220 protein-coding genes, 7 tRNA genes, 6 rRNA genes, 1 pseudogene and 1 riboswitch (2 of these 235 only partly in view) are annotated in these 230,686 nt (G+C 37.3%); of the genes and pseudogenes, 165 read left to right on the top strand and 69 right to left on the bottom strand.

Annotated elements, in window-relative coordinates; all coding sequences use genetic code 11:
• Positions 1 to 180, top strand: a riboswitch (cobalamin riboswitch) (it extends 8 nt beyond the left edge of the window).
• A gap of 170 nt (positions 181 to 350) precedes the next feature.
• Positions 351 to 890, top strand: coding sequence for a hypothetical protein (locus ACQCPR_RS18240; protein WP_427137736.1), 540 nt, complete (start codon positions 351 to 353; stop codon positions 888 to 890).
• Positions 891 to 894: 4 nt separating this feature from the next.
• Positions 895 to 1,839, top strand: coding sequence for an ABC transporter substrate-binding protein (locus ACQCPR_RS18235; RefSeq protein ID WP_427137735.1), 945 nt, complete (start codon positions 895 to 897; stop codon positions 1,837 to 1,839).
• Between the two features lie 100 nt (positions 1,840 to 1,939).
• Here the strand turns inward: ACQCPR_RS18235 and ACQCPR_RS18230 are convergent, their stop codons facing one another.
• Entirely contained in the window at positions 1,940 to 2,803 is an 864-nt protein-coding gene (locus ACQCPR_RS18230) for an AraC family transcriptional regulator (protein WP_340880629.1), read from the bottom strand.
• A gap of 75 nt (positions 2,804 to 2,878) precedes the next feature.
• Positions 2,879 to 3,277: an NUDIX hydrolase gene (locus ACQCPR_RS18225; protein WP_340880628.1), complete on the bottom strand. Its 399-nt coding sequence runs from the start codon at positions 3,275 to 3,277 to the stop codon at positions 2,879 to 2,881.
• A 74-nt stretch (positions 3,278 to 3,351) separates the two neighbouring features.
• Between ACQCPR_RS18225 and ACQCPR_RS18220 the strand changes: the two genes are divergently transcribed.
• From ACQCPR_RS18220 to ACQCPR_RS18190, 7 genes are all read left to right on the top strand, one after another.
• Positions 3,352 to 3,828, top strand: a complete 477-nt coding sequence (locus ACQCPR_RS18220; protein ID WP_090566031.1) for a GNAT family N-acetyltransferase — start codon at positions 3,352 to 3,354, stop codon at positions 3,826 to 3,828.
• Positions 3,829 to 4,190: 362 nt separating this feature from the next.
• Complete coding sequence (locus tag ACQCPR_RS18215) at positions 4,191 to 5,774, top strand: DUF2339 domain-containing protein (RefSeq protein WP_340880626.1); 1,584 nt, start codon at positions 4,191 to 4,193, stop codon at positions 5,772 to 5,774.
• A gap of 20 nt (positions 5,775 to 5,794) precedes the next feature.
• Positions 5,795 to 6,223, top strand: coding sequence for a DUF1801 domain-containing protein (locus tag ACQCPR_RS18210; protein WP_427137734.1), 429 nt, complete (start codon positions 5,795 to 5,797; stop codon positions 6,221 to 6,223).
• A gap of 100 nt (positions 6,224 to 6,323) precedes the next feature.
• Positions 6,324 to 7,043, top strand: coding sequence for a YebC/PmpR family DNA-binding transcriptional regulator (locus ACQCPR_RS18205; protein ID WP_093495707.1), 720 nt, complete (start codon positions 6,324 to 6,326; stop codon positions 7,041 to 7,043).
• Between the two features lie 120 nt (positions 7,044 to 7,163).
• On the top strand, positions 7,164 to 7,619 hold the full coding sequence (locus tag ACQCPR_RS18200; protein ID WP_427137733.1) for a hypothetical protein: 456 nt from the start codon (positions 7,164 to 7,166) through the stop codon (positions 7,617 to 7,619).
• Positions 7,597 to 7,815, top strand: coding sequence for a hypothetical protein (locus tag ACQCPR_RS18195; protein ID WP_340880624.1), 219 nt, complete (start codon positions 7,597 to 7,599; stop codon positions 7,813 to 7,815). The genes ACQCPR_RS18200 and ACQCPR_RS18195 overlap by 23 nt, the downstream gene beginning before the upstream one ends.
• Positions 7,755 to 8,399, top strand: coding sequence for a hypothetical protein (locus tag ACQCPR_RS18190; protein ID WP_427137732.1), 645 nt, complete (start codon positions 7,755 to 7,757; stop codon positions 8,397 to 8,399). Before ACQCPR_RS18195 ends, ACQCPR_RS18190 begins: the two co-directional genes overlap by 61 nt.
• 181 nt (positions 8,400 to 8,580) lie before the next feature.
• On the opposite strand, the gene ACQCPR_RS18185 is transcribed toward ACQCPR_RS18190, so the two are convergent.
• Positions 8,581 to 9,000 carry a DUF4395 domain-containing protein gene (locus ACQCPR_RS18185; RefSeq protein ID WP_340880622.1) on the bottom strand — a complete coding sequence of 140 codons (420 nt, stop codon included), beginning with the start codon at positions 8,998 to 9,000 and terminating at the stop codon, positions 8,581 to 8,583.
• 248 nt (positions 9,001 to 9,248) lie between these two features.
• Between ACQCPR_RS18185 and ACQCPR_RS18180 the strand changes: the two genes are divergently transcribed.
• A protein-coding gene (locus tag ACQCPR_RS18180; RefSeq protein ID WP_340928296.1) for an IS3 family transposase occupies positions 9,249 to 10,582 on the top strand; the annotation gives its coding sequence in 2 pieces (ribosomal slippage) (positions 9,249 to 9,636 and positions 9,636 to 10,582; 1,335 coding nt in all).
• Between the two features lie 58 nt (positions 10,583 to 10,640).
• On the opposite strand, the gene abc-f is transcribed toward ACQCPR_RS18180, so the two are convergent.
• From abc-f to ACQCPR_RS18165, 3 genes are all read right to left on the bottom strand, one after another.
• Positions 10,641 to 12,296, bottom strand: coding sequence for a ribosomal protection-like ABC-F family protein (gene abc-f, locus ACQCPR_RS18175; RefSeq protein ID WP_427137731.1), 1,656 nt, complete (start codon positions 12,294 to 12,296; stop codon positions 10,641 to 10,643).
• Between the two features lie 283 nt (positions 12,297 to 12,579).
• On the bottom strand, positions 12,580 to 14,553 hold the full coding sequence (locus ACQCPR_RS18170; protein WP_427137730.1) for a TRAP transporter permease: 1,974 nt from the start codon (positions 14,551 to 14,553) through the stop codon (positions 12,580 to 12,582).
• Between the two features lie 43 nt (positions 14,554 to 14,596).
• A complete protein-coding gene (locus ACQCPR_RS18165) occupies positions 14,597 to 15,604 on the bottom strand; it encodes a TAXI family TRAP transporter solute-binding subunit (RefSeq protein WP_427138965.1) in 1,008 nt (335 codons plus the stop codon).
• Positions 15,605 to 15,938: 334 nt separating this feature from the next.
• Here ACQCPR_RS18165 and dapD point away from each other — a divergent pair, with 334 nt between their 5' ends.
• On the top strand, positions 15,939 to 16,652 hold the full coding sequence (dapD, locus tag ACQCPR_RS18160; protein WP_093495702.1) for a 2,3,4,5-tetrahydropyridine-2,6-dicarboxylate N-acetyltransferase: 714 nt from the start codon (positions 15,939 to 15,941) through the stop codon (positions 16,650 to 16,652).
• Positions 16,653 to 16,662: 10 nt separating this feature from the next.
• Positions 16,663 to 17,787, top strand: a complete 1,125-nt coding sequence (locus ACQCPR_RS18155; protein WP_090566060.1) for an N-acetyldiaminopimelate deacetylase — start codon at positions 16,663 to 16,665, stop codon at positions 17,785 to 17,787.
• A 280-nt stretch (positions 17,788 to 18,067) separates the two neighbouring features.
• Here ACQCPR_RS18155 and asnB read toward each other — a convergent pair whose 3' ends face one another.
• From asnB to ACQCPR_RS18140, 3 genes are all read right to left on the bottom strand, one after another.
• On the bottom strand, positions 18,068 to 19,912 hold the full coding sequence (gene asnB, locus ACQCPR_RS18150) for an asparagine synthase (glutamine-hydrolyzing) (RefSeq protein ID WP_427137729.1): 1,845 nt from the start codon (positions 19,910 to 19,912) through the stop codon (positions 18,068 to 18,070).
• Between the two features lie 106 nt (positions 19,913 to 20,018).
• The gene (locus tag ACQCPR_RS18145; RefSeq protein ID WP_090566068.1) at positions 20,019 to 21,257 is read right to left on the bottom strand and encodes an ABC transporter permease; all 1,239 of its coding nucleotides are present in this window, start codon (positions 21,255 to 21,257) and stop codon (positions 20,019 to 20,021) included.
• Entirely contained in the window at positions 21,250 to 22,149 is a 900-nt protein-coding gene (locus tag ACQCPR_RS18140) for an ABC transporter ATP-binding protein (protein WP_090566071.1), read from the bottom strand. Before ACQCPR_RS18140 ends, ACQCPR_RS18145 begins: the two co-directional genes overlap by 8 nt.
• 128 nt (positions 22,150 to 22,277) lie before the next feature.
• Here ACQCPR_RS18140 and ACQCPR_RS18135 point away from each other — a divergent pair, with 128 nt between their 5' ends.
• Positions 22,278 to 23,696, top strand: a complete 1,419-nt coding sequence (locus ACQCPR_RS18135) for a stalk domain-containing protein (protein ID WP_427137728.1) — start codon at positions 22,278 to 22,280, stop codon at positions 23,694 to 23,696.
• A gap of 209 nt (positions 23,697 to 23,905) precedes the next feature.
• Here the strand turns inward: ACQCPR_RS18135 and ACQCPR_RS18130 are convergent, their stop codons facing one another.
• Positions 23,906 to 24,820 (bottom strand): DNA-3-methyladenine glycosylase 2, encoded by a 915-nt coding sequence (locus ACQCPR_RS18130; RefSeq protein ID WP_090566077.1) that lies wholly within the window; start codon positions 24,818 to 24,820, stop codon positions 23,906 to 23,908.
• Positions 24,821 to 24,949: 129 nt separating this feature from the next.
• Between ACQCPR_RS18130 and ACQCPR_RS18125 the strand changes: the two genes are divergently transcribed.
• Positions 24,950 to 25,396, top strand: coding sequence for a GNAT family N-acetyltransferase (locus ACQCPR_RS18125; protein WP_090566079.1), 447 nt, complete (start codon positions 24,950 to 24,952; stop codon positions 25,394 to 25,396).
• 70 nt (positions 25,397 to 25,466) lie between these two features.
• On the opposite strand, the gene aroD is transcribed toward ACQCPR_RS18125, so the two are convergent.
• Complete coding sequence (gene aroD, locus ACQCPR_RS18120; protein ID WP_427137727.1) at positions 25,467 to 26,219, bottom strand: type I 3-dehydroquinate dehydratase; 753 nt, start codon at positions 26,217 to 26,219, stop codon at positions 25,467 to 25,469.
• 66 nt (positions 26,220 to 26,285) lie between these two features.
• On the opposite strand from aroD, the gene ACQCPR_RS18115 reads away from it, so the two are divergent.
• Positions 26,286 to 27,137, top strand: coding sequence for a GNAT family N-acetyltransferase (locus tag ACQCPR_RS18115; protein WP_427137726.1), 852 nt, complete (start codon positions 26,286 to 26,288; stop codon positions 27,135 to 27,137).
• A gap of 101 nt (positions 27,138 to 27,238) precedes the next feature.
• On the opposite strand, the gene ACQCPR_RS18110 is transcribed toward ACQCPR_RS18115, so the two are convergent.
• Together ACQCPR_RS18110 and ACQCPR_RS18105 are read right to left on the bottom strand one after the other, a co-directional pair.
• The gene (locus tag ACQCPR_RS18110) at positions 27,239 to 27,814 is read right to left on the bottom strand and encodes a hypothetical protein (protein WP_340880616.1); all 576 of its coding nucleotides are present in this window, start codon (positions 27,812 to 27,814) and stop codon (positions 27,239 to 27,241) included.
• Between the two features lie 194 nt (positions 27,815 to 28,008).
• The gene (locus ACQCPR_RS18105) at positions 28,009 to 28,857 is read right to left on the bottom strand and encodes a TetR/AcrR family transcriptional regulator (RefSeq protein ID WP_090566091.1); all 849 of its coding nucleotides are present in this window, start codon (positions 28,855 to 28,857) and stop codon (positions 28,009 to 28,011) included.
• 99 nt (positions 28,858 to 28,956) lie between these two features.
• Between ACQCPR_RS18105 and ACQCPR_RS18100 the strand changes: the two genes are divergently transcribed.
• Entirely contained in the window at positions 28,957 to 32,046 is a 3,090-nt protein-coding gene (locus tag ACQCPR_RS18100; protein WP_427137725.1) for an efflux RND transporter permease subunit, read from the top strand.
• Positions 32,047 to 32,098: 52 nt separating this feature from the next.
• On the opposite strand, the gene ACQCPR_RS18095 is transcribed toward ACQCPR_RS18100, so the two are convergent.
• Genes ACQCPR_RS18095 through ACQCPR_RS18085 form a run of 3 tightly spaced genes read right to left on the bottom strand, consistent with a single transcriptional unit; the run spans position 32,099 to position 33,462 of the window.
• Positions 32,099 to 32,791 carry a DUF4097 family beta strand repeat-containing protein gene (locus ACQCPR_RS18095; protein WP_427137724.1) on the bottom strand — a complete coding sequence of 231 codons (693 nt, stop codon included), beginning with the start codon at positions 32,789 to 32,791 and terminating at the stop codon, positions 32,099 to 32,101.
• A 7-nt stretch (positions 32,792 to 32,798) separates the two neighbouring features.
• The gene (locus ACQCPR_RS18090) at positions 32,799 to 33,146 is read right to left on the bottom strand and encodes a DUF1700 domain-containing protein (RefSeq protein WP_427137723.1); all 348 of its coding nucleotides are present in this window, start codon (positions 33,144 to 33,146) and stop codon (positions 32,799 to 32,801) included.
• Positions 33,139 to 33,462 carry a PadR family transcriptional regulator gene (locus ACQCPR_RS18085; RefSeq protein ID WP_090566098.1) on the bottom strand — a complete coding sequence of 108 codons (324 nt, stop codon included), beginning with the start codon at positions 33,460 to 33,462 and terminating at the stop codon, positions 33,139 to 33,141. Before ACQCPR_RS18085 ends, ACQCPR_RS18090 begins: the two co-directional genes overlap by 8 nt.
• 152 nt (positions 33,463 to 33,614) lie before the next feature.
• Here ACQCPR_RS18085 and ACQCPR_RS18080 point away from each other — a divergent pair, with 152 nt between their 5' ends.
• Both ACQCPR_RS18080 and ACQCPR_RS18075 read left to right on the top strand, forming a co-directional pair.
• A complete protein-coding gene (locus ACQCPR_RS18080; RefSeq protein ID WP_427137722.1) occupies positions 33,615 to 33,944 on the top strand; it encodes an MGMT family protein in 330 nt (109 codons plus the stop codon).
• 19 nt (positions 33,945 to 33,963) lie between these two features.
• Complete coding sequence (locus tag ACQCPR_RS18075) at positions 33,964 to 34,392, top strand: NUDIX hydrolase (protein ID WP_427137721.1); 429 nt, start codon at positions 33,964 to 33,966, stop codon at positions 34,390 to 34,392.
• A 195-nt stretch (positions 34,393 to 34,587) separates the two neighbouring features.
• Here ACQCPR_RS18075 and ACQCPR_RS18070 read toward each other — a convergent pair whose 3' ends face one another.
• Positions 34,588 to 35,346 carry a MerR family transcriptional regulator gene (locus ACQCPR_RS18070; protein ID WP_427137720.1) on the bottom strand — a complete coding sequence of 253 codons (759 nt, stop codon included), beginning with the start codon at positions 35,344 to 35,346 and terminating at the stop codon, positions 34,588 to 34,590.
• Positions 35,347 to 35,461: 115 nt separating this feature from the next.
• Here ACQCPR_RS18070 and ACQCPR_RS18065 point away from each other — a divergent pair, with 115 nt between their 5' ends.
• Positions 35,462 to 36,049, top strand: a complete 588-nt coding sequence (locus tag ACQCPR_RS18065; protein ID WP_427137719.1) for a histidine phosphatase family protein — start codon at positions 35,462 to 35,464, stop codon at positions 36,047 to 36,049.
• 52 nt (positions 36,050 to 36,101) lie between these two features.
• Here the strand turns inward: ACQCPR_RS18065 and ACQCPR_RS18060 are convergent, their stop codons facing one another.
• The gene (locus tag ACQCPR_RS18060) at positions 36,102 to 36,257 is read right to left on the bottom strand and encodes a hypothetical protein (RefSeq protein WP_427137718.1); all 156 of its coding nucleotides are present in this window, start codon (positions 36,255 to 36,257) and stop codon (positions 36,102 to 36,104) included.
• Between the two features lie 168 nt (positions 36,258 to 36,425).
• Here ACQCPR_RS18060 and nagZ point away from each other — a divergent pair, with 168 nt between their 5' ends.
• A complete protein-coding gene (gene nagZ / locus ACQCPR_RS18055; protein WP_427137717.1) occupies positions 36,426 to 38,060 on the top strand; it encodes a beta-N-acetylhexosaminidase in 1,635 nt (544 codons plus the stop codon).
• 4 nt (positions 38,061 to 38,064) lie between these two features.
• Positions 38,065 to 38,841 carry an alpha/beta fold hydrolase gene (locus ACQCPR_RS18050; RefSeq protein WP_427137716.1) on the top strand — a complete coding sequence of 259 codons (777 nt, stop codon included), beginning with the start codon at positions 38,065 to 38,067 and terminating at the stop codon, positions 38,839 to 38,841.
• Between the two features lie 76 nt (positions 38,842 to 38,917).
• Here ACQCPR_RS18050 and ACQCPR_RS18045 read toward each other — a convergent pair whose 3' ends face one another.
• Positions 38,918 to 39,625 carry a YetF domain-containing protein gene (locus ACQCPR_RS18045; RefSeq protein ID WP_427138964.1) on the bottom strand — a complete coding sequence of 236 codons (708 nt, stop codon included), beginning with the start codon at positions 39,623 to 39,625 and terminating at the stop codon, positions 38,918 to 38,920.
• A gap of 144 nt (positions 39,626 to 39,769) precedes the next feature.
• Here ACQCPR_RS18045 and ACQCPR_RS18040 point away from each other — a divergent pair, with 144 nt between their 5' ends.
• Positions 39,770 to 40,984 (top strand): MFS transporter, encoded by a 1,215-nt coding sequence (locus tag ACQCPR_RS18040; protein WP_427137715.1) that lies wholly within the window; start codon positions 39,770 to 39,772, stop codon positions 40,982 to 40,984.
• Between the two features lie 85 nt (positions 40,985 to 41,069).
• Here ACQCPR_RS18040 and ACQCPR_RS18035 read toward each other — a convergent pair whose 3' ends face one another.
• Positions 41,070 to 41,756: a universal stress protein gene (locus ACQCPR_RS18035; RefSeq protein ID WP_090566122.1), complete on the bottom strand. Its 687-nt coding sequence runs from the start codon at positions 41,754 to 41,756 to the stop codon at positions 41,070 to 41,072.
• A gap of 339 nt (positions 41,757 to 42,095) precedes the next feature.
• On the opposite strand from ACQCPR_RS18035, the gene ACQCPR_RS18030 reads away from it, so the two are divergent.
• The 8 genes from ACQCPR_RS18030 (at position 42,096) to brnQ (ending at position 49,823) form a co-directional block, all read left to right on the top strand.
• Positions 42,096 to 44,504, top strand: a complete 2,409-nt coding sequence (locus tag ACQCPR_RS18030) for a Na+/H+ antiporter subunit A (RefSeq protein ID WP_427137714.1) — start codon at positions 42,096 to 42,098, stop codon at positions 44,502 to 44,504.
• Positions 44,494 to 44,919, top strand: a complete 426-nt coding sequence (locus tag ACQCPR_RS18025) for a Na(+)/H(+) antiporter subunit B (protein ID WP_090566129.1) — start codon at positions 44,494 to 44,496, stop codon at positions 44,917 to 44,919. Before ACQCPR_RS18030 ends, ACQCPR_RS18025 begins: the two co-directional genes overlap by 11 nt.
• Positions 44,920 to 44,922: 3 nt before the next feature.
• Positions 44,923 to 45,261, top strand: coding sequence for a Na(+)/H(+) antiporter subunit C (locus tag ACQCPR_RS18020; RefSeq protein WP_090566132.1), 339 nt, complete (start codon positions 44,923 to 44,925; stop codon positions 45,259 to 45,261).
• Positions 45,254 to 46,738, top strand: a complete 1,485-nt coding sequence (locus ACQCPR_RS18015; protein ID WP_090566135.1) for a Na+/H+ antiporter subunit D — start codon at positions 45,254 to 45,256, stop codon at positions 46,736 to 46,738. Before ACQCPR_RS18020 ends, ACQCPR_RS18015 begins: the two co-directional genes overlap by 8 nt.
• A gap of 17 nt (positions 46,739 to 46,755) precedes the next feature.
• On the top strand, positions 46,756 to 47,238 hold the full coding sequence (locus tag ACQCPR_RS18010) for a Na+/H+ antiporter subunit E (protein WP_090566137.1): 483 nt from the start codon (positions 46,756 to 46,758) through the stop codon (positions 47,236 to 47,238).
• Entirely contained in the window at positions 47,238 to 47,522 is a 285-nt protein-coding gene (locus ACQCPR_RS18005) for a Na(+)/H(+) antiporter subunit F1 (protein WP_090566139.1), read from the top strand. The genes ACQCPR_RS18010 and ACQCPR_RS18005 overlap by 1 nt, the downstream gene beginning before the upstream one ends.
• Entirely contained in the window at positions 47,500 to 47,859 is a 360-nt protein-coding gene (locus ACQCPR_RS18000) for a Na+/H+ antiporter subunit G (RefSeq protein WP_090566141.1), read from the top strand. Before ACQCPR_RS18005 ends, ACQCPR_RS18000 begins: the two co-directional genes overlap by 23 nt.
• 608 nt (positions 47,860 to 48,467) lie before the next feature.
• Complete coding sequence (gene brnQ / locus ACQCPR_RS17995; protein WP_427137713.1) at positions 48,468 to 49,823, top strand: branched-chain amino acid transport system II carrier protein; 1,356 nt, start codon at positions 48,468 to 48,470, stop codon at positions 49,821 to 49,823.
• Between the two features lie 284 nt (positions 49,824 to 50,107).
• Here brnQ and ACQCPR_RS17990 read toward each other — a convergent pair whose 3' ends face one another.
• From ACQCPR_RS17990 to ACQCPR_RS17975, 4 genes are all read right to left on the bottom strand, one after another.
• Positions 50,108 to 50,857, bottom strand: a complete 750-nt coding sequence (locus tag ACQCPR_RS17990) for a class I SAM-dependent methyltransferase (protein WP_427137712.1) — start codon at positions 50,855 to 50,857, stop codon at positions 50,108 to 50,110.
• A 222-nt stretch (positions 50,858 to 51,079) separates the two neighbouring features.
• On the bottom strand, positions 51,080 to 51,316 hold the full coding sequence (locus ACQCPR_RS17985; RefSeq protein ID WP_090566151.1) for a DUF3977 family protein: 237 nt from the start codon (positions 51,314 to 51,316) through the stop codon (positions 51,080 to 51,082).
• Between the two features lie 243 nt (positions 51,317 to 51,559).
• A complete protein-coding gene (locus ACQCPR_RS17980) occupies positions 51,560 to 52,204 on the bottom strand; it encodes a GntR family transcriptional regulator (protein WP_090566153.1) in 645 nt (214 codons plus the stop codon).
• 89 nt (positions 52,205 to 52,293) lie between these two features.
• Positions 52,294 to 52,920 carry a YfbR-like 5'-deoxynucleotidase gene (locus ACQCPR_RS17975; RefSeq protein WP_090566156.1) on the bottom strand — a complete coding sequence of 209 codons (627 nt, stop codon included), beginning with the start codon at positions 52,918 to 52,920 and terminating at the stop codon, positions 52,294 to 52,296.
• A gap of 84 nt (positions 52,921 to 53,004) precedes the next feature.
• Between ACQCPR_RS17975 and ACQCPR_RS17970 the strand changes: the two genes are divergently transcribed.
• From ACQCPR_RS17970 to ACQCPR_RS17955, 4 genes are all read left to right on the top strand, one after another.
• Positions 53,005 to 53,463, top strand: a complete 459-nt coding sequence (locus ACQCPR_RS17970; protein ID WP_090566159.1) for a DinB family protein — start codon at positions 53,005 to 53,007, stop codon at positions 53,461 to 53,463.
• A 39-nt stretch (positions 53,464 to 53,502) separates the two neighbouring features.
• Positions 53,503 to 53,988: a TraR/DksA C4-type zinc finger protein gene (locus ACQCPR_RS17965; RefSeq protein WP_090566162.1), complete on the top strand. Its 486-nt coding sequence runs from the start codon at positions 53,503 to 53,505 to the stop codon at positions 53,986 to 53,988.
• Between the two features lie 794 nt (positions 53,989 to 54,782).
• Positions 54,783 to 55,172: a thiol-disulfide oxidoreductase DCC family protein gene (locus ACQCPR_RS17960; RefSeq protein ID WP_427137711.1), complete on the top strand. Its 390-nt coding sequence runs from the start codon at positions 54,783 to 54,785 to the stop codon at positions 55,170 to 55,172.
• A 263-nt stretch (positions 55,173 to 55,435) separates the two neighbouring features.
• Entirely contained in the window at positions 55,436 to 56,428 is a 993-nt protein-coding gene (locus tag ACQCPR_RS17955; RefSeq protein WP_427137710.1) for an NAD(P)/FAD-dependent oxidoreductase, read from the top strand.
• A gap of 193 nt (positions 56,429 to 56,621) precedes the next feature.
• Here ACQCPR_RS17955 and ACQCPR_RS17950 read toward each other — a convergent pair whose 3' ends face one another.
• Positions 56,622 to 56,996, bottom strand: coding sequence for a nucleotide excision repair endonuclease (locus ACQCPR_RS17950; RefSeq protein ID WP_090566171.1), 375 nt, complete (start codon positions 56,994 to 56,996; stop codon positions 56,622 to 56,624).
• A gap of 398 nt (positions 56,997 to 57,394) precedes the next feature.
• Here ACQCPR_RS17950 and ACQCPR_RS17945 point away from each other — a divergent pair, with 398 nt between their 5' ends.
• From ACQCPR_RS17945 to ACQCPR_RS17910, 8 genes are all read left to right on the top strand, one after another.
• The gene (locus ACQCPR_RS17945; protein WP_090566174.1) at positions 57,395 to 57,895 is read left to right on the top strand and encodes a DinB family protein; all 501 of its coding nucleotides are present in this window, start codon (positions 57,395 to 57,397) and stop codon (positions 57,893 to 57,895) included.
• A 19-nt stretch (positions 57,896 to 57,914) separates the two neighbouring features.
• The gene (locus ACQCPR_RS17940) at positions 57,915 to 58,859 is read left to right on the top strand and encodes a dipeptidase (RefSeq protein WP_427137709.1); all 945 of its coding nucleotides are present in this window, start codon (positions 57,915 to 57,917) and stop codon (positions 58,857 to 58,859) included.
• A gap of 145 nt (positions 58,860 to 59,004) precedes the next feature.
• Positions 59,005 to 59,478, top strand: a complete 474-nt coding sequence (locus ACQCPR_RS17935) for a hypothetical protein (protein ID WP_090566180.1) — start codon at positions 59,005 to 59,007, stop codon at positions 59,476 to 59,478.
• Positions 59,479 to 59,491: 13 nt separating this feature from the next.
• Positions 59,492 to 59,869: a DUF3221 domain-containing protein gene (locus ACQCPR_RS17930; RefSeq protein WP_427137708.1), complete on the top strand. Its 378-nt coding sequence runs from the start codon at positions 59,492 to 59,494 to the stop codon at positions 59,867 to 59,869.
• 297 nt (positions 59,870 to 60,166) lie between these two features.
• Entirely contained in the window at positions 60,167 to 61,339 is a 1,173-nt protein-coding gene (locus ACQCPR_RS17925) for an MFS transporter (RefSeq protein WP_090566186.1), read from the top strand.
• A gap of 131 nt (positions 61,340 to 61,470) precedes the next feature.
• Positions 61,471 to 62,106, top strand: a complete 636-nt coding sequence (locus tag ACQCPR_RS17920; protein ID WP_427137707.1) for a hypothetical protein — start codon at positions 61,471 to 61,473, stop codon at positions 62,104 to 62,106.
• A gap of 66 nt (positions 62,107 to 62,172) precedes the next feature.
• Positions 62,173 to 62,511: a hypothetical protein gene (locus ACQCPR_RS17915; protein WP_427137706.1), complete on the top strand. Its 339-nt coding sequence runs from the start codon at positions 62,173 to 62,175 to the stop codon at positions 62,509 to 62,511.
• Positions 62,512 to 62,568: 57 nt separating this feature from the next.
• Positions 62,569 to 63,174, top strand: a complete 606-nt coding sequence (locus ACQCPR_RS17910; protein ID WP_090566193.1) for an alpha/beta hydrolase — start codon at positions 62,569 to 62,571, stop codon at positions 63,172 to 63,174.
• A 79-nt stretch (positions 63,175 to 63,253) separates the two neighbouring features.
• On the opposite strand, the gene ACQCPR_RS17905 is transcribed toward ACQCPR_RS17910, so the two are convergent.
• Entirely contained in the window at positions 63,254 to 65,383 is a 2,130-nt protein-coding gene (locus ACQCPR_RS17905) for an MMPL family transporter (RefSeq protein ID WP_427137705.1), read from the bottom strand.
• Positions 65,384 to 65,488: 105 nt separating this feature from the next.
• On the opposite strand from ACQCPR_RS17905, the gene ACQCPR_RS17900 reads away from it, so the two are divergent.
• A complete protein-coding gene (locus ACQCPR_RS17900) occupies positions 65,489 to 66,121 on the top strand; it encodes a pentapeptide repeat-containing protein (protein ID WP_427137704.1) in 633 nt (210 codons plus the stop codon).
• 189 nt (positions 66,122 to 66,310) lie between these two features.
• On the opposite strand, the gene ACQCPR_RS17895 is transcribed toward ACQCPR_RS17900, so the two are convergent.
• The 4 genes from ACQCPR_RS17895 to ACQCPR_RS17880 all read right to left on the bottom strand — a co-directional run bounded on the left by ACQCPR_RS17895 (position 66,311) and on the right by ACQCPR_RS17880 (position 69,419).
• Positions 66,311 to 67,174, bottom strand: coding sequence for an IS3 family transposase (locus tag ACQCPR_RS17895; RefSeq protein ID WP_427137165.1), 864 nt, complete (start codon positions 67,172 to 67,174; stop codon positions 66,311 to 66,313).
• Positions 67,138 to 67,701 carry a transposase gene (locus ACQCPR_RS17890; RefSeq protein WP_427137164.1) on the bottom strand — a complete coding sequence of 188 codons (564 nt, stop codon included), beginning with the start codon at positions 67,699 to 67,701 and terminating at the stop codon, positions 67,138 to 67,140. The genes ACQCPR_RS17895 and ACQCPR_RS17890 overlap by 37 nt, the downstream gene beginning before the upstream one ends.
• A gap of 87 nt (positions 67,702 to 67,788) precedes the next feature.
• Positions 67,789 to 68,787, bottom strand: coding sequence for an inorganic phosphate transporter (locus tag ACQCPR_RS17885; RefSeq protein ID WP_427137703.1), 999 nt, complete (start codon positions 68,785 to 68,787; stop codon positions 67,789 to 67,791).
• Positions 68,788 to 68,798: 11 nt separating this feature from the next.
• Positions 68,799 to 69,419, bottom strand: a complete 621-nt coding sequence (locus ACQCPR_RS17880) for a DUF47 domain-containing protein (RefSeq protein ID WP_090566204.1) — start codon at positions 69,417 to 69,419, stop codon at positions 68,799 to 68,801.
• Positions 69,420 to 69,724: 305 nt separating this feature from the next.
• Here ACQCPR_RS17880 and ACQCPR_RS17875 point away from each other — a divergent pair, with 305 nt between their 5' ends.
• The 5 genes from ACQCPR_RS17875 to ACQCPR_RS17855 all read left to right on the top strand — a co-directional run bounded on the left by ACQCPR_RS17875 (position 69,725) and on the right by ACQCPR_RS17855 (position 74,901).
• On the top strand, positions 69,725 to 70,234 hold the full coding sequence (locus ACQCPR_RS17875; protein ID WP_427137702.1) for a hypothetical protein: 510 nt from the start codon (positions 69,725 to 69,727) through the stop codon (positions 70,232 to 70,234).
• A gap of 18 nt (positions 70,235 to 70,252) precedes the next feature.
• Entirely contained in the window at positions 70,253 to 71,770 is a 1,518-nt protein-coding gene (locus ACQCPR_RS17870) for a flotillin family protein (RefSeq protein ID WP_090566210.1), read from the top strand.
• Between the two features lie 127 nt (positions 71,771 to 71,897).
• Positions 71,898 to 72,833 (top strand): HD-GYP domain-containing protein, encoded by a 936-nt coding sequence (locus ACQCPR_RS17865; protein ID WP_090566213.1) that lies wholly within the window; start codon positions 71,898 to 71,900, stop codon positions 72,831 to 72,833.
• A gap of 14 nt (positions 72,834 to 72,847) precedes the next feature.
• The gene (gene fumC / locus ACQCPR_RS17860) at positions 72,848 to 74,224 is read left to right on the top strand and encodes a class II fumarate hydratase (protein ID WP_090566216.1); all 1,377 of its coding nucleotides are present in this window, start codon (positions 72,848 to 72,850) and stop codon (positions 74,222 to 74,224) included.
• Between the two features lie 185 nt (positions 74,225 to 74,409).
• A complete protein-coding gene (locus tag ACQCPR_RS17855; RefSeq protein WP_427137701.1) occupies positions 74,410 to 74,901 on the top strand; it encodes a PCYCGC motif-containing (lipo)protein in 492 nt (163 codons plus the stop codon).
• Positions 74,902 to 75,011: 110 nt separating this feature from the next.
• On the opposite strand, the gene ACQCPR_RS17850 is transcribed toward ACQCPR_RS17855, so the two are convergent.
• Positions 75,012 to 75,890, bottom strand: coding sequence for a DUF3298 domain-containing protein (locus ACQCPR_RS17850; RefSeq protein WP_427137700.1), 879 nt, complete (start codon positions 75,888 to 75,890; stop codon positions 75,012 to 75,014).
• Positions 75,887 to 76,384, bottom strand: coding sequence for an RNA polymerase sigma factor (locus ACQCPR_RS17845; RefSeq protein ID WP_090566223.1), 498 nt, complete (start codon positions 76,382 to 76,384; stop codon positions 75,887 to 75,889). The genes ACQCPR_RS17850 and ACQCPR_RS17845 overlap by 4 nt, the downstream gene beginning before the upstream one ends.
• A gap of 187 nt (positions 76,385 to 76,571) precedes the next feature.
• On the opposite strand from ACQCPR_RS17845, the gene ACQCPR_RS17840 reads away from it, so the two are divergent.
• From ACQCPR_RS17840 to ACQCPR_RS17820, 5 genes are all read left to right on the top strand, one after another.
• On the top strand, positions 76,572 to 76,949 hold the full coding sequence (locus ACQCPR_RS17840) for a GntR family transcriptional regulator (RefSeq protein WP_090566227.1): 378 nt from the start codon (positions 76,572 to 76,574) through the stop codon (positions 76,947 to 76,949).
• The gene (locus ACQCPR_RS17835; protein WP_090566230.1) at positions 76,946 to 77,818 is read left to right on the top strand and encodes an ATP-binding cassette domain-containing protein; all 873 of its coding nucleotides are present in this window, start codon (positions 76,946 to 76,948) and stop codon (positions 77,816 to 77,818) included. Before ACQCPR_RS17840 ends, ACQCPR_RS17835 begins: the two co-directional genes overlap by 4 nt.
• Position 77,819: 1 nt before the next feature.
• Positions 77,820 to 78,602, top strand: coding sequence for a hypothetical protein (locus tag ACQCPR_RS17830; RefSeq protein WP_090566234.1), 783 nt, complete (start codon positions 77,820 to 77,822; stop codon positions 78,600 to 78,602).
• Positions 78,603 to 79,518: 916 nt separating this feature from the next.
• Entirely contained in the window at positions 79,519 to 80,208 is a 690-nt protein-coding gene (locus tag ACQCPR_RS17825; RefSeq protein ID WP_427137699.1) for an ABC transporter ATP-binding protein, read from the top strand.
• Positions 80,208 to 81,500: an ABC transporter permease gene (locus tag ACQCPR_RS17820; protein WP_427137698.1), complete on the top strand. Its 1,293-nt coding sequence runs from the start codon at positions 80,208 to 80,210 to the stop codon at positions 81,498 to 81,500. Before ACQCPR_RS17825 ends, ACQCPR_RS17820 begins: the two co-directional genes overlap by 1 nt.
• Before the next feature lie 579 nt (positions 81,501 to 82,079).
• On the opposite strand, the gene ACQCPR_RS17815 is transcribed toward ACQCPR_RS17820, so the two are convergent.
• The 3 genes from ACQCPR_RS17815 to nhaC are packed head-to-tail and all read right to left on the bottom strand — an operon-like array spanning position 82,080 to position 84,977.
• Positions 82,080 to 82,343, bottom strand: coding sequence for a hypothetical protein (locus tag ACQCPR_RS17815; RefSeq protein WP_090566246.1), 264 nt, complete (start codon positions 82,341 to 82,343; stop codon positions 82,080 to 82,082).
• A gap of 37 nt (positions 82,344 to 82,380) precedes the next feature.
• Positions 82,381 to 83,544, bottom strand: coding sequence for a class I SAM-dependent methyltransferase (locus ACQCPR_RS17810; RefSeq protein WP_427137697.1), 1,164 nt, complete (start codon positions 83,542 to 83,544; stop codon positions 82,381 to 82,383).
• A 53-nt stretch (positions 83,545 to 83,597) separates the two neighbouring features.
• Positions 83,598 to 84,977 (bottom strand): Na+/H+ antiporter NhaC, encoded by a 1,380-nt coding sequence (nhaC, locus tag ACQCPR_RS17805; RefSeq protein ID WP_427137696.1) that lies wholly within the window; start codon positions 84,975 to 84,977, stop codon positions 83,598 to 83,600.
• A gap of 173 nt (positions 84,978 to 85,150) precedes the next feature.
• Between nhaC and ACQCPR_RS17800 the strand changes: the two genes are divergently transcribed.
• From ACQCPR_RS17800 to hflX, 4 genes are all read left to right on the top strand, one after another.
• Positions 85,151 to 86,782 (top strand): AMP-binding protein, encoded by a 1,632-nt coding sequence (locus ACQCPR_RS17800; RefSeq protein WP_427137695.1) that lies wholly within the window; start codon positions 85,151 to 85,153, stop codon positions 86,780 to 86,782.
• Positions 86,783 to 86,850: 68 nt separating this feature from the next.
• Positions 86,851 to 87,363 (top strand): RDD family protein, encoded by a 513-nt coding sequence (locus tag ACQCPR_RS17795; RefSeq protein WP_090566255.1) that lies wholly within the window; start codon positions 86,851 to 86,853, stop codon positions 87,361 to 87,363.
• 87 nt (positions 87,364 to 87,450) lie between these two features.
• Positions 87,451 to 88,197 carry a VOC family protein gene (locus ACQCPR_RS17790; protein WP_427137694.1) on the top strand — a complete coding sequence of 249 codons (747 nt, stop codon included), beginning with the start codon at positions 87,451 to 87,453 and terminating at the stop codon, positions 88,195 to 88,197.
• Positions 88,198 to 88,209: 12 nt separating this feature from the next.
• Complete coding sequence (hflX, locus tag ACQCPR_RS17785; protein WP_090566261.1) at positions 88,210 to 89,481, top strand: GTPase HflX; 1,272 nt, start codon at positions 88,210 to 88,212, stop codon at positions 89,479 to 89,481.
• A 185-nt stretch (positions 89,482 to 89,666) separates the two neighbouring features.
• On the opposite strand, the gene ACQCPR_RS17780 is transcribed toward hflX, so the two are convergent.
• Entirely contained in the window at positions 89,667 to 91,385 is a 1,719-nt protein-coding gene (locus ACQCPR_RS17780; RefSeq protein WP_427137693.1) for an ABC transporter ATP-binding protein, read from the bottom strand.
• Between the two features lie 322 nt (positions 91,386 to 91,707).
• Between ACQCPR_RS17780 and ACQCPR_RS17775 the strand changes: the two genes are divergently transcribed.
• From ACQCPR_RS17775 to zupT, 11 genes are all read left to right on the top strand, one after another.
• On the top strand, positions 91,708 to 93,195 hold the full coding sequence (locus ACQCPR_RS17775; protein WP_090566267.1) for a peptide MFS transporter: 1,488 nt from the start codon (positions 91,708 to 91,710) through the stop codon (positions 93,193 to 93,195).
• A 297-nt stretch (positions 93,196 to 93,492) separates the two neighbouring features.
• Entirely contained in the window at positions 93,493 to 94,338 is an 846-nt protein-coding gene (locus ACQCPR_RS17770; protein WP_427137692.1) for a DUF6612 family protein, read from the top strand.
• A 270-nt stretch (positions 94,339 to 94,608) separates the two neighbouring features.
• A complete protein-coding gene (locus tag ACQCPR_RS17765) occupies positions 94,609 to 95,559 on the top strand; it encodes an ABC transporter permease (RefSeq protein WP_090566273.1) in 951 nt (316 codons plus the stop codon).
• Positions 95,552 to 96,502 (top strand): iron chelate uptake ABC transporter family permease subunit, encoded by a 951-nt coding sequence (locus tag ACQCPR_RS17760; RefSeq protein ID WP_090566276.1) that lies wholly within the window; start codon positions 95,552 to 95,554, stop codon positions 96,500 to 96,502. The genes ACQCPR_RS17765 and ACQCPR_RS17760 overlap by 8 nt, the downstream gene beginning before the upstream one ends.
• Entirely contained in the window at positions 96,499 to 97,260 is a 762-nt protein-coding gene (locus ACQCPR_RS17755; RefSeq protein WP_090566279.1) for an ABC transporter ATP-binding protein, read from the top strand. Before ACQCPR_RS17760 ends, ACQCPR_RS17755 begins: the two co-directional genes overlap by 4 nt.
• Before the next feature lie 19 nt (positions 97,261 to 97,279).
• Entirely contained in the window at positions 97,280 to 98,278 is a 999-nt protein-coding gene (locus tag ACQCPR_RS17750) for a siderophore ABC transporter substrate-binding protein (protein ID WP_090566282.1), read from the top strand.
• A gap of 382 nt (positions 98,279 to 98,660) precedes the next feature.
• Positions 98,661 to 99,272 carry a phosphatase PAP2 family protein gene (locus ACQCPR_RS17745; protein WP_093495637.1) on the top strand — a complete coding sequence of 204 codons (612 nt, stop codon included), beginning with the start codon at positions 98,661 to 98,663 and terminating at the stop codon, positions 99,270 to 99,272.
• 45 nt (positions 99,273 to 99,317) lie between these two features.
• Positions 99,318 to 99,968 carry a uracil-DNA glycosylase gene (locus tag ACQCPR_RS17740; protein WP_427137691.1) on the top strand — a complete coding sequence of 217 codons (651 nt, stop codon included), beginning with the start codon at positions 99,318 to 99,320 and terminating at the stop codon, positions 99,966 to 99,968.
• A gap of 115 nt (positions 99,969 to 100,083) precedes the next feature.
• Positions 100,084 to 100,440: a hypothetical protein gene (locus ACQCPR_RS17735; protein ID WP_093495635.1), complete on the top strand. Its 357-nt coding sequence runs from the start codon at positions 100,084 to 100,086 to the stop codon at positions 100,438 to 100,440.
• Positions 100,441 to 100,482: 42 nt separating this feature from the next.
• A complete protein-coding gene (locus ACQCPR_RS17730; protein WP_090566294.1) occupies positions 100,483 to 100,815 on the top strand; it encodes an antibiotic biosynthesis monooxygenase family protein in 333 nt (110 codons plus the stop codon).
• Between the two features lie 331 nt (positions 100,816 to 101,146).
• On the top strand, positions 101,147 to 101,956 hold the full coding sequence (zupT, locus tag ACQCPR_RS17725) for a zinc transporter ZupT (RefSeq protein WP_090566297.1): 810 nt from the start codon (positions 101,147 to 101,149) through the stop codon (positions 101,954 to 101,956).
• 85 nt (positions 101,957 to 102,041) lie between these two features.
• On the opposite strand, the gene thrB is transcribed toward zupT, so the two are convergent.
• On the bottom strand, positions 102,042 to 102,953 hold the full coding sequence (gene thrB / locus ACQCPR_RS17720) for a homoserine kinase (protein ID WP_427137690.1): 912 nt from the start codon (positions 102,951 to 102,953) through the stop codon (positions 102,042 to 102,044).
• Positions 102,953 to 104,011, bottom strand: coding sequence for a threonine synthase (gene thrC, locus ACQCPR_RS17715; protein WP_093495634.1), 1,059 nt, complete (start codon positions 104,009 to 104,011; stop codon positions 102,953 to 102,955). Before thrC ends, thrB begins: the two co-directional genes overlap by 1 nt.
• Before the next feature lie 182 nt (positions 104,012 to 104,193).
• On the opposite strand from thrC, the gene ACQCPR_RS17710 reads away from it, so the two are divergent.
• The 4 genes from ACQCPR_RS17710 to ACQCPR_RS17695 all read left to right on the top strand — a co-directional run bounded on the left by ACQCPR_RS17710 (position 104,194) and on the right by ACQCPR_RS17695 (position 107,900).
• The gene (locus ACQCPR_RS17710; RefSeq protein ID WP_090566305.1) at positions 104,194 to 105,396 is read left to right on the top strand and encodes an MFS transporter; all 1,203 of its coding nucleotides are present in this window, start codon (positions 104,194 to 104,196) and stop codon (positions 105,394 to 105,396) included.
• A 92-nt stretch (positions 105,397 to 105,488) separates the two neighbouring features.
• Positions 105,489 to 106,016 (top strand): DNA topology modulation protein, encoded by a 528-nt coding sequence (locus tag ACQCPR_RS17705; RefSeq protein WP_093495633.1) that lies wholly within the window; start codon positions 105,489 to 105,491, stop codon positions 106,014 to 106,016.
• A gap of 26 nt (positions 106,017 to 106,042) precedes the next feature.
• Positions 106,043 to 107,314, top strand: a complete 1,272-nt coding sequence (locus ACQCPR_RS17700) for an acetyl-CoA hydrolase/transferase family protein (protein WP_093495632.1) — start codon at positions 106,043 to 106,045, stop codon at positions 107,312 to 107,314.
• A 1-nt stretch (position 107,315) separates the two neighbouring features.
• The gene (locus ACQCPR_RS17695; protein WP_093495731.1) at positions 107,316 to 107,900 is read left to right on the top strand and encodes a DNA-3-methyladenine glycosylase; all 585 of its coding nucleotides are present in this window, start codon (positions 107,316 to 107,318) and stop codon (positions 107,898 to 107,900) included.
• A 51-nt stretch (positions 107,901 to 107,951) separates the two neighbouring features.
• Here the strand turns inward: ACQCPR_RS17695 and dnaN are convergent, their stop codons facing one another.
• The 3 genes from dnaN to hmpA all read right to left on the bottom strand — a co-directional run bounded on the left by dnaN (position 107,952) and on the right by hmpA (position 111,404).
• The gene (dnaN, locus tag ACQCPR_RS17690; protein ID WP_427137689.1) at positions 107,952 to 109,082 is read right to left on the bottom strand and encodes a DNA polymerase III subunit beta; all 1,131 of its coding nucleotides are present in this window, start codon (positions 109,080 to 109,082) and stop codon (positions 107,952 to 107,954) included.
• A gap of 174 nt (positions 109,083 to 109,256) precedes the next feature.
• Complete coding sequence (locus ACQCPR_RS17685) at positions 109,257 to 110,057, bottom strand: GNAT family N-acetyltransferase (RefSeq protein ID WP_093495630.1); 801 nt, start codon at positions 110,055 to 110,057, stop codon at positions 109,257 to 109,259.
• Positions 110,058 to 110,216: 159 nt separating this feature from the next.
• Entirely contained in the window at positions 110,217 to 111,404 is a 1,188-nt protein-coding gene (hmpA, locus tag ACQCPR_RS17680) for an NO-inducible flavohemoprotein (protein ID WP_093495629.1), read from the bottom strand.
• A gap of 153 nt (positions 111,405 to 111,557) precedes the next feature.
• On the opposite strand from hmpA, the gene ACQCPR_RS17675 reads away from it, so the two are divergent.
• From ACQCPR_RS17675 to ACQCPR_RS17660, 4 genes are all read left to right on the top strand, one after another.
• Positions 111,558 to 112,007, top strand: a complete 450-nt coding sequence (locus ACQCPR_RS17675) for an RrF2 family transcriptional regulator (RefSeq protein ID WP_090566562.1) — start codon at positions 111,558 to 111,560, stop codon at positions 112,005 to 112,007.
• A gap of 38 nt (positions 112,008 to 112,045) precedes the next feature.
• The gene (locus tag ACQCPR_RS17670; protein WP_090566324.1) at positions 112,046 to 112,975 is read left to right on the top strand and encodes a manganese-dependent inorganic pyrophosphatase; all 930 of its coding nucleotides are present in this window, start codon (positions 112,046 to 112,048) and stop codon (positions 112,973 to 112,975) included.
• A gap of 322 nt (positions 112,976 to 113,297) precedes the next feature.
• The gene (locus ACQCPR_RS17665) at positions 113,298 to 113,939 is read left to right on the top strand and encodes a DsbA family oxidoreductase (protein ID WP_090566565.1); all 642 of its coding nucleotides are present in this window, start codon (positions 113,298 to 113,300) and stop codon (positions 113,937 to 113,939) included.
• 109 nt (positions 113,940 to 114,048) lie between these two features.
• Positions 114,049 to 115,446 (top strand): alanine/glycine:cation symporter family protein, encoded by a 1,398-nt coding sequence (locus tag ACQCPR_RS17660; protein ID WP_093495628.1) that lies wholly within the window; start codon positions 114,049 to 114,051, stop codon positions 115,444 to 115,446.
• Positions 115,447 to 115,514: 68 nt separating this feature from the next.
• Here ACQCPR_RS17660 and ACQCPR_RS17655 read toward each other — a convergent pair whose 3' ends face one another.
• The gene (locus tag ACQCPR_RS17655; RefSeq protein ID WP_269915790.1) at positions 115,515 to 115,871 is read right to left on the bottom strand and encodes a DUF2500 domain-containing protein; all 357 of its coding nucleotides are present in this window, start codon (positions 115,869 to 115,871) and stop codon (positions 115,515 to 115,517) included.
• Positions 115,872 to 115,970: 99 nt separating this feature from the next.
• Here ACQCPR_RS17655 and ACQCPR_RS17650 point away from each other — a divergent pair, with 99 nt between their 5' ends.
• The 5 genes from ACQCPR_RS17650 (at position 115,971) to ACQCPR_RS17630 (ending at position 122,124) form a co-directional block, all read left to right on the top strand.
• Positions 115,971 to 117,503, top strand: coding sequence for an FAD-dependent oxidoreductase (locus ACQCPR_RS17650; RefSeq protein ID WP_427137688.1), 1,533 nt, complete (start codon positions 115,971 to 115,973; stop codon positions 117,501 to 117,503).
• A gap of 134 nt (positions 117,504 to 117,637) precedes the next feature.
• Entirely contained in the window at positions 117,638 to 118,099 is a 462-nt protein-coding gene (locus ACQCPR_RS17645; protein WP_093495625.1) for a PadR family transcriptional regulator, read from the top strand.
• A 13-nt stretch (positions 118,100 to 118,112) separates the two neighbouring features.
• Positions 118,113 to 119,855, top strand: coding sequence for an ABC transporter ATP-binding protein (locus tag ACQCPR_RS17640; RefSeq protein WP_090566338.1), 1,743 nt, complete (start codon positions 118,113 to 118,115; stop codon positions 119,853 to 119,855).
• Complete coding sequence (locus tag ACQCPR_RS17635) at positions 119,848 to 121,665, top strand: ABC transporter ATP-binding protein (RefSeq protein WP_093495624.1); 1,818 nt, start codon at positions 119,848 to 119,850, stop codon at positions 121,663 to 121,665. The genes ACQCPR_RS17640 and ACQCPR_RS17635 overlap by 8 nt, the downstream gene beginning before the upstream one ends.
• A gap of 153 nt (positions 121,666 to 121,818) precedes the next feature.
• Positions 121,819 to 122,124 (top strand): DUF4288 domain-containing protein, encoded by a 306-nt coding sequence (locus ACQCPR_RS17630; protein WP_090566344.1) that lies wholly within the window; start codon positions 121,819 to 121,821, stop codon positions 122,122 to 122,124.
• Positions 122,125 to 122,225: 101 nt separating this feature from the next.
• On the opposite strand, the gene ACQCPR_RS17625 is transcribed toward ACQCPR_RS17630, so the two are convergent.
• From ACQCPR_RS17625 to ACQCPR_RS17595, 7 genes are all read right to left on the bottom strand, one after another.
• Complete coding sequence (locus ACQCPR_RS17625; RefSeq protein ID WP_269915789.1) at positions 122,226 to 122,348, bottom strand: hypothetical protein; 123 nt, start codon at positions 122,346 to 122,348, stop codon at positions 122,226 to 122,228.
• Positions 122,345 to 123,631, bottom strand: coding sequence for a helix-turn-helix domain-containing protein (locus ACQCPR_RS17620; protein ID WP_093495623.1), 1,287 nt, complete (start codon positions 123,629 to 123,631; stop codon positions 122,345 to 122,347). Before ACQCPR_RS17620 ends, ACQCPR_RS17625 begins: the two co-directional genes overlap by 4 nt.
• A gap of 651 nt (positions 123,632 to 124,282) precedes the next feature.
• Positions 124,283 to 126,868 (bottom strand): polynucleotide kinase-phosphatase, encoded by a 2,586-nt coding sequence (locus tag ACQCPR_RS17615; protein ID WP_427137687.1) that lies wholly within the window; start codon positions 126,866 to 126,868, stop codon positions 124,283 to 124,285.
• The gene (locus ACQCPR_RS17610; protein WP_427137686.1) at positions 126,865 to 128,211 is read right to left on the bottom strand and encodes a 3' terminal RNA ribose 2'-O-methyltransferase Hen1; all 1,347 of its coding nucleotides are present in this window, start codon (positions 128,209 to 128,211) and stop codon (positions 126,865 to 126,867) included. Before ACQCPR_RS17610 ends, ACQCPR_RS17615 begins: the two co-directional genes overlap by 4 nt.
• A gap of 161 nt (positions 128,212 to 128,372) precedes the next feature.
• Entirely contained in the window at positions 128,373 to 130,094 is a 1,722-nt protein-coding gene (locus ACQCPR_RS17605; RefSeq protein WP_427137685.1) for an ABC transporter ATP-binding protein, read from the bottom strand.
• Positions 130,095 to 130,226: 132 nt separating this feature from the next.
• Positions 130,227 to 130,508 carry a hypothetical protein gene (locus ACQCPR_RS17600; protein WP_090566352.1) on the bottom strand — a complete coding sequence of 94 codons (282 nt, stop codon included), beginning with the start codon at positions 130,506 to 130,508 and terminating at the stop codon, positions 130,227 to 130,229.
• A 161-nt stretch (positions 130,509 to 130,669) separates the two neighbouring features.
• Positions 130,670 to 131,194: a YceI family protein gene (locus tag ACQCPR_RS17595; RefSeq protein WP_090566355.1), complete on the bottom strand. Its 525-nt coding sequence runs from the start codon at positions 131,192 to 131,194 to the stop codon at positions 130,670 to 130,672.
• A gap of 250 nt (positions 131,195 to 131,444) precedes the next feature.
• Here ACQCPR_RS17595 and ACQCPR_RS17590 point away from each other — a divergent pair, with 250 nt between their 5' ends.
• The 6 genes from ACQCPR_RS17590 (at position 131,445) to ACQCPR_RS17565 (ending at position 139,266) form a co-directional block, all read left to right on the top strand.
• The gene (locus ACQCPR_RS17590) at positions 131,445 to 131,750 is read left to right on the top strand and encodes a winged helix-turn-helix transcriptional regulator (protein WP_090566358.1); all 306 of its coding nucleotides are present in this window, start codon (positions 131,445 to 131,447) and stop codon (positions 131,748 to 131,750) included.
• Positions 131,751 to 131,828: 78 nt separating this feature from the next.
• Complete coding sequence (gene murB / locus ACQCPR_RS17585) at positions 131,829 to 132,746, top strand: UDP-N-acetylmuramate dehydrogenase (protein WP_090566361.1); 918 nt, start codon at positions 131,829 to 131,831, stop codon at positions 132,744 to 132,746.
• Between the two features lie 281 nt (positions 132,747 to 133,027).
• A complete protein-coding gene (locus ACQCPR_RS17580) occupies positions 133,028 to 135,385 on the top strand; it encodes a penicillin acylase family protein (RefSeq protein ID WP_427137684.1) in 2,358 nt (785 codons plus the stop codon).
• Between the two features lie 288 nt (positions 135,386 to 135,673).
• Positions 135,674 to 136,051, top strand: a complete 378-nt coding sequence (locus ACQCPR_RS17575) for an ArsR/SmtB family transcription factor (RefSeq protein WP_090566369.1) — start codon at positions 135,674 to 135,676, stop codon at positions 136,049 to 136,051.
• On the top strand, positions 136,035 to 138,131 hold the full coding sequence (locus ACQCPR_RS17570; protein WP_427137683.1) for a heavy metal translocating P-type ATPase: 2,097 nt from the start codon (positions 136,035 to 136,037) through the stop codon (positions 138,129 to 138,131). Before ACQCPR_RS17575 ends, ACQCPR_RS17570 begins: the two co-directional genes overlap by 17 nt.
• 19 nt (positions 138,132 to 138,150) lie before the next feature.
• Positions 138,151 to 139,266: a GNAT family N-acetyltransferase gene (locus ACQCPR_RS17565; RefSeq protein ID WP_090566375.1), complete on the top strand. Its 1,116-nt coding sequence runs from the start codon at positions 138,151 to 138,153 to the stop codon at positions 139,264 to 139,266.
• A gap of 41 nt (positions 139,267 to 139,307) precedes the next feature.
• On the opposite strand, the gene ACQCPR_RS17560 is transcribed toward ACQCPR_RS17565, so the two are convergent.
• Positions 139,308 to 139,463: a lmo0937 family membrane protein gene (locus tag ACQCPR_RS17560; protein WP_139175992.1), complete on the bottom strand. Its 156-nt coding sequence runs from the start codon at positions 139,461 to 139,463 to the stop codon at positions 139,308 to 139,310.
• Positions 139,464 to 139,571: 108 nt separating this feature from the next.
• On the opposite strand from ACQCPR_RS17560, the gene ACQCPR_RS17555 reads away from it, so the two are divergent.
• The 7 genes from ACQCPR_RS17555 (at position 139,572) to ACQCPR_RS17525 (ending at position 145,232) form a co-directional block, all read left to right on the top strand.
• Positions 139,572 to 139,850 (top strand): late competence development ComFB family protein, encoded by a 279-nt coding sequence (locus tag ACQCPR_RS17555; RefSeq protein ID WP_333474083.1) that lies wholly within the window; start codon positions 139,572 to 139,574, stop codon positions 139,848 to 139,850.
• Between the two features lie 308 nt (positions 139,851 to 140,158).
• Positions 140,159 to 140,578 carry a transcriptional regulator MntR gene (gene mntR, locus ACQCPR_RS17550; RefSeq protein ID WP_090566377.1) on the top strand — a complete coding sequence of 140 codons (420 nt, stop codon included), beginning with the start codon at positions 140,159 to 140,161 and terminating at the stop codon, positions 140,576 to 140,578.
• Between the two features lie 480 nt (positions 140,579 to 141,058).
• Positions 141,059 to 141,919 (top strand): CvfB family protein, encoded by an 861-nt coding sequence (locus ACQCPR_RS17545; RefSeq protein ID WP_090566380.1) that lies wholly within the window; start codon positions 141,059 to 141,061, stop codon positions 141,917 to 141,919.
• A 90-nt stretch (positions 141,920 to 142,009) separates the two neighbouring features.
• On the top strand, positions 142,010 to 142,924 hold the full coding sequence (locus ACQCPR_RS17540) for a DUF1002 domain-containing protein (RefSeq protein ID WP_090566383.1): 915 nt from the start codon (positions 142,010 to 142,012) through the stop codon (positions 142,922 to 142,924).
• 219 nt (positions 142,925 to 143,143) lie between these two features.
• Complete coding sequence (locus tag ACQCPR_RS17535) at positions 143,144 to 144,112, top strand: ring-cleaving dioxygenase (RefSeq protein ID WP_427137682.1); 969 nt, start codon at positions 143,144 to 143,146, stop codon at positions 144,110 to 144,112.
• A 33-nt stretch (positions 144,113 to 144,145) separates the two neighbouring features.
• Positions 144,146 to 144,427: a GNAT family N-acetyltransferase gene (locus ACQCPR_RS17530; RefSeq protein WP_090566389.1), complete on the top strand. Its 282-nt coding sequence runs from the start codon at positions 144,146 to 144,148 to the stop codon at positions 144,425 to 144,427.
• A gap of 331 nt (positions 144,428 to 144,758) precedes the next feature.
• On the top strand, positions 144,759 to 145,232 hold the full coding sequence (locus ACQCPR_RS17525; protein WP_241597932.1) for a DUF4064 domain-containing protein: 474 nt from the start codon (positions 144,759 to 144,761) through the stop codon (positions 145,230 to 145,232).
• Positions 145,233 to 145,249: 17 nt separating this feature from the next.
• On the opposite strand, the gene ACQCPR_RS17520 is transcribed toward ACQCPR_RS17525, so the two are convergent.
• Positions 145,250 to 145,741, bottom strand: a complete 492-nt coding sequence (locus ACQCPR_RS17520; protein ID WP_090566395.1) for a GNAT family N-acetyltransferase — start codon at positions 145,739 to 145,741, stop codon at positions 145,250 to 145,252.
• Between the two features lie 260 nt (positions 145,742 to 146,001).
• Here ACQCPR_RS17520 and ACQCPR_RS17515 point away from each other — a divergent pair, with 260 nt between their 5' ends.
• Positions 146,002 to 146,340 carry a hypothetical protein gene (locus tag ACQCPR_RS17515; RefSeq protein ID WP_090566398.1) on the top strand — a complete coding sequence of 113 codons (339 nt, stop codon included), beginning with the start codon at positions 146,002 to 146,004 and terminating at the stop codon, positions 146,338 to 146,340.
• 39 nt (positions 146,341 to 146,379) lie between these two features.
• Here ACQCPR_RS17515 and ACQCPR_RS17510 read toward each other — a convergent pair whose 3' ends face one another.
• Positions 146,380 to 147,510, bottom strand: coding sequence for an MFS transporter (locus tag ACQCPR_RS17510; RefSeq protein ID WP_427137681.1), 1,131 nt, complete (start codon positions 147,508 to 147,510; stop codon positions 146,380 to 146,382).
• A gap of 123 nt (positions 147,511 to 147,633) precedes the next feature.
• Between ACQCPR_RS17510 and ACQCPR_RS17505 the strand changes: the two genes are divergently transcribed.
• From ACQCPR_RS17505 to ACQCPR_RS17485, 5 genes are all read left to right on the top strand, one after another.
• Positions 147,634 to 148,521, top strand: coding sequence for a diacylglycerol/lipid kinase family protein (locus ACQCPR_RS17505; RefSeq protein ID WP_427137680.1), 888 nt, complete (start codon positions 147,634 to 147,636; stop codon positions 148,519 to 148,521).
• Positions 148,522 to 148,634: 113 nt separating this feature from the next.
• Complete coding sequence (locus ACQCPR_RS17500) at positions 148,635 to 149,426, top strand: AraC family transcriptional regulator (RefSeq protein WP_090566407.1); 792 nt, start codon at positions 148,635 to 148,637, stop codon at positions 149,424 to 149,426.
• A gap of 79 nt (positions 149,427 to 149,505) precedes the next feature.
• Positions 149,506 to 150,273: a membrane protein insertase YidC gene (gene yidC, locus ACQCPR_RS17495; protein ID WP_090566410.1), complete on the top strand. Its 768-nt coding sequence runs from the start codon at positions 149,506 to 149,508 to the stop codon at positions 150,271 to 150,273.
• Between the two features lie 80 nt (positions 150,274 to 150,353).
• A complete protein-coding gene (locus tag ACQCPR_RS17490; protein WP_427137679.1) occupies positions 150,354 to 150,599 on the top strand; it encodes a hypothetical protein in 246 nt (81 codons plus the stop codon).
• A 181-nt stretch (positions 150,600 to 150,780) separates the two neighbouring features.
• Complete coding sequence (locus ACQCPR_RS17485; protein WP_427137678.1) at positions 150,781 to 151,626, top strand: M15 family metallopeptidase; 846 nt, start codon at positions 150,781 to 150,783, stop codon at positions 151,624 to 151,626.
• Positions 151,627 to 151,812: 186 nt separating this feature from the next.
• Here ACQCPR_RS17485 and cls read toward each other — a convergent pair whose 3' ends face one another.
• A complete protein-coding gene (gene cls, locus ACQCPR_RS17480) occupies positions 151,813 to 153,267 on the bottom strand; it encodes a cardiolipin synthase (RefSeq protein ID WP_090566420.1) in 1,455 nt (484 codons plus the stop codon).
• A 157-nt stretch (positions 153,268 to 153,424) separates the two neighbouring features.
• Here cls and ACQCPR_RS17475 point away from each other — a divergent pair, with 157 nt between their 5' ends.
• The 6 genes from ACQCPR_RS17475 to ACQCPR_RS17450 all read left to right on the top strand — a co-directional run bounded on the left by ACQCPR_RS17475 (position 153,425) and on the right by ACQCPR_RS17450 (position 161,892).
• Positions 153,425 to 154,819, top strand: coding sequence for an L-cystine transporter (locus ACQCPR_RS17475; protein ID WP_090566423.1), 1,395 nt, complete (start codon positions 153,425 to 153,427; stop codon positions 154,817 to 154,819).
• 687 nt (positions 154,820 to 155,506) lie between these two features.
• The gene (gene ltrA, locus ACQCPR_RS17470) at positions 155,507 to 156,781 is read left to right on the top strand and encodes a group II intron reverse transcriptase/maturase (protein WP_427137677.1); all 1,275 of its coding nucleotides are present in this window, start codon (positions 155,507 to 155,509) and stop codon (positions 156,779 to 156,781) included.
• Positions 156,782 to 156,989: 208 nt separating this feature from the next.
• The gene (locus ACQCPR_RS17465) at positions 156,990 to 157,919 is read left to right on the top strand and encodes an ABC transporter ATP-binding protein (RefSeq protein WP_090566425.1); all 930 of its coding nucleotides are present in this window, start codon (positions 156,990 to 156,992) and stop codon (positions 157,917 to 157,919) included.
• A gap of 17 nt (positions 157,920 to 157,936) precedes the next feature.
• Positions 157,937 to 159,211 (top strand): ABC transporter permease, encoded by a 1,275-nt coding sequence (locus ACQCPR_RS17460; protein ID WP_427137676.1) that lies wholly within the window; start codon positions 157,937 to 157,939, stop codon positions 159,209 to 159,211.
• Positions 159,208 to 160,317: an ABC transporter permease gene (locus ACQCPR_RS17455; RefSeq protein ID WP_241597922.1), complete on the top strand. Its 1,110-nt coding sequence runs from the start codon at positions 159,208 to 159,210 to the stop codon at positions 160,315 to 160,317. The genes ACQCPR_RS17460 and ACQCPR_RS17455 overlap by 4 nt, the downstream gene beginning before the upstream one ends.
• Positions 160,318 to 160,332: 15 nt before the next feature.
• Positions 160,333 to 161,892, top strand: coding sequence for a GNAT family N-acetyltransferase (locus tag ACQCPR_RS17450; protein WP_427137675.1), 1,560 nt, complete (start codon positions 160,333 to 160,335; stop codon positions 161,890 to 161,892).
• A gap of 829 nt (positions 161,893 to 162,721) precedes the next feature.
• Here ACQCPR_RS17450 and ACQCPR_RS17445 read toward each other — a convergent pair.
• Positions 162,722 to 163,951: a helix-turn-helix domain-containing protein gene (locus tag ACQCPR_RS17445; RefSeq protein WP_427137674.1), complete on the bottom strand. Its 1,230-nt coding sequence runs from the start codon at positions 163,949 to 163,951 to the stop codon at positions 162,722 to 162,724.
• 124 nt (positions 163,952 to 164,075) lie between these two features.
• On the opposite strand from ACQCPR_RS17445, the gene ACQCPR_RS17440 reads away from it, so the two are divergent.
• Positions 164,076 to 165,371 carry an MFS transporter gene (locus ACQCPR_RS17440; protein WP_427137673.1) on the top strand — a complete coding sequence of 432 codons (1,296 nt, stop codon included), beginning with the start codon at positions 164,076 to 164,078 and terminating at the stop codon, positions 165,369 to 165,371.
• 134 nt (positions 165,372 to 165,505) lie between these two features.
• Here the strand turns inward: ACQCPR_RS17440 and ACQCPR_RS17435 are convergent, their stop codons facing one another.
• Together ACQCPR_RS17435 and ACQCPR_RS17430 are read right to left on the bottom strand one after the other, a co-directional pair.
• Positions 165,506 to 166,669 (bottom strand): MFS transporter, encoded by a 1,164-nt coding sequence (locus tag ACQCPR_RS17435; RefSeq protein WP_090566446.1) that lies wholly within the window; start codon positions 166,667 to 166,669, stop codon positions 165,506 to 165,508.
• A gap of 187 nt (positions 166,670 to 166,856) precedes the next feature.
• Positions 166,857 to 167,264 (bottom strand): CBS domain-containing protein, encoded by a 408-nt coding sequence (locus tag ACQCPR_RS17430; protein ID WP_090566449.1) that lies wholly within the window; start codon positions 167,262 to 167,264, stop codon positions 166,857 to 166,859.
• A 174-nt stretch (positions 167,265 to 167,438) separates the two neighbouring features.
• Between ACQCPR_RS17430 and ACQCPR_RS17425 the strand changes: the two genes are divergently transcribed.
• Positions 167,439 to 167,576: an Lmo0850 family protein gene (locus ACQCPR_RS17425; protein ID WP_211895692.1), complete on the top strand. Its 138-nt coding sequence runs from the start codon at positions 167,439 to 167,441 to the stop codon at positions 167,574 to 167,576.
• A 96-nt stretch (positions 167,577 to 167,672) separates the two neighbouring features.
• On the opposite strand, the gene ACQCPR_RS17420 is transcribed toward ACQCPR_RS17425, so the two are convergent.
• Together ACQCPR_RS17420 and ACQCPR_RS17415 are read right to left on the bottom strand one after the other, a co-directional pair.
• A complete protein-coding gene (locus ACQCPR_RS17420; RefSeq protein WP_427138963.1) occupies positions 167,673 to 168,695 on the bottom strand; it encodes a DUF418 domain-containing protein in 1,023 nt (340 codons plus the stop codon).
• Positions 168,696 to 168,809: 114 nt separating this feature from the next.
• Positions 168,810 to 169,991, bottom strand: a complete 1,182-nt coding sequence (locus ACQCPR_RS17415) for an FtsW/RodA/SpoVE family cell cycle protein (protein WP_427137672.1) — start codon at positions 169,989 to 169,991, stop codon at positions 168,810 to 168,812.
• Positions 169,992 to 170,144: 153 nt separating this feature from the next.
• Between ACQCPR_RS17415 and ACQCPR_RS17410 the strand changes: the two genes are divergently transcribed.
• The 9 genes from ACQCPR_RS17410 (at position 170,145) to ACQCPR_RS17370 (ending at position 179,027) form a co-directional block, all read left to right on the top strand.
• Complete coding sequence (locus ACQCPR_RS17410; protein WP_269922531.1) at positions 170,145 to 170,888, top strand: hypothetical protein; 744 nt, start codon at positions 170,145 to 170,147, stop codon at positions 170,886 to 170,888.
• Positions 170,889 to 170,949: 61 nt separating this feature from the next.
• The gene (locus ACQCPR_RS17405) at positions 170,950 to 171,282 is read left to right on the top strand and encodes a DMT family transporter (protein ID WP_093495596.1); all 333 of its coding nucleotides are present in this window, start codon (positions 170,950 to 170,952) and stop codon (positions 171,280 to 171,282) included.
• Positions 171,282 to 171,596: a DMT family transporter gene (locus ACQCPR_RS17400; protein WP_090566459.1), complete on the top strand. Its 315-nt coding sequence runs from the start codon at positions 171,282 to 171,284 to the stop codon at positions 171,594 to 171,596. The genes ACQCPR_RS17405 and ACQCPR_RS17400 overlap by 1 nt, the downstream gene beginning before the upstream one ends.
• A 67-nt stretch (positions 171,597 to 171,663) precedes the next feature.
• Positions 171,664 to 172,746: a D-alanine--D-alanine ligase gene (locus ACQCPR_RS17395; protein WP_340930867.1), complete on the top strand. Its 1,083-nt coding sequence runs from the start codon at positions 171,664 to 171,666 to the stop codon at positions 172,744 to 172,746.
• Between the two features lie 4 nt (positions 172,747 to 172,750).
• Positions 172,751 to 174,121 carry a UDP-N-acetylmuramoyl-tripeptide--D-alanyl-D-alanine ligase gene (locus ACQCPR_RS17390; protein ID WP_427137671.1) on the top strand — a complete coding sequence of 457 codons (1,371 nt, stop codon included), beginning with the start codon at positions 172,751 to 172,753 and terminating at the stop codon, positions 174,119 to 174,121.
• A gap of 19 nt (positions 174,122 to 174,140) precedes the next feature.
• The gene (locus ACQCPR_RS17385; RefSeq protein WP_090566467.1) at positions 174,141 to 174,857 is read left to right on the top strand and encodes an alpha/beta hydrolase; all 717 of its coding nucleotides are present in this window, start codon (positions 174,141 to 174,143) and stop codon (positions 174,855 to 174,857) included.
• Between the two features lie 337 nt (positions 174,858 to 175,194).
• A complete protein-coding gene (locus tag ACQCPR_RS17380) occupies positions 175,195 to 176,748 on the top strand; it encodes a DEAD/DEAH box helicase (protein ID WP_093495592.1) in 1,554 nt (517 codons plus the stop codon).
• A 301-nt stretch (positions 176,749 to 177,049) separates the two neighbouring features.
• Positions 177,050 to 177,529 (top strand): PH domain-containing protein, encoded by a 480-nt coding sequence (locus ACQCPR_RS17375; protein WP_093495591.1) that lies wholly within the window; start codon positions 177,050 to 177,052, stop codon positions 177,527 to 177,529.
• Positions 177,522 to 179,027 (top strand): PH domain-containing protein, encoded by a 1,506-nt coding sequence (locus ACQCPR_RS17370; protein WP_093495728.1) that lies wholly within the window; start codon positions 177,522 to 177,524, stop codon positions 179,025 to 179,027. Before ACQCPR_RS17375 ends, ACQCPR_RS17370 begins: the two co-directional genes overlap by 8 nt.
• A 332-nt stretch (positions 179,028 to 179,359) precedes the next feature.
• Here ACQCPR_RS17370 and ACQCPR_RS17365 read toward each other — a convergent pair whose 3' ends face one another.
• A complete protein-coding gene (locus ACQCPR_RS17365) occupies positions 179,360 to 179,986 on the bottom strand; it encodes a rhomboid family intramembrane serine protease (RefSeq protein WP_427137670.1) in 627 nt (208 codons plus the stop codon).
• Between the two features lie 68 nt (positions 179,987 to 180,054).
• Between ACQCPR_RS17365 and acpS the strand changes: the two genes are divergently transcribed.
• The 30 genes from acpS to rrf (ACQCPR_RS17215) all read left to right on the top strand — a co-directional run bounded on the left by acpS (position 180,055) and on the right by rrf (ACQCPR_RS17215) (position 205,006).
• Positions 180,055 to 180,408, top strand: a complete 354-nt coding sequence (gene acpS, locus ACQCPR_RS17360) for a holo-ACP synthase (RefSeq protein WP_427137669.1) — start codon at positions 180,055 to 180,057, stop codon at positions 180,406 to 180,408.
• A gap of 58 nt (positions 180,409 to 180,466) precedes the next feature.
• Entirely contained in the window at positions 180,467 to 181,495 is a 1,029-nt protein-coding gene (locus ACQCPR_RS17355; RefSeq protein WP_090566482.1) for a LolA family protein, read from the top strand.
• Positions 181,496 to 181,561: 66 nt separating this feature from the next.
• Complete coding sequence (alr, locus tag ACQCPR_RS17350) at positions 181,562 to 182,668, top strand: alanine racemase (protein ID WP_427137668.1); 1,107 nt, start codon at positions 181,562 to 181,564, stop codon at positions 182,666 to 182,668.
• 133 nt (positions 182,669 to 182,801) lie between these two features.
• Complete coding sequence (locus tag ACQCPR_RS17345) at positions 182,802 to 183,083, top strand: transcriptional regulator (RefSeq protein ID WP_241597902.1); 282 nt, start codon at positions 182,802 to 182,804, stop codon at positions 183,081 to 183,083.
• Positions 183,084 to 183,087: 4 nt separating this feature from the next.
• Positions 183,088 to 183,438 (top strand): type II toxin-antitoxin system PemK/MazF family toxin, encoded by a 351-nt coding sequence (locus ACQCPR_RS17340; protein WP_090566493.1) that lies wholly within the window; start codon positions 183,088 to 183,090, stop codon positions 183,436 to 183,438.
• A 314-nt stretch (positions 183,439 to 183,752) separates the two neighbouring features.
• Entirely contained in the window at positions 183,753 to 184,577 is an 825-nt protein-coding gene (locus ACQCPR_RS17335) for an STAS domain-containing protein (protein WP_090566496.1), read from the top strand.
• Positions 184,577 to 184,939, top strand: coding sequence for an STAS domain-containing protein (locus tag ACQCPR_RS17330; RefSeq protein ID WP_090566499.1), 363 nt, complete (start codon positions 184,577 to 184,579; stop codon positions 184,937 to 184,939). Before ACQCPR_RS17335 ends, ACQCPR_RS17330 begins: the two co-directional genes overlap by 1 nt.
• A gap of 6 nt (positions 184,940 to 184,945) precedes the next feature.
• Positions 184,946 to 185,347, top strand: coding sequence for an anti-sigma regulatory factor (locus ACQCPR_RS17325; RefSeq protein ID WP_090566502.1), 402 nt, complete (start codon positions 184,946 to 184,948; stop codon positions 185,345 to 185,347).
• 15 nt (positions 185,348 to 185,362) lie between these two features.
• Positions 185,363 to 186,361: a PP2C family protein-serine/threonine phosphatase gene (locus ACQCPR_RS17320; RefSeq protein WP_090566505.1), complete on the top strand. Its 999-nt coding sequence runs from the start codon at positions 185,363 to 185,365 to the stop codon at positions 186,359 to 186,361.
• Between the two features lie 67 nt (positions 186,362 to 186,428).
• Positions 186,429 to 186,776 (top strand): anti-sigma factor antagonist, encoded by a 348-nt coding sequence (locus ACQCPR_RS17315; protein ID WP_090566509.1) that lies wholly within the window; start codon positions 186,429 to 186,431, stop codon positions 186,774 to 186,776.
• A complete protein-coding gene (rsbW, locus tag ACQCPR_RS17310; RefSeq protein ID WP_090566512.1) occupies positions 186,763 to 187,233 on the top strand; it encodes an anti-sigma B factor RsbW in 471 nt (156 codons plus the stop codon). Before ACQCPR_RS17315 ends, rsbW begins: the two co-directional genes overlap by 14 nt.
• Positions 187,211 to 187,996, top strand: coding sequence for an RNA polymerase sigma factor SigB (sigB, locus tag ACQCPR_RS17305; protein WP_427137667.1), 786 nt, complete (start codon positions 187,211 to 187,213; stop codon positions 187,994 to 187,996). The genes rsbW and sigB overlap by 23 nt, the downstream gene beginning before the upstream one ends.
• Positions 187,993 to 188,589: a PP2C family serine/threonine-protein phosphatase gene (locus ACQCPR_RS17300; RefSeq protein WP_090566518.1), complete on the top strand. Its 597-nt coding sequence runs from the start codon at positions 187,993 to 187,995 to the stop codon at positions 188,587 to 188,589. The genes sigB and ACQCPR_RS17300 overlap by 4 nt, the downstream gene beginning before the upstream one ends.
• An 85-nt stretch (positions 188,590 to 188,674) precedes the next feature.
• Complete coding sequence (locus ACQCPR_RS17295; RefSeq protein WP_427137666.1) at positions 188,675 to 190,840, top strand: Tex family protein; 2,166 nt, start codon at positions 188,675 to 188,677, stop codon at positions 190,838 to 190,840.
• Between the two features lie 63 nt (positions 190,841 to 190,903).
• Positions 190,904 to 191,374, top strand: a complete 471-nt coding sequence (locus ACQCPR_RS17290; protein ID WP_427137665.1) for a SprT family protein — start codon at positions 190,904 to 190,906, stop codon at positions 191,372 to 191,374.
• An 80-nt stretch (positions 191,375 to 191,454) separates the two neighbouring features.
• A tRNA-Asn gene (locus ACQCPR_RS17285) sits at positions 191,455 to 191,529 on the top strand.
• Between the two features lie 4 nt (positions 191,530 to 191,533).
• A tRNA-Glu gene (locus ACQCPR_RS17280) sits at positions 191,534 to 191,605 on the top strand.
• Between the two features lie 28 nt (positions 191,606 to 191,633).
• Positions 191,634 to 191,709 (top strand) — tRNA-Asp (locus ACQCPR_RS17275).
• 3 nt (positions 191,710 to 191,712) lie between these two features.
• A tRNA-Gln gene (locus tag ACQCPR_RS17270) sits at positions 191,713 to 191,787 on the top strand.
• Between the two features lie 5 nt (positions 191,788 to 191,792).
• Positions 191,793 to 191,865 (top strand) — tRNA-Lys (locus tag ACQCPR_RS17265).
• Positions 191,866 to 191,929: 64 nt separating this feature from the next.
• Positions 191,930 to 192,016 (top strand) — tRNA-Leu (locus ACQCPR_RS17260).
• 28 nt (positions 192,017 to 192,044) lie between these two features.
• Positions 192,045 to 192,118, top strand: a tRNA-Gly gene (locus ACQCPR_RS17255).
• A gap of 156 nt (positions 192,119 to 192,274) precedes the next feature.
• A 16S ribosomal RNA gene (locus ACQCPR_RS17250) occupies positions 192,275 to 193,828 on the top strand.
• A 234-nt stretch (positions 193,829 to 194,062) separates the two neighbouring features.
• Positions 194,063 to 196,991, top strand: a 23S ribosomal RNA gene (locus tag ACQCPR_RS17245).
• A gap of 185 nt (positions 196,992 to 197,176) precedes the next feature.
• Positions 197,177 to 197,292 (top strand): 5S ribosomal RNA (gene rrf / locus ACQCPR_RS17240).
• Together the 16S, 23S and 5S rRNA genes with 7 tRNA genes alongside form the textbook arrangement of a ribosomal RNA operon.
• A gap of 432 nt (positions 197,293 to 197,724) precedes the next feature.
• A complete protein-coding gene (locus ACQCPR_RS17235) occupies positions 197,725 to 198,357 on the top strand; it encodes a flavodoxin family protein (protein WP_427137664.1) in 633 nt (210 codons plus the stop codon).
• 574 nt (positions 198,358 to 198,931) lie between these two features.
• A complete protein-coding gene (locus ACQCPR_RS17230; protein WP_402847537.1) occupies positions 198,932 to 199,327 on the top strand; it encodes a VOC family protein in 396 nt (131 codons plus the stop codon).
• 658 nt (positions 199,328 to 199,985) lie between these two features.
• A 16S ribosomal RNA gene (locus tag ACQCPR_RS17225) occupies positions 199,986 to 201,540 on the top strand.
• 234 nt (positions 201,541 to 201,774) lie between these two features.
• Positions 201,775 to 204,703 (top strand): 23S ribosomal RNA (locus tag ACQCPR_RS17220).
• 187 nt (positions 204,704 to 204,890) lie between these two features.
• Positions 204,891 to 205,006 (top strand): 5S ribosomal RNA (gene rrf, locus ACQCPR_RS17215).
• Positions 205,007 to 205,239: 233 nt separating this feature from the next.
• Here the strand turns inward: rrf (ACQCPR_RS17215) and ACQCPR_RS17210 are convergent.
• Entirely contained in the window at positions 205,240 to 206,382 is a 1,143-nt protein-coding gene (locus tag ACQCPR_RS17210) for an FAD-dependent monooxygenase (RefSeq protein WP_427137663.1), read from the bottom strand.
• A gap of 52 nt (positions 206,383 to 206,434) precedes the next feature.
• On the opposite strand from ACQCPR_RS17210, the gene ACQCPR_RS17205 reads away from it, so the two are divergent.
• Positions 206,435 to 207,415 (top strand): GNAT family N-acetyltransferase, encoded by a 981-nt coding sequence (locus ACQCPR_RS17205; protein ID WP_427137662.1) that lies wholly within the window; start codon positions 206,435 to 206,437, stop codon positions 207,413 to 207,415.
• A 46-nt stretch (positions 207,416 to 207,461) separates the two neighbouring features.
• On the opposite strand, the gene ACQCPR_RS17200 is transcribed toward ACQCPR_RS17205, so the two are convergent.
• Positions 207,462 to 208,463, bottom strand: a complete 1,002-nt coding sequence (locus ACQCPR_RS17200; protein WP_427137661.1) for a PQQ-dependent sugar dehydrogenase — start codon at positions 208,461 to 208,463, stop codon at positions 207,462 to 207,464.
• A 162-nt stretch (positions 208,464 to 208,625) separates the two neighbouring features.
• Here ACQCPR_RS17200 and ACQCPR_RS17195 point away from each other — a divergent pair, with 162 nt between their 5' ends.
• Positions 208,626 to 209,360, top strand: a complete 735-nt coding sequence (locus ACQCPR_RS17195; protein ID WP_269923437.1) for a sulfite exporter TauE/SafE family protein — start codon at positions 208,626 to 208,628, stop codon at positions 209,358 to 209,360.
• A 12-nt stretch (positions 209,361 to 209,372) separates the two neighbouring features.
• Positions 209,373 to 210,332, top strand: a complete 960-nt coding sequence (locus ACQCPR_RS17190; protein WP_340930861.1) for a D-2-hydroxyacid dehydrogenase family protein — start codon at positions 209,373 to 209,375, stop codon at positions 210,330 to 210,332.
• 181 nt (positions 210,333 to 210,513) lie between these two features.
• Here the strand turns inward: ACQCPR_RS17190 and ACQCPR_RS17185 are convergent, their stop codons facing one another.
• Complete coding sequence (locus ACQCPR_RS17185) at positions 210,514 to 212,664, bottom strand: M28 family peptidase (RefSeq protein WP_427137660.1); 2,151 nt, start codon at positions 212,662 to 212,664, stop codon at positions 210,514 to 210,516.
• 194 nt (positions 212,665 to 212,858) lie between these two features.
• Here ACQCPR_RS17185 and ACQCPR_RS17180 point away from each other — a divergent pair, with 194 nt between their 5' ends.
• Together ACQCPR_RS17180 and ACQCPR_RS17175 are read left to right on the top strand one after the other, a co-directional pair.
• A complete protein-coding gene (locus ACQCPR_RS17180) occupies positions 212,859 to 213,314 on the top strand; it encodes a helix-turn-helix transcriptional regulator (protein WP_427137659.1) in 456 nt (151 codons plus the stop codon).
• Between the two features lie 17 nt (positions 213,315 to 213,331).
• Positions 213,332 to 214,495, top strand: a complete 1,164-nt coding sequence (locus ACQCPR_RS17175; RefSeq protein WP_427137658.1) for a PstS family phosphate ABC transporter substrate-binding protein — start codon at positions 213,332 to 213,334, stop codon at positions 214,493 to 214,495.
• A gap of 160 nt (positions 214,496 to 214,655) precedes the next feature.
• Here ACQCPR_RS17175 and ACQCPR_RS17170 read toward each other — a convergent pair whose 3' ends face one another.
• Genes ACQCPR_RS17170 through ACQCPR_RS17150 form a run of 5 tightly spaced genes read right to left on the bottom strand, consistent with a single transcriptional unit; the run spans position 214,656 to position 217,543 of the window.
• Positions 214,656 to 215,096, bottom strand: coding sequence for a small multi-drug export protein (locus ACQCPR_RS17170; RefSeq protein ID WP_416235983.1), 441 nt, complete (start codon positions 215,094 to 215,096; stop codon positions 214,656 to 214,658).
• A gap of 59 nt (positions 215,097 to 215,155) precedes the next feature.
• Positions 215,156 to 215,566 (bottom strand): DUF3021 domain-containing protein, encoded by a 411-nt coding sequence (locus tag ACQCPR_RS17165; RefSeq protein ID WP_090568639.1) that lies wholly within the window; start codon positions 215,564 to 215,566, stop codon positions 215,156 to 215,158.
• Positions 215,563 to 216,021, bottom strand: a complete 459-nt coding sequence (locus tag ACQCPR_RS17160) for a LytTR family DNA-binding domain-containing protein (RefSeq protein ID WP_090568642.1) — start codon at positions 216,019 to 216,021, stop codon at positions 215,563 to 215,565. Before ACQCPR_RS17160 ends, ACQCPR_RS17165 begins: the two co-directional genes overlap by 4 nt.
• 53 nt (positions 216,022 to 216,074) lie before the next feature.
• Complete coding sequence (locus tag ACQCPR_RS17155) at positions 216,075 to 216,821, bottom strand: ABC transporter permease (protein ID WP_090568645.1); 747 nt, start codon at positions 216,819 to 216,821, stop codon at positions 216,075 to 216,077.
• Between the two features lie 11 nt (positions 216,822 to 216,832).
• Complete coding sequence (locus ACQCPR_RS17150) at positions 216,833 to 217,543, bottom strand: ABC transporter ATP-binding protein (protein WP_427137657.1); 711 nt, start codon at positions 217,541 to 217,543, stop codon at positions 216,833 to 216,835.
• 206 nt (positions 217,544 to 217,749) lie between these two features.
• Here ACQCPR_RS17150 and ACQCPR_RS17145 point away from each other — a divergent pair, with 206 nt between their 5' ends.
• The 6 genes from ACQCPR_RS17145 to ACQCPR_RS17120 all read left to right on the top strand — a co-directional run bounded on the left by ACQCPR_RS17145 (position 217,750) and on the right by ACQCPR_RS17120 (position 224,173).
• The gene (locus tag ACQCPR_RS17145) at positions 217,750 to 218,679 is read left to right on the top strand and encodes an AEC family transporter (RefSeq protein ID WP_093495894.1); all 930 of its coding nucleotides are present in this window, start codon (positions 217,750 to 217,752) and stop codon (positions 218,677 to 218,679) included.
• A 12-nt stretch (positions 218,680 to 218,691) separates the two neighbouring features.
• Positions 218,692 to 220,302: an ATP-binding protein gene (locus tag ACQCPR_RS17140; protein ID WP_427137656.1), complete on the top strand. Its 1,611-nt coding sequence runs from the start codon at positions 218,692 to 218,694 to the stop codon at positions 220,300 to 220,302.
• The gene (locus tag ACQCPR_RS17135) at positions 220,286 to 220,978 is read left to right on the top strand and encodes a response regulator (RefSeq protein ID WP_090568658.1); all 693 of its coding nucleotides are present in this window, start codon (positions 220,286 to 220,288) and stop codon (positions 220,976 to 220,978) included. Before ACQCPR_RS17140 ends, ACQCPR_RS17135 begins: the two co-directional genes overlap by 17 nt.
• A gap of 136 nt (positions 220,979 to 221,114) precedes the next feature.
• The gene (locus ACQCPR_RS17130; protein ID WP_090568661.1) at positions 221,115 to 222,131 is read left to right on the top strand and encodes a tripartite tricarboxylate transporter substrate binding protein; all 1,017 of its coding nucleotides are present in this window, start codon (positions 221,115 to 221,117) and stop codon (positions 222,129 to 222,131) included.
• A gap of 50 nt (positions 222,132 to 222,181) precedes the next feature.
• Positions 222,182 to 222,631, top strand: a complete 450-nt coding sequence (locus tag ACQCPR_RS17125; RefSeq protein ID WP_090568663.1) for a tripartite tricarboxylate transporter TctB family protein — start codon at positions 222,182 to 222,184, stop codon at positions 222,629 to 222,631.
• A gap of 15 nt (positions 222,632 to 222,646) precedes the next feature.
• Positions 222,647 to 224,173, top strand: a complete 1,527-nt coding sequence (locus ACQCPR_RS17120) for a tripartite tricarboxylate transporter permease (RefSeq protein ID WP_090568667.1) — start codon at positions 222,647 to 222,649, stop codon at positions 224,171 to 224,173.
• Between the two features lie 46 nt (positions 224,174 to 224,219).
• Here the strand turns inward: ACQCPR_RS17120 and ACQCPR_RS17115 are convergent, their stop codons facing one another.
• A complete protein-coding gene (locus ACQCPR_RS17115) occupies positions 224,220 to 225,002 on the bottom strand; it encodes a PAS domain S-box protein (protein ID WP_427137655.1) in 783 nt (260 codons plus the stop codon).
• Between the two features lie 391 nt (positions 225,003 to 225,393).
• Between ACQCPR_RS17115 and ACQCPR_RS17110 the strand changes: the two genes are divergently transcribed.
• The 3 genes from ACQCPR_RS17110 to pcp all read left to right on the top strand — a co-directional run bounded on the left by ACQCPR_RS17110 (position 225,394) and on the right by pcp (position 227,244).
• Entirely contained in the window at positions 225,394 to 225,594 is a 201-nt protein-coding gene (locus ACQCPR_RS17110) for a cold-shock protein (protein ID WP_090568674.1), read from the top strand.
• 193 nt (positions 225,595 to 225,787) lie between these two features.
• Positions 225,788 to 226,606: a pentapeptide repeat-containing protein gene (locus tag ACQCPR_RS17105; protein WP_427137654.1), complete on the top strand. Its 819-nt coding sequence runs from the start codon at positions 225,788 to 225,790 to the stop codon at positions 226,604 to 226,606.
• Between the two features lie 29 nt (positions 226,607 to 226,635).
• On the top strand, positions 226,636 to 227,244 hold the full coding sequence (gene pcp / locus ACQCPR_RS17100) for a pyroglutamyl-peptidase I (RefSeq protein WP_269922390.1): 609 nt from the start codon (positions 226,636 to 226,638) through the stop codon (positions 227,242 to 227,244).
• Positions 227,245 to 227,313: 69 nt separating this feature from the next.
• Here pcp and ACQCPR_RS17095 read toward each other — a convergent pair.
• A pseudogene (locus ACQCPR_RS17095) lies at positions 227,314 to 227,949 on the bottom strand (methyl-accepting chemotaxis protein); the annotation flags it as partial.
• A 158-nt stretch (positions 227,950 to 228,107) separates the two neighbouring features.
• Between ACQCPR_RS17095 and ACQCPR_RS17090 the strand changes: the two are divergent.
• The 4 genes from ACQCPR_RS17090 to trhA all read left to right on the top strand — a co-directional run.
• On the top strand, positions 228,108 to 229,058 hold the full coding sequence (locus tag ACQCPR_RS17090; protein ID WP_427137653.1) for a hypothetical protein: 951 nt from the start codon (positions 228,108 to 228,110) through the stop codon (positions 229,056 to 229,058).
• A gap of 291 nt (positions 229,059 to 229,349) precedes the next feature.
• The gene (locus ACQCPR_RS17085; RefSeq protein ID WP_427137652.1) at positions 229,350 to 229,865 is read left to right on the top strand and encodes a hypothetical protein; all 516 of its coding nucleotides are present in this window, start codon (positions 229,350 to 229,352) and stop codon (positions 229,863 to 229,865) included.
• Between the two features lie 167 nt (positions 229,866 to 230,032).
• Positions 230,033 to 230,233, top strand: coding sequence for a cold-shock protein (locus tag ACQCPR_RS17080; RefSeq protein ID WP_090568691.1), 201 nt, complete (start codon positions 230,033 to 230,035; stop codon positions 230,231 to 230,233).
• Positions 230,234 to 230,554: 321 nt separating this feature from the next.
• Positions 230,555 to 230,686, top strand: partial view of a PAQR family membrane homeostasis protein TrhA gene (gene trhA, locus ACQCPR_RS17075; RefSeq protein WP_090568695.1) — the beginning only. 507 nt of this gene lie beyond the right edge of the window; the window shows 132 of its 639 coding nt (coding positions 1-132); its start codon is at positions 230,555 to 230,557; its stop codon lies off the right edge, out of view.

The following is a 230,686-nucleotide window of genomic DNA, read 5'->3' as shown; positions in this document are numbered from 1 at the left end:
GCAGGGAAAAGGTGCTAACTTGTTAGCTTAATTTGGGAATTCGGTTAAAATCCGAAGCTGTTTCCGCAACTGTAAATGCTGATGAAATAAGAAAAATACCACTGTTGATTAGTCAATGGGAAGGTTCTTAGAGTAAATGGATGCATGAGCCAGGAGACCAGCCTTTTCTTGAACGTATAGATACTCTTCGGAAGTTAAGGGATTGTACGGCACGTTTCTATTTTTCTTTTTTATTTTCTCGATAAATAGGTATCACGCCGCCCTAATTTGGGTGGCGTTTTTTTGTGCTGTTAACTAACTAAGTATTGTATGTCGGAAAGTTCGCAAACGAGAGGAGAGGAGGTAAAAAGATGAAAAAAGATATCCGCTATATTTGTTATCCATTTATGCGTGAGACTCCTTCTACTGTAGATTTTGAAATTCGAACGGATTCATTGACTACACGAATTGGATTAGCGGCATCTTTGACCAAGGATGTACCAAAGGTTTACGAGGATCTAGTGTATTTGGCGCCAATGGCTTACCATTTAAACGGGTCCGTTCGAGGTAAGGTTGCCATAACAGAAGGTGATTTACAGTTTCTAAGCGATATGTACGACTTCTATGTGGAGGAAGTAAAAGGAAGAGTAGATATATTTGTACTACCACAAGGTACAACTGCTGCTTGTGAATTACACGTTTGTAGAAGTGAAGCAAAGAAGTCAGTTAGAGCTCTACATAAAGTTTCATTAGAAAGGGAAGTACCTGAGATTTTATTTGACTATGCACAGTTATTGGCAAACGTGTTGTTTGCTATGGCTGTTTATGTTAATAAACATCATGCTGTGGAAGAAATTCAATTTGTCAGTAAGTCGTATCCAATGAGAAAAAAGAAGCAAATGGAGGAATAATAATATGAAGAAAAATCATGTATTTAATTGGTTAGCAGTGCTGCTATTTTCGTTCTTACTTGTTGGCTGTTCTGCAGAAGAAACACCAACTGTAGAGAAACAAGAGGAAGTAGTAGATGAAGTAAAAGAATACACAGTAACAGATGATGCTGGTAATGAGGTTGCATTTGAAGAAGTACCCGAAACGATTGTTTCTCTTCAACCAAGCAATACAGAAATTCTTTTTGCGTTAGGAGTAGGGGATAAAATTGTAGGTGCAACAGAATATGATACATATCCAGCGGAAGCGCTTGAAATTGAACGAGTATCTGATTCAGTTGCATTTAATGCGGAACGAATTACAGAACTGAACCCTGACATAGTAATCGCTTATACAATCGGTCAAGAAGAGGCTTTACAACTATTAGAGGAAGCTGGATTAAAAGTTTTTGTTATTGAGTCTGCGACTTCTTTTGAGGATGTATACGGAGATATCAAGCAGCTGGCTACAGTAATGGGAGTTGAGGAAAAAGGGCAGGAAATTATTACTTCAATTCAAACTACTATTCAAGAAGTTCAAGAAAAAGTGGAAACTGCTGCCGTATTAAAAAAAGTATATTATGAGATTAGCCCATCGCCAGATATTTATACAACGGGAAGTAAAACGTTCCAGCAAGAAATTTTAGCTGCAGCATCTGTCGACAATGTGTTTAGCGATCAAGAAGGATGGACTAGTGTATCAGAAGAAGATGTTATTGCCAAAAATCCAGAAATTATTTTAACAACTTCAAATTATATAGAAGATGCAACTGGCGAGATTAAATCTCGTGCTGGTTGGGACAAGATCCCAGCTGTACAAAATGACTCCGTATTTTTAGTAGACGGTGACGTTATATCTAGACCTGGGCCGCGTATTGGTGAAGCAGTAGAACTGGTTGCTAAAACAGTGTACCCAGAATTATTTAATTAACATTCCAAACTCGTCTTAAATTTGTGGCAAGATGACTTTGGGAAATGAGAACTATATTATATGGAAACCCGAGGGATTTGTGCTCCTCGGGTTTTTGATGTTATTTAATCGGTATCCAAATTTCTGAATAACAGTTTGGGCTGGTAGGGTCGTCAGTAGAATATACTTCTAATTCTGGTGTTCCTGCTGGCTCATATGGATTGGATGGAAACCACTCGGAATATATTTGTTTCCATGTATTTTGCATGGCATCTGGCATCGCACCGTGTACCTCGAACACAACCCACTTAGATGCCGGAATTGTAATAGCTGATAAATTTTCTGGTACTTCGCCCACATAATCTGCTGCAATCCAGTAATCGATTAAGCTATTCTCTTGATATGCTTCGTCTGCAACGCAAACACCAAGTACACCTTTAATTGCTCCGTTGTTTAATTGGAATAGCAAATCATCTGTACCGTCCGCATTTACATCATCCCAAAACAAAGGTATACCTTGAGTATTTTCTCCGTTCTTACAATTGTAGCTTCTTTTCACTCCGACAGCTTGAAAGCTATCTTTTTCTAAAATTTTGTACTTCATTGGCTCAGCTCCTTTTAAATTTACCTGAATAACAAGGCGGTTATAGGAATTTATTTTCCCTATATTTTTTCGTGCTTCACTAGGCGTTATACCGTGTTGTTTACGGAATGCTTTAGTGAAAGATTCAGGAGTGTCGTAGCCGAATTTGTAGGAGACATCGATAATTTTATTGTCTGTATTCAGCAGTTCTTGTGCAGCTAAAGTGAGTCTTCTTCTTCGAATATAGTCTGCGAGTGACATATCCGTTAAGATGGAAAACGTCCGTTGGAAATGAAAAGCAGAAGAATTAGCTTCCTTAGCAATTTGTTCTATTGATAAGTCTTCTAGTAAATGATCTTCCATGTAACTTATTGCTTGTTGAATCGACTCTACCCATCCCATTGGCTTCACTCCTAATATGTATTTTAGTGGAAAACAAAGAGGTAAGCCTGTCATTTTGTGCGGTTATTGGACTGCTTAGACCTCTGTAATTAGCTCGATGATTTCTTTAGGACGTACATCCAGTGAGGATAGATCTTTAATATCTAACCAAATCGGTTCATAACCGCCTCTTTGAGGAGATGAATCTGTATATTCTTCACCGATTCCGGGTCCAAATTTTCCTCCTATTATATCTGCTAGAAAAAAATGTTGATTACCACTTTGTTCAAGAATCTTAAAAGGACGCTGGATTCTTACATGTACGCCTATCTCTTCATATGTTTCGCGAATCGCCGCTTGCTCTGGAGTTTCTCCTTCTTCTAATCCTCCCCCTGGAAACACGTAATACGTCATATGAGGTTTTGTTCGTTTAATGAGTGCAACTTGGCCGTTTTCAATAATTATGGTTGCTCCACGATCTCTAATTTTTCTCACCATCCTACGGAAATAAAGGTATCTTATATTATATAGCGAAATAAGATAAAGAAGTTATAAAAAGGGGTGCTAATATGGAAATTTTAAATATCCAAAATGAATCTGATTTGTTTAATGAATCAGTGGAAATATTTTGGGAGCAATGGGGAAATGAAACGAACTATGATTTTTACAAGGATTGTATGAGACATTCAAGTAAAGATAAGGACGCTATACCAAGATTTTATATTGCTATCGAGGGTAAGGAAATCATTGGTACTTATGCGTTGCTTCGAAATGACATTAATAGCAGACAAGATTTGTTCCCTTGGTTAGCCTGCTTATATGTAAAGCCGGAGTATAGAGGAAGGTCAATTGGTAAAAGTCTCTTAGAACATGGATTGAATGTGAGTGCACAGCTAGGATACGAGAAACTTTATTTATCTAGTGATTTAGAAGGGTACTATGAAAACTACGGTTGGGTAAATTCAACGATTACTTACGGACCTTCTGGAGGCTCCATTAAGGTTTATGAAAAAACGACTAGTGAAAAAGCAGGTTTTGAAATTTAACTTATTTGAATCAATTTCATAATTACTTGTTTCATTTAAAAATGCGAATGTTTACTTAATATCGCACGGAACAGCGCGAGCTGAAAGCCCCGCAGGAGCATATGTTTTCGAAGTGACGAGGAGATTGAAGCCGTGCCCGTGGAAAGCGTCCGCCTAGAGCGGAAATCAGCGTTTTTCGGATTTAACTATACAATATTCTTTATGAAATTGACTCATTTATGAAATTAATTCGTTATTGCCGAAATAAAAGAGAACATGAGGAGTTATTTAAAAGATAACTCCTCATGTTTTTTATGCTTAAAGGATATTTTCAATATTTGTCTAATAGTATGAGTATGAACTTATTGAAAAGGAGGGATTGGGTGGAGAAGAGTGAACTTCTTGAAAAGAGAATAGAGCAATTAGAAGAACGAGTTCGATTTTTAGAAGAGCAAATACATACTAAACCAAATATCTCTCAACCTCATCGACCTGTCATACAGCAACAACAAGTGAAAAAGCCTGTTGAATGGGATGTACTAATCTTTCAGAAAATACTGCCTCCCTTATTTATTGTCGTATTTATAATGGGAATAATTTGGGGATTCAAAGCGGTGTCAGATTACGGTTTTTTACAACCGGCCGTAAAAGTAATCATAGGTTATGTCGTTGGTTTTGTATTAATCGCATTAGGTATATGGCAAATTAAAAAAAGTCGTAAGAATTTAGGGCATATGCTCCTTGGTGGCTCTATTCCAATCCTAATGTTGACCACTTTTGCGATGCATCAGCTTTATAATATATCCGGACCTACAGTAGCACTTATTTTCAATCTTATTTGGATTGCATTAGGATTATTTTTTACCTATAAGTATCGCTCACAAGGAATTGGAATTGTAGCTATAGTTGGGGGCGTATTTGTTCCATTTCTGATAAAGAGCACTTTGCCCAATATTCCATTGTTTTCTTTATATGAAACAGTTCTTTTCACAGTATTTCTATGGATCTCCTTAAAATATTCCTACAAGGCACTATATTATATTTCGGTAATTTTCTTACAGGTCGCAATATTAGTTTTCTTTATTTTTACAAATGTACCTGACGCATATAAATGGATCGCAATGCTTCCCGTATTCGCGCAACATGTTGCTTTATTGGTTAGTCTTTTGAAGACAAAGCAGATGTTAAAGGAACAAGCGTATACGCTATTTTCAATTATGCTATTAACTGTCTTATGGATAGGTATAATATTTACGGACAACGAAGCAACAGCTTTAATGGTAATTATTACGCTAATTTATGGAATTTGTTATTATGTATATCAAAAGGATTCTATTCGTACACCTATTTTTATCGCGAATGGATCAGTTGCTTTGTTAAATATAATGCAGCTTCAGCTAGATAATTTGTTGTTTGAAGGGATAATTGGGTTGAGCTATATATACTTCTTTGTATATAAAAGTTTCAAACATATTTTACATCTAATTCTTTTGAGTATTAGTTATATCGTGGCTTTCTACTATGTGCTATCTTTTTCAATTATGAGTTGGATATCATGGGAAATGCTACACTGGATAGTATTTTTAGTAGGTACAGTTTATGGAGTTTATTTACTATCTAGAATTTTTATAGAGAAAACTGTCATAAATATTGGAGTATCATTTATCGCGATTATGATTTTATACTTTTTGCATATGGTTGCTACTTTACTTTCAGGGGATATTGGTAGCAATGCCGAGCGAGTCATTACTAGTTCTTTATGGATTATAGTGGCTATCTTATTTATGGTAGTTAGTCGTTTTTCATTGCCTCAAGGTAAGTATGTCGGTGTCAGTATTCTGTTTGTGACGTTAGCGAAAATCATATTGTTCGATATTTCATTTGTATCTGTAGCTATTAAGGCATTCTTATTTATAGTTCTGGGAGTGGTTGGACTACTCGTGTCACGGGCTTATTATAAAAAGTAGTTATCGAAAGGAGTCAGAAAATGGCTAAATATGAAGCAAAGATGAAAGAGACAGATGCTAGTGTAATTGAATTTATAGAGGCAGTCGATAATACGAAGAAACGTGAGGATGCATACAGGCTTTTAGAAATTTTTGAGAAGACCTCAGGCTATAAAGCTAAGATGTGGGGACCGAGCATTATTGGTTTTGGAACTTATCATTATAAATACGCTTCAGGTCACGAAGGAGATGCTCCTTTAGTGGGATCTTCACCGAGAAAGGCAAAGATTAGTTTATATATTACGACTGGGGACACGGCACGAGAAGAAGCTCTCAAACGCTTCGGGAAATATACAGCAGGAAAATCATGCGTATATATAAACAAAGTCGAGGATGTTAATGAAGATGTTTTAAAGGAAATGATTACAAAATCAATCGCATTCCTGCAAGAATTATACCCAAATCAATAGTATATAAATGGAAGTTAATGTATTTATTTTGCTAGTTTATAAGGGTTTCATGTATAATGTTACAGTATAAAATTTAGCTTAGCGAAAGAGAGTGGGACTTATGGGTCGTAAGTGGAATAATATTAAAGAAAAGAAAGCTTCCAAAGATGCTAATACTAGCCGCATTTATGCGAAATTTGGTCGTGAAATATATGTTGCTGCAAGACAAGGTGAGCCTGATCCTACATCTAACCAAGCGCTTAAAGTAGTATTGGAACGTGCAAAAACATACAGTGTGCCTAAGCATATTATTGATAAAGCGATTGAAAAAGCAAAAGGCGGATCAGAAGAAAGCTTTGATGAGCTTCGTTATGAAGGTTTTGGACCGAATGGTTCTATGGTAATTGTAGATGCACTTACAAATAACGTTAACCGTACTGCATCCGATGTACGTGCTGCATTTGGTAAAAATGGCGGTAATATGGGTGTTAGTGGTTCAGTTGCTTATATGTTTGATGCAACTGCAGTTATTGGCTTAGAAGGTAAAACTGCTGATGACGTACTAGAAATTTTGATGGAAGCAGAAGTAGACGCGCGCGACATTTTAGAAGAGGAAGATGCAGTAATCGTCTATGCAGAGCCAGATCAATTCCATGCCGTACAAGAAGCATTAAGAACGGCGGGTGTAACGGACTTCACAGTCGCGGAACTAACAATGCTTGCGCAAAATGATATTGCTTTAGATGCAGACGCTCAAGCACAATTCGAGAAAATGATCGACGCAATTGAAGATTTAGAAGATGTTCAACAAGTCTACCACAATGTAGATTTAGGAGAATGATAGATATGAAGGTTGTTTTAAAGCAGATTTCTGCTTTGAAGCAGCCTTTTTTTTAAATAAAACGTTAGTGGAACAGGGACGAAGTTAGAATGTCCGATATTCTATAGGGGTGATTATTGTTTGAATAGCAAAAAAATAATGCATGTTGGTATCGTTTTTATTCTTTTTGTCCATATATTATTTCCGATTAAAACATTTGCAGATTGGTCATATGCATTCGTCGTGTGGGAGGGTTCTGTGTATGTTATCACGGACGAACGGGTCAATGAGGTGGATAAAGAAATTGGACATGTTACAAAGTATTCGGATAAGGAAGGAACCTATTCTGGAAATTTCTCGAATACCTATCAGAAAGGAACTAAGTATTTTTCTATCCAAGGAATAACCACAGATAAAGCGATTGCTATACAGGAGGAAGTTGGAACATATATTAAGGCCACAAGAGATGGGGAGTATACTGCTAATAAATTTGGTACAAGAAATATAAGTTCCCCGGTTTTTATTGGCTCAATTTTACTGGTTATCCTACTTGCTATTGTAGGAATTAATTATTATGGAAATAAAAGAATGGAGTGAATTGGAGGGTACTCTAACAAAAGAAAAACAAATATACGACATCGGTGGTGATTGTTTATTGAATACAGCACTTGTAACTGTAATTCATGACCAGAAGGGAAAAGTATTCAGCTTTTTAAGGAACATAAAAAAGAATTGGAACAAATTTATTCGAAACTTTTTATTGCTATTAGTGAAGAAACTTCTAGAGGATTAATTACAGAAATTGAAAAAAGTAAATTTAACGTTAAGATTATTCCTAAAAAAGGAGTAGCAAATGCAAGAAGGGAAGCATTGAAATTTGCATTTTGGGGAATTAGTGATTTCTATCATTACTGTGATTTTGATAGGATTTTAACATGGGTTAAGTGCTGCCCAAAGGAATTAAGAGAAATAGTAGAGGACATACCTACCTATGATTATTTAATACTAGGAAGGACAGAAAAAGCTAAGAACTCCCATCCAATAGAATGGATTGAAACTGAAAAAATAACAAATCATATATTCTCTCTAGAACTAGGAAAAGAAGTAGACATAACTGCTGGTTCCTGTGCTTTTTCGCATGGAAGTGCAAAATTTATAAATAGATATTCAAAAGCTATGATGACAGATGCAGAATGGGCAATGATTACTTGGAGAATGGCCAAAAAACAATTAGATTTCCGTGCTGTTGAAGGGTTAGAGTATCATGAAGACATAAATGGTTTGAATTGGAATGTTAGTGAGTCAGATAAATGGTTTAATCGTTTAAAGCTTAGTCTGATTATAAGTGAAACGGCAAGGGAAATAGGTAAGGGGTGAGAAGGAGTCATGAAATTTTAAATGGAGGAGCTACGATTTCCTACACTTTTGTCAGTTTTTCCTATTTAGATCCTCAATGCATCAATGAATTAGAAAACAAATAAACAGCCTTTCCTACTTTACAGGAAAGGCTATTTTCGTATTATATAAGTCAATTTTTAATATGCCTTTATAAATTGATTTATAAAGCTGACTTTTTTCTCCGATAGTTCCATTGTTGAAATTGGAATCGAACGAAACAGCCTATGCAAAACCCTACTAATGCAATGGATGCAGCTAGACCGACCATAATAGCTGCTGTATTGAAAAGTATTGACCAATTCAATAGAAAGCTGATGCTAGCTACTAACAAAAAGCCAACAGCAAGCCACTGATTGAACCGAAGTTGCGCATAGTCTTCTTGTATATACTGGTTGGCGGGTTTAGATAAAAACCTTTTGGCCACAACTAGTATAGGGTGGAATCCTATCAATAAACTTGATATATTTGCAACTAAGGGGATTAGCAAAATCCATGCAGTTTGAGTTATAAGCGAGATAATTACAGATAATACAATTGTCCATTGATTTATCATTACAAGAGGTTTGGGGATTGTTTTCATATTAAAACCTACTTTTCTAATTGGATTTATTAGATTATAAAATGATTACCATGAAAAGTAAACAGAATAACATACACTGACAAATTTCCCGGGAAATTGCCAAGATAAGATTTAAAACGACAGAATTTGAATAAAATAAAGGCAGTCCCTATGTAAACTGTACCCTATAAGATAGACACTTTAAAAAAGGTCATCTTATAGGGTCTTTTTGTTTATAATGAAAAAAACAGTATTCGGAGCGATAAATTATGACTAAAAATTATTTAACACCTAACCAACAAAAAGAACTAAAAAAGAATCCATATGTAAAAGCTGTAAGCAATAAAGCGATTACGTACACAGATGAATTTAAACGATTATTTATTACTGAAAATGAATTTGGGAAGTTTCCGCGTGAAATTTTTGAAGATGCAGGATTTGATATCGAAATGATGGGGATGACACGCATTCATAAAGCGGCAGCTCGATGGAAAACAGCATACCAAAACCAAGGAATTACTGGGTTAGAAGATTCTCGGAAATATAGTTCTGGTCGCCCACTTGAACGAGAACTAAGTCTCGAGGAAAAGTATGCACGATTAGAAGCGAAGACTCGATTACTTGAGGCAGAGAACGAACTCCTAAAAAAGCTCGATTTACTCGAAAGGCAGATGGTGAAGAAGAAATAAAAATTGCGCCAGAATTAAAATTCGAACTCATTAACCAGATTATTAAAAAGTATGAGTTAAAGCGTATGGTAAGTTATCTTTGCGAGGTAATGGATGTATCTCGATCAGGTTTCTACAATTACTTTGATGAAAAATCCATTCAAAAACGTGCAATTAAAGGCGGTTCGGACGAGGTGGTGAAAAACATCATTTTAAAGGCGTATCATTTCCGAGGACGCAAAAAAGGAGCACGCCAAATTAAAATGACACTCCAAAACCAGTACCAGATTACATATAACTTAAAACGTATTCGCCGCATTATGAAGAAATTTGAGATTGTTTGTCCAATTCGAAAAGCGAATCCCTATCGCCGCATGGCGAAAGCAACAAAAGAACATCGCACATGCCCGAACGAATTGCAGCGCAACTTTAAACAAGGGTTGGCTGGAAAAGTGTTATTAACGGATATCACATATTTAAACTACAGAAGCGGAAAGCGTGCTTATTTATCCACGATTAAAGACGCAGAGACGAATGAAATTTTAGCGTATGAAGTCTCAGATAAAATTACATTAGACATCGCATTAGATACACTTCACCAATTAAGACGTCGTCATTCACATATTCGAAATGATGCCTTTATTCATTCGGATCAGGGATTTCATTACACAAATCCGACCTATCAAAAATTAGTGAAAAAGATGAATCTTGGACAGTCAATGTCACGCCGTGGAAACTGTTGGGACAATGCTCCACAAGAATCATTCTTTGGGCATTTTAAAGATGAAACAAATATAAAAGAATGCGAAACATTAGAAGAAGTAAAACAAGAAGTGAAGTGTTATATGATATATTACAATTATTATAGAGGCCAATGGAATTTAAAAAAGCTGCCGCCTGCAAAATACAGACAGCAGCTTCAACAAGTTGCCTAACCTTTTTCAAAATGTCCTTTACAAAGGGTACAGTTTAATGGAGGGGCTACCTTGTAAACTATCCCTTTTTTAATTCATTTATCTTCTTAGTTAATTCATTAAATTGTACATCTAGCTTGTTATATTTTGGATCCTTACTCTTTAAGAAACTAAGTTCTCCAAGTACGGCCTGTCGTTCTGTTTCTAATGTTAAAAGTTCTTTTTCGAGATGTGATTCATTGTTTTTATGCATCCACTCGTTATAATTCATTTCCAACTTTCGAATTGATTTATTTTCAATTACAAGCAACTTGTTCGTTAGCTTTTCTAAAAAATATCGATCATGTGTTACGAGTAAAATGGTCCCCGGGTAAGTCGAAAGAGTTTTTTCTAGTTGCTCACGGGAAGGAAGGTCTAAATGGTTCGTTGGTTCGTCTAATAGTAATACGTCCTTTTGATCGAGCATAAACTCCATTAGCTTCAGCTTCACTCTTTCCCCCATGCTCATAGTTGATATGGATCGCGACCAGTGTTCTTTTGAAAAGCCTAAATTTGTCATGAGTGTTTGGATACGTCCTCTTGCTTTATAGTCGGTTGGTCCAAAAAATTCAAATGGCGTTTGATCTTCTGGTAAGTCGAAAACAGTTTGGCGTAAATAGCCAATATTCATAGATTCGGTTTTCCAAAGTTCTCCTTGAAAGCTTTCTTCCCCTAAAAGCATGCGAAAAAATGTCGATTTTCCACTGCCGTTTGAACCCAATAATCCTACGCGTTCCCCGGCTAGTATGGTGAATGAAGAATTTTGAAAGAGTGTTCTTTTCTCAAAGTCTTTCCTCAAATCTTTTACTTCTATGACGCGTTTACCTTTTTTCTTGTTTCCCTCAATGGAAAATGACACTTCTTTTTCTATGTCTGGTTTATCTATAGTATTTTTGGTGAGTTCCAGTTCAAGCCTTTTCTTTTTGGAGCGTATTTGAACGTCCATTTTCTTCGCTTTCACACGATAGTATTCTTTGTTGAATTCTTGCTTGGTGGATTCTGCATGTGCTTTGGAAGACCAGTTTTTCAGCTCGGTAATTTGATTCTCGACCTGCTGTATTTTCAATTGTTGAGCATCATATAGCCTTTGTTGAGTCAGTAGCCGCTCTGCTTTTTTATCCCTATAAGTCGAGTAATTCCCTGTGTATACCGTCAAGTTTTTGTTTTCAACTTCCCATATATAATCTGCTACCTCATCTAAGAAGTAACGGTCATGTGATACTAAAATACACGTGCCACTTTGGGAGAGGATTTGTTTTTGTAAGAAGGATAAGCTATCTTGATCCAAATGATTAGTAGGTTCATCTAGCAATAAAACTTGAGAATTCTCTGCAAACACACGAGAAAGCCTTCTTTTCATCTTTTCTCCGCCACTAAGATGAGCATATTCCCTTTCTTCTGGAACAGCCCATTTACTGAAATAGGATCTTTCATCATGTTCATATTCTGTTTGATCAAATTGCTCGTCTTCCTGCTTGAAGTAGCTGATAGAAGGGGATTTTCCAATCCATTCCACTTTACCAATAGTAGGAAGGGCTTCTTTAGAGAGAACGGTAAGCAGTGAAGATTTTCCTTCTCCGTTTCCACCAACAATTCCAATCACGGCATTTGCCGGTATATCTACATTTACGTTTTGTAATATTTCATTATCCCCAAATGTAATGCTAATATTATTTAGTTTTCCTAATAAAGTCATTCAAACAACTCCTCTTTGGAGGAATAAAAAAATCCCTCCGAATGATACGGAAGGATGTTGCTGACCATGTAGAATATACGAAAAAACACTACACATTCACTTCAGTGTAGAGAATATCATTCGTATTATTTTGAATAATGGGCAGACTAATCCTATTTCCGTTTGCGTTCTAAATATTTTGTTCTGCACGAAGCAGCAAATATTATGCAAGAAATAAGATTATAAAATCATTGTCCACCCATCATCCCTTCGAATTTGTTAATTGAATTATAGCATATTCCCATTAATTTGTGGTAGAAATGTTACCTGTTAAACTTTGAAGTCCATAATCGTCATCTGTTCGACGATGCTGTATGAACCAAATGGCTACAATTAATACTATACCTATTATAGTGGTAGTAATCTCGGGTAAGATAAGCATGATACCTGCTATAAAAAGAATAAATCTTTCCCAGATCTTTGAGTTTCGAATAAAATATCCTATCATCGAACTGCTGACAGCAACCATACCAATAACCGCAGCAATCACTGAGAATACTAGCATAACTGGTTCGATTTCTACCATTACTAGAATTGGATTGTAAATGAAAATAAATGGGACGATAAACGCAGCGATTGCCAATTTCACAGCAATCATTCCAGTCTTAAATGGATTTGCACCTGCTATCCCAGCTCCAGCATACGCAGCTAAACATACTGGAGGGGTTATGTCGGCGGCAATTCCAAAATAGAAGACGAACAAATGAGCAGCTATTGGCGCCACTCCGAACTCATTTATAAGCACGGGAGCTGCAATTGTTGCGGTCACAACGTAATTTGCTGTTGTTGGTAGACCCATTCCAAGAACAAGGCATGCTATCATAGTGAAGAATAGAGCAAGAATTAGATAACCATTCGACAGCTCAATTACTCCAGCTGCAAACTTTGAGCCAAGACCTGTCATACTAACAACTCCTGCAATGACGCCAGCTGTTGCTACAGCAGCTATGACGGGAAGTGCTACTCTGGTACCTTGTTCTAGGACGTTTATAGTCTTTCTAAACGACATTCTTGTTTCTTGGCGAACAAGGCTAACTAAAAATGCAGTAACAATTCCAAAAAGAGCAGCTCGTTGCGGTGTGAAGCCATACATAATCGTTCCGATGATAACAATTAGTGGGAGTAGCATAAACCAGTTTTTTTTCATAAGTTTTCGAAAGGACGGTAATTGAGATTTTGGTAAACCGTTTATTTTTAATTTCTTTGCCTCAAAGTGCGTCCCAATGAAAATTCCAGTGAAATAAAGAATAGCTGGAATAAGTGCTGCCAACATTATGGTTCCATAAGAAACTCCTAGATACTCCATCATAATAAATGCTGCTGCCCCCATCATTGGTGGCATGATTTGCCCGCCGGTAGATGCTGCTGCTTCGGTTGCACCTGCAAATTCAGGTTTAAATCCTGCATTCTTCATCATTGGAATCGTAAAGGATCCGGTTGCAACAGTGTTTCCGACAGAACTTCCGGATACAGAACCTTGTAATGCACTTGCTACTACGGCAGTTTTTGCAGTTCCCCCTGTATAGCGGCCGGTTAAAGCGAATGCTAAATCATTAAAGAATTTCCCAATATTCGTTTGCACAAGCATTACGCCAAAAAATAAGAAGAGGAAAATAAATTTTGCTGAAATCTGAATCGGAGTTCCGAAAATACCGCTTTCCTTATACCAGAGAGCAGTTGCAGTTCGATCAATTGAAAAACCAGGGTGTGAAAGAATTTGTGTAGGGACAAATTTACCGTAAATTGCATATAAAATCGCTACTGATGCTACTATTACAATTGGAAGACCAACAGTTCTTCTTGTAGCTTCAAGCACTAGAAGGATGCCTAGTAAGGAAATAATTATATCTAGGGTATTGTATCCTGAAATTCGGCTCTGAAGAATCGATTCATAAAAAAAAATCTTGTGGTAAGTTACATACATTGCCAAGAAAGCTAAGGAAATATCATACCAGGGTATTTTTTTTTGTACTTTTAGCATCCCTTTTTTAACGGGATATAAAAGAAATATAACCCCCAGTGCGGTACCAAGATGTACTGCCCCTTGCTTTTGGGAGGGAAGAGTACCAAAATACGCTGTGTATAGATGGAACACGGTGAGAGACACTCCTAAAAATGTGACAACCCATGCCCATTTACCGATATTTGTACGAAACTGATTTTCTTTATCGTATTTTTCTAAAATATCCTTTGCACTGATAGGCTTCTGTTCCTGCATTTTTCCACCTCACCTTTAAATTCATTGACTTAAACTAGAAGTTTTATTTCAAATCATCAAAGCTTTTTATACCAGAATCTTCTCGTGTAACTATTTGGATAACTTCTGGATAAATATGCCCTATGAAAGCGGTGTTTGGAACTTTGTGACCTTCGAATGCAGCTTCACCATTTATTGCTTGTAATGCTGGTACATGTACTGTCATCCCTAAATCCATGTGACCATCTCTTATACTAGATAAGTTTTCAACAGATGCCCCGGTTTCGGTGTTTGTCACGTTAAAATCATCAATATTCTTATTCCAAATGCTCGCCATTTCACCACCTAAAGGATAGTAGGTGCCACCCTGACTACCGGTACCAAGGATGAATTCGTTCTTGGCATCACTTACATCTGCACTAAGTTCAGCAACTGGATTTTCTACTGTTAATCCTTGTTCTTCGTAATAGCGTTTAGCTCCAGGATGGATGGGAAGACCTTCTGAACCTAAAAGTGCATTTTCTAAGGTCATTTGTTTTGCTTGAGCATGTGTATTTTCACTTGCTTTTTCAATCATAATTTTTGTTAGATTATAACCAAGTTCTTCATTAATTGTATCTGTATTAGCCATGAGGATTGCATATGCAGTAACTGTTTCGACATCAGACTCGAGAAAATCGTATGTGTCCTTAGGAATTGTATAACGTCTATATCCGCTATTAGCTTCAATATGCTTGATGGCGTTATCAGTAAGGCTAATCATCACAACGTCACCAGAGGAGGCTTGGAGGCTTTCAATACTTGCGGCTGGAAGTCCTAGAATTCCAATTGAAATGTCAATGTTTCCGTCCTGCACACCGTCAGCAGCATCTCCAAATCCTTCTTGATGCTCATTATAATCTCCTTCTTCAAGACCGTAGGCATCCAAGATAATTTTTGAAACTGAATTTGTTTCACTGGCAGGAGGACCAATTGCAATATTTTTTTTGCTTTCACTACAAGCTGCGAGTAATAATATCATGCCGAGAAGTAAAGCTAAAAACCTGAATTGATTTTTCTTCAACTTTCTCACCCCAAAATAATTATTTCTCCCACTCAATTGAAAGTACCTACAAAAAAAATGCTTAAAATTGTAGTACTTAAAAATAGAAGATTAATATTATTATATTAGTAATCTGATAATTTACAACGTGTTATCTGTATTTTCTGATAATTTGATAATAATTGGTGAAATCTGCATAATACTATCTAGTAAGTTAAAAGTTATCGTGGAAGTTTATCATCAATAATATTTCACTAGTTTCAAAATAACTTACTGTTGGTTAAATTTTGAAAAATGCATTTTAATTCGTGATTTTTAATAAAAATTACTGTAGAATAGATACATATTTGAGGAGGTATGGAGAATGAAACAACTAGATGCAAACGAAATTATTTCATATATTCAGCATGCAAAGAAATCTACGCAGGTGAAAGTATACATAAAAGGAAACGGCATAAATCAGATTTCTTTCGGAGAACATACGAAAGTTTTTGGTGAAGGAAATTCCCTAGTATTATTTGGAGAATGGTCTGAAATCGAATCCGTTTTAAATGAATATAAAGATCAAATTGAAGATGTAGTAGTTGAGAACGAAAGTCGTAATTCTGCTATTCCACTTTTAGATTTGAAGGGGATAAATGCACGTATTGAGCCAGGTGCAATTATTCGAGATCAAGTTAGTATCGGCGATAATAGTGTAATTATGATGGGTGCACTCATTAATATTGGTGCGGTTATTGGAGAAGGTACGATGATTGATATGGGTGCAGTTCTGGGTGGTCGTGCGACTGTCGGGAAAAACTGTCATATTGGTGCAGGTGCAGTGCTAGCTGGAGTAATTGAGCCACCTTCTGCAACTCCTGTCATTATTGAAGATGATGTACTAATTGGTGCAAATGTTGTAGTTCTTGAAGGTTGTAGAGTTGGTAAAGGAGCAGTTGTAGCTGCTGGTGCAATTGTAACGAAGGATATTCCACCGTACTCGGTTGCCGTTGGAGCACCCGCAAAAGTGATTAAAGAAATTGATGATCAAACAAGATCAAAAACGGAAATCATGCAAGAATTACGTCAGTTGTAGTTGGTAGCTGATGAAAACCTTACAAGATATTCGGAGAGATTTACATCGCATACCTGAATTAGGTTTTGAAGAAGTAAAAACACAAAATTATTTATTGGAGCAAATTCGTACACTTCCACAGGATAGACTGACAATTACTACTTGGAAAACAGGTATAGTTGTGAAAATAGAGGGAACCGAACCTACACAAACGATTGGGTGGAGAACGGATATCGATGGTCTTCCGATAACAGAGGTGACTGGGCTTTCCTTTGAATCCAGTCATCCGGGGAAAATGCATGCTTGTGGTCATGATATGCATATGACTGTGGCACTGGGGCTACTAAGAAAATTAGTAGAAAACCCTATAAAAGATCATGCAGTTATTCTATTTCAACCAGCTGAGGAAAGTCCGGGTGGTGCTCTCCCAATGCGTGAATGGCTGAAAGAAGAGCAACAAGCTTTGGTACCTGATAAAATATTTGCCTTTCATGTAGCACCAGAATTCCCTGTTGGTACTGTAGCTACGCGCCCAGGTTTGTTATTTGCCAATACATCTGAATTGTTTATAGATGTCATTGGTAAGGAGGGGCATGCAGCATTTCCGCATCAAGCCAGAGATATGTCTGTTGCGGCCGCTACGCTACTATTGCAACTTCAGACAATTGTAAGCCGTTCTGTCAATCCGATGGATCCGGCAGTACTTACGATTGGGAAGTTCACCTCTGGAACAGTACAGAATATAATTTCTGGACATGCTAGGTTAGAGGGAACTATTCGTACGATGGATGCAGGAACAATGACAATTATTAAAGAGAAGATCGAGGCATTTTGTCGAGCAGCAGAAATTGCTTTTGAATGCTCTGTTCAAATAAACTATGGTTCGTCCTATTATCAAGTTAAAAATGATGAGGTACTTGCAAACGAGTTTTTGGCATTTGCGGAAGCTGATCCTGCAACTAACGCCATTTTATGTGATGCGGCTATGACTGGCGAAGACTTTGGTTATTTCCTGCAAGAAATACCGGGACTGTTATTTTGGGCTGGAGTTGATTCCCCTTATGGATTGCATCATCCGAAGCTCAATCCAGATGAAGCGGTGATTGACTATCTTGTGCCATTTATAGATTCCTACTTTCGTAAAATTTCAGGTTAATACAAAAGAAGCTACTCTGTCTAAGGATTGAGTAGCTTCTTTTGTTTATTTTCCCATAATTATTAAGCGAAGATCTAACCTTCTTAACCATTTACTTGCTTTGGCATGCCAGTTACTTGCGTTCATCGGGCAGTTACTTGCTTTAATTCATAAGTTACTTGTGTTCGCTGTTTGTTTACTTGCTCTGGATGATGATTTACTTGCGGAACGGGAAATTTATCCATCTCACGCATCTCTGCCTAGTTAGGAATACAAATCTCTTGAAGTGTGGCTGGAGTTTTTAATCCACCAGTTGAACATTATATTCCTTAAACCAAATATGCATTTGCACTAGATATGCAAGAAGTTGTGGACCAGACATTAACTGACCGAACCATGGTACTTTAAATGCTTCCCCATTCGATTCTACTAAATCAGCTAGACGTTGCTTTTGGAAAAGCTCATGCAGAATAGAGTTTTTATCTTGCAATTGCTCTTTTAACATATTACTTACAATCCCTGTGTAGACTGGATTATGGGTTTTGGGATATGGGCTTTTTTTGCGATAAAGTACATCATATGGCAAGCGATCTTGAAATGCCTTTCGTAGAATACCTTTTTCCTGGTTGCCAACCATTTTGTATTCCCAAGGAATGTTCCATGCATACTCTACCAATCGGTGATCCGCAAATGGCACGCGGACCTCTAAACTAGCACCCATACTCATACGATCTTTTCTATCTAAAAGAGTAGTCATAAACCATGTCATATTTGTATAAAATAATGCTCGTCTTTTTGCTTCTATATCTGTTTCCCCCTCTAGCAGAGGAGTTTCAGCTATAGTTGTATCGTATGCATTTTGTACATATTCTTCTATTTTTAATTTACCTTGCCAACTATCATTTAATAGCTGAAAGCGTTCATTGGTAGATCGTATCCAGGGAAAACCTTTTTCTGCGTTTCCAACCTGATGGAACCATGGATAGCCACCAAAAATCTCATCAGCGCACTCTCCAGAAAGTCCTACTGTAAAATCCTGTTTAATTTCTCTGCAAAACCAAAGTAAAGATGAATCGATATCGGCCATTCCAGGAAGATCACGAACGTGAACAGCCTCTCTTAAAAACTCCGCTAATTTTTGTTGGGTAATAATAGAGAAATGATGTTTCGTTTCTAGATGGTTTGTCACCTTTTGAATCCAAGGGAGGTCGTTTGATGGCTGAAAGGTATTGCCTTTAAAATGATGGTCATTGTCTTGATAGTCAATGGAGTATGTGTTCAGAGAGGATTTAGAATTATGTGAATAGGATTTGGCAGCGATTGACGTAATGATACTAGAATCCAAACCACCAGAAAGAAATGTGCAAAGAGGTACGTCAGATACAAGTTGTCTTTCTACAGCATCGGTTACTAGAAAGCGAACTTTTTCGATTGTTTCGTCTAAAGAATCTGTATGCTCCTTGCTTTCTACATTCCAGTAGCGCCAAGTACGGAGTCCTTTACTAGTTAAGCTTAGTGCGTGTGCGGGGCGTAATTCATGTATATCCTTGTACACGCCTGAACCAGGGAGACGAGATGGGCCTAAACCAATAATCTCTGCAAGGCCATTTCTATTTATGATTGGAGAAATAGCAGGATGTGCGAAGATCGATTTTTGCTCAGAGCCAAATAGGAAACCCCCGTTTTTCTCAGTATAAAAAAGTGGTTTAACTCCAAGGCGATCGCGTGCAATAAATACCTTTTGTTCCATCTCATCCCAAATTGCAAAAGCAAATATACCGTTAAAGTAGTCAACGCATTTTTCCTTCCATTCAATATAAGAGGTCAATAAAACCTCGGTATCCGAATGGCCAGAGAAGGAATGCCCACGTTTCAATAATTCTGTTCTGAGATCCTCTGTATTATATAGCTCTCCATTATACGTAAGTGTATATTCACTTGACTGATAGTTTTTAGTCATTGGTTGTTTTCCACCAACAGGATCTACCACTGTTAGACGGCGATGTCCAAACACGGCGTGCGGAGAACTCCAAATATTATCGTCATCTGGACCACGCTTCTTTAAGGTTTCCGTCATTTTCGAAACCGCTGATAATTCGTTTCGCAAATCTCTTTGAAAATGAATCCAACCAGTAATTCCACACATATATGCATCCCTTCTTTCATCCATTATTTTATGCAAGAAATCAAAAATTGTATCAAAAAAATAATCGCAAGGGTGGGTCCCTATGCGATTATTTCTGTGAAATATATTAAGTTGTGACCTTTAAAACGGTTTTGATTTTTTGAATTATTCCCCCACTACTATAAGTTAAAACACTTCGTTTATAGAAGGATAAGCTTAATAGGAATAGAAGAATTACAGTGACGATTAATATAGCCATGGACAGAATTGGTTCAAATGTGGATATATCTGTTGCTCCAATTCGTAGTGGCATTACCATACCTGACGTGAACGGAATATAAGAGAATACTTTAATCAGCAGCGTATCAGGACTTGCCATACCTGAGATTAAAACGTAAAATCCAATAATTCCTACCATCATCGCAGGCATCATCGCCTGACTTGATTCCTCAACCTTGGAAACTAAAGACCCTAATAATGCACCAAGTATTAAGTATAGAATGATTGTTATCAATAAAAATGCTACTGAGTATCCGATAAATGCCAGGGATAATTCGTTGGCAATTTCCTGGACAACATCCCATTTAGATCCTCCATCAATCAGTGCGAATAACAATCCTTGAACAAGTAATAATCCCGCAATTTGTGTCAATGCTAGGAGAAATGTTCCGGTTAACTTCGCCATAAAATGTGTAGCAGGCTTTACACTAGCGAGTAAAACCTCTAGAACACGTGAACCTTTTTCGGAAGCAACATCAGTTGTAATCATCGATAAAAATGTCATAACAAATGAATAAATTAAAAAGCCTATTAAAAAGGAAGCACCAATTCCTGCAGCCTTCTCATCCTCACTTTTACCTGAGGCAGATTGCTCATCAAGATTTTTCATCGTGATAGTAGTTTCGGATTGAAGAATTTTGTCAGCTTGCTCAGCTGTTAAATTTAGCTGCTGTACTTCATATATTTTCCCTGCATACTGTAGAGTTGAAGAAAGGCTTTGCTGATCATTAAATGTTAGTGGTTCAAATGTGGCGATTTCTGCTGTCAATGAATTGTCCTGATCCTCAACGAAAATTACAGCGGCAAAGTCCCCGTTGACGACTTGTTCTTCTACCTTTTCTACCTCATCCGTTGGAAAGGTGAATTCTATGTCGTTAGTCGATTCAAATAAAGCCTCGATTTCTATATCTGTTTCGTTGATTAAAGCAATCTGTAAAGCTTCTTCTTGGAAAAACGCTTCTTTAATATCTGACCAGAACATAACTCCACTGATCACTGCAACATATAGTACGATAGAAAATATAAATGATTTCGCTTTTACTTTTTGAACATATAACTGCTTAACTAATAGCCAAAATTTAGACATGTGTACCACCTACCTTATCCTTGAAGATTTCATCTAATGATAAATAATCCAAACTGAATTTCTCTATATATTTTCCATTAGATACATAGTCGAAGATAGACTGCGCATATGATTCATCCTCAAGTGTTAATGTATAATGATCCTTCCCAACTTGAATATCCCTTACACCATGCAATCCAGCTAAGACTTCTCTTGGAATTTCTGTACGTATCGTTAATTTTGTTTTACCGTATTGTTTCTTTAAGTCCAATAAGCTTCCTGAAAACAAGGACACACCACGTTTCAGTAAGCATAAATGATCACAAAGCTCTTCAACATTATCCATTTGATGACTAGAAAATAATATAGTCGTTCCCTTGCGCTTTAAGTCCAGAATTGCTTGCTTTAGTAAATCCATATTAACAGGATCCAAGCCACTAAAAGGCTCATCTAATATCAGGAACTCTGGTTGATGTATAAAGCTAGCAATTAGTTGGACCTTTTGTTGGTTTCCTTTGGACAAGGTTTCCGCTTTTGCTTTTCGCTTATCCTCTAATTCAAAACGATTAATCCAATAGTCTACTTCTTTTTTAAGATCTTTTTTTGTCTTCCCTCTTAGCTCTCCGAAGAAGTATAATTGGTCTTCCACTGTCATTGCAGGGAAGATGCCGCGCTCTTCAGGTAAATAGCCTAGAATATCTCGGTTAATGGAGTTAATTTGCTTCCCATTCCACGTAATACTTCCTTCAGTAGTCTCCTGTAAGTCTAAAATCATGCGAAATGTTGTTGTTTTACCAGCACCATTCTGTCCGATCAATCCAAAGATTTCTCCTTTTTCAATTGAAAAGGACAAACTGTTAACAGCGACGAAGTCTTGGTATCTCTTAGTTACTTGGTTGATTGATAACGTCATATTCAAACTCCTATCTTTTTCTCTTTACACTTTATACGAATCAAATTTAAGAATGTTTCAAAAAAATTGTAACGTTTTTGTAAATAGGCCCGTCAAATGGAAAGAGAAGCAAAAAAAGGAGAGATTTGATGAAGAAAATTTTGGGAGTTTTCGCAATTATTTTAATGCTAGGGCTAGGATGGAGCCAAGGATCAGTCTATGCGAAAAGTGACGATGCGAAAATTGAAGCAACTAACTTTTTAAAAGGTTCTGGGATTATAACGAATGTAGAAGAAAAAAAGGACACTGTTACATTGACGGTAGAAACAACTGGCAAAGAGCCACAGATCACTTTTTACACCGTAACGAGCGAAACAATGATATACAATAGCGGTTCAACGAAAAAGATGGAAAAAGCGGCATTCCAAAAAGGGCAACAAATAGATGCTTACTATGGTAAAGATAAACCGATGCTCATGATATATCCACCGCAAATTTCTCCTGAATTAGTAGTAGTACATGATGCTAAAACATTCGGTTCCGTTAAGGTAGGGAAGTTTGATGAAGAACTGCGTAGTTTAGATAATAAATTGAATTTGAAAGTAGATAGTAAAACTACTTTCGAAAACACTGAAGGAGAAAAAATAGAACGACAAGACTTAAGTGGAAAAGAGCTTATTGTATTCTATACGGTGGCGACTAAAAGCATTCCAGCTCAGACAGCCCCAACTAAAGTAGTAGCAATTTCACCTGAAAAAGCTGAAGAAGCAGTTGAAGCTTCAAACTTCGTAAAATTTTCAGGTGTCATTACTGATATAACAAACGATAAAAATCAGGTTGCACTAACAGTAGTGACAGAAGAAGATGAGCCAACTACAACTATTTTCACACTAGATAATAATGTCCTACTTTTAAATGGGACAAATGCTGAAGCGGTTAAAAAAGAATCTTTTCAAGTGGGCCAAAAAATAGATGCTTACTATGATAAAAACAAGCCAATGATCTTGATATATCCAGCAAGAATAACACCAGAGATTCTCATTGTTCAAGATAAAGAAAAAGTTAGTTTCTCGAAAGTGTCGAAGTTTGACCAAGATATGATTAGTTTAGATGGAGAGCTTAAATTAAATATTTCCACAGAGACTGAAATACTTAATGAAAATGGGGAAGTAATAACTAAGAAGGATTTAGAAGGAAAAGAGCTAATTGTTTTTTATAATATCACTACAAAAAGCATTCCAGCCCAAACAGTTCCAACGAAAATTGTTGCTGTAAACTATCTTTCAGCCGATCTGAAACAGATTATTAATGATGATCATTTTATACAAAATGGGGTAAAAATGATTCCGCTTCTTCAAGTGGCTGAACAACTTGGATATAAAGTGGAGTCTTATCCTGCCTCTTCACAAAAGACAGTAACACTTACAAAGGGGAATAGTTCTATTAAGGTTATACGTAACATGAATATTTACAGCTACAATAAAAGTCTGCGATTATTTTTAGAACGACCAGTGCTAAAAGATAAGAAAACATATGTATCAGAAGAAATTCTAGATATATTAAAATAATCATAACCCCATCCTTTTCTAGTTGAGAAGGATGGGGTTTATTTAAAGATAAGGAAGTATATAAAAATGTAGCGTAAACAATGGGTTATCGACACTTTTAAGAGTGAATAATAGTGCTGGCTTCCGTTTCGAGTGGAGGAACGAAGGATAAGAGTGTCACCTCAAATGGAGGGCAATCTAAATTCGACGCTTCCTGCAATTTTTGACCTTCAATAAAGTAATCTCCATAAATAAAAGGTTGCATATGCTTCCCAACCGGTCCAGTGCTGAGCCAGTTGCATAATTTCAGTCCTCGTAGGTTTAGTCGGTGAGCCAGTTACCTGTTTAATAGCATTATGTAGTCCTACATCATCAATAGGAAAAGCGGAAGGAAACCTTAAACAGCGCATTAATACATAATTAGCGGTCCACGGACCAATCCCTCGGATTTGAGTAAGAATCTTTTCAGCTCTTTTTACATCATTCTCTGCTAAGAGCATTTCTTTTGTCAGTAGACCTTTGTGGATTAAGTTTGCCACATCTATTAAGTACTCACATTTTTTTACGGTCATTTTTAGTCCACTTAAGTCATGTACGGTCAGATTTGCAATAGTATCAGGTGTAGGGAATAACCAATAGTCATGACCTTCAAAATGAATAGAATGTCCATAAGTTTCCACTAAACGACGCTTCAATGTATAGGCATAGGTAAGGTTAATCTGTTGACCTAGGATGCCCCATGTCATTGCCTCAAATAAATCAGGAATACCCATAATGCGTAGCCCTTCAAATTTTTGAGCCGCTTGTGACAATATTGGATCAGTGGAGGCTAATTTATAAAATTCCTGCAAATCCGCATTTAGGTCAAACCACTCAATTATATAGGCTACTATCTCTTCATTGCGATTTTTACCATCGGGACATGTATCATTAATAAAATTAATTGCTAGAATTTGATCTTTGTATTCGCTGATTTCTATTAATAGGTTGCAAGTTCCTAATGGTATTGCTTTTCGGATTTTATTGTCCTGAATATGAAATAAGCATTCATTGGTTGATCTGGAGAGATATTGAAGATTATTAGAAAAGTTAAATCCAGATGGAGTATGTAATAGTATTTTGTCGTCTATTTCTTCCCAAAACAAATTGCGCCACCTCCTTTATACGTTCTTAGTAATATTAGGAAAATGAGTTATGCTAAAAGTATACAAGAAGGAAGGTTGAGATGATACAGTGTGTATTAGACATTTACAACAGAAAGTAGAGGATATTACATGGAAATAAGACGAATAAATGAAGCATACCCAATAGAATTATTATTACAGGCAGATCCTTCTAAGAAGCTTATCCAGCAATATTTAGAGAGGGGGAAATGCTACATAGGCGAAGAAGGTGGAGAAATAGTAGGCATATTTGTACTACTTTCAACTAGACCAGAAACCGTAGAACTCGTTAATATTGCTATAGAGGAGCATTATCGAGGTAAAGGGTTTGGGAAAGCGCTCGTAATAGGTGCTATAAATATGGCAAAGGAACAAGGATATAAAGTCATTGAATTAGGTACAGGCAATTCAAGTATTGATCAGCTAGCTCTTTATCAAAAATGTGGATTTCGAATTGTCGGTGTGGATATAGACTTTTTCACAGCTCATTATGAAGAGGAAATAATCGAAAATGGTATCTCATGTGTAGATATGATTCGCCTAAGGCAGCTACTATAAAAGGGGGGGAGTGCATCCCTCCCTGTGCTTTAGCTAATTCTGTCCAATATCCAAGAGCATTTCGCTTTTGTTATTGTGTATGTAGTAATTCTAAAATACGTTTAAGATCACTCGCTGGGATTTGACCAGGAGCAGATGGTGCTACACCAGCACCGAATGTTGCTGCAGAACCAAAAATTTCTCCAGCTAATCGACTTATGACACCGGTAGAATCCATAGACATGGAGATAATCGGGCGGTCTGCATACAATGATTGCATGGTATACGTCGCTTCTAGCAATGTCAGAACATCTGCTGGATTGTTCGGCATTACGGCAATTTTAGTGATATGTGCATCCAATTCTTGCATTCTTCTAAGTCTCCACATGATCTCTTCCTTGGCAGGAGTCTTTTCGAAATCATGATTAGACATAATGGTAACGACATCACTTTTTTTGGCAATCTCCATAATTTCTGTCACATTGGGTGAAAACAACTCTACGTCTACTAAATCTATTTCATCTGTTTTCATCACTTCCACAAGAAGGTTCTTGTAGTACGAATCTTCAATAGTTTTGTTGCCACCCTCCCGATGGGTTCTAAAAGTGAATAAGAGCGGTATAGAGTGTAGCTCTTTACGAATGATTGAGAGTGTTTGTTTTACCGTAGCCAAATCTTCAATATCCCTAAACAAATCTGCACGCCATTCGACGATGTCTATGTTTATTTGTTTAATTGTTTTTATTTCCAAAAGGAGCGCTTCTAGAGTATCTCCCATTATTGGTACAATGACTTTTGGTATACCTTTTCCTATATGGATATCTCTGATAGAAACAACTTTCATAAAAGTATCCCCTCCAGCGTTGTTTTAGGTTATATTAACATACAAAGATAAAAGGAGGGCAATTTTATGAATTTTCAGCGTTATGAAAACGTAGATGCATTTGCAAAAATAGTAACACCCTTTTTGGAAGAAAATGAAGATAAATTTAGCCTGTTTCTTGGTGTTTTGAAGGGGATAAAAGCTGGTGCATACGAAAATCCGTACATGGCAACTATAGAAGAAAACGGTAAATTACTAGCAATCTTTCAAATGACTCCACCACATCCTTTAAATATTATATTTGTTGATGAAAATCAAATATCTACGTGCATAGATTTATGTATATCTGAATTAACCAAGCATGCCGTACCGGTAGAATCTATTATTAGTGTGAAGGAATGGGCTGTTCTGTTTGCACAAAAATGGCAGGAGAAAACCGATGGGAACTTTTCTTTAATGATGGATCAAGGGCTATATAGACTGGACCAAGTAGAGGAATCACTAGAAATGAGTCCAGGGAAATGGCGTTACGCAGCGATTAGTGACGCACAGCTTATAGAGAAATGGTACAGTCAGTTTGAACAAGATACTGGGTTATCCGTTACAGCTCCAAAAGAAATAAAAAAACGTGTGAAAAATATGTTGGATGGAAAGGAAGTCTTCTTTTGGGAAGACCAAGGAGAGGTTGTATCCATGATGAAAAAGTCTAGGCCAACAACAAATGGGATAACAGTTTCACTTGTTTTTACACCCGCTGAAAAACGAAAAAAAGGGTACGGACGAACATTGGTTGCAACAGTGAGTAGAGAGTTATTGAAGGAATTCGAGTTTTGTGTACTATATACAGATATGCTCAATCCAACATCGAACAAAATCTATCAAGAAATAGGTTATCAGAAGCTCGTGGATTCTGTTCATTTGAAATTGGGAACAAAATAGTAATACTATTTTACGGTAAGATAAATGAAAGATACTTTATAAAAGGGGGGTAGACGGAGGACGGGAAATAGCTACCCTCTTCATCTACCCTTAGAATTACTTTATCTTCCTTCGTCTTTTTTGTTATCCTCTATTTCTTCTAAAGATTCTTGGTATTCCTCTTCAATATCGGTTGTTTTGTATATAAAAGGTTCATGGTTATAGTCAGTCCGTTTTCCATAGCGAAGCATTTCATAAATAATCAGTCCGTTATTCGGCATGCCATTTACTGTTCTCATCGGAATAATATCAAACAAAACATAGTAAAAAGCATAAAATACAAAGCGATTCCAAAACGTTTTATGTTCTTCTAACAACCCGTTTGCTAATAATGCATTTAATAATAGAGCCACAGAAAGATTCATGAAGATCGGACCTGCGTAAAGACATATATATGCTAGCTTACTTTTCCTTTTTAAAGAATCATATGAAAACCAGCTAAATAGATGATAATATTTTCGAACATCAATTATCCAAAACTTGAAAACCCGTGGTCCAGAACCGATAGTTAGTCTTGGATTCTTCACACCAAAAATCTCACTTGCTATCAAGTAACCTGTTTCTCGCAGAAATACAACTATAGGCAAAATGATAAATGCTGAAATTACCAAAGATAGTAAATCCGAAAATCCAAACATTTTATCGCAACTCTCTATAAATGTGATATTGTCTATAAAATACCCGATTTATGTACGAACGAACCTTGAAATAATCACCAACTAATATTTACGTGAATTAATGCAGATTTTTGCTCCAACGTAATTTCATGTTTCGAATCTAGCGTAACGATGCGGAAACAGATAGACGATTTCTACAAGTAAATGTCCCTATTTTATTTTCCCTCATTATATTCAAGTTTGAAGTAATTCCGAAGTAAGAATGCAACCCATTTGCAACTAGGATAGCTTTGAATATTTTTTAAAAGACCTTCTACTACAGCAGGGCTTAGAGTGGGCTCTAGTATATGTTGCTTTAACAAGGTAAGCGATTCTTTTTCAAGTGGCTCCTCTACTTCTTTTAAATTCTGCTCTAAGATTTCAAGCAGTTGATCAATCGTTACTTCCGTATGGGTCAACCGTTTTAACTGGAAAATTTCTTCGGTGACAAATGGAATTGTAGCGTGTGTCGCAAGCAGGTTTGTTTTTTCCACTAATGATTGCGCGAGCTGATCCAAATCTACTGGGACATTATTGAATAGAATTAATTCCGAATAAATACTGATGAAACCTTTAATACAATATACTAAATCATGTTTTGTATTTTCGATTTTTTCCCCAAATAACCTTTCCATCAAAGTAAGGATAGTTTTCTCTAGTAATCGATCATAATAATGAAATTTTATAACAAGCTCCTTATTAAATGATTGGGACTGTTCTTTCATCAAAATTTTAGCAAAATCGGAATGCTTTTGAGTGGATTGGAACATGGTAAAGTAAAATTCATATAATGTTTTCTCATCATTTTGGGTGGTTGTGACCTGATAGTCAGTATCTGAAATCATTTGACTCATAAATTGGTCGATTAATGCTAATATCAATTCATCTTTTGATTTGAAAGACAAATAGAAAGCACCTTTAGAAATCCCACAGTGTTCAGTGATTTGTTGAACAGAAGTAAGTTCAAATCCTTGTTGTGCAAAAAGCTCTAATGCTTTTTCCATTATTAATTGTTTTTTTCCCATCTGAAACTACCGCTCCTAGTTCATATTATTGACAACTGACTAATAAGTCATTATTATAAGTAATTGAGAAATTAAAGTCAATTAGGGGTAGGTGTAAGAGTGAAAGGTTTAGTTAATTTTGTCCTGCACAATAAATTAGCGGTATGGCTACTTACAATTATTATCACAGTATCCGGTATTTATTCAGGGACACGTATGAACATGGAAACAATTCCAGATATCTCAATCCCATATTTAATGGTAATGGATGTCTATCCTGGTGCAACACCTGAGCAGGTAATGGAAGATGTATCCATGCCTTTGGAAAAAGTAGTAGAAAATCTTGAGGGTGTAAAATCCGTTTATTCTAATTCCAATTCGAATATGGCAAGTATTCAAGTGGAATATGAATATGGTGAGGATATGGACGAAGCAAATCGTGCATTAAAGTCAGCATTAGAGTCGGTAAAATTACCTGAAGGAGCACAGGAACCAATTGTCACAGCTCTTAGCATGAATATGATGCCAGTTGTTGCATTAAGTGTTAGTAGTAAGACAGAAGACATTGTGGAGTTAACTTCTACAGTTTCAGATCTATTAGTTCCTAAGATTGAGAAAATTGATGGTGTAGCTTCTGCAACTATTGCAGGACAGCATATAGAAGAAGTTAACCTTACGTATAACGAAGAAAAAATGACCGAGCTTGGATTGACAGAAGATGATGTAAAACAAATGATACAAGCAAGTGACTTAGCAGTTTCATTAGGTCTATACGAGTTTGAAGAAGGCGAAGAGGCAGTTTCAGTAGATGGTAAGTTCATGACTTCAGATGAACTAAAGGAAATGCTTATTCCGGTAACACCATCCGCAGCGAACCCATCTCCATTTGTGAAACTTAGCGATATTGCTTCTATTGAAGAAGTTGGTAGAGTTCAATCTGTTTCACGTACAAATGGAGAGGATGCAATTTCTGTTCAAATTGTTAAAGGACAGCAAGCAAATACTGTTGATGTTGTTAATAGTGTGAAAGAATTGATCAAAGAAGAACAGAAAAATATTGATGGTCTTGTTATTGATATATCACTAGACCAAGGTGAGCCAATTGAAGAATCGGTCTTCACGATGATTGAAAAAGCATTATTTGGTGGTTTAATTGCAGTATTAATCATATTACTGTTTTTACGTGATTTTAAATCAACAGTCATTTCAATCATATCTATTCCAGTCTCTATTTTTATGGCGTTACTACTATTAAACTGGATGGATATTACGTTGAATATTATGACCCTTGGGGCTATTACAGTTGCGATTGGACGGGTAATAGATGACTCCATTGTAGTAGTGGAAAATATTTATCGTCGTATTCATCTAAAAGATGAGAAATTATCAGGACGTGCGCTAGTACGTGAAGCAACAATTGAAATGTTCAAACCTATTTTGTCATCTACTCTAGTTACGGTTGCAGTATTTGCACCATTATTATTTGTAGGTGGTATGGTAGGAGAATTGTTTATGCCATTTGCTTTAACAATGACGTTTGCACTTGGAGCATCATTGATCGTGGCTATCACAATCGTTCCAGCATTATCTCACTTCTTGTTTAAGAAGAAATTATATAGTAAAAAGAATGAGAGTAATCATAAAGAGGTTGGTAAACTAGCTAATGGTTATAAGAGTATATTGGAATGGACGCTTAACCATAAAATAATTACTTCTATAGTATCTATCGTTTTACTAGTTGGTAGCTTAGCTTTAACGCCATTAATCGGCTTCAGCTTCTTAGGAAGTGAAGAAGAAAAAGTTATGTATTTAACCTATACACCAGAAGCCGGTGAGCTAAAAGATGATACATTAGCAAATGTTGCCAAGGTAGAAGAAGAGTTATTAAAACGTAAAGATATTGATATACTTCAATTATCAGTGACAGATAGTGATAGTGCTGATCCAGCAGCTGCAATGATGGGTGGCGGAGCAGGCGGTGCATTAATGTACCTTATCTTCGATCCAGAAATGGAAGACTTCCCAGGAGCGCGTGAAGAAATTGAAGAGTATGTATTTAATATTGGGCAAACAGGTGAGTGGAAGAGCCAAAACTTCTCCGCTATGTCGATGTCTTCAAATGAAGTTAGTTATACATTCTATAGTGAAGATTTAAACAAACTAAATGAAGCAGTAGCAATGGTAGAAGATGTAATGAAGGAAAATGACGGTTTAGAAGACGTTTCTTCTAGTACTGAGGATGCTTATGTAGAATATACATTCAATGTAGAGCAAGATGAGTTACTTCAGTATGGTTTAACAACAGGCCAAATTGTCATGATGTTAAGTCCTTCAGCTACACAAGAAGTATTGACGACAGTTGAAAAAGATGGCAATACGTTAGATGTAATTGTTCAGCAGGAAAAAGCACAACAACCAAAATCAGTAGATGATATTTTAGCTACAGAAGTACCTACAGCATTGGGTACGACAATGCCTCTTTCTGAGCTGGTAACAGTAGAAGAAGGAACAACACTTAATACTCTTGCTCGTAGTAAAGGGGAGTACTATGCAACTGTTACTGGAACAATCCTTGGGGATGATATTTCAGTTGCAACATCAGAAGTAGATGAAGCAATTGATAAATTAGACTTACCAAAAGGTGTTACAGTTGGTGTTGCAGGTGTTGCAGCAGATATGACTGAAACATTTACACAGCTTGGAATAGCAATGCTTGCGGCTATCGCAATTGTTTACTTTATCTTAGTTGTAACATTCCGTGAGGGTGTAGCACCATTTGCTATACTATTCTCATTACCGTTTGCAGTAATAGGTTCATTCGTTGGTTTATTGATCGCGAAAGAAACTATATCTGTTTCAGTTATGATGGGTATGCTCATGTTAATCGGTATCGTAGTCACAAATGCGATTGTACTAGTAGACCGAATCATTCATATGGAACGTGATGGTATGAGTATGCGTGAAGCAATTCTGGAAGCGGGGGCAACTCGTCTTCGTCCAATCCTAATGACTGCAATTGCAACTATTGGTGCATTGATACCATTAGCTGTTGGTTCAGGTGGCGGCGGTTTAATCTCGAAGGGTCTTGGTATTACAGTAATCGGTGGTTTAACAAGTTCAACGTTGTTAACGTTAATAGTTGTACCGATTGTTTATGAAATCCTATCGAAACTATTCAAGAAAAACCGTAAGGAAATAGAAGAAAACTAACGTAACAAAATAGTAAAGTCCTTCAAGATGTGTCGTCTTGAAGGACTTTTTCTTATTTATAAGCTACTACTCTGCTTTTCTTTTCTACCGCTATTTTCCCATTATCCGATGAAAGTCGGACTTTGTTTGTTCCGTTTCCGAAAACAGTTCGAGTATTTCTCTCACCGAACACGCTTATTTTGCCAAAATCTACATTTGCATGAATAGATACGTCCGTTGGCTCATTTTCCGTTTCTACTAAAATGCCCCCGTTGTCTGTCTCCAATTCAATCATTCGATCCAAGCTAGCAGTTAGTAACTCGATTCTGCCGTTATCAGTTTTTCCTACAATACTTCCGTTTACGTATTGCATCATAATTCTCCCGTTATCTGTTTCCGTGTGAACTTGCTCGGCATCGATATTTCGAAGCTCAATTCTGCCGTTATCAGTTTCAGCAGTCAGTTTATCAGCCTGAATTTTCTCCATTTCGATACGTCCATTATCGGTTTTTACTTCTAGAATGGTTGCAGCAAATTCTTTTAATCCAATACTCCCGTTATCTGATGTAGTTTTTATATTCTTCGCGAGTATTTTTTCGGCACGAATTCGTCCGAAAGTAGTTTTCATAATAACAGTTGTATATAGCTTTTTTGGTAGGGAAACGTTTACTCTTAGTTCTTTTATTAAGAACATGAAACTAAAAAGTTTATACTTTTTGGTTTTAAATTGAATTGATAATGTGTCGTTTATTATATCGACGGTCAATTGTAATTTATCGTTTTCTCCAACTAACTCTATAGTTGTTTCGTGTTTCCGAAGGAGTTACGTATAAAGAGCCGAATTCTATATCCATCATCACATTTGAGAAGTTCGCATGAGGGACTTTAATGATTTTATTGCCAGTTGTAACTTTCTCTGGAATTTGAACTTGGTTTTCGGAAAGCTCCTTAGCAATATCTCTTGGTGACCCTAAAGAAGCCGCAATTTCACTATCCGATTTTCCATCTTCTCGGCCATTTGAGAAGTACTCTTTAATATCAGAAAGAATATCATATCTCTCTTCAGCTGGAATCCTCATTAAAGCAGTTTCTAATTCATTTAAAAATTGTTGTTCAGTCATTTTTTACACCCTCTTCAATTAGATTATTTACACCAGTCGTAAAACTTTTCCATTCTTTCAATTGTTCATGTAAGTAGGAGCGACCTAAATCAGTGAGTTTGTAGTATTTCCGTGGGGGTCCTTCTGTGGACTCCTGCAGATATGTGGTAAAATAGCCTTCCTTTGTCAATCGTCTTAATAATGGATAAACGGATCCTTCTGAAATTGAAATCTGATCGGATATTTTTTGTACAAGCTCATAACCATATCGATCTTGCTTATCCAATAAAACAAGCACACATAAGTTTAATACTCCTTTTTTAAATTGAATATTCATCTTTTCTTTCCTCCTTTCACTACTAGCTAATGAACAGTACCTTAGATAGAATATATCATATGGTATTATCTTATGCAAGGTACTACATTAAATGCAATTATAATTTTATAAATTGTCAGTTATAATTAGAGGAAATGAAAGGGAGTTACGGGATGAATCCTTTTACTGAAAAAGTAATTCATATTATAAAGTCCATTCCATCGGGAAAAGTGATGACGTATGGACAGGTTGCAAAAGTTGCAGGAAGCCCTCGAGGAGCAAGACAGGTAGTTCGTGTTTTGCATTCTATGAGTGCAAAACATAATATTCCTTGGCAACGTGTGATTAATGCGAAGGGCGAAATTGTAATGGCTGATGAAGAATCGGCATACTCTCAAAAAGCAATGCTAGAATCGGAAGGGGTCCACTTTCTTGCCAATGGATGTATAGATTTAAAAAAGTCCCGTTATGATCCAAATATAATAGAAGAAGAGTGGATATAAGGAGAGGAAGTGAAGGCTGATGTTTAGCTGGAAAGGTGCAGCTGGTATTTGTGTAAATGATCAGAAGGAAGTATTAATGGTACTTCAAGCAGCACCAGGAGAAGATAAGAAATGGACAGTTCCTTCTGGGACGCTTGAAGAAGGAGAAACAATAGAAGAATGCTGTATAAGAGAATTTTGTGAGGAAACTGGATTCATAGTGAAAACGATTGACAAGGTACATAATAAAAGTGGAACTCTCAGTGAACACGGAATCTCTTACGATGTGGACTATTTTTTAGTGACAATAATGAGCGGTGAAATAACATTGCAAGACCCAGATGAATTTATTCACGAAATTGCTTGGAAGTCATTCGAGGAAATCCAAATCTTGGATTTAGCTTATCCAGAGGATATCCACATAATCGAGAATGTATTACAAAATGGAAAGGACGAACTTCCAAATTAGTTAGGAGGTTGGAATTATTAAATCCGTATTAATAATAATTTGGGCTATTGTTTTTCTTTATTTGTTAAATATCTTCGAAATAGAAAAGAGTTTGTTCAACTATATTATTGCCTTCTTTTTGTTATTGGTTGGTGCCTATGGAATCGATAAAATATACAAAGTGATAGTTAGAAAAAGCTAGAAGGTATGAGCCTTCTAGCTTTTTGTGTAAATAACAATTGCATCTCGTAAAAATTCAGTTGCACCTGATTGTACTTTATCGTAATATGCAGTGAATCGTTCATCAGAGACATACATTTCTGCAAGACCTTCATGAGCTTCTTTAGAGTATTGATCCCAGTAAAAGCAAAGCCATTGTTTATGCAAATCTGCCGCTTTTTGAGCCTGTTCTCCGGCGGGGTTTCCGGTATCCAATCCTGCTTTTAAATTCATGAACATTTGCTCCTCTAATTTCTGTATTTTCGCATACGTCTCTTCGGTCATGCCCTTTATTTTTACGTTGGATGCATTCACTGTATCTTCACCGTATTTTTTTCGAATTTCTTTTCCGTATTTCTTCTCATTGTCATCGACAAGTTTTTGTTTAAAGCCTTCAAATTTTTCCTTATCTGTCATGCTAATCTTCCTTTCTGTCTGTTTAATTGATTTATCCACATTGTTAATAAGTGCATCAAGTTGCACACGTTTTTCGAGCAGTTTATCACGATGATCTCGAAGCGCTTGTGTACCGTCAAATGCTGGGGATGTCATGATTTCTTTAATACTTTCTAAATTTACTCCAAGTTCGCGGTAAAATAGTATTTGTTGCAGCCGATCTACTTCAGTTGCACCGTATATACGATATCCTGATGAATTGATACGTGTAGGTTTAAGTAGCCCAATCTCATCATAATATCGTAGTGTTCTTGCGCTAATACCAGCAAGCTGCCCAAGTTTTTGTACCGTGTATTCCAATTCATCACCTCCTTATATATTCAGCTTAAACCTTTACGTTGCGTGAAGGTCAAGCGATAATTGTTCAATTATTTTAATTTGATTATAATGAAACAATAAGTAAGGGGGAAATTACATGACGACGATAGGGTTTGTAAGACATGGTGTCACTGCTTGGAATAAGGAAGGTAGAGCGCAGGGGAGTACAGATGTGCCACTAGATGAAGAAGGAATTCAAATGGCTAAGCGTGCAGCGCAAAGAATGCAGTTCGAAGAATGGGACGTTATTTATACAAGTCCATTAATTCGTGCAAAGAAAACAGCTGAAATTATTGCTGAAAATCATTCTGGAGTCGACTTTATTCAAGACAAACGTCTTGGAGAAATTGGTGGTGGCTTAATCGAAGGAACGACTGAGGATGAACGAATTGCTAAATGGGGGCTGGATTGGAGAAACCAGGATATCGGCTTCGAACCAGAGGATGATATTATTTCTCGTGGGATGTCTTTTATAGAAGAAGTAAAACAAAAACATTTGGGAAAACGAGTGCTCGTAGTTAGTCATGGAGGCTTCATAAGTAGATTATTATATGCACTTGTTCCAAATGGAGAGTTTTCTCGTGATATCGGAAACACTTCCGTTTCAATTGTGGAGCTCAATGATCAAGGTAACAGTTGTCATTTATTTAACTGTATGAAGCATTTAGAAGTGAAGGAAGTGTAATGATATGGCAAACGCCCCTCCGTACTAATTACAGAAGGGCGTTTTAACTATTTCATTTATCTTTTTCAGTTTGCACAGTAACTGCATTAGCTTCTTTTTTTGTAGACAGGGCAGTTAGGTCAATTAGCTTTATAACAGAATTACTTTCTTCTGCAGGTCCGCAAATTCCAGTTTCTATATCACATATCATAGCATCTTTAATAGACATAACTATTCCTCTTTTCAGTCGTTTTTATATTATTTTGGTTCAAATAGTACTATATTTGAGAAGTGAAAATATATCAAATATAAAGCTCTTTTTTTAGTTAGATTAAAGGGATATTGGTTAGGCTTATGGAAGTAGGGGTAAGATTATCATTTGTTTGGAGGTTTTATGATGACCAAAAAGGTAGTAATACTTCTTCTAATATTATTAGCAATTGCCGTAGTTGTAATGCTCAAAGAATCTAAGGAAGATAGCGATTCACAAAAGGAAGTGCCGATAGAAGTGTCTTCGGATGCGGAATCCTTTGTATCCCTCTTGTTTGAACTAGCAGAAAAAGGGCAAACGATTAATTCACCTTTTATAGTAGGAGAAACTACCATCCAAAAAGTGCATGAACTATGGGGAGCTCCAGATCGAAAAAGTAAGAATGCTAGTGCTATCTATGAGGAGTTTCTATCGAACGATGCAACAGTGGGGCATCAATCTGAAGTTGTTTTTGATATACGGTCCAGTTCACCTGAAATCCAACAAATCCGTCTCGAGGATATTAAATCCATTAAAGGTGAAGCTGATAAAGTTAGAAGCTATAAGGATGACCAAGTAGACCAAACGATTTTTATATATGATGTCACAACAGACTTTCAATTGAAATGGATAATGCCTAAGCCGACGGAAGAAGAGCCAAACCCAGAAGTTCATCACATATCTGTATTCACAGAATTTGAAAAAGACTTCTCTCTTTCCGATTTAAGCCTAGAAGAAAAAGTAGGCCAGATGATATTTGCGGGTATAAAAGGGACGGATATTACAAATGAGACCAAGAAAATCATATCTACACATCAAGTAGGCGGTATTATTTTGTTCAAGGATAATTTAAAGAATGCCAATCAATCTGTTTCCTTATTGAATGCCATTAAACAAGAAAATACTAATAATAAAGTTCCATTGTTTTTAGGAGTTGACGAAGAGGGTGGTAGAATTTCTAGGCTCCCAGAGTTAACTAAGTTACCGACAAACGAAGAGTTAGGAAAGCGAAATGATATATCTCTTTCTTATAATATAGGGAAGCTATTAGGGAAAGAACTAAGTGCATTTGGTTTCAATTTAGATTTTGCTCCTGTTCTAGATATAAACAGCAATCCCGATAATCCGATTATTGGAGACCGATCCTTTGGAACAGATGCGGAGCTAGTAAGTGAACTGGGGCTACAGATGATGAAAGGCATTCAAAGTGAGCAGGTTATTTCGGTTATAAAGCATTTCCCCGGACATGGCGATACTGCAGTGGATTCGCATAAAGAGCTACCAATAATTCAAAAGAGTATAGAGGAATTACAAGCTCTTGAGTTAATACCTTTTAAGCATGCGGTAGAGCAAGGTGCGGAGGTCGTGATGGTAGGACATATTTTACTTCCGAAAATTGATTCTACATATCCGGCCTCCATATCAGAGAGAATTATTACCGATGTATTGAGGGAACAACTAGGCTATGAAGGTATTATCATAACAGATGATATGACGATGAAAGCAATCCTAAATAACTTGGAAATAGGTGAATCAGCCGTATCTGCAGTAAAATCAGGAAATGACATAGTGTTAGTAGCGCATAACTACGCAAATGTAAAAAAAGCGATAGACTCAATTATTAAAGCAATAGAAGATGGAGAAATTACGGAACAAAGAATCGATGAAAGTGTGAAACGGATTCTCTCTATTAAAAAGAAATATAATTTGAGTAATAAACAAATAGACGGGGTAAACATAGAAGAGTTGAACCAATCAATTAATAAAACATTAGGGAGATGACTTAATGATAACAATTAATACCAACATTGCTTATAAAGAGGAAGGCACAGGAGAGGTGCTATTACTCATCCATGGATTTTGTGGAAGCTCCGGTTATTGGGGAAAAGTAATACCAATGTTATCGGAAAAATATAGAGTTATTGCAATTGACCTTCCTGGACATGGAGAATCTAAAGGGCTCTATAGCGTGAATGATATAGAACAATACGCATTAGTTCTAAAAGACTTCTTAGAGGAACTAGGAATAGAGAAGGTGACCATGTTCGGTCATTCACTAGGTGGCTATATCACACTAGCTTTTGCAGAAAAATATAATCAATATTTAAGCGGTTTCTCTTTAATTCATTCCACAGGATTTCCTGATTCAGAAGAAGCTAAGGAAGGAAGAATTGCCTCAGCCGATAAAATAGAAAAGGCAGGAATCGATATATTCATCGATGGTCTTGTTCCAAAACTATTTGCTCCAGAAAATGTAGAAAGTCATAAACAATCGATGGAGGAAGTTAAAAAGATTGGATATGAAGTACAACCTCAAGGAGCTAAAAATGCACTTCTTGCGATGAAGAGTAGAAAAGATCGTACGGAAATTTTGGAGAAGACAGAGCTACCAGTACTATTAATAGCAGGAGAAAGTGATCAACTTATCCCAGCTGACAAGACATTCACAGCAAGTGGAGATAATATTAAACAAGTAGTCATAGAGGGTGCAGGTCATATGAGTATGTATGAGGCACCGGATGAACTGGTTAATGCCATTCTCACTTATTTAAATCACGGATAAATAGAAGGGAGCTAAGAAAAGTGATTATGTCACATTTCCTCGCTCCTTTTATATTGATGTTTTGTGATGTAATTTGCTAAATCCCATTTTCTTTTAAGCTAATATGTAATGAGCCATTCGTTTGTAGTTGTGCATAAAACACATCACTAACTGAATCTACTCCATGTTTCCTTAGCTTTTTCATTACCCATTCTTCTGTTAAATCTAATTCTTCCAAGTTCTTTTTTACAATTTTACCGTCGGATATTATTTCAGAGGGTATGAACAAAGGAAGAGTAAGGGGCACTTTAACGTCCTGTTTGGTAGCCTCCTGCAAACCAACCTTTTTCATGACGCTAAGTTCGCCATTTGTTTCAAGGACTGCATAATGTACATCCTGGATCGAAAAAATAGATTGCTCTCTCAGCATCATTAATACATCGTCCATATGTAAACGTGAGGATTTTAAAGACTTCACACTGATTTCGCCGTCTTTTATGACAATGGTAGGTTCGTCATCAATCCATGTTCGAGCTGTAGGAAATTTCAAAGATATATAACTCATTAATAAAGTGAGGGCAGTCCACCAAATAAGTGCAATCAATCCATCCAGAAAAGGTGTTTCATGTTGAGAGGCAATCTCTGCGGCAATAGACCCAACTGTTATACCGGTTATATAGTGGAAAAAAGTGAGCTGGCTTAATTGTTTCTTTCCTAATAGCCTTGCTAATACAAGTAATACGATGAAGGAAAGAGTTGATCTCAAAATCATTTCCCAAAAGTTCATTTCGAAAAAGGTTTCCATATAACTCATATAACCCCATTTCATTATTGACGTATTGCTTATTGTTGCCATGAACTCTGTTAGTATTCCATTCATAATGAAATACTTTGTCCAATTTGAGCTATAATAACTTTATTGGTGAAAATCTAGAAAGAATGTGAAAATATGTCCAAGTTGAATTCCAGCCATAAAATGGGTAATCCAGTATATCCCATAATGTTTGCTATAGGTGTATGTCATCTATTTAATGATACGTTGCAGGCGGTAATTCCTGCGATGTTCCCTGTTTTAGAATTGGAACTAGGTCTAACGTTTACCCAATTAGGACTCATCTCATTTGTGTTAAATATTGTTGCATCGGTTCTCCAGCCTGTTGTAGGCTTTATAAGCGATAAAAAACCTATGCCATATGCGTTACCGCTTGGGATGATGAGCTCCTTTGTCGGAATGGCGGGACTAGCCTTTGCACCGCAGTATTGGATGATCCTCGTATCGGTAATATTTTTGGGGTTGGGTTCAGCGGTATTTCATCCAGAAGGCTCGCGAGTGTCCTTTATGGCAGCGGGTTCTAAAAGAGGTCTCTCGCAATCGATTTATCAAGTGGGGGGGAATTCTGGACAAGCACTTGCGCCACTTATAAGCGCATTTATATTAGTACCATTAGGTCAAAAAGGTGCAGCTCTTTTTTTAGTAGTTGCTGCGGTGGGAATATTTCTGTTATCGAAGATTTCTGCGTGGTATAAAAAACAGTTGGAGTTAGAAAAGCTATCCAAAAGAAAGAGGACGCTTCTTTCTTCACTCCCAGCTTTAACTAAAAAACAAGTTGGTGTCGCCTTAACTCTTTTGATGGTGTTAATTTTCGCCCGCTCTTTTTATGTTACTAATATGACCAACTTTTATATTTTTCATTTGATGGAGAATTACGGTATGACTATTAAAGAAGGGCAGTTAATTATCTTTATCTTTCTGGCACTGGGGGCAGTAGGGACATTTTTCGGTGGACCAATGGCGGACCGAATGGGAAGAAGAAATGTTATTATATTGTCGATGGCGGTTCCAATCCCACTAAGTCTACTACTACCTTACGTACCTGTTTGGGCAATTATATTGTTGCTCATTGCGATAGGATTTTTCATCATGTTAAGCTTTTCGGTAACCGTTGTATACGCACAAGAACTCGTACCGAGTAAAATAGGGACGATGGCTGGGTTAACTGTAGGTTTAGCATTTGGAATGGGAGCAATTGGAGCAGTTGTGATCGGAATATTAATGGATTATGTAGGTGTTTATACGACAATGATTGTCGTGTCGACGTTACCGATAATAGGATTAGTAGGTTTGGGATTACCCAAGGACCGAAAAATATCGATGTCAAATTAATGAAAATCGAGTGATTATCCTTTTAGTCGCGCTTTTAATTTAATCAAGTAATAATAAAAAGGAAACTCTAAGAGTTTCCTTTTTTCTATTTATATGCTTTTAAGCTGCAACCATCAGGTACTTGAGATGAATCGGTAACTAGATTATCTTGGATATGAACCTGGTGCATTTTGTTATTATGCATAAACTTGAAAATACCATTATCAAAATCTGTACCAATTTCTTTGAAGAAAATACCTTCTTGGCACATATTCTTCGCACAAGTGAAGGACACTTTATAAGAATCTCCATCTACTACTAAATAAGCACGGACTCCTTTTTCGAAAATGCCATCTTCTTCATCTTTAATGTAGCGGGCAACTGAAACAACATGGAAGTCCACAAAAGGAATTTCTTTTAATAAGACATTCATGAAGGATCCCTTTGTTATTTCTTCCCATCTACTTTGTGCAGTTTGTCCTATAATAATTTGAGTTATATTTAATCCATGGGCAACTTCTTGAATAACTTTTGGCGAAGAACGTTTTTCATTATCACGAATGATAAACTCTTCAACCTCTAATTCTTCTGCTAAAGTCTTCCACTGTTCGATGTACTGGGATTTTTCAGCATCGAATGCATCATATGGAAGGGGATCGACTGTAAGAATATATAGGGGACAATCGAGCATACTTGCCATTTTATGTCCTCTTCTAATTAGTCGCTCTCCATTTGGTCCGTAGTATACGCAGACAAGTATACTTTCATCCATTCGACCTTTTACGCGTTTCACGTTTATACACACCTCTTTTTTGTTTTCCTATATATATTTCTCATGTAATTTTCTATAAATAATGCTTCAAGACACTAAAAGTGTGTTGTACCATACTTTCATGTATAATTATTAAATGCATGTAAAGTAGTACAATCACTTCAATTCTATACATAATATGCATTAGCTATTAATACAAGCAAGTTATATATCCTAAATTCTAGTGTATTTTGAAGGGTCTCATATGGAATCCTATTATGCTACTAGTTGTTAGGATAGTCAAGTCTATAGTTTGAAAAAGTAATTTAACCCTCACAACTGCCCAATCCTAATTCTACTTAACCAATAGGAGGTTAAAATTTGTTTTCCGTTAATTTAGTTATATTAATCCCATTTATTGTAGCTGCACTCTTACCTTTTACATATAGGCGATTTAAAAAGACCCATCTCGGTTGGTTTGTATTAATCGTGCCTATAGCTTTGTTTGTCATACTTGCTAGGCTAATTCCCTCGGTAGCAAGTGGTAAAACTTATGTCCATACATATGAATGGATTCCCACATTAGATTTTAACTTCACGACATATTTAGATGGTCTAAGTATGATCTTTGCTCTATTAATCACAGGTGTTGGAAGTTTAGTTATTTTATATTCTATTTTTTATCTTTCCTCTAAAGAATCCTTACAGCATTTTTATTGTTATTTATTACTATTCATGGGTGCCATGCTTGGAGTTGTTTTTTCTGATAACTTGATGGTGTTATATGTTTTTTGGGAATTAACGAGTGTTTCTTCATTCCTGTTAATCGCCTTTTGGAATCATCGACAAGCTTCCAGATTTGGAGCACAAAAAGCTATGCTAATCACTGTAAGTGGTGGTATTGCTATGTTAGTTGGTTTTATCATGTTACATACGATGACTGGTTCTTTCAGTATTCGAGAAATAATTTCGAGTATGAGTGAGTTCAGTGACCACGCGTTGTTCATGCCTGCGATGATTTTAGTACTGCTAGGAGCATTTACGAAGTCAGCACAATTTCCTTTCCACATTTGGCTACCGGATGCTATGGAAGCGCCAACCCCAGTTAGTGCTTATTTACACTCTGCGACGATGGTAAAGGCTGGTATATATTTGGTGGCGCGTTTCACACCAGTTTTTGGAGCGGATGAAGTATGGTTTTGGGTAGTAAGTGTAGTTGGGATGATTACTCTATTTTGGGGTTCCTTTAATGCTGTTAGACAAACAGATTTGAAGGCATTACTAGCTTTTTCTACTATTAGTCAGCTGGGACTTATCATGAGTTTGCTTGGTTTAGGTTCGATAGCGCTGCAGTTTGGCTATTCAGCTGATTCAGTTCTGTATACGCAAGCTACATTTGCCGCTTTATTTCACTTGATAAATCATTCGACCTTTAAAGGTGCATTGTTTATGGTCGTAGGAATTCTCGATCACGAGCTAGGGACAAGGGATGTTCGACGACTTGGGGGATTAATGACCTTCATGCCGTTTACATTTACAGTTGCTCTAATAGGAAGTTTATCGATGGCTGGTTTGCCTCCATTCAATGGGTTCCTTAGTAAGGAAATGTTCTTTACAGCGACTGTACATATTATGGAAGTAGATATTTTTTCTTTACCATCTTTAGGAATTATTTTTCCGGTTGTAGCCTGGATTGCTAGTGTATTTACATTTGTTTACTGTGCGGTTATCGTTTTTAAAGCATTTCTTGGAAATCCTCAGCCAGAGAAATTGGATAAACCTATTCATGAAGCTCCTATTGGAATGTTAATATCTCCTATGATTCTAGCCGCTTTAGTTGTTGGTATATTCTTCTTCCCGAATCTATTAGGGCAATATATATTACAACCAGCAATGAGTAGTGTTTATCCAATTTTTGGGGAAGCAGCAGATTTGACGCCAAAAGTATCGGCTTGGCATGGAGTAAACCCTGAATTGCTCATGACTATAGGGGTTATTATAGTAGGTGCTATTCTTTTCAAACTTCTTAAATTTTGGAAACCAATTTATGGATTGATTTCTTCACGTTTCACATTTAATGCACTCTATAATAACTTATTGGCTACTTCGGTAAGCAAATCTAACGCAATAACTAATCGTTATATGAATGGATTATTACGACATTATTTAATATATATATTTGTATTCTTTATAGTGACCGTGGGTGGTTACTTGTTTTATTCAAGAGCTTTCTCGTTTGATATTTCTACAAATGCATCGTTCAGAGTCTATGAAGTTTGCTTAGTTGCTATTATGGCAGTTGCGGCAATGTCCATGTTATTTGCGAAGTCTCGAATGACAGCGACACTATTGAATGGAGTATTAGGATACTCTATTGCTATCTTTTTTGTCATTTTCCGGGCTCCAGATTTAGCACTAACCCAGTTAGTTGTAGAATCTGTGACTACTGCATTATTTCTACTAGCTTTTTCTCATTTACCGGATTGGGAGAAGGAAAAGCTTCCAAAAGGAACAAAAGTAGTCAACGGAATAATATCGGTAGCGGTCGGATTAGTAGTTGTTTTAGTCGGACTATCAGTAGTAGATTTCAATCAGTTTGAACCTATTTCTAGTTATTTTGAAGATGCCTATGAACTAGCAGGAGGAGCCAATATCGTAAATGCTATATTGGGAGATTTCCGTGGTTTTGATACGATGCTCGAGGTGGTTGTCCTATTTATAGCTGGTTTAGGTGTGTATTCCATGATTAAGCTAAGAACTAAAAAGGAGGATGAAAACATTGAAGATTAATGATGTCATACTCCGGACAATTAGTAGGATTGTTGTATTTATAATTTTGACATTCGGTGTGTATTTATTTCTTTCGGGTCATAATACACCCGGTGGGGGATTTATAGGTGGATTAGTTCTAGCAAGTGCAATTGTATTGCTATATTTGTCTACGGATATTGAAACGGTAAAAAAGAGTCTTCCTTTAGATTTTAAATATGTTGCAGCGATTGGTGTGTTATTAGCTACATCTACAGGTTTTGGGTCAATAGTATTTGGAGTTCCATTTATGTCTCAAACCTTTGCCTATTTTGATTTGCCGGTTTTTGGTAAAACGGAACTGACAACAGTGACTATTTTTGAAGCAGGTGTAGCCTTAACAGTTGTAGGTGTATTAGTAACAATTATTTTAAGCATTAGTGAGGATGGTGGATAAACAATGGAAACATTAATCATTATGTTAATAGGGATTTTAGTTGCTGTTGCCACGTATCTAATCCTCTCCAGAAATATAATTCGAATAATTTTAGGTACTGCTGTGTTTTCACATGCCGTCCATTTGCTCATATTAACGATGGGGGACTTAAAGCAAGGCAATGTTCCCTTGTTAAAAGAAGCAGATGCGCCTTATGCAGATGCTTTACCACAAGCACTAATATTAACTGCTATCGTGATTAGTTTTGCTGTAACAGCTTTCATACTTGTGTTAGCCTATCGTACTTATCAGGATGTTGGTACGGATGATCTCGATGAATTGAGAGGGGCAAAAGATGAATAATTTAATTGTTTTACCGTTGATCATTCCAATTATAGTTGGGATTATACTGGTATTTTTACGCCCATATGTGAAATGGCAACGTGTAATTAGTTTAATAACGATGATTGGTATTGCGGGTATAAGTTTATTTATCTTAAATAAAGTCCAGACAGATGGAATTATACGATTAGATTTTGCAGGATGGGAACCACCATTTGGAATTCTGTTTGTGGCGGATTCTTTTGCGATGTTACTCGTGCTTACGGCAAGTGTAGTTACCGCAATCTGTCTAATCCATGCTTTTTCTTCAATAGGAGATAAACATGAGAAAATGTACTTCTACCCATTTGTGTTGTTTTTAGTTGCAGGAGTTAATGGGTCGTTTTTAACAGGGGATCTATTTAACCTGTTTGTCTGTTTCGAAGTAATGTTATTAGCCTCATATGTATTAATTACATTAGGGGGGACTAAGCCGCAGTTGAGGGAATCGATTAAATATGTAGTGATAAATGTGCTTGCTTCATGGTTCTTCTTAGTAGCCCTTGCCTATTTATATGGTACTGTAGGTACTTTAAACATGGCTCATATTTCAGAAAGAGTAGCGGAATCAGGACAAGGACCGCTACTTACTACGATAAGTATTTTGTTTTTAGTCGTATTTAGTTTAAAAGCTGGGTTGTTGCTATTCTTTTGGCTACCGGGATCTTATTCAGTGCCACCAACTGCGGTTGCCGCATTGTTTGGAGCGTTACTTACAAAGGTTGGAATATATGCTCTTTTCCGTACATTTACACTCATATTCTATCACGAGCCATTAATATCACACACGGTAATAGGGATAATGGCAGGAATAACACTAATTGTCGGATGTATCGGGGCCATTGCTTTTAAGGATGTCCGGTTAATTGTTTCTTACAATGTGGTAATTGCTGTTGGTTTTATAATGATTGGTCTTGCGGTGGGAACTGAAACTTCAATTGCTGGATCTATATACTACGTAATTCATGACATGATTGCAAAAGCAATGTTATTTTTACTAGCTGGTACGATGATTTACTTAACTGGGAAATCAAAGATAGATGAAATGAGTGGGCTAATACGAAATTATCCTGTATTTGGGTGGATGTTCTTCCTTGTTACTTGTTCATTGGCAGGTATTCCACCATTGAGCGGATTTGTAGGGAAAATACTAGTTGGACAAGGTGCTATTGAATCAGGATCTTACATACTATTAGCGCTGGCCTTTATCTCCAGCATTGTTGTGCTGTATTCGCTTCTTCGAATTTTCTTAAATACTATATTTGGGGAAACTATTATAAGTCTAGAAGATGAAAAACCGATGGAAATGGGAATGATTATTCCCATTGTTTTGTTGGGAATTGCAACGATTTCTTTAGGTCTAGGAGCAGAGGTTATCTCTAGTTATGTCACGGACGCAGCTCATACTCTATCTAATCCTTCCGTGTATATTGATGCAGTAATGGGTGGAAATAAGTGAAGGGAGAGGTGAGAAGTATGCCGGCACAATTTTTACTAAACCTATTCATCGCATTTTTGTGGACAACATTAAAGGACGAAGATGAACTTAAGATGACGACATTTTTTAGTGGTTTCATCGTAGGGATCTTCATAATATTCTTAATGCATCGCTTTTTTGGGACTCAGTTTTATTTGAGAAGATTACTTTCCATTATTAAGTTAATTTTCATATTCATATCAGAGTTGGCTCAGTCGAGTATACTTATAAGTAAACAAATATTAAATCCTCGCTGGGACCTCAAGCCTGGAATTTTCACCTATAGAACAGAACTTAAAGGAGACTGGGAGATTACCACGTTAGCAATGCTGTTAACTTTGACCCCTGGTTCCGTAGTTATGGAAGTAAATCCAGAGGGAGATATGTTTTATATTCATGCAATGGATATTGAGCAGTCTAAAGCGGATGTATTAAGATCAATTACTAAATTTGAAAAAGCAATAATGGAGGTGACTCGATAATGATAGAAAAAATACTGTTGGTTTCTTTAACTTTATTTGCTATTTCAATTGCAATAGCTCTTTTTCGAATCATTAAGGGACCTTCTATGCCCGATAGAGCAGTAGCGCTAGATATGATAGGTGTAAATCTCATATCAATGATAGCCATTATTTCGATTGTATTGAAGACAAAGGCATTTTTAGAGGCGATTCTAATACTAGGTATACTTGCTTTTATAAGTACGATTGCCATCTCCAAGTATATTGAGAGGGGGGCTATCATTGAGCACAAGTCAGATAATTGAGTTCGTAGCGGTTATTATCATTTTTTTAGGGAGTATCATGAGTGTGATTAGTGCCTTCGGTATTATTCGCCTCCCAGATGTCTATACACGTTCACATGCGGCTACAAAAAGCTCAACGGTAGCAGTACTGTTGTCTCTAACTGGTGCCTTTATACATTTTTGGGTAAGTGAGAATTTTATAAGCGTTCGTCTTATACTAGGTATATTATTTGTGTTTTTGACTGCCCCTGTTTCTGGGCACTTGCTAACACGTGCAGCGTATCGTTCGAAAGTGAAACTTACCGAAAATTCCTCAGATGATGCTTTAAAGGAAGTATTATTTCCAGAGAAGAAATAACAAATGAAAAGCTATATGATTGGATTTTTCTCTAATTGTATAGCTTTTTGTTATATTCAAAATGAAATGAGTTTCATAATAGATTGTTATATAATCAATTTTTGTTAATTACATAATTACCATTTTTATTGGGAAAAGCGAATGTTTAAGTTGTTTATCAACTAATTATTCGCTTTTTTAAATTCGTTTTTTTTTATTGGATTGGGAGAAGGTGACTCCAATGGGAACCTCATGAGCTATATGTACTTTGGTGAACTCTAAAGAACAAAGGCTAAACGTCGCCCCGTGAGTTAACTTTGGCCAATTTTCTTTTGGTCCAAGAAGATTGAAGCAGTGTTGAGCGGAAATCATTCTTCTAGAGAAAAAACAAAGTTGTTCGGATTTTACTGTATACTATGCTTTTATAAAATTGATACATTTGTGAAAATAAAATAAATGTTCAATTAATTTCGTCTAATATATTGCATTCTACCAATTTCCATAGTATTATCAACATTGATATATTGCATACGGCCGTGATTAGAGAAAATCATATGTATAGCATTCATAACAAGCATCGAGAAAACATAAGAAATGATTATTTCTAATATCACAGGAGGAACTACAAGATGAAAAATAAATTATCATTTTCTAATCACTTAGTGATTGGAGTTATGCTATTTGCATTATTTTTTGGTGCGGGGAATTTAATATTTCCAGCAAGTTTAGGGCAAAATGCAGGGACACAAGTTTGGATAGCCACCATTGGGTTTTTACTGACAGGAATTGGCTTGCCGTTTTTAGGTACTTTAGCGATGGGATTCTCGGGAAGTAAAAATTTACAGGAGCTTTCTAGCAGAGTACACCCTATTTTTGCAGTTATCTTCACTTCGCTCCTTTACTTAACAATAGGACCATTTTTTGCTTTACCAAGAACTGGGGCAGTTTCATTTGAAATTGGAATTCTGCCATTTATTAATCAAAGTAATGCTCAATTTGGTTTGTTAATATTTACGATTATTTTCTTTGGAATCACGTTATTGCTTTCTTTGAATCCATCTAAAATTGTAGACAATGTCGGAAAATATCTTTCTCCTGGAATTATAATAGGATTATTATTCTTATTACTGTTTGTTATTATTAGTCCGATGGGAGACTTTCAAGAGCCACAAGGAAGCTATGTAGGAAACGCCTTTATGACTGGATTTACGGAAGGGTATAATACGATGGATGCATTGGCTTCCTTGGTATTTGGGATTATCGTGATTCAAGCAATCCGATCTATGGGTGTAACTTCTACTAAGGGGATTTTAGTTGCCACAGCTAAATCTGGCGGGATAGCAATTTTGTTCTTAGGTTTAATTTATGCTGGGATAGCCTACTTAGGCGCTACTAGTGTGAACATATATGGATTATTTGAAAATGGTGGACCAGTATTAAGTGCTGCTTCAGAGCATTACTTCGGGTCATTTGGGGCTATACTTTTATCAGTTATCATTTTCTTAGCTTGTTTGACAACGAGCATTGGCTTAACTACTGCTTGTGGTGAATATTTCCACACATTAATGCCAAAGATTAGTTATAAAGCTTTTGTTATTTTCTTTAGTGTTTTCACTTGTATTATTGCGAACTTTGGATTATCTAATATTATTACGTATTCCATTCCAGTATTAATGTTGCTATATCCTTTAGCGATAGTATTGATATTCTTAACCTTTTTATCACCATTATTCAATCATGCAAGATTAGTATATGTTAGTGTGATGTTTGTAACCTTCTTAATAAGCTTAGTAGATGGCTTTAAAGCTCTTTGTGGGTCATTAAATATCGAATATTATGGGTGGCTACAACCTATCGTAAGTTTTTACGAGAATGTACTACCTTTTTATAGTGTAGGTTTGGGATGGTTAATACCATTTGTTATAGTAACTCTTGTAACAGGAATTATTTCGAGAGTTGAAAAAAAGAAAATCAAATCAGCTTAAGGATAGGAAATCGCAAGTGCAACTTTTAAGTAAAACAGTTTTTAACACTTGAGGATTGCTTTGAACAGGCATGATGCTATATTATAATTGTTTGATATTTTATAGAGGTTGATCGTGGCATACCACAATCAACCTCTATTTTTTTACTATATTATGGAGTTTCTCTGCTTGTCGCAGAATCCTCTCCGTTTACCAACTACACAATTCAGGTTTCTATTTTCATCGGTAACTACCAATTTTTTTAAAAGTTTCTTTATCAAGTAAAGTCCATGTTAGTTATACATTTAGAAATAGGATTTTGTTAACTTAACACAAGAAAAAGCTAGTACAATTGGAATTCGTTGTCTTCTAACAAATTCATCTTCACTACTAAAATGTTCCCGCTTTGGTGTGCCTTCACGTAACTCTAGAACTGTAAATCCAGCTTGTTTTAGTGCTGTAAAATAATGTTCGATTGTTCGATGATACTTCACCACTATTTGGTCTATCCAGGGCTCTTTTCTTTCTCCCTCATGGAAATAGTCATCGACAATCCAATTACCACGTTTATCTCCAGTTTTCTTACTAGCAAATGACGAGGTTGTCAGTGGATGTTGGATACTAAAAGTAAGCTTTCCGTTTTCTTTAAGTGTTTTATGAATATTTTCAAAGAGATTATAAATATCTGAAACATAATGGATGGCAAATCGAGATGTAACAATATCGAATGCCTCTAATGGATAATCATAAGATTCCATTGTTTCAAGGTGTATTGTCCCATTTTGTTCAAGCAAGTTTAAGTGTGCAGCTTCAACCATTTGCTTCGAACCCTCTACTCCTGTGTAGCTTTTTGCTCCTAAATGCAAGGGTTCTTTTCCAAACGATGCATCACCACACCCTAAATCTAAGACGCTACTACCTTGAAAGCTCCCGATTAATTCATAGATGATAGGTCCTTCAATGGCGTTATTTGGACTATCATTTCTGTTTCTTCTAGTCATATAATTTTTAAAAAAGTCAGTTTGATCGTAAACACTAGATCCCTTAAACTCCATGAAACATCTTCTCCTCTATAATTTGAGATTGTCGGGCGACTCATTGCCACTACGCAAATTAATGTACTTTATCACATGTTTCCTAGTATTACCAACAAGTACGGTGTTGGTGTCATTTACATTCTAGCTCATGCTGTTAAATCTCCTCAAACTATACCGGTTAGTACGATCTGAAAAGCAACTTCATAATCTATAATTAACACCCTTTATTGGAGATATAGTTTAATTACTAACTATTCCAAAAATAAATTTAAAATCGGTACGGCTTTTCTTTTGTCTTTTAAAACCTTCTTTTAAATCTGCTATTACAACTGTCTTACCAATCCAAACTCTGAAATACATTGAATAAAAGTTTATTGGTCCTTTTATTCCTTTCTCTTCATATTCCGTGCCATCTTCAGATTCTGTTTCAGTTCTAATTAACCATGTGTTGCCTAATCCAAATTCAATGAATTTCAAAATGGACACACCCTAATAGCCGGACAATTTAATTGTGAATTTATCATTGGCAATAATTCATATTCAACTAAAGTGTAAAGGTTTGATGTAACTTCACGATAAATCTATTAATCCCTTAAAATATGCCTTAAAAAGGTGGTTAGGAAGGTTGTGAACGTCACTCCTTTCCAGACCACCATTTTTGTTTTCGATGAAATGGTGAGTTGGTCACTTCTCACCCTATCTTCTCAAACTACTGTTCTTTTAAAATTCTTCGATTGTATAGATCCAATTTGCACGCATTACTTCTGCTAGTTCCTTGGTGTTGTTTTCGCGGAATGCACGAATTAGATTCCCATGTTGTTCAACAGAATATTCTCGTAAGATAATTTTTTCATAATAAAACAATCTACGTACATGAGCTTGAAGCATTTCTACCATGGAATGTATGTATGGGTTATTGGCGGTGTCTACAATGAGCTGATGAAATTCTTCATCTACTCTTAGAGCAGTAGTAAATTGTTTTTCTTGTAAAGCCTCAGCGAATTCTCTATTCTTTTCTTCTAATAGACTTAGAACTTCTTCATTCATATTAGGACTTGCAAGTTCTGCTGCAAGTGCCTGTAATACTGATAATGGTGGTAGAAGATTATTAATATCTTCTTTTTCTACAGGTGTGACTTGAGTTGCTCTCCCTGGTTGCATCGTTACAAAACCTTGAGATTCCAAAAGTTGTAAGGATTCTCGAATAGGCGTTCTGCTCACCCCTAATGCTTGTGCAAGTTCAATATCGTTTAATTTTTCATCTGGCTGTAAAGTGCCATCAATAATCCATTGTTGTAACTGGTTAAAAGCGTGTAACTTAGCTGTTGTACGGACAGGCTTAGTGTGATTAACTGGAATAGGCATGAAACGATTTCCCCCCTTTGAATTATCTTAATAATTCCAAAATATTATACAATAAATTATACAATATATCGCATAAAAATGGAAAATAATTATTCTACTAGTAATTGTACGGTAATAGATTTCACATCAATGACCGATTGCTCCTTCATAATTTCCTGCATAATAACTTCTTTAAAATAGTTTATACTAGTTTCTAAAGGGATATGAAGAATTTTCCTTAAAGCGGTTTCATACATGTTTACAAATTCAACATCCGTATTTCCACGTTGTAATTCAGCAAAAGCTTCATACACTTGGTCTAGCTTGTCGGCTAACTCAAGTAAACGGCCTTCAATTGTATCATCTTTTCCTTCTTTCATACGGTCAAAAAATACGGGCTGAAATTCTTTGGGAATCTCATCCAATATAAACTTTTCCATCATTTTTTCTTCCACATGTGTTAGCATTTGTTTTAGCTCAGGAGATGCGTGCTTAACTGGTGTTTTAATGTCGCCGATAAAAATTTCTGCAAAGTCATGGTTAATCGTTTTTTCGTAAAGTGATTTCCAATTAATCGTTGCTCCATTATTCTCTTCAAGAGTCGCAAAAAACATAGCGTATTGAGAAACTTTCCATGAATGTGCAGCCACATTATGTTCTTCAAATTTAAAGCGTCCAGGACATCGGATAATTCTTTCTAAATCATTCATACTCATAAAAAATTTATGTATACCCATTAACAAACACTCCCTCATTATTAATCATACTGGAAAAACAAAAAAATACCATACTAAAACACTCTGAATTGAAGGTGAGATAAAATGATTCCCTCTATGATAAGCCAATTAAATTATGTCTCAGATACAATAACCCAGTTATTTGATTATATAGACGAAAAGTTACTTTCTAAACGTCCTATTGAAAATAAAATGACTGTTTGGGAGGTTTGTGTGCATCTTGCGCAAATCCCACAGGCAGATTTACTTATTTGCAAAGGATATAACGTAGATGAAATGCGGCTGTATTATGAAGAAAGTAACCCAGCCAATTTACAAGATGCTAAAGAACAATTTTTGGCAGGTATCCAGGAGGTTATGAAGTACATAGAACAACATACGGTAGAGGCACTCTCAAAGGAATTTACAACCTATTGGGGGAGTGAATATCGTACAGGAGAGTGGTTTCTGCAAATCATAAATCACTTAGTTCATCATCGTATGCAACTGTATTCGTATTTACTTGTATTAAAGGTAGATGTGCAAGTTGTTTTATTTCGCTGATTTTTGGGTAATCCTTAAGTAACCCAAGGAGGAATTTAAATGACAAAATATGATAAATTAAAAAATACATTAGAAAAACGCTTTGAAGAGTTAGAACACCAGAAGCAAAATGAAGAAGAGTTTGAAACGACTGAGTTATCTAATTATGATAATCACCCTGCAGATAATGCGACTGATTTAACTGATCAACATACTCGACTGGCATTAAATAGACATTTTGACGAGGAAATGGTAGATATTGAAAAAGCATTAACTGCTATAAAGGAAGGTACATACGGTAAATGTACGGAGTGTGGAGAAGAAATTTCACTCGCTCGTTTAGAGGCAATTCCTACAGCTCTGACTTGTGTAGAACATGCTCATCAACAGGTCAATGAAGACATTCGTCCGGTAGAAGAATCGCTCTTAAATTCTACTACAGATCAGCCGGTGGAAAACGAAGACGAAAGACTTCGCGATTATTCCAACAGCTTTGAGATACTAGAAGAGGTTGGTTCATCTGATACACCACAAGACAAGCAGTGAAATGGATAGAGGTGTCCTTAAAGTTCTTACTGGACTTAAGGGCATTTTTTGAGGTAAGTAATATCCGGTGAATAATACTGTGAATTCCATTACAGGTGGCGCCGTTCCGCGGGCACGGGTTCAATCTCCTCGTATGGGGCTTTCAGCTCGTGCTGTTCCTGTTGGAGTCGCCACCTTGCACTACAATCAATATAATGTGTAGTATGCAGGCAAAAAGATAGTGCATAGGCTATCGCTAAGATGATAATAGTGATCAAAATTAATATAGTGATAAAACCATCTATTTAATCAAAGGTACTATTCTGTTATGAAGTGTGATGAAAGTAGATTTCCTTTTTTACTAGTAGATATAAAGAGAGATAGTAAGTAGTTACTAAATAAAGAATCGAAATAGCTCACGAAATTGCATCTTTGTGAGCTTGCTCTATGAATAAGAAAGTATCTTTTCTCTAGTTATCCAAAAACGCACTTACCTGTTTCTGAGGGTTGTAAGAGGTCGAAAGATAGACAAACGCCATATGATTACCGAAAAAAAGGATGCTGGTTGGTTGTGACGGATATTACAACCAACCAGCATCCCTAAAAATTCACTCGGTAAAATGTCTGTCCAAAGCCCTTTGAAAACGATAGAAACAGGTTTTGACCTTAAAGGAATGGTCATCTTTTTTGCCCAGTTTTTTGTCTTGGGATTGAAATATTTAGTTTATGTAAAGAAAAGATAAAATATTTAGAAAGCCGATTAAGCGCATTTCAGAAATGATTATAGTACACTAGGGGAAAGGAGTGGAATCCCTATGTCAGCTATTGTTTTGTTTGATGGAGAGTGCAATTTTTGTGATGCAAGTGTGCAGTTTATAATTAAACGAGATCCAAAAGGTTATTTTCAGTTTGCAGCGCAACAAAGTGATATTGGGGCAACGTTCAAACGTGAGTATGCTGTACCTGACACTTTGGATAGTATATTAGTTATTGACCAACATAAGGTGTATAACTCCTCAGATGCTGCACTCCAAATTAGCAAACATTTAAATGGACTTTGGAGTTGTTTATATGTGCTAAAGGTTATTCCAAAACCTATACGCAACGTAGTATATAAATTCATAGCGAAAAATCGTTATGCATGGTTTGGGAAAAAAGATAGCTGTATGATTCCACCACCTGAGATACGAAATAGATTTCTGTGACAATGCATCATTGTGTGTTGTACATCAGATAATATAAGTACAGAGTGAAACTTCAATCAGTTGGGTTTTCTTTATCCTCGCTGATTGTTAGTTGAATCACACGGGCTTTTACGGTCAGTAATCTCCCGTTTTTACTTAGTTACTTAGGAAGCGCGAGTCTTACGACATACAGGACATACTAGTGCCGAGGTTGCCGCAGGACGTGGTGAACTTTAATCGGCCTACCCGTTAATGCGGGATAAATAGTTTTGAGGTGAAATGGTATGAATGGTGAATTATACGATGTAACGATTATTGGTGGTGGTCCAACAGGTTTATTTGCTTCGTTTTATGGTGGGTTACGTGATTTAAAGGTGAAAATTATCGATAGCCTTCCACAACTAGGCGGTCAATTGATGGAGCTCTATCCTGATAAATATATTTATGATATTGGCGGACTTCCAAAGATATTAGCAAAGGATTTAGTGGCAAATTTAGAGGAGCAAGCTGCCTATAGTAATCCAACCATTTGCTTAGAGGAAACAGCAATAGCGCTAGAGAAACTACCAGATTACTTTGCACTAACAACAGATAAGAATGTGCATTATTCTAAAACGATTCTATTAACTTCTGGGATAGGCTCATTTCAGCCGCGTAAGTTAAACGTTCCAGGAGTTGCCGAGTACGAAGGGAAAAACCTTCATTACAATGTAAAGAGTTTAGAGGCTTTTAGAGATTCTGATGTTCTTGTATTAGGTGGAGGAGATTCAGCACTCGACTGGTCATTAATGTTAGAGGGTGTTGCTTCAAAGGTGACTATTTGTCATCGTAGGGAGCAATTTACTGCACATGAAATGACTATTCAACAGCTTCAAAACTCGTCTGTTGAAGTAAAAACACCATATGCCATAAAAGAAGTAACTGGTGATGGTGAAAAAATTCAAGAAGTCGTGATTCTCGGTAAAGATAAAGCTGAAGAAAGAATCGCAGTAGACCATGTTTTAGTGAACTACGGAAACGTTGCTTCACTAGGCCCTCTAAAGGAATGGGGGCTGGAAATGGAGAAAAATTCTGTAGTAGTCAATGAAAAAATGGAAACAAGTGTTGAAGGAATATATGCTGCGGGTGATGTATGTACGCATGATGGGAAAGTAAAACTGATTGCCGTAGGATTTGGAGAGGTTCCAATTGCTATTAGCCATATTAAGGCATTCATAGATCCGAAAGCACGAGTACAACCAAAGCATAGTACGAGTATTTTTGAAGAAGTAAAATAGAAAAGCGTATGCACCTATGTATTGGAAGTCAGTCTAAGTTTGCGACATCGTGTCGAGACGACTTACTGAATCACATCCTGTGGGCCTCCGACAAGCGCTGAAATCCTGAAGCGACTCAGGTGGGCTAGGAGCTGGAGCTAGAGCTAGACAGAGAAAATCCCATGTCCTCTTTTGGAGAACATGGGATTTCATCTTATCTAAAAAATGCTTTGTCGATATTATATTTCGCTTTTTGAGTATTGATTGCATATGTTTCATAAATTTCGCGATCCATTGCCTCTTCTACAATACAAACACTGATTTTGTACACTTCATCCCGATGTTTAATCATCGGAGATACATTGTCTTCAAAGTGTTTTTTTATACGTTGTCTAATTTTACGCGCTTTACCAACGAATAAAAGTTCATCATTCTTATTATAGAAAAAGAATATGCCACCTTTATCACGAGGGATTTGATGGAAGTCGATAAATCCATGAATTGCTGGAATTTCTATTTCGCCTTCTTTTAGTACTTGTTCACGCTGGGTGATGGTTACAGTTGGTTTTGGTAATTCAATTTTAATCATTCGCTCACGTCCTCTTATTGTCTGTCCTTTAGTATATCAGAACTAAACTACAATATCTATTTGAAAGGTATTTTGTTGGTAGCAGGATTATTTATAACAATTGACGAAATTAATTACATGAGTTAATTTCATAAAAGTTATTAATTAGTGACATCCGTACAACGTTGATTTCAGCTCCAGGCGGGACGCTTTCCGCGGGATGGCTTCAATCTCCTCGACACTGTGAAAACATATGCTCCTGAGGGTTTTCAGCTCGTTCTGTTCTCGCTGGAGTCACCGCCTTCCACTTTTCAATCAACAAGATCGACCTTTTTAAAAAAGCGAATAAAAAATTGTATTTTTATTTCAAACAGGTAAATGTGAAATTGATTAACATAATACTATTTGGAGGAATGAACATGATTAGAAACCTAGAAGATTTTTTAACTGTTTGGCAGCATGAAAGTGATTCAACACTGAAAGTTTTAGAAGCTTTGACAGATATGTCATTACAACAAAGAGTGTCTGAAGACAGTCGTACACTTGGAACACTTGCATGGCATCTTGTTATTAGTATAGATGAAATGATAGGAAGAACTGGGTTGGAATTTTCGGCCACTCCGCATGAAACTCCTCAGCCATTGACGGCGAAAGAAATGGTGGAGGCATATAGACAATCTAGCAATTCTATTGTTAAGGCTATAAAAGAACAATGGACGAACGAAAGCCTTCAAGAAGAACAAGATATGTACGGAGAACTATGGACAGTTGCAACTGTATTACAAACCTTAATCTACCATCAAATACATCACCGTGGACAGATGACGATACTAATGCGACAAGCCGGATTATCAGTTCCGGGAATGTACGGCCCATCAAAGGACGAATGGCTTGCATTTGGTGAAGAGGCGCCTGAGTAAATATTTTGAGGAGGGTAAGATGAAAGTTTATGATTTACACTGTGATGTACTATACAAATTAGCGAAAGCAGAGAATACTATTTCATTTGCCGATTCTCCAAAACTTCAAGCAAGTAAAAAAGCGTTGGAGGTAGGGGGAATTGCGCTTCAAGTGTTTGCAGTATTTGTTTCGGAAGGTTTTCCTAAAGAACAGTTATTCTTGGAGGCGATTCGTCAAATTGAAATTTTCCACAGAGAAATTGTGGGGATGGATGACAATATTATCCCCATATATGAATGGGAGCAGCTTGGATCACTAAAAGAAGGACAAATAGGAGCAGTCTTATCGATAGAAGGACTGGATATGATAGATGGAGATATGCATAAGCTGAAACTATTACTATCTCATGGTGTGAAATTAGTTGGACTTACATGGAATGGACCAAACAAAGTAGCCGATGGTTCTTCTGAAGAATCTAGTACTGGATTAACACCATTTGGAGAAGAAGTCGTGTCTTTATTGAACGAGCAAAATATAATTGTTGATGTTTCTCATTTGAGTGAACAATCTTTTTGGGATGTTCTTCCTAAAGCGAAATGGATAATGGCAAGTCATTCCAATGCACAAGCTTTATGTAACTCTCCTAGAAATTTAAACGACAAACAGATTAAAGCATTAATCGCTAAAAATAGTCCTATACATGTTGTATATTATCCCCCATTTATAGGTGATACAAAAAAGTCAGTTGAGATACAGGATCTGTTGAAGCATATCGAGCATATCGTATCACTTGGTGGTAAGCATTTGATAGGGTTAGGATCAGACTTTGATGGGATAAGTGAGTTTGTCGTAGGTTTAGAAGATGCATCGAAAACACAAAATATAGTAAGAGAGTTATTAGAAAGCTATTCAATAGAGGAAGTCGAAGGGTTTACTTCACAGAATTTTGAAAGATTCGTGATGCGCATTAGTAGGGAGGCGTAGTTTTGGGGAGCTTACCAGATTGGTTTTTTGCAGTAGCAATTGCTGTTGTTATTTGTTTCGTTATTTTAGCGGAATGGTGGACGCGAAGAGGATAAAGAGTGTGCTATACTAGGTAAATGAAAAAACGTATAGGAAGAGGAATCACATGCTAACATTTGAAGAAAAAGAAGCAATTATTCAAGAATTTACGGAGCTAACTCGAAAAGAAGTATCGATGAAGCGAGTTAATTATCATTTTGAAAAGAGTTTATATGAAAAAACAACTGTTGTTTATCACCTTCATCCGAATGGAAATGGCTTTGTTTACGTAGGTGATCTTCCGCAATATGAAGCAGCTGACGATAAAGGGTTATTAAATATTCGGGAAACTTCTGCAGATGAGCTTAGAAGTATTATTAAAGACTCGATTACTTATCTTTCAACAGAGGAAGAAGAGCCACAGGACGAAGAAGTAGAGGAAGTTTGGAAAAACAAAGAAAATTCTAAGTTAACGCTATTACAAGAAGATACATTATGGAATATCTATCACGGGTATAATTTAGAGGAAAGCTTTGGTTCTTATAGCGAAGCAAAAACTTATCTTTTAGAAGAGGGCTTCCGCCTAGATAGCAAAAGATAAGGAGGTTCTTATAATGAAGGGAAAGTATACTGTAGGAATACTGATTGCTATTGTATTAGTTGCCATTGGTGCGAGCTTTTATTTTATTATGCAGTTTTTTGAGAATAATCCAACTCAACCACAACAACCAACAGATTACATAGAAGGAGTTATTATTGATATCCAAGATATCTCCATTTTAGTAATTGGTGGCTTATCGGTTGATGAGGCGAAGAATATGTCGGTGGAAGAAGCACTGGAAACTGGTAATGATGCCACCTGGTTTTCTTTGACCATGGATCAGCGTAATTCATTAAAGTCATATGATGAAGTGAAGGTTGGATATACCGAGCTTGATGAATCATATCCTTCTAAAGGAACAGCCAAGACGATTGAAAAGATAAATGAATAATAACAAAAGAACCGAAATAGCGTAGATGACACTCTCGTTACATCGGTTTTTTACTCTGTTGGGGAGCTTTCATTTTCATTGGCTAAGTGTATCTAATATTAAGGTTCCTTTTAAGAAGAGTATAAATTTTAACTAGTAATTCTAGTTTACGTTTGAGGAGTTAATTGAATAAATAAGTAAACCGAAGATATTAGCCGCCGAATTCCATTGGGTATAAGTTAGCTTTGTTTACTTAAGTGGATAAATCATGTTAATCTATTGCTTATGTATTACTATTGTGGAAGAAAGAGGTATGAGATGACGAACGATCAAAGAAAGAAATTATTTGTATTAATGATTAATATGTTTATAGCGATAGGGAGTTTTGGTATTATTATTCCCATTTTACCAGCCTATTTAAAATCTATTGATCAAGGTGGGATAGCAGCTGGCCTAATGATATCAATATTTGCTGGAGCACAGCTTGTGATGTCTCCGATTGCAGGTAAATGGGCAGATAAATACGGGAGAAGAATTATGATTATTGCTGGTCTGAGTGGACTTGCTTTATCTATGTTTGTATTTTACTTCTCAGATTCTATTGGTATTCTGTATGTTTCTCGTGTTATTGGAGGAGTTGGTGCGGCGTTATTAGTTCCGGCTATTTTTGCATACGTGGCGGATATTACTTCAATGGATCAGCGTGCAAAAGGTAATAGTTTAATTTCTGCTGCTATGTCTTTAGGTATAGTAGTAGGACCTGGAATTGGTGGGTTTTTAGCGGAATTCGGACTGAAAATGCCCCTTCTCGTTTCTGCATTAGTAGGTGTTGTAGCTGTTATCTTTTCCACTTTAGTTCTAAAGGAAAGTAAGCCAGCGGATGTAAGTGTTCCTGAGGGTAAATCAGAACCAATGGTAAAAGAAATTGCTCAATCATTTAAAAAGCCTTACTTCATCCCGCTTGTTATTACGCTGGTGATGAGCTTTGGGTTACTTGCCTATGAATCCGTTCTAGGTCTTTTTGTAGATGATCAGTTTGCCGCATCACCACAGGACATTGCCTGGATGATCACGGGAACTGGGATTGTCAGTGTAATTATCCAATTATTTGTGGTGGATAAAGTTGTTCGTCGTTTTGGGGAAGCAAACGTGTTGAGAATCTTTTTAGGTGTTGCAGCGTTTGGTTTCTTGCTTTCTATTTTAGTATCGAGCTATGCATTTTTCTTTGTCATTACAATGATAATTTTCCTTTCTACTTCAATATTGCGTCCAGTGTTAACAACTTTAATTTCTAAATTAGCTGGAAACGAACAAGGATTTGCAATGGGTATGAACAATGCTTATATGAGTATTGGAAATGTATTAGGTCCATTGCTTGCTGGAATATTATATGATGTGAATATTATATATCCTTTCATACTAGGGCTAGTCGTATTAGTAGCGACAACGATTGGTTCTATTATATGGAAGGGTACGAAGAAAATAGCTTAACAGTAGCCACTCCTGGAATAAGGGAGTGGCTTTTTTGGACATGAAATTGTGCTACTATTTAGAAATTTAGTGTAGATTTTAAAATAAAAAGATATATATAATTTAAGAAAGGATACAAAAGGAGGAATTTGATGGTTTATCGTAAAACCAAGTATGCAAACGTAGCGGTTGCTCTACTTTTCCTAGTTTTATCTACCAACTTTCTTATTTATCAATCCACTGTTCAAGACTTTTTTTCTCTACAACTAAATACTGGTGCTGTAGTAGGATCGTTAATCGATTTAGCCATTATCGTGCCGTTATTAATGTATGCCGCCTTTAAATTATCTATCAAGCAAACTATTGGAATTATCGTAGCTGGTTTATTGATAGCAAAAATACTCATACCTGACGAATTGTTCATTCCGTTTAGTGGAATACTTTACGCTGGCGTCACTATAGAGATACTTCTAATAACTGCAGAACTTGCTTTGATTTTTTTAGTCATTTTGAAAATACCCAAAATTAGATTGCAAATGAAAAAAGTGAATGAAGGAGCATTATTCAGCTTACTCCCCTCAGTTGAAAAAGTAGTGACAAAAAATATATTAGTTCGGGTTGTGATGTCTGAATTTCTAATGATGTATTATGCTTTTTTTACATGGAAGAAGAAGGCTCCAACTCATGCAGGGATTGTAACAATGCATAAAAAAACGAGTGCAATAGCTCTCCATCTGATGCTGATTCATGCGATTGTCATTGAAACAATTGGAATCCATTGGTGGTAGCATGATAAATCACTTGTACTATCAATTGTTCTATTAATGTTTAATATCTATTCGGTGTTCTTCTTTATGGCTGAAATTCAAATTATGAAATTACATCCTTTGGAGATTAAAAACGGCAGGCTATACATTTCACAAGGACTTACCAAAAGAATTGTAGTGCCTCTTCATACGATTAAAGAGATAGAATGGGGAGGAAGAATTCCGAGTAAAGATACAATACGATTTATTTACAAAGATTTTGAGCCTGTTGAACCCCAGGCTGTTATACACCTTGGAAGACCAGTTGAGATGACAATGTTTATGGGGATGAAAAAAGACATAACCGAATTTGCTGTTCGTGTGGATGAACCGGAGCAACTAAAATTCATTCTTTCATATGAAGAAGAAACTAAACATTTGACCTAGAAATAAGCATCCGTTATAATTATCTCAAATTCAAGATAATTGAAAGGGAGTTATAGCATGAATCATGTTTTTTACAAAGGTGAGGACTCTTCCAGACCGACACTATTACTTTTACACGGCACAGGTGGAAATGAGCATGATTTAGTGGGGCTCGGAAAGGAAATAGATATATCTGCTAATATTTTGAGTGTACGTGGAAATGTATTAGAAAATGGGATGCCACGATTTTTCAAACGCTTAGCAGAAGGGGTCTTTGATCTAGAAGATTTACAGGTTAGAACGGAGGAATTGAAAAGCTTTATCGATGAAGCAGCAGAAAACTATGAATTTGATCGAGACAATGTAGTGGCAATTGGTTATTCAAACGGTGCTAATATTGCTGCGAATCTTTTATTCGAATATAAAAATGTGCTGAACGGTGCGATTCTACATCACCCAATGGTTCCAAGACGTGGTGTAGAGCTACCAAGGATGTCAAAAACTCCTGTATTTATCGGAGCAGGTAAAAATGATCATATGTGTCCCGCAACAGAATCAGAGGAGCTACAGAACTTATTGCAAGAAGCAGGTGCAATGGTAGAGCTTTACTGGCATGCATATGGTCATCAACTAACCCAAGACGAAGTGCAAGCAGCAAAACAATGGTATCAATTGAAATTCTAAAAACAAAAAACAAAGCCAAGCAGAATTTTCTCTGCTTGGCTTTTTGCGGTGCTTCAAGATAACATTCTGACAGAAAATATTAATGTAGTTTTTTCGCTTTATACGGTCCTTTTCTAAAAGGCAGCCACCAGTTCCATTTGCCGAAAAGCTTCATTAAACTTGGAACAAGTAATAATCTAATGATAGATGCATCAATCGCTACTGCAATTGCTATACCTACCCCAATTTGCTTAACAGGCATTACGTCTGTAAACGCAAAGGCACCCGTAATAACAATCATGATTAAAGCGGCAGAAGTAATAATTTTACTCGTCGAAGTCAAACCATCAACCGTTGCTAATGTATTGTTTTGATGCTTTAAATACTCTTCCTGTATACGAGAGATTAAAAATACCTCATAGTCCATACTTAAGCCAAATACGAGACTAAACACAATAACAGGAATTATTAATGCAATCGTGGTCTCTTCAATTCCAAAATGTCCATATTGGAATATATATACGAGAATTCCAAAAGTGGAAGCTAAACCGATGATATTCATAATAATTGCTTTCAAAGGTATTAGAATAGAACGAAATGCAATCATTAAGATGATAAAAGTAGAGCCTAAAATAATTGCTAATAACCATCCTACTTTATCGAATATCTCATCGAAAATTTCTTGGTTAAATTTAGGTTGACCCCCTAACTTAAAGTCGACTCCTAAATCTTTTTCTGACCATTCTCGTACCCAGTCTTGTGCTTCATTAGAAGAACCGTTTAAGTTTAGGGACACAGGTACTAGTAACTTATTGTCTTGAACAAATGTATCCATCAAAGGAGTTAGTTGTACCTCGACTTCTGGCACAGATAGGCTTTGTTCCCATTGCTCTACAGTTGGGATCTCGCTTGCTGTGAAAATAGTGTCAACCGACAAGACATCATTATCTGCAAGTAGTTTGTCTTCTATATTCTTTATGTCCTCTAATCCAGCAGTACTATCCCAACCATCTGGGCGATCTGCAATCATATAAACCGTGGACTGTTCCCCTAAACCAAACTGTTTGTCCATCAATTCATACGCTTGTCTAGAATCATATGACTCTGGCAGTGAATCCACCTGGGGAATAGTCAATTCCATATTCTTTACGGGAATTATACCAATACCTAACACAATAAGTGCCACAAGTATCAATGTCACGGGACGTTTCATAACGAAAGAAGCGAAATTACGCCATCTAGTTGTAGCACCTGGCTTAACGCGAATAATCGTCCATTTGTTTATACGGTCTTTTAATAGCATTAATAAAGCAGGGAGTAGGGTAACAGACGAAAGTACTGCAATCGTCACGACTAGCATTCCGCCGAGTGCGATGTTTTGGAATATCTCTACTTGCATGACAAGCATTGCTCCTAAACCAATAAATACACATAGCGCTGAAAATATAATGGACCTCCCAGCTGTTTGAACAGCAGTCTGTACAGCTTCGGTTATCGAATGATTTGCTAACTCCTCTTTGTATCGATTAATGAGTAACAGGGCAAAATCAATACTTAATGCCAATCCAAGCATTGGAATAATATTCATAACAAAAATGGATAAATCCATCGCTTCACTAAATAAGGTCATCACTCCAAATGCAGAAACCACCGTCACAATTCCTACTGCAAGTGGGATAAAGGCTGCGACGACGCTACCAAAAGCAAGTAGTAATACGACTATAGCTATCGGTAAGCCTATTGCCTCAGCACTAGCTAAGTCTTTTTGACTGGCACTATTAATGTCTTTGTTAATAGCTGCACCACCAGTTAACGTAACGCCTTGCTCTCCGTCAATAGCTTCTCTGATGTCATCAACCACACTTGTCATATCAGCATCGGAGTCGAAATGAAGCATTGCATAGGCAACATGATCTTTATATAAAGAATCATCCGTTAAAGGAGACTGGATAGATTCTGCAAGTTCCAATTGTTCTATCTCCTTTAACGTTTCTTCAATCGTACTATTGGACGTTTGATCAAAAACTACAAATAGGGACTCTGCTGGAAAATCAAATGTTTTCGTTAATTCGTCCATCACTTCTGCATGTTCTCCGTCTGTACTAAATCCATCACCTTCTAATAGGCCAGGTAAACGAATAGCCAATACAGCTAAGACTGCAAATAAAAGTAACCAAATACCCAAAATCAACTTATAGTGACGTGTCACTATTTTGGACAAGCCTGTCATGAAATTCCTCCTCAAATAAAACCTAGTTACATTGTAAGGCAAAAAGAGTCAAAAATACTAATATAATGATAGAATATGAATAGCAATTCCACAGGAGGGATTCCATTGAAAATAGCTTCACCGAAAATCTCAAAATCATTAGATATATTAGACGTGCAAAGAGCACTACTAGAAGACAATTATGTATCTAATGGACTAGTTACAACATTAGAATTAGACCGGGAGCAAGAAGAAAAGATTATATTTGACCAAATTCATTTTCAGCATATTTCCTTGGAGGGAGTACGTTTTCATCGGGTGGAGTTTATAGATTGCCTGTTCGAGAAATGTGACTTATCTAATGTCGATTTTGGCGATGCGGTGTTCCACCGAGTGGAAATTCGGGGCTCGAAATTATTAGGGGCTAACATCTCACAGAGTAGAATGACCGAAGTGAAAATAGTAGATTCAGTTGCTAACTATGTGAGTATGAGCTTTTCTAAATTGAAAAAAGTCTCCTTCACTAAAATTGCATTTAACCGTGCAGATTTTATAGAAGCCACATTTGATAAGGTCAATTTTGAGGATTGTGAATTAAATGAAGCGAATTTCACAGGCACTGCCTTATCAGGAATCGATCTAAGCTCGAATACATATGAACAACTAACTGTTTCACTAGATCAAATGCAGAATTGTACGGTTTCCACCGAACAAGCGGTTGGCTTTGCCAAATCATTAGGTTTAAAGATCAAAGAATAGAGTGCTTATTAGGGAGATTCTCTGCCAAAAGAGTGAGTGTGACCGCCATGCCGGCTATAGAGAGAACTCAGCTTCTATACAAGAGGAATTCGTTGTTATATGAGAGTGCCACATCAATGTAATACAATTACTAACTCCCAAACAAAAAATGAACCCTTGGGTAGTGACCCCTTAAAGTTAGAGTTTTTATTATGCAGCTAATTGGCTGGCATGAGTTCGATATTTTACAGGACTCATGCCGGCTAATTTTTGTTTAATCCGTTCATTGTTATAGTAATTGATGTACGTTTCAATCCTTTGTTTTAACGCATCATAAGACATCAATTCTTCACCGTAATACATTTCTTGTTTGAGTAAGCCAAAGAAGTTTTCCATCGCCGCATTGTCTGCACACGTTGCTTTACGAGACATACTCTGGAATATCTTGTTTCGCTTTAAAGTCTTCACCCAAGTATTGTGTTGATAATGCCATCCTTGATCCGAATGTATCGTTGTACGGTAATTTGCGTGCGCTTTAATAATCGGTATTACCTGCTCTAAAGATGCCATCACAAAGTCAAGTGTAGGACGTTTAGACATACTAAAGCTAATGATTTCACAGTTGTACAAATCCATAATCGGACTTAAATATAGTTTTTCTTCTCCTGTACACTTGAGTTCTGTTACATCTGTCACAAGTTTTTGTAAGGCGTGTGGCGTTTTGAATCGGCGGTTTAAACGGTTTTTTGAGACTTTACCTACTTTGCCTTTATACGATCTATAACGAGATTTACGAACGAATTTCACACACTTTAAATCCATTTCCTTCATGATTCGTTGTACTTTCTTATGATTAATCACATGTCCCTGCGCTTGTAATTCCGCATGGATTCGACGATAACCATATCGTCCTTCATGCTTTTCAAATAGTGCTGAAATCAGTGTTTTCCATTCCTGATCTGAATCTTCATTGTTCATTTGATTGATGTGATAATGATAGGTCGCTTCAGGAATCTCAACGATTTTTAGTACATCTTTTAATCGGAATCCTTCTTGCTTGAGTTCGAATGCCAACGTAGCTTGTACTTTTCGAGATAGGCATCCGGGTTCTCCTGAAAAGCTTTTAACTTTTTTAGATATGCGACCTCAAGGCGAAGAAGCTCGTTTTCACGTTCTAATTCTTCTTCACGAGACATTGTACTTTCTTGTTTGGTAGGTTTGGTTTTGGGTTTTTTAGACATAGGAGGCCGTCCCTTCGCTTTTTCTTGCAGGCCTTCTATCCCTTCTTTTAAAAAAATGCGGCTCCAACTCACTATTAACGCTGGATTATTCATATTAAATTCAATTGCCGTATCTTGATAAGAAGCACCTGTTTGTCTCATAAAGTTTAATACATCGAGCTTGAATTGAACAGAATAAACCTGCTTTGTCTTTTTTCTGGATAAGCCCTCTACCCCAAATTCCTTATAAGCACGTACCCACTTATTGATTTGTGATTTATTTGGAATTTCATATTTCTTCGCTAGTAAACTAAACCCAAGAAGACCATTTTGATATTCTTGTACCACCTGCAATTTAAATTCTTCACTATATTTTGCCATAGAAAAAACACCCCAAAAGTTAGATTTTTTTACTCTAACTTTTGGGGTGCAGCACCTTGTCCTAAAAGACAAGGGTTCATTTTTTTATTAAAAGAATATACTTAGTATTTGGAAAATAACACCTGCCATTGCAGCAGAAATTGGTAAAGTAATAATCCAAGTTAAGACAATTTTCTTAGCAACTCCCCATTTCACGCCTTTCACACGTTGCGCTGATCCAACTCCCATAATTGCGGAAGAAATAACATGTGTAGTAGAAACAGGTAAATGAATTGTAGTTGCCCCGAAAATAATCATTGCAGAAGATAAGTCAGCCGCTGCCCCGTTAATTGGACGTATTTTCATAATTTTACCGCCGACGGTTTTAATAATTTTATATCCACCAATAGAAGTACCGAGACCCATTGCAGTAGCTGCAGCGATACGAACCCATAATTGAATATCGTCATTCGTTTGCCATTCCGCTGCGATTAAAGCCATTGTAATAATACCCATAGCTTTTTGAGCGTCGTTTGTTCCATGCGTAAAGGATTGAAGAGCAGCCGTACCAATTTGGAATATACGGAACCTTTTGTTTGTCCCATATAAACTCCCATTTTTAAATATGACTTTGAATAATGACATCATTAAAAAGCCGACAGCAAGCGCTAGAAATGGTGAAATGAGTAACGCTTGAATAATTTTAATGAAACCTTCCCAGTTTAAAATCGCAAAGCCAGCAGATGATACTGCTGCTCCGGCTATAGAACCAATCAGCGTGTGAGATGAACTGGAAGGAATCCCGAAATACCATGTAACTAAGTTCCAAATAATCGCGGAAAGTAATGCAGCTAAAATGATTAGAGAACCATTTTGCAAGGCAAAAGGATCTACAATATCTTTAGTAATTGTTTTAGCTACTCCGGTAAATGTTAAAGCGCCAACAAAATTCATAATTGCGGCCATTAGAACAGCCACTCTAGGTTTTAGTGCTCTTGTAGAAACCGATGTAGCAATGGCATTAGCGGTATCATGAAACCCATTGATAAAGTCAAATGCAAGAGCGAATATTACTACTAGAATGGTTAATATAAATACTGTTTCCATATGCGTACACCCTACGCGTTTCGCATGATAATTGTTTCCAACGTATTTGCTACGTTTTGACAATAATCAGCGATTTCTTCTAGTTGTTCATATATGTCTTTAAACTGAATAATGCGAATTGGATCTTTTTCGTTCAAAAATAACTGTTTAATTGATGAACGAAGTACCTCATCACATTTTCTTTCGTAATCTTTAATAAGGATAGAATGTTCGTGCATCTTTAAAAGCTTCTTACTTGCTAGAAGTCCCATTGCTTTAACGATCTCATCTGTGCTTTTGACAATATAACCTAAGAATGTGCGCATTGATTCATCAATCTCAATTAATGAAAACATTTCCAGGTGTGCAGTGAAATTATCAATGCCATCTAAAATGTCATCCATACGAATCGCAAGTTCAAGGATATCTTCACGTTCAATTGGAGTCATAAAGGATTTATTTAACATAACGATCAATTCATGAATTAATGTATCTCCTGCGGTTTCGTAATTTTTTAAATGTACACTAATTTCTTTTAAATCTGCAGCCGTATTAATACGAAAGTCATCTGCATAATGAGCACTATCACGTACGTTTTCAGCAATTTTTAATAGAGATACGAAAAATGGATCTGGTTTTTTTGAACTAATCATAAAAGCCTCCTGGACTTATTTAATATGTTTACTTTTTCCTAAAATAGCATAACAAAAAATTTACAAAATCAACACAACTTTTACTCTGTATTAGCCAAATTTACAATACTGTAACATTAGAGTTCTGTAATTGAACAAATAAGCGCTTTTTTGTTCGAAAAAAACCATTTTTTGTCGGAATTTATAGAATTAAAATGCAATTTAAACAAAGATTAATATTATAATTATAAAAAAAGGTAAATATATGAAACTTTCTGAAAGTATCTCCGTATATACAATTAAGATAACTTTTTTCGCGGAAAGGGGTGAGTGATATAGAACAAGTTTTTTTATATGGATTAATCGGTATAGGTTTAATCACTATTTTGTATGTGTTATTTGCTGATGCAATTGATGGTATGGATAGTGGCATTTTCAACCCAACAACGATTCTGTCTTTCTTACTATTTATATGTGCTTCAGGTTTTATCCTATTAAAACTAACAGATTGGGACGAGAAAATTGTTATTCTTGCGGCTCTTATTATTTCTAGTATATTAACTTTCTTACTATACTTCTTTATATTAGTTCCACTCGCTTCTGCGGAGGTTTCCACAGCATATACAAATGAATCTCTACAAGGCCAAGTTGGAAGAGTCATAATTCCGATACCATCGGATGGGTTTGGAGAAATAGTAATTGAAACGGTAAATGGAGTAATTTCTAAACGAGCAGCAGGCTATGACAATGAAGAGATTGAATACAATAAACAGGTACTTATCATTGATTTTGATAATGGAACTTTTTTAGTAAAAGAATATGTACCATTAGTATAGACAAGAGGGGGAAAAGTAATGCAAATGGAAATGTTGATAGTGATTGGGATAGTAGTGTTTGTTATAGTTGCAATCTTAGCTGTTTTTATTACGAAATATCGTACGGTAGGACCCGATGAGGCACTCATTGTAACAGGAAGTTATCTAGGCTCTAAGAATGTGCATACAGACGAATCTGGTAATCGCATTAAGATTATTCGTGGTGGAGGTACGTTTATATTTCCAGTGTTCCAACAAGCTGAACCGCTTAGTCTACTTTCTAGTAAATTAGAAGTTACTACACCTGAAGTTTATACCGAACAGGGTGTTCCTGTAATGGCGGATGGAACAGCAATTTTTAAAATTGGCGGTTCTATTTCCGAAATTGCTACAGCAGCTGAACAGTTTTTAGGTAAATCAAAGGCAGATCGTGAAAACGAAGCGAAGGAAGTATTAGAAGGTCATCTACGTTCCATCTTAGGTTCGATGACCGTAGAGGAAATATACAAAAATCGAGACAAATTCTCACAGGAAGTTCAACGTGTAGCTTCTCAAGACTTAGCAAAAATGGGATTAATCATTGTTTCTTTTACAATAAAAGACGTACGTGATAAAAACGGATATTTGGACTCGCTAGGGAAGCCAAGAATTGCACAAGTTAAGCGTGATGCGGATATCGCAACAGCAGAGGCAGAAAAAGAAACACGTATTAAGCGTGCAGAAGCTTCTAAGGATGCACAAAGGGCTGAAATCGAAAGAGCTACGGAAATTGCTGAAGCGGAAAAGGATAATCAGTTGAAAGTAGCGGAATATCGCCGTGAGCAGGACATTGCTAAAGCTCGTGCCGACCAAGCGTATGAATTAGAAACAGCACGTTCTAAACAAGAAGTAACTGAGCAAGAAATGCAAATTCAAATTATTGAGCGTCAAAAACAAATAGAGCTAGAAGAAAAAGAGATTCTACGTCGTGAGAAGCAATATGACTCTGAGGTGAAGAAAAAAGCCGATGCAGATCGTTATGCCATTGAACAAAATGCAGAAGCTTCTAAGTCACGTGAGATAGCAGAGGCTGATGCAGAGAAGTATCGAATTGAAGCTAAAGCAAAAGCTGATGCAGAGAAAGTTCGTTTAGATGGTCAAGCAAAAGCAGATTCTCAACGAGCACAAGGGGAATCAGAGGCGGATGTTATTAGACTTAAAGGTCTTGCAGAAGCTGAAGCGAAACGTAAGATTGCAGAAGCTTTTGAAATGTACGGTCAAGCAGCTGTTCTCGATATGATCGTTCATATGCTTCCTGAATACGCTAAACAAATTGCGAGTCCACTTTCAAATATCGACAAAATTACGGTTGTCGACACTGGTAGTGGAGAAGGTGGAGGAGCCAATAAAGTCACTTCATATGCAACGAATTTAATGTCTACACTACAAGAAACGCTGAAAGCATCCTCTGGAATTGATGTGAAGGAAATGCTTGAAAGCTATGCGGGTAAAGGGAATATCCGTCCAAGTATAGAGCGATTAACGGAAGAAATAAAAAATGTGAATGAAACTGCATAACGTTTTACCTCAAAGAACCTATGAAAATATTCATAGGTTCTTTTTATTGTATTTCATTTAAGTTAATTGAATTGTATAATAAAAGCAGATAAAGCTGAATGTTGTCATAGGAATAGGGGGGTAATATATGCTAACAGTTGAACAGATACAAGATATACGAATGAAAGCATATCTACCAAGAGTATTTACAGATCAATCGGTTACTACATACCTTGGAAATGCAGAAAATATTTCTTACTCTTTATACACATTGTTTCCTAATACAACAACTTGGGTTTATTATAACTCAAATAATTCCGCTGATTTTGTGGAGCGTTATACAATTTTAAATGGTGAACTTGAAATAGATTGGGATGGTCAAAAGTCTACTTTGCATCGCGGTGATGTAATTGATGTAAATAAGTATGGGGGAATAGTAACTTGTAATACTGAATCTCATGTGGAGATTTTATTTGAAATGACTTCTTCGACATTTGAGAAAAGTTTTTCAGAGCGTGAGATTATTCAACGTGATGCTAAGCGAATTCAAGAGGTGGACGGGTATACATATCATCATTGCACGCGAATTCGTGATTATTCTATTGAGCTGTGGAAAAGAATGAGACCAAATGGCCATGGGGTGGCTATTCTCTCGATGGGCTCATATTTTCATGATATCGGTAAGTTGGCAATTCCTATAGAAATATTGAATAAAACGGGTAAACTAACAGACGATGAATGGAAAGTCATTAAAATGCATACAACTTTGGGTGCAGAGATGATGCGAAATCATGAAATAGAACGAATACGCAAAGCCGCTTTTATTGTAGAAGAACATCATGAAAGGTATGATGGAAAGGGATATCCACATGGCTTAATAGGAAATGAAATTTCTATAGAAGCTTCTATAGTTTCAGTGGTGGATGCATTCGATGCAATGACCACGAATCGAGTGTACCGTAAGGCGATGACGATTGAAGAGGCCATTCAAGAGATGGAAAGTGGAAAAGGCACTCAATTTCACCCGGAGGTAGTGGATGAATTTTTAGCAATGCTAGAAGAAAAACAAAATAAATGGATTTAAAAGGAGCGAGGTTAATGTCTTATCGTATTGAGCACGACTCTATGGGAGAAATTAATGTTCCAGAAGATAGTCTTTGGGGAGCACAAACGCAAAGATCCAAACATAACTTTAAAATTGGTACGGAAAAGATGCCAATTGGCGTAATTCATGGTTTAGCCCTTTTAAAAAAATCTGCCGCAATCGTTAGTCATTCGCTAGGAAATCTATCAGAAGCAAAAAAAGATGCTATTGCAAAAGCAGCAGATGAAATACTTGCTGGAAAACTAGATGCGCATTTTCCGTTAGTTGTTTGGCAAACGGGTAGTGGTACTCAGTCCAATATGAATGTAAATGAAGTTATTGCTCGTAGAGGAAACCAATTACTTGAAGAAAAAGGAAGCGAAGAACGTCTTCATCCTAACGACGATGTAAATAAATCACAAAGTTCGAATGATACGTTCCCAACAGCCCTGCATATTGCTGGAGTGCTTTCAGTAGAGAACCAGCTACTACCAGCAATTGATGTATTAAAGGAAACGCTTGGAAAAAAATCTGAGCAATTTATGGATATTATCAAAATTGGGCGTACACATTTACAAGATGCAACACCTCTTTCGCTTGGGCAAGAGTTTAGTGGGTGGCATAGAATGCTGGAAAAATCAGCGAAAATGATTTCGCAAAGTGTAGAAGATATGAAGGAACTTGCAATTGGTGGTACAGCTGTTGGAACTGGGTTAAATGCACCAAAAGGCTTTGGAGATCAAGTAGCGGCTGAAATTTCTAAGGCACTTGGTATAGAATTTACATCTGCTAAAAACAAATTTCATTCTTTAACAAGCTATGATGATGTTGTTTACGTACACGGTGCTGTAAAAGCATTAGCTGCTGACTTGATGAAAATTGCGAATGATGTACGCTTACTTGCAAGTGGTCCGCGTTCTGGAATTGGTGAAATCTCTATTCCAGAAAATGAACCTGGAAGCTCCATTATGCCTGGAAAAGTAAATCCGACGCAAAGTGAAGCGATGACAATGGTTGTTGCACAAGTGATGGGAAATGACACAACTATTAGCTTTGCTGCAAGCCAAGGGAATTATCAATTGAACGTTTTTAAACCGGTGATCATTCACAACTTCCTACAATCAGTTGGCTTATTAAGTGATGCAATTTTAAGCTTTAATAATAACTGCGCAGTTGGAATTGAACCTAACCTTGATACGATTAAGCATCACGTAGATAACTCACTAATGCTCGTTACTGCATTAAATCCCTATATCGGATATGAAAATGCAGCTAAGATTGCAAAACATGCCCATAAAAATGGCACAACATTAAAAGAGGCGGCTATTGAGTTAGACTTACTGACTGCGGATAAATTTGATGAAATTGTCATACCTGAAAATATGATTTAAGTGGATGAAAGAAAAGTAACAGACACCGTAATGTAGAGGGATGCAAGCGCCTGAGTAAGCACCGACAAGCGCTGGAAGAATTGCAATAAAGGCGATCTTTGCCTTTATTCGCAAGTCTGAAGCGACTCGAGGTGCTAGGCGTCTGAAGCTAGACAGATAATAAATAAAAAGGATTGTTTTCTTATATGAAAAAAACATTATTTATTCTACTTGCTTGTATATTATTGTTGTCCGCATGTGGACAAGAAAATAAGAAGGAAAACCATGAAGAACATGAGAATCACGTAGGTCATCTAGAAAATGGAGATTTACAGGAAACAACAGAATCAACTGACATATTGCCTGCATTCTTAGATACACAGTCTGAGGATATGAAGCTTGTCTATCAAGCTGCTGCAAAGGCCAATGATGTACTCAAATGGATGCCTTGCTACTGTGGCTGCGGAGATAGTGCAGATCACAAAAATAATTTCAACTGCTTCGTCCATGAAATCAAAGAAAATGGAGAAGTCGTTTGGGATGATCATGGAACTCGTTGTGCTGCCTGCCTAGAAACGGCAATCACTTCCATCCAAATGATCCAAGAAGGAAAGTCACTAGTAGAAATTCGCAATACAATTGATGAAGCGTATAAAGATGGTTATGCTACTCCAACTGATACACCAATGCCTTCTTAAATAAAAAACTGCTCTTTTTCACAATCTCTTGTGAAGGAGCAGTTTTTTTTGTGAGTGTGAGTTTTAAAATCGGTAGAATTAAATAGAAAATCGGTCAAATATCATTAGAATCACTTAATATAATAATCACTGATTAGCTCATCCTTTATGACATCAGTTGGTATCTCAAATGTAATAACCCCCATATAACCAGGAGCGACCTCGTATTTATCAAAAGAAATCGTTAGCTTATGGTCTGCAGTAATAGAAAATGTCTGATCGGGACGAATGGATTCAAAGCCAATTTCTTCTTCACTGGCAATCCAATACATGTTCATTTCGTCTTCAGCCATCTGTTTTGTCATTTCTCCTTTAATATAAGTGGAGATTGTCTCGATGTATCCGTGGTCGTCTTTAAATAGACTAGGTAATGTGATGAGTACTTCATTTTTCTTATCGATTGTATCTGTTCTCATAGTAGTTGATGAAGAACCTACTATATTCGCCTCGTAACGGCTAATCGAGAGAATCTCATCTGTATCTGTCACTAATTCATAAGTAGATACGACACCAAGATGACCGCCACCAACCTCTTTCAGGGCTTCCATCTCTTTTTGAAAGCTTTCATAAAGTGCTTTGTTTTCTGCAATATACTTTTCGTTCAAACTATTTTCTAGCTCTTTATTAGTTAATCCGGTAACATTTGGTACTTTTAAATCTGCGTTGTATGTGTCTTCATCTATAGTGATTTCCTGTATCGATATGACTTGAACGATGGAGCCAAGAATAGGCACCGTCGACAATGTTTGAGCAAGAGCGGGATTCATATTGACACTCGCTATAAAAATTGCAGCAGCAGCAACAAATCCAATTCCAAACTTTTTGAAAGATGGCATTTTTCTCGATTGTTCCTTTTTTGCATTTTGAATGGATTTACTTACTACTTGCTGCAGTTCTGTTGGGATTTCAATATCATCATATTGTTTTTTAGATTCATTTAACTTACTCATACCTTCACCTTCTCTTCCATATTCGTGCGTAATTTCCTTAAAGCTGCATATAATCTTGTTTTGATTGTGTTTTGGTTTACACCAAGTGTTGCAGCGATATCCTCTATTTTCATATCCTCAAAAAAACGAAGTATAATCAGTGTTTTCTGTCTGGGTGTTAAATGATCGATTGCCTCGTAAAGGTCGATATCTGGTACATCCATTTCGTGTGAGGGTAAATGAAAGTCTAAAACTTCATCCTCCACTACAATCATTCGCTTGTTTTTATGAATAAAATCTATGGAAGTATTTATTAAAATACGGTAAAACCACGTTTTTAAATACCCGATTTGCTCAAGGGAATCAATTGATCTTAAAGCTTTCATAATACTGTCTTGAATAATATCAAGAGCAGATTCTTTATTTTTTACATAGCTATAGGCAAGTCGATAATGGGCATTTTGGTTTTCAATTATATAGTTTTCCACTAGTTTAAACTTTTCTGATTTTGTCATGACAGAGGTGTGCTCCTTTTTCTAACTATAACGTTCGAACGTATTAAATATTAGACGGGGGTAGGTGGAAGAAAGTTTGACCTTTATTAATTTTATAATGTGCCTGCTTGACGAAAAATACTTCACCTGTTATGGTTATATACATAGGTGTATAACCATATAAGTGATAAGGAGAGAGGTTATTGTAATGAGCACACTTTTCGACCATGACAAACCGATCTATCTGCAAATACGAGAAAAAATCGAAGATCAAATTGTAAACGATCAACTAAAAGAAGGAGAGCAGGCTCCTTCTACGAATCAATTAGTTAGCTTTTACAAAATTAATCATGCAACTGTATCAAAAGGGATCAATCAATTAGTGGAAGAAGGAATATTATTTAAAAAGCGAGGGATAGGAATGTTCGTAGCAGAAGGAGCTAAAGGAATGTTAGTCCAAAAACGGAAAGACGCATTCGTAGATGATTATATTGTGGGTCTAGTGAGAGAAGCTGAGAAATTAGGTATAACTGAAAAAGAAATCGTACAGCTAATAAACAAAGTGAAGAGGAGTGAATCAGAATGACTTTAAATGTTTTAGTAAACAATTTGAGCTTAACATATGGTTCTTACCCCGCATTAAAGGATGTTTCGTTTATGTTGAATGAACCAAAAATTTACGGGTTATTAGGAAGAAATGGAGCTGGAAAAACCTCTCTACTGTCTATCTTGGCATCGTTCCAAGAGCAAACGAGTGGGGCTATCTCGATAGGTGGCGAAGTTCCATTCGAGAATGCAAAAATTATGCAGGATGTATCTTTCATTTTCAGTAAGGACTATAAGGATGAATCAGATAATGTAAAAGAAGCATTAAAGTATGTAGCACGATATCGTTCACAGTTTGATGCGAAATACGCTGAATATTTAGTGGGGAAGTTTAAACTTCCATTGAAAAAACCGATTAAAGAATTTTCAAAGGGTATGCAATCCGCTTTAAATGTAACGATCGGTTTAGCAAGCAGATCTCCGATTACGATATTTGATGAGGCTTATCTTGGAATGGATGCCCCCACTAGAGATATATTTTACCGTGAACTGCTAGAAGATCAATCAAACCATCCACGCATCATTATACTATCAACACATCTAGTATCCGAAATGGATTATTTGTTTGATGAAGTGATCATTTTGCATAAAGGGAGCATCGTGTTGCAAGAGGATTTTGAATCACTAATAACCAAAGGGTCCTCCATAACAGGAGCGAAAGAGGTTGTAGATGAATTTGTCCTGTCGATGAAACAGCTTAATACACAACAATTGGGTAATACAAAGTCCGTTATGGTATTCGGAGAACTGAATGATCGTGATCGAAAAGTAGCTCAGCAAAAGGGCCTTGAGGTTGGTCCAATTTCACTACAAGATCTGTTTATACATTTGACAGAGGGGGATGATTAGGTTGAAAAAAGCATCGATTTTTTCAAAGGTAGCAACGGACTTATTCTGGGTTCAATTATTTTGGGCATTCGGCTTCTTGGGAATAATGTTAGCTATTCATGTAGTAAAAGCAGTATTAGCTATAAACAGTGATAATGATATAGAAGTGTATTTTGTCTCGACATTTGTAGCTGCTAATATATTTATGCTTATTATAGGTATTATTTCATCCTATGGACTTTTGCCTCACTATGTCAGTAATGGGGTGACGAGAAAAGATTACTTTAAAGGAGCTACGCTTGCTGCTGTAGGCCTTTCTATTGCACTTCCAGTGATTACAAGCATAGTTTCTGTTATTGAATTATTTATCTTGAAAATATTTAATATGTCTACTATATTCACGACCACTTTTGGAGAAAGAGTTAATATGGAAGATGACGGGATAATCGCTGAAATCATTCAATCCATTATTATAGCACCATATGTTGATCCTCAAAGTAACTGGTTATTAGCGATATTCATTGTTATTTTAAACCTCTTAACGTTTTATCTACTAGGTTGGTTAATAGGTAGTGCATTCTATCGTTTTGGTGTGATAGTCGGTATAGTGTTTATCGGTATTTCAATTGTCTTGGTACTTTTAGAAAATGCATTATTAAGTATAGGGTTAGGACTGACAGTGCCAGACAGATTCTCTTCCTATGATTTTTCGTTACCAATAGCAATACTAGGTGTAGTAGTAATAATTTTCATAGTTCTATGGCTCATTCGCCAGCTTACAAAAAGAGTGGCTATTAAAATATAATAAAGTAATGAAAGTGTACGAAGTGAAAACTTTGTGCACTTTTTTATTTTACAGTATAGTAAACCCAATTATTTCTTATGAACACTGGGTTTATGTGACTATGGAGAAGGAGTAATCCTACTGATTTCCGTTTCATGTGGACGCTTTCCACGGGCGAGGCCGAGCCTCCTCGTACCTGTAGGGTCTCGACTTTCTCGCTTATCCCGCTGGAGTCGCCACATTTCACTTCAATTAACAAGTGTGTAGCCTTCCATTATAAGATTGGGCAAAGCCTATCGCTTAGATGGAAAGAGAGGTCCAATTTTATTTATGCTGTCATCTAATGTTAAATGCGGACGGTAAAATTTCTTTGTAATAGCATCCATTTCACATTATTTATTTCCAATTACATGATGAAATAGTAAGTGCTATTGACTTCAATTATCGGTTTACTTTAGGTGCATGGTTAATTGGAGCACAGGACGGCGACTCCAGTGCGAACAGTGCGAGCTGAAGACCCTGAACGGAGCTAGCGAAAATCTTTTTTGCGACGAGCTTGCGCAGGAGCAACGGAAACTGCTGAAGCTGTGCCCACGGAAAGCGTCCGCCCTTCGCTACACTCAACGGCATATCTATGTTTCTGTTTTTAAAGGACAAGAGGAGTCTTTTTACCTGGTTTTTATTAATTTTATTGTTCAGCTGTCAGGCGCTTTCACATTTCACTGTGTCCAGTTCCGGACGCCAGCCTCTCGAGTCGTTTCAGAATGTCGGATAAAGGCAAAGGACGCCTTTACCGTCATTCTTCCAACGCTTGTCGAGGCTATCGGGCATCCTTCACATTTCGGGCTATCTTAAGAATTTCTTCATTTTTATCCTTCTAGAATGTTAAGAAATGGTGGGTACAATGAGTGGAGTAGCGAAATAGGAGGGTCAATAAATGATACAAGTTAAGCAAGTGAATCATACATTTTTAATAGGAAAAAAAGGGAAAGAGAAGAAAGTACCGGTTTTGAAAGGGCTATCTTTCGACGTAAAGCAAGGAGAAATCGTGGCGATTGTAGGGAAAAGTGGTTCTGGTAAGTCTACTTTACTTCATACGATAGCAGGATTTATGAGTCCAGAACAAGGCTCAATTACAGTAAATGGACAAGAAACAGCTAATTTAAATGAAACTGAAAGAGCAGCGTTCCGCTTAAATAATTTTGGCTTCATCTTTCAAAATTTTCAACTGATGCCTGGATTAACAGCTTTTGAAAATGTAGAGCTTCCACTAAAGCTAAAGGGTATATCCCCGAAAAAAAGGAAAGCAAGTGTCGGGCAAATGATGGACAAGGTGGGGTTAACGGAGGTTGGAGACCATTATCCCAATGAATTATCTGGGGGGCAACAGCAACGTGTAAGTATTGCGCGTGCCTTAATAACAAACCCACCCATCCTATTTGCAGATGAGCCAACGGGGAGCCTAGATTCCGAAACTGAGCAAGATATTTTATTACTAATACAAAATTTAAATAAAACACTAGGAGTAACGTTTGTGATGATCACACACGACGAGGAAGTGGCAAGTATTGCACATAGAACCTTTAAAATGCGTGACGGGGAATTAGTGAAGGAGGAAGTTCTATAATGTTATTTAAAGATCAGGTCGACTTTGTTCGCCAACATATTAAAAAAAATAAACTACGTGTATTTATGACAGTACTAGCGGCTACAATGGGTTGTGCATTTTTAATCGTATTAGCTTCCATTGGATTTGGTATACAAGATACGATGCGAGAGGAAATCCTACAAGATCAAGCTATCACAGAAGTGGAAGTTTACCCGAATGAAAATGAAGAGTTAAATCTAGAAGAAATTAAAACTGTTCCGTATGTTGGTGCAATCGTTCAAAGAACAAGCATGGATATTATGACAAGCTTTCATTTGGAGGATCGTACAATACAAGGAAACTTGCAGTTAACTGATATAAAAGAGGAAGAACAATCAAACCTTAAATTATCAGAAGGTCGATTACCGCAAAATGAATCCGAAATAATAGTAGGGTATCACTTTGCGCAGAATTTATGGACAGAAGCAGAACGTGCAAAAGTAGAGGAAGGAGGAGAAGAGGCGGATCTACCAAAGGGGTATGAAAAGTCGATTATAGGTAAAACAGTTTCATTATCATTACAACCATATGATTCTGAAGAAGCATTCCCCGAACAATGGGATTTTAAGGTAGTAGGAGTAACTGATAATCCAGCGAAAGATTGGATTGTAGATCAAAGTATTTTAATGGATAAATCCTGGTTACCGGAATTAACGGGAGCTTATGAAGCAAATGAAGAAGGAATTCCCGAAGACTTCACTTATACGACCACAAAAATCTATACATCTAGTTTAGAGCATGTGAAATCAGTAACAAAAGATTTAAAGGATATGGGCTATAATGTATATTCTGTTTCAGAGCAATTAGAGCAAATCGATGTGTTCTTTATGGCCTTTAAAATTGGACTAATATTCGTTGGAACTATTGCAATTCTTATATCATCTATTGGTATTTTCAACACAATGACAATGGCTGTAACCGAACGAACTCGTGAAATTGGTGTGATGAAAGCAATTGGAGCTAGCCCAAAGCTGATTCAACGATTGTTCTTAATGGAAAGTGCATGGATTGGAATGATTGGTACTGTGCTGGCGGTCGTTATTTCATACGCAGTGAGTTACCTAGCTAACTGGCTTCTTCCGATGGTTGTTGGGGCTGCATTAGGGGAGGATGGACTTGAAGACTTATCTATTACATTTTCATTAATCCCGTGGCAGCTAGTAGTTTTAGCGTCTGCTATTAGTATCGGAGTAGCAATGATTTCTGGTTGGAGACCAGCTCGCAAAGCAACTAAAATTGATGTGATTCAAGCATTACGTCAGGAACTATAAAAGAAAGTATATAAAATGTAGTATGAATACTGAGTTCATGGGACTTAAAAGAATGAATAATACTACTGATTTCCGTTTCAGGTGGACGCTTTCCGCGGGCGAGGTCGAGCCTCCTCGTTCGCTACGCTCCTTGATTGGAAATACACAGTGAAATAATAAGTGTTCACTAAATAAAGAAGCGAAATAGCGAACGAAGTTGTATCTCGAGAGCTTTCTCTGGGAATAGGAGAGTATTTTTTCTCTAGTTATCCAAAAACGTGCTTACCTGTTTCTAAGAGTTGTAGAAGGGCGACGGACAGATAAAGTGAAACTTCAATAAGTGGGGCTTCATCCCCCACTTATTGATAGTTGAACCATTCGGGCTTTTACGGGCAGTTATCTACTGCCCGTTAACGCGGGACAAAAGCCATTAGATTAATGAAAAAAAGGGATGCTGGTTGGTTGTGGCGAACGTCACAACCAACCAGCATCCTTAAAAATTCCCTCGTTAATCATATAGTAAAATGTCTGTCCATAGCCCTTCGGAAACGATAGAAACAGGTTTTAGGCTTAAACTAGACGTCTATTTGCCAGTTTTTCCTATCTGGAAATCGTAAAATAAGCAATAAAAAGTACAAATACAACTCCAGCATTTATTAAATTATATTTAGCCCTTGATATCGTTTGATCAAATTTATTAGACTTATTTATTAACACAATACCAAGATAAGTAACGAAAATTGCCAAAAATAAAGCGAAAATAGGTTGCATTGCATAAACACGAGCATCAATAAAATGCACAACGATTATTGCAATGGCCATAGCTACACCATAAGCAACTTTTTTAATTGTTGGTTCTTTCATCATAAGATCCTCCGGCGGTATAGTATTTCATTCGATATCAATTCAAATAATCCTTCAATTCATTCTCCAAAAACGGCTTTGCATTCAGCATTTGTTTAAATTGCTGATAACTGGCGATTTGTTCAGAAGTAGGTTTTTTGCCCGTCTTATAAGCACGTATCAATATGTTCTTTGGTGTGTTTTCCATATCGATAAACTCAACTAATTGTGCCTCGTATCCAACCATATTCAAAATCTCTGCTCGAATGGAATCCGTTGCTAGAGCAGCAAAACGTTCTTTTATCAAGCCATGTTTTAACATAATATGAAGCCCTGGTGCATCTAGCTGTGTATTTAATTCATGCTGGCAGCAAGGTACACTTAAAATTACGTTTGCATTCCATTTGACAGCTCTTGAAAGTGCCATATCTGTTGCAACATCGCAGGCATGAAGCGTGACAACCATATCGACAGCAGTTTCGTCGTTGTAGTCGTTAATATCTCCTACTAGAAACTCTAACTGATCGTATTCTAAATCAGCGGCAATTTTTGCACACTCTTCAATAACTTCCTTTTTCAAATCAAGTCCAGTAACACGAATATCAAGCTCTTTTTCGATTTTCAAATAATGATACAATGCGAATGTTAAATAAGATTTACCAGATCCAAAATCGAGAATTCGAACGGTTTTATCTTTTGGCAAGTAGGCTAGTGTATCATCTATAAACTCGATGAACCGATTTATTTGCTTAAACTTATCATACTTTTGCTTTTTGACTTTTCCGTCAGGTGTCTGAACACCTAATCGTATAAGAAATGGGTATGGTGTATTTTCATCCAACAGATAATTCTTTTTACGGTTATGGGATAGGTCTACCGTTTTGGTGTCTATTGCTTTCTCAGATTTCCATATGACTTTGTTTTTCTTAGAAAGCTGAGCCTGTACTTTTTCCGCTTTGAAATCTATATGAAGTTGACGGAACTGTTCTAAGAGTTCATCTAATTTCTCTGTAAAAGCATTTAATGTGATATTTTCATGCTTTAACACTCGTTCATATTGGTATTCTAGCTGGATATGATAGGTGTTTTTTATCTCAATCGGTTTTAATTTAACACGTTTCACTTCATTTGACTTTGCGCGTGGTTGACTAATGGTTGCGCTGACTAACTGCTTCGTTCCCATTTGCTCAAGCAAGTATTCTTTCATTTTCTGAAATTCCATAATATCGCCTACTTTTTCCGTGATGTACTTGGAAATAGTGTATCATATTGAACTCATTTATTATAAGTAAGTGTTTTGCCAGTCAGTCCAAACAATATTGTGAGTACTGGGCAAAGCAAACAGAAAAAGGCGAAAGGCAAGTAGTCGATGGTTGATACTGCTAATACATCTGTGATGAAAATTCCACATACACTCCAAGGGACCAGTGGATTTACAACAGTACCTGCATCTTCCATCACACGAGCCAGGTTTTTGTTTGCTAATCCGACTTTTTGGAAATGCGCTTGGAATGTTTCACCTGTCAATAAAATTGATAAGTATTGCTCTCCAATAAGCACATTCACACCAATAGCTGTAAAAGCCGTAGCTGAAATTACTTTTCCGACACTCGTTAGTAAACTCTCCACTTTCCGAAGTAAACTTTGCACGATGCCTAAAGTAAATAAAAGACCACCCATACTCAGGGCCAGTAAAACAAGAGAGATAGTGAACATCATACTAGTCATTCCCCCTCTAGAAAGTAAGGAGTCAATCGCTGCTATACCTGTTTGGGATGTATAACCACTAAATAGGATGTTTAAAACTTCACTTGCAGTAAAAAATTGATGGAAATATGCAACAGCTATTGCACAAGTAGAGGTCAATGCAAGAGCCAAAACAGCTGGTACCTTTTTAAAAGAAAGTACAATAAGTAAAGCTAAAGGCAGTAATGAATACCAATGAATCATACCAGTTTGAAGTAGCCCATCCTTTAGTGTATTTATCTGTTCTAGCTGCTGAATTTCCTTGTTAGGTGAAAGTATTATATAACCGATAATCGCTATAAAAAAAGAGGGAATTGTAGTCCATCCCATATTTCGGATATGCTCAAATAAATCAACGCGAACAATGGCTGATGCTAGATTCGTTGTATCTGATAAGGGAGACATCTTATCACCAAAAAAGGCACCAGATACAACAGCCCCTGCAGTTATAGCCAATGAAATATCCATAGCACCTGCTATTCCGACAAATGCAACACCTATAGTTGCAACGGTTGTTAATGAACTTCCAATAGATAACCCAATGACGCAAGTAACTAAAAAGACAATTGCAAAGAAAAAATGTGGAGAAATGAATTGAAAACCTATATAAATAAGTGTTGGAATAGTTCCAGCAATCATCCAGCTACTTATTAAAATTCCTATAAAGAAAAAGATGAAAACTGCTCCAAGTCCCGTTTTAGCACCTTCTATGAGACCTTCTTCCAATAAATTAAATGACACCTTTTTTATGAACCCATAAATGATTAAAAGTAAAATAGCAAATAGAATGGGCATATGAGGTACAGACTTAAATTCTATAATACAAACTGCCATTAAAGTAATGATTAGTAAAATAAGAAAAAAGGCCTCTTTAAAAGGAGGCGTAATCGTAGATGAAATTCGAAACATTATATAACCTCCTAAGTTAATTTTTACACTTCGTCGATTCAACGCTTTCAATCGTTAAAGTAATTAGGATTTTACCATGTTTCAACAGACTGTCAATTAGAAAAGGAAATGTCTATTTCATCAGAATTTTATGATAAAATAGAATATATATAAACCTCAAAGGGGTGATTGGTTTGTTAAATGAAAAAACAGTTGGGGAAATTGTTAAAGAAGCAGCAAGAAAATTTCCAGACACAGAAGCCTATGTATACCCAGAACTTGGTATCAGAAAAACTTATAAAGAATTTGATGAAGAAACAGATGAGCTTGCAAAAGCCTTTATCGGTATGGGTATTCAAAAAGGCGAGCATGTGGCCATTTGGTCGGATAATAAGAGAGAGTGGTTACTTAGCCAATTCGCAACTGGCAAAATGGGAGCAGTCCTAGTAACGGTAAACACAAATTATCAAGAGAAAGAACTGGAATACTTATTACAGCAATCTGATGCTACAACTCTCATATTATGCGAATCTTTTAAAGGAACCTCCTATTTAGATATAGTGCGAGCAGTGTGTCCGGAAATCACTACAGCAGAAAAAGGAAATATTCGCTCAGTAAAATTACCATATTTTAAACGCGTCATTGTAATGAGTGAGAATCATTATAAAGGTATGTATACTTGGTCGGATCTACTATCACATGCAGATAAGGTAACGGACGAAACACTAGAGAATTCTTTTAGGTCACTTCAAAATGATGATGTGATTAATATTCAATATACTTCTGGAACAACTGGCTTTCCTAAAGGCGTTATGCTTTCGCATAAAAACGTAGTAAATAACGGACAGCTTGTAGGCGACTATATATATTTGACAGAAAAAGATCGTCTTTGTATTCCAGTACCATTTTTCCATTGCTTTGGCTGTGTAATGGGAACAATCGCATCCGTTACACATGGGACCACAATGGTCGTTATCGAGCAGTTCGATCCAGGTAAAGTACTTCAAATGGTACAGGATGAAAAGTGTACAGCACTGCATGGAGTACCGACAATGTTCATCGCAGAATTGAACCATCCAGAATTTAAACAGTTTAAATTGAATACGCTGCGAACAGGTATTATGGCAGGTTCCATTTGTCCAATAGAAGTCATGAAAAAAGTGATGAATGAAATGGGCGCTACCGAAATAACTATAGCTTATGGACAAACCGAATCCTCCCCAGTCATTACACAAACTAAAACGGATGATCCAATTGAGAAACGAGTGTCATCAGTTGGGAAACCACACCCAGGAGTTGAGGTTAAGATTATTGATCCAGTAACTGGGGAAGATACGCCGACAGGAGTTCCTGGTGAACTTTGTACTCGGGGTTATCTAGTGATGAAAGGCTATTATAAAAATGAACAAGCAACTGAGTCCGCAGTAGACAACAGTGGCTGGCTTCACACTGGGGATATAGCAGTCATGGATGAAGATGGATATATCGACATAACAGGACGTATTAAAGATATGGTCATCCGCGGCGGAGAAAACATCTATCCGAAAGAAGTGGAAGAATTTTTATATCAGCACCCTAAGGTCCAGGACGTACAGGTAGTTGGAGTGCCAGATCCAAAATACGGGGAAGAGCTTATGGCATGGGTTATCTTAAAAAATGGTCAGCAATTAACTTCTGATGAATTAAAGGAATACTGCAAAGGGAAAATTTCATTTCATAAAATACCGAAGTATATTGAGTTTATAGATGCATACCCAATGACAGCTTCAGGGAAAATCCAAAAGTTTCTCCTTCGAGAAATGTCGAAAGAGAAAACCGAGGCGTAATTCGAATTATTTCCTGGGAAATCGACAAGATAATCAGAGAACAAATCCAATAGAAGGAGTAAATCTAAGTGAATGCAACTTTTATAATGCGTTTCAAAGCGTTTATGCTTGATTACTTGCTTATATTTGCCTATTTGGTTGTGCTTGCTATCTTCAATATATTAATATTTCCATCTGTACAAAGTTTATTTAATGGCTCACTTGTATTAGCACAATTTACAGGGTTTCTAATGGTGACTTTACCAGTTTCACTCTATTTTATTATTAGTGATTCAGTGATAGGGAGACAGTCGTTTGGAAAGAGAAGAATGGGGATTAAGGTGGTTAATGAAAGAAATGAAACTCTTCCGATATTACGTGCAATCTTTAGAACAATCCTGAAATTTCTACCTTGGGAGCTTTCGCATTATCTTGTTTATCGTCTTGTTTACCTCGGAGATGGAGAAGTACCGTTAAATTACTATATCATTGGTGGAATTATCTATGCGCTTATGTTTGCATATATCCTAACAGCGCTATTTACTAAACGAAAAAGATCCCTTTATGATATTGTTGGCAGGACACAAGTTATTAAGGTTTAATGTTTTAAAATACTGATTTTCAAATCGATGCTCATAACATTTATTGATATACTCATGATATGGGAATTATTGAATGGAGGTTCTACCTTGTATTTGGATCATATCGTTCATAGCGTTAAAAAAGAGCCAGGTCAAGTAGCTGGTGAATGGATCGAAAAAGGAATTCATGCAGTCGTGGGAGGTCAACATACTCAGTGGGGAACATATAATGCACTTCTTTATACAAGAACCAGCTATATTGAGTGGCTTGCTGTTGAGCATGAGGAAATTACAAAAATGGCCAAACACCCTTTAATAGATCTTATGCTCCATGACTTAAATTCGAGTGGAGCAGGGTTTAATACAATTTGCATTCGCACTACGACAATAGATAGTCTTTGTAATCAGCTAGAGGAGCGGGGTATAAAAACATCCGGAGTTCTACATGCTGAAAGGAAGACAACTAGTGGATTAGTACGTAAGTGGAAAATGCTATTTTTACAAGAAGAAATTAGTAACGATTTACCTTTACCGTTCTTTATAGAATGGGAGGAGAGCGATGATACCAGATACCTTTTGCTTCAAGAGGATGGAACAATCGATAAAAGTAATTTGGAGCTATCTATTACTACTTGTGAGTTTCATGTTGGAAATCCGAGGGAAGTAATAGATAAGTGGAAAAGCTATTTTCAACTGATTGAAAAGGATGAACAAACATTACTTTTAGAAAATACACAATTAGTATTTAAACAAAATCTAAGTGAAACAAAAGAGCGACTTGTAAGCATTAATATCGATGGTTCTAATCTACATAGAGAAGTTACTTACGAGCAAGCAACCTATCGCTTTCTTTAAAGGAGAAATTATATGGATGAATTAATAGAAAAAGCAATACTCGTTGCAGTTAAACTACAAAAAGATGAACATTTTGAGTATGGCTTGGAGGAACTACACAATTTATCAGAGGCATTAGATGTGGAAGTAGTTGGAGAAGTAACGCAAAATCTTGAACGCGTTACCTCTTCCCATTACGTTGGTACAGGTAAGGTAGAGGAAATTAGAAACCTTTATGAAGAAACTGGGGCCAATCTGGTAATTTTCAATGATGAGCTCTCACCATCTCAAATTAGAAACTTAGAACGTGATCTTGACTGTAAAGTTATCGACCGTACGATGCTAATTCTCGATATCTTTGCTCGTCGTGCAAAATCGAACGAAGCACAGATGCAAGTAGACTTGGCACAGCTTCAATACATGCTTCCACGTCTTGTGGGTCTTCGAGCGTCACTTGGTCGACAAGGAGGAGGGACTGGCGGCGGATTCAAAAACCGTGGGGCTGGGGAAACGAAACTAGAGCTGGATAGACGTAAAATCGAGGATCAGATTGCTAAGCTTAAAAGAGACCTTGAACATGCAAAAGATCAACGAGAAACACAACGGAAGCAACGTAAGAAAAATGCAATTCCTGTGGTGTCCTTAGTAGGTTATACGAATGCTGGTAAGTCGACAATTATGAACCAATTACTCAACAAAGTTGGGCAAATGGAATCTAAACAAGTATTTGAAAAGGATATGCTTTTCGCTACTCTAGAAACTTCTGTAAGACAAATTAAACTTCCAGACCAAAAGGAATTTTTACTTACTGACACGGTAGGGTTCGTTAGTAAGCTTCCGCATCACCTAGTGAAAGCTTTCCGCTCAACATTAGAAGAAGCTCGTGATGCAGATTTACTTTTACATGTTGTGGACGTCTCAAATGACGAGCACCGTTTTATGATGGATGTTACTAATGAGACATTACATGCTGTTGGTGTGGAGGATGTCCCAACTGTATATGTATACAACAAATCTGATTTAGCAGATATGAAATACCCACATGTGGCTGGAGATAGTATTTGGATTTCTGCGAAAGAGGGAGCAGGACTAGATGAACTATTGGAGATTATTAGAAAGCATATTTTCTCTAATTATGTACGTTGCTCATTGTTGGTCCCGTTTGAACGTGGAGATATTGTATCTTACTTAAATGAAAATGCATCGGTTTCCTCTACCTCATATGAAGAACAGGGAACTGTTGTTCAAGTAGAGTTGAAAAAGTCAGATTATGATCGCTTTCAAGAATTTCTATTTGTCCAATAGATAGAATCACTAGAATGTTGCGGAGAATCGCCAGAATGTAACGGAAAATCGCTAGAATGACGCAGCAAATCGCTAGAATGTAACAAAGAATCACTAGAATGAAAAAAGATTTAATGGGTTATAAATAAAAAAGTTGTCTCGCCAGTAGTTTTCTACCGGGAGACAACTTTTTGGTTTAATTAGTATTAAACCTCTTGAAACTGTATATTATGCAGTCTAGCAAATATTCCATTCTGTGCCACTAAATCACTATAAGATCCATCTTCTGCAATCCCATCCTCAGTTACTACAAGTACGCGGTCCGCATCACGAATAGTTGCCAGTCTGTGCGCAATAATAAGGGTAGTCCTATTTTCAGCAAGCTCCATTAAAGCCTTCTGGATAAATCTTTCTGTTTCAGTATCAAGAGCTGATGTAGCCTCGTCCAAAATTAGAATTGGTGGATTTTTCAAGAACATACGAGCTATCGCTAGACGCTGTTTCTGTCCACCAGATAATTTAAGTCCTCTTTCACCGATTTGTGTATCATAGCCTTCTGGAAGGGAGGCGATCATGTCCTCTAAATGTGCTTTTTTGGCAGCATCTCGAATTTCTTCTTCACTAGCATCTTGTTTACCATAGGCAATATTTTCACGAATAGAGCCTGTAAACAAAAATACATCCTGTTGAACAATCCCGATCTGTGAACGTAAAGACTTCGTTGTAATATCTTGAATGTTCAATCCGTCAACGGAAATGGTACCCTCTTGAACATCATAAAATCTTGGAATGAGCGAACAAATAGTAGTTTTTCCAGCTCCGGATGGACCTACAAAAGCGATAGTTTCTCCTGCTTTAATAGACAAGCTAATATCGTTTAATACGGGTTTATGTTCATCGTAATGGAAACCAACCTTCTCAAAGGTTATATCTCCTTTTAAATGCTGAACTGTAAGTGCATTAGGCGAGTCCTGAATTTCAGGGTCCTGCTCTACAAGCTCTAAAAAGCGTTTGAACCCAGCCATTCCTTTAGGATATAGCTCAAGTAGTGCAGTAATTTTATCAACTGGTTTGATTAACACGTTGACATACAGAACAAAACTTACAAGCTCTCCATTACTAAGAGTTCCTTTGTACGTAAACCAGGCTCCTACAACAAGTACGACCAGTGTTACTAGCCTAGTTAACATATAAATACTAGAATGTGTGCCGGCCATTACTTTATAGGCAACAAGTTTTGCTAAACGGAATTGACCATTATCTTCTTTGAAACGAGCAATTTCGAAAGATTCATTGGTAAATGATTGAACAACGCGAACGCCAGATACACTGTCCTCTACTCGTGCATTGACATCGGCAATTTTACCGTACATGTTTTTCCAAGCTTTATTCATCATAATGTTGCCATACGTTGCTACGATGGATAAGAATGGCACCATGACAATTGCGATAATTGCAAGTTCGGGATTGATATTGTACATAATTGTAAATGCCCCGATTACTGTCATAAATGCGATGAACAAATCCTCAGGGCCGTGATGGGCAAGTTCACCAATATCAAATAGATCATTTGTGATACGACTCATAATATGGCCTGTCTTAGTATTATCGAAGAATCGGAATGATTGGCGTTGCACATGAGTGAATAATTCCTGTCTCATATCGGTTTCGATATTTATCCCTAGCTTATGTCCAAAATAACTTACAACATACTGTAGAAAAGTGCTGATTATATAGACTACTAACAGCAGGATACTTATTTGTGTAATCATGCTCCAATCCTTAGTAGGTAACAAATCATCGATAAACCGTTGAACTGCTACTGGAAATGCGAGCTCTAAAATTGCGACAAATACAGCACTGCTAAAATCAATGATAAACAGTCGCTTATGTGGTTTGTAATATGAAAAAAACTTCTTGAGCATTTAAACCGCTCCTTCCTTCTATCATAACGACTATTATAACTAACAATTTCAAAAGTCGAAATAATTAAATTCGATAGAATAAATAAAAATTCCAATTTTCGTCAATTTAATTGGAATAAATCATTTGAGAATGTTGAAATTACGCTTTTTCTAATAGTAATCTTCCTAATTGAAATATAAAAGGTTTTTTGACAATTGCAAAAGGGGAGTTTATAATAATTGTCTTGTTAGTTTAAGGTATTAGGTAACTTTTCATATGCTCTAACTATATTTAGTAGAGTTTATTCCTAATATTTTCAAAATTAGAAAAGAGGTAAAAAGAATGGCAACAAGAGAAGAGATTGTAAAATCTGTCCCTCAAAAGGGGTTTTTTGGTCATCCGAAAGGATTACTATCGTTGTTTTTCACAGAGTTTTGGGAGCGTTTTTCTTACTATGGAATGCGCGCAATCCTAATCTACTATATGTATTACGAAGTAACGCAGGGGGGACTAGGATTAGAACGTTCTACTGCTAACTCAATTATGGCCGTATATGGTTCACTAGTATACATGTCTGGGATTATTGGAGGTTGGATAGCTGACCGCCTATTTGGTACAACGAAAACCGTTTTCTACGGTGGTGTCCTAATAATGTTTGGTCATATCGTCTTGGCATTCCCAGGCGGATTGACTACTTTATTTGTGTCGATGGCATTAATCATCCTCGGGACAGGCTTACTGAAACCAAACATTTCAAGCATTATCGGAGATCTTTATTCTAAAGAAGATACTCGCCGTGACTCAGGATTTAGTATTTTCTACATGGGGATTAACATGGGGGCATTTATCGCACCTTTAATCGTCGGGACAATTGGTCTTGAATATAACTTCCATTTAGGATTCGGAATTGCTGCAGTTGGAATGGCATTAGGGTTAATTGTATTTTTAATCACGAAAAAGAAATATCTAGGATTAGCGGGTACATATGTGCCAAATCCAATGTCTAAAGAAGAACGTAAAAAGGTATTAACGAGAATTGTTATTGCTTTAGTTATTATTCTGGTTGTTGGATTTATATTAATTCAACAAGGTATATTAACGATTGATGGATTTATCATGACTGTCTCTATTCTGGGTATCGTTATCCCTACTCTGTACTTTATAGTTATGTATAGAAGTAGCAAAACAACAGAAGATGAAAAGTCTAGATTACTCGCTTATATTCCGCTCTTTGTTGCGGCTATGATGTTCTGGGCAATTCAAGAGCAAGGTTCGAATATTTTAGCACAGTATGCTGATGAACGCGTAGATTTAATGATGGGATCTTTTGAGATTTCACCTGCTTGGTTCCAATCTTTAAATCCATTATTTATCATTGCATTTGCACCAGTGTTTGCTTGGATGTGGGTGAAGCTAGGAGATAGACAACCGTCAACTCCGAAAAAATTCGCTTTTGGTTTGTTTTTTGCAGGGATGTCCTTTATCGTAATGATTATTCCAGCTTACTTCAATGGAACAGACTCATTAGTTAGTCCTTTTTGGCTTGTACTGAGCTTCTTCCTTGTAGTATTAGGTGAATTATTATTATCACCGGTAGGATTATCTGCAACTACAAAACTTGCACCTGGAGCATTCGCAGCTCAAACGATGAGCTTATGGTTTATGACGAATGCATCAGCTCAAGCTATCAATGCTCAAGTAGTTAAATTTTACACGCCTGAGAACGAAATTATTTACTTCGGTGTTATTGGAGCAGTAGCTTTAGTTATTGGTTTATTACTCTACTTCATGACTCCATTGATCCAAAAATATATGCGTGGCGTTAAGTGATTTCAAAAAGAGCAAAAACATGCACGTTTTGTTAAGGTCAATACCTATTTCTAACGTGTTTGAAGTGCTATAGACAAATGTTTTGCTCTATTGTTAACGAGTGAATCATAGTGATATTGGTGTGGTGTCATTCACAACCAATATCACTTTTTTTTCGGTAATCTATTAATTGAAGTGAAAATTGACGATTCTAGCTGAGATGGAAATCGCAGTATTATTCACTCTTTCAAAATAATGAAACTTTTTAAGTAATCATCCCGTAAAGTAAGTATCTTACTGAGAAGGGATGATATTTTTATGAAAAAATGGACAATGTTATTATCAGTAGCAACATTATCGTTAGGTTTAGCTGCTTGTAACGAAACTGCAACTCCGGTACAGGAAAAAGAGGTAACAGAAACTAGTAAACTCACTTTACAAGAAGTATATGACAAATCAATGAAAGCCTCAGAAGAGCTGAAGAGCGTAAAAGGCACGATAGATATGAAACAGACAATGAGTATTCCAAGTGAAGAAATGACTTTGGATATTAAATCTGTGATGGATATGGAATATATAATAGAGCCGATGCAAATGCACCAAAAAGGTACAACTACTATGATGGGTGTTAGTGAAGGTGGGGAATCTCAAGTGACTGAGATGGAAACTTATATTACCGAAGATGGAATGTATGTGTATGAAGGAACTACTGCACAGTGGATGAAGTTTCCACAGGAAATGGTAGACCAAATGATGGGTACTACAAACCAAACTGATCCCGCAACTCAACTTCAACCTTTACAAGAGTATTTAGAACAAGTGGAATTTGAGCAAGACGATGAAAACTATATTTTAACACTTGAGGGTAGTGGTGAAGAGTTTACGAGTCTTGTAAAAGATCAGGTAGATGAAGCACTTCAAAGTCTCACTACAGAAGAAAATGTTAACTTAGACTTTACTATTCATTCGGTTGACTACCTAGTTCATATTGATAAAGAATCATTCCAAACGAACAAATTAGATATGGTGATAGATATGGATATGACTATGAACGGAGAGATGATCAATTTGAACATGAATGCTAAAACAGATTTCTCTAAGTTCAATGAAATAGATAAAATAGTCGTTCCACAAGAAGTTATTGATGGTGCTACAGCAATTTAATCAAATAATAGTTGTTAAGTGTTTAACAGGAGGCTGTTGTAATTGTTGCGAAAAATCAACAATTACAACAGTTTTTTTAAATTAGGGTTAAAGTATAGTAAGATAGAGTAGGACTAAAATACGCTGAAGAGGCATATAGGTGTATTATCAATTGAAAATCATTTTCATTTAACCGTTGACATAAATAGTCAAGGTGCTATAATTGGACTGTGAGTAATTGATAATGATTTTCAATATCGCCCATTCACAAAAAGAATGACGAGGATAGTTATGAAAAAAAGATATCTTATAATTGCACTAGTAGCGCTTTCTCTCTTATCTCTCTTTGTTGGTGTATCAAGTATCTCACCAATGGATTTATTAGACTTTAAGTCGGAAGAGACCGAAATTTTTCTTATAAGCAGACTACCAAGACTAATTGCCATAATACTTGCAGGAGCAGGGATGAGTATTGCAGGTCTAATTATGCAAAGTCTTAGTAGAAATAAATTTGTATCTCCAACTACCGCTGGTACGCTTGATGCGACTCGCTTAGGGATTTTAATCTCGATGCTTGTATTTACAAATGCAACATATATGCAAAAAATTTCCTTTGCATTTATATTTGCTTTAGCAGGAACACTGCTATTCATGCAAATTTTAAATCGGATTAAATTTAAAGATGCAATATTTGTTCCGCTAGTAGGGTTAATGTTCGGAAATATTTTATCTTCTATTGCGACGTTTTTTGCTTACAAATCAGATATTATTCAAAATATGTCTGTCTGGTTACAAGGAGACTTCTCTTTAATATTAAAGGGCAGATACGAATTACTTTACATAAGTGTTCCAGTACTGATTCTTGCTTATATTTTTGCGAATCGCTTTACAGTGGCAGGAATGGGCGAGGATTTTGCCAAAAACCTCGGTTTATCTTACAACAAAGTGTTGAATCTTGGTTTAGTACTAGTCGCTTTAATATCAGTTACCGTTGTATTAACGGTCGGAATGATTCCATTCTTAGGATTAATCATCCCAAATATTGTCTCGATCTTTAAAGGGGATCATTTAGAAAAGACATTACCACACACAGCATTACTAGGAGTTATTTTCTTATTAATATGCGATATTATAGGGCGGGTAGTTATATTCCCTTATGAAATTCCGATTAGCATGACAGTTGGTGTAATCGGAAGTGCAATCTTCCTGTTCATGTTGTTTAGGGGGAAAGCATATGCGTAACAGTACGAAAATGATGATATTAATAGGCATAGTTTTAATTTCAACAGCACTTTATTTATTCCATGGATTGAATGGAAGCTATGATTATGCATTACCACGTCGAGCGATCAAAGTATTGGCAATGGCGCTAACAGGAGTAGCGATTGCCTATTCAACTGTTATTTTTCAGACGATTACGCATAATAAGATCTTAACGCCGAGTGTTATGGGCCTAGATTCCTTATATATGTTAATACAAACAATTATTTATTACTTCTTTGGTTCCATGTCCATTTTAGTTATAAATAAAAACTATAATTTTGCTATATCAGTTATTGCAATGATTGTATTTGCATTACTACTATATAAATTTCTATTCAAGGCAGGAAAACGTCCGGTTTACTTCCTGTTACTTGTAGGTATTATTCTAGGGACGTTTATGGGAAGTATTACAACATTCCTTCAAGTACTCATTGATCCAAACGAATTTACAAGCTTACAGAATAAGATGTTCGCAAGCTTTAACAATGTAAATGGTGATTTAGTCTGGCTAGCATTAGTTATTATCATACTGACAGTAGTTTATGGTTGGCGAAACATACGTGAACTAGACGTATTATCACTTGGTCGAGATAACGCCATTAACCTTGGGGTGGATTATGACAAAATCGTTAAAACAATGCTAGTTTTGTCATCGATATTAATAGCAACTTCAACCGCACTTGTTGGACCTATTACATTTTTCGGACTAATCGTAGCGAACCTATCGTACCAATTCTTTAACACGTACAAGCATACAACGTTAATCGTTGGAGCAAGTTTAATGAGTTTAGTAGCTTTAATTGGTGGTCAGTGGGTTGTCGAACGTATATTTACTTTCGATACAACGCTGAGCGTAATTATTAACTTCATTGGAGGAATCTACTTCATCTATTTACTATTAAAGGAGAGTCGAACTTCATGATCCAAGTCAAAGAGGTTTCTAAGTATTTTGCTAAAAAGCCAGTTGTGGATAATGTTAGTGTTAATATTCAGTCGGGTAAAATAACATCGTTTATTGGACCAAACGGTGCTGGAAAATCTACACTATTGTCAATGGTTAGTCGTTTATTGGACGCAGACACGGGAGAAGTTCTTTTAGATAAATCAGACGTGAAGAGATGGAAATCCAATGACTTTTCAAAACGCGTTTCCATTTTAAAGCAATCAAATTTTATGAATGTACGTTTAACTATTCGTGAGCTAATTTCATTTGGACGCTTTCCTTACTCTAAAGGCCGTTTAAATGAGGAAGACGAGAAAATGGTCGACCAAGCAATAGAATATATGAATTTAGGTGATTTACAGGATAGTTATATGGACGAACTTTCCGGTGGTCAACGCCAGCGAGCATTTATCGCAATGGTTATTGCCCAAGATACCGAATATATCCTACTCGATGAGCCTTTAAATAACTTAGATATGAAACATTCTGTTCAAATTATGAAGATTTTACGTAAGCTTGTAGAGGATTTAGGTAAAACAGTTATTATTGTTTTACATGATATTAACTTTGCATCTGTTTATTCAGACTATATTGTAGCCTTAAAAGACGGTCGTGTTGTAAAAGATGGACCAACACATGAAATTATTAACTCTGATGCACTTAAAGAAATTTATGACATGGATATTCCCATCCAAGAAATGAATAGCTGTCGCATCTGTGTATATTTTAATTCATAGGAAAAGAGGAAATAGACAAATGAAGAATTATAAGTTTTTAGCTGTATTGTTTGCTTTACTAGTACTAATTTTAGCAGCGTGTGGTGCAGAGGATGAAACAAAAAAAGACTCATCAACAACAGATGAAAAAGCTACGGAAGAAACAAACGGAGCTGAAGAAGCATCTGTATACCCATTAACAATTGCTCAACCTGAAGGATATGCTGAAGTAACATTAGAAGAAAAACCAGAAAAAGTTGTAGTATTTGACTTTGGTTTCCTTGATACATTAGATGCTCTTGGAGTGGATGTAACAGCAGTACCACAAGCTAACGTTCCATCTTACTTGGATAAATACGCAGATGAAGCGGCATATGAAAATGCTGGTGGATTAAAAGAGCCTGATTTCGAAGCTATCGCTGCAATGGACCCAGATGTTATCTTTATCTCTGGACGTCAAGGGGATGCATATGAAGAACTAAGTAAAATTGCTAATACAGTATTCGTTGGTGTAGATACAACAGATTACATGAATTCTTTTAAAGCTAATACAGAATTAGCAGGTAAAATTTTCGAAAAAGAAGCAGAGGCAACTGCTGCATTAGAAGAAATTGATGCGAAAATTGCAGAAGTAACTGAGAAAACTACTGGTATGGAAGAAAAAGCATTAGTAGTACTTGCCAATGAAGGTGAATTAAGTGCATATGGTGCGGGATCACGTTTTGGTGTCATCCATGATGTTTATGGTTTCCCACAAGCTGATGAAGCAATCGAAGCTTCTACACACGGTCAAAGCGTGGCTTACGAATACGTATTAGAGAAAAACCCGGATATCCTATTCGTTGTAGATCGCGATGCAGTAGTAAGTAAAGGCGAATCAGGTACTAAAAAAGCAGTTGAAAATGAAATTGTTAATAAAACGAATGCAGCTAAAAACGGTAAAATTGTTTACCTTGATCCAGAAATCTGGTACTTAGCTGGTGGTGGTATTGAATCCGAAAAAGCTAAAGTCGATTCAGTATTAGAAGCACTTAAATAATATACTTAAGTCAATCTAGTCAGCGCGGACGGAGAAAAACACTATGTTTTTCTCCGTTTTTTCTTGAAGATTTATAGTATATAGCCCATAACTTTGTCCATAACGCCCATAACCAAGCTACATATCCTAAAAAAACAGGGTGAAAGCCCATAAGTTTTCAAATATAGACCAGAGGGAATAGCAATATAGCCCATAACCAAGCTACGTATCCTAAAAAACAGGGAGAAAGCCCATAAGTTTTCGAATATAGCCCAAAGGGAATGCAAGATAGCCCATAACTCTGTACATACCGCCCGTTACCATGTACAGATGACAGCCTTGTATTTATTGTACATCCACAATTTTCTAGCTTATAATTTTGTTATTGGATAGGAGGGATTTTGTGAAGAAATGGTTTTATCCACTTAGTGTAGTAACATTATTAGGATTTGCTACTCTGTTTTTATATTTCAATACGAAAGAAATAGCTCAGTTCGACTATCAGATGTCACAGTTTTTTGGCGATAATAAAGTGATTGGGTTATTTCATTACTTAGGGGAAACTAAATTTATTATATTTATTACGCTTATATTAATAGTCTATTTATGGTTTCGTTCAAAAAATTATCGTGGAATGCTCTTTGTTGTATTATCTATAGGGTTTGGAAATGTACTTAATCAAATGCTTAAAAAGTGGGTTGAAAGAGAACGTCCTGATGTCCCACAACAGTTAGAGACCTTTAGTTTTCCCTCCGGTCATGCAATGGTAGGACTTTTATGTTTGTTTACGATTGCTTACTTTTTAACTGAGCATCAGTCCAGTAAACTGAATCGGATCCTAATATGGATAGTTACCATATTTATCAGTGTGATGGTCGGGCTATCTAGGATTGCTGAACACCGGCATTTTGCTTCAGATGTATTAGCTGGATGGATGATTGGGTATTCTTGGTTTGTAATCGTGGCTTTGTGGTATGAATATAGAAACAGAGTTTTTAAAAAGCATACACAGTAAAAACCTTTCCAGGCTGGAAAGGTTTTTTTAGGAGGAGAGAGACATATGTTCGAAATACCAGAGAAGCTTGTAAAACTAGGGATCGATCGTATAGAGGGATTTCCTGTAGAGGGATTTGTTAAAGGAAAAGGACCAGAAAAACCAAGTATACTGCTGATAGGTGAAGCTCCTGGAGAGAAAGAGGCGATAGGAGGTATACCGTTTATCGGTAGAGCTGGAGACGAACTAAATAAGTCATTAGCGAGCATTGGATTGACTAGAGAAGACGTATATATGACAAGTGCAGTTCGTAGTCGTCCATATGTATGGAGGGAAAAGAAGGCTCGAAATGGTGAGTTAATACAAAGAAAGTATAATCGTCCCCCTACTCAATTAGAGGTGGTAGCACATGCACCAATATTAGATTATGAACTGGAAAATATTGTACCTCATATTATTGTGACATTAGGAAATGTAGGTTTACAACGATTATTGGGAAAAGATGCAAAGGTTTCTGTATTGCATGGCGAGTTACTTCATCGACCAGTGCGCCATCTGAAATCTCTTAGTTCTACTGAATTTATATGGTCGACTGAAAGCTATATGATTATTCCTACCTACCATCCTGCATCCGTATTTTATCGACCGTCCAATCGAGACTTCCTCGAGCAAGATTGGTTTAATATCAGAAATTATTTAGCGAATAGGAAATATTAACTGAAATCAGATTTATAAAAGATAAGTAAAAGTTTTAAAAAATATTGACTCCTTGTATACGTTTGTATACAATTACATTAAAGTATACAAACGTATACAAAGAGAGGTACTAATAATGAAAAGTGAATCACATCCAAGAGGTAGACGTGCTCACCTTGACGAGCACCATCGCGGAGGACGACGTAAAGGAAGATCAGACGATGTAGAAGGAACAGAAAAAAGAAATGGAGCTAAAACGTTCCGACGAGGTCGAGCACTAGCTTTTTATGATATGATGAATATGAAATCTATATCGTTAAAGAAACAATTAGAAACCCCAGAATTACAATCAATTAATCCAATTATAGTGGGTGAATTGAAGGCAGTGGAAACTCTTATGGAGGAGTTTGCACAGTTATTTGAATTATATGAAGTAGTGGAAACGACTCAAGAAGTTACATATGAAGATAAGTCAATTGATACACAGAGCTAAAAATAAGCACCACAAAGTTATATTTTAATTGGAGGAATGGAAATGTTAGTACAAATTCGTAAATGGACAGTGACAGAAGGAAATGCTGATAAAATTCTTGAACGTTTTAAGAAAAAACCGGATCAAGGTCCATCATTAATTGAGCAACGTGAAGGATTCATAGGGCGTGAGTTATTAGTGAAAAATGTTCGCCGAGGTGAAGAAGAAGTATTAATGATTGTTCGTTGGGCTTCAGAAGAGGCTTGGAAGGCATGGGAAAAGAGTCCAGAGCATATTGCGGGACATAAAAATAAAATTAAAGAGCACGGTGGAAAACCACCACAACCTGAATATGTAATCGCTATGGAGCATGGTAGTTACACTGTGGTGGAATAGAATAATAGCAATCACGTAATTATATAAGAATTTTATATATTAAAATGTAGCATTGGGTTAAGTGTCTTATACACTTTTTCCAGTGCTTTTTCATTTATATGAAGGAGAGATGTGGCGTCGTTCCATTTCAATCGACTTGGCAAAAATATAGGTTAAACCTAGTTAAGTTGGGGAACAAATTGAATGAGGGGGTGTTACTACCCTAAGTTTTAGGAAAGGTAATTGTCGAAAAATAAAAAAATAATGTTTTCGTCGGTCAAAAAGAGTTGCACTAAGGAAACATTTTACGTATAATAAATGAAAATAGATTAAAAAGAAAGAAGTTGGGTCAATGGATGGAAATGTAGTCTTTGCTTTGTTACTTACATTATTTGCTGGTCTTGCAACTGGGATTGGTAGTTTGCTATCTTTATTGACATCTCGCACAAATACAAAATTTTTATCGGTTGCCCTAGGTTTTTCAGCTGGTGTCATGATTTATGTATCCTTGGTAGAAATATTTGTGAAGGCTAAGGATTCACTCGTAGCAGAACTTGGAGAGACTAATGGCTATTGGATGACATTAGTTGGTTTTTTCGGTGGGATGTTTGTAATTGCAGTAATTGACCGATTAATACCCACACTTGGTAACCCACACGAAGTTAAAAGCGTAGAAGATATGGATGTCAAATTAAGCAACCCAGAGCATACAAAATTGATGAAAATGGGTGTATTCACAGCTCTTGCAATAGGAATTCATAATTTCCCAGAGGGAATTGCAACCTTTGCATCTGCTTTACAAGATCCCAATTTAGGAATTGCAATTGCAATTGCGGTAGCTATTCATAATATTCCGGAAGGGATTGCCGTGGCAGTACCTATATACTATGCAACAGGAAGTCGGAAGAAGGCCTTTAAATTATCCTTTTTATCTGGCTTAGCTGAACCAGTCGGAGCGTTCGTTGCTTATTTAGTACTGATGCCATATTTAAATGGAGTAGTATTTGGAGTAGTATTTGCAGCAGTAGCAGGAATTATGGTCTTTATTTCATTGGATGAATTACTACCAGCAGCGAAAAAATATGATGAAACCCATTCATCTATTTACGGAGTAGTTGCAGGGATGCTAGTAATGGCATTAAGTCTAGTATTATTAGCTTAATAAAGGGCAGTGCGACTTCGTTTGAAGGTTGCACTGCCTTTTTATTAGGAACGTATAATAGTTCTCTATTTTGTGGACACTTTCTTTATCGGGCACTTTCTACATCTTTTATCGTCACAACAATACCTGTACGATTCATAGATACCGCGACCAGTTCAAAATTAGGGAACTGCCCTTTTAAGTTGGAGATAAAATCATCTTCTGCTCCTTTTTCTAAAAGTGAGAGCAGAGTAGGTCCAGCACCACTAATACAAGTTCCATAAGCACCCGCGTGTTTAGCGGCAACTTTAATCTCTTTACTCTGTGGGATTAAATCGAGTCGGTAAGGCTCGTGAAATAAATCCTGTTCCATAAAAGTACCAGCCTGTTCAAAAGCTTGTGATAGAAATGCTGCGGTTAACAAGTTTGCAGTCGCACTTGCTTGCGCTGCTTCTTGACGTGTATAGGTGTCCGGTAGTACCTGTCTCGCTTTTGCTGTTTTTAACTCAAAGTTAGGAATAAATAGCACAAATGAAGCTTCGATATGATTAGCATGAAATACATTTATCTCGCCACTGTCTGCATTAGAGGAAATGGTAAATCCCCCGTAAATGGAGGCAGCTGCGTTATCAGGGTGTCCTTCCATAAGTGTTGCTACTTTTAATTTGTCTTGTGTAGTAAGATGTAATTCCATAATTTGATTGGCTAACTCAATCCCCGCTACAATGGCGGAGGCGCTGCTTCCCATCCCGCGTGCTAGTGGAATATCACTCTTCACTCGTACTGTGCATGGAGGAAGTGAAAACCCATGTAACTCAGCAGTTTTTTCGGCAGCTTGGACTATTAAGTGATCCTGTGGATTTGGAACATCTGGAAGATTACCTGTTAAATTAATAATTTCCCAGGCAGAACCTAGCTCGACTTCAAGCTCTAAATATTTATCTAGAGCAATGCCAATTGAATCAAATCCCGGTCCAAGATTTGCAGTACTTGCTGGTATAGATATACACCAAACCATTATGCTAGCACCTCCTCTATAAATGCGCTAAGTGCAGATGCATTACTTTCAAGTTTATGTGGTTTAGAAACTTTTACGTCGATTGCAGTTTGCGGATCTTTTAAGCCATTTCCAGTTAATACTGCAACTACTTTACTTTTTGGTTTTATTTTTCCGCTTTTTACTGAGCGTAATAGTCCTGCGATAGATGCACATGAGCCTGGTTCCGCGAAGATACCTTCTCTGCTTGCGATTAGTTTGTAGGCTTCGATAATTTCATCATCAGTTACAGCTTCAATGACACCATTAGACTCATCCCGTGCTGCTTCTGCGCCTTTCCAGCTTGCAGGATTACCGATACGAATTGCAGTAGCAATTGTCTCAGGGAATTCGATAGGCTTTCCTTGAACAATGGCAGCAGATCCTTCTGCTTCAAAACCGAAGATTTGAGGTAGACCTGTTTGTTTTTTCTCGTTATACTCTTTAAATCCTTTCCAGTAAGCAGTAATATTACCTGCGTTTCCTACTGGTATTGCTAGATAGTCAGGTGCAGTGCCTAACACATCGCAAATTTCAAAGGATGCAGTCTTTTGTCCTTCAATTCGATATGGGTTAACAGAATTCACAAGCGTAATTGGAGAGGTTTCGCTAATAGCACGGACCATATCAAGTGCTACATCAAAGTTCCCTTCTATTTGAATTACTTCTGCTCCATACATATATGCTTGAGCCAACTTTCCGGCAGCTACTTTTCCTTCTGGTATAACAATAACTGCTCGCATACCTGCACGAGCGGCATAGGCAGCTGCCGCAGCTGAAGTGTTTCCTGTAGAAGCACAAATAACTGCCTTGCTTCCTTCTTCTTTTGCTTTAGCAACCGCAAAAACCATACCTCTATCTTTAAAAGATCCAGTGGGATTTGCTCCTTCTATCTTTACGTATAATTCAATACCTAGTTCTTTCGATAAATTTTCCAACTTAATAAGAGGCGTATTACCCTCAAGTAAAGTTAATTTGGGTGTTTTTTCTGTTACTGGTAAAAACGCTTTATATTCTTCGATTAATCCTTGCCAAGCCATGATAAATTCCACCTCTCTGTTCTCCTTGAATAAACATATGTATTTGTATAAAGGACATTTTACTCTAATAAAGTGGAAAAAACAAGATAAAATTTATATTGTAACTTTGATGTTCCAAGCGTATACTAAACAAGTAAACTAAAAACTTTACAGGTGTAAAGACAGGGGAGAAATACACGGCTATGAAAGAACAAAAAAAGATATCGAAAAATAAACTATTAGGAATAGCAGGGCTTGCATGGATGTTCGATGCAATGGATGTTGGAATTCTATCATTTGTAATTGCGGCTTTAGCGGTAGATTGGAATTTATCTCCAGAACAAATGGGGTGGATCGGAAGTGTCAACTCTATAGGGATGGCAGTAGGGGCTCTCGTATTTGGAGTTTTTGCAGATAAAGTAGGTCGAAAAAAAATATTTATGATCACTCTACTGATGTTCTCTATCGCAAGTGGACTGTCCGCTCTAACGACAACATTAGCTGCATTCCTAATTTTAAGATTCTTTGTTGGAATGGGACTTGGAGGAGAACTTCCAGTAGCTTCAACATTAGTATCTGAAAGTGTGGAGGCAAAAGAACGTGGTAGAGTAGTTGTTTTATTAGAAAGCTTTTGGGCGGCTGGATGGATTATTTCTGCAATAATTGCTTATTTTATTATTCCTGATTACGGCTGGAGAATTGCTTTACTAATCACTGCATTGCCTGCATTTTATGCAATTTATTTACGTTTAAAATTACCTGATTCCCCTAAATATACGGAGAAAAAATCGGAATCTAGAAGTATTATGCAAAACATGAGTGAAGTTTGGACAAAGAAATATGCGAAGCGAACGTTAATGTTATGGATTGTATGGTTTACGGTCGTGTTCTCCTATTATGGAATGTTCTTATGGCTTCCAAGTGTGATGGTCATTAAAGGATTCACTCTCATTAAAAGCTTTGAATACGTATTGATCATGACCATTGCTCAATTACCAGGTTATTTCTCTGCAGCTTGGTTAATCGAGAAGGCAGGACGCAAATTTGTACTAGTTACTTATTTATTGGGTACTGCGGCAAGTGCTTTCGTCTTTGGTTCAGCAGAGACAACTACGTTACTAATAGTTTCGGGAATACTTCTATCATTCTTTAACCTTGGTGCTTGGGGAGCACTATACGCATACTCTCCAGAGCAATATCCAACTGTCATTCGTGCAACCGGTTCTGGTATGGCCGCATCTGTTGGACGTATAGGGGGAATTTTAGGACCGTTGCTTGTTGGAACTCTTGTAATGAGGGGCTATGAAATTGGCTATATCTTTACTATCTTCTGTATTGCAATAGTTATCGGTGTATTAGCAGTACTGTTCCTAGGTACAGAAACAAAACAAGTAGAATTAGAATAAATGCAAAAACCTGTTCCTATGAGAGCAGGTTTTTGTTTTGCCAGCAGAGAAAAACATAGTAAAATGAAGAAGGCCAACAAAGGGGGTAGAGGATGTTTCAGTTAAAACATAAACGTATACTCATCATCGGTTCAAGCGGTGCAGGTAAATCTACATTATCCAAACTACTGTCTGAAAAATGGGATTTGCCTTTAATCCATTTAGATGCACTTTTTTGGAATGAAGGATGGGTGCCTACACCAAAGCCGGAATTTCGTGAAAAAATACAAGCAGAACTAAAAAAAGATAAGTGGATCATAGATGGCAATTTTGACTCGACATTAGAGTTGCGAGCATCCTATGCAGATTTAATTGTCTTTTTGGATTTCTCTAGGGTATTATGCACGTATAGAGTTTTCAAAAGAGCATGGATCTACCGCGGCAAAACACGCCCGGATATGGCACCAGGCTGTAAAGAAAAAATGGACATAGAATTTGCAAAATGGGTATGGCGTTTTCCGAAGAATGTACGTCCACATACACTCGACATATTAAAAAAAGTAAAAAATACAGATATATGCGTTTTGCGAAATCCTAAAGAAGTTGAAGGATTTCTAATGACCGCGCCAAATGTTAACTAAAACGAACACCATAGGAGAATAACATCATGAATAACAAACAGCTAACAGCACAACAAGTAATCGATCTAATTCCTCATAATGCAGACATTATTCTTCCGCTAACGAATGGCGAACCTCATAAATTGTTGGATGTTTTAGAGGACCAAGCACATCAACTAACTAATGTAAAAATACATCAATTGCTTGCCTTACAATCTAGACAGTATATGAATGGTGCCTTTGCTGAAAAGCTACACCATGTCTCTTACTTTTTAAGTGGGGCGACGAGAAAACAATTCCACCAAGGCTTAGTAGACTTAGTACCAAATAATTTTCATGAAATGCCTCGTATAATAAGAAGCTCTACAAACCTGTCGATGATTATGGCTGTAGCTTCGCCAATGGACGAATTTGGTTACTTTTCCTTAGGAACACAGGCGGATATCGTAAGTGAGTTTATCGGTACAGTCCCATTTATATTAGAAGTGAACAAACATATGCCTCGCACTTTTGGGCAAAATCAAATTCACATTAGCCAAATAGCTGGATATGTGGAAAATGATCGTCCATTGTTTGAGGATGTTGCAGTTCCTATTGGCGAGAAGGATATGAAAATTGCTGAGTATGTGACGGAGACTATTAAAAATGGAGATACACTACAAATAGGTATTGGATCTATTCCAAACGCAGTAGTAAGTCTTTTAAAAAATCATCGTCATTTAGGTATTCATACAGAGATGTTTGTTGATGGAATTGTCGATTTAGTAAAAGCAGGTGCCATTGACGGAACACAGAAGTTTACGAATAAAGGTAAAATTATTGCTACATTTGCCCATGGATCAAAGAAAATGTATGACTTCTTAGACAACAATCCTGCCGTGGAGTTTTTACCTGTAAGTATTGTGAATGATCCACGAGAAATTGCTAAGGAGGAGCGTATTGTTTCGATTAATGCGACGACGGAGGTCGACTTATTTGGACAATGTGCATCTGAAACGGTAGCAGGAAATTACTATTCCTCTACCGGAGGGCAAGCAGACTTCGCTCGTGGAGTTCGCTTTGCTAAAGAAGGAAAAGGCTTTGTATGTATGACTTCTACAGCCAAGAACGATGAAATCTCTCGTATAAAACTAAGTCTTACTCCAGGCTCAGTTATCACGACTACCAAAAATGATGTAGACATGATTATTACAGAGTACGGGGTAGCTAAAATGTTTGGAAAACCAATTTCAGAACGTGCCAAACAACTTATCTCCATTGCGCATCCTAAGTTTAGAGAAGAGTTAACATTTGAAGCGAAAAAAAAGGGTTTTATTTAATATGAAACCAATTGAAGTAACTTTTTTTCAAAAACCAACTCTAGAACTTGCACGGCAATTATTAGGTAAATATATTGTTCATGAGCATCCAAGAGGGGTGCTCATTGGTAAGATTGTAGAAACTGAAGCATATATGGGACCAGATGACCGAGCGGCACATAGTTTTGGAAATAGGAGAACAAAGCGGACGGAGGTTATGTTTGGTGAGCCAGGTTTGATATATACATATCAAATGCATACGCATACGCTCATCAATGTTGTCTCGGCACCTACGGACATCCCTAATGCGATATTAATTCGAGCAGTAGAACCTGTGGAAGGATTAGATTTGATGAAGGAATTTCGTAACGATCTTCCGATGAAACAGTGGACAAGCGGACCAGGAAAATTAACAAAAGCTATGGGTATATCCATGGAACACTATGGTTCACATTGGACAGACAAGCCTTTGTATATGGCGGAAGGCGAACACGTAGCGTCTGTATCTACTGGTCCAAGAATAGGTATTCAAAATAGCGGAGAGGCTGTCCATTATCCATATAGATTCTGGGAAACAGATAATCCATTCGTATCGAAATCAAGATAACCAGAGATGGCCTAAAAAATAGGTCGCCTCTGGTTTTTATTATGAGAAATATTAGTTTGCGCGGACTTGTGAAATTAGTTGGATATAAGAAGGATTGTTGATTGGTTCGATTAAAATAGGACCCATTGAACCACTAAAACTCAATTTTATTTCTTCTTCTTTGATAGCTGTTAAAGCGTCCATTAAAAAGCTTGCATCAAGTGAAATCTTTAAATTTGTCTCGCCGGTGATTTCTTTAATAGGTTGTGTTTCTTCTATTAAACCTATCTCAGAAAAGTATGATGAAATTTTAATTTTAGTTTTATTTTCTATTTCTAGATGCACGTTGTTATTTCTCCATTCATTTGCAAAAAGACAGGCTCTATCGATACCCTGTAAAAACTGTTTTGTGTTTAAAGTGATAATCGTTTTAGCATCTTTTGGGAACAATCTCGATGTGTTCGGATAACTACCTTCGATAAGGCTTGAAAAAAGTGTTAGATCATCAGATTTAAATACAATATACTTTCCCGAAAAATAAATAGTAATCAGATGAATTTCATTTTTAATTAACTTAGAAAGCTCATGCAAACTTTTTTCAGAGATAGTAAATGATTCTTCAAAGTCGGATACTAATGAATATTTTCTTGAAGCTAGACGTTGTGAGTTAGTAGCGATAAATGAAATTTCGTTTGAGGATAATGTAATATTGATACCTGTCAATACTGGTCTCGAAATATTTTTAGAAACAGCAAACATAGTTTGTTCTATAATTTCTAACAGTTTATTACTCGGTATGCTAATGTGTTTTGATAAATCGATGTCTGGAAGAGTAGGGTATTCTTCAGAACTGAAACCATTTAAATGTATTGTGATTTCTTCCGATTGTATAGTTACCAATTGTTTCTCCAACATTTTAATATGAATATCACCGGGTAACTTTTTTACAATCTCACTTAAATGTTTTGCTGATAACACAACGCTACCTGTTTCAATAACATCTAATACTATATTGTTATTCAATGTTAATGGAATAACTCTTTCTATAGCTATTTCAGAATTACTTCCACTTAGGATTAAATGATCACTATTAACCACTATCTTAATACCTGATAACACTGGTAAAAGCACCTTCGTTGATACCACTTTACTAACATCTGAAATTGCTTTGGTAAAACAAACCTTATTTATTTTAAACTCCAATATATTCACCCCATCTATTTAACAATTCGACATAATGCTACAAATTCCTTTTCACAGGAAAAGATAGGCAAAACATACTGGATATCAAGTGCATACAATTTTAACTTTCTTCAAATTAAGAGACTTCCAAAATTAAATTTTTGGAAGCCTCTTTAGGAATATGTTAAAACGATTTTAAATTTGTTTTCCCATATAGTATTCATCTACAAATTGATCATGTATGATTAATGCGTTTTTTCGTGTACCCTCTAATTCAAAACCAAGCTTTTTATAGAGTTTTTGGGCATTGATATTTTCTTTAATAACAGTAAGTTCTAGCTTTGAAATGCCAGATTCTTTTGCCCATTTTTCACCTTGAAGCATTAGAGAAGAAGCAATTCCTTTCTTAGAAAAGGCTTGTTTGACCCCAATAACCACAGATGCTCGATGTACAGCACGTGGAGCTGGACCTCCTATAAACTGTACGTAGCCTGCGTATTGTCCGTTCATAATAGCTAAAAGTAGAATAGAGTTCGGTGAAGTTTTCCAAGTATTCAAGCTTTTACGGATACTTTGAACCGTTAATTGTCGATCAGATTTTCCGAATAACATAAAATCTGTTTCTGCAAAAATAGTTTCCTGTAAATTAATAAAGGGACGAGCATCTTCTAAATCTGCCTCGCGAATAATAAGAATGTCCTGAGTGTTCTTATCATCAGATGTCCGTTCATCTGTCTCATGCAAAACACTGTGAAAATGAACTGCTTTTCCAAGATCAACGCTTTTTACGGAATATCCGGAATCTGTCCATGCAAAATAATGGAGCGCAGGTGGCTTAGTTTTTTTCCACCAACTACTACTTAAATACGCAGCGTTAGGAAGAACATGTCCAATAATTGCTTCAATTTCAGTGTATGTTAATGTAATTTCTTTGTTAGTGGACTGTTTAAAAAAGTTAGCCAACGGTATGTATTTGCTCTCGGAGTTTTTGGGCATTAGGCATGTTCACTCATTTCTACTTAAGTATGAATTATATCCTAATTATAACATTATTGTTGATAAGTAAACATAACTTTAAATCTATCTATTAGTAAAATTGTTCCTATATTGAAAAAGTGTTACTTCGTATGGAAGTAACACTTTAACATGGAATTATTAAGCTTGTACTAATTCTAATTGCATTGCCGGTCCGAAGAATTCGAAATGAATATTTTCATTTGGAACTCCTAGCTCTAATAAGTGATTGATCATAGCTTCCATAAATCCTGCTGGACCACATACATAAACATCGCCATTTACAATAGCATGTTCTTTTAGAACATCTTTCGTGATAAAGCCATCGCCACTTTCAGAGTAAAGCGCAACATATTTTGCATCATCCATGTTGTCCATCAAAGAGCGAATATCTTTATCAAATGGATGTAAGTTTGCATTACGGGCACTATAGATAAAGGATACAGAACGACTCGGATTGTTTTTCGCAATCGTCTCGAACATACTCATCATCGGTGTGATTCCAACACCACCACTTACGAATGTTACTGGTGTTGTTTTTAATGGATCCAAAATGAAATCTCCTGCTGGAGCAGTAAGTTCTACTTTGTCTCCAATATTTACATTATTATGAAGGTGGACAGATACTTTACCCTCCGGATTATTTTCATCCTCTTTTTTAACAGAAATACGGAAAGATTCACTGTCCGTTGCTTTTGATAAACTATATTGTCTATTCATCAAATACTTTTCTCCTGGAATGCTTACACGGATCGTGATAAATTGACCGGGTTCATAAGATGGTAATATAGAACCATCTGCAGGTTTCAAATAGAAAGAAGTGATATTATCGCTTTCTTTTACTTTGTCAGCAATAACAAAGTCCTTGAAGAATCTCCAACCACCTTGTTTAGATTCAGTAGCAGTATACATTTCTTCCTCAATGCCGATAAATGCATCCGCAATTACCCCATATGCTTCTGCCCAGGCATTAATAATATCATCTGTTGCTGCATCACCGAGTACTTCTTTAATAGCTCCAAGTAAATGTTCTCCAACAATTGGATAATGTTCTGGTTTAATACCTAAACTAACATGTTTTTGACCAATCTGTTTTACTACCGGAATGATTGCTGCAAGATTATCGATGTGAACAGCAGCAGCATAAACTGTGTTCGCTAGAGCAGTTTGTTGACGACCTTTTGCTTGGTTGGCGTGATTAAATATATTTAATAGTTCTGGATGAGCCTCGAACATATTTTTGTAAAAAGCAGTGGTAATAGCTACACCGTGTACTTCTAAAACAGGTGCTGTAGATTTTACGATGTCGATTGTTTTTTGAGATAACATATATACACACGTCCTTTTCATTTGATTACAAACACAATATACTCCTGTAAAACCTTAAAAGCAATATATAAAATACATCTTTAATAAATCAGACACATTTATACCACAATCTTGTCAAAATCGTTATAATAATGGAAGAATGGCGGTGGAAATATGAGAATGACTATGTATACAGATTTCTCACTACGCGTGTTAATATACCTTGGAGCCCAGGAAAAAAATAAACTTTCCACAATTAAAGCTATATCGGAGGCATATGGTATATCAAAAAATCATCTGATGAAAGTGACCCATGAGCTTGGGAAACTTGGCTATATAGATACAGTTAGAGGAAGAGGCGGCGGTATCCGTTTAGCAATGGAACCAGAAGTTATAAATATAGGACAAGTTGTAAGACATACTGAAGACGACTTTCATCTTGTGGAATGCTTTGATTGTCAAACGAATAGTTGTGCTATTACATCAGTTTGTGGATTACGAGCAGCACTTCGTATAGCGCTGAATGCCTATCTACAAGTACTAGATGGATATACATTGGCAGACTTTCTGCATCAAAAGCATAAATTAGCCGAATTACTTTTCGATGACGCTAAGGATGTATGATAAAATATAGTCGGAAATAGATTTTAGGAGGATTATTCATGGAAAAAGTACTCGTTTTTGGACATAAAAACCCTGATACAGACACAATTACATCTGCTATCGTTTATGCGCATTTAAAAAATCAGATTGGTGTAGAAGCGGAGGCAGTCCGTTTAGGCGATTTAAATAATGAAACAATCTTCGCATTAGAAAAATTTGGTTTTGAAGCACCAAGATTAATAGAAAACGTCTCCACAGAAGCAAAAAAAGTTATTTTAGTCGATCACAATGAAAAACAACAAAGTGCAGATGGTATCGAAGAGGTTCAAGTAACAGAAGTAATCGATCATCACCGTATTGCAAACTTTGAAACAGCCGATCCACTATATTACCGTGCAGAGCCAGTAGGTTGTACAGCGACTATTATAAACAAAATCTATAAGGAAAAAAGCATAGAGGTACCTGCAAATATAGCAGGATTAATGCTATCTGCTATTGTTTCAGATACATTACTTTTTAAATCGCCTACTTGCACAGAGGAAGATATAGTAGCTGCAAGAGAGCTAGAGGGAATTGCTGGAGTGGATGTAGAAAAGTATGGACTTGCAATGTTAAAAGCAGGAGCAGATTTAAGCGATAAGAGCTTAGAGGACCTACTTACACTAGATGCAAAAGAGTTTGGTATGGGTGAATCGAAGGTAGTCATCGCTCAAGTGAACGCGGTTGATGTCAACGATGTGATGAGTCGTCAAGCAGAACTAGAGGAACTAATCACTCGTGAAATCCAAGAAAAAGAATTGGATCTATTCTTCTTTGTCGTAACAGATATTCTAAATAATGACTCTGTAGCACTAGCATTAGGGAAATTAGCATTAAAAGCTGAAGCAGCATTCAATGTGAAGTTTGAAAACAATACTGCACTTCTAAAAGGTGTTGTGTCTCGTAAAAAACAAGTAGTACCTGCCTTAACAGAAGCATTAGCTGACTAAGAAATACTAAAACGATGCAAATTGCATCGTTTTTTCTATGCAGAATGCGGACATCTTCTAATTTCTAAAAGTATTTACTTGCTTTGACATGTCGTTTACTTGCGCTCAGGGAGAAATTACTTGCTTTCCTCTTTGGTTACTTGCGCTGGATGGCTAATTACTTGCTCAAGAAGGAGTTTTACTTGCGAAACGGAATATTTATCCAACATGAATGTACCTCTGTCAATCAATAGACTGTGTTTTTTTCACATATAAGCCAACAAGCAGTAATTTTGAATTCAAGATTTAATCCTATTACAATGTAGAAGAGGTGATGATGAAAATGAAAATTGAAGTTTGGTCCGATTTTGTATGTCCTTTTTGTTATATTGGTAAAAGAAGATTAGAGGAAGCTTTAGAACAAGCTGGTTTTACTTCACAAGCACAGGTAGAATTTAAAAGCTTTGAATTAGATCCAAATACACCAAAACAATCAGATAGAACTATGTATGAAGTGCTTGCAGAAAAATATGGTTCTACTGTGGAAGCTGCGAAAACGATGACGGCTGGAGTAGTAGAGCAAGCAAAAACTGTAGGACTAGATTATAATTTTGAAGCAATGAAGCCAGCCAATACTTTAGATGCACATCGATTAGTAAAATGGGCATCTGCACAAGGTAAAGCAAGAGAAGCAAATGAGTTATTGCTACATGCATACTTTATCGAGGGGAAAGAAATTGGAAATAATGATGTACTGCTTGATTTGATAGAATCGCTTGATCTATCAAGAGAAGAAGCAGAAAAAGTCTTAAACTCTAAGGAATACTTAGCAGATGTACGTATAGACATTGCTAAAGCAGGGCAAATCGGTGTCCGGGGAGTACCTTTCTTTGTTATAAACGACAAATATGCCATTTCAGGAGCTCAACCAACAGAAACATTCGTTGGTGCTTTACAAAAAGTTGCGGAAGAAGAAGGATTGTAGGCTAAAATAAAATGATGCCCAATTCAACCAATAGGGGAATCCACTATTGGTTTTTCTTATGGAAAAAAGGGTATAGAAAAAAAGTTAACAAAAAATTGGAGGAGAAACTATGGAATGGATTGGAAGTATGGTGGACTCAGTTAATAATGTTCTATGGAGTAATATACTGATCGCCTTGTTAATCATAGCGGGACTTTACTTTACCATTGGAACGAAATTTGTACAATTTCGTATGTTTGGAGAGATGTTTCGATTGATTGTCGAAAAGAAAGAAGAGAAGGGTGGAGTTTCACCTTTTCAAGCTTTTACAATTAGTACAGCTTCACGTGTTGGAACTGGGAATATTACTGGTGTAGCACTTGCAATTGGTGTTGGTGGCCCAGGGGCTGTTTTTTGGATGTGGGTAATTGCCGTAATCGGTATGGCAACTGCTTTTATCGAAAGTACACTTGCACAAGTTTATAAGGTGAAGGACGGAGATACCTTTAGAGGTGGACCGGCGTATTATATGGAGAAAGCATTAGGTACTCGTAAATTAGCTATTATATTTAGTATTTTATTAACACTGTGCTTTGGTTTTATATTTAATGCGGTTCAGTCTAATACGATATCAGCTTCCGTAGGAGAAGTATTTAGTATTCCTCCGTATGTAATAGGGATTTTGTTAGTGTTGCTAACGGCAACAATTATTTTTGGTGGTGTACATAGAATTGTTAAGGTGACTCAAATCATCGTGCCAGTAATGGCTATATTTTACTTAATAGTTGCCATATACGTTGTGGTGACTAATTTCTCAGAAATACCTACAGTACTTAGTTTGATCTTTACGGAGGCGTTTGGTCTTCGAGAAGCAGTAGGAGGCACTTTGGGTGCGGCAATCATGCAAGGTGTACGTCGTGGGTTATTCTCCAATGAGGCTGGGATGGGTAGTGTGCCAAATGCGGCAGCTACGGCAAGTATATCTCATCCAGCAAAACAGGGCTTAGTACAAAGTCTTGGAGTATTTTTTGATACGATTATCATATGTTCGGCAACTGCATTCATTATTATTCTGGCAGGTCTCTATAAGACAGGAGAAAGTGATGGAATTGTGTTAACGCAAAATTCGTTGGCAGAACATGTTGGAAGCTGGGCACCATATTTCGTAGCGATAGCTATTATCTTCTTTGCTTTCAGTTCTATAATAGGGAATTATTATTACGGTGAGACGAATATTGAATTTATCAATACACATAAGGGGTGGATGACTGGTTACCGCGTGCTAGTGTTAGCAATGGTCATGTTCGGATCTCTTGCACATGTACAACTAGTTTGGAACTTAGCAGATCTATTCATGGGACTAATGGCGATGCTGAATATTGCTGTGATACTGCTCCTTGGCAAAACAGCATTCCATGTGCTCAATGATTACACGAAGCAACGAAAAAAAGGAGAAAATCCGGTGTTTTATGCAAAAACAATTCCTGGTCTAAAGAACACGGAGTGCTGGGGTGAAGAGGATCGGTGATTTGAAGCGCAATTACAAATACAAGTCACTCACAAAAAACGTGCAGCTCAAATTGAGCATGCACGTTTTTATTTTCTTTCAAAAGAATGATATCTAGTACCTTGGAAGGTTAATACACCAAGATCATCCTCTGCAAGCATCCCATAATCTGAGCCACTAAGATGCAATTCTAAACGATCGCCACTATCAAATTGAAAAGTAACATAGTAGAACGTGGAAGCTGAGCTATCTCCTGCACCACCACTCGTTTTTGAGCGTTTAGTTACTACTTGAGCGGGTACAGATAACTTAGGCGAGTTATTGTTTTTATTCCACTGGGAGAGACTTTTAATAATCGTGAAAATAATAATTCCAAATACTAATAAAAATATAGCACCAACAAATATAGGTATACCACCAGCAAAAAATAAACCAAAATTATCCATGTACATACCCCTTACTAAAAACTGTTTTTCTGTTATACGCAAAATATTGAATAAAGTTTCAACAATAGATAGACACTGTAGAAAAAGGAGGAAATACAATTGTCAGATCAAATTTTACCTAAGGAATCTAAATCCTACTGGAGAGCAACTAATGACTTTCCACTATTCCCTAAAATAAATGATAATATCGAAACGGATATTGTTATTGTCGGTGCTGGACTAACTGGAATTACCGCAGCTTATTTGCTGAGTAGTAGCGGTCGAAAGGTGATAGTAGTAGAGGGGAGTCGAATATTGGTAGGAACTACAGGATTCACAACTGCCAAGGTGACTGCGCAGCATGGCCCTATCTATCAGCAACTAATTACTACCTTTGGAGAAGAGAAGGCACGGTTATACTATGATGCAAATACAGAAGCTAAAGAATTTATCAAACAGACAATCGAACAACTAGGCATACACTGCGACTATGAAACAATGTCTGCCTATATTTATGCAGATACCGAGGTTGGTATAGAAAAAGTGGAAAAGGAAATGGAGGCATACAACACTCTTGGCATAGAAGGTGCAACCTTGACGAAGGATACGGGACTACCTTATACGGTGAAGCAAGCGCTTAAGTTAGAAGACCAAGGTCAATTCCATCCAATAAAATATGCAAAGGCTTTAATGGATAAAGCAATAGAGAATGGTGTGCAATTTTTTGAGGAGTCTCGCGCTAAAACTATAAAATCGAATACAGTAGAATTGATGGAAGGCCAACTTATACGTGCAAACAAAGTATTAGTATGTAGTCATTTCCCTTTTAATGATGGAGATGGATTATACTTTGCACGAATGCATTCAGAACGTTCCTATGCTTTGGCTTCTATCGCACCGTCCAATTATCCAAAGGGAATGTATATAAATGTGGAGAAGCCCACTAGATCAGTACGAACTGCACTAGGTAATGATGGAAAAAGGTATTTGATGATTGGTGGAGAAGGTCATGTAACAGGTCGATTCGAAGGCGATACTAATGAAAATTATGAAAACCTCGCAGCTTTTGGACGAGAACAGTTTAAAGTGAAAAATTATGATTATCGCTGGTCTGCTCAGGATTTAGTCACTTTAGATCAACTGCCATATGTTGGTGAGATGACTGCAGGAAAGTCAGATGTATTAGTTGCAACAGGATATGCAAAATGGGGGATGACCAACAGTATAGTTGCCGCAAGCATCATGAGTGATCTTGTGCTGGAAAGGGATAACCGATATATAGAACTTTATAATCCAGCCCGTTCTAAACTGAAAAAAGAAGATATAACAAGCTTTGCAAAGACGAATGCAAGTGTTGCAAAGGAACTAGTTAAAGGGAAAACAGAGTTGGTAGATTTAAAGCTAGAGGATATACAATCCGGTAGTGGAGATATAATAATGATGGATGGTAAAAAGGTAGGGGCTTATAAAGACGATCAGGGAAAAGTATACCTTGTTAAACCTGCTTGTACACATATGGGCTGTAATGTTTCCTTTAATAATGCGGAAAGTTCATGGGATTGCCCATGTCATGGTTCAAGATTTAGTTATAAAGGGGACGTACTAGAAGGACCTGCATTTGAACCATTAGAAAAAGTTGAATACGTCGATTAATAGTAATTGGAAGATATGATTCCATAATAGTCTGATCACAGGGGAGTTACCTAAATTATATTGGGTAACTCTTTTACTATTGTTATTAATCGATATATCGATTAATATTATCGATATATAAGGAGTTGTTTTACATGAAAAAACGTAGAGGATTTATTCAAATGGCCATCTTGCATCTATTGGAGGAAGCACCGATGCATGGATATCAAATAATGAAGGAATTAGAAATTAGGTCGGGAGGACATTATTCTGCCAGTGCGGGAACAGTATACCCGGCACTTCAAGAATTGTTGGAAAAGGAAATGATAGAACTCGAACCTTCCTCCGATAAAAAGACTTATTGCATTCAAGAAAAGGGAAAAATTCGATTGCAGGAGTTTGCAAAAAGTAAAGAAGGTGCATTTTGGAGCAACTGGGAGGATCGATGGAGCTGGCAAAACTCTGATGAAGCTATTCGTTTAAAGGAGATTATCGATTTGTGGGAGGCGGAGCTTAGAAAAGCGATAAAGAAAAGCCGAAACACTCCCGAGAATTCGCCAAAACTTATTGCATTTATGAAAGAAATAACAGAGAGATTACAGACAGAGAACTATTAGGGAGTGAGATAATATGAAATCCTTTAGGGAATTACTTCCTTATGTTAAACCATATATGCTTTTTGCTATTTTAGCACCAATTTTTATGTGTATTGAAGTGGCCATGGATTTATTATCCCCGACAATCATGCAACATATTATTGATGATGGTATTGCTAATGATGACACAGCTTATGTAGTAAAACTTGGTATTTTAATGCTTGTAGCTGCAGTAATTGGGCTGATAGGTGGAGTAGGTTGTACTATATATAGTACTAGAGCAGCAGTAAATTTTGCGGCTGATATTCGAAGAGATGTTTTCAAAATGACTGAGAAGTTTTCAAGTAAAAATATGGACAATATTGGTGTGGGTAAATTAATAACGATTGTGACGAATGACATAACTGCTGTCCAACAAGCACTTATGATGACACTTCGTGTTTTTGTCAGAGGACCGCTATTATTTATAGGAGCAGTTGCGATTGTTTGGTTTACCGCTAGAGAGCTATTCCCTGTACTACTGGTTGTTATTCCCATACTAATTGTGTTAATCTACTTTTTCTCTTATAAAACAGGGAAATTATTTGCAAGAGTACAAAAAGCTATAGACAAAGTGAATACTAAGCTTCAAGAAACGTTTGCGGGTATACGTGTAATTAAGGCATTCAATCGACAAGATTATGAGATAAAAGCATTTAAACGTGTAAATGAAGAGTTAACGAAACGCAATATGTCTGCAGAACAGGTGATTCTTACACTAATGCCCGTTATGCTATTTATCGTCAATATTGGTGTAGTAATTGGGATGTGGATGGGTGCTATAAAAGTAAATGAGGGAACGTTAGAGGTCGGAGTTATTTTAGCGTTCACCAACTATTTAACGATTATTATGAACGGGCTGGTATCTAGTAGTCATGTATTAATGCAAATTACGAGGTCGTTCACATCTGCTGTTCGAATTCAACAAGTTTTGGAAACAAAAATTGATATAACTGATCCTACAACTCCTGTATCGGATAATAATATCAAAGGCGAAGTAGAGTTTAAATCGGTCTATTTTAGCTATAGTAAAAACGGAGAATATGTATTAAAGGATATTTCCTTTCATGTGAATAGTGGCGAAACTATTGGAATTATAGGACAAACAGGGAGCGGGAAGTCAACGCTCATTAAACTTCTTCCTCGATTGTATGACCCAGATTTAGGAGAGGTATTAATCAACGGGATAAATATAAAAGAGTATACTATTGAGAATTTACGAGAGTCAATTGGGTTTGTACCGCAGAATGCAAAGCTATTTGCAGGGTCAATAGCAGAGAATATACGCTTTGGAAAAGAAGAAGCTACCTTAGAAGATATGGAAAAAGCGACAAACTCAGCAGCGGCAAGTGAGTTTATAGAAAAATTAGAAGACCAATTTGCACATGAGCTTATGCAAGGAGCAACCAATTTGTCAGGAGGACAAAAACAACGATTATCCATGAGTCGTGCATTCATACGTCAACCCAAAATATTAGTTTTAGATGATTCAACTTCAGCTATAGATGCAATATCTGAAGTTCAGGTACAGCAAGCTCTTGGACAGTATTTATCGGATACAACTGTATTCATCGTATCATCCAAAGTCTCTTCTATTATAAATGCCGATCGAATTCTTGTAATGGAGGATGGAATGATCGTAGCAAGTGGTACCCATGAAGAGCTGCTTGTAGCGAGTGAGGTTTACCAAAGTATTTATGCAACACAAAGTGGAAAGGGGGTCCTTTCCTATGAGTAAGGCTTCAGCTAAACCTTCTTCTAGTGCAATAGGGCGTGCAAGAGGCCCAAGAGGATTTGGTGGACCAGTAGAGAAAGCAAAAGATAAAAAAGGTACGATAAAACGAATCTGGCGATATATGGAGAAACAAAAAATTGCTATTGTATTTTCGATTATATTAGTAATAATATCTACTCTATTAAACTTGTTAGTTCCTTATATGATTGGTGTAACCATTGATGAGTATATAATTCCTAAGGATATGGAAGGAACAATACGCTTCTTAGTAATACTAGCAATTGTGTATACAGCTGCTGCTGCGTTTACTTGGCTACAGAATTTTTTAATGGTTCGAGTATCCTTGAAAACGATTAGGTCATTACGACAAGATTTATATGAAAAGTTTCAAACTCTGTCTTTGCGGTTTTTCGATAAACGTACTCATGGAGATCTTATGAGTCGAGTTACGAACGATATTGAAAGCTTGAATAACGCATTAAGTCAAAGTGTAATTCAAATTATTTCTACTGTAATGATGGTGACAGGTGTAACGATAGCGATGTTTCTGCTTAACTGGGTGTTAGCAATAGTGTCACTGTTAGTAGTACCATTAGTTATTTTCACGACGAAAAAAATTATTACGTATAGTAGTAGCAACTTCATCAAAAGACAACGTGATTTAGGTGAGCTAAATGGTTTTATAGAAGAAGCCATTTCAGGAAATGAAGTAATTACACTTTTTGGGCAAGAAGAAAAGAATTTCAACAAATTCTCGCTTGTCAATGAAAGACTACGGCACTCGGCAACCGCAGCTGATACTGTATCCGGATTTCTAGGGCCTATCAACAACTTTATCAACAATTTAGGTCTTGCATTAATTATTGGAATTGGAGCTGTGATGACTGTACAAGAATTGGCAACAGTCGGTATAATTGCAGCTTTTGTAAATTATTCAAGACAATTCTTTAGACCAATTAATCAGCTTTCAACTTTATTGAATACCTTTCAGTCTGCTATAGCAGGAGCAGAGCGAGTATTTGAAATAATGGATGAGACTCCCGACCTTCAAGATCAGGAGAGCATAATTACAATAGATACTTTAAAAGGGGACGTTAAATTTTCTAATGTTCACTTTTCATATGAGACTGGAAAACCTATCTTAAAGAATATTAGCTTCGAGACAAAAGTAGGAGAAAAGATTGCCTTAGTAGGTCCAACAGGATCCGGGAAAACAACAATCATTAATTTGCTCATGCGGTTTTATGAGATTGACTCTGGGGAGATTGAAATTGATGGGATATCAATTCGGGAGTATCAAATAAGTAAGCTTCGTGAAAAAATTGGTATTGTTTTACAAGATACCTTTCTATTTTCAGGTTCTATTTTAGAAAATATTCGCTACGGCAGACTCGAGGCAAACGATGAAGAGGTAGTAGAAGCTGCTAAACTTGCATCTGCTCATAGGTTTATCAAGCATTTACCTGATAAGTATGACACGCAGGTTACTGGAAATGGGTCTAATTTAAGCCAGGGACAGCGACAATTATTAGCGATTGCTCGTGCTATTTTAGCTGATTCAGATATATTAATCTTAGATGAAGCAACTTCAAGCATTGATACGAAAACGGAGATAGATATACAGCAAGGACTAAATAGACTTTCGGAAGGCCGTACTAGTTTTGTCATAGCCCATCGCTTAAAAACAATAGAAAATGCGGACAAAATTCTAGTCATTCATCACGGTGAACTAATTGAAGCTGGAACGCATAAAGAACTTCTAAATAAACGAGGATTCTATTATGAACTATATGAAAGTCAGTTTAATATTTGAACTAACATAAATAAAGTTTGAGATTATTTGCATCTATGAAAGTAAGAACAAAAAACGTGTTTTAAGTACGTTATTCAGGTTATACTTTCACACATGAAATATATAGCATTCCATGTGCTCACATAATACAGTTATAAGTAAGAGGTGAGCACAATGTATAAAATTTTTTCTGTTAAACTATTGTTCGAACATATTTCTTCAACTGATACTATGTCAAACAAAATATATGAAGAGACTATTAATATTATTCGGGCTGTAAAATTAGAGGATGTTGATCGACTAGTCAAGGCTCACTATAAAGATGTCACCTATAAAAACATCTTTGGTGAAGACACGACGATAAAGCTCGCAATGATTCTTGATGTATTTGAACTAGTGGATAATATTGAAGAATCCTTGGAGTTTGTAGAGGTATATAGTCAACATATTATACTGGATGAAGAAGTGACGGTTGAATAAGAGATCATGGAGACAGTTCAATTTAATAATTAAAAACGAGTCCATGTACTGAAGAGGACTCGTTTTTATGTTTCCTAAATCTGTTTTTCGATACGTTTTGGTTAGATAAAATCGCCAACAGAAGTGATTTTTGGCTTGTCGTCTTCTGCAAGATGATTTGAACTCAAAACCGGTAGTGTGAATAGAACGAAACAAAGTAGAACTCCAAATACAATTTTCTTCATGACAATTCCTCCCAACTAGATACTTTTGATTGCTTCAAATGAAAATGAAAACCTAAATCATAGTAAATTGAAGCTTGTTTATATTGTTTAGTTTCAGCTAATCGCTTAGCTAAAACGTGGCAATAAATCATACAATTTTTATAGTCCTGCTTGCCACCGAAATAATCCAAAGCTTTCTTAAAAATAGCGATAATCTCTTGTTTCTCCAGTAATATCGCTCCATATACGGAGAAGTGGTTTGTATAAAGATCCTTCTTGCTATTGGATAGGTGCTCGGATATCTCTAGCCCCTTTTGTAGCCATACTAATGCATTCTGTAAATCACCATTTTTGTGATATTCCTTCAAAATAGATAAAATAGTCACAACTTTATCATCAGGGAAATGTTTTGCATCTAAACTATAAAAAAAGTGCTGCAATGCTTGATGAGAATCTTTTTGTAGTGAGTAACAGGAACCTAAATTATGTTCAATCATGCCATTAAACTCAGAGGATTCTATTTTTGAATTGATATCTCTAGCTCTTTCAAAAGTAGCGAGAGCTTCCTTTAAGAGTCCTGTATTCTTTTGTGCAATCCCTAGGATTATTAAACACTCAATCGATCGTTCTATTAAAATCTCTTGATTGAAATATGAAATTGCTTCCTTTACATAATCAATAGCTAGAATGTAGCGGGATTCAGATAAAAGTGATAACCCAGATATGTAATATAGTTCTGCCATCTCCCAGTCGTCCATTCGAAATCCTTTGATCAACTGAAAGACTTCCTTAAAAATTTGAGATGCTTGGCTAAACTGATTATCTTGATAGGCAGTGATACCTTGAATCGTGTAGAGGTAAAATAACTGTTCAATTGTCATTTCTTTTTTGAATTCTTTCAAAATGTGGATATTATTTTTCATATCCAATACCTCAGGCAGCATAACCATTAGGCGAGCTTCTAATAAAAGTAACGTTAGTCGTTCTTCATCTAATGGATGTTCCTCAATATAAAGATGAATTTCGGAAAGAAGCTCTTTAGCAAGCTTTTTGTCTCGTGAATTTAGAATCTGCTTGAACCGTATTTTAAACTGAACAATTTTCTTTTCATTTCGATTACCATTCAACGAGTCTAACGAAATATTCAATCTCATCAGAATATGATGCTTTATGTCTTCACTTGGAATGACTAATCCGTTTTCAATTCTACTCAAATAAGAGGGGACACAAATACCAATAGCCAATGCCTCTTGCTTTATATTCTGTCTCTGCCGCTCTAACTTGATCAATTGTCCTAGGTTCATCTAACCTACACCCCCTTCTAAGCCAAAGAAAAGGAAAACAAATCCAATTATATTACTAATATACCATATTATAGTTATAAAACCATAGAAAGCACACATTATGAAAGTAGTTTTTAAAAACTACTGAAAATCGACAATTTTTACAAGCTACTTTCACAGATGAAGTATTTAATATGGAAAAGAACAGTGCCTTTACATAATTAACTCAGATAATAAAATCCAATTAGGCTAGACAAAATACTCTATAAATTTTTTTTTTTAATAGTAAGATTACTTAAATAGCACTACATATTTCCATTTCCGCGGGTGAGCGGTGAGCAATCGCCGTCACTTTGGTATCTCGTTTGTCGAACTCATCCAACTGGAGTCGCCACCTGTAACGAAAATCAATCAGTATGTAGTACTCTAATATAAGACTCTGCATAGCTTATCGCCTAGATGATAAGATTAGACAAATTTTAGAGTGTGAAGATTACTGGAAGAAAAGAGACTGGTCGTGACGTCAGTCACGGCAAGTCACTATAAAAAAATCCATGTCTCTTCAAAAAAACAAGTTTTTTATTAAAGGACTGGGTACCTTTTTGGTCTCTAATTTTCCTTAAGTACAACAATATTTGCATATGAGTAATTTTAAGGAACTTTGTACATATATTATAATCTTGGATCCACTGGATCTGACTCCATTGCTAAAGTAGCTAAAACGCATTCATGGACTCGTTCAATTGAGTCACCATTGACGAAACGTTGTACGCCTTCTATACCTAATGCAAATTCCTTTAGTGCAAGCTTTTGTTTTTTAACTGTATTTCGTTTTTTCAATCGCTCTAAGTTTAGAGGACTTAAATAATCCATTCCATAGATAATGTGCAAATATTTGCGCCCCCTTACTTTAATAGCTGGCTGTATTAGCTTTCCTCTATATGTTGGTATATAAAACTCAGGCTTAATGACGATTCCCTCATGTCCATTTTTTGTAATTTCTTCCCACCAAGTGGTTACTTCCTGTTCACTCACTGCATCAGAAATAATTTTATATTCAGTTGTCACAAAAAGGGATGAACCTTCAGCAAATTCCTTATTCATTTCCATATGCCATGTATGCGGTTTATGAAAGAATGTTTCATTACTGTGTGCAAGCACATGAAACGGTGCAATTTGAATGGCATCCGTACCTTCAATATCCCAGCAGTACTTTTGGAACACTTCTTTAAAAGTCTCTGCATTCTCGAGTTTTCCCTCGTATTCTATTAGCCATTTCTTTACATCCACATGTTCAGAATTACTTAGTTTTTCTACTATTTTCTTTCGATCTAAAATTGCATTTTCCGAAACATGTGCATATTGACTGCTAATCAGTTCTTTCGCTTTTAAATTCCAAGGCATGATCTCTGCATCTAATAGTACATAGTTCGTTTCATACTTGCTAAAGTAACCTTTTCGAGTCAACTCTTCCTTTAACTCCCTTAGAACTTTTTGTTCTGTTAGCTTATCAAAAAATTTTCTACCCTTCCTCGTGTAGATTACCCCATCGATATCCAAACCGATAGACTTTTTCGCTGATTCTTTATCCTTAAACAAAAGCAGTATTGCACGACTCCCCATATGCTTCTTCTCGGCGATCAACGTTTCAATCCCGTGACTCCGATAATACTCAATCGCCTCTTTTGGGTGCTCTAAGAAATCTTTAAGCTTTGAAGTTTCCGGAGTAGGACTCATTGTTGGGGGAATATAAAGTAATTGTTCAATCGGCACTGTATAATGAGAGATTGTGTCTATAGCAGACTTGACGATATTTTGAGGAACCTTAATATTTCCTAATTGTTCAGTCTGTACAGAATATCCGTCGATAAACTTCTCAATATTTGGTGCATTAAAACGTTTCTTTTCCCATTCCTTCAAAGGATTATCTATCGCACCAGAATAATTATGTAGAGCATCAACAGAAATGAATCTCTTTTCTGGATATTGAAACGCCGTAAGCTTCCCACCAAAAACAACGCCTTGATCAATATTAACCGTGTTATTTACCACAAGAGGTTGGGGTTTTGGGTCGTGTCCCCAAATAATAACGATACTTCCCTTATGATGGACAAACCAATCACTCCGGATAGGCTTTCCGTTTTCATTCAAATCACTTGAATCTCCATATCGACAAAAGTCTTGGACATCAGGTGATTGTTTGCCAATAAACTCGTCTTTGATACCAGCATGAGTACACACAGCAGTAGGTACACCATTTTTCATTAAAACATAGTGAGAAGGGGCACTTAGAAGGAAATTTTTCAAAACTTCCTTTGTTTGAGTAGTCTTTTCGCTCCCGTAAGTCTTCTCATACTCTTTTAATTCCTGTTCTACCTTCTCGTCACCATAATTTAAAGTTACACTACGTCCGTCAAGCCAGCGGGCAATTTTCCAACCGTGGTTGCTGTCCGTCATATACGCTACGCCTTGTTCGACATGTCGTTGGAAAAACAGCATAGTTTTTAACGATTCTGGTCCTCTGCTCATCACATCCCCAACAGACATAAACTTTCTACCATCAGGATGGAGATATAAGGCCTCATCATTTTCCTCGTAACCAAGACTTTTCAAAAGAATAATAAATTCATCATAGCAGCCATGTATATCACCAATTAGATCAATACCATGTTCTACATCGATCAATAGTGGATAATCCATTCGTACAAGCTCAATATCTTCATCAGCATTGATGAAATAGGTTGATTTGAATCCTTCTTTTTTTATAAAACGTTTTTCACGCTTTAAATTTTGGTATTGTTGTTTTACTTTTTTCTTTCCACGAGAATTTTCCCGTTGTTCATCCCGTTCAAGTAATGTTTCTTGCGGAGTGTCTAAAACAACTGCAACAATTGGTACATGGTGTTTTTGTGCTAAGGCAATATATCTTTTTCGGTCATCCGCGAAAAGATGTGTAGCATCTATAAACGTTAACCTATTTAATCGACATCTTGCTTCGATAACATTATCCATCATATGGAAGGCTTCTTCTGATATTGCATGGTATTGGTCGTAAAGACTATCTGCTTCGTCTTTCGGCCTGCCTGTCCATTGTATAAAATTTGTATCACTTACAACTAATCGATACTCATCAGAACTAATTACTTCAGACGGTTGAATAGTTTCTTCACGAATCCAGTTGTTCAATAATGTTGTTTTTCCACTATTAGATGCACCGATTAAGAGGACAATGCCTGAATTGGGTACTGTAATTTTCATGAATGATTCTCCTTCCTGGTAAACGTGCACATTTGAGTAGGGAAACCATACGTTTCATCCTCATTGCCGATCCCTTCGAAAGTTAGTACATAACGTTCAGAGTGATTCATACGCAGACACCATTCCTTAAATTCTTCTCTCGACCATTCAAATCGATGATCATTATGACGCAAGGACTCAGTCATTTCATAAACATGATTGTATTCTTTATTTGGTGTGGTAATGATTATAGAAGATGGATAATATTGTTCTAAAATTAGATCCATTGCTTTCGGTAATCTTTCTTCATCGATATGTTCAATAACTTCGCATAATATGATGACATCTTTGTTTTTCAAGCGTTCATCGAAGTAAAAAAGAGAGCCCCAAATCATTATTGGCTCGACAAAACCTTTTTTATCCTTTAACTTTTCAAATCGTTTTTGTGCTTTAGATCTTGCTGTTTCACTTGGTTCAACTGCAAAAATTTCCTGTACCCCTTCAACAAAACCAAGCTGAGCAGATAGTTTGCCTTCTCCTGATCCAAAATCGACAATCGTATTTTTCATAGGTAGTTTTTTAACTAAATCCACAATTTTTTCGTAACGAAGCTCATTGAGTCGTATAGGATGAATTTGCTTATCAGAATTATCCTGTTCTTCCAGTTGGCTATAAATTTCCTTAAAACGTAAGGCTTTTCGAATGATAAATTCTTTCTGTGGATGATCTTCAAGCCATCCCTCGCCATATCGTTTAAGCATTTCAATTTCTGATTCATCTATAAAATAATGTTTATAGTTATCCAACACCGGAATGAGTAAAAATAGTTGTTGGAGGCCCTTTTGAAGTGAGGTGTGACCAGATAATGTGATATAACATGCAGAACTCTTTTCTTTAAGACGAAAGGAATAATCCGTTTCTGCGTATTCTATATCGACATCATAACCCAACGGCTCAAAAAGGTTACGAGTATCCTGTTCGCTTAACTCAGTTGCAACTGGACCAAAACTAAAAACAAAAGGAAAACGGTGATCCACCCACTTTATATATTCCTCTTTTGGTTGCCCGTTTAATGCAGTGCCAAGGGCGGATCGGATGAGTGATATGAAAATGCTGCTAACTGCAAATTCTCGATCGTTAATATAATGAGTGATATCATATGCATTGGAAGAATTATTTACAAGTACCAATGGATCTGGTGTTAAGAAAATTGTCAGCTCAAGCTCTGTTTCAGTCACTACATTATAAAACATTCTAATGTAATGGCCTTTATGGTTCCTTTCATAAATATTATTGGGATTTTTAGCAAGCAGATATGTAATAACCTCTACATTTTCACCAGTTGCTCTAATTGTTAGTTGCATAATGGCCCTCCATATTAGTTATTAAAAATTTTCGCTCTTGGTTGTTAGTTATAATAACACAGAATAGTTGTGAAACTCGAGTTGTAGAGGCTTATTTGAGCCTTAACGAATAAAACTCCAATGTGCCAAGTCTAATGACTGTGCTCATTGGAGTTTCTAATTCAAGATAGTCCTTGCCCATGTGTAAATTCTTTATATAGGTCGTGTTTGGCAAGAAGCTCTTCGTGTGAGCCACTTCCTGAGATTTTCCCTTGTTCTAGGAAGAATATTTGGTCGGCATGAACAATTGTTGCTAGTCTATGTGCAATGATTAATGTAGTTCGCCCTTTCATGAGACGTTCTAATGCCTCTTGTACGGAAGCTTCTGAGCCACTATCTAAGTTGGAAGTTGCTTCGTCTAATAATAATATTTTGGGATCATGTAAGAGAGCACGAGCAATTGCGATACGTTGGCGTTGTCCACCTGAAAGTTTGATACCACGTTCTCCTACGAGTGTATCGTATTTGTCCGGCAATTCCTCTATGAAATCGACTGCGTTAGCTGCTTTAGCTGCTTGGATAATGTTATCCATTGGAGGGGTTTCTGCCATGCCATAAGTCATATTCGATAAAATTGTGCCGCTCATTAAAGGACTTTCTTGTGAAACGTAGCCCATTTTAGAACGCCAAGAGCGTAAAGAGAGATCAGTAATTGGTTTTTGATTGAACATAATTTTCCCTGAATCAGGCTCGTAAAACCTCTCAAGCAATGAAAAAATCGTCGTTTTACCACCACCACTTGGACCGACAAATGCTGTGACAGTACCAAGTCTTGCTTCAAAAGAAATACCATCAATCACTTTTTTATCAGGGCCATACGAAAAGTGAACGTCTTCGAAAGCCACTATACCATCCTCTAATGGCTGTTTAGCTTCTAGTTCTACTGCTTCACTATCCATATAGAATATTTCCTGGATACGTTCCGTTGCTCCAACTGCTTTTTGGAAAGAGGTGAAAAATGTTGCCATCTGTGCAAAAGGAACAATAATATTCACTAAGTAAAAGATAATCGCAACGAGATCTCCAGCAGATAGGACCCCTTTAGATACTTGTAAACCTCCATAGCCTAAAATGACGACTAGAATTGCCATCATAATGAGCGTCATAAAAGGGGAGATGAACGCTTGTATTTTTGCTTCTTTCAAGCCAAATTTATACAGATTTTGAATGGCTTCGCTCCCACTAATAGTTTCCGTTTTCTCAGCTCGGTAAGATTTGACTAACCGTATTTCAGATAGCACTCGTCCTAAAAGTCCGGAAAACGAAGCCATTTCTTTTTGAGTAGCTTTTGAAACTTTATGCATCATTGTACCGAGTGGCATCATGATTGCCATGCTCAGGGGCACACTAATTAGCATAATCAGCGTCATTTTCCAATCAATAAAAAATAAGATAATAACTGAACCGATAATTGTAATAATTCCAGACACGAAATTTACTAAATGATCTGTAATAAGTGATTTCAACGTTGTCGTATCCTGTGTAATACGACTCATCGTTTCACCGCTTTCATTTTGATCATAGTAGGGAACAGGTAGATGAAGTACTTTGCTCCATAGTTTCGTACGAAGGTCCGCAACGATAAATTCTCCAATATAGGATAATAAATAAAAAGAGAATCCACCGGAAATCGCTTGCAAGAGGAATACGACCAGTAATACGCCAATCATTTTCCAATTAAAAGCAGTAGTTGTTAATGTATCAACTAAATCTTTTGTTACAAGAGGTACGATTAATCCAATAACTGTGCTTAACAGGGATAGAACAACCGCTATAATTGTTATCTTTACTGGCCATTTTAGACTTTTAAGTAATTGGAAAAAACCTTTGGTAGATGTTTGCATAGTAGGCTCCTATTTCGTTTAGTAGATACCTATAGTGTAATCGATGGACAGGTAAAGTTGCGACTGAGAAGAATTGAAGTGAAGTTTTATTGATAAAAAACAATCGTGCAGAATGAAATCAGCACGATTGTTTTACGAAGATATAGTGTTTGTCTCCGTTTTTGAACTTTTTTGTAAATCTAAAATAAGTGGATCTGAGCTTCCTAGTAAGTTTGCTTGTTTCTGCTGGAGATCGATGCGCATTTTTTCAGTTTCTAGTAAAAAGTTATTATATTTGAGTTTCTCTAGTTCAATTTCATCTTTTATAATTGATGATTTCACTTTTTGCGATTTTCGTAGATGTGTTGTCCAAATTGCAGTAAGTGGTATTGAAAACACCATAACAATGGCAACCAATCCTATAAGTTCTTCCATGTATATCCCTCCAAAGCTTTTATATAAGTATATACGAAAATCTAAAATAAAAGTTTCAAAATTTAAAAAACTACTCTGAATAATCTTAGAGTAGTTAAATGCCATCTATCATTCAAAGAGGCTATCCTAAAGCTTAGGATAGCCTCTTGTAATTTAGTCTATTAAGCTGGGTTTAGTTCAAGTTCAACAGTGATTTTGATATCTTCGCCAACTAGAACTCCACCAGTTTCTAATGCTTGGTTCCAAGTTAAACCAAATTCTTTACGGTTAACTTTTGTATCAGCAGAGAAAGCTACTACTTCTTGGCCCCATGGATTAGTACCTTTACCACCATATTCAACATCAAATGTTACTGTTTTTGTAACGTCTTTAATTGTAAGGTCGCCAGTTACGTCATACTCACCATCATCTGTTTTCTTAATATCAGTTGCTATAAATTTGATGCTTGGGTAAGTATCTGCGTCAAAGAAATCTCCAGATAGTAAGTGGTTATCACGATCTCCGTTATTTGAGTTGATAGATTTTACATCAATGTCAAAGCTAATTGTAGCGCCAGTTAAATCTTCCGCATTCCCATCTAAGTCTGCTGTGAAATTAGTGAAAGAACCTTTTACTTTTGAAACCATCATGTGTTTTACTGAAAAGTCGATTGTAGAATGTGCAGCGTCAAGATTGAATTTTGTCATTGTTAATTTCCTCCTAAGATTCGTTTTTTTTTAGTATAAAACAATATTGTTTTGAAATCAAGAGTTTTTATTTCGAAACAATATTACAGAACTATAACTTCCCTTACCTATTTGTTTAAGGTATAAACATTAAGTTACTTTATGTAACTAAATATAAATTAATACATTGGTTACGTCAAGTAATTAAATTACTTTAATTTTACAAATGGAGCTAAAAAGACTATAATAGGAAGCAATAGAGGTGAATCTGATGAAAGAAACGTTATTATGTCCAAGGTTGTCAAAGGCAATGGAATTGCTAGGAAAAAGATGGACTGCCCTCATCGTGCATCAACTAATGGATGGAGCAAAACGATTTAATGAAATTGAGTCGTCACTTCCTATAAGTGGCCGGTTGTTATCGGAACGTTTAAAGGAACTTGAAAAAGAGGGAATAGTTCAAAGAACTGTCTTTTCAGAAGTACCTATACGGGTAGAATATAACTTGACGGAGAAAGGTCTTGCTCTAAAAGAAGTAGTTGGCGGAATTGAGACTTGGTCTAAAGAATGGTTATAGTATTTTCGCTTGATATATTATGAGTGAAAATGCATACTATGTAAGGGTAACAGGCTAATGTAGAAAGGATTGTCTCTTTTGAATAAACAAATATGGTTTCAAAGCTTAAACGAAAAACTAAATCCAGAAAATATAAAAATAGATGAAGCATTGAATTTGCACACAGTAACTAAAATGGGTGGTAAGGCAGATTTATTTGTAACACCTACTACTCAAGACGAGGCGGCCTTTGTTGTTCAATATGCACATGAGCACGATATACCGTTATTACTACTTGGAAACGGGTCAAATATGGTTGTTCGTGATGGTGGAGTTCGAGGAATTGTGCTGCGATTAGAAAATTTAAATAAAATTATAATTGATGGAAACCGTGTGATTGCCGAGAGTGGTGCCGATATTATTGATGTGTCAAGGGCAGCGGCACAGGAATCCCTCACAGGCTTAGAATTTGCTTGTGGTATTCCTGGCTCTATTGGTGGAGCCATGGCTATGAATGCTGGAGCCTATGGCGGAGAAATCCAAGATGTAATTGTTCAGTGTACAGTACTAACTCCGGCTGGAGAAAAGCTTGTTCTTTCAAAAGAGCAATTAGAGCTAGGTTATCGAAAAAGTATAATTACAAAAAAGGGTTATTATGTATTATCGACTGAGTTTTTATTGGAAAAAGGGCATCAGGAAGAGATCGATGCAAAAATAGCAGATCTTACTTTTCAACGGGAATCAAAACAGCCTTTAGAATACCCTTCTGCTGGTAGTGTATTCAAAAGACCCCCAGGATATTTCGCAGGAAAGCTCATTCAAGACAGTGGCTTGCAGGGTAAAGGCTTTGGGGGAGCAGAGGTTTCCACGAAGCATGCAGGCTTTATCGTAAACAAAAATAATGCTACTGCAACAGATTATATTAGTACGATTGAAATGGTGAAAGAAACAGTAAAAGAAAACTTTGGCATCGAGTTAGAGTTAGAAGTGAAAATTGTTGGGGAAAATATAGACTAATACAAGCCTAGACCTATGAATATAATTATTCATAGGTCTTTTTTTGTTTAAATTCAACATGTCTGATACAAGTGTGAGTCCTTAATGTTACATACGAGAGTGATATGGTTTTTATACGAGAATATGGCTTATGTAAACAAGAGCGATCCACTGCTATTTGAAAATGATACTTATGCATTATGGTATAGATACATTCATTATCCTGCGATTTCACTTGTTCTTGGAAGGGAAATTTCTAAAAATGTCGAATACTGTAAAGGATAACTAAGGGGGCTTGGCTTATGAGAAAAGGGTGGAAAATTACTGCCTGGATTTTAGGTATTATTGTTGTATTAGGAGTTATTGTGGTTATTGGGTTGAATATGTATTTGTCTAGCACGAAGGCAATTATTGAAGGGGAACTTGCGATGGAGGTACTGGACTCGGATGTAAAAGTCGTGCGAGACACTAACGGGGTTCCACATATTACTGCACAATCAGATGCTGACCTTTACCGAGCGCAAGGGTTTGTGCAAGCACAAGATAGACTTTTTCAAATGGATTTGGCTAGAAGACAAGCTAGTGGTCGTCTTGCAGAAGTTGTAGGGGAGTCCGCGGTTGATACAGATAAGTTTTTCTTAACCTTCAGCTTACGTGATGCTGCTGAGAAATCTTATGATGGATATAGTGAGGAAGCAAAGGAAGTATTAAAATGGTATGCAGAAGGCGTTAATGATTTCATTGAATTCGCAAAAGAAGAAAATAAATTAAGTTATGAATTCAAATTACTAGGATATGAGCCAGAAGAGTGGACTCCAACTGACTCCCTGGCTATTGGAAAATATATGGCGTATGACCTGGGTGGAAACTGGTCAACACTTGCAATCAGACATTGGGCTTTAAGCGAATTAGATGAAGAAAAGGCGAAAGAGCTTTTTATAACATATCCTGAAAATGCCCAATCTATTATTGAAGCGAATATTAGTAAACCAGTAAATGTAAGTGGTTACTTTGATTCTTCCGTTTTACCGAACGAATTTAATGGTAGTAATAACTGGGTAGTAAGCGGGGAAAAGACAGCGAGTGGGCTTCCATTACTGGCAGACGACCCGCATTTGGGACTGAGTACACCATCCATTTGGTACCAAATGCATCTAAAATCCCCAGAACAAAATGTGAGTGGCGTTATATTTGCTGGTATACCCGGCATTATTCTTGGTCATAACGAAGAGGTTGCATGGGGTGTAACGAATGTAGGACCGGATGTACAGGATCTTTACATTGAAACGCCTAATCCTAATGACCGTACACAATTCTTATATGAAGGGGAATGGGAGCAGGCCGAGGTTCGTAATTCACCTATTAAAGTAAAAGGACAGGATGATTTGCCCTTTGAAGTAGTAGTGACACGACATGGTCCTATTATTTCTGATGTCTTATTTAAAGACGAGAAGGCTTCTGCATTGTTTTCTATGCAGTGGACCGCATTAGAACCTACACTTGAATTACAGGCAATATTGAAAATGAACAAATCGTCTAGCTGGGAAGATTTTGAAATAGCCTTGGAGGACTTCCATGCACCAGCACAAAACTTTGTGTTTGCAGCTAAAGATGGAACGATTGCATATAAAGCGAATGGTAAGATACCTTTAAGAAAGACAGGAGATGGCCAATTGCCTGTACCTGGGGACTCAGCTGATTATGACTGGGAGGGCTTTGTTCCTTACGATGAACTTCCAATTGTCGTGAACCCAGAAGAAGGCTTTATAGCAACTGCAAACAATGAAGTCGTGGATGATTCCTATCCATATCATATTACTGATTTTTGGGCTCAATCGTATCGATATGAACGGATTGCCGAAGTACTAGAAAGTAAATCAGATATAACAAAAGAAGATATGATGAATTTACAGATGGATCAAACGAATTTATATGCTAAAGAGTTCTTGACACAAATGCTGGGGTCGGTTGAAAAACTAGATGCCAAGGGTGAATATAAAGAAATTCTCTCCTTGTTGAAGGAATGGGATCAAGTTGATGATAAAGATCAAGCAGCTCCGCTTGTATTTCATAAATGGATGAAGGAACTACCTCAGACTCTGCTAGAGGAAGAAATGCCTGAAGATGTATATTCGATGCTACCTGGTAAAGGTAATATTTCAGATCAATTATTACGAAAAGGCTACAACAATGAGCAAAGTGCTTGGTTAGAATCATACGGTGGTGTAGACAAATGGGTATATGATTCATTTGTAGAAGCAACCGAAGAAATATCTGAGGAGTTTGGTTCTAACGAAAAAAAATGGAAATGGGGAGATTACCACCAGCTAACGTTTGATCATCCTCTAGGAGGGGCCTCTCCAATTTTAGCTTATCTGTTAAATCCAGACCCAGTACCTATCGGAGGATCCAATATAACTGTTCAAGCAGCTGGATTCGGGGAAGACGGAAAAGTGGATCATGGAGCGTCCTGGCGCTTTGTTGCAGATTTGGCTAATTTAAATGAGGGTTACCATATCGTTGGACCAGGGCAAAGTGGTCACATGAAATCTGAGTGGTATCATAGCCAAGTAGATGATTGGGTAGAAGGAAACTACCATACCACTGTAATAGACGGGAATGTGGAAGAAGGATATGAATTAGTATTAAAAGCAAACTAAAAATAAGGCAGCCGAAGACATATTTGTCTTCGGCTGTTTTATTAATTGGAAATATAACCCTTTTAGCAAGCAAGTGGCAATTTAAAGCAAGTAAAGGAGTCTGGAGCACAAGTAAATTCCTCATGAAAGCAAGTACAAAACAAAGGAGAGCAAGTAAAAGATAGGTGAAAGCAAGTAAACAAGAAATAATATCAAAAACATTCAAATAAACATTTGAATAAGTTGCGTTTTGAATTTATTGAACATATACTAATATCAATCAAACGATCATTTGAATGAGGTGGAAATATGCAAGCGAAAGACATGTGTGAAGTAACAAAGATAAACGAAGATGTAGTACTTTCCGTAAAGAAGCAAATGCCAGAACTAGCAATGGCTGCTCAAATTTTTAAAGCCCTTGCAGACGAAACAAGACTGAAAATAGCATATGCATTAACGATAGAAGAAGAGCTTTGCGTTTGTGATGTTGGAGAAATTATAGGTTCGTCGACAGCGACAGCATCCCACCATTTACGATTTTTAAGAGATATATCTCTAGCTAAATCACAACGTAAGGGAAAACAAGTCTATTATTCGTTAGCAGACCATCATGTGAATGCGTTAGTAAAGCTCGCATATGAACATGCGATAGAAGAAGAGGATGAGAAGGATGGGGAAAGCAGCTAAGCAAGAATATCGATTGGAGAATCTTTCGTGTGCCAGTTGTGCCATGAAATTTGAACATAACATTAAAAACCTCCCTGAGGTTGAAGATGCAACGGTTAATTTTGGTGCATCTAAAGTATCCGTCATTGGAAAAGCAACAGTAGAGGAAATTGAAAAAGCTGGAGCATTCGATGGTATAAAAGTGACAACTGTCAAACAGCGTCAACCAGAAAAAATTCCTTTCTTTAAACGAAAAGAAAATGTATTAACGGTCATTTCCTTTGTTTTTTTAGTATCTGGGATTATCGGATCATTTGTTTATGGGGAATCGCACCCACTTTCAATAGGATTATTCATCGTTTCTATAGTAGTAGGAGGCTTTGACTTATTTAAAGGTGGACTAGTCAATTTATCACGTTTTTATTTTGATATGAAGACACTTATGACGATTGCGATTATTGGAGCGGCGATAATTGGGGAATGGCGCGAGGGAGCTGTAGTAGTATTCCTATTCGCGGTAAGTGAAGCGTTAGAGGCATACTCGATGAACAAGGCGCGTCAGTCAATCAGTCAATTAATGGATATTGCACCGCCAACAGCAACAATATACAAAAATGGCAAGTTAGTAGAGGTTGATACAGACTCTATTCAAATAAATGATGTGCTGATTGTAAAACCAGGACAAAAAATTGCCATGGATGGAATCGTTATAAAAGGTACTTCAGCAGTTAATCAAGCTTCGATTACCGGAGAATCCGTGCCAGTTATGAAGTCGATAGAGGATGAAGTATTTGCTGGCACACTAAACGAAGAAGGGTCTCTTGAAGTAAAAGTGACGAAGCGAGTAGAAGACACGACCATAGCAAAAATCATCCATCTTGTTGAAGAAGCACAAGCCGAAAAAGCTCCATCTCAAAAGTTCGTAGATAAGTTTGCGAAGTATTATACACCTGCGATTATTATGATTGCTATATTAGTCGCTACAGTTCCTCCATTGTTCGGTGCTGATTGGCAAACATGGATATACCAAGGACTTGCAGTCTTAGTAGTAGGCTGTCCGTGTGCATTAGTAGTTTCTACTCCCGTTGCAATTGTAACAGCAATTGGTAATGCGGCGAAACAGGGGGTATTGATCAAAGGTGGTATCCACTTAGAGGAGATTGGTCGACTTCAAGCAATTGCATTTGATAAAACAGGTACGTTAACAAAAGGATATCCAGAGGTAACACATGTAGAAGCAGATGTACCAAAAGAATTCATTCAAAAAGTAATGTCAATCGAAAATTACTCTCAGCATCCGCTTGCTCAGGCTATTGTTAAATACGGTGCAAAAGAGCATATTCATAGTGTAGAAATCGAGCAATTCCAATCTGTCACCGGTAAAGGGGCAGAGGGAGTAGTTGAAGGGACGAAATGGTCAGTCGGAAGTGTTAGTTGGATTTCCTCTATAAGTAATGTTTCATTTGAAGTCACTACTAAAATTGAGCAACTACAAACAGAAGGAAATACAGTCATGCTAGCTTCAGCAGATGGTGTTTATCAAGGGTTTATAGCTGTTGCAGATCCAGTACGCCCAACAAGTAAGGTTGTACTAGAAAAACTGAAAAAAGCAGGTATACGTCATACTGTTATGCTGACAGGAGATGACAAACTTACAGCAAACGCGATCGCGATGAAGCTAGGAATGACTGATGTAGAGGCGGGGCTAATGCCAGAACAAAAACTTTCTGCTATAAAATCCTTAATAGGTAAGTACAAGACGGTTGCAATGGTTGGAGATGGTGTTAATGATTCTCCTGCATTAGCAGCAGCAACTGTTGGTATTGCAATGGGTGGAGCAGGAACAGATGCGGCACTTGAAACAGCGGACGTAGCTTTAATGGGGGATGACCTAGAAAAGTTACCTTATACAATCCGATTAAGTCGAAAAGCATTGCATATTATTAAAGAAAATATTATGTTTGCATTAGGATTAAAAATAATTGCACTGCTCCTCATTATTCCTGGGTGGTTAACTTTATGGATTGCCATCTTTGCAGATATGGGGGCTACATTAATAGTAGTGCTGAATTCTTTGCGTCTTATAAAGGTAAACAAATAGCACATACGGAGGCGGGAATATGAAGCTTACGGAATGGACGATGGAAGAACAAGAGCAGCTGATCCATTTCATGACGACAAATAGTTGGCCGTTTCATGGAAACTCACACCCAGCAAGAGAACTAATAGAAAAAACGATTGAAGAGGGTGGATATCAATCGGATGAAGTGAAAACCTTTTGGATTGAAAACGAATCAAATGAAAAAGTTGGTTTTGTTAAAATTTATGATTTACAAGATGAGATTCCCCTTTTTGACTTGCGCATTGCTGATCATGCTAGGGGTAGCGGCTATGGACCAAAGGCATTAAAACTTGTTGCAGAATATGTGTTTCAATTGCCAGAAGCGAAAATACGTTTAGAAGGACATACAAGACAAGATAATTTTGCGATGCGAAAAACCTTTGAGCGAGCGGGATTTGTCAAGGAAGCTCAGCTACGCCAAGCTTGGTTCTCCCCTAAAGAGGATTCTTATTATGATGCAGTAACATATGGCCTGACACGAGAAGATTTCTTAAAAGGAACTGCGACACCAGTAAAATGGGATGAAGATTTTCACAAACCTGCACCTGTTAAAGAGGAACTGACCTTCCCCGAGGAATTTTACACAGAGCGTTTGTTGATACGTGCACCTAAAGTGGAGGATGCCGAAGAAATTTGGAAAGCGATAATTAATTCAGATGCAGCTCTAAAAGAATGGATGAACTGGGCGCAAAAAAAACAATCATTGGAGCAAATCACTACTAATATTCGCCAAGCAGTGGCGGATTTTATAACTCGAAAGGATTTAAGACTTCAGTTGTATTTAAGAGATACCGGTGAATTTGTAGGTGCCTCTGGATTACATCGAATTGATTGGGACGTTAGGAAATTTGAAATTGGCTATTGGATTGATAGTAAGTTTGAAGGAAAAGGACTAATGACGGAAGCATGTGAACGTATCACCCAATTTGCATTTGAGGAACTACATGCCAATCGAGTAGAAATTCGTTGTGATAGTGAAAATGTCCGAAGTCGCTCTGTTGCAGAAAGAGCTGGATTTACACTGGAAGGCGTCCTGCAAAAAGATTCTTTATCTGCGGATGGGAAGAAGTTAAGGAATACATGTATATATGCATATGTAAGAGAATCCATATAAAGATATAATAAAAGGTGTTGCCCATTTGGCAACACCTTTCCCTACAGTGATCGTTTTCCGCTGATTAGTTGAACTACGAAGATGATACCTGCGATAATTAATAGTGCGTGAATAAGCCCTCCGCCAATCTTCAATACTAAACCAAGTAACCAAAGTACGATTAATACAACGATGATTCCCCATAAAATTTTACCCATCTGAATATCATCCTCTCTTTTTTTTATTTACCAGTAATATTGATATTAACAAGTTACCCTTTTGGGTATAGTATTAAACATGCTTCCATTTTTAAATGCATGAAAGGAGTGTTGTCATTGCTTACGAATGTGATGCAAGAAATAGTTCATAGTCTTGTCAGAGTAATGATGAGAGGATCGGAATACCAAACCTTTTGCAAATGTGAACAATGCGAGCGAGATATTATCGCATTGAGTTTAAATACATTGCCGGCACATTACGTTACAACAGAAAAAGGAAGAACCGCTGTTTTCGAACGTTTAAATACAACTGAAAACTTAGAGTGGATCAACAAAAGAATTATTCATTCTATTTATGTTGTAGGGAAATATCCACATCGTCACTAAAAACCTTGTCTTTATTTGATAAGGTTTTTCATATGTTCCGTTACTAAAAGGTGAATGCTGTTCACTCAGCTTTTGTCCAGTTCGAACGTTTAGCCCATAGAGTCGCTTCAGAATTGCGAATAAAGGTAAAAAGTTCCTTAATAGTAATCAGCAATTGCTCCAGCGTTCAGCTTGTTGCAGAAGAAAGTTGTAGGGGCTGACGTAGATGCTTGGACTTTTCATAAGGCATATAGGAAAAAATATCTATAATTGTGATAGAGTCTTCATTGTAGTAAAATATATAGAGCAGAGATGAAAGGAAGATATATATGCCAACACCAAGCATGGAAGACCATATCGAACAAATTTATTTGTTAATCGAGCAGAAAGGATATGCTCGCGTGTCTGATATTGCAGAAGCATTGTCTGTATTACCATCTTCCGTAACAAAAATGGTTCAAAAACTGGATAAAGATGGCTTCTTAATATATGAAAAATATAGGGGACTAACTCTTACCGCAAAAGGAATGAAACTTGGCAAAAAATTGGTGAAAAGACATGAACTTTTAGAAGATTTCTTACGGATCATTGGTGTTAAGGAAGAGAATATTTACAATGATGTAGAAGGAATTGAACATCATTTAAGCTGGAATTCCATCGACCGTATTGCGGATTTAGTATTATTTTTAGAGGAGGACCCAGCGTTACAGTCAAAGCTTTTGGAATTACAAGACCCAGATAGTGAGTAATCTTTTGACAATAAATAGTAAGCAATATGAAATATTGGCTTGGAATCTAGAAAAAATGAAAGAATTACATGGTTTGGATATATGCATTTTAGAATATAAATAGGGTTATACATACAACCTAAAAGGGTTGAGTTTTTCTGAGTGTTGTAAAACGTTTTCTTCAGAATTACATGAGGTAATTGATAATAAGATTTTTCACACTTTAATGGGGATGAATCCTCATTTGTTGTTTACGATTTAGGGGAATCGGTTATAGGGGAAGTAGCACATAATGTTCTTATGAAAGTTCATGATATAAGGAACGGTAATAAAGACGCTGTAGTTTGGACAAGCATTGTCGGTAAGTTAGGGTGGAGTAGTGTTACAAAAGCTAGATAAAATTAAAGTATCATTGTTTATCTGATCTGACAAAGCGTTCTATAAATCTAATGAAACAGGGTAAGATCAGTACCATATTTGGTCAGAAGGAGAGCGGTAATTTTGATAGGAACAGCATCAGGAGAAATAGTAAAGTTACAAGTGAAAGAGCAAGACGGATCGAAATGGATTTTAGCATATGATGGAATGGACATTCCGCTAAATGCTTCAGAAGCACCGGAGGACTTAGAGGTTGGTGGCACAATTGAAGCATTCTTGTTTGTGGACAGACGAGGCAATTTATCTGCTACAACGCAGCTTCCATCTATCCAAAAGGGCACATACGGATGGGCTCGTGTTATTAAAGTAGCTGATAGAGAAGGTGTTTTCGTCGACATTGGTACGTCCAAGGAAGTTCAGGTGAAAGAAGACGATCTACCGAAAATAAAAGAATTATGGCCAGCTGTTGGTGACCATTTATATATGACTCTCCGCACAGATAAAGATGGTGAGTTATTCGGTCGTTTAGCAACAGAAGACCGTGTAGAGGAATTGTACATTGACGCTCCAACAACATTATTCAATCAGAATCTTCAAGCACGTGCATACCGCTTACTTCCTGTAGGTACCTTTTTGTTAAGTTTTCCAGAAAACTATCGAATTTTTGTTCATGAATCAGAACGCCTTAATGAACCGCGATTAGGTGAAGATTTGACTGTTCGCATTATTGATGTGAAAGAGGATGGATCACTGAATGGATCACTACTACCACGTAGACATGAACGTTTAGGGGACGATGCAGAATCTATATTCCGCTATCTCAATGATGTCGGCGGTAAAATGCCATTTACAGACAAGTCGTCTCCAGACGAAATCCAAGAAATGTTCAGCATGAGTAAAGCAGCGTTCAAACGCGCCTTAGGTAAACTTATGAAAGATAAAAAAATTGTACAAGAAGATGGCTGGACACAATTGAAAATGTAATTCATACGGAGTAAAGAGAATCGATTAGTCGGAACTTTTTACTCCTGTTTTCGTATTATTGAGGGAATGGAAGAGAAAGGGGTTAATAGAATGAAGAAATTATTGTTGCCTTTCATTACAGCGATGTTATTAATTGGTATGATCATTGCACCTACTTATTCATTGGCAGATTCAGATGGCTCCACTGAAGAAGTCGTAAACGAAAAGTTTGGGGCACCTATCGTGGTATATGGTGGAAACCTAACTGCTGAACAAAAAGATAGTGTAAAGAAAAGTTTGAAAATAACAGATAAATCAGATGTTCAAGAAATAGAAGTAACTGGTAAGGACCTAGCAACGTACTTACAGGATGGAGACGCATCTGCAAGAATGTTCTCTTCTGCTAAAATCACTCGTAAAGATGCAGGGAAAGGTCTAGTGATAAGCATCGTTACACCAGATGATATTACCGAGGTAACTTCTGAGATGTATGCTAATGCAATGCTAACAGCAGGAGTTCAGGATGCAGTAGTAGAAATCGCTGCACCTAAGCCTGTAACTGGCCATTCAGCCCTAGTAGGGATATACAAAGCATATGAGGTTACGGGTGAAAAACTAGATCCAGAACGCACAGATGTGGCAAATGATGAACTTTCAATTGCTACTAATCTAGCAAAAGATGCGGGTATTGATGAAGCAAAAGTAAGTGAATTATTAACAGAAATTAAAAAGCAAATTGCTGAACAAAACCCAGTTTCCCGAGAAGAAGTGGAGAAAATCGTTTCCGAGCAATTAGCCAATCTAAAAATTGAGCTTTCGGATAAAGATCGTCAGCTGTTAATCGATTTAATGGACCGTATTCGTCAACTAGATATCGATTTCAGTCAATGGTCAGATGAACTGAATGATTTAAGTAAAACAATTGAAGACAAGATTGGAGAAATAGTCGATAATGAAGGATTTTGGGAAAGTGTCAAAAACTTCTTTAGCGATTTAATAGATTCTATTCGCTCAATCTTCAACTAATATGTGAGCCCTCCGTCTTAAATAATTGATAGGAGGGCTTTGTTTTGTTCGGTGGAATAATTTAGGGATATGCTCACTCTCGTATAGCCCCTATTCTCTCGCAGGTGGCAATCTTCTAAAGCGAAGCCTATGTGCTATTATTTGCACAAAAAAAGATTATTTGATATTATTAAGTTAATATATCTCGACTTCAAGATAAATTCATTAGGAGGTAGACAAATGAGATTAGCGGGAATCCACCACGTATCAGCAATAACTGCTGACGCCGATAAAAATCATGACTTTTATACAAGAATATTAGGAATGCGATTAGTGAAAAAAAGTGTAAATCAGGATAACCCGTCATCCTATCATTTATTTTACGCAGATGCGGTAGGTACACCTGGTACAGATATGACATACTTTGACATACCGCAAGCAGGACGAACATATCCTGGTGTATCTAGTATTAGTAACACAGGTTTCCGTGTCAAAAGCGAGAAAGCTCTACGATTTTGGAAAAGTAGATTTGAGAAGTTTGATGTACCACATGACTCCATAACAGAACGATTTGGTCGTAAGACGCTTTACTTTGAAGATTTTGAGGGTGCCCGACATATGCTAGTTGTCGATAATGGAGCTGGAATACCTTATGGTGAAGCATGGGTAAGGAAGGAAATTTCAGCTGATAATGCAATTATTGGCTTAGGTCCGATAAAGCTTACTGTTCGAAAACCAGCCGCTACAATAAAAGTATTAACAGAAATACTTGGATTTGAGTTAGCAGGTTCCTATCCTTCCGACATCAAAGAAATGCCACATATCCAAGTTTATACAACAGGTAAAGGTGGTCCTGCTGGAGAGGTTCATTTGGAGACACGAACAGATTTGCCGATGGAGCGACCTGGACGTGGTAGTGTACATCATGTAGCGTTTAGAATTCCTTCGTTGGAGGATTATCCGAAATGGGAGGAGCGTTTACGCGAAAACGGCTTTATGACATCTGGATTAGTGGACCGTTACTACTTCAAGGCAATCTATTTCAGAGAACCGAATGGTATTTTATTTGAACTGTCTACGGATGAGCCAGGGTTCGACACGGATGAACCATTGGAGAATTTGGGAGAAACACTAGCTCTACCTCCTTTTTTAGAACCAAGGAGAGCGGAAATTGAAGCAAAGTTGCGTCCGCTATCAATCAATAAATAAATATGCTAAAATTCAGAAAAGGAGTGGTTAAAGATGGAATTTCAACTCAAAGAATTAGGAAATGATGTTTATGCGTATCAGTATATACAAGAGGGAGAAAGACTTGGGGAAATTACCTGGACCTTACTTGGGGATGTAATGGTGATGGATCACACATATGTTTCTGATAAGTTGAGAGGTCAGGGAGTTGCTAAAAAGTTATTAGATAGCGCTGCTTCTTATGCGAGAGAGCAGGAGCTAAAGATGGAGCCGGTTTGCTCGTACGTAGTAGCGGCTTTCTCGAAATCTGATGAATATGATGATGTAAAAGCATAAAATAAAAAGGCAATCCGCTTCTAAATAGAAAAGGATTGCCTTTTTATGATGACCATATTAAATTTGTGTAAAAAATACTAGAATTCCTGTTAATGCCGATGCACCTGCTAACGTATAAAGGAAATCTGACTGGTTAAAAATTAACTTTTTCTCCATGAAATCTCATCCTCTCATTTCTCATTGTTAGTATATTAGTATTAGTACCCATGTTCATATTTTTTTAAACAAGTTTAATCAATTTCACGGAGGGGACATTAAAATTATACGAAACTTTTTTAAGTATTTATCGTAGAATTAAAAGGAACATATAAAAATGAGGGGACTGAACTTTATGTCACGTACAGGAGAAATAGCATTAGGTGTCATTAGTGCAATTATGACATTACTTAGTATTATTTTAGTAACAATTTTAGTGGTAACTGGAAGTAACGCGATGAATGATGAATTGTTCAATAGTGAATTCCAAGATATCATTGCAGAGGATCCAACCATGACAGAAACGGACTTACAAATTATAAACGATAATATGCCCGCAGTTATTGATGCGTTTAGCATATTTGGTTGGGTATTTGTTTTCATTCTTGTAATAAGCTTAATCTTGAATGTTATTGGGATTATTTCTATTTCAAAAAATAAAAATCCCAAATTAGCAGGAATTATGTTTATCATAGCAGGCTTATTTGCAGGTATACTATCGCCGACATCAATTCTATTGTACATTGCAGCAATCTTGTGTTTTGTCCGCAAACCACCTGTGCAACTAGCGGAGCAAGAAGAATACTATACAACAGAGAAAACACTTTAAATAACAAAAACACCGACCTAATAGGCCGGTGTTTTCAATAGATATACATATTTTGCAGTGGTTAAAGGATGTCCTTCAAAGTATTCTTCGAATTCTTCTAAACACTCAAAACCGAAGTTTTCATAAAAATGACGAGCACTATCATTCTCGCTTTCAACGTAAACAAATAGTTGTCGACCAGCTGGCATCTCATTTAGCCCGGCTAACAATAGTTTTTTTCCATAACCAATATGTTTGTACTCTGGCAATACATAAATTGCAGTTAGTTCCGCGTCACCGTCTTCGTCCACATATGTAAAATTGGCAAAACCAATAGGCTTACCTTCATATTCAGCGACTAAGAAAATAGTTTTTTCTATTCTTTTGACTAGCATCATAGGGGAATAAGCTTTTTCTAAAAAAAGCGTCTGTATGTCAATAGGTATTATGTTTTTGTATGTATCGTTCCAACTGACCTTTGCGATCTGTTGAATCATCGAAATATCATCTAACGTAGTCGCCCTAATCATTTGAAATCACCTCTGAATTCTTTTTGTAATCATAACAAAAATAACTCTAATCTTCTACAAATAAATAGAATTAATATCAATTAGAAATCAAAATGTAATATAATTGGGTAAACTATTCCTTTTAAGAACAACAAAGTATAAATTTTCTCTGCCATAAGTAGTTTTCCGATATTTTAAAGATTAAAATCTACTTAAATTTAGGTGTGAACTTATTCATAGTAGGGTATATAGATTATATATAAAACTTGGAGGTTATTATGATGGCAAAAAACAAATCACTTTTATTAGCAGGATTAGCAGCAGGTGCTTATGCTTATTTTAGGAAAAAAGAGAATCGTGATAAAGCAATGGTGGCATTTAATAATACAAAATCTAAAGTGAATGCTTACATAGACTCGCAGAAACACCAAAAATCTGATTTAACGGGAGCGGGACATCCAGATCCTCACGATATACCAGATAACAATATGGTAGATGAAGGGGCTATGACAAGTGTTCAGTACTATAATGAAGAAGTACAGGAAAAGTCGAAGAAGTCTTCCAAGGATATTGAAGATGTAGAAAAGAAACCTAACCTTAATGATCAAATAACATTATAGTGCTAATAAAACAGGAGTGTGTATAACCACACCCTGTTTTTAATATTTCCTCCAGGCAAGTGCCAAAATAGACACGGTAATCAATATGGCTCCTGTCAACGTAAATCCGCCTGTGGCATCTAGTTCCAGAAAACCTGTAATGCTTGATCCTACAACGACTCCAATAGAAAAGAATGCGTAGAAATAGCCATAAGCCTTTCCGCGATATGACTGTTCACTTGAATCGATTAAAAGTGAGTTTATAGAAGGAAATAGAAACGCAAACCCTATCCCATATAAAGCCATCCAGACATAAAGTATGCTCAGTGGATCTGTATGTCCAAGTAATAGCATGCTGATTCCCATGATACACATCCCAAAAGCAAGTGTGTAGACCGGCTTCACTCGGTCGAATATTCGGTTTATCGGAAGTATAAACACTAAAATAGCAACAAAACCAAACGTACTTAAAAGTAACCCACTTGTTTTAGTGTCAAACCCCAGATGTAATACCTTTAGAGGTAGCATATAAGCTAATACCCCTTGAGAGAACATTAAGAAAAACGCACCTGCAAATGACTTTATTATTCCATTCTGTTGAAAAATGGAGCGTACTGAGTATGGTGAGGAAGCTACCTTATCCTCCCTTTCTATAGCTATTTTTCTTAACAAAACTAAAGATAATATACTTAATACAAGCATAATGGAACCTGTCATCCCTAAAACAAATACTTCACCTTGTTTACTAGCGAGTATTCCACTAGTTGCTGGACCTACGATTGCGGCAAGTCCTACAAATGCCCCAGATAGTGCTACCCTTTTGCCACGTTTATCCTTTGAAGTTTTATTGGCCGAATAAGTAAACGCTGCAGGTACAATTAGTCCAGCAACTAAACCATGTAAAAAACGTATAACTAATAACCCGATAGGATCGCTGGCGAATTGGTAAAGGAATAACGAGATGCTCGTCGAAAACAAACCGATGATTAGTATATAAAAGGGCCCTTTTCTATCCGTTAAAAATCCTGAAACAATATTACCAATTGTATTCGAAAGGGAGTACATTCCTACCACTAAACCTGTTACAAAGGGAGTAGCGCCAAGCGATTCGGCAAAGGGACTCATAATTGGTAATTGGGAAAATAAGTCGAAGAACGAGAAAAAAATAATAATATATATAAAAAAGTGCATCGCAGCTCCTCATTTCTATAGTGATCTTTACTTATAGTCTAACAGTTATTAATAGTATAAAGGTTTTAATATTATCGAAAAAGGGAATTTGTAACAAAACAAAATATGCTAGGGGGAAATCATATGAAGGCAATGTTTATCTATAATCCATCTTCTGGAAAAGCAGATGCAGAGCAGTATAAAGAAACCACTATTAATGTATTAGAAGGATTAGGATATAAAGTTATCATTAAGGAGACTGAAAAACAAAATGATGCAATGGTATTTGCCAAAGAGGCCTGCGCAGAAAAAATAGACTTTTTACTGGCGATGGGTGGAGATGGGACGATAAATGAGGTAGTAAACGGTCTTGCAGAACAACTGCATCGTCCTTTATTCTCATTTATTCCACTTGGCACAGTAAATGATTTTGCACGTGCACTAGGAATTCCATTAGACCCTCACCTAGCCATTGAAGCGGTGAAAATGACTCACACACAAATGGTTGACATTGGTCAGATAGGTGATAAATATTTTATGAATATAGTAGCAATCGGTGAAATAGCTAGCCGTGTAGCCGAAGCAACTGTTGAACAAAAAACAAAAATGGGCTCACTTGCTTATCTTTTAGAAGGTATGAAGGCTATTATATCGGATGAAGAAGTAGAAATGACAATTACACACGATTCAGGTATTTGGAAGGGAACGCCTTTGCTTTTACTAGTGGCGTTAACGAATTCAGTAGGTGGGTTTGAAAAGATGGTAAACTCAGCTGAGGTAAATGATGGAAAGTTACATATTTATATTATAAAACAGGCAGGACTTACTTCTATAGCAAGAATGGGCGCTAAAATATTATTGGGTAATCTAGATAAGGATAATGGAGTTGAAGTGATTGAAACAAGCAGTGTGTTAATAGAATCAGAAAACCCATTGTATTGTAATGTGGATGGGGATGAAGGAGACTGCACACCATTAGAAATTAAAGTATTACCCAAGCATATAAAAATGTTAATTCCTCAAAAAAACTAATACGTAATAGTTGAAATAACTTTTATTTTCCAGGATAATGATATAGGTTGATACAACATACCTAATAGGTTATTATGATTAAAAAGACCTAAAACAAGGAAAATGAGGTACATATGAGGACTGTAGAGAAGCAATTTTTAGAGAATTTTTCCAAAATATATAATAGAGAAACTGGTGTGACAACAAAAGTAGAGGGCTTAGATTTCTTCTTAGAATTAGAAGAACAGCTATTTCAAAAAATGTTTTCCTTTGAATTAACGGAAGCAAAACAAATTTTGAGAAGCATAATAGATATAATAATAGCTAGAACACGTAAAAATATGATTCTAAACGTAAAATATTACTACATACAACTATCAGCTGTCATGGCGAGAAAATTACATGAAAGTCAAGTGCCGACTGATAAGGTTATGGCTTTTAATATTGCATGTGTAGAAACAATTGAGACGAAAATGAGTGATGCACAATTTTTACTATGCGCGGATGAGCTGGTAGAGTTTTTTGTGATGGTAATAACGGAAAGGAAGAAACCGTCATTTGGGCATCAAACAGTAAACAAGGTCATTCTTTATATTAATGATGAAATAGAAAAGAATTTAACAGTAGAGGATATTGCTAAATATTTCAATATAAGTACTAGTCATCTTTCTCGAATCTTTAGAGAGCATACGGGTGTTACTCTCGTGGAATATTTAAATGTTCGTAAAGTAGAAGAATGTCAGTACTTTTTAAGGAATACAAATAAGGCTATATCCGATATTTCGAATAGTTTTCATTTTTGTAATCAAAGCTATTTCACTCGCATATTCAAAAAGTATACAGGACTAACTCCGAAGCAATATCGTGATAACCAAGAATATCCAAGTTTTAATTATAATTTTCCTAATGAACAACAATCGGGTTAAATATTTTGGGTTATATTTGATAAATAGCTTCATAGTAAGGTATACTTCTTTATAGTTTGATGAGTGAAGGTGAATAGACATGAAAAAGAAGATTAGTTTATTTTCTATTCTTATATTTGCGGCATTAGTGCTTAGTGGGTGCTCTGGAGTAGAAAACAAAGAAGGTACTTTTTATAATATTTTTGTTCGACCTTTTGAATTTCTTATACATTTCTTTGGAGAAATGTTCAATGGTAGTTACGGTTTAGCGATTATCGCAATTACTGTACTTATTCGTCTTGTTCTTATGCCTTTAATGCTTAAAAATTATAAAAACCAACAAGGCATGAAACAAAAAATGGACAAGCTGAAACCAGAAATGGACGAAATCCAAAAGAAACTAAAAGAAACAAAAGATAAAGAACAGCAAATGGCTCTACAACAAGAAATGATGGGGTTATATCGTAAGCATGGGGTAAACCCACTAAACATGGGTTGTCTGCCAATGATTATTCAGATGCCTATTGTTATGGGATTGTATTTTGCAATTCTTTATTCAGACGATATTAAAACACATCCATTTTTATGGTTTAACTTAGGTTCTCCAGATATTGCGATGACATTAATTGCTGGAGCAGTTTATTTCATCCAAGCGAAAGTTTCATTATGGACAGTACCTGAGCAGCAGCAGAAACAAATGAAGATGATGATTTATATTTCACCTATTATGATTATGTTTATTTCCTTTAGTTCGATGGCTGCATTGCCGGTTTATTGGGCTGTCGGTGGACTATTATTAATATTCCAAACATATTTGGGGCGTAAATTCTACTCGAATCATCCAGAAAAAGCAGAAGAATCTGTATAACATTAAAACGAAGCGCTTGCTGCTTCGTTTTTTTCTTGAGTGTCCAGACTTCCAGCGCTCTTCATAGGAGGTGTATAGGAATGAAAAGAAATTGGATTTTTGGCCTACTTATCGCAGCAGTCAGTATTTCTGCATTGGTATTTATTATTAAAGGAAATATTAATATGGCTGTCTTATTTATGACGGCAATCTTCGCATTAAGTAATGGCTTCCGAGCGATAAGCTTTAAAGAAAAAGGATTCGTTAAAGAGGCAAAATGGATGAAGGGTATGTCCATATTGTTTATTGTCCTATTTTTTGTTGTGTTATTTATGCTATTTTTTTAATAAGAAAATAAGAGCGTATTTACCTATCGTGGGTAGATACGCTTTTACTTATTTAGGAGGATTCAATTATCAAGAAGGATGGTTATAATTATTTTGGTTAGTTTAATTTGAATACGAGAATAGTTATTGGAAAAATGGTAAACTAGAAATAACGTAATAAGAAAGAAGGAAGTCCAAAAATATGCAGTCAAGATATAATTTGTTACAGGAAAAAAAGAAAAAAAAATGGCCATATATTGTTTCTGGAACTATTGCAGGACTACTGATAGGAGTAATGGTAGTTTGGGTAGGGATGAATCAATGGAGTATCGATAAGAGTATAGAGGAACTTCGTAATCTTACAGAGGGTAAACAAACGATAGTTGTAGATAAAACAGAAGAACCTATTATAGAAGAACCTATTGTTGAAGAACCAAAACAGGATGTTCCTGGTAAAGAAGAGCCTGTTATAGAAGAAGTAGATATGTCTGGTGCAAAGGGCTATGTTGGAAATGAAGTATTGCCTCAGGAACCGACAATAGTAAACAGTGTACTAATCGCTAGCAAAAAGTATCCTCTTCCCTCAACCTATGCCCCTGGTGAAAGTAAAGAGGCAAGAGCAGCATTTCAAGAAATGGCTGCTGAGGCAACTTTGTCTGGCTATGACCTTATAGCTTTCAGTACATATCGATCTTTTGACTATCAAACTCAGTTGTATGATCGTTATGTGACGAATGACGGTCAAGATGCTGCGGATCGTTATAGCGCACGTCCTGGCTATTCTGAACATCAAACGGGACTAGCCTTTGATATAGGAGAGCGGCACTTTGAGCAACATTTTGCGAAGGAAAGCTTCGGTGAAACGGAGGCCGGAAAATGGGTGGCTGCCAATGCCCATAACTACGGATTTATCATGCGTTATCCTAATGGATCAGAAAAAATTACAGGCTATATGTATGAACCTTGGCACTTCCGGTATGTTGGTGAAGAACTAGCTGTTCAAGTGTATGAAGCAAACGTAACTTTAGAAGAGTTCTTGGATCTCTAAGTGACCAGAATAAGAATATTGAAAAGAGGTTTCCATTTCTGGAAACCTCTTTTTTGGAAGAATAATATTATTTATAAAAATATCATAAGATAATTATGAAGCGACAAGACTGTCCTAAGCATGCTACTGAAAACGATAGAAACAGGTCTTATTCTTAAAAGGATTTTTCGATAATTTGTGGTTTTATTAAAGTATTGGTGAAATCAGACGGGCTAATGACTCTTTAAATTTAATAATTCTAGATCTACTTTCGTATACTTCCATAGTCATCTCCGTGGATAACTTCATATCCTCTTCAAATAATTCAGCTAACTGATGAGAAGTTTCACGGTCATATATAAATGCATTTATTTCAAAATTTAATTTAAAACTTCGCACATCAATATTTGCGGTTCCCACCGTAGAAGCCTCATCATCAATAACAATCATTTTGGTATGCAAAAACCCATTTTGGTAAATATACACTTTAGCTCCAGCTCTTATTAAATCCCCAACATATGAATAAGTTGCCCAGTAAACAAAAATATGATCAGGTTTGTTTGGAATCATGATTCTTACATCAATACCAGAAAGACATGCGATTCGTAACGTGTCCATGAAGCTAGCATCTGGGATGAAGTATGGAGACTGTATATAAATATATTTTTTAGCCATCATAATTAACTTAAGGTATCCATTTTTTATTTGTTCCCATTCGGAATCAGGTCCACTTGAAACAATTTGTAAACCAACGGAACCTTTCATCGGAATAGCTGGGAAAAATATGTCAGAGTACTCGATATCATGCTCTGCTGAGGCTTGGTTCCAATCGAGAATGAATCGAGTTTGGAGCGGATGGACTGAACTACCTTCAATACGTAAATGCGTATCGCGCCAATATCCAAATTTCTTTTTTAGCCCAAGATATTCATCGCCAACATTAAACCCTCCGATATACCCGATTCGTCCATCAATTACGACAATCTTCCGGTGGTTCCGGTAATTCATACGTGGATTGATTAGTGGGAAGATAGAAGGGAAAAATGCTTCTACACGACCACCAAGCGCAATAAGTTCTTTAAAATGCTTCTTTCTTAAAGAACGCGATCCAGTATCATCGTATAAAATTCTTACTTTTACCCCTTGTTTTGCTTTTGCTAACAATGCCTGATAAATTTGTTGACCAAGTGAATCTAATCGAAATATATAGTACTGAATGTGGATATGATCCTTTGCATGTTCAATATCGCGAAGGAGTGCATCAAACTTCTCTCGTCCATCGATGAAAATTTCTACTTTATTGTCTTGAGTTAAGACAGCTTGGTTATTATGTAAATGCATGACGATTAACTCTTTATAGTGCATAGCATCATCTAAACGAAAATCGAATGAGTCATCTTCAATAGCTTCCATTTGAAATTCAATGAGCTTATCGATACCGATCTTGTTTTTTCCTTCCCAACGGAATAGTGTTTTTTTTCTTAGCTTTCTTCCAAACAATAAGTAAATACCAAAGCCTAAGATCGGAATAAAGAAAAGGACTAGAATCCATGCCCAAGTAGCAGAGGCATCTCGACGTTCTAAAAATATTAGAGCAATCGCCAAAGAAATATTTAAAATTAGAATGCCGGAAACGATAATACCATAAAAACTTGCTATCAAATTTTCACCCCCCGGTGCCTGTTTATTTATTTCTAGTATAGCCGATTTGTCTCAAAGAAAGTAGGGTAGACATATATTAAGTAGAAAGTAATTCCTACTTGACCAATAGGGATAAAAGTATTATTATATGGTGAGCACAAAAGATGGAGGTCTTTATATGAATTTATTATTTATTATTCTTAACATTGTAGCTTTACTGCTTTTAGTTGGGGTATTAATCATAATGCAAAAAAAACATGTTTCCTTTTCGAAGCGTGTATTTACAGCCCTAGGATTGGGTATTTTACTTGGGTTAATATTGAATATTGCCTATGGGGTAGATTCGGAAGTATTAGCAGAAACAGTTCCTTGGTACAATCTGATTGGTACTGGTTACGTAAAATTATTACAAATGATCGTTATGCCATTGGTATTCATCTCTATTTTAGGGGCGTTTACAAAAATTACGATTGGTAAAAACTTTGGTAAAATGGCGGCAATTATTTTAAGTTTCTTAATAGGAACAACTGCCATTGCTGCTGTTATTGGTATTAGCTCTGCGGCATTATTCGATTTGAATGCAGAACAAATCATTCAAGGGGATGCAGAAACAGAACGTGCAGAATACTATGAAGGTCGCTCTGCAGAAGTTGCAGATAAAGCACTTCCAGACCAAATGCTAGATTTATTACCTGCAAACCCATTTTTAGATTTTACAGGAGCACGTCCAACGTCAACAATCGGTGTTGTTATCTTTGCGGCATTTTTAGGCTTTGCTTATTTAGGATTAGCTCGTAAAGAGAAAGAAACTGCAGCAGTTATTAAAACAGGCATTGATGCAGTTTACAAACTAATTATGCGAGTAGTAACACTAGTACTTCGCTTAACTCCGTTTGGAATTTTAGCGATTATTGCAAGAACCGTTGCGACATCAGATTTTGGTGCAATTTATAATTTAGGTAAGTTCGTTCTTGCTTCTTATGTAGCGTTAGCAGTAGTCTTTGCTATCCATTTATTAATCATTACGCTATCTGGATTAAATCCAATTACGTATGTTAAAAAGGCAGCAGAACCATTAATTTTTGCATTCACTTCACGATCAAGCGCAGGAACATTACCGATTAATATTAATGCACAAACGACTAAAATGGGTGTATCAGAAGGAGTTGCTAACTTTTCTGGATCGTTTGGGTTATCTATTGGTCAAAACGGTTGTGCCGGAATTTACCCGGCTATGCTAGCATTTATGATAGCTCCATCAGCTGGTATCAATCCATTAGATCCTATGTTCATCCTAACTGTAGTTGCAGTAGTCGCAATTAGTTCCTTTGGTGTTGCAGGAGTTGGAGGCGGCGCAACATTTGCTGCAATCCTTGTTCTATCCGCATTAAATTTACCGGTTGCATTAGCAGGGCTTCTAGTATCTGTTGAACCGTTAATAGATATGGGACGTACAGCAGTAAATGTAAGTGGTTCAATGACTGCTGGTGTCGCAACTGCGAAAATCACTGGGGAATTAGATAAAGATCTATATAATACACCTTTAAGTAAAATAGTAACGGAAGAAGCATAAAATATTATTAGAAAAGCTATCCTTTCAAAGGATGGCTTTTTTTAGCTTTAAAAGAAAGAGTAATCCTGTGGACGCTTTCTGCGGGCGGGGTCGAGCCTCCTCCACGGAAAGCATCCGCCCTTCGCTACAATCAACATCATATCTATAATTCTGTTCTTAAAGTCGGGCGTCTTTTGCCCGTTTTTTTAGTGTGCCAGGCATGGCAACTATCTAGGTGGTGAAAGTCCACTGTGGGGGTACACATCGACCAACCACTAAGGAAGCGCAAGGTGCTTATCGTGAGGTAAGGGCTGAAGGAAGCGTGGAATAAAATCTTGGCTCGACGAACAGAAATCTGATACAAAGGCTCTACAAAGGGATAAGGCTCCTAAACAAGTTAAAGTCCAAAAGATGTGCGTAACTTTGTAGGGTAAATCAGGCGAGTAAAAGAGGAAAGATAGCTGTCTTACCCTGGGAGGTCTTGCGGATGTACATATGTACAGTCGAAAAAGGTTAGTCGCAAGAAGTCAGCAGAAGCCATAGTAATGACCTAAGGTCATGAAGGGCTGAACAATTTATAGTGTTTCAACGCCACGAATGCGTAAGTGACGAACTCCGAATGTGTTAATGGTAAAAGTATGAGCGTAACTCAGAGGATAACCAAAACGGAGATATCATTTACTACGTGAGAGGAAAGGAGAAACGAGTGTGGAACTTTTAGAAAAGATCCTTAGTAATCAAAACATGAATGATGCCTACTTGCGTGTCTATAGAAATAAGGGGGCAAGTGGTGTCGATGGAATAACTGTTGATGAGCTGAAACAATATCTGAAAGAGAACAAGGATGAGATACGTCAGCGCATCAGAACTAGAAAATACCAACCACAAGCTGCCTTACGAGTGGAAATCCCAAAAGAAAATGGAAAGATGCGCAAACTGGGAATACCAACAGTAGTGGATAGGGTAGTTCAACAAGCGGTTCATCAAGTACTCAGTCCGATATTCGAAAAGCAGTTCAGCGAATTCAGTTACGGCTTTAGACCGAAAAGAAGTTGTGAAATGGCAATTATAAAGAGCTTGGAATTTCTGAATGATGGACATGATTGGGTTGTGGATATTGACCTGGAAAGATTTTTCGATACAGTCCACCACGATAAACTCATGCGAATCATTTCTAATACAATAGACGACGGAGATGTCATTTCTCTTATAAGAAAATATCTTGCCAGTGGGGTTATGGTGAATGGAAAATATGAAGATACACCAGTTGGAACTCCGCAAGGAGGAAACCTAAGCCCGTTGTTGAGTAATATTATGTTAAACGAATTGGATAAGGAACTAGAAAGTAGAGGACTCCACTTCGTGAGATACGCTGATGACGCCTTAATCTTTGTGAAGAGTGAAAAAGCCGCAAATAGAGTGAAGGAATCACTCGTGAGATTTATAGAAAAGAAATTAGGACTGATAGTCAACGTAGAAAAGAGTAAAATCTCCCGTCCAAAAGACTTAAAATTCTTGGGATTTGGGTATTACTACGATTTTCTAAATAACAAATATCAAGTTAAACCTCATTCACTGTCCATACAAAAATTTCAAAGAAAGCTTCGAAAATTAACCAAACGAAGTTGGAGTGTCCGGCTGGACTTCCGAATTTTAAAACTAAAACAAGTCATACTTGGATGGGTTAATTACTTTAGAATTTCAAATATGAAAAAAGCGATGACCTTGATAGATAAGAAGCTTCGTTCCAGAATCAGAGTTATCGTCTGGAAGCAATGGAAGGTACCGAAGAAACAAATCAAATCGCTTGTCCAATTAGGAATTCCAGAGGAAGAAGCGAAAGGATTAACTTACTGTCGAAAAGGTTATCGGTACATCGGACTTTCAAAAGTTGTTCATAGAGCAATCTCAAACAAAAGACTTAAGCAAAGAGGACTTCCATCTGCTTTAGAACATTATCTAAAAGTACACACTGTAATATAAATTGAACCGCCGTATACGGAACCGTATGTACGGTGGTGTGAGAGGGGCGAAAATAATTAAATTATTTTCCCTCTACTCGATTGTTTAAAATAAATTCTCGAACCCAGCCATTACACTATCTAAATGCGAAATATTTAAAAAACTTTTACATAATATGGTGTAGTAGTTTGCTATAATCGATTTAACTAGGTTGTAAGGAGATGGGAGAATGCTACAAGCAATAAGTCTTTCCAAAAAATTTAAAACAAAGGAAGTTGTAAGAGAAATAAACATGGAACTATTGGCGGGGGAATCAGTTGGACTATTAGGGCCTAATGGTGCAGGGAAATCGACGACTATTTCTATGTTGTCCTCTTTAGTCATACCAACAAGTGGAGATGTTCTATGGGATGATAAGTCCATTTCAAAAAATCCTGAGCCATTGCGTAAAACATTAGGGGTAGTTCCTCAAGAAATTGCCCTATATCCTGAGCTTTCTGCTAGAGAAAACCTGGCTTTTTTCGGAAGAATATATGGGTTGAAAGGGGAACTTTTAGAAACACGGATAACAGAAGTCCTAAAGAAAATTGGATTGTCTGATAGACAAAAGGATATAGTTAAAACCTTTTCAGGTGGTATGAAAAGACGTTTAAACATTGGGGCGGCTCTTTTACACAAACCTTCTATGCTAATTATGGATGAACCGACTGTCGGGATTGATCCTCAATCTAGGACGTATATTTTAGAAACAGTTAAACAGTTTGTAGAAGAGGGAATGACACTTTTATATACTAGTCACTACATGGAAGAAGTAGAAATGCTGTGTGACAAAATTTATATTATGGATCAGGGCAGAATAATTGCTTATGGTACAAAAGAGGAGCTTAAAGAGCTGGTCTCAGATAACCAAACCATTGAGTTAAAAGCGGACTTATTTACTGCAAATTTTGAAAAGGCTCTAGGTGAACACTTTCCAAAAGCAACCCTTCGAATAGAAGAAAAGATACTAACGATTTCAATGTCCAAAAGTGAAGAGCCATTAGCTACTATTTTTGCGATTGCTGCTGCAAATAATGTAGTGATAACCTCTGCGATTGTCAAAGTGCCATCTCTGGAAGATGTGTTTTTGCATTTGACTGGAAAAGCACTGAGAGATTAAGAGAGGAGACCTGAGTCATGCTGTTTAGTTTAATTATAAAACAAATGAAAATGCTTATACGAAACAAGCAACCGTTGATTATTTTGTTAGTTATGCCACTCGTTTTAATAACCATTCTTTCAAATGCATTAGGAAGTATGATGGATGGTGGAGAAGAAGTGGCTATTCAAGCAAATTTACTTATAGTAGATGATTCATCCTGGGTTCAAGAGGAAGAAGCAATTAAACTCTTTCTAGAACAAGAGGGAGTTACAGGTCCACCTATGGATGCTTTACTTAGTCAGTTTAAAAATAGTGATCCAGTCGAATTATTGAAAAACACCATTTTGACCTCAGATGAAATGAAAAAATATATTGTAACGGACTATAAACAGACAGTCGATTTAAAGGTCACTCGGCAGGATAAAAACATAGATGGCATTCTAAGTATTCCACCTAATTTCCGACTGAATTATATTAAATCGGTGTACTTTAACAACGCTGACTTTGCAGAACTATCCTTATACTTAAACCAAGATAATGACATTCGTGCTGCCATAATCGAATCAGTACTAGCTGATTGGAAAAGTGGATATATGCAATCTGCGGCCCTTTTAGATGCAGGTTTATCACCCGAGAAAGTAATGAGTAGTGTCAATAGTGTTGAGAAAATAGAACAAGTTTTAGAGTCTAATGAGCGGAAGATTCCTGCATCTATTTACTACACCGTTGGGATGCTAGTGATGTTTGCGTTATATATTCCTGCTTTTCTAGCAGGCTTTGCTCTGCAGGAAGTGCAGTGGAAAGTATATGACCGTATTTTATTGGCTGGAGTCTCTCCTATTTTATACACACTTTCGATTTTCTTCACAGGAACTCTTGTAGCCTTTATCCAACAAGCTATTATGCTCTTATTTGGTATGTTTGTATTAGGAATAGAATGGATCAGTTTAGAAGGAATGGCGGTTATTGTTATTAGTTATAGTGTATTTGTTGGTGCATTATCAGCTTTAATGACAACTCTCCAGTTTCGAACAAAAACAGAAGGTATTGCAAATGTATTCAACGGGATATTCATTACAGTATTTTCTTTCCTAGGTGGATCTTTCTTTAACATTCGAGACATCTCAGAAATACTTGGGAAAATTGGGGATTTAACTCCCAATGGTGCAACGATGTCCGCCATACTATCTATACAAAAAGGTCAAGATTTATCAGTTATTTGGCCATTTATGTATGCAATATATTTACTGGTCGTTGTGTGCGTATTACTTTCCATTGTTTTCTTTCCGAGAAGAGGTGTAACAGAATGACGGGAATATGGATTGCTAGATTTCAAAACTTAATACGTAAGCCTACCGTTTTAATTATGATGACGGTAATGACCTTGGTGATGGCATATTTGGTAGGTGGCACTAGTAATGGGAAGATGAGTGTATCAGTAGCAGTGGATGACTCTGAGCTGAGTATTGCCGTACTAGAAAGACTAAAAGAAGAGGGAGGATATTCCCTTAGAGAAACTACAGAAGAGGAGTTAAAACAAAAAGCAAAAGAAGATATTCGAATGATCGGAATTGTGTTGAAAGAAGCATCCTACACCATTTTTTCTGCCTCAGATTCAGATAGTGTGAGAAATCTAACTCTTATAGTTGAATCGGCTTATAGCGATGCAAGCTTTAAGCAACAAGTAATCTTGGCAGGTGGAGAGAGTGCATGGTCTGATTTAGAAGTGAGTCTGCAAGAAAAACAGGCATTCCTCCTACAAACAGAGGCAATGGATGAGTCAGAGGTTTTTCGTTACGATAATGCTCTTCAAAGCTTGTTTGGTTTTATGTTATTTTTTGTTTTTTATACGGTGTCTATTAATGTTCAATTTATATTGGATGATAAGCGCACAGGTGTATGGAACAGATTGAAACTAGCATCGATTAGTAGATTCCAATTATACTTTGGTCATCTTTCATTTAGCTATTTTATTGGGTTTGTTCAAATGCTGTTAGTCCTGTTCGTTTTCCGCTATGTGTTAGGGACCAATATGTACGATGGTTTTTGGAAAGTAATAATCATTGCTGCTTTCTATGTATTGCTTGTAATGGCGTTTTCTGTTTTTGTTATTTCTTTAGTGAAAACAGTAAGTCAGAGCAGTATTATTATTTCACTTGTAGCAGTAGCCTTTGCAATGATTGGTGGGGCGTACTGGCCTCTAGAAATAGTTCAGTCAGAAGGGTTACTTGCGATGAAATGGATTTCTCCTATTTATTATGCAATGGAGTCTATGAAACGAGTAACGGTATATGAGGGAACTTTAAGTAGTGTTTGGACGTATGTTAGTATGATGGTAGGTATTGCAGTAGTACTATTAGTGGTAGGGATTACTTTATTGGAAAAAAGAACGGAACGCTATCATTCCAGCGAATAGATAGGGGAGATAGGGATGTATTGGTGTAAAATTGCACGTACAGAAAAAGAGTTTGAAGCGATTGCACGACTGAATTATGAAACGTTTGTGGAGGAGATTCCTCAACATGAGCCCGATCCCAGTGGGATGCGGGTCGATGCGTTCCATCATGAAAACGTATATGTTATTGTACTAAAGGATCAGGAGCTAGCAGGGATGGTGGCATTTAAAGCTACCCGTCCCTTTTCTTTAGATTTAAAGCTTGGTTCAGTGGAGGAATTTCTGCCAAAGGATGCATTAAACGGACAGCTATGTGAAGTACGATTGCTGGCGGTGGATAAAGCGCATCGAAATGGGCGAGTCTTTTATTATCTTGCACGTGCTCTATCCGATTATGCTTATGAAAATGGATATGGAGCAGCGGTAATATCTGGTACGGTAAGGGAACAGAAACTATATAATCAGCTTGGCTTTGAACCGTTTGCAGACCCTGTAGGAACGGAGGAAGCAAAGTATATTCCGATGGTATTAACAAGGGATCGGTTTGAGCTTTCTGTTGCTGCTCGATTTAAACAAAAAAGATATTCTTTTTACCCGGGACCTGTACAGCAGTCTGAAGCAATTCAGCAAGCATTTACAGTTAGGCCTATATCACATCGAACACATGAGTTTAAGGTCATGCTAGAAAGAGTGAAGAAAAACCTACTGTCAATGAGTGGAGCCAAGTATGCCCATTTGTTGTTAGGTAGTGGTACGCTTGCAAATGAGGCGATGATTGCACAGATACATGTGTTAGGAGAGAAGGGCTTAATCGTTAAAAATGGTGCCTTTGGTGACCGGTTGGAAAAACAAGCGGAACGTTGGCGTTTATCTTTTGATGTGTCGTCTTTTGAATGGGGAAGCCCACATAATCTAATGTTAATTGAAGAAAAGCTTGCCACAGGTGCTTATAGTTGGCTTTTAATGGTTCATGGCGAAACATCTACTGGTATGTTAAATAGCCTGGAAGAAATGAAGGTCTTATGTAACCGTTATAATGTATTGCTTTGTATGGATTGTGTAAGTTCATTTGGAGCACTTCCATTTAACTTGGAAGGAGTATATCTCGCAACAGGTGTAAGCGGTAAAGCCATTGGAACAATGAGCGGTTTAGCTTTTGTATTTGCAAACACCGAGATAACATCGAGCAGTGATATTCCTTCGTATTTAGATCTGGGACTGAGCGTGAATAATGCGACACCTTTTACGATGCCTTCTCAGTTTGTACATAGTTTAGAAGTTGCGTTAAAGGCCTATGAAAATGGAATGAGGTACAATTTATTGCATAGTCGCATGCAATTTATCGAAGATGAAGTGTACAAGCATGGGATTGAATTACTTTCAGATAATCACTATCCGATGATATTTACATGGAAAGAGGATAATTTTCCACACCTAGCAGAGGACGCAAGAATGTCCGGATTTGATCTTCACTATAAAAGCGATTACTTAATCGCAAAGAATCTACTGCAGGTATCCTGTATTCAACCAGATTTTGAAGTTGCATGGGTGAAGTTTATGGATTGGCTGGACAACTACCGTACTTATCATTATTAATTTTGTATAATTTCTTACGCCTTTTTGAAAACAAATTTTTTAGTATGAGGTCCAAATAATAAAAGTGGCTGGGACAAAATTAGTCTATGAACTTGAAAAACGTGAAATCAGTAACTCAATTTCACGTTTTTCTCTTTATTTTGGAAATATGGAGGCAAGGATTTACCCTCTCACCAGTAAGAATGGAATGATGCCTTTAACGGACTTCTTCCAGACAAACGTGAATTTATTGGTGTTCGCTTCTATTTTTGTACCGTCGATAAAAATCGCCTCTTGATCAATTAGCTTCTCTTCTACTAACTGGCAACGGAAGCGAACGAAGCACTGACGAATAAGTTCTTTCATTTAGAATTTGGTAGTAGGATACTTAAATTTTAACAGAAGCTCTCCTTTTTTAAACTTGAAATTATGCAGGGGTTACTTGATATAGAAGAGATATTAGTTGTTTGGAGTGAAGGCGGCGAATCCTAGGGGATAAGTGCGTGGGAGAGACTACAGGCTCGACCCGTGCCCCCAGGAAAGCGTCCGCCGTAACGGAAAACAACGGCTACGAAGTAAGAGGCTAGGACAGAACCCCAAAACAGCATTTTTCTCTGTGAGAAAAATGCTGTTTTTTTGATGTGCACAAAATTGATTTCCATTCCAGGGACGCTTTCCACGGGCGTGGCCTGAGCCTGTAATCTCAGGCGTCACGCTATTCCCGTAGGAGTCGCCCCTCCATTCCAATCAATTCTATTGAATATCCATTATTTAGTAAATCTTCCTCCTTAACCAATAAAATCACTACTTCTATCCCAGTCTCTTTTCTTTCATTAATAATCTGATCCCCCTATAAACGCATCATTACTTTCTCATGCGTAGTATGGATAAATTTTTTATATGGTGTGTCTGGCATCTTTTCAATGTTGGTCATTGCAACTTTTACAGCAGATACTGCCTTTTCAACTTGGTTTAGTTCTAGATAGCATAATGCAATGTATGCATCCTTTTCATAGAAAATAGATAAATCGATTGGATGGTGGACGACGTCAGGAATTTTCACCTCGATAAATTTCTCCAATGCCTCAATAACTCTTCCTAATCCGTATAAAGTTTTAGCTCTTTCAAGTTGGAAGTAGTGAGTAAATAACTTTATATTTACCTGGTCAAGAGAGTATTTGTGGTATAAAGCATCTGCTTCTATATACATTTTTTTGTATGTATTTAAGTAATGTAGATTTGCATAATGTATAAAAGCTTTAGAATCCTCATCATCCGCAAATTCGCTATAGGCTTCCAGTTTTTTTAAATAATAATCTTTTCTTTCTATGTTTTCTTCCATCATTGCATGTGTTGATGCTAGTCTAAATAGATTATCTATTTGTTTAAATATTTTATGTTCATTGCAATAGAGAATAGCATCATTCATCACTTGAATGGCCTCCTCATTTTTGCCAACTGCAAAGTATAGTACTGCTTCTAAATAGTCATAATCCATGCGCGATAATGGATCAACCCAAAGTGGATTGTCTTCCAGTTTTTTTCGTTCTTCTAATAAAACATCCAGTGCTACTTGATAGTGGTGATTCATAAATGGAATTATTGCAAGATTTCTCCCTATATCAGCGCTTTTAGTTATCAAGTGCAAGTCGTCATACATTCTTGCAACCTTCTTCAGCAACGCAACAGACTCGTCCGGAGAAGAATAAGCCAAGCATCTTCCGTAAATGTCGAGTAATCGCGTTGACTCATATCCCTGAGTTAGTTTTGGTATATATGGTTCTATTAGATTTTTTACCTGTTCAATTTCATCTGCAAACTCATAATTCTTTGTGTTGAGTAATAATTCTGCTTGATCTATTACATTTCGCAACTCTTGTCCGCTTATTTCTTCCAGTAACTCAGTTACTTCAACACCAAGCTGTGAAGCGATATAGTTTAAGCTTTCCATAGATGGATTTGCTTTGTTGTTTTCTATTAAACTGAGCATGCCTTTAGTTAACTCTGTGCCTGCTAAATTTTCAAGCGTCAGTTTCTGTTGTTTACGTAATGTACGAATGCGTTCGCCTAATGTGGACATTTTTTCACCTCTTATTTAGTTTAATTATATTAAACTTTTAGTTGAATTGAAAGGATAATTATGTTACTCTTTGTTTAATCAGATTAAACTTTTGGATAATTCTTAAAACAAAGGGGTAGGGAAGATGGAAGAAGTATTAAAGCTTAAAAAAGCCACATATCACTTGTGGACGTTTACTATCAGTAAGTTAGTTTCGACTTTTGGTGCACAGGTGTATTCGTTTGCAATTAGCTTTTACATTTTGCAATTAACAGGATCTGCATCTAGTTTTGCGTTAAATTTAATTTGTAATTTTTTACCGAGGACGCTAGTTGCGCCGTTTGCAGGATATGCTGCAGACAAATATTCTCGTAAAATGATTGTCATCGTTTCCCAGATTGCTACGACAATTGCAATTGGAGGATTACTTATTGTGAGTATGACGATGGGTTTATCTTTAATTGCGATTTATAGTACTACCGTGATTTTATCGTTGACTTCTCTATTTTCTGGGGTAACTTTCAGTTCGTCTATTACTGGATTAGTAGATGAAGGGCGAATTCAGAAAGCGATGTCGCTTAATCAAATGTCCATTTCGTTTGCGGCAATTGGTAGCCCGGCGGTAGGAGGACTTCTCTACGGAGCTGTTTCTATGCCGGTATTTCTAATAATGTATATGGCGGCCTCGATTATCGCTGTAATCTTGGAATCCACGATGGACTTTAATTTATTTGCGAAGCGAAAAGAAGTAGTGGAAGGTGAACCGAAGGAACCAATGCTAGAGAGTATGAAAGCAGGCTTCCGTTACTTAATGAAAAAACCTATTTTAAAAACAATGGTTGTTATCTCCTTATTCATCAACTTTTTGTTTGGTGCCTATCAGGTAGGATACTCATTTATCCTCATTGAAAAATTGAAGATTAGTGCTCAACACTTTGGTTTTACAGAGGGGGCATTTGCAGTTGGGATGCTTCTATTGTCAATTTATTTTTCTGCACGTAAGGAATTGAAATTTCCGTTTCTAGTATCTAAATGGAGCATTGTTTTCATGGGTGTTATTATTGGAGTGGTTTCTATACCGTTGTTGATCGATATGTCCTATACAGTAATAGTTGTATTTTATGTCGCGTTAATGTTTTTCTTTGGAGCATCAATGATTATAACAAACACTCCAATACAGGTGATGATGCAGAAAGTGATAGAGGATGATTATAAGGGACGCGTATTCTCGATAATAGAAACATGTGCAATGGCACTTATGCCAATTGGTATGGTGTTATTTGGATTTTTATATGACGTCTTCCCAGCGGAAGGTATTTTAATTGTTTCAAGCGTTTTGTTGATATTAGTAATTCTATTCTTGGCAAGACCATCTGTAGTTAGAGCCGCACATCCAGAGCTCGGACAGAAAAAAGTAGAGTACTTGAAAACGGAGAGCTGATCAAGTTTTGTGATGCGAGAGAGTTCCATACTTATACGAGAAGCTTGGCGTGTGCGCGAACCATTTACGAGGGTGCTTAATCCATAAAAAAACAGGTGAAGGAAACGATTCGTTTTCCTTCACCTGTTTTCATTTCACGTAACATCTTTCAATGACTTAGTTGACTTACGGTATGCAAAAATTAAACCTATAGAAAGAATTGCGAGCACTCCGGATAACATGTAAATATTGTCGGGTTGCATTGTAAATAACCAAGCGAATAATAACGGACCGATAATTCGACCTAGATTATCCATTGAGTATGACATTCCGGCAGCTGTACCATAGCGTCCACCTGATTCTTTTGTAGTTAGCGAGACAATTGTAGTTCGTGCTAATGCATTTCCTGCGGTGAATATACATAAAGAAAGTCCAGCCCAGAAAATACTTTGAGTAAAGACAGTCAAAAATAATCCAACCGCTGTTACAACTTGCGCGTATAATAACCATTTTGTTTCCGTACCATTTTTAATGCGACGTACGACTCCACCTTGAATTGCTGCATCGACAAATCCACTGAACATAAACAAATAGCCGATTTGTAGTGGAGTAATTTCAATTCTTTCGATCTGGAATAACTGGAACGTTGCTTCAAGACCTGCTAGTAAAAACGTCACCATGAACGAAAATAAGAATAGATATCTAATACGGTAACTCCATAGACTAGAAGCGCCCTTCGGAAGTAGTGCGCGTTTATTCGCTTCCCCCGTACGTTCTGGTTCCTTTAAAATGATTAAAGCATAAACAAAAATCACGAGCAATAAAATCGCTGAAGCTGTAAATGGAAGCGCCAAATCTATATGCCCTAATACTCCTCCGATTGCTGGACCAAAAATAAAACCTAAACCAATTGACATGCCAAGGAATCCCATATACTTATTACGGTTCTCTTCATTTGACAAATCAGCTGCAAATCCCGTAACTGCGGTATATAAAGCACCGGAAAATAATCCTCCCACTACACGAGATAAGTAAAGCATGAAAAGCGAATTAAAAAATAATGAAAACAACCAAAAACTTAAACTGAATCCTACTAAACCAACTAAAATAAGCGTTTTTCGTCCAATACGATCTGATAGCATTCCCCATAATGGAGCCGTGAAGAAGGAAGCTAACGAGTAAACCGTCAATAGACCACCTACGTGAATTTCATTATAATCTTGCTCTAAAATAACCTCTGGCAGTACGGGAATAATAATTCCAAAGCCGAGATAAACTAAAAATTGGATAGACATTAGTATAAATATAATCTTATTCATGCATCGAACCTGCTTTCTGCAATTCTTCTATACTATATATTACACGTTTTTATTATGTTTGACACGTTGTAATCGGGTAGTAGGAATTATGACAGAAACCGGGGTAAATGGTTTTGCGGTATTACTAATCGACATATGGAGAAATATAAAAAGCCATCCTGATTTAGGATAGCTTGTGTGTTTAGAATTACCGTGGTTCGGATATACTTTCCATAGCATTTGAAATTTCTTGGACATGTGGGAAAGGAAAAGCTAAATCCGCTAAAGAGACAAAGCCTACGAGATTACCATCCTCCATTACAGGAAGTCGCCGAACTTGATTGCGCGCCATAACAATAGAAGCATCGGCTGTAGAATCTTCAGGGGAGACGGAGATAACGGTCTTGGTCATAACATCCTCCACTTTGCTTTTTATATCCTTGGCTACCGACCTTGTCACGATATCTCGATCCGTAATCATTCCAACTAATTTTTTGTTACTGACTACAGGTAAACAGCCTATGTCCAACACACGCATCTGATCTGCTACTTCGCTCACATAGTCCTGAGGATTACAGGTTACTACTTCTTTACTCATTACATCTTTTATATTCAAACCATTCACTCCTTTAGGAATTAGCATGGTTTACAAGTCCATAATATATGTAACAAAATTGAAAGATTCAACTTAGGTAAAAAGTGGTATAATAAAATAAATTAAATTAGTTTTAAAAAGAAACTTTTTTTAGAGAAAATCGTAATTATTAGATAGAAGGACGAGGTGGATTCAATGGCAAAGGAAGTTGATTTAAAGAAAATTGTTAGTAATCTTTCAAAGCTTGGTGTTACTGTTACAATGACGAAATCTAGACTTGACCTACTTAAAGCTTTAGCACCACCAGCGCAAAGTCCTCACGCACAAAACTAAAAAGAAGGTGACTTGAAACTTCATTACGAAATGGAGTTAGAGTCACCTTCTTTTTATCTAGTCCAAGGCCAAGACCTGCTGTAACACAAAATACAATTAACCTCTTCTAATCGGTATCACTTTCCAATAAGTAATTATCCTCCATATCCATTCTAGAGGTCCCATTTTAAAGAACTGTAGCCATACCATACTGAAAGCTAGTTGTATAGCGTAAACGGTAATGCATATTAGTAGCGTATCTATATAGCTGAGTTGAGGTGTGATGAATAACTTTCCTGCTATTAAGATAAAGATCGTTTGTCCTAAATAATTTGTTAATGCCATACGTCCGTAATATTTTAATGGTGTTAATAGTCGTTGGAATACTTTAAATCGCAATAGTAATAACAGTAGCCCAACGTAAAAAGCTGATAATAAAGGACCAATAGTTATGCCTATTCTTAAAAATGTACTTGCTTGATCATAAGTACCATCAGCCTCCATAAATATCATGTTGATGAATGGTTGCGAGGGTATACTTTGATATTGAATATAAAAACCAATAACACTAGCTGCTAAAGTAAGAATCGTAAAAAGCATTATTTGTTTTGTTTTAGATACAAGGTTTTCGAATACACGGTATTGACCACAAACTAACCCTAATAACATTAGTGGAATTATTAGGAGTATTTTAGTTGCCAGAACTGCAAATACTATTAATAATACAAGACTAATTACTAGGTTTATTTTTTTATTTACTTTATAAAACGGTAGTATAATAATACCGATAATTGCGTAAAACAATAATGCTTCTCCTGGATGGAACATTGAATGGACTACTCCCAAAATCAACAATATTACTAATCTTCGTGTAAAAAGAATGTATGCTTTCTCACCTCTGGCAAATGAGCGAGAAATAAATAGATAAAAGCCTAGCCCAAATAGAAATGAAAATATTGTAAAAAATCTACCTTCTACAAATAAATATAAAAACTTCTGGTAGCTTGCGTCCAACGTATTTGGTTCTGGAATACCTATGTTTAGTAGTGCAAGTATATTAACTAGAATAATCCCTAATAATGCAAAACCCCTTTTGTAATCAAGTTCATCAATTCTTTTCTCTCTTATTACTTCCTTCATTTCCATAATCATCCTCCTGGGTATAATATTAAACGTTATGATTAGAGAAAGGTTTCTGTAGCAACAAAAAAGCGAGTAGAAATGGTGTAAACCAATTTTCCACTCGCACTATAATCAATCGTCTTCGTTTTTTGCAAACATATAAGTCCGATGATGAAACTTCATACTAAATACTAAACCAATGGCTAACATATTTCCCATGAGCGAACTACCACCGTAACTAATAAATGGTAGAGGTATACCTGTAATCGGCAATAATTGAATAGTCATGCCAATATTTTCGAATACATGGAATGTAATCATTGCGATGATTCCTGCGCAGACATAAGTACTGTATGCATCTTTTAATTGAAGTGTAATTTTCGTCAAATGAAAAATAAGTAGAAAGTAAAGACTAACAACAATACTTGCCCCTACGAAACCGTATTCCTCTCCAATAACGGCAAATATAAAGTCGGTATGATTTTCTGGAACATACACAATACGTTCTCCATAACCTTTACCGAAAATCTCTCCAGAGCCGATGGCATTTAAAGAAGTGATTAAATGCATTCCTTCATCTGATGCATAAGAATAGGGGTCTAACCAAGAATATATACGAGCGAATTGGTATCCTTTAAAGCCAAAAGTATTAGTCAAAAAGTCTTGTTGATAAAGGGCGAAATAAAGTAGTGTTCCTCCCGTTACAATTGAACCCATAAATATAGGAAGTATAATCTTCCACGTAATTCCGGCTACGATTATTAAAGCTATCGTAATTGCCAAGAACACTAAAGAGGTACCTAGGTCAGGTTGTGTAAGGATAAAAGCTAGGGGAATAATTAATGTTACTCCAATTTTAACTAGCAAAATTAAATCTGTCTTTACTGTCTTGATTAGATTCTTCTCATGATGAATCGTGATTAACCGGGCAAGTCCTAATATATAAAAGGTTTTCATAAATTCAGCAGGCTGAATATCACCAACAGGTAAGTGAAACCAACTCTTCGCACCATTTCTTGGCTCAACTAAAGCTAATGAATCAGGTAATATGAAAAGAACAAGAAGTAAAAATACGCCAATTGCGTATATATACCAGGATAATTTTTTATATTGCTCTGGTTCAAAAAACATGACAAACCCAATGATAATGGAACCGACAACATACCAAAATAGCTGTTTGGGTATAAAGTTTGTTGCATATTGTCCAGAGGTTTGTGCTGACGAAATAGCAAGTAAGCTAATGATAAGAAATAATAATATAATAAAAGCAAGTGTCCAATCAAAACGATCAGCAAAGCCTTTTTTGTTCTCCATGTAAGTCACCTATGTTTCCTTCAAATTTCCTTCACCTATTATAACGTATATTAATACTTTTTGCTTGCTGGTTTAATAGAGACGTGAAAGGGATTAAAGATGTTTCCTTATATAAATCATGCTATTATATGAACAGATAAAGGAGTGATTTTAGTGGCAAAGAAAGAAGTGAGAGATATGGATGAGTATTTCACACATTTATATGTTCACGTAAATGAGGTAGAGCATTTTGCTCTGTTTAGCGGAATAACGGTTCAACAATTTATAAGGAATTTCTCTGACTTGTCTGCTCTTTTGTTGCTAAAACATAGCTATGATGATGCTTCTTTTAATATGCATACGCAGCTTGAATTTATAGTTCCTGAGCAATACAACCATTTTGTAAAGGATTTTACTGAAGGGCCCTTTGAAGTTTGCTTTATGGATTTTGAAGATGAGCGCAAATTAAATATGCTCTCTCCTCAAGAACAAGCAGAGCTACTATACATAGCACATAAAAAAGAAGCTTTTCGATCGCCCTTCTATCATCACCTGCAAAATAGATTTGTCTATCTATCGGATGAAGGTGAGAAAATTACAAAAATCTATTTCCGAGACATGGAAGACTTCAACCAATTAGTTGCAAATGTCGTTACAGGGCTAATTAGTGATAAATCAAAGTCAACAGCTTTTTGGCGTAAAAAGAACAATATCGTTCTACCAAGATTGTCTGCTGAAAAGGTAACCGAACATAACGAGCTATTTGAAGATGGTGTGTTAATGTCGTTGTTCAAAACAGATAAATCTCATTATGGTATAGAAATTCGTATTCTTCCTGAGAATATTTTTCCAGATGAAGTTTTGGAGGATTTGAAGTTACATATAGCTAAACCGGTAGATGTACTAATAGAAGTATAAAGAGAACGCTTTTGCCAAGTGAAAGAGGCAGGGGCGTTTATTATGTGGTGAGGTGAAAAGCATGGCCTGGATATTATTAATAATTGCAGGATTAACAGAAATAATATGGGCAATTGGTTTAAAAGAGGCCCATGGCTTTACGGAGCTCATTCCTTCTATTGTAACGATTATATTTTTAATCGTGAGCTTTTTCCTATTTGCTAAAGCTATGAAGACGATTCCGATAGGTACAGCATATGCTATATTCACAGGTATTGGAGCAGCAGGCACGGCTATTGTAGGAATTATTTGGTTTCAAGAAGAAGTAAGTGCTGGAAAGCTATTCTTTTTATTTGTTCTCCTTTTTGGGATCATCGGTCTAAAATTGGTGGATGATGAAGAGGAGGTGGCCTGATGGAGTGGTTTTTATTAATAATTGCTGGTTTATTTGAAGTGGCTTTTGTTATTAATATGAAGTTATCGGATGGTTTCAAAAATGTTAAATATACGATTCTCACGGTCATTTCTGCTTCTTTAAGTTTCTTTTTATTATCATTAGCCTTAAAGGATATAGCGGTCGGTACTGGTTATGCAGTATGGACAGGAATTGGGGCTGCGGGAAGTGTACTTCTCGGGATGTATTTATTTCAGGAGAAAAAAAGTAGAAAGAAATTGTTTTTTCTAAGCTGTATTATCATGGGAGTAGTGGGTCTTAAATTGTTCGGTTAGATACTCAACTATTAAGGCTGTCCGTGATAAACTAATAATATCCAAAACATGGAGGTAATTTTAACTTATGAAAATAAAAGTAGGCTTATTATATGGTGGGAAATCTGCAGAGCATGAGGTGTCACTACTTACTGCTAGAGCAGTTTCACAAGCGATCAATTTTGAAAAATATGAAGTATATCCAATTTTCATCACTAAAACAGGTGAATGGAGAAAAGAAGGTCAGTTAACTGCGCCGGTAGAGTCAATAGAATCTCTAAAATTTGGCAATGAAATAACAACTCCTAATACCATTTCTAGTTTCCTTCCACAACAAGGAGACGATACCACTCAACTAGATGTTATTTTCCCTCTTTTGCACGGACCTAATGGGGAAGATGGAACGGTACAAGGATTGTTAGAAGTATTGAATTTACCGTATGTAGGTAATGGGGTATTAGCATCTGCTGCAGGAATGGATAAAGTGGTTATGAAGCAATTATTTGCGCAAGCTGGCTTATCACAAGTTCCTTATGTCTATTTCATAAGTAAAGAGTGGAAAAAGAATCAGGATGCATTACTACAAAATATAGAAGAAAACTTAAAGTGGCCTTTATTTGTAAAGCCTGCCAATCTTGGATCAAGTGTTGGAATTAGTAGAGTTACAAACCGACAAGAACTTATTAAAGCGGTTGAATATGCCTTTAAATATGACCGTAAAATTATTGTGGAACAAGGGATATTTGCTCGTGAAATTGAAATGAGTGTTCTGGGAAATGATGAACCAAGATGCTCAGTAGCGGGAGAAGTACTACCAACTAAGGATTTTTATGACTACGAAGCAAAATATGAGGACGGTACGACGAATTACGCAATCCCTGCTAATATTTCTGAAAAGCTTCAAGATAAACTAGAGGATGCTGCAATTCGTGCATTTAAAATTTTGGATTGTTCGGGACTTGTCCGGGCAGACTTTTTTGTAACGGATCAAGAAGAGGTCATTATCAATGAAGTAAATACAATGCCAGGCTTTACACCAATCAGTATGTATCCAAAGCTTTGGATGGAATCGGGACTTTCTTATCCGGGTCTAATAGAAGAACTTATCCATTTGGCAATTGAACGCCATGAAGAAAAACAGCAGCTTGAACACTCGAAAGACGGGAAGTGACCGAGTGAAAAAAACATTAGCAAATATAGCAGAATGGTTACACATTCAAAAGAAAACAGACGATAATCCGGTCGTTACGGGAGTTTCGATAAATACAAGAACAATTAAACCAGGCGATTTGTTTATCCCGTTTCGTGGAGAACAAGTAAATGGGCATCGGTTTGTTCAAGATGCTTTTGCAAAAGGAGCAGCAGCATCGCTTTGGTTGAAGGACGAACCGAATCCACCTGAGGGCGTTCCGCTTTTGTTCGTGGAAAGTGGCGAAGAGGCACTCCAGCAAATGGCAAGAGCTTATCGAGCAGAATTACACTCGGTGTTTATCGGCATTACTGGGTCGAATGGTAAAACATCCACAAAAGATTTAGTAGCAGGTATGCTGTCGCCTTATTTTAGTGTAAAAAAGACAGAGGGTAACTTTAATAATGAACTAGGATTACCATTAACTATTCTTTCTCTAGAGGAAGATACAGAGTTTGCAGTGCTCGAAATGGGTATGAGCTCCTTTGGAGAAATCGAGTTTTTATCAAATTTGGCTAAGCCAAAATATGTAGTCATTACAAATATTGGGGAAGCTCATATGCAAGATCTTGGTTCTCGAGAAGGTATTGCAAAAGCAAAATTTGAAATCATTGCAGGATTAGATGCCGCTGGTCAACTATTCTATGATGGGGATGAGCCATTACTTCGACCATTTGTGGAGAAAAATCCCAATGTACAGGCGAAATCATTTGGTGTTCAGGAACAAAATGATTTACGTATTGCTGAAGTAAACTTTACTGAGCAAGGAAGTGCCTTCCGTGTTGAAGGAGAGCTAAACGAGACAATGTCTATTCCTGTGTTAGGTGAGCATCAAGTAAAAAATACACTTGCTGCACTGCTAATCGGAAAAGAAGTTGGATTAACTGCAGAGCAGATGCGTAAATCTTTAAAACAAATAGTTTTGACTGATATGCGTATGCAGGTGATCGAAGGAGTAAATGATGCAATTTTCATAAACGATGCTTATAATGCGGCTCCGACTTCCATGCTTGCTGCAATTTCATTCCTTGAAAAGTCATCTATTAAAACTGAAAAGTGGCTTGTATTAGGTGATATGCTAGAGCTTGGAGAAAATGAGCGGCAATATCATGAAGACATAAGTAAATCTATTTCAAATAAGAGATTTGTGGGAGTGTGTTTATATGGGCCACGGATGGAATGGCTGTATAACAAACTGGTAGATCAATTTACAGACGAACAACTCATTTGGGTCAATGACGACACAGAAAAACTTGTTTCGTTTTTAAGAAATAAAATTAATGACCGCTCTATTGTTTTAGTGAAAGGTTCAAGGGGAATGCAATTAGAAAGAGTTATTGAGCCGTTCCAAAAATAATAAGACGGGTGTGGGGACAATGAAAACAGGCATATTAGGTATTCACGGTTTTACAGGTGGACCATATGAGATTCAACCATTTGTTGACTATTTGAAAGTTCATACAAACTGGGAAATTGTTGTCCCTACATTACCTGGTCATGGGGAAACGCTGGAACTAAAGAATTTAACCGCAGAATCGTGGATGATGACAGCGGAACAGTCTCTTAGGCAACTGCAAAAGGAAGTAGACCGTGTAATTATTGTAGGTTTTTCGATGGGTGGAATTATTGCGATGTACTTAGCGAATCGTTATCCAATATATAAGCTTGTTTTATTAAGTGCTGCAGCGAAGTACATATATCCGGCACAGCTTTTACAAGATATAAAGGATATAGCCAAAGAAGCAGTGGTAGGTAGGCTCGAAGAAAACTCTTTATATAAACAATACAGTTACAAAGTGAAAGGAACTCCAATTCCTGCGACGTTAGAATTTATGCGATTAGTACGTATAGTTCAGCCCTATTATGGTCAAATTACAGTACCAGTCTATATAGTTCAAGGCAAAAAAGATGGTATTGTACCTTACTCGACTGCCCAGTTTATCTACGATGAAATTGGATCTTTGAAAAAGGAAATAGTCTATTCGGAATCAGGGAAACACCATATTTGTTATAGCGAGGACTGCGAAGATTGGTATAACACTGCTTTAAAATTTTTAAAGGAAGAAGAGGAGGAAGAGACTACAAGTAATTAACTAATAATTATAACAGTTGCTTATTCATTGCAACTGAGTTTGTTGCATGATATACTACGTTTAGAGCAATGGATACATTTTGTGTGAAGACTCTTCAGCGTTTATTGAAGAGTACTTTTTTTTGAACATAACGGTTTGTTGAAGTAGTATTGCACGATCACTCATTAACAGACCGCTCGGCAAAAGACCGGGCTTTCCCTTTATATAAGACCCCTCTGATCTAAAACCACAGAGAATTTTAAGTAACGGAAACGTTCCTCGTATAGGCTCGAATTTGCCGCAATTTCATCTGAAAATGTAACCATTTGTCAAAACAAACAAAAAGGAGATTAAAATTTTGACAAATTTTTCAGAATTAAATATTAGCGCTTCTACATTAAAGTCCGTACAACGTATGGGGTTTGAAGAAGCTACACCAATCCAAGAAGGTACTATTACACATGCTATGGGTGGACGCGATGTTATCGGTCAAGCACAGACAGGAACAGGTAAAACTGCTGCATTTGGTATCCCTATGATTGAAAAAATTGATACTAAAAACCCGAATATCCAAGCGTTAATCATCGCTCCAACACGCGAACTTGCAATCCAAGTTTCGGAAGAGCTTTATAAATTAGGATATGACAAAAAGGTTCGTCTATTATCTGTATACGGTGGACAAGAAATTGGGCGTCAAATCCGTGCACTAAAAAACAAACCTCAAGTTATTGTTGGGACACCTGGTCGTATTCTTGATCATATCAACCGTCGTACTTTGAAGCTTGATCAAGTTCAAACACTTATCTTAGACGAAGCAGATGAAATGCTTAACATGGGATTCATCGAAGACATCAACACAATTTTAGAAAGCGTACCTCCTGAGCGTCAAACATTATTGTTCTCTGCTACAATGCCAGGACCAATTCGTAAAATTGCTGATCGCTTCATGAAAGATCCAGTTGAAGTAAAGATTAAGTCGAAAGAAATGACTGTTGAAAATATTGAACAGTACTACGTAAAAGCTACTGAGCGTGAAAAATTTGATGTTCTTTCAAGAATTTTAAATGTACATCAACCAGAGCTTGCGATTATCTTTGGTCGCACAAAACGTAGAGTAGATGAATTAGCACATGCACTAAGCATTCGTGGTTACCTTGCAGAAGGAATTCATGGTGATTTAAGCCAAGCGAAACGTATGTCTGTATTAAAACAATTCAAATCAAATAAAATTGATATTCTTGTTGCAACGGATGTAGCAGCACGTGGATTAGATATCTCTGGCGTAACACATGTGTATAACTTTGATATCCCACAAGATCCTGAAAGCTATGTTCACCGTATAGGTCGTACAGGACGCGCAGGTAAAAGTGGTATCGCTACAACATTCGTAACACCAAGAGAAATGGGATACTTACGTATCGTTGAGAATACAACGAAAAAACGTATGGAAGCTTTAATCCCTCCAAGCTCAGATGAAGCACTAGTTGGACTTAAACGTGTAGCAGTAGAATCTTTATCTGAAATTGTAAACAAAAATGATTTAGGCGATTATCGTCCATTAGCACAAGAAATGCTTGAAAAATTTGAAGCAGTAGATGTAATTGCTGCAGCTTTAAAATCAATGACGAAAGAACCGGATGATACTCCGATTTCTCTTTCTGAAGAACGCCCACTACCTGCTCGTAGAGAACGTAGCGGTGGAGGCGGTTCTCGTTCTGGCGGTGGTTACAAAGGTAACCGTAGTAGTGGTGGAGGACGTAGTTCATCAGGTGGTCGTGGCGGAAGCGGCGATCGCGGACCACGTTCAGGTGGCGGTTCACGTCCAAGCTCTAGTGGACGTCGTAGCAGTGGTCCACGTGACGGCTCGACTCAACGCAGCACAAGAACTCGCTCATCACGTAGCGAAAACTAAATTGAAAAGCATAAGCACCTATGCAGCTCAGATAAGCGCTGTAAGGATTTCGCATAAAGGCGTCCTTTGCCTTTATCGAAATTCTGAAGCGACTCGGGGAGTTAGGTGTTGAAGCTAGACAAAATTTCAAAGGATGAACTTACATTTCGATGTAAGCTCATCCTTTTTCTTTTTAAGATATATGGTCTGGTCTCGCACTAGTAACCATTAGACTTCATCTAAATGGATGTGTAGAAAATTGTAAGATACTGAAACATTTTAGGGTCTGTTTCGTATACAATGATGAAAGAGGGGGTTTAATATGAGACAAGAACCAATTAATCGATTATCTGAAAAAGGATTACGTGTATGGAGGATTTATGGAATATTTCAAACCTTGGTTGCCTTATTAGTAGGTATAGGGGCTGGAGTTATCAATTATTTCACGGGACAATATATATGGCTATACATAGTAGATGGAGTAGTGATATTACTCATTGGATATTTATTAATTTATTTATTCCCGAAAATTAGGTGGACTCGTTGGCGATACGAAGTGCGTGAGCAAGAAATCGAGTTGCAGCATGGTTTGTTTATCGTCAAAAGAACGCTTGTGCCAATGGTTCGTGTACAGCATGTAGATACTGAACAAGGCCCGATATTGAGGAAACATGATTTGTCATCAATTACTATTTCAACTGCTGCAACTAGTCACACAATTCCTGCCCTCATAACTGCGGAAGCAGATGAACTTCGTGGTAGAATTTCTGTACTTGCAAGGGTGGCGGAAGATGATGTCTAAGGAAAAATTTACATTACATCCTATATCTGCAGTTATTAATTTCGTAAAAGTTTTAAAGGAAATGATATTACCTCTAATAGTAGTTATTGCAGTAAATGGATTTGGAGGAAGAGGAGAATCTGAAGGTTGGAGCTCCTATATAGTCTATATTATTTATGCAGTGTTATTAATCGCTATGTTGGTTAGCGGAATCATAAAATGGAAGAGGTTTCGTTACTGGTTCGAAGAGGAAGAGCTTCGCATTGAATATGGTCTTTTCGTAAAGAAAAAAAGGTATATTCCATTTGAGCGTATTCAAAGCTTAAATTACACTGAAGGAATCTTTCATAGACCTTTCGGATTGGTAAAGGTGAAAGTAGAAACGGCTGGTGGGGGAGCAACGAAAGAAGCGGATGCAGAGTTGACTGCAATTTCTAAAGAAGCAGCCGAACAAATAAAAAAAGAAATGAGTCTCGCCAAGAATAAGGAGTTAAATATACTTAATGAAGCGTTACAATCAGAAAATCAGGTAGTAGAGCAGCGGAAGCCTTTATTCCGGATGTCTCAAAAGGATTTACTAATTTTAGCTAGTACATCTGGTGGAGTTGGAGTCTTTTTCTCTGGTTTAGCTGTGTTTGTCTCGCAGATCTCAGAATTAATCCCATATGAAACTATTTATAATGAAATTATTATGTTTATTAGGTTTGGAGCTCTACTAATAGCTTTAGCTGTATTTTTTGTACTACTTGTTGCCTGGATGGTATCAGTTGCAATAACGTTTATAAATTACTATGAGTTTACTATTCGGGTAGAAGATGAGGAAATTATAATTACTAGAGGATTACTAGAAAAGAAAAAGGTAACGATTCCTTTATCGCGCATTCAAGGAGTGCGTATTGTGGAAAACCCTCTCCGCCAGCTTACAGGGCATGCAGCTGTCATCGTAGACAGTGCAGGGGGCTCATTGGCAGAGAAGGACGAGAAAATCAGATTAATTCCACTTATTAAAAAGAACCGAATCAATCCTATTCTTGTCCAAATTTTCCCGGATTATCATTTTGAACCTAACTTTACGCGAGTTCCTAGGCGCTCCAGAAAGTTCTTTTATCGCTTAGACTTTCTATGGATGATCCCGGTTGCGGCAAGTGTTAGTTATTTCTTTTATCCATTTGGATTGATGTCTCTATTACTATTGCCACTAAGTTTTCTTTTGGGGGCATGGCAGCATAAAACGGCTGGATATTGGAAGGACGAAAAACAACTTGTTGTACAGTACCGTCTATTTAGTAGAGTATCTCTATGGATGGAAAAGAAACGTATTCAGGCTATGACAGAACGTACTACGTATTTTCAAAAAAAAGCTGATGTTTCTTCTATTGTAACTACTATTAAGTCGGGTGTTACTGGATCTGCTACTACTATCCCATCAATAGAAAAAGCTGATGCAGAAAACCTTATGGAATGGTATGAACCAACTAGAAAAGAACCTATAGATAGAGAAAAAGAACAGCCTTTATAGGGGCTGTTCTTTTTTTTAGAAAGTATTAAGTTCAGATACTCCATGTACTTTGAAGAGTATACTACTGATTTCGGGTCAAGGGTGGACGCTTTCCGCGGGTGTAGCTTCAGCCTTCTCGCTTCGCTACGGGGTCTTCACCTAACGCTTCTCCGCTGGAGTCGCATCCTTTCACTTCTATCAATTAAGTTAACACAGCCTATTGTCAGATGGTAGAATCAGTTCAAGTTAATGAACTGATAGAAGCTCCTTATAATTGATATAAAATTAGGGAAGCTAGTGATCATGTGATTTTAATGTCATTTAACTGACATTTACTGAAAGCTTTTCTTCACTTATACAGATTTAAGCTTACGTTGTCGTTTCTTCCAAGTAGCTATACGTTTAGGATGGAAGTATACCATTCCTAGTATAAAACCGGTTATCAACCCTGCTATATGGGCAGTGATACCAATCCCAGGTTGAATGAACGTCATAATGACCCCAATGACAATAATCGGAATAATAATTTGTTTTAGCTGTGGCATAAAATTTCTCGTATAATAAACTAAAGCTCCAAAAGCACCGAAAATGCCGTAAATGGCTCCACTTGCACCAAGACTAGTGTAATTCCAGTCGTGTATCAAGTAGGAGGCAACATTACCGACTAATCCCGCTAACATATAAATAGTTAGGAAACGGGTTTTCCCAGCTATTTGTTCCAATTCTGGTCCAAATATGTATAAGGAGAACATATTAAATAATAAATGAGAAAAAGAAGCATGCAAAAATATGGGAGTAAGTAGACGCCAATATTCTCCTTCACTGATTAATAAGTTAAAATGGACACCAAAATTAATGATTTTTGTACCAAGAATAGGTATTAAAGTTAACAAATGAATAACTATATTTAATGCAAGTAAAGAAGAGACAACTGGATATAGTTTTATGTATTGTTTAAAATTTTCTGTTCTACTAAACATTATTTCACCTCAAGTTTTCTACTATTAGTATATCCTGTAAGGAGGATATTTGGAAAGGAGAAACATTCATGATAATTGGAATTGGATTAGATATAACTGAAATTGAAAGAATTAAATCAATTCAAGCTAAAACTCGTAAATTTGAAGAGCGTATACTTACCGACAAAGAGAGAATTCAATTACACGAATTGTCAGAGATGAGACAAATAGAATATTTAGCAGGAAGATTTGCAGCAAAAGAAGCATTTTCTAAAGCTCGAGGAACTGGAATAGGAAAAGAATGCAGTTTTCAAGATATTGAAATTCTTAAAGAACCTTCCGGTAAGCCAATCCTGTACTTTAAGGGAATAGAAGTTAACGGATTTGTTTCTATAACTCATACAAAAGTTTATGCGGCTGCTCAGGTAATTCTACAATCATAACCGGTCGTCCATCTACATACAATGAATGAACGCAGTGATAATAGAAAGGATGGACTGATTGAAGAGCCGAGTGGCTAAACTATTATTTTTATTTTTAACAATCTTAGTACTATCTGCATGTGGGGCCGATTCGAAAGAAGACGTTGTAAAAAAACTGAGTAACAAGTGGGTGGATTCAAAGGGGTATGAGCTCACAGCGGAGATGAGCATTTTAACAGGTGATGAACCAAGAGTGTACGGTGTGGAAGTTTGGCATACTAAGCCAGATTTTTACCGAGTAGAAGTGTCGGATACAAATGCTGAAAATACACAAATGATAATTCGTAACACAGAAGGTGTATTTGTCGTAACACCAGCACTGAACAAAACGTATAAATTCCAAAGTAAATGGCCAACTGAAAATAGCCAAGCGTATCTAATCGGATCGCTAGCAAACGACATAAAAAATGATAAAACAGCAACCTTCAAAGAAGAAGGAGACAATTATGTCTTTGAAACAAAAACTAGTAATAACCACAAAAACATGCTGCCGTTTCAAAAAATTTATATCAACAAAAAGACATTACTACCAACGGATGTTTCTATCTTAAATGAAAACAAAGAAGAACAAATTCATATTACATTCGATAAAGTATCACTAGGAAAATCACATGCAGCAGCTGAGTATAAGGTTGAACAAAGCCCTACTGGTAAAGCAGAGGACACAGAAGAAACTGTAGAGGCATCAGCAGAGATTGATGATACTGAATTTGAAACGTATTATCCAATGTTAAAAGGGTGGGAACAAGTTCATAACATTGATGAAAAATTAATGGAAGTGGACGGAGAAAAGAGAGTTATTTTAACATATAGTGGAGACAAAGAATTTACAATTATTCAACATAGAAGTGTACAAGGCGATTCTTCTATCATTCCTGTATTTTCACCTGGTGACCCAGTTGACCTAGGGGTTGCAATTGGTGCCATAACAGACCAATCTCTTTCTTGGGAACAGGATGGAATGTCATTCTTTATTGCTTCATCAACTTTAACAAAAGAAGAGATGATTGAAGTTGCAGCATCAATGACTACTGGTGGTTTAAAGTGATTAGGGTTGACTACTTCATTACACTAGTAGGATAATCGGTTTAAACTGATTAAAAGAGGGAACTATATGTCGCTACAGCATTACCGACCAACATTCATAAAAGTAAATTTACAAGCTATACAAAATAATATAAAAAGACTCCAGGAAACACTTCCGGAAAATACTGGGGTAATAGCTGTTGTTAAGGCAAATGGATACGGCCATGGAGATATTGCTGTTGCACAAGCTGCATTAAAAGCAGGAGCTAATCTTCTGGCTGTTGCCACGCCGGAAGAGGCATTGCGCTTAAGGGAAGCTGGTATTCAAGCGGATATACTTTTATTAGGCACATCTCCGCTCTCTTTCTTAGAAGAGGCTTCCAAACATAACATTACACTTACAGCATATTCATATGAGTGGCTAAATGCTACTCGAGATCTCCATAGACCTTTGAAACTTCATATAAAGATTGATAGCGGTATGGGTAGAATTGGTTTTACTGAAGAAAAAGAGTTAAAGCAGGCACTTACTTTTATTCAAGAAAGAAATTGGTTACATGTTACGGGCGTTTTCACGCATTTTGCAACCGCAGATGAGCAAGATCAAACACTATTCCAACAACAAATTTCAACATTTGAAAAGTTATTAAATGTATTTGAGCAAAAACCTGCCTTAGTGCACACCTCTAATAGTGCGGCGGCATTGATATATCCTGACCAACACTGGAATGCTGTGCGTTTTGGTATATCTATGTATGGGATACCACCGTCTCCTTGGGTAAAAGGAGAACTTCCATTTTTGTTAGAAAAAGCACTTACGGTACACACAGAGGTTACCCATATAAAAAAGGTTCCGAAGGGCTCAACCATTGGCTACGGGGCTTCTTATGTAGCTTTATCAGACGAGTGGATTGCAACAATTCCGATTGGTTATGCAGATGGCTTATTAAGAAAACTACATAATCAATCAGTGTTGATAAAAGGAAAGAAAATGCCAATCGTCGGGAAAATTTGTATGGATCAATGCATGATTCGTCTCGATGAAAAATTAAAGATTGGTGAAAAAGTAGTATTAATAGGTAAACAAGGAAATGATGAGATTCTAATAGAAGAATGGGCTGAAGCATTGCAAACTATCCCTTATGAAGTTTGCTGCACTTTTTCTGACAGAGTTCCTAGGATATATAGCAAATAAACTTTCGACAAAATTTAAGAATATATGCATAATTTGTCTAACGATTTCTCGTAATGTCTTTTATTTCAGTTAGAGAAATGGTAAGATGAAGTATATTGTCATATAGGGAAATGTTTTGTCGGAGGTGTTTGCTGTGGTAAGTGATAAAAAGAAAAAGGAAGCTATTATTCAGCTTCCAAATCAATTGGTTAATGAAGGAGTAAAAACCGTAAAACAATCATTAACTGGCGTAGAAAGTTTCGTTCGTGTCCAAGCAAATGAATATGTAAAAAATGGTCAGGCAAATCTTATAAGAGAAGCGATGATGAAAGGCTATGTTGAGATGTCTCATATAAATCTATCCATTTGTACGGAGTGTTTACATGCAGAATACGAAGCTCAACATACGACAGAGCGACTCGTAAGTGGAGGATGAAAATTTGATCGTAAAACGTGGAGACGTTTTTTTTGCGGATTTATCACCAGTAATCGGGTCTGAGCAAGGTGGAACCAGACCCGTTTTGGTGATACAAAATGATATCGGTAATAGATTTAGTCCAACTGTCATTGTGGCAGCTATCACAGCTCAAATTCAAAAAGCTAAGTTACCAACGCATGTAGAGATAAATGCAAAAGAATACGATTTTGAACGTGACTCGGTTATTTTATTGGAACAGTTAAGAACAATTGATAAATCTCGACTCACGGATAAAATCACCCACTTAGACGTAGATGTGATGGAAGATGTTGATCATGCTTTAGGGATTAGCTTAGGTATCGTTAAATTTTAATACATAGTAAGAACACAATGTGTAACCGACAAAGACACATTGTGTTTTTTAATAGGGAGAAATTTTGTGTTAGTTTGTAAATTTATAGAAGGTTTGAATAACTGTGTTTTAAAGTGAGATTATAAGTGGTGGAAGTAATTACCGATTGTAATTGCTTTACGAAGAAGAACGTTGTAATAGCAGTAAGGAATAACTGCTTTTTTTTATGTGGACAAGTATTAATGATTACGTAATTATGTATAAAAGGTGTAAAGTAAGATGAAATTCTGTACAATATAATTACTAATATTCAACAAGGAGATGTATGGGAAACAATGAATAAAAGAATTGCTTCGTATATTCACGAAAATATTGATGAAATTTTAGAAAACTGGAGAGTCAAAATGGAAGAAGAGAAGGATGATCGTTTCTTCCAAATTATGTCCGATAAAGTTGTTGATAATACTGTTCGTGAATTCGGAGAGTTGATGATTTCGAGTATAACGGAAGAAAAAGCGACATATACAGCAAAATTAAATGATTTCTCCGTTCAAATTGTACGTTATGGATGGTCTATTTCTTTTGTTTTAAAGGCACTAACCAACTTTACGGAAGTAATTTATGAAAAAATGGACGAAGCGGAGTACTTAGATGAAGGTTTCCAATCTCATAGAGAAATATTAACTAATTGGATTACGCCTTTAAACCATAGTATTGTGGATGCTTATTCTGTGGTGTGGGAAAAAACAGTGAGCTTACAAAAAATTGCTTTACAAGAACTATCTGCTTCATTAATTCCTGTTTTTGAAAAAATTTCGGTAATGCCTTTAGTTGGTACAATTGATACGGAACGAGCAAAACTAATAATGGAAAACCTGCTACAGGGAGTTGTCAAGCATCGAGCAGAAGTAGTATTACTAGATATTACAGGAGTTCCTGTAGTAGATACGATGGTTGCCCATCATATTATTCAAGCGGCTGATGCTGTGCGTTTAGTAGGAGCCAAATGTATGCTAGTTGGAATCCGTCCAGAAATTGCACAAACTATTGTCACACTAGGTATAAATTTAAATGATTTCACAACAACAAGCACTTTACAAAAAGGGATGGAACAAGCCCTAGCAATGACAAATCGTGCAATAGTAGAGGTGGATATATAATGATGTCAAGAATACCTATTTTAAAATTGAGAGATTGTTTAATTGTTTCTATCCAGTGGGAATTAGATGATCAAACTGCTCTTGCATTTCAGGAAGATTTGCTTGATAAACTTCATACAACAGCTGCAAGAGGAGTAGTACTTGATCTAACGCCGATTGACTTTATCGATTCATTCATCGCAAAGGTACTGGGCGATGTTATAAGCATGTCTGGCCTAATGGGTGCGAAGGTAGTGATTACGGGCATTCAGCCTGCAGTAGCTATTACCCTTATTGAATTAGGCATTAGGCTTGAGAATGTAGTCACGGCACTAGACTTAGAAAATGGATTGGAAAAATTAGAACGAGAATTGGAGGACTAATCCATTATGAATTTAAGGTCTTCTGTTGATATAATAACTGAGTGGGATATCGTTGCTGCAAGGCAACTTGGAAGAAATGAAGCGAAAGACGTTGGCTTCGGTACAGTTGACCAAGCGAGAATTACAACAGCGATTAGTGAACTTGCTCGAAATATATATTTATATGCAGGTAAAGGTAAGATAGAAATTAGACAAATTACAGAAGGTAATCTTAGAGGTCTATTAGTAATTGCATCTGATAAAGGCCCAGGAATTGTAGATGTTCGTAAAGTTATGGAAGATGGCTATACAACATCAGGCGGACTAGGTGCCGGTCTACCAGGTGTAAAGCGACTAATGGATGATTTTAAGATAGAAACTGTAATAGGGGAAGGTACTACAATTAGCGCATCTAAGTTGCTAAGATAGGAGGTAAGTTAAAGTATGCCTCAAGAGTTTAAGAGACAATACAAAGAAATTTTGGAACAATATACGCTGAGACAAACAGAGCATAATTTGTATGAGGGCCAAAATATCAGTAGACAACTTATTCAAAAGAACATTTCTCCAGAAGAAGTTATAAGTATACATAAAGCTTCTTTAGAAGAGATTTTGCCTGAACTACCTAATGATGTTTGGCATTCTTTTGATTTATTAATAGAAGTGATGATTAGATATGGACTAGCATTAAAAGAACATGAAGCGTTAATTCAAAAGCAGGAAAACTTTAGAATGGAAATGGAGCTTGCAGCCAATGTTCAGCAAACCTTGTTGAAAACGAAGGTTCCAGATATGCTTGATTTGGATATCGGGATGATCTCTGTTCCTGCAAAAGAAATGAATGGTGATTATACGCATTTTCTCCATGATGATACAACCGTAGGTATAGCTGTTGCTGATGTGATCGGAAAAGGAATTCCTGCTGCTCTATGCATGTCCATGATTAAGTATGGGATGGATAGTTTGAATGGAGCAGAAACTGAACCTACCATTGTACTAGACGTCATTAATAGAATTGTTGAGAAAAGTGTAAGTGATTCGATGTTTATATCAATGTTTTATGGGACCTATGACACTTCTAAAAGTTTATTTACATATGCATCTGCTGGACATGAACCGCCTTTATTTTATTGCGCTGAATCTAATAGCTTTTCAGAATTACAAGCAAAGGGATTATTATTAGGGGTTATTTCCAATGTTAAATATGAACAACACTCTATTTCCTTAGAAAAAGATGATTTTATCGTTATGATGACCGACGGTGTAACTGAATGTCGTTCAAAAGATGGATTCATTGACCAAAATACCGTGATGGATATTATCGAAAGCGTAAGAGATCAGTCCGCCCAAGATATGGTGGAATATGTGTTTCATAAGCTGGAGGAATTACAGGAGTTTGAACAACGAGATGACTTTACACTCGTTATTTTCAAAAAGAAGTAATTTAAGGTTTATCAAAAGCTAGTTGGTGGTATACAGACTAAATATAGCGAAAACGGGGGAATAGTAAATGAATATTTCAGTTGAACTAAATACATTAGATGAGTTACACATTAAAGGATTTATTGGTGGAGAGATTGATGCTTTTACAGCACCGATCCTTAGAGAGAAACTTTCAGACATAACCTTACTAGAAAAAATACATGTTGAGTTGAATTTAACGGACGTTTCATATATGGATAGTACAGGGCTAGGTGTTTTTGTCGGTTTTTATAAAAGTGTAACTGCTGCAAATGGGCATTTGGAGTTAACGGGACTTTCATCTAGATTGAAACGTTTATTCGATATAACTGGTCTAGTGGAGATTATGGATATCCAGGCTACAGATAAAGAGGTGAAAATAGATGAAACCGTTTGATTATGTGGAAATCCGGGTGCCTGCGAAACCTCAGTACGTTAGCGTTGCCCGACTCACAATTTCTGGTTTGGCAAATCGCATTGGGTTTACGTATGACGATATAGAAGACTTGAAAATTGCTGCAAGTGAAGCCATTACAAATGCTGTACAGCATGCATATGCGGATAATGAGGAAGGCGAAGTGGTCATTGGCTGCGCATTATACGAGGAAAAAATGGAGATAATGGTAGCGGATCATGGGAAAAGCTTTAATTTTGAAGAAACAAAAGCAAAAGTAGGACCATACCATGAATTGGAAGAGGTATCCTTTTTAAGAGAAGGCGGTCTTGGTTTATATTTAATAGAGACGTTAATGGATGAAGTTAAAGTCCATCACCAAGAAGGTGTTACTGTATTTATGACGAAACATGTCGGAGTAGAGCAGGTGGATGAAAATGTCGAACACGTCCCTTCCTAATAAAGAATCGAAAGAGAAAATATTGGAATGGATCAAAGAATATCAAGAGACCGAAAGTGAAGAGGCTCAAACAAATTTAGTACTAAATTATACTAGGTTGGTTGAATCTATTGCTCGAAAATATTCTAATGGTAAATCGCATCATGAGGATATTGCGCAGGTAGGTATGCTTGGTCTGCTTGGAGCAATCCGAAGATATGATCCATCTTTCGGTAAAAACTTCGAAGCTTTTGCAATTCCGACAATTATCGGTGAGATTAAACGCTTTTTGAGAGATAAAACTTGGGCTATTCATGTTCCAAGAAGAATAAAAGAACTAGGACCACGTATTAGAGCAGCAGTTGAAACACTAACAGTGGAATTTCAGCGCTCACCTATTATCCCAGAAATAGCTGATTTCCTTGGGGTAGAAGTGGAAGATGTACTAGAAGCTATGGAAATGGGTAAAAGTTATCAAGCACTATCTATGGATCATTCACTTGAATCGGATTCAGATGGTAGTACGATTACGCTGTTTGATGTAATTGGTAAAACAGATAGTGAGTATGAGAAAACTGATCAACGTTTACTTGTAGCTAATGCACTTAATGTTTTGTCTGGACGAGAGAAAGAAATAATTCAACTTACATATATGGAGCAGCTGAGTCAAAAAGAAACGGGAGATCGTCTCAATATATCCCAAATGCACGTGTCTAGAATTCAACGCAAAGCTATAAAGAAATTACAAGAGGCCATTTTATCGTCAGGTGGAGTAGTGAAATGATAGATTTTTCAGATGACAAAGTAGACCTATTTGTATACCAAGAAGCCAAAAGTGGAAATTTAGAATCTGGAGATACTTATTATATTACAAAGACAGACGATTTTATGCTTTGTGCTATAGCAGATGGATTGGGAAATGGACCGGTAGCTAAAGAGTCTGCTGATATTATCCCAGAAATTTTAGAGCAATATAAAGACGAAACGTTAGATGAATTATTATTACGCTGCAATGATTTAATGATTCAAAAACGAGGTGCAGCAGTTGCGCTAGTAAAAATAGATTATAAAAGCCAAACTATTTCTTACAGCTGTGTAGGGAATGTGAAGTTTTATATGTACAATCGGGCTACAGATAAAATGATTTATCCTTTACCAGTAATGGGTTACTTATCGGGGAGAAAACAAAGGATTAATACGCAAACATACGCTTGTGAAAAAAATGACTTGTTTATGTTGCACTCGGATGGTGTTGTGATGAATAGTCCAAAATCAACTATTAAAGTTGCAGCGAATGCTCGATGTCTCTATGAAACAGTCTTTAAAGAAATCGAACATGGCGACGACTCTACATTTATAGTTGGAAGCTTACTCTAATATTGAGTAAGCTTTTTTGTTTGTCTTTTTCTAGATGGCGCCAGATATGGTAAAATGAGTACCATATAGAAAGGACGTGTTTGTTTTGGAAATAAAAAAAATGCTCCATCTTGTTTCAAAAGATACGGGTGTTAAATTATCGCAAGCGGAACAGGTTATAAAATTACTAGAAGAGGGAAATACGGTTCCCTTCATTGCCCGATATAGAAAAGAACAAACAGGATCTTTAGATGAAGTTCAAATTAAAGCAGTCGAAGATCGTTATAACTACATACAACAGTTAGAACAAAGAAAAGAAGAAATCCTTCGCTTAATTGATGAGCAAGGTAAATTGACCGAAGAGTTAACAACTTCTATTAATAATGCGACAGTACTTCAGCGAGTAGAAGATTTATATCGTCCTTATAAGCAAAAACGCAGAACGAAAGCTACCATTGCAAAAGAAAAAGGTTTGGAACCTCTAGCTACTCTAATAATGACTTTCCCTAAGGAATCCGTTGCTATATTAGCAGAAGACTTTCTTAATGAAGAATTAGAAGTCTTATCTGTGGATGACGCTTTACTAGGAGCTAGGGACATTTTGGCAGAGCAATTCGCAGATGATGCCAAAATACGAGAGCAAATTCGGAATATTACCCGTACAGATGGTAAGATTGTTGCATCTGTAAAAAAAGCAGAGCTAGACGAAAAAAACGTATTTGAGATGTATTATGAGTATGAAGAACCTGTGAAAAAGATTGTTCCTCATCGTATATTAGCGTTAAACCGAGGAGAAAAAGAGGATATCTTAAAAGTAGCTCTTCAGATTCCAATGGAAAAAACAACTAATGTAATGAAAGCACAGTGGATTAAATCTTCATCTAGTGATGCAGTGGAACAGATTGAGTTGGCGGTAGAAGATTCTTATAAGCGACTAATTCAGCCTTCAGTAGAGAGAGAAATTCGAGCAGAGCTTACTGAAAAAGCAGAAACACAGGCTATTCATATTTTCTCTGAAAATCTGCGTAATTTACTATTACAACCACCATTAAAAGGAAAAGTAATTCTGGGTGTCGATCCAGCTTATCGTACAGGATGTAAGCTAGCGGTTGTAGATGATACAGGAAAACTTTTAGAGGTCTCTGCTATTTATCCACATGCACCAAAAATGGATGTGGAAGGCTCGAGGAATAAAGTGCTTGGTTACTTAAAGAGCTACCCTATTTCTTTGATTGCCATTGGAAATGGAACAGCCTCTCGTGAAACAGAGCAATTTATCGTGGATTGTTTGAAAGAAGCTGAGGGGGAAGTAGCTTATGTAATAGTGAATGAAGCAGGTGCCAGTGTGTACTCAGCTTCTGAAACTGCGCGCAACGAGTTTCCAGATCTACAAGTAGAACAACGTAGCGCAGTATCCATTGCAAGAAGACTACAGGACCCTCTGGCAGAACTAGTGAAAATAGATCCAAAAGCAGTAGGAGTAGGACAATACCAGCATGATGTTTCACAAAAGAAATTATCGGATTCCCTATCCTTTATAGTAGAAACTGCAGTTAACCAAGTAGGTGTAAATGTAAATACAGCATCAGCATCGCTATTACAATACGTTTCAGGACTTTCGAAAACAGTGGCAGAAAACGTTGTGAATATGAGAAATGAGCAGGGTAGGTTTACTTCTAGAGCGCAGCTAAAGAAAATTCCACGCCTTGGGGCCAAAACATATGAACAAGCAATTGGATTTTTACGCGTACCAGATGCGAAAAATCCATTTGATGCAACGGGCATTCACCCTGAAAGCTATAAAGGAGCAGAGCAAGTGCTAGAAATTGCCGGTCTTAAGAAGACACAGATAGGGACAATAGAAGCAGAAGAGGCACTAAAGAAAATTTCAATAGAAACAGTTAGTAAAGAATTAGAAATAGGTGAAATCACACTAAAAGATATAGTAGATACATTGATCAAGCCAGCTCGTGATCCTCGTGAAGCATTTCCGCAGCCAATCTTGAAAAAAGATGTACTCAAATTAGAAGACTTAAAAACAGGGATGGAATTACAAGGTACCGTGAGAAATGTAGTTGATTTTGGTGCATTTGTAGATATCGGTGTTAAACAGGATGGTTTAGTCCATATTTCTAAACTTAAAAAAGGGTTTGTCAAACATCCCTTAGATGTTGTTTCGCTAGGAGATATAGTGACTGTATGGGTTGAACAGTTTGATGCCAATAAAGGAAGAATTGCATTAACAATGCTTCCTCCAGAACAGCAAGTGTAACTTATAGAGGTGTCCAATGAGATATGTCATTGGACAACCTCTTTTCAAATAGGGGTGATTAATATGACAGATGAAAATTTGTATGAACTTGTATGCCGTGTATCAAAAGAAGCTTTTGGGAAAGGCTTTAAACATCAAGCGTATTTTAATAAAAGGCTTAGAACTACTGGTGGAAGGTATATGTTGAGGTCGCATAATATAGAAGTAAATCCGTTAGTATTTGAAAAATATGGAATGGATGAATTGATTGGCGTTATCAAACATGAGCTTTGTCATTATCATTTACATATAGAAGGAAAAGGATATCAACATCGGGATGCTGACTTTCGTGAGCTACTCAAAGCAACAAATTCACCTAGATTTTGTTCTACGCTAGTAGAGGGAAAAGGAAGGAAGGCTACAAAAAGGTATACGTATAAATGTGCAAAATGCTCCATTTCCTATAATCGAAAAATTCGTTTAAACACGAAGAAATACCGTTGTGGCAAGTGTTACGGAGATTTAGTGTTAGTTTATTTTGAGAATCTGAAATAAATTTTCGAAAAGTAGTTGACGTTTTGCAAAACCCTCTCTATAATAGAAAAAGTCGAGTAAAACAAAACGACAAAAATTATTCCGAAGTAGCTCAGTGGTAGAGCAATCGACTGTTAATCGATCGGTCGTAGGTTCGAGTCCTACCTTCGGAGCCATTATGGCCCCTTGGTCAAGCGGTTAAGACACCGCCCTTTCACGGCGGTAACACGGGTTCGAATCCCGTAGGGGTCATTACCATTTATTATTTAATATTTTCAACGGTCCCGTGGTGTAGCGGTTAACATGCCTGCCTGTCACGCAGGAGATCGCCGGTTCGATCCCGGTCGGGACCGCCATGTTGGGGTATAGCCAAGCGGTAAGGCAATGGATTTTGATTCCATCATGCCCTGGTTCGAATCCAGGTACCCCAGCCATTTTTGAGCCATTAGCTCAGTTGGTAGAGCATCTGACTTTTAATCAGAGGGTCGTAGGTTCGAATCCTACATGGCTCATCAAATTGTTATTGACATTTAAGGTGTAAGAGAGTATAATCAACCTTGTCCTATTAATTACTAAGCGGTCGTGGCGGAACGGCAGACGCGCTAGGTTGAGGGCCTAGTGGGGGATAACCCCGTGGAGGTTCAAGTCCTCTCGGCCGCACCAGTCAAATAACAGTTTAACATAATTTAATGCGGGTGTAGTTTAGTGGTAAAACCTCAGCCTTCCAAGCTGATGATGAGAGTTCGATTCTCTTCACCCGCTCCATTATTTAATACCATAGAATATTGAACATTGAAAACTGAACATGCAAAACGTTAAGACATACAGCTTATCAACTAACATTGTTAGTCTGATAGCAAAACAATTTTGACATCATTTAATGATGATGCCAGCAAAACAAATGAGCTTTTTAAGTTCTCTATTATGGAGAGTTTGATCCTGGCTCAGGACGAACGCTGGCGGCATGCCTAATACATGCAAGTCGAGCGAATGACGAAGAAGCTTGCTTCTTCTGATTTAGCGGCGGACGGGTGAGTAACACGTGGGCAACCTGCCCTGTAGATTGGGATAACTCCGGGAAACCGGGGCTAATACCGAATAATCCATTTCCTCACATGGGGAGATGTTAAAAGACGGTTTCGGCTGTCACTACAGGATGGGCCCGCGGCGCATTAGCTAGTTGGTGAGGTAACGGCTCACCAAGGCGACGATGCGTAGCCGACCTGAGAGGGTGATCGGCCACACTGGGACTGAGACACGGCCCAGACTCCTACGGGAGGCAGCAGTAGGGAATCTTCCACAATGGACGAAAGTCTGATGGAGCAATGCCGCGTGAGTGAAGAAGGTTTTCGGATCGTAAAACTCTGTTGTGAGGGAAGAACAAGTACGAGAGTAACTGCTCGTACCTTGACGGTACCTCATTAGAAAGCCACGGCTAACTACGTGCCAGCAGCCGCGGTAATACGTAGGTGGCAAGCGTTGTCCGGAATTATTGGGCGTAAAGCGCGCGCAGGCGGTCCTTTAAGTCTGATGTGAAATCCCACGGCTCAACCGTGGAAGGTCATTGGAAACTGGGGGACTTGAGTACAGAAGAGGAAAGCGGAATTCCAAGTGTAGCGGTGAAATGCGTAGAGATTTGGAGGAACACCAGTGGCGAAGGCGGCTTTCTGGTCTGTAACTGACGCTGAGGCGCGAAAGCGTGGGGAGCAAACAGGATTAGATACCCTGGTAGTCCACGCCGTAAACGATGAGTGCTAAGTGTTAGGGGGTTTCCGCCCCTTAGTGCTGCAGCTAACGCATTAAGCACTCCGCCTGGGGAGTACGGTCGCAAGACTGAAACTCAAAGGAATTGACGGGGGCCCGCACAAGCGGTGGAGCATGTGGTTTAATTCGAAGCAACGCGAAGAACCTTACCAGGTCTTGACATCCCGCTGACCGGCCTAGAGATAGGCTTTTCCCTTCGGGGACAGCGGTGACAGGTGGTGCATGGTTGTCGTCAGCTCGTGTCGTGAGATGTTGGGTTAAGTCCCGCAACGAGCGCAACCCTTGATCTTAGTTGCCAGCATTCAGTTGGGCACTCTAAGGTGACTGCCGGTGATAAACCGGAGGAAGGTGGGGATGACGTCAAATCATCATGCCCCTTATGACCTGGGCTACACACGTGCTACAATGGACGGTACAGAGGGTCGCAACCCCGCGAGGGTGAGCAAATCCCATAAAACCGTTCTCAGTTCGGATTGTAGGCTGCAACTCGCCTACATGAAGCCGGAATCGCTAGTAATCGTGGATCAGCATGCCACGGTGAATACGTTCCCGGGCCTTGTACACACCGCCCGTCACACCACGAGAGTTTGTAACACCCGAAGTCGGTGGGGTAACCCTTACGGGAGCCAGCCGCCGAAGGTGGGACAGATGATTGGGGTGAAGTCGTAACAAGGTAGCCGTATCGGAAGGTGCGGCTGGATCACCTCCTTTCTAAGGATAATATCGGAATACGAATATTTATTCGTATCTTAACGTTTTGCAGTTCAGTTTTGAATGTTCATTTTTATATGAAGATTCGATACTTGCTCCTGCGATTATTCGTCGCAAAGTGAGCAAACCTTTGTTCTTTGAAAACTGGATAAAACGACATTGAAACAATAAACAACAAGAAATTCTGTTGTGATTATTTACGTAATCATGACGTGTAAGACTTTTTAACTTTTAGGTTAAGTTAATAAGGGCGCACGGTGAATGCCTTGGCACTAGGAGTCGACGAAGGACGGCACTAACACCGATATGCTTCGGGGAGCTGTAAGTGAGCTTTGATCCGGAGATTTCCGAATGGGGAAACCCACTGTTCGTAATGGAGCAGTACATTTGCGTGAATACATAGCGCATCTGAGACACACCCAGGGAACTGAAACATCTAAGTACCTGGAGGAAGAGAAAGAAAAATCGATTCCCTGAGTAGCGGCGAGCGAAACGGGAATAGCCCAAACCAAGAGGCTTGCCTCTTGGGGTTGTAGGACACTCTACATAGAGTTACAAAGGAATGAGTTAGACGAAGCGATCTGGAAAGGTCCGCAGGATAGGGTAAAAGCCCCGTAGTCCAAAATTCATTCTCTCTTGAGTGTATCCTGAGTACGGCGGAACACGTGAAATTCCGTCGGAATCCGGGAGGACCATCTCCCAAGGCTAAATACTACCTAGTGACCGATAGTGAACCAGTACCGTGAGGGAAAGGTGAAAAGCACCCCGGAAGGGGAGTGAAATAGATCCTGAAACCGTGTGCCTACAAGTAGTTAGAGCCCGTTAATGGGTGATAGCGTGCCTTTTGTAGAATGAACCGGCGAGTTACGATTACATGCAAGGTTAAGTTGAGAAGACGGAGCCGCAGCGAAAGCGAGTCTGAATAGGGCGAATGAGTATGTGGTCGTAGACCCGAAACCAGGTGATCTACCCATGTCCAGGATGAAGGTAAGGTAACACTTACTGGAGGTCCGAACCCACGCACGTTGAAAAGTGCGGGGATGAGGTGTGGGTAGCGGAGAAATTCCAATCGAACCTGGAGATAGCTGGTTCTCTCCGAAATAGCTTTAGGGCTAGCCTCAAACGTTAGAATCTTGGAGGTAGAGCACTGTTTGGACTAGGGGCCCATCCCGGGTTACCGAATTCAGACAAACTCCGAATGCCAATGATTTATGTTTGGGAGTCAGACTGCGAGTGATAAGATCCGTAGTCAAGAGGGAAACAGCCCAGACCACCAGCTAAGGTCCCAAAGTATTTGTTAAGTGGAAAAGGATGTGGCGTTGCTTAGACAACCAGGATGTTGGCTTAGAAGCAGCCATCATTTAAAGAGTGCGTAATAGCTCACTGGTCGAGTGACGCTGCGCCGAAAATGTATCGGGGCTAAACAAATCACCGAAGCTGTGGATTGATACCTTTGGTATCAGTGGTAGGAGAGCGTTCTAAGGGCGTTGAAGTCAGACCGGAAGGACTGGTGGAGCGCTTAGAAGTGAGAATGCCGGTATGAGTAGCGAAAGACGGGTGAGAATCCCGTCCACCGTATGACTAAGGTTTCCTGAGGAAGGCTCGTCCGCTCAGGGTTAGTCGGGACCTAAGCCGAGGCCGATAGGCGTAGGCGATGGATAACAGGTTGATATTCCTGTACCACCAAACCACCGTTTGAGTAATGGGGGGACGCAGAAGGATAGGGTAAGCATGCTGTTGGTTATGCATGTCCAAGCAGTAAGGTGTGAATGTAGGCAAATCCGCATTCTATAACATTGAGCTGTGATGGCGAGGACGTATGTCCGGAGTTCCTGATTTCACACTGCCAAGAAAAGCCTCTAGCGAGGTGATAGGTGCCCGTACCGCAAACCGACACAGGTAGTCGAGGAGAGAATCCTAAGGTGAGCGAGAGAACTCTCGTTAAGGAACTCGGCAAAATGACCCCGTAACTTCGGGAGAAGGGGTGCTCTTTTGGGTGCATAGCCTAGAAGAGCCGCAGTGAATAGGCCCAGGCGACTGTTTAGCAAAAACACAGGTCTCTGCAAAACCGTAAGGTGAAGTATAGGGGCTGACGCCTGCCCGGTGCTGGAAGGTTAAGAGGAGTGCTTAGCGCAAGCGAAGGTGCGAATTGAAGCCCCAGTAAACGGCGGCCGTAACTATAACGGTCCTAAGGTAGCGAAATTCCTTGTCGGGTAAGTTCCGACCCGCACGAAAGGCGTAACGATCTGGGCACTGTCTCAACGAGAGACTCGGTGAAATTATAGTACCTGTGAAGATGCAGGTTACCCGCGACAGGACGGAAAGACCCCGTGGAGCTTTACTATAGCTTGATATTGAATTTTGGTGCAACTTGTACAGGATAGGCAGGAGCCTTAGAGCCCGGAGCGCCAGCTTCGGAGGAGGCGTCGGTGGGATACTGCCCTGGTTGTATTGAAATTCTAACCCATACCCGTAACCCGGGTAGGAGACAGTGTCAGGCGGGTAGTTTGACTGGGGCGGTCGCCTCCTAAAGTGTAACGGAGGCGCCCAAAGGTTCCCTCAGAATGGTTGGAAATCATTCGAAGAGTGTAAAGGCAGAAGGGAGCTTGACTGCGAGACCTACAAGTCGAGCAGGGTCGAAAGACGGGCTTAGTGATCCGGTGGTTCCGCATGGAAGGGCCATCGCTCAACGGATAAAAGCTACCCCGGGGATAACAGGCTTATCTCCCCCAAGAGTCCACATCGACGGGGAGGTTTGGCACCTCGATGTCGGCTCATCGCATCCTGGGGCTGTAGTCGGTCCCAAGGGTTGGGCTGTTCGCCCATTAAAGCGGTACGCGAGCTGGGTTCAGAACGTCGTGAGACAGTTCGGTCCCTATCCGTCGTGGGCGTAGGAAATTTGAGAGGAGCTGTCCTTAGTACGAGAGGACCGGGATGGACACACCGCTGGTGTACCAGTTGTTCTGCCAAGAGCATCGCTGGGTAGCTATGTGTGGACGGGATAAGTGCTGAAAGCATCTAAGCACGAAGCCCCCCTCAAGATGAGATTTCCCATTACGCAAGTAAGTAAGATCCCTCAAAGACGATGAGGTAGATAGGTTCGGGGTGGAAGCGTGGCGACACGTGCAGCTGACGAATACTAATCGATCGAGGACTTAACCAAATTTGTTTAACGTAACAATGTCGTTTATCCAGTTTTGAGTGAACAAACACTCTATATATGAGGGTTTCAAGATACAAGCAGTGCTAGGAAACAAGTGATAGAAAGAAGGAACGTACTAACGTACGTGACTGACAGATCGAATGAAGTTGACAACGCAATGCGCCGTATATTGAAAGCCGAATGAGTCTAGTGATGATGGCGAAGAGGTCACACCCGTTCCCATACCGAACACGGAAGTTAAGCTCTTCAGCGCCGATGGTAGTTGGGGGTCTCCCCCTGTGAGAGTAGGACGTCGCTGGGCACAAAAGAGAAAGTCGTTACCGAGTAATTGGTAACGACTTTTTTGTATTAACAAATAAGCCGTAGGCAGTCTATCTCTATAAGAAAGTATGCAAGAAAGTAGAGGAACAAAGAGTTTGAGGAAGCAAGTGAGAGAGACTCCGAGCGTATAACATACGCAACGAGTGCGGCTGACAAAGAAATCTGCCGACCATTTGCTTTCGTAGCCCGTCCACGGAAGTTAAGCTCTTGCGCTGATAGTAGTTGGGAGTCTCCCCCTGTGAGAGTAGGACGTCGATGGAACCAATGAAAGTCGTTACCGAGTTATCGGTAGTGGCTTTTTTTATAAGTACAGCAGCCTTTTTAATGGAACTAACCAGATTCCTAGTTTTATAAAAAATTCACAGGGTAAAGAAATACTATTACTATCACTATCACCTAAGGAGATGTAGCAATGAGCATCAAAGCGCTAGTTTTAAATTGTAGTTTAAAAGACAGCACACAGAAATCCAATACCCGTGCTCTGATTAACGAGATTGTAAAGATTTTTGATGAAAACAGAGTGGAGACGGAAGTGCTCAGGATGGCTGATTATACTATCGGCTTTGGAGTTACCCATGAGGCAGTGAATGAAAAGGATCAATGGCCAGAGATTTTTGAAAAAGTGAAGGAGGCGGATATCCTTTTGCTTGGCTCCCCGATTTGGCTTGGTGAACAGAGCAGCCTGGCCACTTTGGTTGTTGAAAGATTGTATGGTGGAAGCAGTCTTACGAACGAAAAAGGTCAGTACATTTACTATAACAAAGTGGGCGGAGTGGTTGTTACCGGGAATGAAGATGGTGCAAAAAACGTTTCAAGCTACCTAATTTACGCATTGTCACATATTGGGTTTACGATTCCTCCAAATGTGGATACCTATTGGGTGGGGGAAGCGGGTCCTGGCCCATCCTTTATTGAGGCAAACGGGAATGAGAACGATTTTACGATGCAACACGCAAAAATAACTGCTTACAATTTACTACATTTTGCCCGGTTATTGAAAGAGTACCCGATTCCTGCAGAAGAAAATGTGAATGAAAGTCAATAGTATGGTGGCTTGAAAAGGTTGAATTTAAAACTCAAATAACATGCTAAACTAGCAGTCCCATTCAAATAGAGTTGGATTGCTTCTTTTATTGAAAAAATCTGACCCTATTATTCGTTTCATAAAGTTAATATAAAAGTAAATATATAGATGTCCGACTTGATGCTTCGTATTTGACTGTTATTTTCTCTTTCAATTCAATATATTATTTACTATCACTTCTATTGAAATCATACAAATTCTTAGTCATTAGAAAAATGAAACCACGAGGATCTATTCTCAGTAAAACGGAGGTTAAGGAAGGAGTATTATCAGAAGTACTTTTAAATATAAAAGACGTTGCTTCTTTTGACTAATTGCCTGTAAGTCGATTAAGTTACTTTTCATTTATTACCCATTATGGTCGAAATGTGTATTAGATATTAATCGTATTTTGTACACTTATATGTCTTACTTAAAACTTCATGTATCAAATGGAATTAGCGATAAATTATTTTCCATTTTTAATGAAATTTAAGAGGGTTTTCTTATTTGAGTGTAGAAAAATATATGTGCAAATAAAACACAGGAGGCTACAATGACTAATTTAATTTCACATATCGCTACACTGGAAATACCTGTTACTAATTTAGAAGAATCTATAGAGTTTTATATCGATATCCTTGGAGCTGAAGTCCACTTTCAAGGTGAAAAAAATGCTATGCTTACTATGAAATCAAAAGGAGTTCCAACGATTTTCTTGGTTGAAACTGAAGAAATTAATGGATTATCATTCAGAAATACAAATACTAATATCGTTCATAGCATAATTGACTTTTATACTCCTTCTTTAAAAGAATTATATGAGTGGCTTGAAGGAAAACAAGTAGAAGTTGGTCCTTTAAATTTACAAGGTGAATTTGGTGGTTTTGGATTTAAAGATCCTTCTGGAAATTGGCTAAGTGCCTGTAATATCCTTCACCCAGAACAGTAAAAAATTCTTTTTACTATTTAAGTTACAGGCGTAATTTTTTACGCCTTTTTTTTTCTATTACATATAATGTGTCAAATGCTATATGTAAACTCCCGTACATCTCTTGAAAGAACCTGCATCGTTATTTTAAGTCCATACGTTCTCAATCTTATATTTACTTTAATAGAAGTATCTTGCGTCAATATCATATAACGAAACACATTTTCCACTGATTAATGACTGATCAACCTTTTATTATTACAGAGCAAATAAGGTATTACATTACTTCCTCTATAGTATGTTGGTTTACATAATTAGAATAGAATTAAAACATTAATTATGGGGAATATAAGATTTATATATCAAAAGTAAACTTATAAAAGAATTTCAAAATACGCTTGCAATAATGATTTATAGATGGTATAGTTATCAAGTTGTCATTTTTATTAATGATTTACACGAAAAACAAAATAAAAAAAGTTGTTGACAATAATATCAAGATTTGATATGATAATAAAGTCGTCAAAACGACACTGCAACAACATGAACATTGAAAACTGAACATGCAAAACGTTAAGACATACAGCTTATCAGCTAACTTTGTTAGTCTGATAGCAAAACAATTTTGACATCATTTAATGATGATGCCAGCAAAACAAATGAGCTTTTTAAGTTCTCTATTATGGAGAGTTTGATCCTGGCTCAGGACGAACGCTGGCGGCATGCCTAATACATGCAAGTCGAGCGAATGACGAAGAAGCTTGCTTCTTCTGATTTAGCGGCGGACGGGTGAGTAACACGTGGGCAACCTGCCCTGTAGATTGGGATAACTCCGGGAAACCGGGGCTAATACCGAATAATCCATTTCCTCACATGGGGAGATGTTAAAAGACGGCATCTCGCTGTCACTACAGGATGGGCCCGCGGCGCATTAGCTAGTTGGTGAGGTAACGGCTCACCAAGGCGACGATGCGTAGCCGACCTGAGAGGGTGATCGGCCACACTGGGACTGAGACACGGCCCAGACTCCTACGGGAGGCAGCAGTAGGGAATCTTCCACAATGGACGAAAGTCTGATGGAGCAATGCCGCGTGAGTGAAGAAGGTTTTCGGATCGTAAAACTCTGTTGTGAGGGAAGAACAAGTACGAGAGTAACTGCTCGTACCTTGACGGTACCTCATTAGAAAGCCACGGCTAACTACGTGCCAGCAGCCGCGGTAATACGTAGGTGGCAAGCGTTGTCCGGAATTATTGGGCGTAAAGCGCGCGCAGGCGGTCCTTTAAGTCTGATGTGAAATCCCACGGCTCAACCGTGGAAGGTCATTGGAAACTGGGGGACTTGAGTACAGAAGAGGAAAGCGGAATTCCAAGTGTAGCGGTGAAATGCGTAGAGATTTGGAGGAACACCAGTGGCGAAGGCGGCTTTCTGGTCTGTAACTGACGCTGAGGCGCGAAAGCGTGGGGAGCAAACAGGATTAGATACCCTGGTAGTCCACGCCGTAAACGATGAGTGCTAAGTGTTAGGGGGTTTCCGCCCCTTAGTGCTGCAGCTAACGCATTAAGCACTCCGCCTGGGGAGTACGGTCGCAAGACTGAAACTCAAAGGAATTGACGGGGGCCCGCACAAGCGGTGGAGCATGTGGTTTAATTCGAAGCAACGCGAAGAACCTTACCAGGTCTTGACATCCCGCTGACCGGCCTAGAGATAGGCTTTTCCCTTCGGGGACAGCGGTGACAGGTGGTGCATGGTTGTCGTCAGCTCGTGTCGTGAGATGTTGGGTTAAGTCCCGCAACGAGCGCAACCCTTGATCTTAGTTGCCAGCATTCAGTTGGGCACTCTAAGGTGACTGCCGGTGATAAACCGGAGGAAGGTGGGGATGACGTCAAATCATCATGCCCCTTATGACCTGGGCTACACACGTGCTACAATGGACGGTACAGAGGGTCGCAACCCCGCGAGGGTGAGCAAATCCCATAAAACCGTTCTCAGTTCGGATTGTAGGCTGCAACTCGCCTACATGAAGCCGGAATCGCTAGTAATCGTGGATCAGCATGCCACGGTGAATACGTTCCCGGGCCTTGTACACACCGCCCGTCACACCACGAGAGTTTGTAACACCCGAAGTCGGTGGGGTAACCCTTACGGGAGCCAGCCGCCGAAGGTGGGACAGATGATTGGGGTGAAGTCGTAACAAGGTAGCCGTATCGGAAGGTGCGGCTGGATCACCTCCTTTCTAAGGATAATATCGGAATACGAATATTTATTCGTATCTTAACGTTTTGCAGTTCAGTTTTGAATGTTCATTTTTATATGAAGATTCGATACTTGCTCCTGCGATTATTCGTCGCAAAGTGAGCAAACCTTTGTTCTTTGAAAACTGGATAAAACGACATTGAAACAATAAACAACAAGAAATTCTGTTGTGATTATTTACGTAATCATGACGTGTAAGACTTTTTAACTTTTAGGTTAAGTTAATAAGGGCGCACGGTGAATGCCTTGGCACTAGGAGTCGACGAAGGACGGCACTAACACCGATATGCTTCGGGGAGCTGTAAGTGAGCTTTGATCCGGAGATTTCCGAATGGGGAAACCCACTGTTCGTAATGGAGCAGTACATTTGCGTGAATACATAGCGCATCTGAGACACACCCAGGGAACTGAAACATCTAAGTACCTGGAGGAAGAGAAAGAAAAATCGATTCCCTGAGTAGCGGCGAGCGAAACGGGAATAGCCCAAACCAAGAGGCTTGCCTCTTGGGGTTGTAGGACACTCTACATAGAGTTACAAAGGAATGAGTTAGACGAAGCGATCTGGAAAGGTCCGCAGGATAGGGTAAAAGCCCCGTAGTCCAAAATTCATTCTCTCTTGAGTGTATCCTGAGTACGGCGGAACACGTGAAATTCCGTCGGAATCCGGGAGGACCATCTCCCAAGGCTAAATACTACCTAGTGACCGATAGTGAACCAGTACCGTGAGGGAAAGGTGAAAAGCACCCCGGAAGGGGAGTGAAATAGATCCTGAAACCGTGTGCCTACAAGTAGTTAGAGCCCGTTAATGGGTGATAGCGTGCCTTTTGTAGAATGAACCGGCGAGTTACGATTACATGCAAGGTTAAGTTGAGAAGACGGAGCCGCAGCGAAAGCGAGTCTGAATAGGGCGAATGAGTATGTGGTCGTAGACCCGAAACCAGGTGATCTACCCATGTCCAGGATGAAGGTAAGGTAACACTTACTGGAGGTCCGAACCCACGCACGTTGAAAAGTGCGGGGATGAGGTGTGGGTAGCGGAGAAATTCCAATCGAACCTGGAGATAGCTGGTTCTCTCCGAAATAGCTTTAGGGCTAGCCTCAAACGTTAGAATCTTGGAGGTAGAGCACTGTTTGGACTAGGGGCCCATCCCGGGTTACCGAATTCAGACAAACTCCGAATGCCAATGATTTATGTTTGGGAGTCAGACTGCGAGTGATAAGATCCGTAGTCAAGAGGGAAACAGCCCAGACCACCAGCTAAGGTCCCAAAGTATTTGTTAAGTGGAAAAGGATGTGGCGTTGCTTAGACAACCAGGATGTTGGCTTAGAAGCAGCCATCATTTAAAGAGTGCGTAATAGCTCACTGGTCGAGTGACGCTGCGCCGAAAATGTATCGGGGCTAAACAAATCACCGAAGCTGTGGATTGATACCTTTGGTATCAGTGGTAGGAGAGCGTTCTAAGGGCGTTGAAGTCAGACCGGAAGGACTGGTGGAGCGCTTAGAAGTGAGAATGCCGGTATGAGTAGCGAAAGACGGGTGAGAATCCCGTCCACCGTATGACTAAGGTTTCCTGAGGAAGGCTCGTCCGCTCAGGGTTAGTCGGGACCTAAGCCGAGGCCGATAGGCGTAGGCGATGGATAACAGGTTGATATTCCTGTACCACCAAACCACCGTTTGAGTAATGGGGGGACGCAGAAGGATAGGGTAAGCATGCTGTTGGTTATGCATGTCCAAGCAGTAAGGTGTGAATGTAGGCAAATCCGCATTCTATAACATTGAGCTGTGATGGCGAGGACGTATGTCCGGAGTTCCTGATTTCACACTGCCAAGAAAAGCCTCTAGCGAGGTGATAGGTGCCCGTACCGCAAACCGACACAGGTAGTCGAGGAGAGAATCCTAAGGTGAGCGAGAGAACTCTCGTTAAGGAACTCGGCAAAATGACCCCGTAACTTCGGGAGAAGGGGTGCTCTTTTGGGTGCATAGCCTAGAAGAGCCGCAGTGAATAGGCCCAGGCGACTGTTTAGCAAAAACACAGGTCTCTGCAAAACCGTAAGGTGAAGTATAGGGGCTGACGCCTGCCCGGTGCTGGAAGGTTAAGAGGAGTGCTTAGCGCAAGCGAAGGTGCGAATTGAAGCCCCAGTAAACGGCGGCCGTAACTATAACGGTCCTAAGGTAGCGAAATTCCTTGTCGGGTAAGTTCCGACCCGCACGAAAGGCGTAACGATCTGGGCACTGTCTCAACGAGAGACTCGGTGAAATTATAGTACCTGTGAAGATGCAGGTTACCCGCGACAGGACGGAAAGACCCCGTGGAGCTTTACTATAGCTTGATATTGAATTTTGGTGCAACTTGTACAGGATAGGCAGGAGCCTTAGAGCCCGGAGCGCCAGCTTCGGAGGAGGCGTCGGTGGGATACTGCCCTGGTTGTATTGAAATTCTAACCCATACCCGTAACCCGGGTAGGAGACAGTGTCAGGCGGGTAGTTTGACTGGGGCGGTCGCCTCCTAAAGTGTAACGGAGGCGCCCAAAGGTTCCCTCAGAATGGTTGGAAATCATTCGAAGAGTGTAAAGGCAGAAGGGAGCTTGACTGCGAGACCTACAAGTCGAGCAGGGTCGAAAGACGGGCTTAGTGATCCGGTGGTTCCGCATGGAAGGGCCATCGCTCAACGGATAAAAGCTACCCCGGGGATAACAGGCTTATCTCCCCCAAGAGTCCACATCGACGGGGAGGTTTGGCACCTCGATGTCGGCTCATCGCATCCTGGGGCTGTAGTCGGTCCCAAGGGTTGGGCTGTTCGCCCATTAAAGCGGTACGCGAGCTGGGTTCAGAACGTCGTGAGACAGTTCGGTCCCTATCCGTCGTGGGCGTAGGAAATTTGAGAGGAGCTGTCCTTAGTACGAGAGGACCGGGATGGACACACCGCTGGTGTACCAGTTGTTCTGCCAAGAGCATCGCTGGGTAGCTATGTGTGGACGGGATAAGTGCTGAAAGCATCTAAGCACGAAGCCCCCCTCAAGATGAGATTTCCCATTACGCAAGTAAGTAAGATCCCTCAAAGACGATGAGGTAGATAGGTTCGGGGTGGAAGCGTGGCGACACGTGCAGCTGACGAATACTAATCGATCGAGGACTTAACCAAATTTGTTTAACGTAACAATGTCGTTTATCCAGTTTTGAGTGAACAAACACTCTATTTATATGAGGGTTTCAAGACACGAGTAATTCGAGGAAACAATTGAGAGAGGAAAGGAACATACTAACGTATGTGACTGACCGAACGAATGCAGTTGACGAAGAAGTACGATGTGTATTGAAAGCCGAATGAGTCTAGTGATGATGGCGAAGAGGTCACACCCGTTCCCATACCGAACACGGAAGTTAAGCTCTTCAGCGCCGATGGTAGTTGGGGGTCTCCCCCTGTGAGAGTAGGACGTCGCTGGGCACCAAAGAAAAGTCGTTACCGAGCAATTGGTAGCGACTTTTTTGTTTTAAAAAAGTGTAATTAAACTATTTCTTATTTTTGCTTAGCATGAATATTTCCATCGTTATCTCTGATTTCATACCTTTCAAAAGTCTGGACCATCCATTTCAAATCCTTAAAAGTCCCAAAACAAGACCCATTAGGACTGCAAATGTATTAGTAAAAAGTAAAGTGCCTGCTATATGCAAGGCACTTTATTTTAATTTCACATCGAATAAGAATTTTAGTCTTCCCATTAAAAGCTTTGAGGGGATAAAAGGGAATAAAAAATCACGAACTCTGGCGAGTGGACGAAACTGGATTTGAGCGGTTGCCCCTATTTGACGAGAAAGACGGATTACTTTTGCAGTTCTTGCAACTCGTTTTTGTTCATAAAATGCTAACACGTTATCCACATGTTCAAATTGTTTGAAGCCATTTCCAAGGACAATGGCATCTTCAATTGCTTGCCCAGCTCCTTGTCCCATATTGGGTGTGGTGGCATGAGCCGCATCCCCAAGAAGAACCACTCTGCCAAAAACAAATTGTCGCAGCGGTTTAATATCAGAAATATCATGATGTAGAATATTTTCTGGAGGTGTTGTAGATATTATGTTATTTACAACTTCAGGAAAGTGGTCAAATAAGTTGCCGATATCCTGAGAAGCAAGATGCTGAAATTGTGGATTCCTTGCAGATGTATTAATGCAAGCGAACCAATATACTAATTCATCCTTCATAGGTGCCATACCAAATCGTCCTTTAGTAGACCATAATTCGGTAGAGGTGTATTTATCAATTCTGCCTTTGTTTTCTGTAATGCCTCTCCAGCATGTATAGCCAGAGTATCTAAGAACAGAACCTGGAACTAGCTGTTGACGTATAGAGGAGTTTATACCGTCTGCGGCTATTAGTAGATCTACGCTTACTGTTTCTCCATCTTCGAAATGGATGGTTACTTGAGTATCGTTTTGGTCGACAAATATGCATTTTTTATTGAAATGAAGTGTATTAGGTTGAAGTGCTTTCAGAAATGTCCTGTGTAAATCAGCTCGGTGAATAGTAATATTTTCTTGGCCATAAAGTTCCTTTAGTACAGTAAAATCAATCGTATTCAGTGTCTTCCCTAGTGCATCCTGAAAGACCTGTGTATGAAGGGCATGGCCATTTGCAAATACATCCTTACCGACACCAATTTCCATAAGTGCCTGCAAAGCGTTGGATCCTATTCCAATACCAGCGCCTACCGGATGAAAAGTTGCATTTGATTCGTATACCTGAACAGAAAAACCTTGTTTTTGTAAGGTTACAGCAGCACAGAGCCCCCCGATACCTCCACCAATTATTGCTATTTTCATTTGGCAATACCTCCTCCTCTTGTGATATGCTGATTAAAAAGGGGTGAAACTCATGATTAGGCTTACTATATATAATGACGATTATAGAAAATCGCTAGAGAATTATCCGTTATCTGAAGAGCATCTATCATTTACTGGTCATCCGTTAGAATTATTAGAACGTGCTCAAGTTAATGTAACGTATACTCCCATTATTATAACGGAAGACGATCAGGTTGCTGGTTTTTTTGTGCTAGATACTGGTGCGGATAAATTCCATTATACAGATATCCCGGAGAGTATTTTACTAAGAGGATACTCCATACATCCTGCTTACCAGGGGAGAGGAATTGCTCAAAAGTCTATGAAGCTACTGCAAACCTTTGTAGCTAAGCATTTTTCAGATATAAATAGAATAGTACTTGGGGTGAATGAAGCAAACAAGGCGGCACAAACCGTGTATGCAAAATCGGGTTTTATCGATGAAGGGAGAAGGTTTAATGGAAGATCAGGTATACAAATTGCTATGTCGCTTTCATTAGATATAATTGAGGTTCGCATGGCACAGGCTGGTGATGAACATGGAATAGTTGATGTTTGTATAGCTGCTCAATGGAATACGTACAAAGATTTGTATTCGAATGATTACATAGAAGGAATTATAGCAAAATTTTATTCAGTGGAAAGAATTTCGAAGGAAATTAAAGATACAAATCGAAGCTGGAATGGTTATTTTGTTGCGCAGTTAAATGAGGAAATTGTTGGTGCAATCGGTGGGGGAGTAGATGAAGATGGAGTAGCTGAAGTTTATGTTCTTTACTTGCATCCAGCAAAAAGAGGTCAAGGTATCGGTACAAAATTACTAAGTTACTTAACAGAGATTCAACGTGCTGAATATGGAGCGCATGAACAATGGGTTTCTGTCACCAAAGGAAATCAATTGGGCATTCCGTTTTATGAAGCACGAGAATTCACTTTTCAATATGAGCAACAGGCGTATGAAAGCGAAGCGGAAGATAATGCTGTTTCATTAAAATATAAAAGATTCATTTAATCCTCCTGAAAAGGAGGATTTGTTTTGAATCGATATCTCCCGACTTTTATTTTATCCTATACAGCACGTCATCGTCCTCACCAGGTGTTCCGCGTCCGTCGGTATTATTAGTGATGAAATAAAGGGATTCCCCATCAGAGAATACATCACGTACTCGTCCGAATCCTGTAATCGAATGTTCCACTTTGCCAGTTTCTACATTCATCACTTTAACAGACTCTCCACGAAGTGTTGCTACATATAGTTTGCCTTTATGAAATGTAACGCCAGATGGTGCCCAGGTTTCGTCACTACCAGAAGTAATAATAGGAGTTTCAAGCCCTTCTTCACTTTTCTCCCCCTCGATAATTGGATAGCCATAGTTTTCACCTTGTTCGACTAAATTGATTTCGTCGTTAGCTGACTGGCCATGCTCAGCTTCGTATAGCGTTCCATCTGCGGCCCAAGCAAGTCCCTGTGGATTACGGTGCCCCATAGAGAATATTTCAAAAGAGCCATCGCCTTCCATGCGAAGAATTTTCCCATTTAGTGAAGTTGGGTCTTGTGCATTACTAGGATTACCTGCGTCTCCAACGGTCACATACAACGAACCATCTGGTCCAATCTCCAAACGCCCCCCATGATGAATGTTGCCGGTCGGTATGCCGTCCAAATGAATCGCAGTTTCTTGCCATTCGTCTTCTCCTCGTTTGAGAGTCACGATTTTGTTAAAGGGCTCTCCGTTTATATCATACGTATAGTAAGCAAATGCTTCACCTGTTTCTTCAAAGTCAGGCTTCAGCACAAAGCCGAGTAATCCAGCTTCAGAGATAGCTGCAAGATTATCCGAAAGTCGAACTGATTCATGTACAACAGAACCACCTTGTATACGTGCAATCGTTCCGACTCGTTCTGATATATAAAAGATATTATTGTGTAAATTGATAGACCATGGAATATTTAAATTAGTAGTGATCTTCTCTGCAATTGGACCCTGAGTGGGTAACTTTACAGCCTCCTCTGTACAACCAAATAATACTAGTGAAATAACTAATAACCATTTCTTCATGAAATCCCTCCTTATATTACTACTTCCCTTAAGAGTACTAATAATCCTTTCCAAGACGATAAGTTTTTCATATGCAAAACGATAATAACTATCGAATTTACTTATGATAGGAGTCAAGGTATGCTAAAAGAACAAAAGTGGTTTTTGAAAGAAGGCATTTAAATGGAGTTTTTAATCTTTTTCATCATAGGAATTGTGGGGAATGTAGTAGGCACATTAGTAGGTGGGGGAGGGCTTATAAGCTTGCCGATGATGCTATTAATGGGACTGCCAGTGCATTCTGCCATTGGGGCAAATAAAGTGTCCAACACTGTCAGCTCGCTTTCAAGTTTTCTAGTGATTTTCACTAAAAAGGAAGTAACCGGAAAAGAGGCACTTTCGGTATTGGTATTTTGTTTAGGAGGAGGAATAATAGGAGGGCTCATTGCATCTTTTCTAAGTGGAGAGGTACTAACGATAATTGCTATTATTTTACTTAGCTTCGCCTTTGTTACATCCTTTATGGGAAAAGGGAACTTTGGGGGAAAGGAAACCTTTCAACTGAATAAAAAAACAGTTCCAGCATTATTAGGAATTGGTATGTACGATGGCATGTTCGGCCCTGGGAGCAGCACACTTGCTCTATACTTGTATGCGAGTGAAAAAATAGCCTACATTCGAGCTGTTGGGCTTGCTCGAATTGGTGTATTCTCTAGCTGCTTTGGAGCATCGATTACGTATATTTCTACTGGAAAAATAATGTGGCCAGTTACACTAGCATTAATGCTAGGTGCAATAATAGGTGCCCAGCTTGGACTTCGCCTTGCACGAAAGTTAAAGGCAGAGCATGTTAAGCCGTTATTACGAGTGGTCACTATATTACTTTTAGTGCAAATTGTTGTGGATTATTTGAAATAGGGAGGAATTAGTATGAGGATACGTTGTGCTATTCTAGATGATTATCAGCAAGTTGCCTTAAAAATTGCCGACTGGTCAACTATTACAGAGAAGGTCGAGATTGTATCGTTTTCTAAGCACTTTTATGATGAAAATGAACTAGTAGACTACATTAGTGATGCAGAGATAGTAATTGTTATGCGCGAGCGCACACCTTTTGGAGTCACACTTTTTGAAAAACTACCTAAACTTAAATTGCTGATTACATCTGGAATGAGAAATACATCGATTGACCTTGTGGCTGCAGCTGCTCATGGAGTAACTGTTTGTGGAACTGCGAGTTCTTCAGAGCCACCAACAGAATTAACATGGGCCTTAATACTGAATTTGGCACGTAATATTATGAAGGAAAACACTGATCTACGTAGTAATGGATTATGGCAGAGCACGGTTGGGTCGGATTTATATGGCAAGCGTTTAGGTCTCCTAGGGCTGGGGAAAATAGGTAGTCGAATGGCAACTATAGCGAAAGCCTTTGGAATGGATATAATTGCTTGGAGTCAAAACTTAACGAAGGAGCAGACGGATCAGTTAGGTGTTCAGTTGGCAAGCTCAAAAGAAGAGTTGTTAGAAACAAGTGATTACGTTTCTATTCATCTAGTGTTAAGCGACAGAACTAGAGGTCTTATCAGTGAAAATGACTTACAACTCATGAAAAGCTCAGCCTATTTGGTTAATACATCTCGTGCTGCTATAGTTGACCAGCAAGCTCTCATAAAAGCTATCCATGAAAACTGGATTGCAGGAGCAGGATTAGATGTATTCGATATCGAACCGCTTCCAGTGGACCATCCATTCCGTACAATGCCGAACGTATTAGCAACTCCACATTTAGGGTATGTAACAGAAAGAAATTACACTACATATTACCGAGAAGCAATTGAAGATATTCAAGCGTACTTGGATGGAAGAGTGATTCGTTCCTTAATTTAATAAATAGATAAGAGAAAGGCTATCCGAGTTCACTCTCAGATAGCCTTTTTCAAATGAAAGCACTAACCTGTACCTTGAATTGTAGGAGGGTGACGGACAGTTAAACGCCATAAGATTTCCGAAAAAAGAGATGCTGGTCGTGACCGCAGTCACAATCAGCATCCTCCCGGTTATTCTATTATTATTTTAATGCCTCTAGCTTTTTAGCAAGCTCTTGTACAGCAATGATTTCTTCAGCTGTAGTTTTTTGCAGTAGTGCTTTCTGTCTTTCAAGTGCCTCATTCAGAGAGGCTAGTTCTGCGGATATATCGGCATCTTCTTGTCCACTTTTTTCGATTAATGCGTTGATTGGATTGAATAGATTTTCGTGGCCAACAATTCTACCATCACCCCACATAAGTTTTTCCTTAGGAGCATCTAGCACATAGTCTGTGAAATAATCGAATACCTCTTTCTCAAAATCGTAAGCATACCAGTTATTGTCAATAGCCCATAGGTATTCATCAATCGCAGTAGTTATATCTCCTTTATTTAAGACATCAATAGCTAGTGTAAGGTTTGTAATATTATTTTGAGCATGTTCGTGTGGGAATATTTGATCATCCTCCCATGTTAAGCGGACGAATTGATCTTCAGCGTATTTGAATGCAGAGAGTAGACCACTATTCAATTCACGGCTATCTTCATATAATTTTTGTGCCTTATCTGTATCTTCCTCAGTTAGAGCGGTTAGGTAATTGTCATTAACTTTTAAAACTTTTGCATTAACTTCTTCTGCAAGCGTTATTGCTTTGTCAATCTCCGCAACTAATTGGTCGGAAGAAACTTCAGCTTGACCAAAAATATCAGCATCAATTACTTTTTTCATTTCTGTCAAACGCGTTGTGAAATCCAATGGAACAACCGCTGTTTGATCGTAATGCATCGAAAGTAATCCGTATAGATTCAAATGGAACTTCAGTGCATCAGCATTATAGGTGTCCTCGTTATCAAATTGGGAATGATAATGTGTGCGCATGAAATCACTATCTTGGAAATCATTCCGAAGAGCTGGAACACCAGCAATTCCAAATGAAAAATCATCGGACCAAGTACGAAGTGGAGAAACAACTGAAATGCCGTCTTTATAGACACCATCTACGCTTGGTACAGTTTTAGCAAATTTAGTTAAGTAATTATTCAATTCGTAGACTGAACGAATTTCATCCTGTGTTGTATGCTCATACGCTGGAAGTTCGAAGTTCATATTGGCAAATGCTTTTCCAACCCATTCAGGATGAATATTGAATATTTGGTTGTAAGCTCCGGTTGACCAGTCATAGCGAGAATTAGAAACTCCCCATTCCTCAGCAGCAAGTGCATTGAAAATAATCGTTTTTTCTGGTTGATACCCACTATCTACTAATCCTTTAGCAACACCCATCATTAACCCGATTGCTGCATGGTCGTCCTGGAATCCTGTGAAGTAAGAATCGTAATGAGCAGATAAAATGATATAGGACTCAGGGTCTTTACCGATAATTTTTCCGTAATAGTTATACGACTTTCCATCCATTTTCACAATAGATTTAGCATCGAATTTTACAGTCATCGCCGCGTTTTCACTAGATTCTAAAGCTTTCTTAAGTTGATTGGCATCTGTTTGGGACATAGAAAATGCAGGAGCATCATCTGGTCCACAGATATCCTGTGCATTAAGCGCGTCTTCATCTGTTTCTGCATATCCAGCTTCCTGAACTGCAATAACTGCAGCAGCTCCTTTTAAATGAGCTTGATAGGCAGGGTAGTTAATCCACCATTCCTCGCGTTGATTTATGTCAATTAAAACTAACTTACCTTCGACATCAAGATTTGCTAAATCATTAGCAGTACCTTTGCCTCCATATACAATCTCAAGCTCCTTTACACCATTTGTATCAAAATTTACTTGGTAAGCCCCTAAAACTGCTAAATGTTCCTCACCGTTTTCATCAACGAAAGTTAGGTCAGCTTTTTCAAATTCCCATGTGTCTAAGGTAAACTCGTCCTTTGTCACTTCAGTAAGTCCAATTTTTTTCATTTCTTCAGCAATTTTTTCCCCAGTTTTCAGCTCTGCCACTGATCCAGCAGTTCGGTAACCAAGTTTTTCATTCGTTTTAAATTCCTCTAGGCTCTTTGTGAACTCAAAAGCATAATCGACATCGACGGCTGATAAGTAATCTTTATTCGCATCCATTAAATCTTTTTCAGGCGCAACCTCTTCTTTTACGTCTGTCGACTCTTTAGGTGCACAGGCCCCCAATGTCATACCGATTAACATGGAAAATGCTAATCCTCCTATAAACTTGTTCATTTATCACATTCCTTTACAAATTTTTTTAACAACTAGAATATTAAACGATAAAACATAAATAATTACAAGATTATTTTTCATTATTATTCATTCCCTATTAATAAAAGAAAAAACACTAAATGTATTGTCTACTTTACACTTTTAGTGTAAAATTACACTAAATAGAAAGAGTATTCATTATAAAGGAGCATTTTATGGATAAAGAATATGTAATTCAGCTTATTTCTGTGAGGATTCGAATGGTTCGACTTGAAAAAGGATATTCACAGGATAAAATGGCAAGTATTATGGGAATTTCGAAGAAAACGCTTGTCCAAATAGAGAAAGAAAGAGTGCTAGCTGGTTGGACAAATGTAATCGCTGTATGTGCGTTGTTTCGAGATAGTGAAATATTGCAGTCTGTGTTAGGAGATGAGCCATTGGAAGTGATTGAAACAATCGCTCATGATGGCATTGATCGCCCAAAGGACAAATCGATGGGTGGTCATGTGTGGTGGAAGGAAATAAGTTCAAAGGGGAATTTCCGAATGCAACAAAATGTTATCAGCCAACATTACCGCATTTTAGACGATAAAAATTATCGTTGGTTCAGTTCTTTTGATGAAGAGGAAACAAATATTCGTCTAAGCGAACTATTCAAAACAGAGTAACTACAGGGGGAATTGGGATGAAAGTAGAGTCGAAAATTGGAGGAGTAATACTTTCTATTTTTGCTTTAATTGGGATGGTGTTCTTTGTATTCGTTGGTTTGTTTTTTGTACTTATAATGGGGGGAATCGATTATATTGCATTGCTTATAACTGGTGGAGTTGTATTATATGTGTTGTTTGTGTTTAATATATTTCACTTTTTTCAAACGAAAAAGCGGAAAATTATATTTGGTAGTATAGCCGGAGCAGCAATATTAATCAGTGCGATTGCTCCCATAAAGGATATATATACTCATTTAATACCGACAGTAGATGCTGAAGTAGATATAGCTAAGTACGAACCCTTTTCACAATTTGGCAAAGTAACAACTTTAAATGAGAAAGCGACACTTCAGCTTACTGATGATCTACCAAGATTGGACGGTGCAACTGCGCTTTATCCGTTATACGCGGCAATCGTAGAAGCAACTTACCCAGAAAAATCCTATCCATCTTACAATAGTGAAGTATTGGTGAGTACTACACCATATGCTTATGAGAATCTTTTTAGTGGAAAGGTTGATATGATTTTCGCGGCAGCTCCCTCCGAATCACAAAAGAAAATTGCAGAGCAAAAAGGATTAGAGCTTACAATGACACCTATTGGTCGAGAAGCATTTGTCTTTTTTGTCAATCAAAAAAATCCAGTTGATAACCTTACTGTAGATCAGATAAAAGATATATATACGGGAAAAGTGTCTAGCTGGGAGCAGCTAGGGGGGAAAAATGATCCAATTCGTGCTTTTCAACGACCAGAAGACAGTGGGTCACAATCTGCGCTTCAATCTCTGATGAAGGGAATGCCACTTATGGATCCACCTTCAAAAGATATCGTTACAGGAATGGGAGGAATCATAAATGAGGTATCTCAATATAGAAACTATAAAAATGCAATTGGCTTTACATTCCGCTTTTATTCTACAGAAATGGTCGGTAATGATCAGATCAAGTTGTTAGAAATAAATGGAGTTGCCCCAACGAAAGAAAATATTCGAGCAGATACCTATCCTATAACATCCGAACTGTATATTGTGACAGCTGGAACGGATAATCCCAATGTGGAGCCGTTAATTGAGTGGATTTTATCGGACCAAGGGCAAGCACTTGTGGAAAAAGTAGGTTATGTACCAATAAGTGAATAGAGATCACAGTTGGAGAAGGGGAAATCCAATAAGATTACTGAAAAAAGATGCAGTCCATGACGTTAGTCAAGAACTGCATCTCTTTAAAATTAACCGGTAATAATAGAATCAGATTTTGTTCTTAAAGGATTGTCATCACCAATTCTTAATATTATTAGATCTAATCACGTACAAAAAAGTCAAAGCCAAGGGAGGTTGCAACACCAAATACAATTGCCCAAGCACCTATACTTATTGTTGACCAAACGAGTGTTTTTACTTTAGATGCACCAAGTGTCATCCCAATAAATGCAGCAATATGAGTACCGATTAAAATAGGTCCAAGTAATAGCATCCCCGGTAGTCCATATTTGTTCCAAAGTTCTTTTGCACGTTCACTTCGCTTAGATGCTTTTTTCTCTTTTCCTTCATTTCGTTTGGCAAGCCAAAGTTTAAATTTATCGTAGCCAATAATTAGCGCAATGACCGTGACCATATTCCCTATAAAACCGTAGATAATCACTGCTACAGGATTCATCCCCGAAATAATTCCAAGTGGAATGACTAACGCTAATTCTAGCCAAGGTATGGCAGCTCCCAAAAATACTAAAAAGTAATCCATGATACATACACTTCCTTCCGTTCCTTTAGTTACGATGTAAGTGGAAGATAAGTTTCATTTTATAGCAGTTCAAGTTCATCGTTCAATTTTTTTACTTGCCGCTTAAAATATACATAAAAGCTAGCCCAAATAACTAAATAGACTACTAGGAATAATCCCATCGCTGTTAAAAAACTAGGGACGTTAAAAGGCACCCAGCCTATCCCAAAAGCAAGTAAAAAGTAGAGAACAACAACCGTCACGAAATGGAGAATTGTTTGTTGCCATAATTGGAGCATTTTATTTTCGAAGTATAAAGGACTTACAGTGAAAAACCATCCACAAAATACAGACCCTAGCGAGTTTTTCAGAAATAGTGCACCATCTAGTGTATCTTTCTCACTAAATAAGACAACTGAATTGGTCAGTATAACTGCTATAAAAGCTCCAAAGAAAATACCAATCATACTTCTAAATAGGAAGGTTTTCATCCGTTTTTCCTCCTGTTCATTTTCAACGCATCTTTAATGGCACTAACGTAGGTACGGGAAACATATTCCTTTACACCGGATTTAAAATACACGCATAAAGTTCCGTTAAATGATGCCTCAAACCTACTTAATTCATGTAAATTAGCAATGACTGATTTTGAAAGTCGTATAAACTTATTTGAGGGAAGAATATCTTCGAGTTCGTACAGCTTTTCCTTCAATTTATAGGAACCGTTTGCGTTGACTGCTAAAACAGAGTCATTTTCGGTATGAAAAAAATGGATGTCTTGTGGCTTTAGTATATGTTGCATCTCATCCACTTTTCCGACCAAAAATTCTGTATCTCTCCCCTTTATAAAATCTAGCACCTCTTGCACGGAGGCATCTAATGTAGGCGTCTCTATTATTACCTTTGTTTCTTTATAATCACGATCGATATCTAGTAAAACCTTCAAGTCAAGCTCACACTCCTCTTTCATTTAAGTGTAATAGTTTCACTGAGGGGTGGCTATCCTATTTTTCGTTTATTTTGAATATGAAGGCATATCAACGCTACCATTACAAGTAAAGCTAAGTATCCACTAGAGAGAAGTGTCTGTGAGTCCAATGAAAACTGGCCGTTCCAAATAGCGATGAAAAGATTGTTCATATGATACAGAGGGTTAAAGTCTGCAACTACTTGTATAAAGTTAGGCATTAGTCGTATAGGCATAGCTAAACCACCTGTGAAAATAACTACTTGAAAAATAACTATAGAAAAGACCAATGCACTGTTCATACGTTGAAAGAAAGAGTAAATAGCAGAAGCTAGGATGAGCATAACTGCATTCAATAGGATGAAAAATCCGTATGACAATATGACACTCCAAAATCTAAGTTGTAAATCATACATAAGATAACCAATAACCGAAATTAGCACAAATCCAAAGCTAGTCATAAGAATAGCGCGAATAATACTAGAAAGGAGCAGCATTTTTTTAGAAACTGGAGAGATGCTGATTCTTTTTTCCACTCCTGTTGTACGCTGCATTACTTGATCGAACCCGAAGGCAAAAAATACAACCGTAAACGTGATAACTAGTATGAAGGATGGTGTATATGTTTCTGCGTAATTTAAATTACCAGCATAAGTTTGTTCCCCAAATAATTGCCCCATGAATAAATACGTAACTGGTGGTACGACGATTGTGAATACTAAGTAAAATAATTCTCTTGAAAACATTAGTAAGTCATATTTCAATTGAGTCATTAACATATGATTTCCTCCTATATCGTTACTTTCTGAAGATAAAACTCATGGACAGATGGAAAACCAGAAGCAAGGATTCCGGAGGTCGTATCAAAAACTTCGTTAATCCCATTATTGATGAGCATTACTTTGTCACAGTACATCTCAATTTCCTCCATATTATGAGTAGTCAATATAACTGTTCCACCGGTACGAGTATTGTAGTTTGTAATATAAGCCCAAAGCATGTTACGCATATGCGGATCTAACCCAGTAGTTGGTTCATCCAAAATCAGTAATTTTGGTTCAGATAAAAAAGCAATCGCTAAACTCACTATTTGTTTCCAACCGCCTGAAAGTTTATCAAAATATTTCTTACGGTGTGGCTCTAATTGGAAGTCTTTTATAATCTGGTGAATCTTTATATTTGATTGATAATAGGCCTTGAATAATTTCAAAAGCTCTTCTACCTTTAGTGTTTTATAAAATTGAGTAGGTTGAAGGACCACTGAGATTTGCTTTCGAATTTGTTCTAAATTATTCTCTTGAATATCTTTTTGAAATAGAACTACATGACCGGCATCATAATCTTTGATAGTCATTAATATCTCCAAAAATGTAGACTTCCCAGCTCCGTTCTTTCCGATCACTCCAATTATTTCTCCAGCCTGTGCTTGAAAGTTTAACCCTCTTAAAACCTGATTAGAGCCATAAGACTTTTCTAAATTGTGGACTTCCACTATATTCATGTCGGTTCCTCCCGTAACTTCTTTGTACACCAAGTGTATGACAATAAGGGGTTCAAGGTCTGCCGTTTCAAGGTGAGATGTATAAATAGCAGAGCAACTTGTAGATAAGGGGAGGTCAGTTGCAGCGGAAGCAGAAAAACCGTATGGCGGAAAATTTTAAAGAGTGCGATAATATGTTTCAAAGTACTTTAGACAGGAGGAGTAATATGGTTTATTTAAGTATGGTGTTATTTCAAGTGGTTGCTCCGATTTTAATAATGCTTGTGATTGGAGCAATCCTACAACTTAAGTTCCGTTTTAACTTAAAAGCATTATCTAATCTAATCACATACTGCTTAATGCCAGCAGCGGTATTTATTAATATTTATGAGACGCAAGTAAATGCAAAAGTCCTAAGTAGTATTATCGTTTATTTACTTATTTTTAGTATTTGCCTTATGATGATTAGTTGGTTATTTAGTAAATTATTAAAGCTTAATAGAAGCCAGGCTGCAATTTTTAATAATAGTATTGTTTTGATAAACTCAGGCAATTACGGGATTCCGGTTAGTCAAATGCTATTTGTGGCAAATCCGCTTGGAACATCGATTCAAGTAATCATTGTTATATTCCAAAACATTATTACCTATACATATGGTTTATATAATTTAATCTCCTCAACCAAATCAGGTTTGGACATACTTCGCAGCTTACTACGTCTGCCGATTGTTCATGCATTAATCATTGGTGCAATAATGAACTTTTGGAATATAGGCCTTCCTATTACATTTAGAATTCCGATTGAGTACTTAGCGAATGCTTTTATATCAATAGCGCTTATTACATTAGGTGCTCAGCTGGCGCAGATAGAGTTAAAAACAATATTTAACAAGGTAATTTTCACTAGCACAGTTGGTCGATTAATAATTGGTCCTACATTAGCTTTGGGGTTAATCCTATTAATGGGGTTTGACGGAGTAGTAGCTCAATCACTGTTTATAGCAAGTGCATTTCCAACATCTCGTAATAGCTCCACACTAGCGCTAGAGTATGATGTGGAGGCAAACTTGGCTGCACAAATTGTCTTGTTTTCTACTATTATGAGCTGTATAACGGTAACTATTGTGATTTATATTTCTACTATTTTATGGGGATAGAGAGTGATAAGCATGAAAAAGAAGTCGTTACAATCTCGTATTTTTTTAATTGGTGCTGTATTTGTATCGCTTGTTGCAATTATAATCGGAATTTCATTTTACTTTATTGTTTCAGATGCAGTAGAACAACAAGTAGGAGAACGGGCTCTTAGTATTGCGAAAACGACTGCAGAGCGGCCTGATATTTTGGCAGGATTTCAATCAGAAAACCCTACAGAAATACTTCAGCCAATTGCCACTGTTATAAAGGAGAAAACAGGAGCGGAGTATGTAGTAATAGGAAATGAAGAGGGGATTCGCTACGCCCATCCAGTATCAGAGAGACTAGGCAAGAAAATGGTCGGTGACGATAATGAACAAGCACTTATTCATGGGAAATCATACATATCCGAAGCAACCGGTACATTGGGGAAAGCTTTACGTGGAAAGGCACCTGTTATAGATGAAAATGGACAAATTATTGGTATAATTTCGGTTGGTTTTTTGAAGGATAATATCGCTACAATCTTTTCTCAGTATATAAATAACATTGCGTATATCGTACTAATTGCTATTTTGCTAGGTATTATTGGGTCGAGTATATTAGCACGCAATATTAAAAAAGAATTGTTTAACTTGGAGCCGTCAGAGATTGCGAATCTATTTACAGAGCGAAATGCATTGATAGAGTCTGTCCGGGAAGCGATTATTACAGTAGATGCTAATGGAGTTATTAGAATGGTAAATAACGCGGCATATGAGATTTTATCGCTACCTACCTATACAGAGTTAATCGGTCGAAACATTTGGGATGTTATTCCGAATACAAGCCTACCACAGGTCATGGAATCGGGTGAGGGGCAGTTAGACCGCCCTATGGAAATACGAGGTAAAAAAGCAATAGTTAATCGAATACCGATACGCGTGGGAGATAAAATTGTCGGAGCAGTATCTAGCTTTCGTTTACAGTCTGATTTTGATCGCTTAGCTGAGGAGTTATCGCAAGTGAAACAATATACAGAGGCGCTGCGTGCCCAAACGCATGAATACAATAACTCTTTATATACAATTTCAGGTCTTATCCAATTGCAGTCATATGAAGAGGCACTAGAATTGATACATATAGAAACTGCTGAGCATCAATCACTTATCCAATTTATGACGAAACGGTTGCAGGATCCTTTCCTCGGAGGGATAGTAATAGGTTTTTTCAATCGTGCAAAAGAATTAAAGGTACGATTCATCTTAGATGAAGATAGCAATTTAGAACGATTACCAAAACACCTTCAAAAAAACTTATTGGTTTCAATCATAGGAAACTTAGTAACAAATGCATTTGAAGCAGTTGATAATCTTCCGGAGGAACAACGGATTGTTCGCATATTAGTAGTGGAGACAGAGGAAGAAATAGTAATAGAGGTGGAAGATTCAGGTGAAGGAATTGCAGATAATTTATTTGGAAGAGTATTATTGGAGAAAATTTCGACTAAAAGCGAAAATGATCGAGGATATGGATTGCTTAAGGTTCAGGAAAATGTAAGTGATTTAGGTGGAGTGATAGCAATAGAATCTGGTGATTTGGGTGGGGCATTGTTTATCGTGTCGATACCAAAAGGGGGGTACTTATATGACAGAGCAAATTGAAATACTAATCATAGAAGATGATAAAAGAATTTCGGATATACATCGACGATTTATTGAGAAGCTTGATGGTTTTAAAGTAATTGGAGCAGCAAACACAGCAGAAGAAGCGAAGGATTGGATTCTATCCTACAAACCAGATTTAATACTTTTGGACGTTTATTTACCAGATGCACTTGGGACAGATTTATTAGCAATTATTCAATCACATAGTCCAGAAACGGATATTATCTTTATAACAGCAGCAGCAGAATCAGAAATTGTAAAAAAAGCATTTCGAAGTGGGGTTGCAGACTATATTTTGAAGCCTTTAACCTTTGAAAAATTTAAGGAAAGCCTACTTGGATATAAATCTAAAAGAGAAATACTAGCAGCAGAGGGAAGTGTCGAGGAAGATTTAATCAAGTCTCTATGGAATAACACGATGTCTTCGCCAATATTTTCAGAGATAACACCACCCAAAGGAATAGATCCAATAACAAAAGAGAAGGTAGTAGACTATATAAAAAAAATAGAGGATGGCATCACTGCTGAGTCTCTTGGAGGAGCAGTAGGGATAAGTCGTTCCACGGCGAGACGCTATTTAGAATACTTAGCTTCTGAAAAACTTGTTTACGCCGAATTAATATATGGAACTGTTGGTAGGCCGGAACGGAGATATTTTACCAAATCATTGTGAACTTTATGAACAAAATGCACTTTAAAATCATTATCTAACTTATTACCAAAAACATCGAATATGGGGAATGTTTTGATAAATTATGTATAGGCGTTTGAAAGCGCTATCAAACATATGGTATGAGGGGGATTAATAAATGTGGAAGAAAATCACTACGGTTGCTTTTGCGGCAACTTTGGCATTAGGGTTAGCTGCTTGTTCATCAAGTGATAGTGATGGTGCATCGTCGGATGGATCAGATTATCCCAAAAATAATATTACAATAGTTGCTCCGTCGGGTGCAGGCGGTGGATGGGATTTAACCGCACGCTCGGTTGCTAAAATTATGAATGAAACAAAGTTAGTGGAAAAAGCAATTACCGTGGAAAACAAAGCTGGTGGCGGTGGAGCAGTATATATGGCGGAATTTGCTACGAAAGAAGTAAAGAACGATTATGTACTAATGGTAAAATCTCCACCTATCCTAATAAATAATAATAAAGCTGAAGGTAACAGTCCTTATGGTTACAAGGATACGACACCGCTTGCACAGTTGACTCGTGACTATGGTGCAATTGTTGTGAAAAATGATTCAGCATTCAAATCGTTAGAAGATGTTCTTGATGCTATTAAAAAGGATCCAACAACAGTTACATTAGCAGGTGGATCTGCTCCTGGTTCAATGGACCACTTAGTAGGGGTACTGCCAGCATTTGAAGCTGGAATTGATCCGAAATCTGTGAAATACGTTTCATACGACGGTGGGGGAGAAGCAATAGCAGCGCTTTTAGGTAATAATGCGGATGTCATTGCAACGGATGCTTCTACGATTGCAACATATGTAAAATCAGGTGACGTACGTGTGTTAGCGGTTAGTTCGGCAGAGCGTTTAGAGGGAGAACTTTCTGAAGTGCCAACTTTTAAAGAATCGGGCATCGATGCAGAGTTTACAATATGGCGTGGTATTTTCGGACCGAAAGAAATGTCTGATGATGCTAAAGAATATTGGAATGAAAAAATTGGTGCAATGGTTGAAACAGACGAATGGAAGACAGAGCTTGAGAAGAACGGTTGGGCAAGTGAATACCGCAATGGGGAAGAATTTACTACTTATTTAGAAGAGCAGGATAAAGTTATAGTCGAGTTATTAACAGCACTTGGAATGCAGAAATAATAGTTTGTAGGCGGCTATCACGGTCGCCTTTTCTGTTAGGAGGAATAACCATGAATAAAAAATTTGATAGAGTCGCAGGAATTGCTTTTTTACTAATTGGTATACTTTTTTTCATTGAGAGTCAAAAAATTTCGGACAGTGCATATGGATCATCTGTCGGTCCGAAGATATTCCCAATGGGCCTTGGACTTATTTTGACCCTGCTAAGTATTCGCTTATTATATGAAACTTTTAAATATAAAACAGAGGATTCTACAAAAGATAAACTACAGTATAAGAAGTTTTTTATTATTTTTGGGAGTGCTCTTTTATATGCATTTTTCTTAGAGAAAATAGGATATGTCGTTTCTACATTTCTATTTTTACTAATTGCTTTCCAAACATTAGAACGAGGTAAAGTAATCTATTCGATAATTATTTCTACTGTTTTTTCTGTTGGTATTTATTATATGTTTTCGGAGCTTCTGGGTGGTTCGTTACCAGGGTTTCCACTGTTTTAGGGAAGGGGTTTAGCAATGGACACATTACAATTTTTAGCGGATGGATTCGGGGTTGCGTTTCAGTGGCATAATATTCTGTTCGCATTAATCGGAGTTATTATTGGGACAGCAGTCGGTGTCTTACCAGGTATCGGTCCAATGAGTGGTGTCGCTCTTCTTATTCCTGTAACAGCAACGATTACTTCGGGAATGCCAACGGGAGCAGCGGCCGCTAGCTCAATTATTTTACTAGCAGGAGTATATTACGGAGCCATGTATGGTGGATCCACTACTTCAATTTTACTTAACACACCAGGAGAATCATCCTCGGTCGTGACGACTTTAGATGGATATCAGATGGCGCAGCAAGGGAGAGCGGGAGCTGCACTTGCTATCTCAGCTATTGGGTCATTTGTGGCGGGTATCATTTCCCTTATCGGACTAGTACTTCTAGCAGAGCCGTTGTCCAATGTTGCGATAAAGTTTGGACCAGCGGAGTATTTTTCTCTCATGTTATTAGGGCTAGCTGCGGTTAGTGGTCTAGCGGGAAAATCGATGACAAAGGCAATAATGATGACAGTATTCGGACTTATGTTGGGGACGATCGGAATAGATGCAGTTTCAGGTATTGCTCGATTTACATATGACCAGCCTATTCTATTTTCCGGGTTGGAGTTTTTAACAATTGCTGTTGGATTATTTGCACTTGGTGAAGTTGTAAAAACAGTTTTAGAAAAAGACGAGGAAACAGGTAGTATAGCAAAGATTAATCGAATATTACCAACAAAGCAGGATATGAAAGATAGTACAGTCCCAATCGTTCGTGGATCATTACTAGGTTTCTTTATAGGGGTTTTACCGGGAGCAGGAGCAACACTAGCATCATTTTTCTCGTATACTACGGAGAAAAAGTTAAGTAAGAACCCTGAAAAATTTGGAAAAGGGCATATCGCGGGAGTAGCAGGGCCAGAATCAGCAAATAATGCCGCTTCTGGTGGTGCAATGATTCCACTACTAACTCTAGGGATACCAGGGTCCGGAACAACTGCGATATTGATGGGTGCACTTATCATGTATAACATCCAGCCTGGCCCATTATTATTTGATGAACACCCTGAGGTTGCTTGGGGGCTTATAGCTAGTATGTTCATCGGGAATTTGATGCTACTTGTGTTGAATATGCCATTAGTTCGGGTCTTTGCAAAAATTATTCAAACACCGAAAAAGTATTTATTGCCAATGATAATTGCCATTTCTTTTTTTGGAGTATATGCGGTACAGTATACGACATTTGACCTCTATTTATTGCTAGGATGTGGAGTGTTAGGTTATTTACTCTCAAAGAATGACTACCCAGTTGCACCTTTAGTGCTGGCTCTTGTATTAGGGCCAATGATTGAAAACAATATGCGTAGGGCGTTAACGATTTCCAATGGTGACTTTAGTATATTTGTGACAAAGCCATTATCGCTACTATTTATCCTTGCTGCAGCGGCTTGGTTATTAGTCCCGTTATTGTTGAAACTTAAAGGACGTAAAATTATTATTAATGAGGAAGATTAATAAAAATGCAGACTTCATTGTTCACGAAGTCTGCTTTTTTTTGATATTATTTTATATCCAGAGGGATAGTTAGGTTTTGATTGATACCTAAAGAATGTAGAGCTTGCTTAACAGTAGACTTGGTAGGAATGGAGTCTAGCTTATAATCTAATTGTATTGCCGTAAGAGCTAATTGTGGTCTTAACCCTGTAATAATTGAACGTACACCAAGCAAAGAAAGGACGTTATTAATCTTAAATAGATAATCTGTCACAACACTGTTTAATGTATACATGCCAGAAAAATCAATGATTAAGAAATTAATGTCTTGTTCTTGTACTTTAAATGGGACTTCATCTAGTAGCTGTTTTGCTCGATCCTCATCGATTGAACCCATTAAAGGCAGTATAGCGATTCCATTTAATACAGGAACGAGTGTAGCTGATAATTCATTGATTTCTTTCATAATTTCAAGTTGTTTCAATTCTTTTTCTTTACGCTCGGTAATATCTCTAACATACGTTTGTATTGCTTTTGTTTTCCCAATTTGAACGGGATGACAATATAGTTCAACTTCTACAGTAGTCCCATCCATTCGATAAATTGTTTCTTCAATAACTTTGGCTGGTTGTTGGTAGGCAGATTCTATTCTTTCTTCAATAGCTAATTTAGAGGCTTCCTGAAAAATATCTAAAGGACTTGCTCCAATGATTTTATCTTTAGTTGCTCTGAAAAAATCTACCGCGACATGGTTCACATCAATTATTTTAAGGTTAGTGTGAATGATTAACGGATCACGTGAATACTCCATTATCTCACGGTAATCTATTTGAGATAAGCTTTCGTTCATATAAAGAACTCTCCTTAACAACTATGTATTACATTTTTCATGAAATAATAGAAGGTGTATTTTAAACGATTTATATACAGATTTTGTATCATGTAGTGTGATTAATCATTATTCATTCTAAAGATTGAAGCAGTTTATTTATTCATCATACCACGCTTATAAGAATAAATTCTATGTAGTTGGATAGTTTGTTAGGTTGCTGTTTAAATTGTTTTTCATTTATTAATCATTTCATTGGACAAATCCCAAAATGTGTTATATAGTTAGGACAATAATTAAATTGCTTAGTATAGAAACAATGAATTCACATATTACAAAAGGTAATCGTGAGTCTTCGGTAGCTTTTTGCAATATGTGAATTTTTTTATTCACCAAAATGGAGGTTTTTTACATGACACAAGGTACAGTAAAATGGTTTAACGCAGAAAAAGGTTTTGGATTTATCGAGGTTGAAGGTGGAAACGACGTATTCGCTCATTTCTCAGCAATCCAAGGCGAAGGATTCAAATCTCTTGACGAAGGTCAAAAAGTTGAATTTGACGTTGAAGATGGTCAACGTGGACCACAAGCAGTAAACATCGTAAAACTTTAATTCTTAAGAATTTTAAGTAAAGATAATACTGTATAAAGAGATGCTCTTTCGAGAGTGTCTCTTTTTTTGTTTGCTTAAAAACTTGTAACGAGCAAATTGTAATTTTGGTAAACTATTAGTATCTTATTATTTAAAATAGACTCTGTAATTTAGGGTGATTGGAAAACAGAACAAACTGAAGGAAGTGTAAAAATTGTCCAATACTACACATAATCTACGCGCTGACTGTGAAAACTGCTTTGCTTTATGCTGTGTGGGACTCCATTTTGCTGCATCAGTAGACTTTGCTGTTGATAAACTAGCTGGTACACCGTGCACGAATCTTCAAACAGACTACCGTTGTGGAGTACATAAAAAGCTTAGGCAAGAAGGATATAAAGGCTGTACAGTATTTGAATGCTACGGGGCGGGTCAAAAGGTTTCGCAAGTTACTTTCAAGGGAGTAAGCTGGCGAGAGAGTCCAGAAATAGCGAGGGAAATGTTTGACGTTTTTCCAATTATGCAGGAGCTTCATGAAATACTTTCATATCTTACAGAGGCTCGTACAAAGGAAGAAACGATTACTATTCATAAAGAACTTAATCATGCAATAGATGAAACCGAAAGACTTACGATGCTTAGCTCTGATTTGCTCTTGGAGTTAAACATTCCAGTGCATCGTGCTAGGGTAAACCTCTTACTCGCAAAAACAAGTGAACTAGTTCGTAAAGATAAAGGTTCAACTAGTAATAAGAAAAAAGATCGTAGTAGAGCAGATCTTCTAGGAGCTAATTTACGAGGAGTAGATCTTAGAGGTGTAAATTTTAGAGGTGCTTACCTAATAGCTGCAAACCTTCAAAATGCTGATATGAGACATGCTGATTTAATTGGGGCAGACTTCCGAGATGCTAATCTAAGTGGAGCGGATCTGACGGGAGCAATATTCCTCACACAAGTTCAGGTTAACTCTGCTAAGGGAAATGACCAAACTAAGTTGCCATCAACTGTTATGCGACCACTACATTGGACATAAAAATTCATCAGAGGAAGAGAGGGTTAAGGATGAAGAAACTACTATTAACTGGATTTGAACCATTTTTATCATTCACGGTGAATCCGACCATGAAAATTGTAGAGGAATTAAACGGAACGAAAATAGGGAGATATGAGGTGATGAGTAGGGTTCTATCAGTTGACTTTTCACAGTCAGGAGACCAGCTTATTCATTATTTAAAGGAGTTAAAGCCAGATGCAGTTATCTCCTTGGGATTAGCTGGAGGAAGATATAAAATTACTCCAGAACGTGTTGCGATCAATGTGAAAGATGGAGCCGCAGACAATCAAGGCCACATACCATTGGACGAAACAATCCAAATTGATGGAGAACCTGGATACTTTTCTACGCTGCCTATCCGTTCGATGGTCGATGAACTTATAAAAGAAGGTCTCCCTGCTGCAATATCGAATACTGCAGGTACATACCTGTGCAATAACGTCATGTATGAAGCTTTACATTATGCAAAAATGAACAATCTAGACGTACCCTCGGGATTCATTCATATACCTGCTTCTCATGAGTTAGCCATCCAACATGGGAAAATCCCAAGCTGGTCCCACGTTGATTTAAAACGATCGATAGAGATTTGTATAGAAGTGTTAGGTAAGGAATAAAAAAAACTTAATACAAAAAGGAACCCTCGATAACAAAGTGATCAAGGGTTCCACATCATATAACTTTCATTAAGAAAGTTTGAATTTTTGTATTTCATCCTGTAGTTCTAAGGCATTTTGACTAAGTTCTACAGCTACTCCACTTACTTGTTCCATCGTCGCTGTTTGCTCCTCGATTGCAGCAGCAATACTTTCGATATTAGCAGATGCATTTGTTGTGCCAGTTGCAATTTCATTTGCAGAAGCTGATACCTGTTCAGCTGATGCAGAAATTTCCTCAGAGGTTGCAGAAATTTCTTCAATCTGGATATTCATCTTTTCTACTGCGGTTACGATTCCTTCGAAAGAAATCCCTGCTTGACCAATAATTTTTACACCATCTGATACAGAGGTTAAAGATTCTTCCGCTGCTTTCTCAACGTTTTCCATATCGCCCTTAATCTCTTGTATTAACTCAACAATTTGGTTGGCAGATAACTTAGATTCCTCTGCTAACTTTCGAACTTCATCGGCAACTACTGCAAATCCTTTCCCTTGTTCGCCAGCACGTGCAGCCTCAATAGCAGCATTTAATGCAAGTAAATTGGTTTGATCAGTTATTGCGGTAATTACATTTGTAATATTTTCAATTTCAGCAGTTTGCTTACTTAGTCTTTGGACTAACTCATTTACCATATTAGATGAATGATTGATCGTATTCATTTGATTACATAAATAATTTTATATCCTTATTACCATATATACTTTTATTAATATGTAATATTTTGATAAAATAAATAAATTTATATTTCCAGGTTACTTTTATTACTCTTAGTTGAAACAATATATCTACTTATACGTATAAAAGGGAGGAGGGGATTTACATGTGGGAGGAATTACAGGAGCGTCAATCGGTTTTAAAGATGGAGATTAATAGGAGGGAAAAAGCAAAAAGGAAGCAGCAAACACTGGCAGAGCAATTAGAAACAGCATTACATAAAAAGCAGGAATATTGGACGAGATTGAAGGAAGAACAAAAAGATGTAGAAGATCTAGATAGGTTTTCAATTTTGAAAGTGGTTAGAACATGGACGGGAAAGCAGGATGTAATTCGAGAGAAGGAAATAAGCGAGCTAGCTGCTATAGAAGCGAAGTATAGAGAAATTGAAAAAACAGTAATAGATTTGGAAAAGGATATAACCGTTAACGAAAGAGAATTAGAAAAAGGGGACTGGGAATCTCTTGACTTGGAGTGGAAACAGATTATTGAAAAGAAGAAACAATGGCTTCTTGTAAATAATCACGCTGAGGCGACTCGTCTCGAGAGGTTATACGAACAGAAGACGATTCTTGCAACAAGTATCCGTGAAATAATAGAAGCCATCACAGCTGGTAATGAAGCTAAAATAGCATTAAAGAGAGCGTTAAAGTCGCTTGAAAGTGCTAAGGATTATTCTACGTGGGATACCTTTTTAGGAGGAGGAATAATCGCCACTTCTTTAAAACATAGTAAGCTTGACGAATCGGAAGAAGCAATTCACTATGCTCAGCGTTCCTTACAACGATTTCATACAGAACTTTTAGATATCCAGAAAATCAGTATCGAAAACATAGCTATTGAAAGAGAAAGTTTTGTTACGTTTGCAGATTATGTGTTCGATGATATTTTTTCAGCATGGTCAACTCATTCCAAAATAAACAATTCAATAGACCGAATGGAACAGACACTTCAAAATTTATCGAGTATATCTGATCAATTACAAAAGCAGCTTAAAGAAACTCAAGAAAAACAATCTAATGTAGAAATAGAAATTGCCCAAATCATTGAGTACTAATATAAAAGGATTTTATTCAGTTCTGACAGAGAGTAGAATGCGCTTTCTGTCATTATTTCTTGGGAAATAATCTGACAAATTAAATGTATTTTCGTCTAAATATTTTGTTTAGGTAATGTTGAGTCGTTTAGTTAGATATTCTCGAGTGAATCATTGGTATTTACCTATACTTATTTTCAATAAATAGAGAATGAAGAATATCTAAAGTGATTGAAATTTCACTTTACGTTGTGTCTGTATGTAGACTAAATAGGGAATAGTATAAGGACACTCAAGTCGGGAGGAAATGATATGTACGATCCAACTATCTTTGAAAATTTAAAAGTGGCATTTGAAAACCATGTATACGATTTAGACAACTTAGAACGAAAGATAGATATCAAAAATCGGGTTGATCAAATGGACCTTTCCATTATCGCTAGAACTTTTAAGATTAAATTTACTCTTGTTGACCAGTCAGACATAGCTGCGGAAATTATTTTAGACGCATCTCTAGAGGATCTAGCAGGTGAAATACTCGAAATTAGAAATAAAAATATAGGTTGTACACTAGCGTTGAAATTTAACAAAAATATTCAAAATCCTGATCTGCAATGTGAGGAAATAGAACAAGCTATCAAAAATATTTGGGAAGACGACATAGTGTTAACTCAAACACTAAGTTTTGAATTTGGAACAGAACTTTCTAGCTATACAAACACAATAGAAGTTAGGTTCATACAGAAAATTAATGAAGATCAAATAAGTGACCTTGAAATGTTTCTTGAACATGTTTTAGAAACGTTAGACATATTAAATAAAATATAATAAGCAATTTACTATCTTTCTGTGTGGAAATGGTATATAGTAAAGATAATAATTAAATTGCTTAGATAGAAACAATGAATTCACATATTACAAAAGGTAATCGTGAGTCTTCGGTAGCTTTTTGTAATATGTGAATTTTTTATTCACCATAAATGGAGGTTTTTTACATGACACAAGGTACAGTAAAATGGTTTAACGCAGAAAAAGGTTTTGGATTTATCGAGGTTGAAGGTGGAAACGACGTATTCGCTCATTTCTCAGCAATCCAAGGCGACGGATTCAAATCTCTTGACGAAGGTCAAAAAGTTGAATTTGACGTTGAAGATGGTCAACGTGGACCACAAGCAGTTAACATTGTAAAACTTTAATTCTTAGGAATTAATTAAACATAGTTAGCAAATAAAAAGAGATGCCCATTTGGGGTGTCTCTTTTTTTGTCTGAATAATACCATTGAGATATAGTTGTTGTTTGGAAGCTTACTGTTCTAAAATTGAATGAAGGCAATACAAATTATAATAAAAAGCTTACTGCGATTACTTTAGTGGCTTTGAATGAAACGAGTTCCTAGTGGATTATATATAGAACTTATGGGATGTTTAAGATTTTGGACACATGTCCCTGTCAGCTTTTATTCGCCAAAAGTGATAATATTATACTTAGAGAATATTAGAATGGGATGAGTAAAAAGATGAGTAATACACATATTTTTTCAAAGCGTGAAGAGATAGCTAATGCGATTATTCATGGAATTGGTGCTGTTTTTAGTGTAGCTGCTCTTGTAATATTAATCGTATCCTCCGTAATGCATGGAACAGCTTGG

The organism is Psychrobacillus psychrodurans (genome assembly GCF_050209195.1).
Taxonomy (GTDB): Bacteria; Bacillota; Bacilli; order Bacillales_A; family Planococcaceae; genus Psychrobacillus; species Psychrobacillus psychrodurans.
This window is presented reverse-complemented; position numbering and strand designations above follow the sequence as displayed.

Coding starts and splice junctions, on each gene's coding strand:
- rsbW (WP_090566512.1), top strand. CDS start 186,763: ATGAAACCGTTTGATTATGTGGAAATCCGGGTGCCTGCGAAACCTCAG.
- ACQCPR_RS17485 (WP_427137678.1), top strand. CDS start 150,781: ATGCAGTCAAGATATAATTTGTTACAGGAAAAAAAGAAAAAAAAATGG.
- ACQCPR_RS17210 (WP_427137663.1), bottom strand. CDS start 206,382: ATGAAAATAGCAATAATTGGTGGAGGTATCGGGGGGCTCTGTGCTGCT.
- brnQ (WP_427137713.1), top strand. CDS start 48,468: ATGAAAAATAAATTATCATTTTCTAATCACTTAGTGATTGGAGTTATG.
- hflX (WP_090566261.1), top strand. CDS start 88,210: ATGGATGAATTAATAGAAAAAGCAATACTCGTTGCAGTTAAACTACAA.
- ACQCPR_RS18085 (WP_090566098.1), bottom strand. CDS start 33,462: ATGAATATTCAATTTAAAAAAGGAGTATTAAACTTATGTGTGCTTGTT.
- ACQCPR_RS17120 (WP_090568667.1), top strand. CDS start 222,647: ATGGACACATTACAATTTTTAGCGGATGGATTCGGGGTTGCGTTTCAG.
- ACQCPR_RS17780 (WP_427137693.1), bottom strand. CDS start 91,385: ATGCTCAAGAAGTTTTTTTCATATTACAAACCACATAAGCGACTGTTT.
- ACQCPR_RS17110 (WP_090568674.1), top strand. CDS start 225,394: ATGACACAAGGTACAGTAAAATGGTTTAACGCAGAAAAAGGTTTTGGA.
- ACQCPR_RS17235 (WP_427137664.1), top strand. CDS start 197,725: ATGAGCATCAAAGCGCTAGTTTTAAATTGTAGTTTAAAAGACAGCACA.
- ACQCPR_RS17370 (WP_093495728.1), top strand. CDS start 177,522: ATGTCTAAGGAAAAATTTACATTACATCCTATATCTGCAGTTATTAAT.
- pcp (WP_269922390.1), top strand. CDS start 226,636: ATGAAGAAACTACTATTAACTGGATTTGAACCATTTTTATCATTCACG.
- ACQCPR_RS17560 (WP_139175992.1), bottom strand. CDS start 139,463: ATGGGTAAAATTTTATGGGGAATCATCGTTGTATTAATCGTACTTTGG.
- ACQCPR_RS17405 (WP_093495596.1), top strand. CDS start 170,950: ATGGCCTGGATATTATTAATAATTGCAGGATTAACAGAAATAATATGG.
- ACQCPR_RS17920 (WP_427137707.1), top strand. CDS start 61,471: ATGGTTTATCGTAAAACCAAGTATGCAAACGTAGCGGTTGCTCTACTT.
- ACQCPR_RS17820 (WP_427137698.1), top strand. CDS start 80,208: ATGTTATTTAAAGATCAGGTCGACTTTGTTCGCCAACATATTAAAAAA.
- ACQCPR_RS17425 (WP_211895692.1), top strand. CDS start 167,439: ATGGCAAAGGAAGTTGATTTAAAGAAAATTGTTAGTAATCTTTCAAAG.
- ACQCPR_RS17580 (WP_427137684.1), top strand. CDS start 133,028: ATGAGAAAAGGGTGGAAAATTACTGCCTGGATTTTAGGTATTATTGTT.
- ACQCPR_RS17170 (WP_416235983.1), bottom strand. CDS start 215,096: ATGGATTACTTTTTAGTATTTTTGGGAGCTGCCATACCTTGGCTAGAA.
- ACQCPR_RS18170 (WP_427137730.1), bottom strand. CDS start 14,553: ATGCAGGAACAGAAGCCTATCAGTGCAAAGGATATTTTAGAAAAATAC.
- ACQCPR_RS18220 (WP_090566031.1), top strand. CDS start 3,352: ATGGAAATTTTAAATATCCAAAATGAATCTGATTTGTTTAATGAATCA.
- ACQCPR_RS17865 (WP_090566213.1), top strand. CDS start 71,898: ATGCTAACAGTTGAACAGATACAAGATATACGAATGAAAGCATATCTA.
- abc-f (WP_427137731.1), bottom strand. CDS start 12,296: ATGACTTTATTAGGAAAACTAAATAATATTAGCATTACATTTGGGGAT.
- ACQCPR_RS18080 (WP_427137722.1), top strand. CDS start 33,615: ATGAATCCTTTTACTGAAAAAGTAATTCATATTATAAAGTCCATTCCA.
- aroD (WP_427137727.1), bottom strand. CDS start 26,219: ATGAAAGTTGTTTCTATCAGAGATATCCATATAGGAAAAGGTATACCA.
- ACQCPR_RS17195 (WP_269923437.1), top strand. CDS start 208,626: ATGGAGTTTTTAATCTTTTTCATCATAGGAATTGTGGGGAATGTAGTA.
- ACQCPR_RS17460 (WP_427137676.1), top strand. CDS start 157,937: ATGCTGTTTAGTTTAATTATAAAACAAATGAAAATGCTTATACGAAAC.
- ACQCPR_RS17140 (WP_427137656.1), top strand. CDS start 218,692: ATGAAAAAGAAGTCGTTACAATCTCGTATTTTTTTAATTGGTGCTGTA.
- ACQCPR_RS17375 (WP_093495591.1), top strand. CDS start 177,050: ATGAGACAAGAACCAATTAATCGATTATCTGAAAAAGGATTACGTGTA.
- ACQCPR_RS17845 (WP_090566223.1), bottom strand. CDS start 76,384: ATGACAAAATCAGAAAAGTTTAAACTAGTGGAAAACTATATAATTGAA.
- ACQCPR_RS17825 (WP_427137699.1), top strand. CDS start 79,519: ATGATACAAGTTAAGCAAGTGAATCATACATTTTTAATAGGAAAAAAA.
- ACQCPR_RS17755 (WP_090566279.1), top strand. CDS start 96,499: ATGATCCAAGTCAAAGAGGTTTCTAAGTATTTTGCTAAAAAGCCAGTT.
- ACQCPR_RS17620 (WP_093495623.1), bottom strand. CDS start 123,631: ATGAACCTAGGACAATTGATCAAGTTAGAGCGGCAGAGACAGAATATA.
- thrB (WP_427137690.1), bottom strand. CDS start 102,953: ATGGTTTGGTGTATATCTATACCAGCAAGTACTGCAAATCTTGGACCG.
- ACQCPR_RS18185 (WP_340880622.1), bottom strand. CDS start 9,000: ATGAAAACAATCCCCAAACCTCTTGTAATGATAAATCAATGGACAATT.
- ACQCPR_RS17625 (WP_269915789.1), bottom strand. CDS start 122,348: ATGAAGAAAATTGTATTTGGAGTTCTACTTTGTTTCGTTCTATTCACA.
- ACQCPR_RS18155 (WP_090566060.1), top strand. CDS start 16,663: ATGAAAACCTTACAAGATATTCGGAGAGATTTACATCGCATACCTGAA.
- ACQCPR_RS17850 (WP_427137700.1), bottom strand. CDS start 75,890: ATGAGTAAGTTAAATGAATCTAAAAAACAATATGATGATATTGAAATC.
- ACQCPR_RS17200 (WP_427137661.1), bottom strand. CDS start 208,463: ATGAAGAAATGGTTATTAGTTATTTCACTAGTATTATTTGGTTGTACA.
- ACQCPR_RS17335 (WP_090566496.1), top strand. CDS start 183,753: ATGAATAAAAGAATTGCTTCGTATATTCACGAAAATATTGATGAAATT.
- ACQCPR_RS17885 (WP_427137703.1), bottom strand. CDS start 68,787: ATGGAAACAGTATTTATATTAACCATTCTAGTAGTAATATTCGCTCTT.
- ACQCPR_RS17760 (WP_090566276.1), top strand. CDS start 95,552: ATGCGTAACAGTACGAAAATGATGATATTAATAGGCATAGTTTTAATT.
- ACQCPR_RS17125 (WP_090568663.1), top strand. CDS start 222,182: ATGAATAAAAAATTTGATAGAGTCGCAGGAATTGCTTTTTTACTAATT.
- ACQCPR_RS17115 (WP_427137655.1), bottom strand. CDS start 225,002: ATGAACGAAAGCTTATCTCAAATAGATTACCGTGAGATAATGGAGTAT.
- sigB (WP_427137667.1), top strand. CDS start 187,211: ATGTCGAACACGTCCCTTCCTAATAAAGAATCGAAAGAGAAAATATTG.
- ACQCPR_RS17890 (WP_427137164.1), bottom strand. CDS start 67,701: ATGGCAAAATATAGTGAAGAATTTAAATTGCAGGTGGTACAAGAATAT.
- ACQCPR_RS17965 (WP_090566162.1), top strand. CDS start 53,503: ATGACAAAATATGATAAATTAAAAAATACATTAGAAAAACGCTTTGAA.
- dapD (WP_093495702.1), top strand. CDS start 15,939: ATGAAACAACTAGATGCAAACGAAATTATTTCATATATTCAGCATGCA.
- ACQCPR_RS18040 (WP_427137715.1), top strand. CDS start 39,770: ATGTCCAAGTTGAATTCCAGCCATAAAATGGGTAATCCAGTATATCCC.
- ACQCPR_RS17165 (WP_090568639.1), bottom strand. CDS start 215,566: ATGAAAACCTTCCTATTTAGAAGTATGATTGGTATTTTCTTTGGAGCT.
- ACQCPR_RS17420 (WP_427138963.1), bottom strand. CDS start 168,695: ATGAAGGAAGTAATAAGAGAGAAAAGAATTGATGAACTTGATTACAAA.
- ACQCPR_RS17935 (WP_090566180.1), top strand. CDS start 59,005: ATGCTAACATTTGAAGAAAAAGAAGCAATTATTCAAGAATTTACGGAG.
- ACQCPR_RS17730 (WP_090566294.1), top strand. CDS start 100,483: ATGTTAGTACAAATTCGTAAATGGACAGTGACAGAAGGAAATGCTGAT.
- ACQCPR_RS17905 (WP_427137705.1), bottom strand. CDS start 65,383: ATGACAGGCTTGTCCAAAATAGTGACACGTCACTATAAGTTGATTTTG.
- ACQCPR_RS17840 (WP_090566227.1), top strand. CDS start 76,572: ATGAGCACACTTTTCGACCATGACAAACCGATCTATCTGCAAATACGA.
- ACQCPR_RS17080 (WP_090568691.1), top strand. CDS start 230,033: ATGACACAAGGTACAGTAAAATGGTTTAACGCAGAAAAAGGTTTTGGA.
- ACQCPR_RS17685 (WP_093495630.1), bottom strand. CDS start 110,057: ATGCCCAAAAACTCCGAGAGCAAATACATACCGTTGGCTAACTTTTTT.
- ACQCPR_RS17465 (WP_090566425.1), top strand. CDS start 156,990: ATGCTACAAGCAATAAGTCTTTCCAAAAAATTTAAAACAAAGGAAGTT.
- ACQCPR_RS17970 (WP_090566159.1), top strand. CDS start 53,005: ATGATTCCCTCTATGATAAGCCAATTAAATTATGTCTCAGATACAATA.
- ACQCPR_RS17300 (WP_090566518.1), top strand. CDS start 187,993: ATGATAGATTTTTCAGATGACAAAGTAGACCTATTTGTATACCAAGAA.
- ACQCPR_RS17695 (WP_093495731.1), top strand. CDS start 107,316: ATGAAACCAATTGAAGTAACTTTTTTTCAAAAACCAACTCTAGAACTT.
- ACQCPR_RS17630 (WP_090566344.1), top strand. CDS start 121,819: ATGTATAAAATTTTTTCTGTTAAACTATTGTTCGAACATATTTCTTCA.
- ACQCPR_RS17455 (WP_241597922.1), top strand. CDS start 159,208: ATGACGGGAATATGGATTGCTAGATTTCAAAACTTAATACGTAAGCCT.
- ACQCPR_RS18125 (WP_090566079.1), top strand. CDS start 24,950: ATGGAAATAAGACGAATAAATGAAGCATACCCAATAGAATTATTATTA.
- ACQCPR_RS17535 (WP_427137682.1), top strand. CDS start 143,144: ATGAGATTAGCGGGAATCCACCACGTATCAGCAATAACTGCTGACGCC.
- ACQCPR_RS17445 (WP_427137674.1), bottom strand. CDS start 163,951: ATGTCCACATTAGGCGAACGCATTCGTACATTACGTAAACAACAGAAA.
- ACQCPR_RS17880 (WP_090566204.1), bottom strand. CDS start 69,419: ATGATTAGTTCAAAAAAACCAGATCCATTTTTCGTATCTCTATTAAAA.
- ACQCPR_RS17815 (WP_090566246.1), bottom strand. CDS start 82,343: ATGAAAGAACCAACAATTAAAAAAGTTGCTTATGGTGTAGCTATGGCC.
- ACQCPR_RS17950 (WP_090566171.1), bottom strand. CDS start 56,996: ATGATTAAAATTGAATTACCAAAACCAACTGTAACCATCACCCAGCGT.
- ACQCPR_RS18110 (WP_340880616.1), bottom strand. CDS start 27,814: ATGTTTGGATTTTCGGATTTACTATCTTTGGTAATTTCAGCATTTATC.
- ACQCPR_RS17810 (WP_427137697.1), bottom strand. CDS start 83,544: ATGGAATTTCAGAAAATGAAAGAATACTTGCTTGAGCAAATGGGAACG.
- ACQCPR_RS17520 (WP_090566395.1), bottom strand. CDS start 145,741: ATGATTAGGGCGACTACGTTAGATGATATTTCGATGATTCAACAGATC.
- ACQCPR_RS17130 (WP_090568661.1), top strand. CDS start 221,115: ATGTGGAAGAAAATCACTACGGTTGCTTTTGCGGCAACTTTGGCATTA.
- ACQCPR_RS18135 (WP_427137728.1), top strand. CDS start 22,278: ATGAAGAAAATTTTGGGAGTTTTCGCAATTATTTTAATGCTAGGGCTA.
- ACQCPR_RS17450 (WP_427137675.1), top strand. CDS start 160,333: ATGTATTGGTGTAAAATTGCACGTACAGAAAAAGAGTTTGAAGCGATT.
- ACQCPR_RS17675 (WP_090566562.1), top strand. CDS start 111,558: ATGAGAATGACTATGTATACAGATTTCTCACTACGCGTGTTAATATAC.
- ACQCPR_RS17705 (WP_093495633.1), top strand. CDS start 105,489: ATGTTTCAGTTAAAACATAAACGTATACTCATCATCGGTTCAAGCGGT.
- ACQCPR_RS17500 (WP_090566407.1), top strand. CDS start 148,635: ATGAGGACTGTAGAGAAGCAATTTTTAGAGAATTTTTCCAAAATATAT.
- ACQCPR_RS17085 (WP_427137652.1), top strand. CDS start 229,350: ATGTACGATCCAACTATCTTTGAAAATTTAAAAGTGGCATTTGAAAAC.
- ACQCPR_RS17955 (WP_427137710.1), top strand. CDS start 55,436: ATGAATGGTGAATTATACGATGTAACGATTATTGGTGGTGGTCCAACA.
- ACQCPR_RS17505 (WP_427137680.1), top strand. CDS start 147,634: ATGAAGGCAATGTTTATCTATAATCCATCTTCTGGAAAAGCAGATGCA.
- ACQCPR_RS18010 (WP_090566137.1), top strand. CDS start 46,756: ATGCCGGCACAATTTTTACTAAACCTATTCATCGCATTTTTGTGGACA.
- ACQCPR_RS18045 (WP_427138964.1), bottom strand. CDS start 39,625: ATGGAAACCTTTTTCGAAATGAACTTTTGGGAAATGATTTTGAGATCA.
- ACQCPR_RS17290 (WP_427137665.1), top strand. CDS start 190,904: ATGACAGATGAAAATTTGTATGAACTTGTATGCCGTGTATCAAAAGAA.
- ACQCPR_RS17710 (WP_090566305.1), top strand. CDS start 104,194: ATGAAAGAACAAAAAAAGATATCGAAAAATAAACTATTAGGAATAGCA.
- ACQCPR_RS17395 (WP_340930867.1), top strand. CDS start 171,664: ATGAAAATAAAAGTAGGCTTATTATATGGTGGGAAATCTGCAGAGCAT.
- ACQCPR_RS17925 (WP_090566186.1), top strand. CDS start 60,167: ATGACGAACGATCAAAGAAAGAAATTATTTGTATTAATGATTAATATG.
- ACQCPR_RS18090 (WP_427137723.1), bottom strand. CDS start 33,146: ATGACTGAACAACAATTTTTAAATGAATTAGAAACTGCTTTAATGAGG.
- ACQCPR_RS18005 (WP_090566139.1), top strand. CDS start 47,238: ATGATAGAAAAAATACTGTTGGTTTCTTTAACTTTATTTGCTATTTCA.
- thrC (WP_093495634.1), bottom strand. CDS start 104,011: ATGGCTTGGCAAGGATTAATCGAAGAATATAAAGCGTTTTTACCAGTA.
- ACQCPR_RS17230 (WP_402847537.1), top strand. CDS start 198,932: ATGACTAATTTAATTTCACATATCGCTACACTGGAAATACCTGTTACT.
- ACQCPR_RS17940 (WP_427137709.1), top strand. CDS start 57,915: ATGAAAGTTTATGATTTACACTGTGATGTACTATACAAATTAGCGAAA.
- ACQCPR_RS17915 (WP_427137706.1), top strand. CDS start 62,173: ATGGCTGAAATTCAAATTATGAAATTACATCCTTTGGAGATTAAAAAC.
- ACQCPR_RS17735 (WP_093495635.1), top strand. CDS start 100,084: ATGAAAAGTGAATCACATCCAAGAGGTAGACGTGCTCACCTTGACGAG.
- ACQCPR_RS17565 (WP_090566375.1), top strand. CDS start 138,151: ATGAAGCTTACGGAATGGACGATGGAAGAACAAGAGCAGCTGATCCAT.
- ACQCPR_RS18015 (WP_090566135.1), top strand. CDS start 45,254: ATGAATAATTTAATTGTTTTACCGTTGATCATTCCAATTATAGTTGGG.
- ACQCPR_RS17190 (WP_340930861.1), top strand. CDS start 209,373: ATGAGGATACGTTGTGCTATTCTAGATGATTATCAGCAAGTTGCCTTA.
- ACQCPR_RS18020 (WP_090566132.1), top strand. CDS start 44,923: ATGGAAACATTAATCATTATGTTAATAGGGATTTTAGTTGCTGTTGCC.
- ACQCPR_RS18195 (WP_340880624.1), top strand. CDS start 7,597: ATGGAAATAAAAGAATGGAGTGAATTGGAGGGTACTCTAACAAAAGAA.
- ACQCPR_RS18210 (WP_427137734.1), top strand. CDS start 5,795: ATGGCTAAATATGAAGCAAAGATGAAAGAGACAGATGCTAGTGTAATT.
- ACQCPR_RS17575 (WP_090566369.1), top strand. CDS start 135,674: ATGCAAGCGAAAGACATGTGTGAAGTAACAAAGATAAACGAAGATGTA.
- ACQCPR_RS17515 (WP_090566398.1), top strand. CDS start 146,002: ATGGCAAAAAACAAATCACTTTTATTAGCAGGATTAGCAGCAGGTGCT.
- ACQCPR_RS17980 (WP_090566153.1), bottom strand. CDS start 52,204: ATGCCTATTCCAGTTAATCACACTAAGCCTGTCCGTACAACAGCTAAG.
- ACQCPR_RS17960 (WP_427137711.1), top strand. CDS start 54,783: ATGTCAGCTATTGTTTTGTTTGATGGAGAGTGCAATTTTTGTGATGCA.
- mntR (WP_090566377.1), top strand. CDS start 140,159: ATGCCAACACCAAGCATGGAAGACCATATCGAACAAATTTATTTGTTA.
- ACQCPR_RS18050 (WP_427137716.1), top strand. CDS start 38,065: ATGATAACAATTAATACCAACATTGCTTATAAAGAGGAAGGCACAGGA.
- ACQCPR_RS17590 (WP_090566358.1), top strand. CDS start 131,445: ATGAAAGAAACGTTATTATGTCCAAGGTTGTCAAAGGCAATGGAATTG.
- ACQCPR_RS17570 (WP_427137683.1), top strand. CDS start 136,035: ATGGGGAAAGCAGCTAAGCAAGAATATCGATTGGAGAATCTTTCGTGT.
- ACQCPR_RS17765 (WP_090566273.1), top strand. CDS start 94,609: ATGAAAAAAAGATATCTTATAATTGCACTAGTAGCGCTTTCTCTCTTA.
- ACQCPR_RS17365 (WP_427137670.1), bottom strand. CDS start 179,986: ATGTTTAGTAGAACAGAAAATTTTAAACAATACATAAAACTATATCCA.
- ACQCPR_RS18235 (WP_427137735.1), top strand. CDS start 895: ATGAAGAAAAATCATGTATTTAATTGGTTAGCAGTGCTGCTATTTTCG.
- ACQCPR_RS18240 (WP_427137736.1), top strand. CDS start 351: ATGAAAAAAGATATCCGCTATATTTGTTATCCATTTATGCGTGAGACT.
- ACQCPR_RS17740 (WP_427137691.1), top strand. CDS start 99,318: ATGTTCGAAATACCAGAGAAGCTTGTAAAACTAGGGATCGATCGTATA.
- ACQCPR_RS18115 (WP_427137726.1), top strand. CDS start 26,286: ATGAATTTTCAGCGTTATGAAAACGTAGATGCATTTGCAAAAATAGTA.
- nagZ (WP_427137717.1), top strand. CDS start 36,426: ATGACCAAAAAGGTAGTAATACTTCTTCTAATATTATTAGCAATTGCC.
- ACQCPR_RS17600 (WP_090566352.1), bottom strand. CDS start 130,508: ATGGAAGAACTTATAGGATTGGTTGCCATTGTTATGGTGTTTTCAATA.
- ACQCPR_RS17540 (WP_090566383.1), top strand. CDS start 142,010: ATGAAGAAATTATTGTTGCCTTTCATTACAGCGATGTTATTAATTGGT.
- yidC (WP_090566410.1), top strand. CDS start 149,506: ATGAAAAAGAAGATTAGTTTATTTTCTATTCTTATATTTGCGGCATTA.
- asnB (WP_427137729.1), bottom strand. CDS start 19,912: ATGTGTGGAATTACTGGTTGGATTCATTTTCAAAGAGATTTGCGAAAC.
- ACQCPR_RS17325 (WP_090566502.1), top strand. CDS start 184,946: ATGAATTTAAGGTCTTCTGTTGATATAATAACTGAGTGGGATATCGTT.
- ACQCPR_RS17185 (WP_427137660.1), bottom strand. CDS start 212,664: ATGAACAAGTTTATAGGAGGATTAGCATTTTCCATGTTAATCGGTATG.
- ACQCPR_RS18205 (WP_093495707.1), top strand. CDS start 6,324: ATGGGTCGTAAGTGGAATAATATTAAAGAAAAGAAAGCTTCCAAAGAT.
- ACQCPR_RS17945 (WP_090566174.1), top strand. CDS start 57,395: ATGATTAGAAACCTAGAAGATTTTTTAACTGTTTGGCAGCATGAAAGT.
- ACQCPR_RS17435 (WP_090566446.1), bottom strand. CDS start 166,669: ATGAATAAGATTATATTTATACTAATGTCTATCCAATTTTTAGTTTAT.
- ACQCPR_RS17315 (WP_090566509.1), top strand. CDS start 186,429: ATGAATATTTCAGTTGAACTAAATACATTAGATGAGTTACACATTAAA.
- ACQCPR_RS17660 (WP_093495628.1), top strand. CDS start 114,049: ATGGAATGGATTGGAAGTATGGTGGACTCAGTTAATAATGTTCTATGG.
- ACQCPR_RS18230 (WP_340880629.1), bottom strand. CDS start 2,803: ATGGGATGGGTAGAGTCGATTCAACAAGCAATAAGTTACATGGAAGAT.
- ACQCPR_RS18105 (WP_090566091.1), bottom strand. CDS start 28,857: ATGGGAAAAAAACAATTAATAATGGAAAAAGCATTAGAGCTTTTTGCA.
- ACQCPR_RS17750 (WP_090566282.1), top strand. CDS start 97,280: ATGAAGAATTATAAGTTTTTAGCTGTATTGTTTGCTTTACTAGTACTA.
- ACQCPR_RS17610 (WP_427137686.1), bottom strand. CDS start 128,211: ATGCAACTAACAATTAGAGCAACTGGTGAAAATGTAGAGGTTATTACA.
- ACQCPR_RS17490 (WP_427137679.1), top strand. CDS start 150,354: ATGAAAAGAAATTGGATTTTTGGCCTACTTATCGCAGCAGTCAGTATT.
- ACQCPR_RS17150 (WP_427137657.1), bottom strand. CDS start 217,543: ATGAATATAGTGGAAGTCCACAATTTAGAAAAGTCTTATGGCTCTAAT.
- ACQCPR_RS18140 (WP_090566071.1), bottom strand. CDS start 22,149: ATGACGTTATCAATCAACCAAGTAACTAAGAGATACCAAGACTTCGTC.
- fumC (WP_090566216.1), top strand. CDS start 72,848: ATGTCTTATCGTATTGAGCACGACTCTATGGGAGAAATTAATGTTCCA.
- ACQCPR_RS17855 (WP_427137701.1), top strand. CDS start 74,410: ATGAAAAAAACATTATTTATTCTACTTGCTTGTATATTATTGTTGTCC.
- ACQCPR_RS17180 (WP_427137659.1), top strand. CDS start 212,859: ATGGATAAAGAATATGTAATTCAGCTTATTTCTGTGAGGATTCGAATG.
- ACQCPR_RS17595 (WP_090566355.1), bottom strand. CDS start 131,194: ATGACAAAATTCAATCTTGACGCTGCACATTCTACAATCGACTTTTCA.
- zupT (WP_090566297.1), top strand. CDS start 101,147: ATGGATGGAAATGTAGTCTTTGCTTTGTTACTTACATTATTTGCTGGT.
- ACQCPR_RS17510 (WP_427137681.1), bottom strand. CDS start 147,510: ATGCACTTTTTTATATATATTATTATTTTTTTCTCGTTCTTCGACTTA.
- alr (WP_427137668.1), top strand. CDS start 181,562: ATGTCGCTACAGCATTACCGACCAACATTCATAAAAGTAAATTTACAA.
- ACQCPR_RS17090 (WP_427137653.1), top strand. CDS start 228,108: ATGTGGGAGGAATTACAGGAGCGTCAATCGGTTTTAAAGATGGAGATT.
- ACQCPR_RS17475 (WP_090566423.1), top strand. CDS start 153,425: ATGAATTTATTATTTATTATTCTTAACATTGTAGCTTTACTGCTTTTA.
- ACQCPR_RS17615 (WP_427137687.1), bottom strand. CDS start 126,868: ATGAAAATTACAGTACCCAATTCAGGCATTGTCCTCTTAATCGGTGCA.
- ACQCPR_RS17525 (WP_241597932.1), top strand. CDS start 144,759: ATGTCACGTACAGGAGAAATAGCATTAGGTGTCATTAGTGCAATTATG.
- ACQCPR_RS17775 (WP_090566267.1), top strand. CDS start 91,708: ATGGCAACAAGAGAAGAGATTGTAAAATCTGTCCCTCAAAAGGGGTTT.
- ACQCPR_RS17415 (WP_427137672.1), bottom strand. CDS start 169,991: ATGGAGAACAAAAAAGGCTTTGCTGATCGTTTTGATTGGACACTTGCT.
- ACQCPR_RS17175 (WP_427137658.1), top strand. CDS start 213,332: ATGAAAGTAGAGTCGAAAATTGGAGGAGTAATACTTTCTATTTTTGCT.
- ACQCPR_RS17400 (WP_090566459.1), top strand. CDS start 171,282: ATGGAGTGGTTTTTATTAATAATTGCTGGTTTATTTGAAGTGGCTTTT.
- ACQCPR_RS17975 (WP_090566156.1), bottom strand. CDS start 52,920: ATGGGTATACATAAATTTTTTATGAGTATGAATGATTTAGAAAGAATT.
- hmpA (WP_093495629.1), bottom strand. CDS start 111,404: ATGTTATCTCAAAAAACAATCGACATCGTAAAATCTACAGCACCTGTT.
- ACQCPR_RS17135 (WP_090568658.1), top strand. CDS start 220,286: ATGACAGAGCAAATTGAAATACTAATCATAGAAGATGATAAAAGAATT.
- ACQCPR_RS17635 (WP_093495624.1), top strand. CDS start 119,848: ATGAGTAAGGCTTCAGCTAAACCTTCTTCTAGTGCAATAGGGCGTGCA.
- nhaC (WP_427137696.1), bottom strand. CDS start 84,977: ATGTTTCGAATTTCATCTACGATTACGCCTCCTTTTAAAGAGGCCTTT.
- ACQCPR_RS18075 (WP_427137721.1), top strand. CDS start 33,964: ATGTTTAGCTGGAAAGGTGCAGCTGGTATTTGTGTAAATGATCAGAAG.
- ACQCPR_RS17645 (WP_093495625.1), top strand. CDS start 117,638: ATGAAAAAACGTAGAGGATTTATTCAAATGGCCATCTTGCATCTATTG.
- ACQCPR_RS17640 (WP_090566338.1), top strand. CDS start 118,113: ATGAAATCCTTTAGGGAATTACTTCCTTATGTTAAACCATATATGCTT.
- ACQCPR_RS17330 (WP_090566499.1), top strand. CDS start 184,577: ATGATGTCAAGAATACCTATTTTAAAATTGAGAGATTGTTTAATTGTT.
- ACQCPR_RS17870 (WP_090566210.1), top strand. CDS start 70,253: ATGCAAATGGAAATGTTGATAGTGATTGGGATAGTAGTGTTTGTTATA.
- acpS (WP_427137669.1), top strand. CDS start 180,055: ATGATAATTGGAATTGGATTAGATATAACTGAAATTGAAAGAATTAAA.
- ACQCPR_RS18145 (WP_090566068.1), bottom strand. CDS start 21,257: ATGTCTAAATTTTGGCTATTAGTTAAGCAGTTATATGTTCAAAAAGTA.
- ACQCPR_RS17835 (WP_090566230.1), top strand. CDS start 76,946: ATGACTTTAAATGTTTTAGTAAACAATTTGAGCTTAACATATGGTTCT.
- ACQCPR_RS17670 (WP_090566324.1), top strand. CDS start 112,046: ATGGAAAAAGTACTCGTTTTTGGACATAAAAACCCTGATACAGACACA.
- ACQCPR_RS17665 (WP_090566565.1), top strand. CDS start 113,298: ATGAAAATTGAAGTTTGGTCCGATTTTGTATGTCCTTTTTGTTATATT.
- ACQCPR_RS17990 (WP_427137712.1), bottom strand. CDS start 50,857: ATGGAGTTTAAGGGATCTAGTGTTTACGATCAAACTGACTTTTTTAAA.
- ACQCPR_RS17910 (WP_090566193.1), top strand. CDS start 62,569: ATGAATCATGTTTTTTACAAAGGTGAGGACTCTTCCAGACCGACACTA.
- ACQCPR_RS17205 (WP_427137662.1), top strand. CDS start 206,435: ATGATTAGGCTTACTATATATAATGACGATTATAGAAAATCGCTAGAG.
- ACQCPR_RS17145 (WP_093495894.1), top strand. CDS start 217,750: ATGGTTTATTTAAGTATGGTGTTATTTCAAGTGGTTGCTCCGATTTTA.
- ACQCPR_RS17530 (WP_090566389.1), top strand. CDS start 144,146: ATGGAATTTCAACTCAAAGAATTAGGAAATGATGTTTATGCGTATCAG.
- ACQCPR_RS17930 (WP_427137708.1), top strand. CDS start 59,492: ATGAAGGGAAAGTATACTGTAGGAATACTGATTGCTATTGTATTAGTT.
- ACQCPR_RS18060 (WP_427137718.1), bottom strand. CDS start 36,257: ATGTCTATTAAAGATGCTATGATATGTGATATAGAAACTGGAATTTGC.
- ACQCPR_RS18065 (WP_427137719.1), top strand. CDS start 35,462: ATGACGACGATAGGGTTTGTAAGACATGGTGTCACTGCTTGGAATAAG.
- ACQCPR_RS17440 (WP_427137673.1), top strand. CDS start 164,076: ATGGAAGAAGTATTAAAGCTTAAAAAAGCCACATATCACTTGTGGACG.
- ACQCPR_RS17155 (WP_090568645.1), bottom strand. CDS start 216,821: ATGTTAATGACTCAATTGAAATATGACTTACTAATGTTTTCAAGAGAA.
- ACQCPR_RS17770 (WP_427137692.1), top strand. CDS start 93,493: ATGAAAAAATGGACAATGTTATTATCAGTAGCAACATTATCGTTAGGT.
- ACQCPR_RS17605 (WP_427137685.1), bottom strand. CDS start 130,094: ATGCAAACATCTACCAAAGGTTTTTTCCAATTACTTAAAAGTCTAAAA.
- ACQCPR_RS17320 (WP_090566505.1), top strand. CDS start 185,363: ATGCCTCAAGAGTTTAAGAGACAATACAAAGAAATTTTGGAACAATAT.
- ACQCPR_RS17655 (WP_269915790.1), bottom strand. CDS start 115,871: ATGGATAATTTTGGTTTATTTTTTGCTGGTGGTATACCTATATTTGTT.
- ACQCPR_RS17385 (WP_090566467.1), top strand. CDS start 174,141: ATGAAAACAGGCATATTAGGTATTCACGGTTTTACAGGTGGACCATAT.
- ACQCPR_RS17700 (WP_093495632.1), top strand. CDS start 106,043: ATGAATAACAAACAGCTAACAGCACAACAAGTAATCGATCTAATTCCT.